The organism is Nonomuraea insulae (assembly GCF_042656245.1).
On sequence record NZ_JBHSPA010000027.1, the window covers coordinates 506,679 to 671,218 of the forward strand.

Annotated in this window: 141 protein-coding genes, 8 pseudogenes and 1 riboswitch (1 of these 150 only partly in view); of the genes and pseudogenes, 74 read left to right on the plus strand and 75 right to left on the minus strand. The window is 69.2% G+C overall.

What is annotated here, in order from left to right; genetic code table 11:
- The 3 genes and pseudogenes from paaC to paaA all read right to left on the minus strand — a co-directional run.
- A protein-coding gene (gene paaC, locus ACFPZ3_RS24605; RefSeq protein WP_379516568.1) for a 1,2-phenylacetyl-CoA epoxidase subunit PaaC crosses the window boundary here: on the minus strand, window positions 1–219 show its beginning. 513 nt of this gene lie to the left of the window's left edge; 219 of the gene's 732 nt are visible here — the first part of the coding sequence; it begins with the start codon at window positions 217–219; the stop codon falls past the left edge of the window.
- A gap of 89 nt (window positions 220–308) precedes the next feature.
- Window positions 309–584: pseudogene (gene paaB / locus ACFPZ3_RS24610) on the minus strand (1,2-phenylacetyl-CoA epoxidase subunit PaaB); the annotation flags it as partial.
- An 18-nt stretch (window positions 585–602) separates the two neighbouring features.
- Window positions 603–1,523, minus strand: a pseudogene (paaA, locus tag ACFPZ3_RS24615) (1,2-phenylacetyl-CoA epoxidase subunit PaaA); the annotation flags it as partial.
- Between the two features lie 117 nt (window positions 1,524–1,640).
- On the opposite strand from paaA, the gene ACFPZ3_RS24620 reads away from it, so the two are divergent.
- Window positions 1,641–3,167: a benzoate-CoA ligase family protein gene (locus ACFPZ3_RS24620; RefSeq protein ID WP_379516569.1), complete on the plus strand. Its 1,527-nt coding sequence runs from the start codon at window positions 1,641–1,643 to the stop codon at window positions 3,165–3,167.
- A 34-nt stretch (window positions 3,168–3,201) separates the two neighbouring features.
- Here ACFPZ3_RS24620 and ACFPZ3_RS24625 read toward each other — a convergent pair whose 3' ends face one another.
- A complete protein-coding gene (locus ACFPZ3_RS24625; RefSeq protein WP_379516570.1) occupies window positions 3,202–4,011 on the minus strand; it encodes an arylamine N-acetyltransferase family protein in 810 nt (269 codons plus the stop codon).
- Between the two features lie 223 nt (window positions 4,012–4,234).
- Here ACFPZ3_RS24625 and ACFPZ3_RS24630 point away from each other — a divergent pair, with 223 nt between their 5' ends.
- From ACFPZ3_RS24630 to ACFPZ3_RS24665, 8 genes are all read left to right on the plus strand, one after another.
- A complete protein-coding gene (locus ACFPZ3_RS24630; RefSeq protein ID WP_379516716.1) occupies window positions 4,235–5,929 on the plus strand; it encodes a non-ribosomal peptide synthetase in 1,695 nt (564 codons plus the stop codon).
- 5 nt (window positions 5,930–5,934) lie between these two features.
- Window positions 5,935–7,830 (plus strand): cobalamin-dependent protein, encoded by a 1,896-nt coding sequence (locus ACFPZ3_RS24635; RefSeq protein ID WP_379516571.1) that lies wholly within the window; start codon window positions 5,935–5,937, stop codon window positions 7,828–7,830.
- A complete protein-coding gene (locus tag ACFPZ3_RS24640) occupies window positions 7,820–8,953 on the plus strand; it encodes an acyl-CoA dehydrogenase family protein (protein WP_379516572.1) in 1,134 nt (377 codons plus the stop codon). The genes ACFPZ3_RS24635 and ACFPZ3_RS24640 overlap by 11 nt, the downstream gene beginning before the upstream one ends.
- On the plus strand, window positions 8,950–9,729 hold the full coding sequence (locus ACFPZ3_RS24645; RefSeq protein ID WP_379516573.1) for a thioesterase II family protein: 780 nt from the start codon (window positions 8,950–8,952) through the stop codon (window positions 9,727–9,729). Before ACFPZ3_RS24640 ends, ACFPZ3_RS24645 begins: the two co-directional genes overlap by 4 nt.
- Window positions 9,726–10,967, plus strand: a complete 1,242-nt coding sequence (locus ACFPZ3_RS24650) for an acyltransferase family protein (RefSeq protein WP_379516574.1) — start codon at window positions 9,726–9,728, stop codon at window positions 10,965–10,967. The genes ACFPZ3_RS24645 and ACFPZ3_RS24650 overlap by 4 nt, the downstream gene beginning before the upstream one ends.
- A gap of 21 nt (window positions 10,968–10,988) precedes the next feature.
- Window positions 10,989–11,864: a phytanoyl-CoA dioxygenase family protein gene (locus tag ACFPZ3_RS24655; RefSeq protein WP_379516575.1), complete on the plus strand. Its 876-nt coding sequence runs from the start codon at window positions 10,989–10,991 to the stop codon at window positions 11,862–11,864.
- 78 nt (window positions 11,865–11,942) lie between these two features.
- A complete protein-coding gene (locus ACFPZ3_RS24660; protein ID WP_379516576.1) occupies window positions 11,943–12,398 on the plus strand; it encodes an SRPBCC family protein in 456 nt (151 codons plus the stop codon).
- Window positions 12,399–12,646: 248 nt separating this feature from the next.
- A complete protein-coding gene (locus ACFPZ3_RS24665) occupies window positions 12,647–13,858 on the plus strand; it encodes a methyltransferase domain-containing protein (RefSeq protein WP_379516577.1) in 1,212 nt (403 codons plus the stop codon).
- 49 nt (window positions 13,859–13,907) lie between these two features.
- On the opposite strand, the gene ACFPZ3_RS24670 is transcribed toward ACFPZ3_RS24665, so the two are convergent.
- Together ACFPZ3_RS24670 and ACFPZ3_RS24675 are read right to left on the minus strand one after the other, a co-directional pair.
- On the minus strand, window positions 13,908–15,299 hold the full coding sequence (locus ACFPZ3_RS24670; protein ID WP_379516578.1) for an FAD-binding oxidoreductase: 1,392 nt from the start codon (window positions 15,297–15,299) through the stop codon (window positions 13,908–13,910).
- Complete coding sequence (locus ACFPZ3_RS24675) at window positions 15,300–16,841, minus strand: methyltransferase domain-containing protein (protein ID WP_379516579.1); 1,542 nt, start codon at window positions 16,839–16,841, stop codon at window positions 15,300–15,302. It lies immediately after the preceding gene.
- Window positions 16,842–16,977: 136 nt separating this feature from the next.
- Here ACFPZ3_RS24675 and ACFPZ3_RS24680 point away from each other — a divergent pair, with 136 nt between their 5' ends.
- Window positions 16,978–18,405 carry an extracellular solute-binding protein gene (locus ACFPZ3_RS24680; RefSeq protein ID WP_379516580.1) on the plus strand — a complete coding sequence of 476 codons (1,428 nt, stop codon included), beginning with the start codon at window positions 16,978–16,980 and terminating at the stop codon, window positions 18,403–18,405.
- 48 nt (window positions 18,406–18,453) lie between these two features.
- Here the strand turns inward: ACFPZ3_RS24680 and ACFPZ3_RS24685 are convergent, their stop codons facing one another.
- Window positions 18,454–19,752 carry a nucleotide disphospho-sugar-binding domain-containing protein gene (locus ACFPZ3_RS24685; protein WP_379516581.1) on the minus strand — a complete coding sequence of 433 codons (1,299 nt, stop codon included), beginning with the start codon at window positions 19,750–19,752 and terminating at the stop codon, window positions 18,454–18,456.
- Between the two features lie 291 nt (window positions 19,753–20,043).
- Between ACFPZ3_RS24685 and ACFPZ3_RS24690 the strand changes: the two genes are divergently transcribed.
- The gene (locus ACFPZ3_RS24690) at window positions 20,044–21,009 is read left to right on the plus strand and encodes an NAD-dependent epimerase/dehydratase family protein (RefSeq protein ID WP_379516582.1); all 966 of its coding nucleotides are present in this window, start codon (window positions 20,044–20,046) and stop codon (window positions 21,007–21,009) included.
- A 53-nt stretch (window positions 21,010–21,062) separates the two neighbouring features.
- Here the strand turns inward: ACFPZ3_RS24690 and ACFPZ3_RS24695 are convergent, their stop codons facing one another.
- The 3 genes from ACFPZ3_RS24695 to ACFPZ3_RS24705 all read right to left on the minus strand — a co-directional run bounded on the left by ACFPZ3_RS24695 (window position 21,063) and on the right by ACFPZ3_RS24705 (window position 24,868).
- Window positions 21,063–22,304: a cytochrome P450 family protein gene (locus ACFPZ3_RS24695; protein WP_379516583.1), complete on the minus strand. Its 1,242-nt coding sequence runs from the start codon at window positions 22,302–22,304 to the stop codon at window positions 21,063–21,065.
- 36 nt (window positions 22,305–22,340) lie between these two features.
- The gene (locus ACFPZ3_RS24700) at window positions 22,341–23,912 is read right to left on the minus strand and encodes an MFS transporter (RefSeq protein ID WP_379516584.1); all 1,572 of its coding nucleotides are present in this window, start codon (window positions 23,910–23,912) and stop codon (window positions 22,341–22,343) included.
- Between the two features lie 203 nt (window positions 23,913–24,115).
- Complete coding sequence (locus ACFPZ3_RS24705) at window positions 24,116–24,868, minus strand: SDR family NAD(P)-dependent oxidoreductase (RefSeq protein WP_379516585.1); 753 nt, start codon at window positions 24,866–24,868, stop codon at window positions 24,116–24,118.
- Between the two features lie 135 nt (window positions 24,869–25,003).
- Between ACFPZ3_RS24705 and ACFPZ3_RS24710 the strand changes: the two genes are divergently transcribed.
- Both ACFPZ3_RS24710 and ACFPZ3_RS24715 read left to right on the plus strand, forming a co-directional pair.
- Window positions 25,004–26,407: an FAD-dependent oxidoreductase gene (locus ACFPZ3_RS24710; protein ID WP_379516586.1), complete on the plus strand. Its 1,404-nt coding sequence runs from the start codon at window positions 25,004–25,006 to the stop codon at window positions 26,405–26,407.
- Window positions 26,404–27,732, plus strand: a complete 1,329-nt coding sequence (locus ACFPZ3_RS24715; protein ID WP_379516587.1) for a condensation domain-containing protein — start codon at window positions 26,404–26,406, stop codon at window positions 27,730–27,732. Before ACFPZ3_RS24710 ends, ACFPZ3_RS24715 begins: the two co-directional genes overlap by 4 nt.
- A 3-nt stretch (window positions 27,733–27,735) precedes the next feature.
- Here ACFPZ3_RS24715 and ACFPZ3_RS24720 read toward each other — a convergent pair whose 3' ends face one another.
- From ACFPZ3_RS24720 to ACFPZ3_RS24745, 6 genes are all read right to left on the minus strand, one after another.
- Window positions 27,736–29,166 carry an alpha/beta hydrolase gene (locus ACFPZ3_RS24720; protein ID WP_379516588.1) on the minus strand — a complete coding sequence of 477 codons (1,431 nt, stop codon included), beginning with the start codon at window positions 29,164–29,166 and terminating at the stop codon, window positions 27,736–27,738.
- Between the two features lie 49 nt (window positions 29,167–29,215).
- Entirely contained in the window at window positions 29,216–29,923 is a 708-nt protein-coding gene (locus tag ACFPZ3_RS24725; RefSeq protein ID WP_379516589.1) for an SRPBCC domain-containing protein, read from the minus strand.
- An 11-nt stretch (window positions 29,924–29,934) separates the two neighbouring features.
- Window positions 29,935–31,170 carry an MFS transporter gene (locus ACFPZ3_RS24730; protein ID WP_379516590.1) on the minus strand — a complete coding sequence of 412 codons (1,236 nt, stop codon included), beginning with the start codon at window positions 31,168–31,170 and terminating at the stop codon, window positions 29,935–29,937.
- The gene (locus ACFPZ3_RS24735; protein WP_379516591.1) at window positions 31,167–32,369 is read right to left on the minus strand and encodes a hypothetical protein; all 1,203 of its coding nucleotides are present in this window, start codon (window positions 32,367–32,369) and stop codon (window positions 31,167–31,169) included. The genes ACFPZ3_RS24730 and ACFPZ3_RS24735 overlap by 4 nt, the downstream gene beginning before the upstream one ends.
- Before the next feature lie 9 nt (window positions 32,370–32,378).
- Window positions 32,379–33,404, minus strand: a complete 1,026-nt coding sequence (locus tag ACFPZ3_RS24740; protein WP_379516592.1) for a YcaO-like family protein — start codon at window positions 33,402–33,404, stop codon at window positions 32,379–32,381.
- Between the two features lie 264 nt (window positions 33,405–33,668).
- Window positions 33,669–34,454: an alpha/beta fold hydrolase gene (locus tag ACFPZ3_RS24745; RefSeq protein WP_379516593.1), complete on the minus strand. Its 786-nt coding sequence runs from the start codon at window positions 34,452–34,454 to the stop codon at window positions 33,669–33,671.
- Window positions 34,455–34,660: 206 nt separating this feature from the next.
- Here ACFPZ3_RS24745 and ACFPZ3_RS24750 point away from each other — a divergent pair, with 206 nt between their 5' ends.
- From ACFPZ3_RS24750 to ACFPZ3_RS24770, 5 genes are all read left to right on the plus strand, one after another.
- On the plus strand, window positions 34,661–35,899 hold the full coding sequence (locus ACFPZ3_RS24750; protein WP_379516594.1) for a GNAT family N-acetyltransferase: 1,239 nt from the start codon (window positions 34,661–34,663) through the stop codon (window positions 35,897–35,899).
- A gap of 89 nt (window positions 35,900–35,988) precedes the next feature.
- A complete protein-coding gene (locus tag ACFPZ3_RS24755) occupies window positions 35,989–36,711 on the plus strand; it encodes an alpha/beta hydrolase (RefSeq protein WP_379516595.1) in 723 nt (240 codons plus the stop codon).
- 116 nt (window positions 36,712–36,827) lie between these two features.
- A complete protein-coding gene (locus tag ACFPZ3_RS24760) occupies window positions 36,828–38,330 on the plus strand; it encodes a benzoate-CoA ligase family protein (RefSeq protein WP_379516596.1) in 1,503 nt (500 codons plus the stop codon).
- Window positions 38,327–39,127, plus strand: coding sequence for a tryptophan 2,3-dioxygenase (locus ACFPZ3_RS24765; RefSeq protein ID WP_379516597.1), 801 nt, complete (start codon window positions 38,327–38,329; stop codon window positions 39,125–39,127). The genes ACFPZ3_RS24760 and ACFPZ3_RS24765 overlap by 4 nt, the downstream gene beginning before the upstream one ends.
- Window positions 39,124–40,326 carry a kynureninase gene (locus ACFPZ3_RS24770; RefSeq protein WP_379516598.1) on the plus strand — a complete coding sequence of 401 codons (1,203 nt, stop codon included), beginning with the start codon at window positions 39,124–39,126 and terminating at the stop codon, window positions 40,324–40,326. The genes ACFPZ3_RS24765 and ACFPZ3_RS24770 overlap by 4 nt, the downstream gene beginning before the upstream one ends.
- Before the next feature lie 58 nt (window positions 40,327–40,384).
- On the opposite strand, the gene ACFPZ3_RS24775 is transcribed toward ACFPZ3_RS24770, so the two are convergent.
- Complete coding sequence (locus ACFPZ3_RS24775; RefSeq protein ID WP_379516599.1) at window positions 40,385–41,698, minus strand: nucleotide sugar dehydrogenase; 1,314 nt, start codon at window positions 41,696–41,698, stop codon at window positions 40,385–40,387.
- Window positions 41,699–41,905: 207 nt separating this feature from the next.
- Here ACFPZ3_RS24775 and rfbH point away from each other — a divergent pair, with 207 nt between their 5' ends.
- Both rfbH and ACFPZ3_RS24785 read left to right on the plus strand, forming a co-directional pair.
- Complete coding sequence (rfbH, locus tag ACFPZ3_RS24780; protein WP_379516600.1) at window positions 41,906–43,210, plus strand: lipopolysaccharide biosynthesis protein RfbH; 1,305 nt, start codon at window positions 41,906–41,908, stop codon at window positions 43,208–43,210.
- 7 nt (window positions 43,211–43,217) lie between these two features.
- Window positions 43,218–44,243, plus strand: a complete 1,026-nt coding sequence (locus ACFPZ3_RS24785) for a glucose-1-phosphate thymidylyltransferase (RefSeq protein WP_379516601.1) — start codon at window positions 43,218–43,220, stop codon at window positions 44,241–44,243.
- A 174-nt stretch (window positions 44,244–44,417) separates the two neighbouring features.
- Here the strand turns inward: ACFPZ3_RS24785 and ACFPZ3_RS24790 are convergent, their stop codons facing one another.
- Window positions 44,418–44,828 (minus strand): SgcJ/EcaC family oxidoreductase, encoded by a 411-nt coding sequence (locus ACFPZ3_RS24790; protein ID WP_379516602.1) that lies wholly within the window; start codon window positions 44,826–44,828, stop codon window positions 44,418–44,420.
- Window positions 44,829–45,083: 255 nt separating this feature from the next.
- Here ACFPZ3_RS24790 and ACFPZ3_RS24795 point away from each other — a divergent pair, with 255 nt between their 5' ends.
- Window positions 45,084–45,359 carry a phosphopantetheine-binding protein gene (locus tag ACFPZ3_RS24795; RefSeq protein WP_379516603.1) on the plus strand — a complete coding sequence of 92 codons (276 nt, stop codon included), beginning with the start codon at window positions 45,084–45,086 and terminating at the stop codon, window positions 45,357–45,359.
- Between the two features lie 61 nt (window positions 45,360–45,420).
- On the plus strand, window positions 45,421–46,605 hold the full coding sequence (locus tag ACFPZ3_RS24800) for an acyl-CoA dehydrogenase family protein (RefSeq protein ID WP_379516604.1): 1,185 nt from the start codon (window positions 45,421–45,423) through the stop codon (window positions 46,603–46,605).
- Window positions 46,606–46,788: 183 nt separating this feature from the next.
- On the opposite strand, the gene ACFPZ3_RS24805 is transcribed toward ACFPZ3_RS24800, so the two are convergent.
- The 3 genes and pseudogenes from ACFPZ3_RS24805 to ACFPZ3_RS24815 all read right to left on the minus strand — a co-directional run bounded on the left by ACFPZ3_RS24805 (window position 46,789) and on the right by ACFPZ3_RS24815 (window position 49,947).
- Complete coding sequence (locus ACFPZ3_RS24805) at window positions 46,789–47,712, minus strand: prephenate dehydrogenase (protein WP_379516605.1); 924 nt, start codon at window positions 47,710–47,712, stop codon at window positions 46,789–46,791.
- Between the two features lie 213 nt (window positions 47,713–47,925).
- On the minus strand, window positions 47,926–48,351 hold the full coding sequence (locus tag ACFPZ3_RS24810) for an enediyne antibiotic chromoprotein (protein ID WP_379516606.1): 426 nt from the start codon (window positions 48,349–48,351) through the stop codon (window positions 47,926–47,928).
- Window positions 48,352–48,656: 305 nt separating this feature from the next.
- Window positions 48,657–49,947: pseudogene (locus ACFPZ3_RS24815) on the minus strand (hemolysin family protein).
- Between the two features lie 462 nt (window positions 49,948–50,409).
- Here ACFPZ3_RS24815 and ACFPZ3_RS24820 point away from each other — a divergent pair.
- Window positions 50,410–51,405 carry a sporulation protein gene (locus ACFPZ3_RS24820; protein WP_379516607.1) on the plus strand — a complete coding sequence of 332 codons (996 nt, stop codon included), beginning with the start codon at window positions 50,410–50,412 and terminating at the stop codon, window positions 51,403–51,405.
- A 225-nt stretch (window positions 51,406–51,630) separates the two neighbouring features.
- Here ACFPZ3_RS24820 and ACFPZ3_RS24825 read toward each other — a convergent pair whose 3' ends face one another.
- The 3 genes from ACFPZ3_RS24825 to ACFPZ3_RS24835 all read right to left on the minus strand — a co-directional run bounded on the left by ACFPZ3_RS24825 (window position 51,631) and on the right by ACFPZ3_RS24835 (window position 56,461).
- Complete coding sequence (locus tag ACFPZ3_RS24825; protein WP_379516608.1) at window positions 51,631–53,490, minus strand: CASTOR/POLLUX-related putative ion channel; 1,860 nt, start codon at window positions 53,488–53,490, stop codon at window positions 51,631–51,633.
- A gap of 228 nt (window positions 53,491–53,718) precedes the next feature.
- A complete protein-coding gene (locus ACFPZ3_RS24830; protein ID WP_379516609.1) occupies window positions 53,719–53,988 on the minus strand; it encodes a GlsB/YeaQ/YmgE family stress response membrane protein in 270 nt (89 codons plus the stop codon).
- A 1,516-nt stretch (window positions 53,989–55,504) separates the two neighbouring features.
- Window positions 55,505–56,461 carry an anti-sigma factor RsbA family regulatory protein gene (locus ACFPZ3_RS24835; RefSeq protein ID WP_379516610.1) on the minus strand — a complete coding sequence of 319 codons (957 nt, stop codon included), beginning with the start codon at window positions 56,459–56,461 and terminating at the stop codon, window positions 55,505–55,507.
- Window positions 56,462–57,328: 867 nt separating this feature from the next.
- Between ACFPZ3_RS24835 and ACFPZ3_RS24840 the strand changes: the two genes are divergently transcribed.
- The 12 genes from ACFPZ3_RS24840 to ACFPZ3_RS24895 all read left to right on the plus strand — a co-directional run bounded on the left by ACFPZ3_RS24840 (window position 57,329) and on the right by ACFPZ3_RS24895 (window position 70,507).
- Complete coding sequence (locus tag ACFPZ3_RS24840; protein ID WP_379516611.1) at window positions 57,329–57,763, plus strand: GNAT family N-acetyltransferase; 435 nt, start codon at window positions 57,329–57,331, stop codon at window positions 57,761–57,763.
- Between the two features lie 134 nt (window positions 57,764–57,897).
- On the plus strand, window positions 57,898–58,923 hold the full coding sequence (locus ACFPZ3_RS24845) for a LacI family DNA-binding transcriptional regulator (protein ID WP_379516612.1): 1,026 nt from the start codon (window positions 57,898–57,900) through the stop codon (window positions 58,921–58,923).
- Window positions 58,920–60,272 carry an ABC transporter substrate-binding protein gene (locus ACFPZ3_RS24850; protein WP_379516613.1) on the plus strand — a complete coding sequence of 451 codons (1,353 nt, stop codon included), beginning with the start codon at window positions 58,920–58,922 and terminating at the stop codon, window positions 60,270–60,272. The genes ACFPZ3_RS24845 and ACFPZ3_RS24850 overlap by 4 nt, the downstream gene beginning before the upstream one ends.
- Window positions 60,269–61,150, plus strand: a complete 882-nt coding sequence (locus ACFPZ3_RS24855) for a carbohydrate ABC transporter permease (RefSeq protein ID WP_379516614.1) — start codon at window positions 60,269–60,271, stop codon at window positions 61,148–61,150. The genes ACFPZ3_RS24850 and ACFPZ3_RS24855 overlap by 4 nt, the downstream gene beginning before the upstream one ends.
- Window positions 61,147–62,034, plus strand: a complete 888-nt coding sequence (locus ACFPZ3_RS24860; RefSeq protein ID WP_379516615.1) for a carbohydrate ABC transporter permease — start codon at window positions 61,147–61,149, stop codon at window positions 62,032–62,034. The genes ACFPZ3_RS24855 and ACFPZ3_RS24860 overlap by 4 nt, the downstream gene beginning before the upstream one ends.
- Window positions 62,031–64,124, plus strand: a complete 2,094-nt coding sequence (locus ACFPZ3_RS24865; protein WP_379516616.1) for a beta-galactosidase — start codon at window positions 62,031–62,033, stop codon at window positions 64,122–64,124. Before ACFPZ3_RS24860 ends, ACFPZ3_RS24865 begins: the two co-directional genes overlap by 4 nt.
- A 163-nt stretch (window positions 64,125–64,287) precedes the next feature.
- Complete coding sequence (locus ACFPZ3_RS24870) at window positions 64,288–65,073, plus strand: hypothetical protein (RefSeq protein ID WP_379516617.1); 786 nt, start codon at window positions 64,288–64,290, stop codon at window positions 65,071–65,073.
- Entirely contained in the window at window positions 65,073–66,776 is a 1,704-nt protein-coding gene (locus ACFPZ3_RS24875; protein WP_379516618.1) for a peptidoglycan-binding protein, read from the plus strand. The genes ACFPZ3_RS24870 and ACFPZ3_RS24875 overlap by 1 nt, the downstream gene beginning before the upstream one ends.
- On the plus strand, window positions 66,769–67,443 hold the full coding sequence (locus ACFPZ3_RS24880; RefSeq protein ID WP_379516619.1) for an ABC transporter ATP-binding protein: 675 nt from the start codon (window positions 66,769–66,771) through the stop codon (window positions 67,441–67,443). Before ACFPZ3_RS24875 ends, ACFPZ3_RS24880 begins: the two co-directional genes overlap by 8 nt.
- 2 nt (window positions 67,444–67,445) lie before the next feature.
- On the plus strand, window positions 67,446–68,621 hold the full coding sequence (locus ACFPZ3_RS24885) for an ABC transporter permease (RefSeq protein WP_379516620.1): 1,176 nt from the start codon (window positions 67,446–67,448) through the stop codon (window positions 68,619–68,621).
- A gap of 15 nt (window positions 68,622–68,636) precedes the next feature.
- Window positions 68,637–69,305, plus strand: a complete 669-nt coding sequence (gene cseB, locus ACFPZ3_RS24890; protein WP_379516621.1) for a two-component system response regulator CseB — start codon at window positions 68,637–68,639, stop codon at window positions 69,303–69,305.
- Window positions 69,302–70,507: a sensor histidine kinase gene (locus ACFPZ3_RS24895; RefSeq protein ID WP_379516622.1), complete on the plus strand. Its 1,206-nt coding sequence runs from the start codon at window positions 69,302–69,304 to the stop codon at window positions 70,505–70,507. The genes cseB and ACFPZ3_RS24895 overlap by 4 nt, the downstream gene beginning before the upstream one ends.
- A 29-nt stretch (window positions 70,508–70,536) precedes the next feature.
- Here ACFPZ3_RS24895 and ACFPZ3_RS24900 read toward each other — a convergent pair whose 3' ends face one another.
- Window positions 70,537–71,121, minus strand: coding sequence for a TetR/AcrR family transcriptional regulator (locus tag ACFPZ3_RS24900; RefSeq protein WP_379516623.1), 585 nt, complete (start codon window positions 71,119–71,121; stop codon window positions 70,537–70,539).
- 146 nt (window positions 71,122–71,267) lie between these two features.
- Here ACFPZ3_RS24900 and ACFPZ3_RS24905 point away from each other — a divergent pair, with 146 nt between their 5' ends.
- The 5 genes from ACFPZ3_RS24905 to ACFPZ3_RS24925 all read left to right on the plus strand — a co-directional run bounded on the left by ACFPZ3_RS24905 (window position 71,268) and on the right by ACFPZ3_RS24925 (window position 75,237).
- Window positions 71,268–72,140: an LLM class flavin-dependent oxidoreductase gene (locus ACFPZ3_RS24905; RefSeq protein ID WP_379516624.1), complete on the plus strand. Its 873-nt coding sequence runs from the start codon at window positions 71,268–71,270 to the stop codon at window positions 72,138–72,140.
- A gap of 14 nt (window positions 72,141–72,154) precedes the next feature.
- Window positions 72,155–73,072 carry an alpha/beta hydrolase family protein gene (locus tag ACFPZ3_RS24910; protein ID WP_379516625.1) on the plus strand — a complete coding sequence of 306 codons (918 nt, stop codon included), beginning with the start codon at window positions 72,155–72,157 and terminating at the stop codon, window positions 73,070–73,072.
- Between the two features lie 67 nt (window positions 73,073–73,139).
- Window positions 73,140–73,883: an SDR family NAD(P)-dependent oxidoreductase gene (locus tag ACFPZ3_RS24915; RefSeq protein ID WP_379516626.1), complete on the plus strand. Its 744-nt coding sequence runs from the start codon at window positions 73,140–73,142 to the stop codon at window positions 73,881–73,883.
- Window positions 73,880–74,848 carry an RNA polymerase sigma-70 factor gene (locus ACFPZ3_RS24920; protein WP_379516627.1) on the plus strand — a complete coding sequence of 323 codons (969 nt, stop codon included), beginning with the start codon at window positions 73,880–73,882 and terminating at the stop codon, window positions 74,846–74,848. The genes ACFPZ3_RS24915 and ACFPZ3_RS24920 overlap by 4 nt, the downstream gene beginning before the upstream one ends.
- A gap of 209 nt (window positions 74,849–75,057) precedes the next feature.
- Window positions 75,058–75,237, plus strand: a complete 180-nt coding sequence (locus ACFPZ3_RS24925; RefSeq protein WP_379516628.1) for an alpha/beta fold hydrolase — start codon at window positions 75,058–75,060, stop codon at window positions 75,235–75,237.
- A 17-nt stretch (window positions 75,238–75,254) separates the two neighbouring features.
- On the opposite strand, the gene ACFPZ3_RS24930 is transcribed toward ACFPZ3_RS24925, so the two are convergent.
- The 4 genes from ACFPZ3_RS24930 to ACFPZ3_RS24945 are packed head-to-tail and all read right to left on the minus strand — an operon-like array spanning window position 75,255 to window position 78,673.
- Window positions 75,255–76,229 (minus strand): glycine betaine ABC transporter substrate-binding protein, encoded by a 975-nt coding sequence (locus ACFPZ3_RS24930; RefSeq protein WP_379516629.1) that lies wholly within the window; start codon window positions 76,227–76,229, stop codon window positions 75,255–75,257.
- A 51-nt stretch (window positions 76,230–76,280) separates the two neighbouring features.
- A complete protein-coding gene (locus tag ACFPZ3_RS24935) occupies window positions 76,281–77,051 on the minus strand; it encodes an ABC transporter permease (RefSeq protein ID WP_379516630.1) in 771 nt (256 codons plus the stop codon).
- Complete coding sequence (locus ACFPZ3_RS24940) at window positions 77,041–78,033, minus strand: ABC transporter ATP-binding protein (RefSeq protein WP_379516631.1); 993 nt, start codon at window positions 78,031–78,033, stop codon at window positions 77,041–77,043. The genes ACFPZ3_RS24935 and ACFPZ3_RS24940 overlap by 11 nt, the downstream gene beginning before the upstream one ends.
- Complete coding sequence (locus tag ACFPZ3_RS24945) at window positions 78,020–78,673, minus strand: ABC transporter permease (protein WP_379516632.1); 654 nt, start codon at window positions 78,671–78,673, stop codon at window positions 78,020–78,022. The genes ACFPZ3_RS24940 and ACFPZ3_RS24945 overlap by 14 nt, the downstream gene beginning before the upstream one ends.
- A 125-nt stretch (window positions 78,674–78,798) precedes the next feature.
- Between ACFPZ3_RS24945 and ACFPZ3_RS24950 the strand changes: the two genes are divergently transcribed.
- From ACFPZ3_RS24950 to ACFPZ3_RS24970, 5 genes are all read left to right on the plus strand, one after another.
- Window positions 78,799–79,695, plus strand: coding sequence for an IclR family transcriptional regulator (locus ACFPZ3_RS24950; RefSeq protein ID WP_379516633.1), 897 nt, complete (start codon window positions 78,799–78,801; stop codon window positions 79,693–79,695).
- Between the two features lie 88 nt (window positions 79,696–79,783).
- Window positions 79,784–81,439, plus strand: coding sequence for an FAD-binding protein (locus tag ACFPZ3_RS24955; protein WP_379516634.1), 1,656 nt, complete (start codon window positions 79,784–79,786; stop codon window positions 81,437–81,439).
- A 118-nt stretch (window positions 81,440–81,557) separates the two neighbouring features.
- A complete protein-coding gene (locus ACFPZ3_RS24960) occupies window positions 81,558–82,514 on the plus strand; it encodes a hypothetical protein (RefSeq protein WP_379516635.1) in 957 nt (318 codons plus the stop codon).
- Window positions 82,515–82,581: 67 nt separating this feature from the next.
- On the plus strand, window positions 82,582–83,400 hold the full coding sequence (locus ACFPZ3_RS24965) for a helix-turn-helix domain-containing protein (RefSeq protein WP_379516636.1): 819 nt from the start codon (window positions 82,582–82,584) through the stop codon (window positions 83,398–83,400).
- Window positions 83,401–83,544: 144 nt separating this feature from the next.
- Window positions 83,545–83,928, plus strand: a complete 384-nt coding sequence (locus tag ACFPZ3_RS24970; RefSeq protein WP_379516637.1) for a VOC family protein — start codon at window positions 83,545–83,547, stop codon at window positions 83,926–83,928.
- Window positions 83,929–84,139: 211 nt separating this feature from the next.
- Here ACFPZ3_RS24970 and ACFPZ3_RS24975 read toward each other — a convergent pair whose 3' ends face one another.
- The 3 genes from ACFPZ3_RS24975 to ACFPZ3_RS24985 all read right to left on the minus strand — a co-directional run bounded on the left by ACFPZ3_RS24975 (window position 84,140) and on the right by ACFPZ3_RS24985 (window position 86,012).
- Window positions 84,140–84,265, minus strand: coding sequence for a hypothetical protein (locus ACFPZ3_RS24975; protein WP_379516638.1), 126 nt, complete (start codon window positions 84,263–84,265; stop codon window positions 84,140–84,142).
- Window positions 84,266–84,302: 37 nt separating this feature from the next.
- Window positions 84,303–85,061 (minus strand): glycoside hydrolase family 25 protein, encoded by a 759-nt coding sequence (locus ACFPZ3_RS24980; protein ID WP_379516639.1) that lies wholly within the window; start codon window positions 85,059–85,061, stop codon window positions 84,303–84,305.
- A 165-nt stretch (window positions 85,062–85,226) separates the two neighbouring features.
- Complete coding sequence (locus ACFPZ3_RS24985; RefSeq protein WP_379516640.1) at window positions 85,227–86,012, minus strand: AraC family transcriptional regulator; 786 nt, start codon at window positions 86,010–86,012, stop codon at window positions 85,227–85,229.
- A 233-nt stretch (window positions 86,013–86,245) separates the two neighbouring features.
- A riboswitch (cyclic di-AMP (ydaO/yuaA leader) is annotated at window positions 86,246–86,392 on the plus strand.
- Between the two features lie 11 nt (window positions 86,393–86,403).
- Here ACFPZ3_RS24985 and ACFPZ3_RS24990 point away from each other — a divergent pair.
- Complete coding sequence (locus ACFPZ3_RS24990; RefSeq protein ID WP_379516641.1) at window positions 86,404–87,036, plus strand: CHAP domain-containing protein; 633 nt, start codon at window positions 86,404–86,406, stop codon at window positions 87,034–87,036.
- 142 nt (window positions 87,037–87,178) lie between these two features.
- On the opposite strand, the gene ACFPZ3_RS24995 is transcribed toward ACFPZ3_RS24990, so the two are convergent.
- Window positions 87,179–90,511 carry a 3-keto-alpha-glucoside-1,2-lyase-like domain-containing protein gene (locus ACFPZ3_RS24995; protein ID WP_379516642.1) on the minus strand — a complete coding sequence of 1,111 codons (3,333 nt, stop codon included), beginning with the start codon at window positions 90,509–90,511 and terminating at the stop codon, window positions 87,179–87,181.
- A 224-nt stretch (window positions 90,512–90,735) separates the two neighbouring features.
- Window positions 90,736–93,030 (minus strand): M20/M25/M40 family metallo-hydrolase, encoded by a 2,295-nt coding sequence (locus tag ACFPZ3_RS25000; RefSeq protein ID WP_379516643.1) that lies wholly within the window; start codon window positions 93,028–93,030, stop codon window positions 90,736–90,738.
- Between the two features lie 107 nt (window positions 93,031–93,137).
- Here ACFPZ3_RS25000 and ACFPZ3_RS25005 point away from each other — a divergent pair, with 107 nt between their 5' ends.
- Window positions 93,138–93,707, plus strand: a complete 570-nt coding sequence (locus ACFPZ3_RS25005; RefSeq protein WP_379516644.1) for an ArsR/SmtB family transcription factor — start codon at window positions 93,138–93,140, stop codon at window positions 93,705–93,707.
- A 35-nt stretch (window positions 93,708–93,742) separates the two neighbouring features.
- Here ACFPZ3_RS25005 and ACFPZ3_RS25010 read toward each other — a convergent pair whose 3' ends face one another.
- On the minus strand, window positions 93,743–94,027 hold the full coding sequence (locus tag ACFPZ3_RS25010; protein ID WP_379516645.1) for a hypothetical protein: 285 nt from the start codon (window positions 94,025–94,027) through the stop codon (window positions 93,743–93,745).
- Between the two features lie 165 nt (window positions 94,028–94,192).
- Window positions 94,193–94,648, minus strand: a complete 456-nt coding sequence (locus ACFPZ3_RS25015) for a hypothetical protein (RefSeq protein WP_379516646.1) — start codon at window positions 94,646–94,648, stop codon at window positions 94,193–94,195.
- On the opposite strand from ACFPZ3_RS25015, the gene ACFPZ3_RS25020 reads away from it, so the two are divergent.
- On the plus strand, window positions 94,641–95,081 hold the full coding sequence (locus tag ACFPZ3_RS25020) for a hypothetical protein (protein ID WP_379516647.1): 441 nt from the start codon (window positions 94,641–94,643) through the stop codon (window positions 95,079–95,081). The two genes, ACFPZ3_RS25015 and ACFPZ3_RS25020, sit on opposite strands and share 8 nt — an antisense overlap.
- Before the next feature lie 2 nt (window positions 95,082–95,083).
- On the opposite strand, the gene ACFPZ3_RS25025 is transcribed toward ACFPZ3_RS25020, so the two are convergent.
- The 3 genes from ACFPZ3_RS25025 to ACFPZ3_RS25035 form a co-directional block, all read right to left on the minus strand.
- On the minus strand, window positions 95,084–96,100 hold the full coding sequence (locus ACFPZ3_RS25025; RefSeq protein WP_379516648.1) for a MarR family transcriptional regulator: 1,017 nt from the start codon (window positions 96,098–96,100) through the stop codon (window positions 95,084–95,086).
- A 101-nt stretch (window positions 96,101–96,201) separates the two neighbouring features.
- On the minus strand, window positions 96,202–97,056 hold the full coding sequence (locus tag ACFPZ3_RS25030; RefSeq protein WP_379516649.1) for a LolA-like protein: 855 nt from the start codon (window positions 97,054–97,056) through the stop codon (window positions 96,202–96,204).
- 500 nt (window positions 97,057–97,556) lie between these two features.
- Window positions 97,557–97,904, minus strand: coding sequence for a hypothetical protein (locus ACFPZ3_RS25035; RefSeq protein WP_379516650.1), 348 nt, complete (start codon window positions 97,902–97,904; stop codon window positions 97,557–97,559).
- 233 nt (window positions 97,905–98,137) lie between these two features.
- Here ACFPZ3_RS25035 and ACFPZ3_RS25040 point away from each other — a divergent pair, with 233 nt between their 5' ends.
- Both ACFPZ3_RS25040 and ACFPZ3_RS25045 read left to right on the plus strand, forming a co-directional pair.
- Window positions 98,138–98,398, plus strand: coding sequence for an SAV_915 family protein (locus tag ACFPZ3_RS25040; protein ID WP_379516651.1), 261 nt, complete (start codon window positions 98,138–98,140; stop codon window positions 98,396–98,398).
- Between the two features lie 432 nt (window positions 98,399–98,830).
- A complete protein-coding gene (locus tag ACFPZ3_RS25045; RefSeq protein WP_379516652.1) occupies window positions 98,831–99,835 on the plus strand; it encodes a cellulose-binding domain-containing protein in 1,005 nt (334 codons plus the stop codon).
- Between the two features lie 96 nt (window positions 99,836–99,931).
- Here ACFPZ3_RS25045 and ACFPZ3_RS25050 read toward each other — a convergent pair whose 3' ends face one another.
- Window positions 99,932–101,200 (minus strand): MFS transporter, encoded by a 1,269-nt coding sequence (locus ACFPZ3_RS25050; protein ID WP_379516653.1) that lies wholly within the window; start codon window positions 101,198–101,200, stop codon window positions 99,932–99,934.
- A gap of 66 nt (window positions 101,201–101,266) precedes the next feature.
- On the opposite strand from ACFPZ3_RS25050, the gene ACFPZ3_RS25055 reads away from it, so the two are divergent.
- Window positions 101,267–102,250 carry an ArsR/SmtB family transcription factor gene (locus ACFPZ3_RS25055; RefSeq protein ID WP_379516654.1) on the plus strand — a complete coding sequence of 328 codons (984 nt, stop codon included), beginning with the start codon at window positions 101,267–101,269 and terminating at the stop codon, window positions 102,248–102,250.
- Between the two features lie 30 nt (window positions 102,251–102,280).
- On the opposite strand, the gene ACFPZ3_RS25060 is transcribed toward ACFPZ3_RS25055, so the two are convergent.
- The 4 genes from ACFPZ3_RS25060 to ACFPZ3_RS25075 all read right to left on the minus strand — a co-directional run bounded on the left by ACFPZ3_RS25060 (window position 102,281) and on the right by ACFPZ3_RS25075 (window position 106,781).
- Window positions 102,281–102,751 (minus strand): IclR family transcriptional regulator, encoded by a 471-nt coding sequence (locus ACFPZ3_RS25060; protein ID WP_379516655.1) that lies wholly within the window; start codon window positions 102,749–102,751, stop codon window positions 102,281–102,283.
- A gap of 249 nt (window positions 102,752–103,000) precedes the next feature.
- Entirely contained in the window at window positions 103,001–105,310 is a 2,310-nt protein-coding gene (locus tag ACFPZ3_RS25065) for a xanthine dehydrogenase family protein molybdopterin-binding subunit (protein ID WP_379516656.1), read from the minus strand.
- Window positions 105,307–106,278, minus strand: coding sequence for an FAD binding domain-containing protein (locus tag ACFPZ3_RS25070; protein WP_379516657.1), 972 nt, complete (start codon window positions 106,276–106,278; stop codon window positions 105,307–105,309). The genes ACFPZ3_RS25065 and ACFPZ3_RS25070 overlap by 4 nt, the downstream gene beginning before the upstream one ends.
- Complete coding sequence (locus ACFPZ3_RS25075) at window positions 106,275–106,781, minus strand: (2Fe-2S)-binding protein (RefSeq protein ID WP_379516658.1); 507 nt, start codon at window positions 106,779–106,781, stop codon at window positions 106,275–106,277. The genes ACFPZ3_RS25070 and ACFPZ3_RS25075 overlap by 4 nt, the downstream gene beginning before the upstream one ends.
- A 92-nt stretch (window positions 106,782–106,873) precedes the next feature.
- On the opposite strand from ACFPZ3_RS25075, the gene ACFPZ3_RS25080 reads away from it, so the two are divergent.
- Window positions 106,874–107,182 carry a DUF4396 domain-containing protein gene (locus ACFPZ3_RS25080; protein ID WP_379516659.1) on the plus strand — a complete coding sequence of 103 codons (309 nt, stop codon included), beginning with the start codon at window positions 106,874–106,876 and terminating at the stop codon, window positions 107,180–107,182.
- Window positions 107,183–107,255: 73 nt separating this feature from the next.
- On the opposite strand, the gene ACFPZ3_RS25085 is transcribed toward ACFPZ3_RS25080, so the two are convergent.
- The 14 genes from ACFPZ3_RS25085 to ACFPZ3_RS25150 are packed head-to-tail and all read right to left on the minus strand — an operon-like array spanning window position 107,256 to window position 122,040.
- On the minus strand, window positions 107,256–108,266 hold the full coding sequence (locus ACFPZ3_RS25085) for an NAD-dependent epimerase/dehydratase family protein (RefSeq protein WP_379516660.1): 1,011 nt from the start codon (window positions 108,264–108,266) through the stop codon (window positions 107,256–107,258).
- Window positions 108,263–109,843 (minus strand): cation:proton antiporter, encoded by a 1,581-nt coding sequence (locus ACFPZ3_RS25090; protein ID WP_379516661.1) that lies wholly within the window; start codon window positions 109,841–109,843, stop codon window positions 108,263–108,265. The genes ACFPZ3_RS25085 and ACFPZ3_RS25090 overlap by 4 nt, the downstream gene beginning before the upstream one ends.
- A gap of 2 nt (window positions 109,844–109,845) precedes the next feature.
- A complete protein-coding gene (locus ACFPZ3_RS25095; RefSeq protein WP_379516662.1) occupies window positions 109,846–111,069 on the minus strand; it encodes a hypothetical protein in 1,224 nt (407 codons plus the stop codon).
- On the minus strand, window positions 111,066–112,346 hold the full coding sequence (locus ACFPZ3_RS25100) for a phenylacetate--CoA ligase family protein (RefSeq protein ID WP_379516663.1): 1,281 nt from the start codon (window positions 112,344–112,346) through the stop codon (window positions 111,066–111,068). The genes ACFPZ3_RS25095 and ACFPZ3_RS25100 overlap by 4 nt, the downstream gene beginning before the upstream one ends.
- A gap of 2 nt (window positions 112,347–112,348) precedes the next feature.
- Window positions 112,349–113,029 carry a hypothetical protein gene (locus ACFPZ3_RS25105; protein ID WP_379516664.1) on the minus strand — a complete coding sequence of 227 codons (681 nt, stop codon included), beginning with the start codon at window positions 113,027–113,029 and terminating at the stop codon, window positions 112,349–112,351.
- Entirely contained in the window at window positions 113,026–114,234 is a 1,209-nt protein-coding gene (locus ACFPZ3_RS25110; protein WP_379516665.1) for an ATP-grasp domain-containing protein, read from the minus strand. The genes ACFPZ3_RS25105 and ACFPZ3_RS25110 overlap by 4 nt, the downstream gene beginning before the upstream one ends.
- On the minus strand, window positions 114,231–115,265 hold the full coding sequence (locus ACFPZ3_RS25115) for a glycosyltransferase family 2 protein (protein ID WP_379516666.1): 1,035 nt from the start codon (window positions 115,263–115,265) through the stop codon (window positions 114,231–114,233). Before ACFPZ3_RS25115 ends, ACFPZ3_RS25110 begins: the two co-directional genes overlap by 4 nt.
- Window positions 115,266–115,268: 3 nt before the next feature.
- Window positions 115,269–116,012 (minus strand): HalD/BesD family halogenase, encoded by a 744-nt coding sequence (locus tag ACFPZ3_RS25120; protein WP_379516667.1) that lies wholly within the window; start codon window positions 116,010–116,012, stop codon window positions 115,269–115,271.
- Window positions 115,948–117,333: a phenylacetate--CoA ligase family protein gene (locus tag ACFPZ3_RS25125; protein ID WP_379516668.1), complete on the minus strand. Its 1,386-nt coding sequence runs from the start codon at window positions 117,331–117,333 to the stop codon at window positions 115,948–115,950. Before ACFPZ3_RS25125 ends, ACFPZ3_RS25120 begins: the two co-directional genes overlap by 65 nt.
- Window positions 117,330–118,148, minus strand: coding sequence for a hypothetical protein (locus ACFPZ3_RS25130; RefSeq protein ID WP_379516669.1), 819 nt, complete (start codon window positions 118,146–118,148; stop codon window positions 117,330–117,332). The genes ACFPZ3_RS25125 and ACFPZ3_RS25130 overlap by 4 nt, the downstream gene beginning before the upstream one ends.
- 1 nt (window position 118,149) lies before the next feature.
- On the minus strand, window positions 118,150–118,512 hold the full coding sequence (locus ACFPZ3_RS25135) for a YybH family protein (RefSeq protein WP_379516670.1): 363 nt from the start codon (window positions 118,510–118,512) through the stop codon (window positions 118,150–118,152).
- 29 nt (window positions 118,513–118,541) lie between these two features.
- Window positions 118,542–119,531 carry a hypothetical protein gene (locus ACFPZ3_RS25140; protein WP_379516671.1) on the minus strand — a complete coding sequence of 330 codons (990 nt, stop codon included), beginning with the start codon at window positions 119,529–119,531 and terminating at the stop codon, window positions 118,542–118,544.
- The gene (locus ACFPZ3_RS25145; RefSeq protein WP_379516672.1) at window positions 119,521–121,050 is read right to left on the minus strand and encodes a nucleotidyl transferase family protein; all 1,530 of its coding nucleotides are present in this window, start codon (window positions 121,048–121,050) and stop codon (window positions 119,521–119,523) included. The genes ACFPZ3_RS25140 and ACFPZ3_RS25145 overlap by 11 nt, the downstream gene beginning before the upstream one ends.
- 12 nt (window positions 121,051–121,062) lie before the next feature.
- Window positions 121,063–122,040 (minus strand): UDP-glucuronic acid decarboxylase family protein, encoded by a 978-nt coding sequence (locus ACFPZ3_RS25150; protein ID WP_379516673.1) that lies wholly within the window; start codon window positions 122,038–122,040, stop codon window positions 121,063–121,065.
- Between the two features lie 531 nt (window positions 122,041–122,571).
- On the opposite strand from ACFPZ3_RS25150, the gene ACFPZ3_RS25155 reads away from it, so the two are divergent.
- Complete coding sequence (locus ACFPZ3_RS25155) at window positions 122,572–123,039, plus strand: alpha/beta fold hydrolase (RefSeq protein WP_379516674.1); 468 nt, start codon at window positions 122,572–122,574, stop codon at window positions 123,037–123,039.
- Between the two features lie 1,215 nt (window positions 123,040–124,254).
- Here ACFPZ3_RS25155 and ACFPZ3_RS25160 read toward each other — a convergent pair.
- Together ACFPZ3_RS25160 and ACFPZ3_RS25165 are read right to left on the minus strand one after the other, a co-directional pair.
- A complete protein-coding gene (locus ACFPZ3_RS25160) occupies window positions 124,255–124,848 on the minus strand; it encodes a hypothetical protein (RefSeq protein ID WP_379516675.1) in 594 nt (197 codons plus the stop codon).
- A gap of 311 nt (window positions 124,849–125,159) precedes the next feature.
- Entirely contained in the window at window positions 125,160–125,360 is a 201-nt protein-coding gene (locus ACFPZ3_RS25165) for a hypothetical protein (protein WP_379516717.1), read from the minus strand.
- Window positions 125,361–125,483: 123 nt separating this feature from the next.
- Here ACFPZ3_RS25165 and ACFPZ3_RS25170 point away from each other — a divergent pair.
- The 4 genes and pseudogenes from ACFPZ3_RS25170 to ACFPZ3_RS25185 all read left to right on the plus strand — a co-directional run.
- Window positions 125,484–125,762, plus strand: a pseudogene (locus ACFPZ3_RS25170) (DUF2637 domain-containing protein); the annotation flags it as partial.
- Window positions 125,752–126,454, plus strand: a pseudogene (locus ACFPZ3_RS25175) (IS3 family transposase); the annotation flags it as partial. The pseudogenes ACFPZ3_RS25170 and ACFPZ3_RS25175, both read left to right, overlap by 11 nt.
- A 181-nt stretch (window positions 126,455–126,635) precedes the next feature.
- Window positions 126,636–127,070, plus strand: coding sequence for an ester cyclase (locus tag ACFPZ3_RS25180; RefSeq protein WP_379516676.1), 435 nt, complete (start codon window positions 126,636–126,638; stop codon window positions 127,068–127,070).
- Window positions 127,071–127,175: 105 nt separating this feature from the next.
- A pseudogene (locus tag ACFPZ3_RS25185) lies at window positions 127,176–127,826 on the plus strand (low temperature requirement protein A); the annotation flags it as partial.
- Between the two features lie 38 nt (window positions 127,827–127,864).
- Here ACFPZ3_RS25185 and ACFPZ3_RS25190 read toward each other — a convergent pair.
- The 3 genes and pseudogenes from ACFPZ3_RS25190 to ACFPZ3_RS25200 form a co-directional block, all read right to left on the minus strand.
- Window positions 127,865–127,990, minus strand: a pseudogene (locus tag ACFPZ3_RS25190) (Tn3 family transposase); the annotation flags it as partial.
- A gap of 6 nt (window positions 127,991–127,996) precedes the next feature.
- Window positions 127,997–128,359: a hypothetical protein gene (locus tag ACFPZ3_RS25195; protein WP_379516677.1), complete on the minus strand. Its 363-nt coding sequence runs from the start codon at window positions 128,357–128,359 to the stop codon at window positions 127,997–127,999.
- A 158-nt stretch (window positions 128,360–128,517) separates the two neighbouring features.
- On the minus strand, window positions 128,518–128,766 hold the full coding sequence (locus ACFPZ3_RS25200) for a hypothetical protein (protein ID WP_379516678.1): 249 nt from the start codon (window positions 128,764–128,766) through the stop codon (window positions 128,518–128,520).
- A gap of 36 nt (window positions 128,767–128,802) precedes the next feature.
- Between ACFPZ3_RS25200 and ACFPZ3_RS25205 the strand changes: the two genes are divergently transcribed.
- From ACFPZ3_RS25205 to ACFPZ3_RS25250, 10 genes are all read left to right on the plus strand, one after another.
- Window positions 128,803–129,249: an integrase core domain-containing protein gene (locus ACFPZ3_RS25205; protein WP_379516679.1), complete on the plus strand. Its 447-nt coding sequence runs from the start codon at window positions 128,803–128,805 to the stop codon at window positions 129,247–129,249.
- A 172-nt stretch (window positions 129,250–129,421) separates the two neighbouring features.
- Entirely contained in the window at window positions 129,422–129,892 is a 471-nt protein-coding gene (locus ACFPZ3_RS25210; protein WP_379516680.1) for a SigE family RNA polymerase sigma factor, read from the plus strand.
- Window positions 129,889–131,139 (plus strand): TolB family protein, encoded by a 1,251-nt coding sequence (locus ACFPZ3_RS25215; RefSeq protein WP_379516681.1) that lies wholly within the window; start codon window positions 129,889–129,891, stop codon window positions 131,137–131,139. The genes ACFPZ3_RS25210 and ACFPZ3_RS25215 overlap by 4 nt, the downstream gene beginning before the upstream one ends.
- Before the next feature lie 396 nt (window positions 131,140–131,535).
- The gene (locus tag ACFPZ3_RS25220; protein ID WP_379516682.1) at window positions 131,536–132,840 is read left to right on the plus strand and encodes a M50 family metallopeptidase; all 1,305 of its coding nucleotides are present in this window, start codon (window positions 131,536–131,538) and stop codon (window positions 132,838–132,840) included.
- Window positions 132,841–133,073: 233 nt separating this feature from the next.
- A complete protein-coding gene (locus ACFPZ3_RS25225; protein WP_379516683.1) occupies window positions 133,074–133,400 on the plus strand; it encodes a transposase in 327 nt (108 codons plus the stop codon).
- 44 nt (window positions 133,401–133,444) lie between these two features.
- Window positions 133,445–134,095 carry an IS3 family transposase gene (locus ACFPZ3_RS25230; RefSeq protein WP_379516684.1) on the plus strand — a complete coding sequence of 217 codons (651 nt, stop codon included), beginning with the start codon at window positions 133,445–133,447 and terminating at the stop codon, window positions 134,093–134,095.
- Between the two features lie 243 nt (window positions 134,096–134,338).
- Window positions 134,339–134,524, plus strand: coding sequence for a hypothetical protein (locus ACFPZ3_RS25235; RefSeq protein ID WP_379516685.1), 186 nt, complete (start codon window positions 134,339–134,341; stop codon window positions 134,522–134,524).
- 240 nt (window positions 134,525–134,764) lie between these two features.
- The gene (locus ACFPZ3_RS25240) at window positions 134,765–135,334 is read left to right on the plus strand and encodes a 2Fe-2S iron-sulfur cluster-binding protein (RefSeq protein WP_379516686.1); all 570 of its coding nucleotides are present in this window, start codon (window positions 134,765–134,767) and stop codon (window positions 135,332–135,334) included.
- Entirely contained in the window at window positions 135,331–136,314 is a 984-nt protein-coding gene (locus ACFPZ3_RS25245) for an FAD binding domain-containing protein (RefSeq protein WP_379516687.1), read from the plus strand. Before ACFPZ3_RS25240 ends, ACFPZ3_RS25245 begins: the two co-directional genes overlap by 4 nt.
- A 9-nt stretch (window positions 136,315–136,323) precedes the next feature.
- Window positions 136,324–138,552, plus strand: a complete 2,229-nt coding sequence (locus ACFPZ3_RS25250) for a molybdopterin cofactor-binding domain-containing protein (RefSeq protein ID WP_379516688.1) — start codon at window positions 136,324–136,326, stop codon at window positions 138,550–138,552.
- Window positions 138,553–138,777: 225 nt separating this feature from the next.
- On the opposite strand, the gene ACFPZ3_RS25255 is transcribed toward ACFPZ3_RS25250, so the two are convergent.
- Window positions 138,778–139,596: a TetR/AcrR family transcriptional regulator gene (locus ACFPZ3_RS25255; protein WP_379516689.1), complete on the minus strand. Its 819-nt coding sequence runs from the start codon at window positions 139,594–139,596 to the stop codon at window positions 138,778–138,780.
- A gap of 124 nt (window positions 139,597–139,720) precedes the next feature.
- Between ACFPZ3_RS25255 and ACFPZ3_RS25260 the strand changes: the two genes are divergently transcribed.
- Window positions 139,721–141,394 (plus strand): carboxylesterase/lipase family protein, encoded by a 1,674-nt coding sequence (locus ACFPZ3_RS25260; RefSeq protein WP_379516690.1) that lies wholly within the window; start codon window positions 139,721–139,723, stop codon window positions 141,392–141,394.
- A gap of 280 nt (window positions 141,395–141,674) precedes the next feature.
- Here ACFPZ3_RS25260 and ACFPZ3_RS25265 read toward each other — a convergent pair whose 3' ends face one another.
- On the minus strand, window positions 141,675–141,917 hold the full coding sequence (locus tag ACFPZ3_RS25265; RefSeq protein ID WP_379516691.1) for a hypothetical protein: 243 nt from the start codon (window positions 141,915–141,917) through the stop codon (window positions 141,675–141,677).
- A 61-nt stretch (window positions 141,918–141,978) separates the two neighbouring features.
- A complete protein-coding gene (locus ACFPZ3_RS25270) occupies window positions 141,979–142,902 on the minus strand; it encodes a helix-turn-helix domain-containing protein (protein WP_379516692.1) in 924 nt (307 codons plus the stop codon).
- Between the two features lie 206 nt (window positions 142,903–143,108).
- On the opposite strand from ACFPZ3_RS25270, the gene ACFPZ3_RS25275 reads away from it, so the two are divergent.
- Window positions 143,109–144,089 carry an aldo/keto reductase gene (locus ACFPZ3_RS25275; protein ID WP_379516693.1) on the plus strand — a complete coding sequence of 327 codons (981 nt, stop codon included), beginning with the start codon at window positions 143,109–143,111 and terminating at the stop codon, window positions 144,087–144,089.
- Window positions 144,090–144,184: 95 nt separating this feature from the next.
- Window positions 144,185–144,589: a nuclear transport factor 2 family protein gene (locus ACFPZ3_RS25280; protein WP_379516694.1), complete on the plus strand. Its 405-nt coding sequence runs from the start codon at window positions 144,185–144,187 to the stop codon at window positions 144,587–144,589.
- Between the two features lie 772 nt (window positions 144,590–145,361).
- Here the strand turns inward: ACFPZ3_RS25280 and ACFPZ3_RS25285 are convergent.
- The 6 genes from ACFPZ3_RS25285 to ACFPZ3_RS25310 all read right to left on the minus strand — a co-directional run bounded on the left by ACFPZ3_RS25285 (window position 145,362) and on the right by ACFPZ3_RS25310 (window position 153,513).
- Entirely contained in the window at window positions 145,362–146,267 is a 906-nt protein-coding gene (locus ACFPZ3_RS25285) for an alpha/beta fold hydrolase (protein WP_379516695.1), read from the minus strand.
- A 229-nt stretch (window positions 146,268–146,496) separates the two neighbouring features.
- The gene (locus ACFPZ3_RS25290; RefSeq protein ID WP_379516696.1) at window positions 146,497–148,362 is read right to left on the minus strand and encodes a CocE/NonD family hydrolase; all 1,866 of its coding nucleotides are present in this window, start codon (window positions 148,360–148,362) and stop codon (window positions 146,497–146,499) included.
- A gap of 50 nt (window positions 148,363–148,412) precedes the next feature.
- A complete protein-coding gene (locus ACFPZ3_RS25295; protein ID WP_379516697.1) occupies window positions 148,413–148,817 on the minus strand; it encodes a hypothetical protein in 405 nt (134 codons plus the stop codon).
- A 324-nt stretch (window positions 148,818–149,141) separates the two neighbouring features.
- A complete protein-coding gene (locus ACFPZ3_RS25300) occupies window positions 149,142–150,671 on the minus strand; it encodes an FAD-dependent monooxygenase (RefSeq protein WP_379516698.1) in 1,530 nt (509 codons plus the stop codon).
- Between the two features lie 205 nt (window positions 150,672–150,876).
- On the minus strand, window positions 150,877–152,562 hold the full coding sequence (gene abc-f, locus ACFPZ3_RS25305) for a ribosomal protection-like ABC-F family protein (RefSeq protein ID WP_379516699.1): 1,686 nt from the start codon (window positions 152,560–152,562) through the stop codon (window positions 150,877–150,879).
- A gap of 90 nt (window positions 152,563–152,652) precedes the next feature.
- Complete coding sequence (locus tag ACFPZ3_RS25310; protein WP_379516700.1) at window positions 152,653–153,513, minus strand: SDR family oxidoreductase; 861 nt, start codon at window positions 153,511–153,513, stop codon at window positions 152,653–152,655.
- A gap of 131 nt (window positions 153,514–153,644) precedes the next feature.
- Here ACFPZ3_RS25310 and ACFPZ3_RS25315 point away from each other — a divergent pair, with 131 nt between their 5' ends.
- Window positions 153,645–154,256 (plus strand): TetR/AcrR family transcriptional regulator, encoded by a 612-nt coding sequence (locus ACFPZ3_RS25315; protein WP_379516701.1) that lies wholly within the window; start codon window positions 153,645–153,647, stop codon window positions 154,254–154,256.
- 189 nt (window positions 154,257–154,445) lie between these two features.
- Here ACFPZ3_RS25315 and ACFPZ3_RS25320 read toward each other — a convergent pair whose 3' ends face one another.
- Window positions 154,446–154,805 (minus strand): hypothetical protein, encoded by a 360-nt coding sequence (locus tag ACFPZ3_RS25320; RefSeq protein ID WP_379516702.1) that lies wholly within the window; start codon window positions 154,803–154,805, stop codon window positions 154,446–154,448.
- Between the two features lie 195 nt (window positions 154,806–155,000).
- The gene (locus tag ACFPZ3_RS25325) at window positions 155,001–155,189 is read right to left on the minus strand and encodes a hypothetical protein (RefSeq protein WP_379516703.1); all 189 of its coding nucleotides are present in this window, start codon (window positions 155,187–155,189) and stop codon (window positions 155,001–155,003) included.
- Window positions 155,190–156,075: 886 nt separating this feature from the next.
- Between ACFPZ3_RS25325 and ACFPZ3_RS25330 the strand changes: the two genes are divergently transcribed.
- On the plus strand, window positions 156,076–156,312 hold the full coding sequence (locus tag ACFPZ3_RS25330; RefSeq protein ID WP_379516704.1) for a hypothetical protein: 237 nt from the start codon (window positions 156,076–156,078) through the stop codon (window positions 156,310–156,312).
- 663 nt (window positions 156,313–156,975) lie between these two features.
- Here ACFPZ3_RS25330 and ACFPZ3_RS25335 read toward each other — a convergent pair.
- Window positions 156,976–157,103 (minus strand): annotated as a pseudogene (locus ACFPZ3_RS25335) (IS3 family transposase); the annotation flags it as partial.
- 347 nt (window positions 157,104–157,450) lie between these two features.
- Here ACFPZ3_RS25335 and ACFPZ3_RS25340 point away from each other — a divergent pair.
- Together ACFPZ3_RS25340 and ACFPZ3_RS25345 are read left to right on the plus strand one after the other, a co-directional pair.
- Window positions 157,451–163,660, plus strand: coding sequence for an RHS repeat-associated core domain-containing protein (locus ACFPZ3_RS25340; protein WP_379516705.1), 6,210 nt, complete (start codon window positions 157,451–157,453; stop codon window positions 163,658–163,660).
- Between the two features lie 4 nt (window positions 163,661–163,664).
- Window positions 163,665–164,255: a hypothetical protein gene (locus ACFPZ3_RS25345; protein WP_379516706.1), complete on the plus strand. Its 591-nt coding sequence runs from the start codon at window positions 163,665–163,667 to the stop codon at window positions 164,253–164,255.
- Window positions 164,256–164,540: the final 285 nt, after the last annotated feature.

The window sequence follows — 164,540 nt, forward strand, 5'->3', positions numbered from 1 at the left end:
GCGCAGGAACGCCAGCGCGTCCTCGTCCCTGCCGCCGCCTTCGAGCTCGCCCGCGTAGGTGAGGAACGCGCGTGCCTGGCCGAGCTGGTCCAGCGCGATGTTGGCCAGCGCCACCTCCTCTTCGAGCTGCGGCGCTTTCGCGCACCACTCCGAGGTGCGCTGCGCGGCCACGAGCGCGTCGTCGCCGAGCCCGAGCAGGTAGTCGAACAGGCCGGTCACGGGCGCGCCAGTCGTAAGCGACGGCGTAGGCGAGGTCGCAGGCGCGTCGGTCATGGGCAAGGTGACAGGCACGTCGGTGGTTGGTGAGGTCACAGGCCCTCAACTCCTTCGGGCGGTGGGAAGAAGGAGGCATGGCGGTACTGCTTGTCCGCGGCGGGCCCGAAATAGGCGTCCTTGTGCTCCGGGTCCGAGGCGGTCATCGACCATGACGGCACCACCCACAACGACACGCCCTCCTCCCTGCGCGTGTAGAGGTCGCGGGCGCTGTGCAGCGCGACGGCGGAGTCGGGGGCCTGCACGCTGCCCGCGTGGGTGTGGCTGACGCCGCGGCGGGGTCGTACGAAGACCTCCCAGAGCGGCCACTCCTCCTCGGGCGCGGCCTCCTCCTGGACGGGGGTGTGCTTGGCGGCGTGGGCGGCGGCGGCCTCGCGGACCCAGGCGCCTTCCTCGTGCGCGCGCCGCCGGTGCGCCAGCCGCTGCCGGTTGCGCGGCCCATGGCCGGCCACGACCCGCATCATCTCGTCGTAGTCGGGCGGGGTGAAGTCGTGATGTCCCCGCTCGTCGTTCCAGCGCAGCGCGGGGTCGGGGAGCCGGACGCCCAGCGCCTTGGCCTGCGGCACGCAGAGGTCGACGAACCGCTGCCGCAACTCGTCGTTGCCGGCCCGCTTGATCCGCCACGCCATGGACTTGGCGGAATGCGTCGAGCGCGAGTCCGGCGGCCCGAACATCGCCAGCGCCGGCTGCCACCAGCGCTCCACCGCCTCCCGCACCGACTCCCGCTGCTCGGGCGTGCCGCGCGACAGCGTGTACAGCAGGTCGAAGCCCTGCCGGTGGTGAAAGGACTCCTCGCGGCAGATGCGCACGAGTGCCCTGGAATAGGGGCCGTACGACGTACGGCTGAGCGAGACCTGGTTGACCACGGCGGCGCCGTCGGTCAGCCACGCCAGCGCGCCGACGTCGGCCCACGTGAGCGTCGGGTAGTTGATGAACGACAGGTACTTCTGCCGGCCCTCGTGCAGCGCGTCGAGCAGGTCCGCCCTGCGCGCGCCGAGCGTCTCGGCGACCGCGTACAGATACAGCCCGTGCCCGGCCTCGTCCTGCACCTTGGCGATGAGGACGGTCTTGCGCGCCAGGCTGGGCGCCCGGCTGATCCAGGCCGCCTCCGGCTGCATGCCCATGATCTCCGAATGCGCGTGCTGCGCGATCTGCCTGATCAGGCTCTCGCGGTAACCGTCCGGCATCCAGTCCTTCTGCTCGATCTTCTGATCCGCCTCGATCAGGGCATCGAACGCGCTGATGCTCATGACCCACCTCCTCCGCAGATCGCTCTCAGCGTCGGTCGTGGGTCCCCCGCACCGCATCTTCGTGCTTGCGGCAATCTGCGAGATGTACGGCGGAGCGGCCCGCCAGACGATGGCGGCATGACCATTCACGCGAAGGACCTACCGGGAACGTTCAACATCGCCGCCCACTTCCTGGACGGCAACGACCCCGGCAGGACCGCACTCCACACCTCGGCGGGCCCGGTGACCTACGGCAGGATCCAGGCGCTGGCCGCCCAGGTGGGCCACGTACTGCGTGATCTGGACGTGCGGCGGGGCGACAGGGTGCTGCTGGCGCTGGGTGACGGGCTGGAGTCGGTCGCCACCTGGTACGGCGTGCAGAAGATCGGCGCGGTCACCGCCGAGGTCTACACCTACCTCCAGCCGGACGAATACCGCTTCTTCGCCGAGTACGCCCGCCCCGCCCTGGTCGTCGCCGACGCGTTCACCCTGGACAGACTCCGTGCCGCGGGCATCCGCGACCTCCTGGTCGTGGGCGTCCCCAAGGAGTCGCTGCGCGCGGGGGAGCACCACTTCGACTCGCTCACCGCCGCCGCGCCCACGGTGCTGGAGGCCGCGCCCACCACGCCCGACGACGTGGCCATGTGGCGCTTCACCACGGGCAGCACCGGCAAGCCCAAGGCCTGCGTGCTGGCCGCCCGCAGCGCCGCGCTGAGCATGGAGTGGTTCGCCAAGGGCGTGCTGGAGCTCGGCCCCGACGACGTGGTGCTGCCGGTGCCCAAGCTGTTCTTCGGCTACGCCAACAACATCACGGCGTTGTTCCCGTTCGGGGTGGGCGCGGCGGGGATCGTCTTCCCCGAGCGGAGCACCCCTGAGCGGATCTTCGAGCTGATCGCCGAGCACCGCCCCACGATCCTGGTCAACGTGCCGACCATGATGAGCGCCATGCTCGCCCATCCCGACGCCGCCCGCCAGGACCTCAGCAGCCTGCGCGTGTGCATCTCGGCGGGCGAGGCCCTGCCGCTCGAACTGCACCGCAGGTGGCTGGAGACGTTCGGCGTCGAGGTGATGGACGGCATCGGCTCCTCCGAGATGTTCCACGGGTACGTGTGCAACCGGCTCGGCAAAGCCAGGCTGGGCACGCTCGGCCAGGCCGTCCCCGGATACGACGTGCGCGTGGTCGACGAGCACGGCGCGCCGGTGCCCGACGGCGAGACGGGCCGCCTGCAGATCACGGGTGAGACGGCGGCGCTGGAGTACTGGCAGGACCCGGTCAGGTCGGCCGCCACCTTCGTGGCCCCGAACACCGTGCGCTCGGCCGACCTGTTCTCACGCGACCAGGACGGCTACTTCACCTTCAGCGGCAGGGCGGACGACCTGCTCAAGGTGCGCGGGAAGTGGATCGCGCCGGCCGAGATCGAGAACTGCCTGCTGACGCATCCCGCCGTGGTGGAGTGCGCGGTCGTGGGGTTCGAGCGCGAAGGGCTCACGCTGGTGCGCGCGTACGTGGTGCCGCGTGGCGAGCTGACGGCGGAGGAGCTGCGCGATCACGTGCGCTCGCTCCTGTCGCCGCACAAGCGCCCTGACAACGTGCGTCTGGTGGACTCGCTGCCCCAGACCGCGTCCGGCAAGATCGACCGCCGCGCTCTCGTCACCGTGCGCTAGGAGGCAGGCCGTGCGCTGAGGGTCAGCCCGTGCGCTAGGAGGCGGACCGTACGCTGGGAGGCAGGTCGGCCAGCTCCACGCCGAAGCGGGCGCGGTAGGTCTCGCGCAGCTCGTCCTCGTCCTCGATCACCGTGGTGAGCTTGGCGCCGTTCTCGCGCACCGTCAGCGTCGTCCCGCTCAGCGTGGCCCGGCCGCCGTCGTCCGTCGGGATCGTGCAGTACAGGTTGCGCAGGTGCGGGGACTCCGGCGAGTGCTGGTACCACCACCACATGGTCTCGAAGTCGGCCACCAGCCGCGGCCTGTCCTCCAGCCGGTACTGGAGGCGGCCGTCACGCAGCAGGTCCACGTCGCCGTGCGGCGCCTCGGCGAGTTCGAAGGCGCCGTGCGGGTCCTGCTGCGGAGTGCCCGTCACCCAGCGCAGCGGGAGCCGCGCGCCTCTGCCGTAGCCGACGTCGACCAGCCACGGGTCCGGCGAGTCCGTCGTGCGCACGCGCAGCGCCATGTGCCCGATGATCGGCCCGAGCTCGCCGCCGTCGGCCACCCGCCCGGCCAGCACCTCCGCGTCGAATCCCAGCACGCGGAGCAGCTCGAAGAACGCGCCGTTCAGCTCGTAGCAGGTGCCGCCGCGCCGCCTGGCGACGACCTTCTCAATGGCGCCCGCGCCGATGCCCATCGGCTCGCGCAGATGGAAGTCCACGTTCTCGAACGGCACGGTCAGGACGTGGCGGTCGTGCAGGTCGCGCAGCGCGGCCGAGGTCGGCTCGTCCGGCCGCCGGGCGCCGATGCGCCGCAAATAGGCGGCCACGGTCTGCTCGTCGAGTAAAGGCCCGTGGGTCAGCGTCATGGTACGGCTCCGCATTCTCCCAGAAATCGCGGTAACAGGACCATGTCATTCTGTGGCCGCAGGGGCACCTTTTCCGTTGCGCAGATCTCTGGGCAATTCATGAGATGCGAAAAGCGCGGTGACCCGGCGACCATGAGGCGAATAAACGTGGCCACGGGAGGCACAATTGACCGGATCGAGCTCCGCAACGGCGACTCGCCCGTTCGCCGTCGTTTCCGCGGGAGTGCGATGGTGGGCGCAGGTGCAGCCGGATCAGCACGCGGTGGTCAGCGGTGGCGAGGTGCTGACCTATTCCGAACTCGACGAACGCGCCTCACGGCTTGCGGGTGTGCTGCGTGAGCGGGGGGTGGACAAGGGCGCCATGGTGGTCTTGGCGCTCGAACGCTCGCCCGACCTCGTGGTGGCGGCGCTGGCCGTGTTGATGGCGGGCGGCGTGTACGTGGGCGTGGACGTGGACGAGCCGGACACCCGGCTGGCCGGCGTCATCGCCGACTCCGGCGCCCGCCTGGTGATCGCACGGGAGGCCGAGGCCGCCCGGTACGCGGCGGCCGACGTGTTGCCGATCGAGCGGGCGTGGGACGGTGACGTGCCCGCCCTGCGGGAAGGGCCCGAGATCACGCCCGGCGACCTCTGCTACGTCGTGTACACCTCGGGTTCGACGGGCGTGCCCAAGGGCGTGCTCGTGCCGCACGAGGGCATCGCCAACCTGGCGGAGTGGCACCAGCGGACCTTCGAGGTCCGGCCGGGTGACCGCGTCAGCCAGCTCGCCAGGCCCTCCTTCGACGCCTGGGCGCTGGAGGTGTGGCCGTGCCTGGCGGCGGGAGCCACGTTGCACCTGCTGGAGGGCCGGCTGCCCGGCTCGTCCGACGCGCTGGCCGAATGGATCTCCACGCAGGCCATCACGGTGTGCTTCCTGACCACGGTGCTCGCGTCCGACCTGCTCGACCAGCAGGTGGGCGGCTCGCTGCGGGTGTTGCTGACCGGCGGGGAGAAGCTGCGCAGGCGGCCGCCCGGCGGGCTGGCGTACAAGGTGTTCAACCTCTACGGGCCGACGGAGACCAGCGTGGTGGCCACGTACGCCGAGGTGGGACCTGACGGCGGGACACCGCCGATCGGACATCCGCTGCCCGGCATGCGCGCCTATCTCCTGGACGAGGAGCGCCGTCCGGTGCCTCCCGGCTCGGTCGGCGAGTTGTACATCGGCGGCACCGGCGTGGCGCACGGCTACCTCAACAGGCCCGAGCTGACGGCGCGGCGGTTCATGACCGACCCGGTCGATCCGGCGTCCCGCATGTACGCCACCGGCGACCTGGCGCGCGAGCTGCCCGAGGGCGGTCTCGCCTTCGCCGGCCGGGCGGACGACCAGGTCAAGGTGCGCGGTTTCCGCGTCGAGCCCGGCGAGGTCGAGTCGGCGCTGCGGAATCTTCCCGAGGTGCGCGAGGCCGTGGTGGTCAAGGCCGAGCAGGCCGAGCAGCTCGTCGCCGCCGTGGTGCCGGTCGATCCGGCGAACCGGCCCGACCCCGTACAGGTGCGGCGCGACCTGGCGCGGGAACTCCCCGACTACATGGTGCCCGGCGTGGTCGTCGTGCTCGACGCGCTGCCGATGACACCGCACGGCAAGGTCGACAGGAAGGCGCTGGCCCAGCCACAGGAACCGGCCGAGCCGGCGGCGGAGAGCGGTGGCTTCCGCACCGACACCGAGCGCATGCTGGCCGAGTTGTGGCGCGAGGTGCTCCAGGTCAGCTCCGTCGACAGGGACGACAGCTTCTTCGAGAGCGGCGGCGACTCGCTGCTCGCCATCCGCCTGGCCTCGCGTGCCAGGCAGCGTGGGCTGCGCATGGTGGCCGACGACCTGTTCGAGTATGACGTGCTGCACGAGCTGGCCGCATCGGTCAGCGCCGCGAGCCCGGGAACGTGAGCGTGATGAAGACCTGCCTGGTAGAGCTGACGGTCTATCCCAACACACTGCCACTGGCCTCCGGCTACCTGCAGGCGTACGCGCAGCAGGACCCCGAGGTGGCCGGCGCTTTCGACTTCTCCATCCACGCGGTCGAGGTGACCACGCCGCTGGAGAAGCTGGTGTCCGACCTGGTCGAGCAGGACGCCGACGTCTATGGGCTGAGCTGCTACCTGTGGAACATGCGCAGGATGAAGGCGCTGCTCGACGAGCTGGCCAGACTGCGGCCCGACTCCTACATCATCCTCGGCGGCCCGCAGGTGATGCATCACGCCGCCGAGTACGTCGAGCCGTCGGCGCGGAACGTGCTGGTGTGCAACAGCGAGGGGGAGAAGCCGTTCACCGCGTTCCTGCGCGAGGTGGCCGGCGATCGGGACTTCCACCAGGTGCCCGGCGTCAGCTTCTGGTCCGACGGCGAGCTGGTCACCACGGCGCAGCCCGACCGCATCAAGGACCTGGACGAGATCCCCTCGCCGTTCGCCGCCGGCGTGTTCGAGGGAGGCGAGTACACCTTCGCCGTCGTGGAGACCAACAGAGGCTGCCCGTACCGGTGCTCCTACTGCTACTGGGGCGCGGCCACCAACGACAAGGTGCACCGGTGGGAGCTGGACCGCGTCAAGGCCGACCTGTCGTGGATCAGTGAGCACGGCGTGGAGAGCATCTTCGTCGCCGACGCCAACTGGGGCGCGCTGCCGCGCGACGTCGAGCTGACCCGCCACCTGGTGGAGTGCAAGGAGCGCAACGGCTACCCGTCGATGGTGGCGATCCAGGCCGCCAAGAACCGTCCCGACCGGGTCACGGAGATCACCGAGATCCTGGTCGAGGGCGGCATGCTGACGAGCCAGCCCGTCTCCCTGCAGACCACCAGCCCTCAGGCCCTTGAGCTGGTGCAACGCGCCAACATCAAGGAGTCCACCTATGTCGAGCTGCAGGCCAAGCTGAAGGAGAAGCAGATCAGCTCGTACACGGAGCTGATCTGGCCGCTGCCCGGCGAGACGCTGCAGTCCTACCAGGAGGGCATCGGCAAGCTCTGCGCGACCGGCGCCGACGCCGTGGTCTCCTATCCCCAGCTCCTGCTCCGCAACACGCCCATGTACCGGCAGCAGGAGGAGCTGGGTGTCGTCACCGTACGGGTGGACGACGAGGTCGCCGAGGCCGACGTGGTCGTCGCCACGAAATGGGTCTCCCATGAGGAGTTCAAGGAGGGCTCCTGGTTCTACTACGCGGTCATCAGCCTCTACAACGCCCAGTCGGCCCGCCACGTCGCGCGCCTGCTCGACCGCACCGGCGTGTGCACCTACACCGACTTCCTGCGGCTGGCCGCCGACTACTTCAAGACCAGGACCGACACCGAGACGTGCCGGTTCTTCGCCCACTCCGTGGCCACGCTCGGCAACTACGACATCAACAACATCGGCAAGGTGCTGCACTACGTCCTGCACTCCCACCGCGGCGAGATGGACCTGCTGCTCGAAGGGTTCCTGCGCGAGCACGGCTGGCTGGATCTGCCCGGCGTGCGCATGGCGTTCGAGCTGGACCTCCTGGCCAGGCCGTACGTCTACCGGGAGTCGGTGGTCGCCCCGAGCGTGCCCCTCGAGCACCTGCGGGTGATCGAGAGCGACCGGTTCACCTTCGTCGCCGAGCTGCCGCGCGATGCCGCCGCGCTGCTGGATCTCCTGCCCGAGCTGCCGGAGTCCGGCGTGGTACGGCTCCGCGTCGACCACGTCGGCCGGCGCAAGATGCCCTACCCCAAGCAGCGCAGCCTCGACTACAACGCGGGCTACTGCCAGGTCATGATGAACCGGATGCGCGACATCGTCCCCTCGTGGACGGTGTTGCCGGCGGTGCACCATGCGGCGTGAGCTGTTCACCGCGGACCACGAGGCCTTCCGCGAGCTGGTGCGCACCTTCATCGGCAAGGAGATCGAGCCGCACTACCGCCGATGGGAGGAGCAGGGCGCGGCCGACAGGGACGTGTGGCGCAAGGCGGGCGAGGTCGGGCTGCTCGGCATGGACGTGCCCGCCGAGTACGGCGGCGGCGGCGACCCCGACTACCTCCACCACGTGATCGTGTCGGAGGAGCTGGGCCGCGCCGGCGTGCACGCGCCCGCGCTGTCCCTGCACAACGAGATCGCCGGGCTCTACCTGCGCACGCTCACCACGCCCGAGCAGCGCGCCCGCTGGTTGCCCGGCTTCTGCACAGGAGAGCTGATCACCGCCGTGGCCATCACGGAGCCCGACGCGGGCAGCGACGTGGCCAGGCTGAGCACCAGGGCCGTCCGGCGCGGCGACAGCTACGTGATCAGCGGGCGCAAGACCTTCATCACCAACGCGGCGCTGGCCGGCCTGCTGCTGGTGGCCGTCCGCACGGGCGAAGGTCTCGGCGGACTCAGCGTGATCGCCGTGGAGTCCGACAGGCCGGGGCTGGCGCGCGGGCAGGCGCTCGACAAGATCGGCATGCGCGCCATGGACACCCTGGAGCTGTTCTTCGACGAGGTCGAGGTGCCCGCCGCCAACCTGCTGGGCCGCGAGGGCAAGGGCATCGCCTATCTCATGCGCACGTTGCGCAGGGAGCGCATGATGATCGCGGTCTCCGCGCTGGCCACCGCCGAACGGGTGCTGGAGTACACGCTTGAGCACTGCCGTACCCGCCAGGTGTTCGGCCTGCCCGTCGGCGGCCACCAGCACAACCGTTTCCTGCTGGCCGAGCTGACCACCGCGGTGGCCGTGGCCCGCTCCTTCACCGACCGGTGCGTGGCCGAGGAGGCGGCGGGCCGGCTGGAGGCGGAGGAGGCGGCGATGGCCAAGTGGTGGAACACCGAGCTGTGCCAGAAGGTCGTGGACCGCTGCCTGCAACTGCACGGCGGCTACGGAGTGGTGCGCGACCTTCCCGTGGCGCGGGCGTTCGTCGACACCAGGGCGCAGACCATCTACGGCGGCACCACCGAGATCATGAAAGAGCTGATCGGGCACGCGCTGATATGAGGAAACCCCCGTGGTACCTGGCCTTCGAGCCGAGACCGTCGGCCAGGCTCCACCTCTACGCCCTGCCCTGCGCGGGCGGCGGCCCGTCGGCCTACCGCTCGTGGACGCGGCATCTGCCGCCCTGGGTGGAGCTGCGTGCCGTCACCCTGCCGGGACGGCCGGGGCGGCATCGCGAGCCCGCCCACACCGACTGCGACACCGCCGCCCGCGCCCTGGCCGCCGAGCTGGCGGGTCAGAGCGTGCCGTACGTCGTGTTCGGCCACAGCATGGGAGCCATGCTCGGCTACCGGATGGTGCGTGAGCTGGAGTCCGGGGGCGGGCGCCGGCCCGAGCTGCTCGCCGTCGCGGCCTGGCCGGTGCGCGGCGCCGTCGTGCAGCCCGACCCGCGAGCCGATGACGAGCGGTTCGCCGCGGCGCTGCGCGCGCTGGGCGGGCTCCCCGACGAGATCGCGCACGACCCCGGCGCGCTGGCGCGCACCCTGCCGGTGGCCAGGGCCGACTTCACGCTGTGCGCGTCCTACACCTACCGGGCGGAGCCGCCGCTGAGCGTGCCCGTCGCGGCCTTCTGCGGCACTCGTGACCCGGTCGCGCCGCCGGAGAGCATGGCGGAGTGGCGCGAGCACACCGCCGACTTCCGCGGGCTGCGGGTCTTCGACGGCGACCACTTCTTCGTACGAGATCGCGTCGCCGAGATGACGGCAATTCTGGAGATGCGCGCGCCCGGCGGGGCCGACCAAGCTGAGAGGGCCGTTCAACCTCGAGGAGCGACCCTATGACAGCCACTATTAACGGCGATCCCCGGCCTGCCCGTGAAACCAGAGGCCAGTATTTTCCCGAGCTCCAGGGAATACGCGCACTCGCGGTGCTGGCGGTCATCACCATTCACTCGTCTTTCGCCGCGGGCCAGATCGGGTACGCGGACCAGCCGGGCAACGGCATGCTCGCCGTGGTGCTGGAGCGCTTCACCCGTGAGTCCCTGCCGATCCTCTTCGCCCTGTCAGGTTTCCTGCTCTACCGGCCCTTCGCGCTGAGGAGCATCGCGGGGGCCGAGCAGACCTACAAACTGGGCTCCTACGCGTGGCGGCGCGCGTTGCGCATCTTCCCCGCGTACTGGCTGCTCGCCGTGGTGGCGCTGTTCACGCCGCTGTTCCTGATGGGCACGGAGCAGGTCACCGGGTTCTGGTACACCGTGCGCGTGCTGACGATGCAGCACGTCTACACGGCCGGCGGCATCCCGCTCGGCATGGAGTCCACGTGGAGCATGGCCACGGAGATCGCGTTCTACGCGCTGCTCCCCTTGCTGGCCTGGTTCTTCCACCGGCTGGCGGCCGGGGCGGCGACGCCGGCGGCCAAGGCGCGCAGGATCCTGCTGCCGATCGCCCTCATCATCGTCATCGGCTACGCCTTCAGCGCCTGGAGCCATGACCCGTCGCTCGGCCCGCAGGCCACGCTGGCCAACTGGCCGATCGCCTGGTTCGGCTACCTGGCCATCGGCATGGCACTGGCGACGTTGTCGGCCTCCGCCGAGAGCGGCGGCTGGCTGGCTCCGTACCGGCTGATCGCCCGCTTCCCCGGCGGCACCTGGCTGGTCGCGTTCGGCATCACGGTCCTCTACTGCTTCTCGCCGATGGGCGACCAGGGCACGGCCAACCCCCCGAGCACCGGCGTCGTGCTGTTCAACCAGCCGATCGACCTGCTGATCGTGTTCCTGCTGCTGGCGCCGCTGACCGTGCCCGACGTACGCTCGCGGTTCATCGCGGCCGTCCTGACCATCAAGCCGCTGCAGTTCATCGGGCGTATCTCCTACGCGATGTTCCTGTGGCACATCCCCGCCATCTACGTGTGGAACCTGTGGGGGACCACGAACCTCCCGCTCGCGCTCCTGCTCGTGCACGGCAGCGCCTTCGCCGCCGCGGTCGTGAGCTACTACGCGGTCGAGCGGCCGGCGCTGCGGCTGCGTAACAAGCTCGGCAAGGGCACCGTGGAGCCCAGTACGCCGGTGCTGGTGCGCTGACCCTGATTCAAAGGAAAGGTGATGACCGTGGCGAGTCTGACCAGAGTCAGGTCTGACGCCGATCTCGACGACGTGGTGGCGGTCCTTGAGAGGGACGGGGCCGTCATCGTGGAAGACTTCGTGGACCAGGAGACGCTCGCGGGTCTGTGGACCGATCTGGGGCCGTCGCTGGAGGTCCACGACTACAGCGACAACTGGTACGACGGCCTGCGCACCCGCCGGGTGTCGTCACTGTTCGCCCGCACGACGCGGCTGACTCCCGTGGTCGCGCACCGCCTCTACCTGGGCGCGGCCAGGGCCATCATGCAACGGCCGATCCCGATGTGGATCGGCAGGTCCCGGCAGGAAATGGTGCCGAGCATCCAGATCAGCGCCACCCAGCTCGTCCAGATCCACAAGGGGCAGGGCAAGCAGCCGCTGCACCGCGACGACGCGCTGCACCTGCGCAGCCACCCTGGCCCCACCAGCAGGGTGCAGCTCATGCTGGGGATGAGCGAGTTCACCGCCGCGAACGGCGGCACGCAGGTGATCCCCGGCAGCCACCACTGGGACGACGAGCGGCCGCCGACCGTCGAGGAGGCCATCCCCACCGAGATGCCGGCGGGGGCGGGGCTGATCTGGCTCGGCGGCGTCTACCACGGTGGCGGGCGCAACGTGACCGACACCCCGCGCACCGGCATGACGATCGCCTACGACCTCGGCAACCTCCGGCAGGAGGAGAACCAGTACCTCGCGATCCCGCGCGAGCGGGTGCTGGAGTACCCCGAGGAGGTGCGCAGGCTCCTCGGCTACGACCGCTGCCCGCCCGGTCTGGGGTGGCTGGAGATGCAGGACCCCTACGTCGTGCTCGAAGGGGCTCAGCGGCCCGCGCTCGACGAACTGGTCGACAGCCGCTGAATTGAGCATTCCTGAATAAGACCCGCGACACGCGAGCCGGAACAATTGTGTTCCGGCATCTCACGAAAGGAAGACGCGATGACCGATGCGGCGAGCGGCAAGATAGAGATCACTCGAGTTCTCGACGCCCCGCGCGACGTGGTTTACTCCGCCTGGACCGAGCCGGAGCACTTCACCCACTGGTGGGGGGCGCCCCTGGAGACCATCTCCATGGACGTGCGACCGGGCGGCGAGTGGAAGGCCACGATCGTGGTCGACGAGCAGACCCAGGTCCCCTTCGCCGGCGTCTACCAGGAGATCGTGCCGAACGAGAAACTGGTCTACACGCTGGTCGACCTCAGTGGCAGGGAGCCGGCCGAGCAGCAGGCCCTCGGCCCCGAGACGGTGACCGTCCTGCTGTCGGACACCGACGGCGGCACCACCCTGACCTTCCTGCAGGAAGGCAACCTCCCCGAGGACGAGATCCCGCGGGCCGAGGAGGGCTGGGGCTTCTTCTTCGACGCTCTCGGCGACTACGTCAAGAAGATCAAGTAGTGCACCGAGGCTGAGATCACCCGCGAGCGCGCGACGCAGGCGCCGCGGGTCGTAGAGCAGGATGTCCGGCCACGTCGAGGGGCGGAGCTGTCCACGGCGATGAGGGCGAGGGCCGAGCGCAAGCTCCCCGACGTGGCCGAACATCCAGATTGGGGCGTGGCGGATGCCGCGCCCCTAGTCGTATGTCCGGGCGGCTGTTCCGCAAGCGAAAATAAGGGGCCGTCGCGGGCCGGTGTTAGCGTTATTTCATGGAGACTTCCTGCCGCATTTGCGCCGGCCCGGTAAAAGGATCTGTGGACCTCGGGGTCCAGCCGCGCGGAAATGCCTTTCCGAAGGCCGATGACCTGGCCGGTGAATTCTTTTACCGGCTGCTCGTCGGGATGTGTGACTCGTGCGCGATGGTGCAATTGATGGCCGACATCCCGCAGGAAGTCAGATATCACGACCAGTATCCCTATCGAGCGTCCAACTCCACGGTGCACAGCGATCATTTCGCCGGGGTGGCGCGCCGGTTGCTCCGTACCGAGTTGACCGGCTTCGACCCGTTCATCGTTGAGATCGGGTGCAATGACGGCGTGATGCTGGCCTCGATCGCGGATGCCGGCCTGCGGCACCTGGGCGTCGAGCCCTCCCAGGAGGTGGCCGCGCTGGCCAAGTCCAAGGGCGTGCGGGTGTTGTCGAGCTTCTTCGACGAGGAGACGGCGGGGGAGATCCGCGCCCAGCACGGCCCCGCCGACGTCATCTTCGGCGCCAACGTCATCGCGCACATCTCCCACCTGGACTCGGTGCTCAAGGGCGCGGTGACGCTGCTCGGCCCCAACGGCGTGTTCGTCTTCGAGGAGCCCTATCTCGGCGCCGTCGTCGAGCAGACGGCCTTCGACCTGTTCTACGACGAGCACTCCTTCGTCTTCTCCGTCAGCTCGATCCGCGCCGCGGCCCGGCTGTTCGGGCTTGAGCTGGTCGACGCGGAACCGCTGGCCATCCACGGCGGTTCCATGCGCTACACGCTCGCCAAGCGCGGCGCGCGGACGCCCGCGCCCGCCGTGGCCGAACTGCTGGCGGACGAGCGGGCGCGGCGGCTCGACCGGCACGCCACGCTGGAGGACCTCTCCCGCAGGGCCGAGCGCGTGCGCGAGGACCTGACCGCGCTGCTGCGCGAGCTGCGGGCCGACGGCAAGCGCGTGGCCGGGTACGGCGCGCCCGCCAAGATCACCACGGTGACCAACTACTGCGGCATCGGCACCGACCTGATCCCCTACGTCTGCGACTCCACCCCGTCCAAGCAGGACAGGGTCGTCGCGGGGTCGCACATTCCCGTGGTGCCGCCCTCGGTCTTCGCCGAGGACAGCCCCGACTACGCCGTCCTGTTCGCCTGGAACCACGCGAAGGAGATCATGGCGAAGGAGAGCGGCTTCACCGGCCGGTGGATCGTCTACGTCCCAGAAGTGCGCATCCTCTGAGCCCCCACGGAAAAGGCCCCGCCCGATGGCGGGGCCTTTCGTCGTCCGGTCACCTCTGGGTCGCGCCCGGCATCACGTCGTCGCGGAACAGGCCGTCCGGGTCCACCCGCGTGCGCACCGCGTCCACGGCCGCCACGGTCTCGGCGTCCAGGTGCCGCTGGGGCTGGTCGAACCGCTCCACGAACGTGGGCGCTGTCCTGCCGGTGTCCCAGGGGGTGAGCGCGGCCCTGACGACGGGCAGCCTGGAGAGGATTTCCTCCCGCGTACCGGACAGTCCGGGCACCCCGCCGCCGGAGTAGGCGTAGCGGGCCCTCAGATGGTTCAGGGCGCCTCCTGAGGGGTTCGGCTCGCCGTAGGCGCCGCCGAGCTGCCGCAGGCCCGCAGCGATCAGCGGGGAGCCGGAGCCGGCGCCGATGACCTGGAGCATCGCCTCGATGCCGTCGTCGCCGAGCTCGTCCAGGAGCAGGTGGTCGCCGATGACCTCGACCGGGTCCGACGGGTCCATGTGCGTGTCGAGCAGGCCCGCGGGGTCGGTGGTCTGCCAGGTGTCGAGCACCGGCTCGGCGATGCCGCGCAGGGTCCCGAGCAGGTCCTCCGCGCGCGCTCGCGCGGTCCCCACGTCGTCGCCCTTCTCGGCCAGCACGGCGCCGTCCACGCACAGGACGGGTCCCGCGGACAACATGGGCGGCACTTCGGGCAGGTCCGGCAGGTTGAGTATCCGCACCGTGGTCGTGGCCTCGCGCGGGGCGCTCAGCGTCCATTCGCGCCACGCCCGCAACAGCTCGGGCGCGTGTACGGCGGGCCAGCACGCGGCCCCCGTCACCACCTTCGCGATGGGGAACAGCGCGATCTCCACGGCCGTCACGACCCCGAACCCGCCCCCGCCGCCGCGCAGCGCCCACAACAACTCGGCGTCCGCGGCGGCCGCCCCGCGGTCGTCGTTGTCCGGCGTGTACTCGGTGGCCCTGCGCAGCTCGCCGTCCGCCGTGACCAGTTCCACCGCGCGCACGCTGTTGGCGGCCAGGCCCACGTGCCGGCCGTAGAAGCTGAGCCCGCCCCCGAGCAGGTACCCGACCACGCCGACGGTGGGTGAGGAGCCGTGCGCGACCGAGAGCCCGTGCTCGGCGGCGGCCTTGACCACCGCGCCCCAGCGGGACCCCGCGGGCACGCGCGCCACGCGGCGGTCGGCGTCGATCTCGATCGCGCCGTCCATCTCCGTCCGCAGCAGCAACGCCTTGCGCACGGGCCTGGCCGCCTCCGCCCAGTGGCCCGTGGTGTGCACGCGGACCGGCAGGTTCTCCCGGTGGGCGTGCCGGATCGCCTCACGCACCTCGTCGACCGTGCGCACCACGGCGGCGGCGACCGGCTCGGGGACCGCGCCCAGGGCGAAGACCGCGGTCGCCGCCGCGTAGCCGGGCTCGCCCGGCCTGGCGACGCGCATTCAGCTCACCCGCTGCGCGGTGATGAAGGAGAACGACTCCGGTCCCGAGCTTTCGAGCACCACCAGGCCCGCCGCGGCCAGCCAGCGCTCCAGCTCCTCGCGCTCGAACAACAACATGCCGGCCGGCCTGCTGGGGAAGTAGTGCGCGGCCTGGAAGTGGCGGACGACGGGGTCCTCGTCCCACACGAACGTCATCAGCGTGAACGTGCCGCCGGGGCGCAGCACGCGGCCCACCTCGGCGATCGCGGTCGCCGCCTCGTCGGGGAAGGCCTGCAGCGCGTTCCAGCAGACCACCGCGCCCATGCTGGCGTCGGCGAGCGGGATGTCGAGCGCGCTCGCGCGTACCGCGGGGACCTCGGGCACGCGGCGGCGCAGGACGTTCAGCATCGGCAGGCCCAGGTCGAGCGCCAGCAGCCGGTCGGAGCCGACGGTCGCGGCGACGACGGAGGTCCAGCGGCCCGCGCCGGCGCCGAGGTCGAGGACGGGGCCGTCCACGGGGCGGATGCTGCGCGCGATGTAGGCGTCCTCGTCCGCCAGGGTGACCGCGCCGCCCCAGTTGCCGCCCGCCACGCGCAGGAACTCGGGGCGCAGCCGCGACTCGTAGTACAGGCCCATGCTGGGCATCTCGGCCAGGCTCTTCAGCAGGTCGGCCGTGGCCTCGTCGGCGTCGTCGCCCACGGATCTGGTGAGGTCGAGAATGCCGTGCGAGGCGGTATAGCCGACCGCGCAGGCCGGGCAGCGCACGGCGCTCTCGCCGACGTCGAGCGGGCCGCGGCAGGACGGGCAGGCCAGCGCGGCCGCGTGCGGCCCGAACAGGTCGAGCCGAGGCGCATCACTGGTCGCGCCCTCCGGCGGCGGCTGCGCGCCAGGGGTGGTGACCGTCGGCCCGTGCCGCAGGTACCAGTACGCCTTCAGCCCCATGTAGCCCCACACGGTCCTGGAGTCGTTGCGCCAGTTGATCTCGGCCTGCTCCTGCGTGAGCGCGCCGATCCACGCCCGGTCGAAGGCCTTCTCCTCGGTGGTCAGCTCCCAGACGTCCGGAGCGGGCCACGCCCGGCCCAGACCGGTGCGCCCGGCGTCCATGATGGTCAGGCACCGGTCGAACCTGGACCGGTCGCCCGAGTCCAGGCCGAGCCCGCCGGCGACGCCGAGCACCCTGTCGCGGTCCTGCGGGAAGTGCGCGAGCAGGTAGGCCAGCGCCTGGCCGAGCGCGGGCGTGGCCCCGTCCGCCAGAGCCAGGTAACGGTCGAGGCCGGCCCGCACGGCGTCGGTCTGCCCCGCCTCCGCGATCAGGCCGAGCAGGATCAGCAGCCGACCGGCGCGGCCGGCGTCGAGCCCGTCCAGTGCGGCGATGAGGTCGGGGATCGCCGCCGGCGCGCGCTCGGTGAGCGTGCCGCCGTCCCACAGAGTCTCGTCCTGTGCGGTGCCGGGCGCCCAGAGCGCGCCGACCAGCCGCGCGTAGGCCGCGTCGAGCCCGTCGGGCCCCGCGCCGGCGAACTCCTCAAGAAGCATGGATGACGCGTACGTGGTGTCAACGCTCATTTTCCTGATTCCCTTCGCGCGAAACGCCTTTCAGCATCACACCGGGCGCTCCGCTTGGTCATCTCCGTGCGTGCGGGAACAAATCCAGCGCAATAGCGGAGATGCGGCGGGGAAAAGACGAGTCAACCATGGGTTCATGAAGAACAGGATTCCGATCGAAGTATGGGTCCCCGACCTGACGTTCCCCGGCTGGATGGACAGGTGGTATCAGCAGGCCGCCGATTTCGAGAAACTGCACCCCGGATACCAGATCCTGGTGCGCGGCAAGGATTTCTGGCAGCTTCCCAGGCAGGTCACGCAGGCCGCCGCGGAAGGGCACGTCCCGGCTCTGTCGGAGTACTACTTCTACATGACGCAGGTGGCGCGCGACTCCCGCGGGCAGGACGGCCGGCCGCTGTTCGCCTCGGTGGAGAAGGCGATCGGCGGGCGTAGCGAGGTGCTCGGCGAGCGGGTCGTCCTCGACGACATCATCGCGCCGCTGCGCGACTACTACACGCTCGACGGCGACCTGACGTGCATGCCGACCGTGGGCACCACGAGCCTGCTGTACGCCAACACCGACCTGCTCAGGCGCGCGGGCGTGCAGAGCCTGCCGCGTACCTGGCAGGAGGTGGAGGAGGTCTGCGACAGGGTGGCGGCGCTGCGCGACGGCCCCTCCCACGCGATCACGTGGTCCAACCACGGCACGTTCATCCAGCAGGCGCTCGCCACGCAGGGCGGCCTGATCGTGAACGAGCACAACGGCCGGACGGGCCGGGGCACGGTCGCCGACCTGGCCTCGCCCGAGATGTTGCACTGGGTGGACTGGTGGCGCGGCCTGCACAGGAACGGCCACTACCACTACACCGGCAAGATCCCCGACTGGGCGGGCACCCTGAAGACGTTCGCCGACCGGGACGTGGCGATCAGGATCTCCTCATCCAACGACGTCAACTACATGTTCAGGGCGGCCGAGGACAACGGCTTCGGCATCGAGACGGGGATCTTCCCCTATGACGAGAGCGTGCCGTACGTGGGCAACGCGATCGCCGGCACCGCGCTGTGGATGGCCGAGGGGCTGGACGAGGTGACACGGGAGGGCGCGCTGGCCTTCCTCATGTACCTGCACAGCCCGCGCAACGCGGCCGAGCGCCACAAGGCCAACAGCTTCCTGCCGCTCACCTACTCGGCGCACGCCCTGCTGGAGGAGGAGGGCTGGTACGACGGCAACCCGCACCACAGGCTGGCCTACGACCACGTCATGCGCTTCCCCACGGGCCAGAGCGGCATCCCCGCCTCGGAGGGCGCGCTGTTCGGCGACTTCGCCGGCAACCAGGACGTGATGACCAGGGCGTTCGGCGACGTGCTCGCCCACGGCGCCGACCCGGCCAAGCGCTTCGCCTTCGCCACCGTGGAGGCGCAGCAGCTGCTCGACACCTACAACGAGTACGCGCTGACCTCCGGATTCCGCGACCCGGAGAACAGCCCCCCGACCAGCCTCAGCGTGGAGGCGTTCAAAGAGATGCGGGCCGGGCGCGACTACTCGGCGGCCGACATGGAGGCCGTGGTCAAGCTGCACGGCTGACAACATGGGAAAGGGCCGCGGAAGTCCGCGGCCCTTTTCCTATGAGCTTCAGCGATGCATCGAGGTGAGCTTCTCCAGGACGGGCACGATCTCCGACGGGCTCGGCCGGTCCAGCCACTCCTTGTGCACGGCGGCGGCGCCCTCGCGGTAGGTGGCGTCCTCCAGGACCGCGACGATCGCGTTCCTGATCTCCTCGACCGACTGCGTCTGGTGGTCGAGGCGCAGGCCGGCGTTGCGCGACTCCAGGTAGCCGAGCGCGAGCTTGGACAGGATGTTCCGCTCGGCCATCTTGCTGTTCTCGCCGTCGACCACGACGACGCGCTGCCGGTCGTCGGTGTCGCCGATGAGTTGCGGCAGACCTGCCGCGACCGAGGCCCAGAACGTGCCGCTGGAGCCGTGGTTGATGCTGGCCGAGCAGGTCGGCAGGAGCTGCAGCAGCGGGACGTAGTCCACCGTGCGGACGTTGGAGGGGATCGAGGAGATGCCTTCGAGCTGGTCGGCGTTGAGGGTGGCGACCAGCTCGACGTCGAGGTCGGCGACCGCCTCGAAGATCTTCGGGGCGCGCCACTCGCCCTTGTGGTAGGTCCTGGTGGACAGGCCGACCGACAGGGCCACGCGGGGGCGCTCCGGCCTGGCGTACAACCAGGAGGGCTTGACGGCGCCGCCGTTGTACGGGCTCCACCGCACGGGAACCGAGGCCAGGTCGCGTGACAGGCGCATCTCGCGCGGCAGCGGGTCGATGGTCCACTGGCCGACCAGCAGCTCCTTGTCCACCTCGACGCCGTAGTGCTCGGCCAGCGGGCGGATCGCCCTGGCCAGCGGGTCGACGGGGGGCGGCGTGCTCTGCCTGGCGTACAGCTCGACGGCCCAGCCGCTGTAGTCGGCGCATTCCAGAACCCTGGCGTGCGCGGCGCCGCTCACCTTGGCCGCGACCGCGCCGGCCGGGAACCACGGGTCCCACAGCACCAGGTCGGGCCGCCAGGCGCGGGCGAACTCCACCACGGCCTTGTTCTGCTCACTGGGCACGGGCGGCAGCTGGAACCTGACGCCCATGAGGTAGTACTGGAAGTACACGTCCCAGGCGTCGCGCTCCTGCGGGGTCACCTGGAGGGCCGTGGCGAGCTGCTCCATCTCCTCGGGGTCGGGCGGCAGGTCGGGGCGGACCCACCCGCCGGTCTCGGGCTCGCCGCACGTGACGGCCGTCAGGCCCGCCGCCACGATGTCGTCGGCCGCGCCGGGCGGGCAGGCCACGACGACCTCGTGCCCTGCCAGCTGCAGCGCCTGCGCGTACGGTATGGCCGGATAAAGGTGGCACGCCTGCGGCCACACGGTGAGCATGATTCGCATGTAGCGCTCCTCACGAACTACTCGTTCATTCAACCAGGATCAGTCACGGAATTTCACCGCGCATCTCCTGCATTGCGAGTTGTCCGGCAACTCGGGAGATGCGCTCCGGCAGCCGGCCGTGCTGTTCTTCTTGTTAAGTCACGCCATTTTTCAGGGAGCGTCTCATGCGTTTTCCAGCTGACCATCAGAGGGTTTCGGTGAACCATTCACGGGTAAGGGTCGGCCCGAAGAGCTCGCCGTACTTCGGCCGGCCGCTTCCGAGCGCCCCGTCCGGCAAGAGGGCCGGCTGACGTGGCGGGCGCACGGGTGGTCGTGACCGGCGGCTCCGGGTTCATCGGCAGGCACCTGGTGGAGCGGCTGCTCGCCCGTGGCGACGATGTGACGGTCTTCGACCGCGAGCCCGATCCCCAGGTGCAAACGGTCACCGGGGACATCCGCGACGAGGCCCGGCTGGCCGAGGCGATCGGTGCCGGGGTGGACGTGGTCTACCACCTGGCCGCCGAGGTCGGGGTGGACCGGTATCTGGCGCGCCCCCTCGACGTGATCGACGTCAACTTCCAGGGCACCAGGAACGTGCTGGAGCGGGCGACCGCGATCGGCGCCCGCGTGGTGGTGGCCAGCACCAGCGAGGTGTTCGGCAAGAACCCCGCCGTGCCGTGGGCGGAGGACGCCGACCGGGTGCTCGGCTCGACCGCCGCGGACCGCTGGACCTACTCCTCCGCCAAGGCCATGGCCGAGCACCTGACGCTGGCGTTCTGCCGCCAGCACGGGCTGGACGCCACGATCGTGCGGTTCTTCAACGCCTACGGCCCGGGGCAGCGGCCCGCTTTCGTGCTCAGCCGCACCATCCACCGGGCGCTCAACGGCCAGCCGCTCGCCCTGTACGACGGCGGCGGGCAGACCAGGTGCTTCACCTTCATCGACGACGCGGTGGCGGGCGCGGTGCTGGCCGGCGACCACGGCGGCACCGGCGAGGTGTTCAACCTGGGCAACATGACCGAGACCACCGTGCGGGAGGCGATCACCACGGTGGCGGCGCTGACCGGGGCGGTGACCGTGGAGGTGGACACGCGCGCCGCGCTGGGACCCGCGTACGAGGACGTGCCGCGACGCGTGCCCGACAGCTCCAAGGCGAGCCGGCTGCTGGGCTGGCGGGCGACGACCTCGCTGGCCGAGGGCATCACCCGCACCATCGAGTGGGCCAGGGCGAACCCGTGGTGGCTCGCCCAGCCCGACTCCGGCGTCGCCGCCGCCTGAACGAACGAGAGCCTCCGCCCCGTGACCGGCGCGGAGGCTCTTGTGCTTTCGTCTTACGACACCGTCGCGGGGACGGGCGCGGTCAGGCGCACCGGCAGCGCGCGGTGACCGTTCATGATGAACGTCGGCAGCGGCGTCAGCTCCCGCCGGTCCACCGCCAGGTTGAGCTCGGGGAACCTGGAGAACAGCGACGACAGCCCGATCGTGGCCACCGACCTGGCGATCGAGGCCCCGAGGCAGAAGTGCGGGCCGTACCCGAACGACAGGTGCTCCTTGTTGTCGCGGGTGAGGTCGAAACGGCCCGCGTCGGCCCCGTGCAGCGCCGGGTCCCGGCCCACGGCCGCGTAGTTGATGAGAATGGGGTCGCCCTGCGGGATCGTGACGCCGTCGAGGTGGATGTCGGTGACCGCGTACCGCAGCGGCAGGTGCGCCAGCGGCGACTCCACCCGCAGGGTCTCGTCGATCACGTCGTCCCACGTCCTCTGGCCCGACCTGACCAGTTCGAGCTGCTCGGGGTGACTGAGCAGCGCGGTGATCGCGTTGTCGAAGAAGTTGATCGTGGTCTCCGAGCCGGCGCCGAGGATCGCGAAGATCGTGTCGGTGAGCTCCACCTCGGACAGCCGCGAACCGTCCCCGTCACGCGCCGTCACCAGGTCGGTGGTGATGTCCTCGCCCGGATGGGCGCGCTTCTCCGCGATGAGCTCTTCCATCGCGCCGCGCCACCCGGCCAGGATCCCCTGCGCCTGCTCCGGCGTCACCGTCGTGTCGACCATCATGTCGATGACCTTGGCGGTCGCCGCGCGCGCCTCCTCCGACATGCCGATCAGGTCCGCGACCAGCATGGCGGGCAGGGGGTAGGCGAAGCGTTCGCGCAGGTCCACGACCTCACCGGGCTCCGTGGCCGACAGCGCGTCCAGCAGGAGATCGGTGAGCGCGGTGATGCGCGGCTTGATCGCCTCGGTCCTGCGCGGCGTGAACGCCTTGCCGACCAGCCTGCGCAGCCTGACATGGTCCTTGCCGTACGAGGTGACCATGTTGTCCATGGCGATCCAGCTGATCATCTCCCAGTCGGGCGGGATCTCCCCGTTGATGAACGCGGGCCAGTGATTGCGCGCGCTCTTGGTGACGTTCGGCTCGGCCAGCAGATGCCTGATCGCCTCATGGCTGTTGACCGACCAGGCGAGCACTCCTCCGGGGAGCTCCACCTGGACTGCCTGACCCTGGGCGCGCAGGATGTCGGCTTCCGTATGGATGTCACGGCCGGTGGTGTCGAGAACGGGGCAGCGTCTTTCCACTGTGGTCTCCCATGGATCTCATCAATTCGGAACGGGTCAGACGTTGGCCGATTCAGGCTCCTCTGTGGGAGCCTGCTCGGCTTCCTCTCCCTGGCCGGTCGGCGGCACCTTCCTGAGCGTGATCACCGCGACCACGGCCAGCGCCAGGGCGAGGACGGCGCTGACGCCCGTGGCGACGCTCACCGACGTGGTGAAGGCCTCGCGGGCGGCGGCGAGCAGGTCGGTGGCCACGGGGCCGGCCACCTGCCCGGCCGCGTTGATCGCGCCCGCGATGCCCTCGCCCGCCGTGTCGGCGACGGCCGGCGGCAGGGACGGGGGCAGGGTCCCGGCGATCTGGACGCTGTAGACCGCGGTGCCGATGCTGCCCAGCGTGGCGATGCCCAGCGCGATGCCCAGCTCGCCGCCGGTCTCCGAGACCGCGGAGGCGGATCCCGCCTGCTCGGGAGGGATGGAACCGAAGATCAGCGCGTTGCCGAGCGCGCCCATCGGCCCCGCGCCGATGGAGCCGATGACCAGGCCGGCCAGCACCACGCCCACACCCGAGGAGGTGTCGACCTGGCTCAGCACGAAGTAGCCGATCGCCATGATCACCAAGCCGGCCGCGATGACGTATCCCGGGCGCAGCTTCCGCGCCACCATGGGCGACAGGAGCACGCTCGCGATGGTGGCCGCGGTCGAGGGCACCACCCACAGGCCCGTCGTCAGCGGCGACAGGCCGACCACGGTCTGCAGGAACATGCTGACCAGGAAGAAGCTGCCGTTGACCACGCCGCCGAGCACCATGATCGACACTGCCGCCCGGAAGATCGGCTGCTTGAACAGCCGCAGGTCGAGCAGCGGAGATTCCAGCTTGCGCTGCCGCCGGACGAACGCCACGGCGAAGGCGAGCCCCGCCACGACGGCCACGACGTACCACAGCTGCCAGCCGTGCTTGGCCAGCTCCTTCAGCCCGTAGACGAAGGGCAGGATGGCCGCGAGCGACAGTGCGACGCTGGGCAGGTCGAGCCGGCCGCCGTTGGGGTCGCGGTGCTCGGGCAGCAGTACGGGTCCCGTCGCGAGCAGCAGCCCCATGATGGGCACGGCGAGCAGGAACACCGACCCCCACCAGAAGTTCTCCAGCATGGCCCCGCCGATCACGGGCCCGAGCGCGACGCCGCCCATGAAGCAGGCCATCCACACCGAGAGTGCGGTGCCCATCTGCTTGGGATCCTTGAAGATGTTCATCAGCAGCGACATCGTCGACGGCATGATGGTGGCGCCGGCGACACCGAGCAGCGCGCGGGCGATGATGAGCATCTCGGCGCTGGTGGAGTAGGCGGCGAGCACCGACGCGGCCGTGAAGGCGGCGGCGCCGATGATCAGCAGCCTGCGCCGTCCGACGAGGTCACCGAGCCGGCCCATGGTGACCAGGAGCCCGCCGATGACGAAGCCGTAGATGTCGGTGATCCACAGCTGCTGGGTGAGCGTGGCGCCGAGCTGTGAGCTCAGGTGCGGCAGAGCCAGGTAGAGCACGCTCATGTCGAGCGAGAGGAGCAGGGTGGGCAGGGCCAGGATGGCCAGAGCCAGCCACTCGCGCGTCCCGGCCTTCGCTTGTGCGTTCACGTCCATCGATGTCCCTTCCTTTCAGTTGGTCAGCGCGCCGATGGGGGGCGCGGCGGGCTCTTCCTTGAGATCTCCGCGCATGGCAGGGGGTGTGGAGGACACGTCGGGTTCCTTTCTCGTGGAATGCCCTGCTTCATCCTTTGCGCGGCCGTCAGCCCGCCGCATCTCTCCACGTGCGGAGATAGCGCGAATTTCGCGACTATCTCGCTTTACAGCGGCACGGAAGTGGTGAGTCCGCCGTCCACCCGCAGCTCTTGCCCGGTGATGTAGGACGAACGGGGCGACAGCAGGAACGCCGCGGCGTCCGCCACGTCCTCGGGGGTGCCGAGCCGGCCGAGCGCCACCTGCGCCCGGCACGCCTCCTGCGCCTCAGGCGTGCTGGAGATCGCCTCGAACATCTCGGTGACGATGTAGCCGGGGCTGATCGCGTTGACCCGGATACCGCTGGGCGCCAGGTCGGCCGCCAGCGTGCGGATCAGGTTGATCACGCCGGCCTTGCTGGCCGCGTACACCGAGGTGAAGGCCAGTCCGCGATGCGCCAGCCAGGACCCGTTGACCACGACGGACCCGCCGTCGCTCATCAGCCGCACGGCCTGCTGAATGGTGAAGTAGACGCCCTTGAGGTTGGTGGCGATGACGTCGTCGAAGGCCTGCTCGGTGACGTCGCCGCTGCGGGAGAAGCCGGCCGCGCCCGCGTTGGCGAACACGCCGTCGAGCCGGCCGAACTTCTGCTCGATCGCCGACACCAGCGCGCCGAGCTCGTCCAGCTTCGACACGTCGGTGGGCACGGCGAGCACCTGGTCGCCGGCGTCGAGCTCGCGAACCGCCTTGTCGAGGCGCTCGGGGCTGCGTCCCGCGAGCGCGACGCGCGCGCCCTCGGCCACGAGCCGCTGTGCGGTGGCCAGCCCCATGCCGCTGCCGCCGCCGGTGATGAGAAACGCATTCTCGGAAAACTCGTTCATGGGGCCAGAATCACACGGCGCCCCATCCGGAATTTCTGATGAATTGCGCTGTCGCGCGGTGCGCAATTCAGAAGATGTTACCCGTCGGCTCCGATGTGACTCTGTGGTGAATGATTAAGCGCAGGAGGCGATCCGATGGGTGATGTGACCAAGACCCGTGCGGTGGTGCTCGGCGGCAGTCTCGCGGGGCTTTTTGCCGCAAGAGTGCTTTCAGACGCCTACGACGAGGTGGTCATCGTCGACCGCGACGAATTGATCGGTGTGCAGGGCCCGCGGCGCGGATGTCCGCAGAGCCGGCACATCAACGGGCTGCTGGCCCGCGGCCAGCAGGCCATGGAGGAGCTGTATCCCGGTATCACCGAGGGCCTGTTCGCGGACGGCGTGCCGACCGGCGACCTGGCCGGTGACGTCCGCTGGTATTTCCACGGCAAGCCGCTCCAGCGCTACCACGCCGGTCTGGTGTGTGTGGCGGCCAGCCGCCCCAAGCTGGAGCACCACATCAGGGAACGGACCAGTGCCCTGCCCGGCGTGGTCTTCGCCGAGCGTCACGACATCCTCGGCCTGGAGTTCACCCCGGACAGGAGCCGGGTCACCGGCGCCAGGGTGCAGTCGCTCGACGGTGAGGGGGAAGCGCACGTCATCGCGGCCGACCTGGTGGTCGACGCCACGGGACGCGGCTCCCGCACGCCGGTCTGGCTGGAGGCCGAGGGCTACCCGCGGATCGAGGAGGAGCGGACGAAGATCGGTCTGGGGTACGTCACGCAGCACTACCGGCTGACCTCCGACCCCTACCACGGCGACCTCTCGATCAACCCGGTGGCCGACAAGGACCTGCCGCGCGGCGCCATCTTCACCAAGACCGACGGCGACCGCGTCGAGCTGACCACCTACGGCATCCTCGGCGACCACCCGCCCACCGACCAGGAGGGCCTGTACGCCTGGCTGAAGTCACTCGCCGTGCCCGACATCTACGAGGCCGTGCAGGACGCGGTGCCGCTGGACGAGCCCGTCGCCTTCCGCTTCCCGACGACGCTGCGGCGCCACTACGAGAAGATGACGCGCTTCCCCGACGGCCTGCTCGTGACGGGTGACGCGCTGTGCTGCTTCAACCCCGTCTACGCGCAGGGCATGACCGTGGCCGCGCTCGCCGCCCTGGTCATCCGCCAGCACCTGCACACCGGAGCGCTGCCCGACCCGTTCCAGTACTTCGACGACCTGGCGCGCAACGTCATCGACCAGCCATGGGAGATGACGCACACGGTGGACATGGGCTTCCCCGGCGTGGAGGGCGAGCGCGGCGCCAAGGTCCGCGTGGCCCAGGCCTTCCTCGGCCTCGTCCAGCAGGCGGCCACCAAGGACCCCGACGTGGCCGCCGCCTACATGCGGGGCGCGGGGCTCGTGGACGGGCCCGAGGCGCTCATGAAGCCGGCTCTTCTCGCCCGCATCCTGTGGAACGCGCTGCCCTTCGTCGGCACGCCCGCGAAGTCGCCACGGCGCGCACCCGAGCCCAGAACTCTGGCGAGGAGTGACAAACCGTGAGCATCACAGGGCTGCTTCCGCTCTCGTGGAACCAGGGGTTCCTGCGCGCGTTCGACCAGGGCGACGTAGCGGGTCCCTTCGGCCCCCGCTACGTCATCGTGTGCGGCTGGCGGCTGTCCGGGCCCGTCGACACCGGCGTGCTGCAGGAGGCGCTGGACGAGGTGGTGGCACGGCACGAGGCGCTGCGCACCGAGATCGTGCGGAGCGGCGACGGCCACCAGATCGTGCATCCACCGTCCCGGGTCCGGCTGACCGTGCGCGAGCTGCCGGGTGACGACCGGGACCGGCGAGCGGAGGAACTGCTCAACGACGCCGAGGCGGAGGCGTACCCGATCAGGGAGCTGCCGCTGGTCCGCGCGGTGCTCGGCCGCTTCGGCGACGACGACTCGGTGCTCGGGCTGGTCGCCCACCACACCGCCGTGGACGAGTGGTCGATGCGGCTGATCATGCGGGACCTGGCGCACGGGTACGCCGTGCGCACCGGTCACCGGCCACCGCCCCTGCCGGAGGTGCCGCAGTACCGCGACTACGTGGACTGGGAGCGCACGGACGACGGCGGCGGCGAGCGGTCGCTGGCCTACTGGCGGGACAAGCTGGCCGGCGGGCAGATGCTCGGCACCACGACCGACCACCTGCGCTCCGCGGGCCTGCCCAAGACCACGGCCTGGCGGCGCTTCACCTTCCCCGCCGCGGTGACCAAGGCCGTGAAGGGCATCGTCAAGGAGACGCGCAGTTCGCCGTTCATGGTGCTGCTCGCCGCGTACGCGATCTACGTGGGCCGGCGCGAGGGCACCGCCGACGTCGTCGTGCCCAGCTTCTCCTCGGGTCGCGGCCCCGCCCGGTTCCACGACACCGTCGGGTCGTTCTTCAACTTCCTGCCGTTGCGGATGGACCTGACGGACTGCCGTACCTACCGGGACGTCATCGGGTTCACCCGTCAGACCTGCGTCGAGGCGTACGCGAACGACCTGCCGTTCGGGCAGATCCTCGGCGTGGCCCCGGAGCTGATGGCCTCGGTGAGCCGCGACGACAGCGCCGCGGTGGCCTTCCAGGTCTTCAAGTCGCCGCTCGGCGGGGAGCGCGGCAGCGCGGGCGCGCTCGAATACTCGGTGCTGCACCGCAGGCGGTTGTCCCAGTGGGACGGCGGCGACGTGCCGGACGGCGCCATGTGGCACCTGGAGATCGACCCGGAAGGCGGCATCGTGGGGTCGTTCGCCTTCAACACCAACCTGTACACCGAGCAGACGGTCGACGCGATGATCGAGGAGTTCGGCGGCCTGCTGGAGCAGCTCACCGCCGACCCGCACGGGCCGCTGCGGCCCTGAGACTCACCCCAGGCGGTCCAGCCAGCGAAAAAGGCGAGGGAAGACCTGGCGGGCCGCCTGGTCGGTGAGCATTCCGTGGCCCTCTCCCGCGAGTTCCACCCACTCGGAGTCCGGGTGCAGACGCGGGAGATGGGCGCGGACGGCGTCCACGGGGATGCGGGGGTCCCTGTCACCGTGCGCCACGAAGAGGGGAACCTCCGCGAGCGTGTCATCGGGCGCGAACCTCGCCGTCCTCATGAAGGCTTTGACCATGGCGTGCTCGGCCTCGTGCAGATCCGCCGAGCGCAGGAACGAGCAGAGCAGGAAGGCGCCGCGCACCTCGGGGGCCGCCAGTGCGACCCGGGAGGCCAGATAGCCGCCGTAGCTGTGCCCGCCGATCACCACGGGGCCCACGGCGGTCTCGCGCAGCACGGTCAGCGCGTCGTCCACGTCGTCGGCGCCGTAGCGCTCGGGCAGCGGAGCGAACACCTCGGGGTCGATGAGCCTGCTGCCGCGCAGGTTGGGCTGCACCACGCGCCAGCCCGCCAGCGCCAGCGAGTCCGCCAGCGGCGACCAGGTGGCCAGATTGACGCCGTTCGGCCCGCCGTGGAACAGCACCACGGTGCCCCGTGGCATGCCGGGCGGGTCGCGGACCACGCAGGGGAGCGTGCCTCCCGCCAGGGTGTGCGTCGTGGGCGGCAGCTCGCCGGGGGTGACGCGCAGCGGCACCGGAGGGCCGCCGATCTCGGCGAACTGAAGCCGCCTCGGCTGGTCGCCCGAGGTCCAGGTCAGCGCGAGCAGGTCGCCGTCGCGCCGCACCTCGTGCACCACCGTCGCGCCGGCCTCGGTAAGAGGACGCAGGGCGCCGGTGTGAACCTGCCACGCCCGCGCCGACCTGCCAGGCCATGACTCGACGACCAGCGTCAGCTCCTCACCCGGCAACCAGGGGCCGAGCGCGGTGGCCGGGCCGTCCCAGTGGCGGGTCCAGCCGCGGCCCGCGCACACGACACGGCGGGCCCGGCCGCGGCGCAGCAGGATCGCGATCCTGTCCGGCGCCGTGGCCACGTCCTCGACGACCGCCTTGGGCGGCAGACTCACCGTGCCCACCACGGGATGGGTGAGGACCTGCCCTTCCCGTGCGGCGGGCTCGTGGCCGTTCGGAAAGGACACGTGCGTTTCCCGAACGGCGGGCTCGTGGCCGTCCGGCCAGACGGTGCGGGTGACGGCGTGCTCGGCGGCCAGGTCGTCGTAGACCTCGGCGGTGAGCAGGCCGTCCGCCCAGCGCGGCGCGGTGTGCCAGAGCGGTCCCGAGGTGAGCCGGGTCCAGCCGCGGCCGTCCCAGAGCGCGAGGTCGCGGCCCGACCAGGCGTCTGTGCTGACCACGGGGCCCCGCGGGGTGAGCGCGAACGACGGCAGGGCGCCGTCCACCTGCGAGCGGAGGAACGGCGCGGGCAACCAGGGGATCGTCCGATCAGGCAGACCGGGTGGCCCGGGGGCCGCCCGGTCAGGCAGGCGCATACACCTTGGCGCGCAACGTCACGGGCACGACGCGCTCGCCGATCAGCAGTTCCACCGTGTCGCCGGGGCGGTGGGCCTCCACCCAGGCGTCCAGGTCGTCCAGGCTGTCGAAGGGCATGTCCTTCGCGCCCCTGATCACGTCGCCGGCCCGCACCCCCGCGCCGTCGGCGGGTGAGGCGATCGCCACGCCCTGCACCAGCAGGCCCTCGCCGCGTACCGCGCCGACCGGGATCACGCCGAGCTCGGTTCCGTGCATCGTGTGGTAGTTGTGCGGCGTCCCGTCCAGGTAGTCGCCGAGCAACTCCAGGAAGTGGTCCCAGTGGTGCAGGAAGCCGTCGCGCTCGAACCTGCCGTGTCCCTCCTCGGGGAAACCCTCCTGGCGCAGGGTGAGCCGGGTGCGCCCGTCGCCCTGATCGATCAGCTCGAAGGTCATCCGCACCTCGGCGTCGCAGGAGTAGAGCGAGGCCAGCAGTTCGAGCCTGCGGTGCCGCGTCAGCTGCTCGATCCTGCCGGGATAGGCGTAGGGCAGGCGCGCGCCGGGGTCGTAGAGCCAGCAGAAGGCCGCCCCCTCACGCTCGGGCAGGACGCTCGCCACCGTGCCCAGCCAGTGCTCGGCCGCCTCGGGCGCGAACATGGCCGCCCACACGGTCTCGGGCGGATGGGCCAGAAGGCGTTCCATGGTGTTGGTCGACATCGTGCGCTCCTTTAGTTGCCCTCGACGAGTACGGCGACCCGTGAGCGGGTGATCGTGAAGGTGGCCAGCACCGCGAGCCCGAAGAGGATCACGCTCGCGGCGACGAACGAGGCGCGCAGCCCCAGCAGCGAGGCCAGGACGCCGCCGAACAGCGCGCCCACCGGCATCCCGCCGTAGGTCACCAGGCGGTGCACGCCGGTGATCCTGCCGAGCAGGTGGTTGGGTGTGCCCGCCTGACGCAGGGACATCTGGTTGATGTTCCAGATCGCGGCCGCCAGCCCGGCCATGATCTCGCCCAGGCCGGCGACCCACGCGTTCGGCGCGACGGCGACGACGAGGAAGGCGAGCCCGGTGCCCGCCAGCGACAGGCGCAGGCTGACCGCGACGCCGAACCAGCGGTTCAACCTGCCGACCTGCGAGGCCCCGAACAACGCGCCGAAGGCGCCGACCGCCAGCAGGAGGCTGAACCCGAAGGCGCCGAGCCCCAGCACCTGCTGGGCGAACAGGACGAAGATCGCGTTGGCCGCCAGGCAGCCGAGGTTGAAGAGACCGCAGATCCCGGTGATGGCCCGCAACACCGGCTGGCGCCACAACCAGGAGAAACCCTCTTTGATCCCCTGCCGCACGCTGATTCCGCCGAGCGTGTCGCGCTTCACGTGATAGTCGCCCCGCATGCCTCGCAGGAACAACGCGCTGACCAGGAAGGACAGCGCGTCACCCACGAACGGCAGCGCTCTGGAGGCGGTGAACAGCAGGCCGCCGAGCGGCGGGCCGACGAAGGACTCGACCGTGGTACGCGAGGCCACCAGCCACGAGTTGGCCTGCTGGATACGGTCCGCGTCGCCCGAGACCACCTTGGGGAGCACCGCGGCGTTGGCGCTGTCGAACACCGTGTCCGCGATCGCCACGAGGAAACCGGCCAGCATGAGTACGGGGATGCTCACGACCTGCGTGACCACCGCGACGGCCAGCCCGGCCGTCAGCACGGCCCGCACCAGGTCGGCCAGCCACATGGCGCGCTTGCGGTCCCACCTGTCGGCCATCACCCCCGCAGGCAGCGCGAACAGCAGCCACGGCAGCCGGCCCACGACGATCACCGAGGAGACCACGAGCGGGTCGCTGGACAGCGTGGCGGCCAGCAGCGGCAGCGCGGCCGACGAGATCCCGTTGCCCAGCAGCGAGACCGACGTGGCGGCCCACAACTTGGGGAAGTCGGGGGCGGTGGAGAAGACGGCGGGGGCGGTCATGGGGCGTCCTTCGCGGCGGGGTCCAGTTCCAGGCAGAGCTGATGGGCGAGTTCAGCGTCACCCTCGAAGCCGAGCTTGCGCGAGCAGACGACGGCGGCGCGGGCAGCCTCGGCGCCCCGTAACGTTCCTGAGCCGGCCGCCCGCCAGAAGACCTCACGCGCTCCCTGCCAGTCCTCCCGGCTCGCGCGGTAGGCGCCGATCGCGTACAGCGGCTCCGGGTCCACCGGGTCGAGGACCAGGAGCTGGTCGACGGCGTCGGCGGGGGCGCAGGACGTGCCCGCGAAGGTGTCGAGCTTGAGGTAGGCCTCCAGCACCAGCCCACGGTTCTCACGCTGGTAGTGGGTGCTCAAGGGGTCGTCGTCGATCAGTGCGGCCAGCGCGTCGTCATGGTCGAGCGCGGCGCGCATGTGCGCGATCACCGGCTCGCGGTCGCCGCCCGACAGCTCGTGCAGGGCGGCGGCACGGTGATGGCGGCTGGTCACCAGGTGCGCCAGCCAACCGGGCTCCCGGCTTAGCTCGCCCACCTCCCGCTCGGCCACGCCGAGCCAGTGGGCCGCGTTCGCGTGATCGCGTCCACGCGACAGCGCGGAGACCAGTTGCAGCGCCGACAACACGCGTAGCGCCGGCCGGCCGGCCTGCTCGGCCAGCCGGCCGAAGATCTCGCGGGGCACCGGTGACTTCCTGTTGAGCTGGAAGGCGGCGCGGCCGATCTCGTACACGAGGTGGTGGTCCGACGCGCTCATGGACAGCGTCCCGGCCAGCCCCATGACGGTCCGGGGGAATCCGAGCTGGGTGAGCAAAGACACCACGATCGTCTGCTCGGGCTCCGGCAGCTCCGCCCAGCGCGAGACCCGCTCGACCAGGGCATCCCAGCGCGGCGTGCGCAGCGCCGGCGGCAGGTCCGCCGGGTGCGCGCACAGGTGCTCACGGCTCCTGGCCTGGACGATCACCTGGTAGCGAGCGCTGGTCACCGAGACCGTGCTGAGCCAGTGGGCCGCGACCGGGTCGGACTCACCGGTCAGCATGCGGGCCAGGTACGTGGCGTGCAGCGAGCGCAGCGGCACGGGAGCGGAGTCGCCCAGGTCGAACCAGGCCGACCAGCGTCTTCGTAACTCGCCCGCGTCGAGCACGCCCACCTCGGGGAAGCTCAGCTCGTTGAACGGGCGAGAATCGTCGCGGAGATGGGTGAACGCGGGCATCTCAAGCTCCTAGGCCACAGGGCACGGCAGGCCGTCGACTGATGGGGTGAGGGGGTCGAACACCTCCGAGCGGTGGCAGACGACGCGCCGCACGACATGGCCGAACGCGTCGGGCAGCGCCACCTCGGCCGGTTGCCGGCCGAACAGCCGGTCGGCGAGCTCCGGCAGCGCGGGGGGCCCGTCGCGCAGGTCTCCCTCGCCGATGGTCCTGGCCTCGACGAAGGCCAGATGCGCAGGTCCGGCGGCGGCCACGGCCAGCCCTCGTGCCCGCTCACGACCCTGCAACGCCGAAGACGGCCGGGTGCGGCTGAGCGCGAGCCTGGTGGCGACGGCCTCGTAGGCGGCGTGCCTGACGGCGTGCGCGGTGCTGGGTTTGGCCGCGGCCCCGCAGGTCAGCGCCTCGCCCCCGGACCGATACAGCAGGGCGAGCACGACATCGAGACCGATCCCGGCCACGCGTACCGTGCTCAGCTTCACCGAGTGGCCGCGCAGGGCGTCGAGCAACCCGGCCGGCAGCACGGCCTCGTGCAGGTGGTCGAGCCGCTCGAAGAGGATGTCGCCGGTGCGCCAGCCGCGCGTCAGCACATGCCGCTCGATGACTTCGAGCAGCGCGGCCGTACCCGCCTGCGCGCCGTCGTCGCCCGCCGCCGTGCCGACGGAGGTCTGCACGCACCACCGCTTCTCCGGCGGCGGCGGATCCCAGCCCAGCAGGACGGTCTGAGCGGGCACCGCCACGGGATCACCGTCACGCGCGCCCGATCCGACCATCCAGCTCATGGGTGTGAAACTCGGTGTTCCCGCGGGTTCGACGGTGGTGAGCCCGCCGGGATCTCCCCGGGTCAGGAGGGTGTCGCGGGCCGACAGGTGGCTGACGTGCTGGGCGTACTCGCCCGTGGCGCGGACCCGTGCACGATCGGGGTCCGCGTCGCACGCGCCACCGCTGATCCCCGCTTCGTCACGCACCCAGGCGAGATGCAGCACGCCGTCGAGCAGCGGAAGCAGCTCGGGCGTCAGATCCGCCTGGACAGGTGACATGTGAAGCTCCTCCGGGGAGTGGTACGGACGCCGGGGCCTACTGCGGTGGCGGCCGCCCCGTTGACGTCCGGTCTGTTGTCCCGGCCGCCGGGAACGCACCGGCTAGTACGCCTTCGTCATGAGGACGTCGAACTCCTCGGCGCTCTCCTCGACCTCACCCAGGTCCCAAGTGATCTCCATATGCGTCCACCTCCTCTCGGTCGTTGATGATTCATCCTTGACCGAGAGGAGGTGGGAGCACATCTTCTACGTTGCCCGTCTGGATCAGCCGCGGAAATAGGCGGCCAGCGGCGGCGCCAGCGCCTCAGGGGCGATGTCGTGGCCGTGGCCCTCCAGCACGTTGAACTCGGCGCCCGTGACCGACTGGGCCACCGCCTTGCCCGCCGACTGCATCCAGGGGCCGCTCTCGCCGCCGGCCAGGGCCAGCGTCGGAGTCTCGATCTTCTCCAGGTCCTCGACCGGCAGCCGGTTGCCCGGGCCGCACACGGCGGCCTCGTACACCAGCGTGTGCGCCACCGACGTCATCCCCTCCCAGTAGGGGGACTCCTTCATCTGCCCGACCAGTTCGGCGGGCACCTCGGCGGCCTCGACCATGAACCGCTCGACGACCTCGCCGCGCTTGCCCTCCGCCACCAGCGTGGCGAGCTGCTCGCGGAAGTCCTCGGCGATCGGCGGCCTGGCGCCGTCGACGATGAACGGCGGCTCGTACACCGCGAGTTTGGTGATCGGCAGTCCCGCCGCGGCCGCCCGCAGCGCGAGCGCCCCGCCCGACGACCCTCCGAACACCGCCGCCGAGCCGCCGGCCGCCTCGATCACCGCGGCCAGATCCTCGATCTCGCGCTCCACCTCGTACGAGTCGTTGTCGCTACTGCCGCCGCGCCCCCGGCGGTCGTAGTTGTAGACCGTGAACTCCCCCGACAGTTCAGCCGCCAGCCCGGCCCAGATCGGGTGCGTGCGATCGCTGAACCCTCCCTGAACGAGGACCACCGCCGGGCCAGAACCTGACCGGTCGTAGGCAATGGTGGTGCCGTCTGCCGACTTCACATCCATTGGGACTCTCCGCTCTCCTGTTGACTGAATACGTGCCGACAGGATCGGCTGCCGAACACAGATCCCTTCAAGATGCCGTAGGCATGGCGCGCGGGGCATCTCCCAAAGTGCCTTCTCGGGCCGGGTAATGCGCATTTCAGGAGGTGAGTCAAGGGACGCGGTCAGGTCACTATACGAAAGGCATCGACAATCCGGAGGCTTTTGTCATGGCTGACGCTGCCCTGAACGACGAAGTGACGATCGAGGTTCCAACTCCTGAGGATTGGGACGACATTTACGCGGTGTTCTCCGCGGGCATCAACATCGACGGAGACCCGCAGAGCCTGGAGGCCGAGCGCCCGCTCTTCGAGCCGGCCCGCTCGCTGATCGTGCGCGCCGGCGGCCGCGTGGTCGGCACCCTCGGCGCGAACACCCGCCAGATCGCCGTCCCCGGCGCGGTCGTGCCGGCGGCGCACGGTTGCCGGGGCGCGGTGTCGGCCACCGTGCGCCGTCAGGGCATCCTCACGCGCCTGATGCGCAAGCACTTCGAGGACGCGCGGGAGCTCGGCGAGCCCATCACGCTCTGCTGGGCCAGCGAGGCCCGCATCTACGGCCGCTTCGGTTACGGCCTGTCGGTGCGCAGGCTCGGGCTCAACGTCAACGCCCGCGAGGTCACCGTGCCCAAGGGCGAGGAGCCCGGCAGGATCGTCGAGGGTTCGGCCGCCGACCTGCGCGACGCGCTGGTCAAGGTGTACGACCAGGTCTACGCCGACCGCCCCGGCTGGTCGGAGCGCACCGAGCAGCACTGGGACTTCCGGCTGGCCGACACGATGATGAGCCGCCAGGGCGCCTCCGCGCTGCGCGTCGTGGTCCACGAGGGCGACGACGGCATCGACGGCTACGCCCTGTGGCGGGTCAGGGGCAACTGGACCGCCAACGGCCCCATCGGCGACGTCGTCGTGGTGGAGCAGGTCTCGACCACCCCCGAGGCGTACCGCGCGCTGTGGCGTTTCCTGCTGTCCGTCGACCTCACCCGCTCGGCCTCGACCTGGGCGGTCGGCGTCGACGAGCCGCTGTTCCACTGGGTCGGGGAGCCGCGCCAGCTCGACGCGCACCTGTGCGACGCGCTGTGGATCCGCGTCGTCGACGTGCCGAAGGCGCTGGCCGCCAGACGGTACGCGGCGCCGATCGACGTCGTGATCGAGGTCACCGACGACTTCATGCCGGAGAACTCGGGCACCTGGCGGCTGACCGGCTCGCCGGGCGCGGCCACCTGCACGCCCACCTCGGAGCCCGCCGAGCTGTGGCTCGACATCCGCGCGGTCGGGGCGGCCTACATGGGAGGCACCTCGCTGGCGGCGCTGGTGGATATCGGCCTGGTCAAGGAGGTACGGCACGGCGCGCTCGCCGAGGCCGCGACGGCGTTCAGGTGGCACAAGTCGCCCTACGCCTTCGAACTCTTCTAAATCGAGCGGTCCTGTTGATGTCGGCCACCGGCACCTTCCTGCCATCGGCAGCCATGGGCGGTGGCCGCCGGCATCCGTAAGGTCGCGCTATGCCGTACAACGAGCTGTTATCACGCCACGTCAGAACGCCGGACCGCGTCATCCGCTACGGACCCCATCCTGAGCAGGTCATCGACCTCCTCGACGGAGGGGAGCGCGGGGTCGTCATCCTCGTGCACGGCGGGTTCTGGCGGGCCGAGTACGACCGGCTGCACGTCCGCCCCATGGCCGACGCCCTGGCCGCCGACGGCTACACCGTCTGCTCGGTCGAGTACCGCCGCATCGGGCACGAGGGCGGCGGTCATCCCGGCACGTTCGACGACATCACCGCCGCCGTCGCCACGATCCTGGCCGAAGTGCCCGCCCGCGGCCCCGTCGTCCTGTCAGGCCACTCGGCCGGCGGGCACCTCGCGCTGTGGCACGGCTGCTCGGGCGGGCGGATCAGCGGCGTCGTGGCCCTGGCTGCCCTGTCGGACGTGGGCAGGACGGTGGCCGACGGTCTGGGCGGGGGAGCGGGCACCGAGCTGGTCGGGGGCCGTACCGAGCTGTTGCGCCACGTCGACACGATGACCATTCCGTGGCGCGAGGACGGCCGGGTGGTGCTGGTGCACGGCAGCAAGGACCGCGTCGTGCCCGTCGAGATGAGCCGCGACTACGCCGCGCGTAATCCCGCCGCCAGGCTGGTCGAGCTGCCTGATGTCGGCCACTTCAAGCTCATCGACCCGCTCTCCCGCGCCTGGCCCGCGGTCTCCGCCGCCATCGCCGAGGTCTAAGACCGCATTCAGCAATAAATTGGCACAAACCTGCCATCAACCCCCATCTTGCTGCCCCCTCCACGCCTCCCTTCCGCACGGCCCGCCAGGCACCGTGGGAGGTGAAGGAGGCACCCATGAATTCCCTGAACATCGCGGAGCGGTTCCTCGACGGGAACGACGGCGACAGGACCGCGCTCATCACCCCATCGGGCCCGCTCAGCTACGCCGGCCTGCGATCGCTGGCCGCCAGAGCCGGCAACGCGCTGCGCGCCCTGGGGGTTCGCCGCGGCGACCGCGTCCTGATCTGCCTCAGCGACGGCCCAGAGTTCGTCGCCACGTGGTACGGAGCCCAGCTCATCGGCGCGATCACCGCCGAGGTCTACACCTATCTCCAGCCCAAGGACTACCGCTACTTCCTCGACTACGCCGAGCCCCGGGTCGTCGTCACGGACACCGCCGCACTGGACGGGCTGCGCGCGGCGGGGGCACACGGCCTCCTGGTGGCCGGCGTGGCGGAGCACGAGCTCCAGCCCGGCGAGCGGCACTTCGGCTCGGTGGTGGGCGCGCAGGACGACCTGCTGGACCCTGTCCCCGTGGCGGCCGACGACGTCGCGCTGTGGAAGTTCACCACGGGCAGCACCGGCGCGCCCCGTGCGTGCGTCCTGCCCGCCAGGAGCCCCCACGCGAGCTTCGAGGGCTACGCCAGGGACGTCCTCGGCCTGCGCCAGGACGACGTGGTGCTGCCGGTGCCCAAGCTGTTCTTCGGCTACGCCCGTGACCTGACGGCGTTGTTCCCCTTCGGCGTGGGCGCGGCGGGGATCGTCTTCCCCGAGCGGAGCAGGGCGGAGCGGATCTTCGAGCTGATCGCCGAGCATCGCCCCACGATCCTGGTCAACGTGCCGACCATGATGAGCGCCATGCTCGCCCACCCGGACGCCGCCCGCCAGGACCTCAGTTCCCTGCGCGTGTGCGTCTCGGCCGGCGAGGCCCTGCCGCCCGAGCTGAACCGCAGGTGGCTGGAGACGTTCGGCGTCGAGGTGGCCGACGGGCTGGGCTCCTCCGAGGCGTACCACATCTATCTGTCCAACCGCCCGGGCGGCAGCCGCGTCGGCAGCCTCGGCACCGCGGTGCCCGGCTACCGGCTGCGGGTCGTGGACGAGCACGGCGGGCCGGTGCCGGACGGTGAGACGGGCCGCCTGGAGATCACGGGCGAGACGGTGGCGCGGGAGTACTGGCGGGACCCGGTGAAGTCGGCGGCCACCTTCGTGGCCCCGGGCACCGTGCGCTCGGGCGACCTGGTGAGCAGGGACGCCGACGGTTTCTTTCACTATCGCGGCCGTGTTGACGACCTGTTGAAGGTGGGGGGCGTGTGGGTGGCGCCCGCCGAGATCGAGAACTGCCTGCGCGGCCACCCGGCGGTGGCCGACTGCGCGGTGGTGGGTTACCGGGCGGGCGGCCTGGTCCTGCCCCGCGCGTACGTGGTGGCCGCCGAGCCGTTGACGGCCCAGGAGGTGAAGGACTACGTGCGAGCGCGGCTGGCGCCGCACAAGTATCCGAGGGATGTGATGTTCGTGGACGCGTTGCCGCAGACGGCCTCCGGCAAGGTGAACAGGCGAGCCCTGGAGGAGGCGGCATGAGCGGCGCCGTACTGGCCCAGGGAACACGCCTGACGTATGCCTCCTACCTTGAGCTCGACCGGGTGCTCGACGCCCAGCGGCCACGCTCGCGGGGGCACGACGAGATGATGTTCATCGTCGTGCACCAGATCTACGAACTGTGGTTCAAGCTGCTGCTGCACGAGCTGACCGGTTTGCAGGAGCGCCTTGAGGCCGGTGACAGCGGTCCCGCGCTGCACACGCTGCGGCGTGGCGTGGCGGTGCTCCAGGTGGCCGTGGACCAGATGGACGTGATGGACACGCTGACGCCCGCCCAGTTCGCCGGTTTCCGCCACTGCCTGGGCTCCGCGAGCGGCGCGCAGTCCGCGCAGTTCCGCGAGCTGGAGGCGGTGCTGGGAGCGCGTGACCGCACGGCGCTCGACCACTACGAGGAGGGCGGTCCAGAACGGCTGAGCATCGAGGCAGCCATGAACCGGCCGTCCGTCCTCGACTCCTACCTCCGCTACCTGTCGCTGCAGGGCTACCCGGTCCCTCCCGAGGTGCTGCGCAGGAATCCCGCCCTGCCCTTCGAGGCCACCCAGGAGGTGCGCGAGGTGCTCGTCCAGGTCAACCGGGACGACCTGGTGCCCGCGCAGGTCGTGGAGGGCCTGCTCGACCTGGACCAGTTACTGCAGGAATGGCGCTACCGGCACAGCAAGATGGTGCAGCGCATGATCGGGGGCAGGCGCGGCACCGGCGGCACCTCCGGCGCCGACCACCTGCGCGCCACCGCCGCCACCGCGGCCTTCCCCGTGTTGTGGGAGGTGCGTGGCGCATGACGAGCGACCTGGCCGCGTACCTCGCGCCGCACTACACGATGTTCCGCGTCGCGGAACGCCTGCTCCTCACCGGCCATTCGCACCAGGCCTGGCCGGACGTCGCGCTCGACGGCCAGCTGGCGGCCTTCCAGGACGCCGCGCTCGGCGTGGACGACAAGTGGGGCCACGCCATGGAGAAGGCGGAGGAGGTGCGGGCCGGCTTCCGCCGCGTGCTCGGCGATCCCGCCGCCGAGCTGGCCCTGGGCTCCAACACCCACGAGCTGGTGATCCGCTTCCTGTCCTCGCTGCCGCTCGGCGACCGGCCCAGGCTGGTGACCTCCGACGGCGAGTTCCACACGCTGCGCCGCCAGCTCGGCCGGCTGGCGGAGGAGGGGCTGGAGCTGGTGAGCGTGCCGGCGGAGCCCGTCGACTCCCTGGCGGAGCGGCTGGCGGGGGCCGTGGACCGCAGGACCGCCGCCGTGCTGATCTCGGCGGTGATGTACGAGAGCGCCAAGATCGTGCCGCACCTCGGAGTCCTGGCGGAAACGTGCGACCGCGAAGGCGCGCAGCTGCTCGTCGACTCCTACCACGCGCTCGGCGTCGTCCCCTTCTCCGCCACGGCGATCCCCTCCGCCTGGATCGTCGGCGGCGGCTACAAGTACCTCCAGCTCGGCGAGGGCAACTGCTTCCTGCGGGTCCCGCCGCACGCCGAGCGGTTCCGTCCGGTGATCACCGGCTGGTTCGCCGAGTTCGCCGACCTGGCCGCGGAGACGGGGCCTGACCGGGTGGCCTACCCGCCGGGCGCGCAGGCCTTCTCGGGCGCCACCTACGATCCGACCAGCCACTACCGCGCGGCCCGCGTGTTCGGCTTCTTCGCCGAGCACGGCCTGACGCCCGGCCTGCTGCGCGGCGTCTCCCAGCGCCAGCTCGCCCGGTTGTGCGCGCGCTTCGACGCCATGGACACCGGCGGCCTGATCAGCAGGGACACCGGCACGCCACTGGAGAACGTGGCCGGTTTCCTGGCGCTCCGGTCACCGCACGCGGCGCGGCTGCGCGACGGGCTGACCGCGCGGGGCGTGCTCGCCGACAGCCGGGGGCACATGTTGCGGCTCGGGCCCGCGCCGTACCTGTCGGACGATCAGCTCGACGCCGCGATGGACGCGCTCGACGCCGAACTGGGCACCCTGCGCGCGAACCGGCGTCCTGCCCTGGCGGGATAGTGCCCCCGCACGAGGAAGGGCCGTCGCCGATCGAATCGGCGACGGCCCTTCGCGGGTTTCAGCGTCCGACGCCCAGGTAGGCATAGCCCTGGCCACGCAGCTCGGCGATCTTCTCCTTGCTGTAGTAGGCCCGCCCGTCCAGCACCAGGCACGTCTCCGCCACCGGCAGCTCGGCGAAGTCGATGGTGGCGAACTCCTCGTGCAGGGCCATGACGGCCACGCAGTCGGCGTCCTGGACGGCCTCCTCGACGGTCTCGGCCGGGGTGATGCCGAACAACGTCTCGGCCTGGAAGGGATCCACCAGCGGGTCGTGCAGCCGTACCGTGGCGCCGGCCTTCTCCAGGGCCGTGATGACGCCCTCGACCGGGGTGGCGCGCAGGTCGCCGGTGTTGTTCTTGAACGCCGCCCCCAGCACGGCGACCGTGCACCTGGCCGGGTCCTTGCCCTGGCGCACCAGCGCGTCGATGATCAACTGCGCGGTGTGCTCGGGCATGCCCAGGTTGACCTCGCGGCCGACGACCGGCGTGAGCAGCTCAAGTCCGCGCCGGCGGGCCGTGTCCCACACCATCCACGGGTCCTTGACCAGGCACGATCCGCCGACGCCCACGCTGGGCAGCAGGATGTTCACCGTGCTCTTGCCCTTGGGGACGCTGTTGGCCGCCGCGATCACGTCCAGCACGTCCACGCTGAAGACGGCGCAGAACTTGGCCAGTTCGTTGGCCAGCGCGATGTTGACGTCGATCCACCAGTTGTCGGCCAGCTTGACGATCTCCGCGGCCTCCGGGGAGTCCAGGGTCATCACGTCCACGCCGAGCGCGTCCCGCCAGAACGCCGCCGCCTTCCGCGTGCTGTCCTGGTCGATGCCGCCGACCACGATGGGCAGCGACCGCAGCTCGCGCAGCGCCGTGCCCTCGGCGAACCGCTCGGGCGTGAAGGCCAGGCCGAAGTCCGCGCCGCAGGTGAGGCCGCCGCCTTCCAGCAGGGGGCGTACGAGGTCACGCGTGGTGCCGGGCGGCACGGTGCTCTTGACCAGCACGAGCTGCCCGGCGCGGAGATGGCGGCCCACCTCGCCGCACGCCTCGGTGAGCTGGTCGGCCAGCAGCGAGCCGTCGGTGCTGACCGGCGTGCCGACCGCGAGCAGCACGACGTCGGCGGCCTGGATGGCGGAGTAGTCGCTGGTCACGCGGAGCCGCCCGGCCAGGATGCCGGCCTGCAACAGAGGAGCCAGCCCGTCCTCCTGGTAGCGGCAGTGGCCTTCGGTCAGCTCTTCGATCAGCCGAGCGTTCGTGTCGACGCCCGTCACGTGCCAGCCGCGCTCAGCGAGCACCGCCGCGTAACAGGAGCCCACATAGCCAAGGCCGATGACCGCCACTTTTGGGCGCTCATTTTCGCGCGAGATTCGCATCAATGCTCCCCGGTAACGTGCGTTCACAACCCGGTAGATTTCCTGCTGCCAGCACAGCTCAATTCCCGGCAGGCCGCATCTTTTGCCGTGCGCGGCGCGGTACGCAATACAGGAGATGCAGCGGAAACGGCGGTGTCCGATCCTGTGGAGTGGTGCATCGACGAAGGGCCGGAGATGAACGAACACAAGGCGTTGATACTCGACGAGGTGCGCAAATACCATGACGACGTCGCGCCCACCGGGGAATTCGAGCCGGGCGTGACAGAGATCTGGCCGACCGGGGCGGTGCATGACGTCGAGGACCGGCTGGCGCTGGTCGAGGCGGCCCTCGAACTCCGGGTCGCGGGCGGGAGCAGGGCGCGGAAGTTCGAGTCGGTCTTCGCACGGAAGATGAAACGGCGCAAGGCGCTGCTCACGAACTCGGGCTCGTCGGCCAACCTGCTCGCCCTCTCGGCGCTGACCTCGCACCGCCTGGACGACGCCCGCCTGCGGCCGGGCGACGAGGTGATCACGGTGGCGGCGGCGTTCCCGACGACGGTGAACCCGATCCTGCAGAACGGCCTGGTGCCCGTCTTCGTGGACGTGGAACTCGGCACCTACAACCCCACCGTGGACATGGTGGCGCGGGCGATCGGGCCGAAGACCAAGGCGATCATGATCGCGCACACGGTCGGCAACCCGTTCGCGGTGGCCGAGATGGCCGAACTGGCCGCCCAGCACGAGCTCTTCCTGATCGAGGACAGCTGCGACGCCGTCGGCTCCACCTACGACGGCGAGCCGGTCGGCACCTTCGGCGACCTCACCACTGTGAGCTTCTACCCGGCCCACCACATGACGATGGGCGAGGGCGGCTGCGTCCTGACCTCGAACCTGCTGCTGTCACGCATCGTCGAGTCGCTGCGGGACTGGGGCCGGGACTGCTGGTGCGAGCCGGGGGAGAGCAACACCTGCCTCAAGCGTTTCAGCTACCAGCTCGGCTCGCTGCCGCACGGCTACGACCACAAGTACATCTACTCGCACGTCGGCTACAACCTCAAGATCACGGAGCTGCAGGCCGCGCTCGGCCTCAGCCAGCTCAACAAGCTCGACGACTTCTGCGCCACCCGGCGGCACAACTGGCGCCGGCTGCGCGAAGGGCTTGAGGGCGTGCCGCACATGCTCCTCCCCGAGGCCACCCCGCGCAGCGACCCGAGCTGGTACGGCTTCGTCGTCACCGTGGACCCGCAGGCCCCGTTCACCTCCAAGGAGCTCGTGGACTTCCTGGAGGACCGGAAGATCGGCACCCGCCGGCTGTTCGCGGGCAACCTGCTGCGCCACCCCGCCTACGCCGACCAGGAGCACCGGGTCGTCGGCGGGCTGGCCAACACCGACATCATCATGACCCAGACGTTCCACATCGGTGTGTATCCGGGCCTGACGGACCAGATGATCGACTACGTCGTGGCCTCCTTCAAGGAATTCGTCGCGGCCCGCGGATGACCTCCCCATGAAGGCACTGGTACTGGCCGGTGGATCCGGCACCCGGCTGCGGCCCTTCAGTTACTCGATGCCGAAACAGCTCATCCCGATCGCCAACCGGCCCGTGCTTGAGCACGTGCTGATGAACATCCGCGACCTGGGCGTGAGCGAGATCGGTGTCATCGTCGGCTCCTGGGCGTCGCAGATAGACGCGGTCATCGGAGACGGCTCCTCGCTCGGCGTGCGGGTCACCTACATCCAGCAGGGCGCGCCCCTGGGCCTGGCGCACGCGGTACGGCTGGCGCGCGGGTTCCTCGGCGACGACGACTTCGTGATGTACCTCGGCGACATCATCCTGTCCGGCGGGGTCGCCGAGATCGCCGCGGACTTCCGCGCCCGCCGGCCGGCCGCTCAGGTGGTGGCGCAGCGGGTGGCGGATCCGCGGGCGTTCGGCGTCGTCGAACTCGGCCCGGACGGGGCCGTACGGCGGCTGGTGGAGAAGCCACGGTGGCCGCGCAGCGACCTCGCCATGGTGGGCGTCTACTTCTTCACCGCGGCCATCCACCAGGCCGTGGCCGCCATCGCGCCGAGCCGGCGCGGTGAATTGGAGATCACCGATGCCGTCCAGTGGCTGGTGTCCCGGGGGCTGCCGGTCAGAGCCACCGAGTACCGGGGGTTCTGGAAGGACACCGGCAGGCCCGACGACGTGCTCGAATGCAACCGGCGGCTGCTCGGCGAGCTGGGCGTCCTGGTCGACCTCGACCCCATGGCGCAGGTCGTGCGCTCCCACATCGAGGGGCCGGCGATCATAGGCGCGAACACGCTGATCGAGGACTGCCTCATCGGGCCGAACGTGTCCATCGGCCGCGACTGCGTGCTGCGCGGCACGCGGCTGAGCGACTCCATCGTGCTGGACGGGGCCTCGATCCTGGAGGTCCCCGGGATGCACGGCTCGATCGTCGGGCGCTCGGCCGTCATCGAGCCGGCCGCGAATGCGGTGCCGTACCGGTTGCTGGTCGGCGACGACACCCGAGTGGAGATCATGGCCCGCTGACACGACTGACACGACTGACACGACTGACACGACTGACACGACTGGACGACTGAGACGACCGACACGACTCACACGACCGCCACGACCGCCACGATCGCCACGACCGGCACGACTGGCACGACTCACACGACGAACCGACCGGCCAGCGGCCGGTCGGTTCGTCGTGCTGGGGTCTTATGCCCCGATGGGCGTGTTCTGGTACGCCGTGATGAGCCACTGGCCATCCTGCTTGGCCAGCACCCACGTGGCGCGAACGGCCCGCTCCGGTGCGACCTCGCTCTCCTGCCCCGTGAGGACCCCGCCCTTGGTGACCAGCACCGCGGCCTCCGGCCCGAGGAACTTGGCCGACACGGGCTCGCCGGACACCCGCGTGCCCTTGTAGGGACCGGAGTAGGCGGCGCCCATGAACGTGCGGATGCCGTCGCGGCCGGCGACGAAGATGCCGCCGGGCAGGATCATGGTGGCGTCCTCGGTGAACACGCTGGCGAAGGCTTCGCCGTCGTTGTTCGCCCAGGCGGCGACGATGCGCTGCGGCACCTCACGGACGGCCGTCGTGTCGTCGATGGTGGTCGATGTAGCGCTCATTTACTCGTCCTCCACTCAGCGGTATGAAAGCGGGGATCTTCGGCGGCCACCTCGAACCCCTCCGCGACCATAACTCCGCCCGGACCACGGGCTTTCTCCTGTAGTGCCCGATCGGTTGCGCTGTTCTGCGCATTTTCAGAGATGTACGCGAACTCGCAAACTGTGACGATAAATCGGCAGGAACCGGTATTCAGGGCGGGTATCCGTTCGCGGGCCACACGCCATTGATGGGATTTCGGGAGTGGAGGACACCGGATGACTGACAATCGGGCTAGCGAGCTGAGTTTCTCCCTGATCGAGGAAAAGGTCGGAGAGATCTGGCGGTACGTGCTCGATGTGCCGGCCGACATGGCCGATGCCACGTTCTTCGATCTGGAAGGCGAGTCGATCTCCGCGATCCGCATCGTCTCGCGCATCGAGGACGAACTGGGCATCGCCATCGAGGTGGGCGACATTTTCGAGGAGGACCCCAATCTGGGGGCACTGGTGCTCAGAGTCGCCACCGCGGCGAAGGTCTCATCCCTTGCCTGAACGCGCTGGGAGGCCGGACACGCGGCCTCAGCGTCCCGTAACCAGGGAACACTAGGAGGAAATGGTGACGACGACGGAGGTTCCCGCGCGGGAGGAATTCGTGCGGCGGGTGTCCGCGCTGGCGCCGGTCCTGAAGGCGAACGCGCCCTGGGCCGAGCAGAACCGGCGCCTCCACGAGGAGTCGATCGAGGCCCTGGCCGACGCGGGCGTCTTCAAGATGAGGGTTCCCGAGCGCTTCGGCGGCTACGAGTGCAACACACGAACCCTGGTCGAGGTGGGGGCCGAGCTGGCCCAGGCCGACGGCTCCACCGCGTGGACGGCTTCGGTCTACTGGATTCCCACGTGGATGGTGTGCCTGTTCCCCGACGACGTCCAGGCCGAGGTGTTCTCGACGCCGGACGTACGGGTGTGCGGGACGCTCAGCCCCACCGCGATGGCCGCCCCGGTCGACGGCGGCGTGGTGGTCAACGGCAAGTGGGGGTTCGTCAGCGGCGCCCTGCACAGCCACTGGCAGGAGATCGTGGCCATCCAGATCGGGCCGGGCCAGGAGCCGATGCCGATCATGGCGCTGGTCCCCACGTCCGAACTGCAGATCATCGACGACTGGCACACGACCGGGCTCCAGGGCACCGGCAGCGTCAGCACCGTCGCCCAGGACGTGTTCATCCCGGCCGAGCGGGTGCTTCCGCTGCCCGCGATCCTGCAGGAGCAGTACGCCTCCCGCCTGAACGCCGGCATCCCGATCTACCGGGCCCCGCTGCTGCCCGTCGCCTCCGCCTCTTCGGTCGGCACCGTTCTGGGCCTGGCCAAGGCGGCCAAGGCGGCGTTCCTCGAACGCCTGCCCGGACGCAAGATCACCTACACCGGGTACGAGCAGCAGAACGAGGCGCCCCTCACCCACCTGCAGGTCTCCGCGGCCGTACTCAAGATCGACCAGGCGCAGTTCCATGCCGAGCGCCTGGCCGACACCGTGGACGGCAAGAGCGAGCGCGGCGAGCAGTGGTCACTGGAGGAGCGGGCCAGGGTCCGCGCCGACATGGGCGCGGTGTGCTCGCTGGCCAAGGAGGCCGTGGACATTCTCGCCACGGCGAGCGGCGGCTCCTCCATCTACTCCGACGTGCCGATCCAGCGCATCCTGCGCGACGTGCAGAGCGCCAACCTGCACGCGCTCATGCACCCCAACACCAACTCCGAGCTCTACGGCAGGGTCCTGTGCGGCCTTCCGCCCAACACCCTCTACATCTGACGCACGCGGTCGACCCAGGCGCCCCGTGACCCGACGGTCGCGGGGCGCCCGCACGCTCTGGCGTCGCGACCCGATGCCCGCACGCTCTGGCGTCGCGACCCGATGCCCGCACGCTCTGACGTGGCGACCCGCCGCCCGCACGTTCAGGCCCCCGCGACTCGACGGCCGCGGGGGCTCGCACGTTCAGGCCGCCTCCAGTTCCACGCCCTCAGCGGGTGCCCGCCGCGCGTAGGCGTCCACGATGAGCTCCCTGCCGAGGTTCCCCCGTACGAGCAGGTCGGCCACCACGCCCCAGCGCGCGCTCCCGTCCGCCTCCCGCAGCGCCGCCCCGACCGCGGCCAGGTCGTCCACCACCTGCTCCAGCATGTCCGCGACGGCTTCGGCGTTGTGCTCAAGGATGTCGATCCACAACTCGGGAGGGCTCCCGGCCACCCGCGTCACGTCGTACAACCCCCTGCCCGTAAGAGCGAGCACATCCGCTCCCTCCCTCGTGTACGCGAACCTCGCGGCCAGCGCCGCCGACAACACCAGCGGCGCGTGCGACACCGCCGCGACGGCCCGGTCGTGCGCGTACGGCGAGAGCAGGCACACCTGAGCCCCGCAGAGCGCCGCCAGCTCGGTCACGGTCAGCGCGGCGAGCAACGCCGTGGCTGGGCCGGGACACAGCGCCCACTTCCGCCCGGCGAACAGGTCCGCCCTGGCGGCCCCGGTGCCCGACACCTCGCGCCCCGCCATCGGATGCCCGGGAACGTACGTGCTCATGTCGCACCCCGTCAGCTCGGCACTCGACAGGATCCGCCCCTTGGTGCTGGCCACGTCGGTGTAGACGGCCCCCAGCCCCCGGGCCTGCGCGTCGCGCAGCACCGCGGCCACGGTGGACGGCGGGGTCGCGATGACCACCACGTCCGCCGGCGGCTCGCCGGCCGCCAGGGCGAGGCCCGCCCCCATGCGCACGGCCTCCGACAACGAGCGCGGGTCGTGGTCGGCCAGCGTCACACGGACCCCCTCGGCCCGCAGCGCGAGCGCCACGGACGTGCCGATCAAACCGCATCCGACCACCGTGACATGGCGGATCTCGGGCGCGGGCGGTCCGGTCCGGGTTGTCATGGATGTCAAGATCGCCATGGTGATGGGTCCTTCCTCAGTTCCTGGCATCGTCCCTCACAGCAATGCTGCGCCGCGGCCGGCCGGAAAAGGGGCGTGAACGCCGTCCGCTTACTGACGGTCGGCAACATGTTCCTGCCAATGGCAGGAACATGAGTAAGGGCCACTTCCCGAATCCGGGAAGTGGCCCTTTACTTAATTAGGTGCATAAACCCACTAGCTGAAGGTGATCTGCTTGGAGCCGAGGAAGGAGGCAGCGTTCCCCGTGCTGACGTAGCAGGCGGTGGTGGCACAGTTCACCGTGCCCACCGACGCGCCCTCCGGGCTCACACCCGCGAAGGTCTTCTTGACGGTGAACGACGTGCTGGCCGAGCCGCTGGCATTCGTCGTGGCCGTCTTGACCGTGTCCACGTTGCAGGCGAGCACGGAGCCGACATTCGCACACTGGAGGATGTTGAACTCTTCGCTCGCTCCCGCACCGCTGATCGCCACCGTTACGGAGGCACCGTCCGCCAGACCCGAGGCCGGAGTCACCGAGAAGCTGGCGGCCGCGGCCATCGAAGGCTGTGCGGCGAGGGTCAGGCCACCGACCACGACCGCGGCGGCGACACCGAACTTGGCGAGCATGTTGTTCTTCTGCATCTTTACTCATTTCTTTTCTGTGGCGATTGATTCGCTCTGACATTGATAATTCTGCTTCAGCCGCAATGGCGGGGCCAGGGAAAACGCTTGCCACAAGTTGTCTGGTAATTTCCACTACCTGCCAAGCACGGAGTCATGGCGGCGGTCCCGCGCCCGTACCAACGGTCGGCGGATGCACGCCGCCGAGGGCCACGACGACGGCGCGCGCAGGCACTCAATGCGCGCCGCCGCAGTTCATCGCCTACGAGAAGGGGTCTCAGCCGACGTCAGCCGAGAGCCGCCATCGTCATGAGAAGGGGGGATCGTCAGCCGGTGGAGGCGGTCTTCTCCGCGGGCTGCAGGCGTACCTGGGTGATGGCGTTGCGGTCGACGGCGGCGACCTTCAGGGTCCAGCCGCTCGTGGTGACGGTCTCGCCCGGGGCGGTGGGGACGCGGCCGAGGAGTGAGAGCACGAGGCCGGCGACGGTGGTGTAGTCGCCGTCGGGGCGGTTGCCCAGGTGCACGTCGAGGTCGGGCAGGTCGTGGATGGGGAAGCCGCCGGGCACGACGACGCTGCCGTCGGCCTCGCGGTCGATGTCGATCACGTCGCTGTCGGTCTCGTCGTAGATCTCGCCGACGACCTCTTCAGAGCAGGTCCTCCAGGGTGACGATGCCGTCGGTCACGCCGTGCTCGTCGATGACGAGGGCGAACTGCTGGCGTTCGCTCTTGAAGCGGCGCAGGGCGTCGCCGACGGGCAGGCTGTCGGGCAGCAGGAGCGGCGGGCGCGCGATGTCCGCGGCGGTGACGGCGCTCTCGTCGGTGAGCAGGTCGCGCAGGTTGGCGATGCCGACGGTGTCGTCGAGGGTGTTGTCGCGGATCACGGGGGCGCGGGAGTGGCCGGAGGCGGCCAGGATGCGGCTGGCCTGTTCCGTGGGGGTGTCGGCGTCGAGGGTGAAGACGTCGCGGCGGGAGACCAGCACCTCGCGCAGGACACGCTCGCTGATCTCGACGGCGCCGGAGATGATCATGCGTTGCTCGGCGGTGAAGCCGCGGTGGGCGGCCACCAGGTCGCGGATCTCCTCGGCGCTGACCTCTTCGCGGTGCTGGTCCGGATCGCCGCCCACGAGGCGTACGGCCAGGTCGGTGGACTTGGCCAGGGCCCACACGATCGGGCGGGACACGGTGGCGACGAGACTCAGCGGCCTGGCCACCAGCAGCGCCCACGTCTCGGCGCGCTGCATGGCCACCCGCTTGGGGGCCAGCTCGCCGAAGACCAGGGTGAGGAAGGTGAGCACGATGGTCACGAGCACGATCGCGATCGGGCCCGCGGCGCTGCCGAGGAAGCCGAGCAGCGGCACCAGCGGTTCCGACAGGGTGACGGCGGCCGTCGCCGAGGCCAGGAACCCGGACAGGGTGATGACGAGCTGGATGGTGGCCAGGAATTGGTTCGGGTCGCGGGCCAGGCGGGCCAGGGTCCGGCCGCCCGCGCTCTGCTGCTCAAGCCGGCGTAGCTGGCCCTCGCGGAGCGAGATCAGCGCGAGCTCGCTACCGGCGAAGATCGCGTTGAGGATGACCAGGATCACGACGAGGGCAAGCTGAAACCAATAGCCGTCCACGGCTTCAGGACTCCTTGGGATGACGCGGCCGATGGCCGGCGGGGAGAGAGTCGTCCCGGAGCTTCATCCGGCGACGTACGAACTGCTGCCGCGGACGGTGCGCTGGGCGGAGGTGGTGCGCCGGGCCGATGCCCGGCCTGGTACTGCACTCCTCCACAGAACTCGCGACTCCGTTTCCTCATCCGACAGCAGGCGTTATGACCAAAAACGCCGAAACCGGGGGTGAAGTTCCCGATTTCTTTTGGGCGCATGCAGGCAGGCCCGCCCGCATGCGCCCAAGGCACTGTAGCGGATCAGGCCATAGTGGGCGTTATCCGACTCTGGGCACGAACCACCACAAAGATCAACAAAGCGATGACCTCGTGGGACACCTTTTCCTTCCTGGCGGAACCCTCCCGGGAGGCTGATCGTTTAGGCGGGCGATTGGCACACGTACACGACCTTCGACAGGGAGAACGAGCCGTGGTCTTCAAACGGATGCTGGGTGCTTTCGGTGTGGGTGCGCCGTCGGTGGACACCGTCCTGTCCACCCCGCGGATCCAGCCGGGCGGTCTGCTGACCGGCGAGGTACGCCTCAAGGGCGGCGACTTCGACGCCGACATCGAGCACGTGACCCTCAGCCTGGTGGCCAGGGTCGAGATCGAGCACGGCGACGGCGAGGGCGCCGGGGTCGGCGGGTTCTCCCGAGCCCAGGTCTCCGGGCCGTTCACGCTGCGGCAGGGCGAGGACCGGGTCATCGACTTCCAGGTCCCGGTTCCATGGGAGGCGCCGATCAGCGAGATCGGCGGGCAGCACCTGAACGGGATGGCGCTCGGGGTGCGTACCGAGCTGGCCATCGCCAAGGCCGTGGACAAGGGCGACCTGGACATGGTGGCGGTCGAGCCGCTGCCGTCCCAGCTGCGCATCCTGCAGGCGTTCCTCCAGCTCGGCTTCCAGTTCAAGTCCGCCGACCTGGAGGCCGGCCACCTGTACGGCGTCCACCAGGAGCTGCCGTTCTACCAGGAGATCGAGTTCTATCCGCCGCGCCTTGCGGCGGTGGGCGAGGTCGAGGTCACCTTCGTCGCCTCGCCGCACGGGCTGGAGGTGGTCCTGGAGGCCGACAAGCGGGCCGGCCGCCACTCCGGCGACGCCATCGGGCGCTTCACGGTCAGCCACGACGACGCGATGCGTACGGACTGGCCCAGCGAGATCGACCGCTGGCTGGCCGGCCTGTCCCAGCACGGGCACGGCTTCGGGCACGGCGGGTTCGGTCACGGTGAGCACCACGGCGATTCGTACGGCCACCACCAGGGTCACCACGGTCACCACGGTCACCACGAGGAGCATCGCGGCGGTCCCGGCTTGGGCGCGGTGGCCGCCGCCGGCGCCGCCGGTGTGGTCGGCGGGCTGGTGGCGGGCGAGATCGTCGAAGAGATCTTCGAGGGCGATGAGGAGGAAGGCGGCGACGGCGACTGGTAGAGCGCCGCATGGGCCCTGAAGCCTGAGCCCCGGGCCGCAGCCGATACGGCTGCGGCCCGCCTCCTGCTGGACCCGGGTGGCGCACCGCTGGCGGCGCGCGGCCCGCTTCCGGCTGGGCGCTATGGGCTGGGCGCCGCCTGCCGGCTGGAGTCGGTTACGCACCGCGGGCGGCGCGCTTTGGAGGGGTACTTCGGGTGCTTCGGGCGCGCTTCGGGTGCTTCGGGCTCAGCTTTCTGCCAGGACGATGACGCTGTCGTGATCTGCCAGTACGAGGTCGGTGTCCTTGGGCGGGTTGAGCCGTACCCCGTACGTCGGTGCCTCCTGGCTGTGATCGCGAAGGCGATAGCCGATGGCGGTCTCGCCACGCCGCCGGGCCGACTCCAGGACGGTGGCGAAGTTCACCAGCGTCCCCGCCGGCACGTACGAGGGGGCGGGCTTGAGGTAGATCTCCGAGCCGGACGGGTCGAAGAGCGCGGCGAAGACCCCGTGCAGGTGGCGGTTCTCACTGAGCTGGGTCAGCAGCAGGCTGATCAACCGGCTGCTCACGATGAAGTCGTCGGCCTTGGTGACCTGGGCGACCTCGCGGTTCTGGTCGTCGTTCATCTCGGTGACGATCGAGAACGGGTCCCCGAGCCGCTCTTCGATGTCGCGCAGGTGCAAGAGGGTGACCAGGGTACGGTCGTCGGCGTGACCGGGCTCGACGTCGTCCCCGGCGAGCACCACGATGTGCTGGTAGCCGCCGAGGTCGAGCTGTTCGAGCGACGGCCGGCTGGTCGGCTGGCAGGTCTTGTGATGGACGGACAGGTTGACCCGCTTCGGCTTGATCGCCTCGTCCGGCCGCTGGGGCGCCGCGATGTCCACGACCGAGCCCGGCTCGACGAGCCGGTCGAGTAGGTCGATGATCTTGCTGCCGCGGGCGTTCCAGCCGATCAGCAGCGTACGGTCGGGTTCGGCCGTACGGTCGCACGCGGCCACGACGGCCTCCTCCAGGATCGGCGGCCGCTTGGCGGTGGGGCGGATCAACAGGTCGTCCTCGGCCAGCACGATCACCTGGTCGTCCTGGCCGATCGGGGTCCGCATGTCGGGATTGACCAGGCTGTGGCCGTCGGAGGTGCGCAGCCCGATGGGCACGCCGAGCTCGTAGGTGTGCAGGGCCTCGCCGAACGTGGCGCCGCTCAGGGAGGGCTCCGTACGCAGGTACAACTCGTTGCCCGCGAAGTCGAGCAGGTCCGTACAGACCGTCGAGAGCCCGCTCTGCCGGTGCGACTGCACCACCAGCCGTACGGCGATGTCGTCGGCATCGATGACCAGGGCGGACGCGCCGCCGGCCAGCTTGGCCGCGGCCAGGTTCTCGCTGTCCTGCACGGCCGCGACCACGTGCGGCCGCCGGGGCCGCCAGGCGCGGTTGTTCAGCAGCAGGAGGGTCTTCATGACGTCGATGTCGGCGTCGGCGCCCGCGCGCGGCAGCACGATGATCGACTTGGCCGTGTCGGGGCTCACGAGCTCCAGGTCGGCGCGGTTGAGCGGGTTCCCGGAACGGCAGATGATCCGGGTCTTGCCGGTCTCGGGGATCCGCGCCCGGATCTGCTCCTCCATGTCGACCTTGTCCTGGTCGGCGAGCACCACCACACACGAACGCCGCTCGCTCTGGTTCGCCTTGACCAGTTCGCTGATCACCGTGAACGCGTGGTCCGACCAGCCCAGCACGATCGTGTGGCCCCGCTCGATCAGCCGGGAGCGGCCCTTGCGCAGCTTGTCGATCTGCTTCTCCAGGCCGGTGGTCAGGACGCCGATGAGGGCGCTGACGATGAAGATGCCGCCGATCGTCACGATCAGCATCAGGCCGAGGAAGAGCGCGCTGCCCTTGTCGCCGCCCATCGTGCCCGGGTCCAGGGTACGTAGCAGGCCCATCCAGGCCACGCCCGCCCAGCCGCCGTTCTCCTCGGCGTTGGTCAGCAGCACCACGAGGAGGGTGACGACGGCGATCATCAGGGCCGAGCACAGCCCCAGCCAGCCGATCAGCGCGGGCGTGCCGCGATCCATCGTCCTGTCGAACCAGTAACGCAGCCGATCTCGCAGCTTCATCCACCCTGCCATCGCAATCCGTCGCCGCTTCGTCGCGCTCTGTCATCGCGCTCGTGCAGCCTAGCGACGCGCTGCTGTTTTCCTCCCCGTTATCGCAAGATGGGCCGTACTTTGCCGCACTACCGGCCGATCTCTACTCACGCCGCCTGTCGTGCCGGCTGATCTCTGGTCGCGCCGCCTGTCGTGCCGGCCGACTCTGGTCGTGGCGCCTGCCGTACTGGCTGATCTCTAGTCGCGGCGCCTGCCGTAGAGGCCCGCCGTGAGTGAGACGCCCAGGGCCGCCAGGGCGACCTGGATGCCGAGCTCCACCCAGTCCACACCGCGGGTGTCCGCCACTCCGAGTGCGGCGGCGATGGCGGTGCCGATCAGTGCGGCGACCACACCGATCACGATGGTGAGCCAGATCGGTATGCGCTGCCGTCCGGGGATGACCAGCCGCCCCAGTACGCCGATCACGATGCCGATGATGAGGCCGGAGATGATGCCGGTGACTTCCATGTTGCGGCTCCCGACGTTCGTGTATCCATCCACCTGCCAGAAGAACGACTCGCGGTGGCGCGGGGTTCCGTGGGGCTCGGTGGTACGTCCGCGTGCCAGTACATGAGAACGCTCTAATGATCTGCTCACGGTGGTCCAACCGCAGGCCCGCACGATAGGGGCAGGTCGCAAAGCAGGGGGCGCACGATGGGACAAGCACTGCGATGGCTGATGTCGGCCACCACAGTCGCATTCGTTCTCGCCGCCATGCCGGTGCCCATAGCCCGGCAGGATGCGCATCCGACGCCCCTGCCCCGCATCGTCCTCATGGCGGCCGCGTATGACGACGACGACGACGGCGGCGGCGACGACGATGATGAAGACGACGACGGCGCTTATTGGCGTGGCCGCGATCGTGGGCGTACGCAGGTGAGCGAGCGCCACACGGCCAGGCCCACACGGCGCAGCGAGCGATCGAAGAGAAAACCTGACAGCGACGCCGGCCCCGCGAATTGCGACAGCACCGGCGCACAGGCGACCGCGGCATCAGCCGAAACCAAGGGAGCCAAGGCGCCTGCTCAGAGCAGCGGGGGCACCACGCTTCCTCGGTGCGACGGAGGCACCGTGCCCGAGGGCAACGGAGGTGTCGCGCTTGACGGCCGCGGAGATACCGCGCCCGCTCAGGGCGACGGAAACGCCGCACTACCTCAGAGCGAGGGCGGCATCCCCCCTGCTCAGGGCGATGGAGGAGCCGCGCCATCACCAGGCGACGGAGGAGCCGCGCCTTCACCAGGGAACGGAGAAGCCGCGCCTACATCGGGTGACGGAGACGCGGCGCTGCCTCAGGGCGACGGAGCCGCCGCGCCTGCTCAGAGCGACGAAGACATCGCGTCTTCACGGGACGACGGAAACTCCGCGGTGCCTCGGAAGGCCGCGCCCGCCTCACGGGGCGCCGACACCGCGATCAGTCAGGCCGGCGGCGGGTTACTGGTACTGAGCGCCATCGCGGCCACGGTCGCCTTGCTGGGGGCAGCGGCCCGGGTGGCGACCAGACTCGGTTCGCCCTCACCCGCCGCGGCGGCACAGCACATCGGTCATATCGAACGTGAAATGGCGGACTGCGGCCACCTCAGCCACGCCCCTCCTGTCACGAATGACATCACCGGCGAGCACCTTCGCGGCGGTAAGGGATGGCGATGGCGGCGGGGTCCGTAGAGACGCTCTGACACGCGCACGCCAACGGCGATTCCGGCCAAGGCACCGCCACTGAGCAGAGCTCGGAACCAGCCAGGCTACGGCAGTTCGGGCGGGAACGGCAGTTCGGGAGCTACGGCAGCTCAGGCAGGGTCGGCAGCTCAGAGGACGACGACAGCCCAGGCGGAACCGGACGCCCAGCTGGAAGCGGCGGTGGCTTAAGCGAATGCGGCGGCTCGGGCAGGAGTGGCAGGTCAGGGGGCAACGGCAGCTCGGGTGGAAGCGGCGGTTTAGCGAATATGGCGGCTCGGGCAGGAGTGGCAGCTCAGGGGGTGACGGCAGTTCAGGCGGGAGACATGCGTAGGCGGATTTGGGTGCCGTGGTCGCCGGCAACGTTGGTGCGGATTTCTACCAGTTCGCACAACTGGCGTACCACCCACAGGCCCTGGCCGCGTGGAGCGGCGGGGGAGGGCGGCAGGTAGCCGGGATAGGGAACCTCCATCCGGCCGGGATCGGTGACGTCGCACACGAGGTGTTCGCCGTCGGCCCAGAGCTGGACCCGGCCGTGGCCGCCACCATGCTCCAGGGCGTTGGCGGCCAGTTCGCTGACGGCCAGCAGCAGCCGCTCGACCTGCTCGACCGGCAGAGCCAGCAGCTTGGCGTACACGGTGAGCTGATTGCGCATCAGCCGCAGGTCGTCGTCGAAGGCGATGTTCAGAGTGTCGGCGGGCGGGGGCGGCAGTGGCAGGTGGTCGTCGGCGCAGGTGAAGGCGTCCGGTTCGGTATAGGCGATGCTCCTGTACGCCCCGGCGCCGGACAGCAGGTGGGGGTGGGTGCGGTGGGCATCCGCCACAACCCCTCTGGGCAGGGCCCGCGCAGCGTACGGGCACACGATCCAGACCGGGCGGTCGGCGAACGCGGCGTTGAGCACCGACTCGTACCGCGTCCATTCGGCTGTCTCGGCCGGACCGCGGTCCTGCCAGACCGGCTCTCCGAGGATGCGCACGCGGCGGTGCGCCGTCCCGTGGGTGTCGACGTAGCGGTTGTACGCGGCCAGTGCCCGGCCCGGCGCGTCGTACCAGCGGCGAGAGTCGGCGAACTCGACCCCGGCCACCGCGGCGCTCAGCGACTCGATGTTCTCCGGGGTGGTCACCACCAGCACCTTCTCGTCGGCGGCCAGCCCGTCGCGGCAGAACGGGACAGCCCCGGCCAGGAACTCCTCCGTGCTGCGGTAGATCAGCGCATGATGGCTCAGCTCGGGTCCGGTGGCCAGCGGCTTGCCGGCGAGGCCGGTGTTCATGCGGAAACCACGATCATCAGACGTACCACGTCGTCCCGGGGTTGGTCACGCACCCGCAGACGATGAGTGGCGGCGTTGTGCGGCCCGTCGCCCCGGAACAATTCTTCCAGCACGGGCGCATCACATCCCGTATGTCTCACGGCCAGATGCTACAAGCGCACATATCGGTAGAAAAGGAGCGAGTCGGTTAGCTCCTGACTGACTCTCGGCGTAGCAGGGGCGTGCGGCGTCATAGCCGGTCGGCTGAAGCTCGGAACTCTGGCCGGTCACCCCCGCCGACCGGCAACGTCGCCCACCTGGCCCGCTTCTGCACAGCTCGCTTCTGCGTGGCTCGTTTCTGCGCTGCCTGCCTGGCTCGCTTCTGCGTGGCTCGCTTCTGAGCGGCCCGCGTGGCTCGTTTCTGCGCGGACCCGCGTGGCCCGCTTCTGCGTCGCCGCCTCTGCGCGGCCTGCCTGGCCTGCTTCTGCGCCGACCACCCCCCAGGTCGCCGTGCGGTTGCGTGGCGCGCACGCCGAGGGTGGCGCCGGATCACGTGCATCGGCTTCACGACGGCGGCCTTGACCTGGCCTTCCTGCAGTTCGCTAACCTGATGCCGGAGCCGGCGCTGTGCCCGATTGCGACCGAGCCCGTGTTGCCGGGCCTGCCACCGTGGCCTCCCGCTCGCCCCGGGCACCGCCGTCGGCCTGGCTGACCTTGCAGGCGAGACGACGATCGACTTCCCGCCCACCTGGGGCGTCAGGTCCGCGGTGGACCGGCAGGAACCGGCACGCGCCCGCTCAGCCCGGTGAGTCACGCCTTTCCGCGACCGAACCCCGGCAGGCACCACCGATCACAGGTGTCCGTACCTGCCCTTATAGAGTCATCTAGGTGGTAATCATCGCTCGAGAGGCTTCGTTCGACGAAGCTGAGATCTTCGAACTGTACGACTCGGTCGGCTGGGACATCTGGACGCGGGACATCGCCAAGGTCTGCAGGAGCCTGGCGAAGTCCCATCTCGTCATCACCGCCAGAGACGAGTCCGGGCACCTCCTCGGCCTCGCGCGGACGGTGTCGGACGACGAGACGATCTGCTACGTCCAGGAAGTGCTGGTCGACAAGAGGTCCCAGGGGCAGGGCGTCGGGCGGCGGCTGATGGAGCACCTGATGGAGCGCTACGCGCACTGCCGCTACTTCATCCTGACGACCGATCACGAGTCCACCCCGGACGGCGCCGCCAACCACGCCTTCTACCGGCGGGTCGGGCTGATCGAGCACCACGAGCAGGGGCTGTCGGGCTTCGGGCGGCGGGTGGACAACTCTTGAGCGCATGAAATGTCCGTGAAACGCGCTCTTGACAAGCGGCGAGCCGGACAGGCACGGTAGGGGAACTCCACGCCTGACTACGTAGTCAGGCATACGGTCCTGTCTGACTACGTAGTCAGACAGAAGGAGCCCTGATGCCTGAAGCCAAGCGCCGCCCCCCTCGGAGCACCGACGTCGCCCGGTTGGCGGGCGTGTCCCAGAAGACGGTCTCCCGCGTGCTCAACGGCGAGCCGTACGTGAGCGATGAGGTTCGTGGGCGGGTGCTGGCGGCGGCGCGCGAGCTCGGATACCGGCGCAACACCGCGGCCAGGGCACTCCACCTGGGCCGGTTCCACCGCATTGGCGTCGTCTCGCTCGGTACCTCTCTGTATGGCCCGTCCGCCCTGCTGATCGCCTTGGAACGGCGAGCCAGGGAGATCGGATACGCGTTCACCGTCGTCAACACCCTCGAAGGAGAGGAAGGCGGCGTCATGAAGGCCGTCGAATCCCTCCTCGGGCAGGGCGTGGACGGCATCGTGCTGTCCGAGCCGATCGACGAGGACCAGGTGCTGCGGATCGACCCGGAAGTCCCGGTGCTCAGCTTCGGCGCGCTCCCCGGCCTCGATGGTCCCCGGGTGGTGATCACCGGCGCTTCCGGCGAGGGGGTGGGCAGGCGGGCCACTGAGCACCTGCTCGACCTGGGCCACACGACCGTCTGGCACGTCGCCGGGCCGGAGCGGTGGTTCGCCTCGCGGGACCGCGTGCGCGGCTGGCGCGAGGCGCTGGCGGCCGCCGGCGTCGCCGAGCCGCCGCCGCTGGTAGGCGACTGGTCTCCGGCGTCCGGGTATGCGGCGGGCCTGATCCTTGCGGTGAACCCGGAGGTCACGGCCGTGTTCGTGGCCAACGACGAGATGGCGATCGGCGTGCTGCGCGCCCTGGCCGAGTCCGGGCGCGCGGTGCCCGAACAGGTCAGCGTGGTCGGAGTGGACGACATTCCGTCCGCGGCGTACCTGTCACCGCCCTTGACCACAGTCCCCCAGGACTTCCACGAGGTCGCCGCGCACGGCCTGGACCTGCTGGTCGAACAGATCGAGAACGAGCCAGGATCGGCGACCCACGACGACCTGCCAGCGCGCCTCGTGGTGCGCCAGTCAACCGCACCCCCCAAGGAGCAGACATGACCCTGCGACGAACCCCGTGGCTCGCCGGAACGGCCGCCGCCACCCTCTTCCTCGCCGGCTGCGCCGGTGGAACCCAGCCGGCCGCCGACAAGCCGCCGGGTGCCGTCGGGCAGACCGACGTCGACAAGGCCATGCGGACGCCGACCGAGCTCACGTTCTGGACGTGGGTCCCGGACATCGAGAAGGAGGTGGCGCTGTTCGAGAAGAAGTACCCCGCCATCGACGTCAAGGTGGTCAACGCCGGACAGGGCGAGCCGCAGTACACCAAGCTCCGCACCGCGCTCAAGGCGGGCAGCGGCGCTCCCGACGTGGTGCAGATCGAGTTCCAGTACATCCCGACCTTCACCATCACCGGCAGCCTGCTCGACCTGCGCCCGTACGGCGGCGAGGCGCTGAAGGACACCTTCGCCGAGTGGACCTGGGGACAGGTGACGGGCAAGAACGGCGAGGTCTGGGCGGTCCCGCAGGACAGCGGGCCGATGGGCATGTTGTATCGCGCCGACATCTTCGACAAGCACGGCATCGAGCCCCCGAAGACCTGGGAGGAGTTCGCGGCCGCGGCCAGGAAGCTGCACGCCGCCGACCCGGACGTCTACCTGACGAACCTCGCCTCCAACCAGAACGGCGCCTGGATGGGGTTGCTCTGGCAGGCCGGCGGCAAACCGTTCCAGATGACGGCGGCCGACCAGATCAGTGTCAAGGCCAATGACGCGGCGGCCAAGAAGCTCGCGGCGTACTGGGGCGGCCTGGTCAAGGAGGGCGTCGTCTCGACCGACCCCGACTTCACCGACCAGTGGTACCAGGCGCTCAACAAGGGCAAGTACGCCACCTGGCTGACCGCCGCGTGGGGGCCGGTGTTCCTGTCGGCCAGCGCCAAGGAGACCAGCGGCAAGTGGCGGGCCGCGCCGCTGCCGCAGTGGGCGGCGGGGGAGAACAAGGCCGGCAACTGGGGCGGCTCCACCAGCGCCGTCATCAAGACCACCAAGAACCCGATCGCCGCGGCCGAGTTCGCCAAGTTCCTCAACACCGATCCCGAGTCGACGAAGATGATGGCGACCGAGCAGTTCCTGTTCCCGCCGACCAAGGCGCTGCTGTCGGACAAGTCGTTCGTCGAGCAGAAGCCGGAGTTCTACGGCGGCCAGACCGTCAACAAGACCTTCGCCGAGATCAGCGACACCGTCGCGAAGGACTTCACCTGGCCGCCGTTCCTGGACCAGACGGTCAACGACTGGGACGAGACCGTGGGCAAGTCCCTGGCCGACAAGGGCGACGTCTCCGCCGCGCTCGACCAGTGGCAGCAGCGGATCACCACGTACGCCGAGAGCCAGGGCTTCAAGGTCTCCCAGTGAGCGCAGTGAACCGCCGCAGAGCCAGGGCCGGCTACCTCTTCGTGGCGCCGTTCCTGCTCGTCTTCGTCGCCATGCTGATCGTGCCGCTGGCCTACGCCGGCTACCTGAGCCTGTTCAGGGAGCAGCTGATCGGCGGCACCACGTTCGTCGGACTGGACAACTACGTGCGGGCGCTGGGCGACGAGCGGCTGCTCGACGGCGTGCTCAGGGTGGGGAAGTTCTTCCTCATCCAGGTCCCGCTCATGTTGCTGCTCGGGCTGTTCTTCGCGCTCGCGCTGGACAGCGGCATGTTGTGGTTGTCGCGGTTCATCCGGCTGGGCGTCTTCGTCCCCTACGCGGTGCCCAGCGTGGTGGCCGCGCTGATGTGGGGCTACCTGTACGGCCCCGAGTTCGGCCCGATCGCCCAGCTCGCCGGGACCCTCGGCCTGCCCGCCCCGAACCTGCTCAGCGGCGACCTGATGCTCGGCTCGATCGCCAACATCGTCACCTGGGAGTTCGCCGGCTACAACATGATCATCCTGTACGCCGCACTCCGCGCGATCCCGTCCGAACTGTACGAGGCGGCGGCCGTGGACGGCGCCGGGGCCTGGCGCACCGCGTGGAGCGTGAAGATCCCCGCGCTGCGGTCCGCCCTGCTCATGGCGCTCATCTTCTCGGTCATCGGCAGCTTCCAGCTCTTCAACGAGCCACAACTGATGCAGCGCCTGGCGCCGAACGTCATCGACAGCTCCTACACGCCCAACCTGTACGCCTACTCACTCGCCTTCACCAGCCAGGACGTCAACTACGCGGCGGCCGTGTCGTTCCTGCTCGGCCTGGTCATCGTCGCGGTCTCCTACGTCGTCCAGCTCGCCGTCAACCGCAGGAGGACGCCATGACCACCACAACGACGGAGCCGGTCAAGGCGGTGGGAGGCGGCCATCGGCGCAGCACATTACTCACCTTGGGCATGCTGGCCTTCCTCATCTACTTCCTGCTGCCGCTGTTCTGGCTGGTCGTGGCCTCGACGAAGAACATGGGCGACCTGTTCTCCAGCTTCGGGCTCTGGTTCGCCGACGACTTCTCCCTGCCGGAGAACCTGCGGCGGGTGTTCACCGCCCAGGACGGCGTGTACGGCCGGTGGTTGCTCAACACGGCCTTCTACGCGGTGGTGAGCGCCGGCGGGGCGGCGGTGCTGGCGGCGCTGGGCGGCTACGGGTTCGCCAAGTTCGGCTTCCGCGGCAACAAGGCGCTGTTCGGCCTGGTGCTGGGCGCGATCATGGTGCCGAGCACGGCGCTGGCCATCCCGACGTACCTGATCTTCGCGAGGATCGGGCTGGTCAACACGCCGTGGGCGATCATCCTGCCCTCGCTGGTGAACCCGTTCGGCCTTTACCTGATGCGGATCTACGCCGAGGAAGCCGTGCCCGACAGCCTTCTGGAGGCGGCCCGCATCGACGGCGCGGGCGAGTTCCGCATCTTCCGCCGGGTGGTGCTGCGGCTGCTCGCCCCCGGCTTCGTGACCGTGCTGCTGTTCACCCTGGTCGCCACCTGGAACAACTATTTCCTGCCGCTGATCATGCTCAACGACCCGTCGTTGTACCCGGTCACCGTCGGCCTGGCCAACTGGGCCTCGCAGGCCACGGTGGCCGGAGGCAGCGGCGACGTCATCCCCCTCGTCGTCACCGGCTCACTGCTGTCGATCATCCCCCTGGTCGCGGCGTTCCTGATGCTGCAGCGTTACTGGCAGAGCGGGCTCGCCACCGGAGGGGTCAAACAATGAAGGGAACACCTGTGCCGCGAGTGCTCTTCGGCGCCGCCTACTACCCCGAATACCACCCTGCCGACCTGCTGAAGACCGACCTGGACCTGATGGCCGAGGCCCGCTTCTCGGTGATCAGGGTCGGCGAGTCCGTCTGGTCCACCTGGGAGCCGGAGAACGGCCGCTTCAACCTCGACTGGCTCCAGCCGACCCTGGACGGCGCGCACGAGCGCGGCATCTCCGTCATCCTGGGCACGCCGACGTACGCGGTGCCGCCGTGGCTGGCCCGGCTCTACCCGGAGATCGCGGGGGAGCGCCGCACCGGGGAACGCATCGGGTGGGGCGGCCGGCAGGAGATGGACTTCACCCACCCGGCCTACCGCTTCCACGCCGAGCGGATCATCCGGCGCGTCGTCGAGCGGTACGCCGGCCACCCCGCGATCATCGGCTACCAGGTCGACAACGAGCCAGGCCCAGAACTGCTCCACAACCACGGCGTCTTCCAGCGGTTCACCGACCACCTGCGCGACCGCTACGGCGAGGTGGAGACGCTGAACCGGGAATGGGGCCTGGTCTACTGGTCGCACCGGTTGTCGACCTGGGCCGACCTGTGGACGCCCGACGGCAACGCCCAGCCCCAATACGCGCAGGCGTGGCGGCGCTTCCAGGCCGAACAGGTCACCGAGTTCATCGACTGGCAGGCCGGCGTCGTCAGGGAGTACGCCGGCCCCGGGCAGTTCGTCACCACCTGCATCTCCTACGACCGGCCGGGGGTGGCCGACGAGGAGCTGACCCGTGGGCTCGACGTCACCGCGGGCAACCCGTACTACGCCATGCAGGACGGCCTCGCGCTGCCCGCGCCGCAACACGCGCCGCAGCACTGGACCTCGCACGACACGTGGGCGCTCTACCACAGCGCCGACCGGATGTACTCCTCCCGTCAGGAGCCGTTCCTCGTCACCGAGACCAACGCGCAGGCCATCGGCTCGTCCTGGATCAACCAGCCCGCCTACGTCGGGCAGTGGCGGCAGGCCGCCTGGACGCTGGTCTCGCGCGGGGCTTCCATGATCGAGTACTGGCAGTGGCGCACGCTGGTCTTCGGCACCGAGACGTACTGGGGCGGTGTGCTGCCGCACAGCGGGCGGCCGGGGCGGGCGTACCGGGAGATCGCCCGCATCGGCGCCGAGCTGGAGAGCGCCGGTGAGCTGGTCACGGGTCTGACCCCCGACGCCGACGTGGCGATGCTCTACTCCACGCCCAGCAAGTGGGCGCTGGCCGCCCAGCCCGCGCTGGCCCGGCCGGACGGCGGCCCCGATCAGCGGTCCTACCAGGGCATCTTCGAGCCGTTCTACCGAGGCGCGTTCGACGCGGGACTCCAGACGCGGGTCCTGCACACCGCCCAGGCCGTGGCGGAGGAACCGGCCGCGCTCGCCGCGCGCCACCCCGTGCTGGTCGCCGCCGGGTTGTACGCCGCCGACGACGCCACGCTGACCTGGCTGCGGGCGTACGCGGAGGCCGGTGGCCATCTGGTCGTCGGGCCGCGTAGCTGTTACGCCGACCACGAGGCCCGCGCCCGCCGCCAGGTCCAGCCCGCCGGGCTCGCCGACGCCGCCGGCGCCTGGTACGACGAGTTCAGCAACCTGCCCGCTGAGCTGCCCGTCCACGCGCCATCCGGCTCACCGCTGGAGCTGCCGCAGGACGCGGCCGGCACCCGCTGGGCGGACGGCGTACAGGCGGACGGCGCGGAGGTGCTGGCCGGTTACCAGCACCCGCACTTCGGCCAGTTCGCGGCCGTCACCACCCACCCCCACGGACAGGGCCGCGTCACCTACGTGGGCACCGTCCCCAACCCGGCCCTGGCCGAGGCCCTCTTCCGGTGGCTCGTGCCCGACGCGGGACCCTGGACGGCCCTGCCGCCCGGCGTCACCTCGACCGGCGCCACCGCCGCGGACGGGCGGCGGCTGCGCTTCCTGCACAACTGGACGTGGGAGGCGACGACGGTGCGGGCGCCGGTCGCGGTGCGCGACGTGCTCGGCGACGGCGCCCACGCGCCCGGCGACGCACTGCCGCTCGGCCCGTGGGACGTCCGCGTGCTCGTCGAAGCGCCCTGACGCCCCGGCGTCGATACCCACCTGACGCCCCGGCGTCGATACCCAGTGGATACAAAGCTGAGCGGCCGCTGATACGCGGCCAATACCGAGCGGACGAACAAGGACTCCAAAGTGGCCACGGTGTCGTGCAGAGCGGCACGAGCCGACCGAGAAGGAGTCCTCGATGCGTGTGCTGGTGTGCGGTCTGCTGGGTCTGGCGGTGCTGACCGGCTGCGGGCAGGCCCCGGCCGCCGTGGCCGACAACGGCGGTGCCACGGTGGACAAGGCCAGGGAGCGGGAGACGGTCATCGCCACCTGCATGAAGCAGAAGGGCTTCACCTACACCCCCTCGGTCAGCACCCCCGAGAAGTCCGACGCGAACCCCGCCGACTACGCCGCGATGAAGGCGGACCGTGGCAAGAACGGCTTCGGCGTTTTCTCCGCCGTCGTCTATCCGAAGCCGCCGGAGACGCGGGCGCCGGACCCCAACCAGGCGACGATCGACACGCTCTCCGGCGCCAGGCGGGAGGCCTACCTCAAGATCATGAACGAGTGCCGGGTCACGGCGCTCCGGCAGGTGGACGGCCTGAAGGTCACCTCGGTCGCCGACTATCAGGACCAGATGAGCACGGAGATCGAGAACATCGACAAGGATCTCGACGCCGACCCCAAGCTCCTGGAGCTGGCCGCGCCGTTCGCCGAGTGCCTGAAGTCCGAAGGCGAGCGGGTGACCTCCGCGAAGCCGCTGGCGCTGAGCGTGCGCGGCATCGAGGTGTGGATGGAGCAGTCCGAGCAGCTCGGCAAGACGGGCAAGGTCACGGCGGTGGCGGCCAGGCCGTACCTCGCCAAGGAGATCAGGTCGGCGCTGGTCGACCTGGAGTGCGGCAAGGACTTCTACGCGGCCTTCCTCCCCCTGCAGAAGCGGCTCACCAACGAGGCCAGGGTGAAGTACGGGTTCCAAGAGCGGTGATGCGCACCCCGCGCGGCAAGCTGCTGCTCGTCTCGGCCGTGGTCCTGGTGGTCGCGGGAACCGGCTGGGGAGTGGGCACCCTGCTGCGCTCTCCGGCCGACGAGGCGGCGGCGCGCAAACCGCCCAAGCCATCGCTGGTCACCGCCGCGGTCGAGCGGCGCGAGCTGGTCGCCACCGTCGTGGCCAACGGCACGCTGGAGTACGGCTCGCCGCATCCGGTGTCGCCGGCCGGGGTGGTGGGCGGCGAGGAAACCGCTCAGCGCGTCACCCGCGCTCCCCGCCGCGGCACCCTCGCGGAGGGCGCGGTGTTGATGGAGGTGAACGGACGCCCGGTGTTCGTCTTCTCCGGCACGGTGCCGATGCACCGCGGCATCGTCCCCGGCGCCGAGGGGGCCGATGTCAGGCAGTTGCAGAAGGCGCTGCGCAGGCTCGGCTACCGCGCGCCCGCTACCGGCGTGTTCGACCAGGCGACCATCGCCGCGGTGTCGCGCTTCTACGCCAAGCGGGGCTACGAGGCGCAGCAACCCACCTTGGAGCTGCGGCAGAAGCGCGACGACCTGCGCCGGGCCGTACGGACCGCGCAGGAAGTGCTCACGACCGAGCGCACGGCTCTCGACCAGGGCAAGGACGTGCTCCCGCTGAAAGTCAAGCTCGCCAACTCCCGGCAGGATCTGAAAGAGGCCGAACAGGCGTGGAAGAGCGCGCAGGGGCAGGACCACACCACCGAGGACGAGGTCAAGGCCGAGGCCGCCGAGAGCGCCGTACGGGCGGCCGAGGAGAAACTGCTGGCGGCCAGGCAGGAGCTGGCCCAGGCCACCGCGACTCCCACCCCCGGTCTCACCCCCAGCCCTACCGCCGCTGTCACGTCCGCGCCGCCCGCCGACACCCGCCTGCTCGAACTCCGGGTCGCCAACGCCCGTGCGGATCTGGCCGCCGCCAGGTCGGCGCTGGAACGCGTACGGCAGGAGGCCGGAAGCGCGCGGGCCAAGCGGCTGACCGAGCTGGGGAAGAACGTCCGGGTGGCGCGCGAGGCCGTCGTCACGGCCGAGCAGGCGCTCAGGCAGGCCAGGCAGCTCTCGCCCGTCAAGCTGAAGGTGGCCAACGCCCAGAGCGACCTGGCCGCGGCACGGGCGCTGCTGGCCGAGTTCTCCAGGACCTACGGCACGTCCGTCCCGCCGGGAGAGGTCGTCTTCCTGCCCAAACTGCCCGCCCGCCTGCACAAGCCGACCGTCAAGGCGGGCGAGCTGGTGGAGGAGTCGGTCGCCACGGTGACCAGCTCCACCTTCGTGGTCTCGGGCTCGGTGGACGTGGCCGAGGCCGAGCGGCTGAAGACGGGTCTGAGCGCGGGCATCGAAACGGAGACGGGCAGGACCGTCCGCGGCACGGTGACCTCACTCGGCGGACGCGTCACGCAGGGCGCCATGCCGGTGACGATCACCCCTGCCTCGATGAAGGGCCTGAAACAGCTCGCCGGCGCGGCCGTCACGGTTCGCGTGACCATCGGCGCCACCGGCCAGGAGGTGCTGGTGGTCCCCGCCGCGGCGGTCGTCACCGCCGCCGACGGCAAGGCCCGGGTGCAGGTGGAGACCGCGCCCGACAGGACCAAGGAGGTCGAGGTACGCACCGGCCTGTCCGCCGACGGAGCCGTGGAGGTGACCGGCGACCTCAAGCCGGGCGACCAGGTGGTGATCAACAGTGCCTGAGCCGGTCATCCTGCTCGTCGACCTGACCAAGGAGTTCCCCGCCCACCCTCCCGTCAGGGCGCTCTCCGCGATCAACCTGAGAGTCGAAAAATCGGACTACGTCGCCATTGCTGGCCCCTCGGGGTCCGGGAAGTCCACCCTGCTCAACATGCTCGGTCTGCTCGACCGGCCGACCAGCGGCGGCTACCGGCTCGACGGCATCGAGACCACCGCGCTGAAGGACGGCGTGCGGACCACCATCCGCGGCAGCCGTATCGGCTTCGTCTTCCAGTCCTTCCACCTGTTGCCGCACCGCAGCGTACTGGAGAACGTCATGCTGGCCGAGGTCTACGGCGCGGCGCCGCGCGCCGGGCGGCGGGAACGCGCGACGCTGGCCCTGGAGCGGGTAGGCCTGTCGCACCGGACGAACTTCCCGCCCGGCCGGCTTTCCGGCGGTGAGCGGCAGCGCGCCGCCATCGCCCGCGCCCTCCTGGGCGAACCATCGTTGCTGCTGTGCGACGAACCCACCGGCAACCTCGACAGCAAGAACACCGACGCCGTGCTCGACCTGTTCGACGAGCTGCGCGCCCAGGGGATGACCATCGTGGTCATCACTCACGAGAGCGACGTGAGCGACCGGGCCGGGCGCCGGGTGCGCATCACCGACGGCGTTCTCACGGAGGAGTAGACGTGCACCCGCGCGACCTGCTGAACGAGGCGGTGGTGGGCCTGCTGGCCCGCCCGGTGCGCTCGGCGCTGACCACGCTGGGCACCGTGCTGGGCATCACCACGCTCGTGGTCACCCTGGGCATCGCCGCGACGGCGGGCAACCAGATCGTCGGCCGCTTCGACGAGCTGACCGCCACCTCCATCACGGTCGAGGTCCCCGAGCACCCCTTCCCCCTGGTCGACTGGGCCGACGTCAGCCGGGTGACCCGGCTGCGCGGGGTGGTCTCCGCCGCCGCGCTCGCCGAGTCGAAACAGAGCGCCAACCTCATCGTCCGCTCCAACGACATCGTGGATCCGGCCTGGGTCACCGACCAGACGCTGACCGTGCTCTCCAGCAGTCCCGGCCTGCCCGCCGCGGTCAAAGGCAGGATGATCGAGGGCCGCTACTTCGACGCCGGGCACATCGCCCGGGGGGACAAGGTCGCCGTCCTGGGCCGGCACGCGGCCGAGCTGCTGGGCATCACCCGGCTGACCCGGGCCCCGGCCGTCTTCATCGGCACTCAGGCCTACACCGTCATCGGGGTGCTCGGCGACCTGGAACGCGAGAAGAGCCTGGCGAGCGCGGTCCTGCTGCCGCCGTCGGCCGGCGAGCGCTACGGCCTGAGCACCGTGACCCGGGTCCTGGTCAACACCGGTCTCGGGGCCGCGGAGCTGATCGCCGAGCAGGCGCCGGCCGCGCTCAGCCCAGGCAACGAGGCCCTCCTCCAGGTCATCGCGCCACCCAGCCTCACCAGAGCGCGCGATGCGGTGGAAGGCGACGTCAACGCCCTCTTCCTGATCCTCGGGCTGGTCTCCTTGGTCGTCGGCGCGGTCGGCATCGCCAACGTCACGCTGGTGACCGTGATGGAGCGCGTCGCCGAGATCGGCCTGCGCCGCGCTCTCGGCGCGGCCCGCCGCCATATCGCGGCGCAGTTCCTGCTGGAGTCGACCCTCACCGGGCTGACCGGCGGCATCATCGGCGCTTCCGGTGGGATCGTGGTGATCGTCGTGATCTGCGCGGTCAAGCAGTGGACTCCGGTCATGGACGTCCGGCTGGCCGTCATGGCGCCGGCCGCCGGCGCCGTCGTCGGGCTGCTCGCGGGTCTGTATCCGGCCCTGCGTGCCGCGCGCATGGAACCGATCAACGCACTTCGGTAGATATGGTCCATTTTCATGACATCCCTGCTGCTCGTCGAAGATGACACGGTGATCCGCGCGTCGGTCAGCCTGGCGCTGGAACGCTACGGCTATCGGATGAGCACGGCGGCCGACGGGCTGAGCGGCCTGGAGGCGGCCCGGGCGGGCGGCCACGACCTGCTGCTGCTGGATGTGATGCTGCCCGGCCTGGACGGCATCAGCTTGTGCCGCAGGGTCCGGGAGACCAGTCAGGTGCCCATCCTGCTGATGTCGGCCCGCGGTGACGGCCTGGACATCGTCGCCGGGCTGGAGGGCGGCGCCGACGACTATGTGGTCAAACCGGTCGACCTGCCGGTGCTGGTGGCCAGGATCCGCTCGTTGCTGCGCCGGGCCACGACGGTGCAGGCCGCCGCGAGCGCGGTGCTCACCTTCGGCGAGCTGAGCATCGACGCCGGGGCGCTGGAGGTGCGGCGGGCCGGGCGACGCGTCGAGCTGAGCCCGACCGAGCTGCGGCTGCTGCTGGAGTTCGCCGCCCATCCCGGCATCGTGCTGGAACGGGCGACGTTGCTGCGTACCGTGTGGGACTACGGATGGGACGGTGACAGCCGCGTGGTCGACCTGTGCGTGCAGCGCCTGCGCAAGAAGATCGGCGCAGAGCGCATCGAGACGGTCCGCGGGTTCGGCTACAAGCTGAGCGTCACATGAATCCTGCCTCGCTGCGATGGAAGATCGCCGCCCTCGTCACGCTCGCCTGTGCCGTCGTCGCCGTCGTGGTCGGGCTCCTGGTGCACCGGGCGACCTGGCAGCGTGCCCTGGACATGGGCAAGGCCCGAGCCGAGGTGGCCATCGAGAAGTCACGGGCGCCCGACGACGTGGTGCACGTCGGGCAACTCCCTGACGATTTGGCAGCCCAGCTGCGGCCCGGCCGGCGGGTGGTCTGGTACGGGGTCGATCACCGCGACGAGCCGTGGATGTGGGCCGTCCAGCCGTATGGCGGCGACGGCCGCGAGGCGGTGAGCGTCCAGATCTCGATGGGTTCGGAACTCCTCAGCCTGTACGCGCTGGACCGCGACATGGCCAAGGCCGCGCTGCTCGCCCTGGCCGGGGTCGTGCCGCTGTCGGTGCTGGCGGCCGAGCTCCCGAACCGGCGGCTGCGGCGCATGGCCCGCACCGCCCGCCGGATCGCCGACGGCGACCTGACCGCTCGCACCGATGCGCGCGGCCGGGACGAGATCGCCGAGATCGGCGCCGGGCTCGACTCCATGGCCGCCAGCCTGCAACGGCGGCTGCTGGCCGAGCGGCGTTTCACGGCCGACGTCGCGCACGATCTGCGTACCCCGCTGATGGGGCTGCTGACCGCCGGCCAGCTGCTGCCCGACGGGGAGGCCACCGACATGGTCCGCGACCGGATCGGCGTGTTGCGCGGCCTGGTGGACGACCTGCTGGAGATCTCCCACCTGGACGCCGCCGGCGAAGAACCGGACCGGCAGCCGGTGCCGCTGGCCGACCTGGTACGCGAGTCGCTGCACCGCGTCGACGTGCCCGCCGACCTGCGCACTGTCGGTGATCATGGCGACGCGACGGCCGTCACCGACGCGCGCCGCCTGGAGCGCATCGTCGCCAACCTGCTCCTCAACGCCCGTGCGCACGGCGCCGCCCCGGTGACGGTCACCGTGCGCTCCCGTCAGATCGTCATCCGCGATCACGGCCCGGGTTTCCCGCCCGACCTGCTCGCGAACCTGAACAAGGGAGAGGCGCAGCGCTTCCGCACCGGACGGACCGAGCGCGGCGGCGGGCACGGCCTCGGCCTGACCATCGTGCTGGGCCACGCCCGCGTCATCGGGGCGACCCTCCGGTTCGCCAACCCGGCCGACGGCGGCGCGAGCGTCACCATCACCCTGCCCTGAAACATCCGGAACTGGCTTCCGGATAGGTGTCAGCGCGGCAGGCGCAGCCCCGCGATGAGGAGTTCGACCAGCCGGCGCGCGTCGTAGCGGGGGTCGGTGTCCGCGCCGATGCAGAGGTTTCCGACGCCGCGCATGAGCTCGTAGGCGTCGAGGCCGGAGCGGATCTCGCCGGCGGCGGCCGCGGCGTCGAGCAACTGGGCGCACACGGGCATGAGCCGGTCGAGGAAGTAGGTGTGCAGCGCGTCGAAACCGGCGTCGTCGGAGCGCAGTACGGCGGCGAGCCCGTGCTTGGTGACCAGGAAGTCGACGAACAGGTTGACCCATCGCCCCAGCGCGGCGTGCGGGGTCGAGGCGCCGGCCAGCAGGGCCGGGCCGGCCTCCGCGCACGCCTCCACCTGGTGCCGGTAGACGGCGATGATGAGGTCGGCCCGCGTCGGGAAGTGGCGGTAGATCGTGGCCACCCCGACTCCCGCCCTGGCCGCGATGTCGCGCACCGGGGCCTCGACGCCTGAGGTGACGAAGACCGCCGCGGCGGCGTCGAGCAGGGCCCTCTCGTTGCGCCGGGCGTCGGCCCGCTTGCGCGGCGGGGCCGCGCCCTCCTTGCTGGCGTCCATGGCGCCGTTTCCCTCCGCTTCCCGAACTTGCCAACCGGAACGGGGTTCCCTATCGTTAAGGAACACGGTTCCGTTTAACCATCATGCCATCGATGGCCGCATTATCGCAGCCCCAGGTCCCGATGATGAAAGGATCAACGACCCCCATGCCACACACCTCCTTCGGGATCATGACCGCCCCCTCGCAGGTCGACTACCACGACCTCCTGCGGGTCTGGCGTGAGGCCGACACGATCCCGGAGATCGAACACGCGTGGTTGTTCGATCACCTCCAGCCCATCTTCGGCGACCCGAACGGCCCGGCCTACGAAGGCTGGACCCTGCTCTCGGCCCTCGCCGCGCAGACGCGGCGACTGCGGCTCGGCGTGCTCGTGACCAGCAACCGCATCAGGCCGCCCGCGCTGCTGGCCAAGATCGCCGCGACCGTGGACATCGTCTCCGGCGGCCGGCTCGACTTCGGCATCGGCGCCGGCTCACGACCCAGCTGGCCCTTGGCCGGGCGCGAGTACGCATCGCACGGCCTGCCCTTCCACGACGCCGCGCACGCCGTGGGCAGCCTCGCCGAGGCCTGCACGGTGATCCGGCGGTTGTGGACCGAGACCGAACCGTTCGACTTCGACGGCGCCTACGTCCAGCTCACCGAGGCGTTCGGCAACCCCAAGCCCGTCCAGAGCCCCCACCCGCCGATCCTCATCGGCGGACGCTCGTCCGCGACGCTGCGCGTGGTCGCCGAGCACGCCGACCTGTGGAACGTCGCCGGCGACATCGACGACGTCGTCAGCCGCGGCGCACTGCTGGACCGCTACTGCGCCGAGATCGGCCGCGACCCCGCCTCGATCACCCGCTCGATCTACCTTCAGGTCTCCTACGACCAGCCCGGCGCCACCCGGAACGCGATCGGCGAGGCGGTCGACGCCGGCTTCCACCACGTCATCCTCGGCCTCTCGGCGCCCTACCCCGCCGGCGTCGCACGGTGGGTCGCCGACGAGCTCATCGCCAAGTCCGCCCAGTTCCACTGAAAGGAAGGTTCTCCATGAGCATGAGCTACATCAGCGCGCCGACCCCGGTCGTCTCGGTGAAGCCGGTAGTGCTGCCGGCCCCAGGCCGCGGCGAAGACCTGCGCGTGAGAGTGTCGGCGCCGACGATCGGGCGCGAACTGCCGATCATCGTCTTCTCGCACGGCTTCGGCTGGTCCCTGGACGGCTACGGCCCGCTGGCCGATTTCTGGGCCGCTCACGGCTTCGTGGTCATTCAGCCCACCCATCTCGACTCGAGGACGCTGAACGTTCCTCCCGACGATCCCCGTACACCGTTGATCTGGCGTTTCCGCGTCGAGGACATGAAGCGCGTCCTCGACCGGCTCGACCTCGTCGAGGCTGCCGTTCCCGGCCTCGGCGGGCGCCTCGACCGAAGCCGCATCGCCGCGGCCGGGCACTCCTGGGGCGGCCAGACGGCGAGCATGTTGCTGGGCGCGCGAGTCCTCGACCCGGCGGACGGAACGGGAGAGGACCTGTCCGACGCGCGGATCAAGGCGGGCGTGCTGCTTGCCACGCCCGGTCTGGGCGGGGCCGACCTGACGCCGTTCGCGGTCGAGCATCTGCCCTTCATGAACCCGGGCTTCGCGGACATGACCACGCCGGCCCTCGTGGTCGCGGGGGACCGGGACCAGTCCGCCCTGACCGTTCGGGGACCGGACTGGTTCACCGACCCGTTCTTCCTGAGCCCGGGCGGCAAGAACCTGCTCACCCTGTTCGGGGCGGAACACTCGCTCGGCGGAATCCCCGGCTACGAGGTCAAGGAGACGACGGACGAGAACCCCGAACAGGTCGCCCTGCTCCAGCACCTCACGTGGGCCTACCTCCGCAGCGCCCTCTACCCCGAAGACCCCAGCTGGCCCGCGGCGCGCTCCGCGCTGAAGCAGGAGCCTGAGCCGCTGGGACGGATCGAGTGAATCGTGACCGCTCAGAGGCGGCACCGAACGGATGTCACAGCCGGGCGGGGCGCCTCGTCTAGAGAGTATGACGAACTCAGAACAGACCTCGGTGCTGATCACCGGAGGCAACAAGGGACTTGGTTTCGAGGCGGCCAGGCGGCTCGGGGAGCAGGGCTGGACGATCTTCCTCGGCTCGCGTGACGAAGGCCGGGGACAGGCGGCCGCCGACAAGCTGGCCGAAGGCGGCGCGAACGTGGTCATGGTCCCGCTGGAGGTGACCTCGGACGCGTCGGTGGCCGACGCCGTGCGGCTCGTCGGTAAGCACACCGACCGGCTGGATGTGCTGATCAACAACGCCGGCGCGCCGGGAAGGATCGTCACGCCCGCGGACGCGACGGCCGACGAGATCCATTCCGTCTACGACACCAACGTGTACGGGCCGATCAGGGTCACGCACGCGTTCCTGCCCCTGCTGCGGGCGGCGGACAATCCGCGGGTGGTGATGGTGTCCAGCGGCGGCGGCTCCTTCGCGGTCGTGACCGATCCGGATCAGCCCGTCGCGAGCATGCACGAGCTCGCCTACAGCTCGTCGAAGGCGGCGCTCAACATGATCACCGTCCGGTACGCCCAGGCGCTCCCGGAGATCAAGTTCAACGCCATCACCCCCGGGGAAGTCGTGAACCGCAAGTTCACCGCCACCGACATGAACCATCACACCGGCCAGCTGACGGTCACCGAGGGCACCGACCCGATCGTCAAGCTCGCGATGATCGACGCCGACGGGCCGACCGGGATCTTCATCGATCGCCTCGGCCCCGTCGCGTGGTGAGCGCCGCGCTCGAAAGCCATGGCCCGCCGGAGGAGGCAGGAAGGAACCGGGCCCACGACTTCGAGCGCCTGCGCCCGCTGCTGTTCTCGATCGCCTACCGGATCCTCGGGAGCGTGGACGACGCCGAGGACGCCGTCCAGGAGACGTGGCTGCGTTACGTGATCTCCGAGACCGAGCCCGCCTCGGTCCAGGCGTACCTGTCGACGGTCGTCACCAGGGTCGCGATAGACGTGCTCCGCTCGGCCCGGGTGAGGCGGGAGGCGTACGTCGGGGAGTGGTTCCCGGAACCGCTGCTCGAAGATCCCTACGACGACCCGGAACGTTCGGCGGAGCTGGCCGACTCGGTCTCGATGACGGCGCTGCTGATGCTCGAACGGCTGAGCCCGCTCGAAAGAGCGGTGTTCGTGCTCCGCGACGTGTTCGCCTTCGAGTTCGCGGAGGTCGCCGCCGCCGTGGGGCGGTCGGAGGCGGCGTGCCGCCAGCTCGCGGTGCGGGCCCGCCGGCACATGAACGAGGGCCGTCCCCGGTTCGAGGCCGACCGGCGAGAGCGTACGGAACTCGCCGGACGCTTCTTCGACGCCCTACGCGGAGGCGACGTCGCCGCGCTGCGGGAGGTGCTCGCGGCCGACGTACAGGCGATCGGTGACGGCGGCGGCAAGGCGCCGGTCTTCGGGCGTCCCATCGCCGGTGCGGACAACGTCGCGCGGGTGTTCGCCTCCATTGTCCCCGCGTTCCTCGCGATCGGCGGCACGATCGAGGTTCGCGACGTCAACGGGCAGCCCGGGGCCGTCTTCCACGACCGCGACGGGAAGGTCATCAACACGTTGTCGCTCAGCATCTACGACGGGCGCGTCCAGACGATCAGGGCCGTGGTCAATCCGGACAAACTCCGGCACATGGGTCCGGTAGCGGATGCGTGGACGGTCGCCAGGGACACCCAACGGGCGCGCCGCGCCGCCGACTGAAGCGCCCGCGGATCGCCCGTGCCGTGCACACGCTGATGACCTGCTGAGCACGGTGACCATCTACTGGGCCACCAACACCGTCGCCTCCTCGGTCCGCCTCTACCGGGAGGACCACCTCGGGGCGGCGCCCGCGCCCGCGCGGGTGCCCGCCACGAGTCGATCGCCGCGTCGACCTTGTCGATGCGGCGCCCGCGCCCGCGCGGGTGCCCGTGGCCGTCAACCAGCCCGAGGCGGAGGAGTACCGCGCCCCACGCTCGTGGTGGCAGCGCCTCCAGCCCCAGCTCACGCGCTACACGCTGCTACCCGGCGCCGGCCACTTCCCCGAGTGGGAAGCGCCCGACGCGCTGGCGGCCGACCTCACCGAATTCGCATGGAGCCTGCGTCGATGACCTGATCGCGGCCCTCGTCAGGAGCCGCCGGCGCCGAGAAGGCCCTGCTTGCCCAGCCAGTCGGCGGCGATCGTGGAAGGCTCCTCGCCGTTGACATCGACCCTGGCGTTGAGCTGCTGCATGGTCTTGTCGTCCAGCTTGGCGATCAACGGCTGCAGAATCTTCTCCAGCGCGGGGTACTTCTGGTACGTCTCCTGCCGCATCGTCATGGCCGCGTTGTAGATCGGGAAGAACTTCTTGTCGTCCTCCAGCACGGTGAGACCCAGGGCGGCGATGCGGCCGTCGGTGGTGAACACCTCACCGAAGTTGCAGGTCTGGCCCTTGTCCGTCTCGGTGTAGACGACGCCGGTGTCGAGCAGTTTGACGTTGTCCTTGGGGAGGTTCATGCCGTAGGCCTTGCTCAGCCCCGGCAGCCCGTCGTCGCGGGTGGAGAACTCCGTCTCGATGCAGAGCGTGGCCTCCGCGGGCTTGGTCTTGGCCAGGTTCGCCACGTCGGAGACCGTCTTGACGCCCAGTTCCGCGGCCTTCTCGGAGCGGATGGCCAGGGCGTAGGTGTTGTTCAGCGGCGTGGGCCCGACCCACTGGATCTTGTTCTTGGCCAGGTCCGCCTCCGCGGTGGCCTTGAACTGCGCGGCCGGGTCCTGGATGGGCTTGGTGTTCTTGAGGAACTCGATCCAGCCGGTGCCGGAGTACTCCCAGTACATGTCGATCGAACGGGACTCCAGGGCCTTGCGGTTGGGCACGGTTCCGCCCAGGTTGGTCTTGTCGACGATCTCGGCCCCGTGCGCCTTCAGCAGGTGTACGGCGAGATTGCCGAGCATGATGTTCTCGGTGAAGTCCTTGGAACCGATGACGAACTTCGCGCCCTCGAGTTCCTTGCCGGCACTTCCGGCCTCGACAGCGTCGCCTGAGCCGCAGGCGCTGATGGTCATCATGGTCAGCGCCGCGGCGGCGAGCAGGGCGGACGTCTGTCGAAGCGGACGGAAAAGCATTACAGGGACACCTCTTGATAGGGGTTGGGGAACTGCGTGGGACGCGGCAGGTCACATGCCGCGTGGCTTGAGCAGGTCTTCCGCGAGCCCACCGAGCCAGTCGATGAGAAAGGCGATGGACGCGGTCAGCACGCCCCCGACGATGGTCACGGGCATGCGGTTCAGCTTGAGACCGTTGATGATCAGCTCGCCGAAGCCGCCGGCCGCGACGAAGGCGCCCAGCGTGGCGACGCCGACGGTCAGGACGAGGGCCGTGCGCAGACCGGCGAGAATGGCCGGCACGGCCAGCTTGAGCTCGACCCGGCGCAGGATCTGGCCTCTGGTCATGCCCATGCCGCGGGCGGCCTCGACGAGTGTGGGGTCGACCTGCTGCACCCCGACCATGGTGTTGCGCAGGACGGGGAGGATGGCGTAGGCGACCAGGCCGACGAGCGCGGTCTGGAAGCCGACCCCCATCAGGAACGTGCACAGCACGAGCAGGCCGATGCACGGGACGGCCTGACCGAGGTTGCCGATGGTCAGGATGACCGGGGTGATCAGCCGGTTCCTGGAGCGGGAGGCGACGACGCCGAGCGGGATCGCGATGATCACGACGAGGGCGGTGGCCGCGAGGGTCATCTGCAGGTGCTCGACGGCCTTGGTCAGGATGACCGCGCGGTTGAGGCTGCGCTGTTCGATGGAGTCCAGCTCCAGCGTGCCCACCCAGGTGTACAGGGCGGCCAGGACGACGCAGATGACGACGGGCGTGAACAGGAAGCGCCGCAGGCTCGGCGCTCGCCCGATTGGCCCGGCCCGCCCGGCGACGAGAGTCTCAGCGGTCACCGGCGGGCACCTCCTCGGGCGAGGGCCGGGTGCCGAGCGCCTCGCACAGCGCGGTGTAGGTGAGCACCCCGGTGGGCGAGCTGCAGCGGTCGGTGCCGTGGGCCATCATGAGATCCAGTGCCTCGCGCAGGCTCGCGTCGGCGGCGACCTGTGGAAGGTGTGAGTCCGGCAGCGGCTCGGTGGCGGTGATGTCCTCCACGCGCAGCAGCGCCAGCCGTTTGAGGGTGGCGTCCTGGCCGATGAAGCCCGCGACGTAGTCGTCGGCGGGGGCGGCGAGGATGGCGGCGGGTGTGTCATATTGCGCCACGTGCGAGCCCTCCCGCAGCACGGCGATGCGGTCGCCCAGCTTGATGGCCTCTTCGAAGTCGTGGGTGACGAAGATGATCGTCTTGCGCAGCTGCTTCTGCAGTTTCACGAACTCGTTCTGCAGGTGCTCGCGGGTGATGGGGTCGGTGGCGCCGAACGGCTCGTCCATGAGCATCACGGGCGGGTCCGCGGCCAGCGCTCTGGCGACCCCCACACGCTGCTGCTGGCCGCCGGAGAGCTGGCGCGGGTAGCGGTCGCGGAAGGTCGACGGCTCCAGGCTGACCAGCGCGAGCAGCTCTTCGACGCGGGCCGCGATCCGGTCGGCCGGCCAGCCGAGCAGCTTCGGCACCAGGCCGATGTTCTGGGCGACGGTCTGGTGCGGGAACAGTCCGACCTGCTGGATGGCGTACCCGATGTGCCGGCGAAGCTCGTCGGGGTCGAGGCTGAGCACGTCCTGTCCGCCGATGTGGATCTCGCCCGAGGTGGGCTCGACCAGGCGGTTGATCATCTTCATGGTGGTGGTCTTGCCACAGCCGGAGGGGCCCACGAAGACGACGAGCTCGCCGGCTGGGATGTCGAGGCTGATGTGGTCGACCGCTGGGGCGGGCTGCCCCTGATAGTGCTTGGTCAGCGCGCGCAGTTCGATGCGCACGCCTTCGGTATCACGGTCGAACACGAAGCCCCCTAGGGGTGGTGAGTTGTCGGACGGCGAAGAAGAAGAGGTCGAACAGGATGGCGATGACGACGATGCCGAGCGTTCCGGCGAGCGTGGCGTTGAGCGAGTTCACGGATCCGAGCCGGGACAGCCCCTCGAAGATCTGCGAGCCGAGGCCGGGGCCGTCGACGAAGGCGGCGATGGCGGCGATGCCGATCAGCATCTGGGTCGAGACGCGCACTCCGGTCAGGATCAGCGGCCAGGCCAGTGGCAGTTGCACGCCCAGCAGCAGCCGGGTGCGGCTCAGGCCCATGCCGCGGCCGGCCTCAACGGTGGCCGCGTCCAAGCCGCGCAGACCGGTGACCGTGTTGCGGATGATCGGCAGGAAGGCGTAAACGGTGAGGGAGAGAAGCGTGGATCCCCACCCGAGCCCGGTGATCGGGATGAGCAGGGTGAGCATGGCGAGCGACGGGATCGTCAGGATTCCGGCGGAGATCGCGATCGAGCTGCCACGCACTCTGGGGGAGCCGTAGGAGAGGAGCCCGATGCCGACGCCGACGGCCGTGGCGATGGCGATGGCGATGGCCACGACGAGGGCATGCTCAGCGGCGGCCAGCGAGAGAGTGTCCCAGCGTGAGACCACGTACTCGCTGAAATTCATGGAGGTACCGCCTTCGCTTACGCTTGCATGAGTTTCGCAAAGGTATGCGATTTGTTGCGATGAGCGCAAAATCGGGTGCAACTAGCGCAACGCGAGTGCAATGTTCCTGTTATGAACGGATAGGGATGAGCGAGAAGCCGGCGGTGTCCTCGGCGGGCCTGCGTCGGGACATGGAGATCCTCGAAATACTCGCTGGTCACGGCGATGATCGGGACGTTGACGGGTTCGGGGTGAGCTGGATCGCGCAGCGGCTCTGCAGGGAGAAGAGCCAGGTCTCCCGGGCGCTGCGCGCGCTCGAGCTCGAAGGCATGGTCGAGCGAGATCCGCTCACCAGGCGGTATCGTCTCGGGTGGCGGCTGTTCGCGCTCGCCGCTCGCACCCAGCAGGCCAGGCTGGTGCAGGTGGCCGCGCCCTTCCTGCGGCGCCTGACGGCCTCCTTCGACGAGGACGCCTACCTGTGCGTGCTGCGCGGCCACCAGGTGCTGACCCTGATGTCGGTGCCGTCGTCACGCGCCTATCACCGGGTCTGGGAAGGGATCTCGGTCCCGGTGATCATGGCGGCCGCGGGCCGGTCGCTGCTGGCCGAGTGGGACGATCAGCAGGTGGTGACCCTGCTGCGGGCCACGCTGCCCTCGGGGCTCGACTCCGCGGTGGGCGGCGAGGAGAAATGGCTGGCGGATCTGGCCCACGTGCGGTCGTCCGGCTACGCGGTCTCGGAGGTCGAGCTGGAGGACAGCTCGGCTGGCGTGACGGCGCCCGTACGTGATCATCGAGGGTTGATCACGGCGGCGATCAGCGTGTCCGTCACTCGGGCGGCCTCACCCGTCCGCCTGCACGAGATGGGCGCCGTCGTCGCCCGGACAGCACGCGAGCTCTCCGAGGTGCTGGGCCTCCCGCCCGGCGGGGTGGCGTTCCAGCGGAACGGCCGCGCCGCCTGGGGGAGCGGCGCGTCCCACGGCGGTTCTGGGCGCGGCGGTCATCCGAACGGTGGAGCGGATCAGCCGTCCGGAGGAGCGGAGTAATCAGCCGCCGACTCATGACATCGGTTGATGTGCGGCTTCCTGCCCGATTGAGAGGCTGACGACCTCCGATCGGAAGGAAGCGAGTCACATGCCAGAAGTGAGGGGCGGGGGTACGAGCCTGCCGGTGAGTCGTCGTGGGGCGCTCGCCGGCGCGGCCGCCGTGACGGGCGCTGCTGTGGGCGCTGCCGTGGCCGGCGCGTGGGGTGGCGATACCGCGTCGGCGGAAGCCGGCGCGGCGGTGTTCGGGCCGGTGACGGTACGTCCGGGCGACGTCCGCTACGACAGCCTGTTGCGGGGCAACAATTTCCGGTTCGTGGGCCGGCCGGAGGAGATCCGCGTGGTCGGCTCGACCGATCAGGTGGTACGCGCGGTGTCGGAGGCGGTGCGGTCCGGCAAGCGGGTCGCGGTGCGCAGCGGCGGGCACTGCTTCGAGAACTTCACCGCCGATCCGGCGGTGCGGATGCTGCTGGATCTCTCCCCGATGGACGCGGTCGGCTACGACGCCGACCGGGGGGCGTTCTCCGTGCAACCCGGCGCCACGCTCGGGCACGTGTACCGGACGCTGCTCACCGGCTGGGGCGTGACGATCCCCGGCGGCGGCTGCCCGGAGGTGGGCGCCGGCGGGCACTTCGCGGGCGGCGGCTACGGGCCGCTGTCCCGGCGCTACGGCTCGGTGGTGGATCACCTGTACGGTGTGGAGGTCGTGGTGGTAGACCGCGACGGCACCGCCCGCGCGGTGGTCGCCACCCGGGAGCCTGACGACCCGAACCGGGACCTGTGGTGGGCGCACACCGGCGGTGGCGGCGGCAACTTCGGCGTGGTCACCCGATACTGGCTGCGCACGCCCGGCGCCACCGGCACCGACCCGTCACGGCTGCTGCCGGCGTCGCCGGGGCGGATGGTGCAGCACGTGATCTTCTGGTCCTGGGAGCACATGACCGAGCAAGCGCTCACCGGGCTGCTGCGTAACTTCGGGACCTGGCACGAGCGCAACAGCGCGCCCGGCTCACCGTACGCCGGGTTGTACGGGATCATCCAGCCGTCCCACCGCGCCGCCGGAACCGTCATGCTGCTCGCGCAGATCGACGCGGACATTCCCGGAGCCGAGGGCATGGTGACAGACTTCGTGTCCGCGGTGACCGCGGGCGTCGACCTCACCCCGGCGCTCGACCTGCGGCGGACGATGCCGTGGTTGCACCGGATGACCTGGCCGGGCAGCGGCGAGCCGGGCGACGTGCTCATCCGGCGGTACAAGCTCAAGGCCGGCTACCTGCGGCGCTCGTTCACCGAGACCCAGCTCGCGGCCGTCTACCGCAACCTGACCAACTCCACCGGCGGGCAGGGCGCCGGCCTGCTGCTCGTCGGCTACGGCGGCCAGGTCCGCGCGGTGGCGCCAGGGGACACCGCGATCGCCCAGCGAGACGTGGTCATGAAGGCGGTCTACCAGACGATCTGGGGCGAGGAGGCGGACGACGCGGCCAACCTCGCCTGGGTGCGCGGCTTCTACCGCGACGTGTACGCCGACACCGGCGGCGTGCCCGTGCCCGGCGAGGTCAACGACGGCTCCTACATCAACTACCCGGACGCCGACCTGGCCGACCCCGAGTGGAACACCTCGGGTGTGCCCGCGCACACGCTCTACTACAAGGACAACTACCCACGCCTGCAACGGGTGAAGGCCCGCTGGGACCCGCGCAACGTCTTCCGGCACGCCCTGGCCATCGAACCTCCCCAGCCTGGGTGACCTCCGCGCGGAAGCGACGGGATCTGAGTCGTCGCCGACTCAAGACGGCCACGCGCTCCCTCAGCACACTCGGCACTGTGCACAGGCCGGTGGTGCTGCTCAACGGGGCGGAGGGGTCATGGGATTCGGTACCTACGCGCGACTGCTCGCGGCGGGCACGATCGGCGCGGCGCTGCTCGCGGGCGCCGCGACGGCGGGGCCGCGGCTGGTCGCGGACGGAGCGGAACCGGTCGCCGCACAGGCGCGGCCAGTCGCACAACAGGCGTGGCCGGTCGCACAACAGGGGTGGGCAGCCGCACTACTGGGGCGGCCGGTCGCAGAACAGGGGCGGGCGGTCGCACTACAGGGGCGGGCGGCCAGCCCGCCGAGCATCTCGCCCACCTGGGGCCGTCCCGGCTCCTCGGTCGAGGTGCACCTGAGCGGCGTGCACTGCCCCACCGGCGATGCGGATGCCGAGACGCCGGCCACCGAGCCGGCCGAACCCGAAACGGAGGCGGATGGCCCCTTCGAGGTGTTGTGGGACGGCGAGGCCATCTTCGAGGGCATGACGGACAAGCCCGGCGGGCTGCACAAGACGATCACGGTGCCCGGCGCGGCGGCCGGTGAGCACACCCTCAACACCCGCTGCACGGTGTCCGGGACGACGTCGCGAGACGCGGTGTTCACCGTCGTGCCGCAGCTGAAGGCCGCCTTCCGCCCGTCCTCCGGGCGCGCGGGTGAGCAGGCGTCGCTCGCTGTGAACGGCCTGCACTGCGGCGGCGGTGAGCCGCCACCGCCCGGAGGGGCCTACACGGTGCGGTGGGGGCAGGGCGACGCCCCGCTGGGCTCGCCGGTCACCGCGGACTCCGCCGGCGCCGACTTCACCGACGCGGTGACCGTGCCCGAGGAGGCCGTGCCGGGGCCGGCGACGGTGACGGTGGCCTGCGCGAACGACAGCGGCACGCCGGCTGTCGCGAACTTCGACGTCCAGCGGGCCCGCGCCATCGACAACAGTCCGTCCAAGGAGCCGTCCAAGGAGCCGACCGAGGAGCCCACGGAGGAGCTCGCCGCCTTAACGCCAGGCCGCCGCCGCTGATCTGTGGCGAACGTCGCCTGTGCTCGGTTCGTCGGTTGCACCGCGCGGCGGCCGTACCGTGGAGAGGGTGAGCATCGTGCCTGCTGATCAGACGTCCGCCGCCCTGGCGCCGTTCGTGGTGACGCTGGGCGCCTACGATCTCGGGCCGGGCACGGTCGAAGTACATCGCGGGCTGCCCTCGTCCACGGTGTCGATCACGATCCCCGAGGCGGACTCGCTGGAGATCGCGTGGCACGGTCGGCCCGGCTCGGGCAGAAGGCTCCGGGCCGTGGTGGCCGGGCTCCACCTGGGCGCGGCCGAGCTGAGGCAGGAGGGCTGCACGCGCGGCGTGTGGCTGACGCTCAGCCCGCTCGGCGCCGGCGCGCTGCTGGGGCTGCCGGCGTCGGCGCTGGCCGGGCACGTCGCCGATCTCGCCGACGTGGCCCCGGCGATGGCGGACCTGCCGGAGCGCCTGGCGGCCTGCTCGTCCTGGCCGCAACGCCGGGCCCTGGTCGAACGGACCCTGCTCACCGGCCTGGCCCGATACGGGGAGAACACCGACCGTCATGGACTGCGGGCCACGCTCGCGGCGTTGTCCAGAACCACCCGGGTGCAGGAGGCGGCTCAGCTGCTCGGGTGCTCCCGACGCCACCTGAGCACGGCGGTCCGTACCGAGTTGGGGGTGACGCCGAAGGAGTACCAACGGCTCATCCGTTTCGAGGCCGCCCGGGGCGGGCTCGTGGCCGCGGCCCGCGCGGGGCAGGTCAGTGTGGCCGCGGTGGCCGCCGCATCGGGATTCGCCGACCAGGCGCACCTCACCCGGGAGTGGCGGGCCATGGCCGGGTGCACGCCCACCGAGTGGCTGCGTACGGAAGGCCCGGCCGCGCGGGATCGCGAACCCGCCTGACGAAGCCGAGGCCGGTTCCCAGAAGTTCAAGACCAGCCGCTGACCGGCCACCACGATGGTGTGCGTGCCGCCGAACACGGCCTCCACGTCGCCGAGCGGACCTCTGGCGGCGAACGCTTCGATCAGATAGGCAGCGTCTCGACCATGAAACTCTCTCCTCGTCTCATCGTGCCCGACCCGGATCGCGCGTCGGCGTTCTACCAGGACGCTCTCGGCGCCGAGCAGGTGTTCCGTGCTCCGCTGGGCGACGATGGCCGGCCCGCCGTCGTCGATCACCGCATCGGTGGTTCGTCCTTCACGGTCTCGCCGGCCGTCTCCTCGTGGGAGTGGCTCTCACCGAGTGATCTCGGTGGCTCCGCGGTCCTCCTCGAGATCGAGGTCGACGACCCGGACGCGGTCGGCGAACGCATGATCACCCATGGCGCCGAGGTGGTCGTGCCGATCGAGAACCGGGACTACGGCAAGCGCTCGGGCCGCATCCGTGACCCGTTCGGCCACCTGTGGATCATCACCGGCGAGCTTCGCTGAACCGGCCTCCGCCGCCGTCCAATGCGACGTGGCGGTTCTTCGCCTTCGGGGGGCAGGCGATCGGCGCCCTCCCCGGCGGTGCGGCAGGGGCCGCTCTCGGATTTCGGGCGACCCTGGTCGTGAGCTCCGGCCTGATGCTCGCCGGCACCGCCGTGGCCCTGGTCTCTCCGGTACGCGTGTTACGCGACCTGGCGGACGCCCAGCGGCGGATCTAGCCGGTCTTCTCCGCGGCGGCCTTGGCGGCGTCGGAGAGCAGGCGGGCGCGGTGCTCGGGTGAGATCCACCTTCGGTTGACCAGCAGGGCGTGGATCCGCGTGGTGTTGGTGACGTCCGTCATTCCGCCGTGCCGCTACCACCCAGGAAGCAGGGAACGCTCAAGCAGCGTGGCGGCCCAGGGCGCGCAGCTGCTCCGGGCTCAGCACGGAGACGTTCTGGTCGAGGGGGGCGTCGGTGTACTGGTGGATGGCCCAGGACTTCCAGTCCGCGGGCGGGGTCACCGTGCCCTTGCCCACGCCGTAGCGGGCGACCCACAGGGGGTATTCGGCCAGGCCCTTGCCGTAGGTGTTGGCGAAGTTCCAGCCGCTGTAGAACATCGGGACGATCCCGGTCTTGGCCTTCACGTGCGACAGCCACGCCTTGGCCCAGGCGTTGACCTCGTCGACGGACTGGCCGTCGGCCGTCTCCAGGTCCAGGACCAGCAGGTCGCCGGGCTTGGCGGGCTGCGCGTTCACCACGGAGAGGAAGTGGTCGGCCTCGGCGATGGGGTCGTTGCCGGGGCGGCCGTAGTGGTAGGCCCCGCGCACGATGCCCTTGTCGCCCAGCTCACGCCAGTGCCTGGCGAAGGAGGAGTCGCGGTAGTCGGTGCCCTCGGTGGCCTTGATGATGCCGAACTGGGCCGAGCTGGCGCTCCAGTCGTACAGCGGCTCGTAGTGGGAGATGTCCAGGCCGTACGTGAGCGCTCCGGCCTCCTGCCGGGTGCCGTGCGGCGCGCCGTGGTCGGTGGTCCAGGCGGACGCCGTGCCGGTGACCGCGGTGATTCCGGCCAGGAGAGCGCCGGCGACGGCCAGGCTCAAGCGCTTGGAGTTCTTGGTGTTGAGCATGAGGGTGTTGACTCCTTGCTTGGTCTGGATCACCCCAAGGGACGATTGGTGAAAGACGGCATCGACAATGGGTACGCCGCTACGGATAAAGGTACGTATTTCCCTAAAGAGCGGCAAAGGTGATGTAGGGGATAGAGGCTCACATAAGCCTGAAATGCCGACCAGACCGGGGATTCACCGCCGGGTAAATCTTCTTTGTCAGAAATGTACGGCGTCCCCGTTGAGGTAGCGCCCGGGCGACGTGCCGACGGTTCGCCGGAAGGCGGCCAGGAAAGCGCTCGGAGTCGCGTATCCCACGGCGTGCGCGGTTTCCGACACCGGGCGGCCCTCGGCGAGCAGCGGCAGGGCGGCGCGCAGCCGCGTGTGGGTGCGCCAGCGGTCGAAGCTCATGCCCGTGTCGCGGACGAACAGCCGGGTCAGCGTGCGCCGGCTCACCCCGATGGAGCGGGCGTGGGCGTCGAGACTCCGTGGGTCCGCGGGGTCGGCGAGCAGGGCGTCGGCCACGGCGCGCACGCGTTCGTCCACGGGTTCTGGAACGTCGATCGGCAGGGTGGGCAAGGGGTGCAGCAGGTCCAGCACCACCGCCTCGGCGCGCAGGCGCGCGTCATCGGCGAGGTCCTCGCGGGCGAGGTGGCCGATCAGATGGGCCAGCAGTCCGTCCACGCCGACCGCGGTGGGCTCCGCCCAGTTCAGGGCGCACCGCTCCGGATCGAGGTAGAGGCTGCACAACACCGCGTCGCGGGTCGCCCCGGTCTGGTGGACGACCCCCGCAGGCAACCACAGGGCCCTGCTGGGCGGCAGGATCCAGTACGAGTCGGCGACGGCGACGCCGAGCACGCCGCTGCGCGTCCACGCCAGTTGGTGATGGGTGTGGCTGTGCGGGGAGATCCACTGCCCTGATTCCAGCGGGAAGTGCCCGACGACGATCACCCCTGCGGAGGCCGGGGGCGCGGTGTCGACGGCCTCGATCATGGACTTCCGCATGCCGTTCAGGGTATGTCCTCAGCGCGACACACCCGTGTCGCATCGCGAATCATGGCCGGCGTGCTGCGAATCCCGCCCGGAGCAGGTAAAGAATTTTGCCGCGATCCCCTTTGGCGTGGGGGTTTCTGTTGCCCCTTCCAGGGGATGGCTTGCATCTTTCTATGCGCTTCGCTTACGTTCGAGGACTTGAGGCGTGCTTCATGACGCCTGCATATTGCCGAGACCCGCGTCTGTGAACGCGGCCGCCTAATTCGCGATCTCGCGGAGCCGGGGACCCACTTTTCTCCGGGGTGAATCGGTGCGCCTGGATCGGGCGCCCTGTAGAGCACTTCCACGCTCGAACCCGTCAGCTAACCCGGTAGGCGCATGGAAGCAAGGAGCAATTCCCGTAATGCCTAAGTACAGCTTCACCCATGCCCTGATGCCCGGAAAACTGGCCCGGTTCGCCGTCGGGATGAGCGTGGCGGCCGGTGCCGCTCTCGCCGCCACCCCGGCCTTCGCCGCCGATCACGACGTCCAGAAGCCGGCGCATCAGGTGAGCGCGCAGTCTGTGCTGAAGATCGCCGAGTCGCAGATCGGTGTGTCGGAGAACGCCGCCGGCGGCGGCACTCCGTTCCACAGCTGGTACATGTCCTCGCCCCGCGCGCAGGAGACCATCGCCCGCGACGGCGGCACCCTGCGGACCTACGCCAACGCCCCGTGGTGCGCCATGTTCGTCTCCTGGGTCGGCGAGAAGGCCGGCGCCCGTCCCACCGTCGGCTGGGACGCCTACACCGTTACCTACGCCAAGTGGTTCCAGGCCAACCATCGTTGGGGCACGCTCGCCAAGCCCGGCGCCGTGGTCTTCTACGACTGGAATGGCAAGAGCACCACGGGCATCGACCACGTGGGCCTGGTGAAGCAGGACAACGGCAACGGCACGATCACCACGATCGAGGGCAACACCGGAAACGGCAAGGTCGAGCAGCGGGTCCGGCCGAAGTCCCAGGTCGTGGGCTACGGATACCCCGACTACAGGGCTTGATCGCAGAAGAGCTCCTTGCCATGTGCGATGGTCAAGGGAGAACGGGTGGCGCAGGAGAGATTCCTGCGCCACCCGTTGCTTTGTGTCGGCATGACCTGCGACCAAGCTCGGCTGCGACCGCGGTCGCATGGCGGGCACGGGGTCAGGAGACGGGTTCGATCCATACGTTGCGGAAACGGGGGTTCTCGCCGGGATCGCCGTGGTCCTGGAGGCGGATCCCGCCCGACGCCGAGCTCTCCGGGATGTGGTCGCCGGTGCCGCCGTCGATGGCCACGTCGTCGTGTACCACCACGCCGTTCCAGACGACCGTCACCCGCGCGTCGTCGGTCTTGACGCCCGCGCTGGTGTAGCGGGCCGCGCGGAAGGTGATCTCGTAGGTCTGCCACGTCCCTGAGGCGGTGGCCATGTTGCGGTCGGGCGCGCGTTTGGAGTAGATCGAGCCCGCCTCGTTGGCGGCCGGCGTGGTGTCGCCGTACGACTCGAGGACCTGCACCTCGTAGCGTTCCTGGAGGAAGATGCCGCTGTTGCCGCGCTGCTGCCCGGTCACCTCCGGCGGGTAGTCCGGCTCGTACCACTCGGCGTGCAGCTTGAAGTCGCCGAACGTGCGCCGGGTGCGGATGTCGCCGCCGTAGGACTCCATGGAGCCGTTCGCGATCGGCCAGGTCGCCGCTCCGCCTGCCCGTCTCTCCCATGCCGCCAGGCCGGTCCCGTCGAAGAGCGTGATCCGCTCCGCCTTCGACACGGTGATGTGGTCGAGGCCGAGTTGTCCCGCGTCGCCGGAGTCGTACCTGTAGGCGATGGTGTTCGCGCCCCGCTTCAGGTCGAGGGCCTCGGTCTGGACGGCCCAGTCGCCGGAGGCGGCCAGCCGCACCTGCCTGACCTTGGTCCCGTTGACGTACACGCTCACCGACGTGCCGGTGTCGGCCGCGTAGCGGAGCCCGACGGTATGCCTGCCGGGCGAGTCCGCACGTACCGAGAACGAGGTGCTCGCGCCCGCGGTCGTGTAGCCGTCGACGAAGCCCGCGCCGGTGTGGCCCTGACGGCCGGTGCTCACCTTCGCGCCGCCGCGCAGCTGGGCGTTCTCCGCCTCAAGTACGGGTCGCGCGGCCACGGTGACGGAGTCCAGGTTGACGTTGCCCGTGTCGCCGCTGTCGTAGGAGTAGGCGATGGTGTTGGCGCCCGCCTTCAACGTGAGCGGTTCGACCCGGGTGGCCCACTGGTCCCACGTCTCCGTCGTGGCCAGCGGCACCTGCCTGACCTTGGTCCCGTTGACGTACACGCTCAGCGACTTGGCGCCGGGCGCCGGGTTCGGGCCGTTGGAGTAGCGCAGGCCCACGTGGTACGTGCCGGCCTCGGCCGCGCGTACGGCGAACCGCGTGGCCGCGCCCGCGCTCCAGAAGCCGTCGACGAAACCGGCTCCCGAGTAGCTCGGATGGTCGGTGTTCAGCTTCGCGCCGCCGCTCTGCGCCGCGCTCTCCGCCTCGTAGACGGTGTCCGTCACCGGGCCGCCGACCAGCGAGTTGAGCGTGTACCAGGCTTCGGTGCTCCACAACGACCGCCCTGATGCCGAGCTGAACGGACGCGGTGACCGCAGGTGCACCACCCGCCCCGGCTTCAGGCCCGCGATCTTGAGCGTGACCTTCTTCCCGCCGGAGGCCGGAATCGCGGAGGTGACGGTCAGCGGCTCCTCATCCACCTTGGGCCCGCCGTAGGTGGCGGCCGCGACGTAGCGCCACTGGGTGACCTGGTATTTGGCCGCCAGCGACGTGGCCGTCTCCGCCGACAGCGGCTCGGTGTACTCCAGCTCGAAGCCGCCCTCGATCGCGCGCATCTTCACGATGTCGAACGCCTTGTCCTCGCCCGGGGTCAGCTTCTGCAGGCCGTAGGTGAGCTTGCCCGGCTGGCCCCAGTTTCCGCCGGCGCCCAGACCGCCGGCGTAGATGGCGCCGTCAGGCCCCAGGCTGATCCGGTTGACCCCCGCTTCGAGTCCCTGGGTGAAGCGGAAGACCGCGCCCTGGTACTCGCCGTTGACCTTCTCCAGGTAGGCCCGCTGGATCCCGCCGTAGGTGACGTCGCCGAACAGCATCTGCCCCGCGAACCTGCCCCGCCTCATGACCAGCGGAGTGCTGGGGGAGTTGGCGATCTCGTTGTGCGGCAGCCACAACACGGGCTGGGTCACCGGCTCGTCGTCGAACGGGCCGTCAGGATTGGTGTGGTGATTGAAGAACCGGTCCTTCTTGATGTGCACCAGTTTCGAGGCGGGCAGCCAGCCGCCCTGGTTGTCCAGGACGAACAGCTCACCCTCCGGACCCCAGCCGAGCCCGTTGGGCGTGCGCAGACCGCCGGCGACGTACTCGACCGCGCCGGTCGCCTTGTCGATCTTGATGCTCGTGCCCCTGTCCCGCGCCGGCTGCGGGTCGGTGGTGGCGCCGCCGTAGTCGATGGCGACGGAGAGGTTGATGTAGAAGTGGCCGTCACGGTAGAGCATCCCGAACGCGAACTCGTGGAAGTTGCCGCTGAACGGCCAGGTCGCCACGGTCCTGAGGTTGTCGGCGACCTCGTCGCCGTCGGTGTCGTTCAGCTCCACCAGCCGGGACTTCTCCGAGACGTAGAGCTTGCCGTCCACGTACTTGATGCCCATGGGCTCCTGCAGCCCGCTGGCGATCTTCTTGGTGGTCACCCGCGCGGGTGAGGTCGCGCCGGTGACGTTGCCGAGCAGGTAGACCTCGCCGAGCCTGGTCTCCGAGCCGCCCCAGGTGGCGATCGCCAACCGGTCGTCGGGCAGCCAGTCCATCGCGGTCACCTGCGGCTGGAAACCTGCCGGGCGCAGGTCGGTGAGCGTGAGGTCAGGGTGTACGGACGCCAGGGGCAGCCCGTCGCCGGGGGAGTCGGCGCCGCTCTCGCACTCCTTGCGCCCGGGGGCGGTGACGCGCACCACGTCCGCGTCGGTGCTCAGCACCGAGGTGGGAACGACGGCGAACCCGGCGGATCCAGGTGGTCTCCACTCCAGCTTGAGCTGCTGGCCGTACAGGTGCTCGAAGTGGTCGACGCGCAGCGCGTGGTAGCCGGCGGTCAGGGTGATCGTGCCGTCCAAGGCGATCGGCCCGTGCCGTCCGTCGTTGGTGATCACGACGGTGTCGTCGATGCGCAGCCTGGAGCCGTCGTCGCTGGTGAGCCGGAACTCGTACGTGCCCGCGGCGGGAACGTCGATGTTGCCGATGGCCTCGGTGACGAACATGTCGGTCAGGCCGAAGTCGGCGTCGGAGACCCAGTCGATCGTGGGCATCAGCTTGTCCACGTTGGGAGTCTGACCGGGCTTGAGCGTGCAGAGCTTGGACAGTTCGACCTGGACGTCGTAGGTGCGCAGGGTGACGCCCGGCTCCTGCGGCGGGACCGCCGCATGCGCTTGAGCGGGTACGACCAGGCAGGAGAGTGTGGTGACCAGTAAGACGGATAACAGGGGTAATTTCCGCATGACGTGTCCCATCTCCGAGAGGGGGCCGCGTTCGGCGTGGGCGGGGTGCGGCATCGCCGGGACAGCTGTGATCCATCGGCGGATGCCGGGTCTCATTCGCTGGAACGTGAATGGGATAACGCTGCTCTGCGCCGTAATATAAAGCGAGATCTTCGTTTTGCCCATAGCCTTTCGCCGAAAATCGGAGAAAGTCGCGACATGTCGAGGCGGAAGGGGCGCGGCGGTCACATGTCGTAGGCCTTGGTGACGGAGATCTTGGTGTCGCCGAGGAACAACCAGTCCGGTGGGGCGATGAAGCCGGGAAGCGCGGCCATCTCACCGGGGTTCGGGCTCACATCGGTGACCCGCAGCCGGATCTTGCCGCCGGAAGCCTCCTTGACGGCCAGCGACACCTCGACCCCCTCCGTTCCCGCGGCGTGGAAGACGAATCCCGCCGGGTCGGCCGTGATGGAGCGGCCCCCGACGGTCAGCGAACGCACCGTCGCGGTGTCCCCGTCCACCCGCAGGCCGACCATGTTCGCTCCACGCTCGGAGCGGAGCCGGACGCGCAGGGTTCGTACGCCCTGCTGGGTCGTGTCCGCGAGCACCCGCAGCGAGGGCGCCGGCAGCGCGGCGGCCTTCGCCGGGCTGAGGAGCTTGGACCCGCCGCCCCACAACTCCGCCTCCGGCCGGCCGGTCGCGTCGGCGCCGCCGTAGCGGCGGGCCCACTGATCGGGCGCCTTCGAGGTCAGCCAGACGGCCTTGCCGGTGTCCGCGTCGAGGCCGTACGCCAGGCTGGTTCGCCGCGGGTGCTCCTTGTCGAACGGCTCGGCCAGCACGCCCGCCGCCACCAGGGCGATCGAGACGACCAGCGCGGTCAGCGGGACCAGCGGGGAACGCCTGCGGGGCCAGACCATCTCGATCAGCGGCAGCAGGAGGCCGCCGAACAGGACCACCAGGGGCATGGGCGCGTAGCCCACGTACTGCAGGCCCGTCGGCAGGATGTTCCACGCGCTGGGCAGCAGGATCAGCGCGCCCGGCACGAGACCGGCGGCGAGGGCGAGGACGCGCCACCGCGGCGGGCACCGGAGCGCGGCCAGCCCGCCCAGCGCCGCTCCCAAGGCGGGCCAGGCGGCGAGGTGCGAGGCTCCGGGCGACACGATGCCGAGCCCGAGACCGATCAGGGCCGCCCAGGTCAGCATGCCCAGCGCCAGTTCGGCGGCGCCGACGCGACGGCGCAGCAGCGCGTACCACGCGACCAGGATCGTGCCCGCGAGCATCAGCACGGCGAGCCACAACGGCTCCGGCTGGTACGGCGTCGTGGTGGCGGTTCCGCTGAACTCGGGCCGGATCACCTTGAGCAGGTCCCAGAAGAAGACGCCGACGCCCACCCCGAGCGCGATCGGGACCAGGGCGAGCGCGGTGCCGAGGAGCGTGCGCCGCAACGTGACCACGCCCCGGCGGCGGGCCAGGAAGATCAGCGCCAGAGCCGCCAGCACGGCGAGCGCGCCCAGCAGGGAGGCCGCCCAGGCCGGGTAGCGGACCAGCAGGCCGGGCGGGAGGTTGAAGTAGACCAGGCGGTTCCCGGCGGTCAGCCGCGCCAGGTCGGCGCCGCCGAACGCGCGCACGAGCGCCAGCGTGTTGTCGCCCATCTGCTGCAGCGCCGCGAGATCGACGTGCGCGGGGTCGTCGAGGACGCTGTGGTAGAGGGTGCCCGCGTTGGCGTAGGCGGAGTCGAGCACGGCCATCCCGCCGGGTTCGAAGGCGGTGAAGTCGGTGTCGTTGTTGAGCAGTTTCATGAGCTCGGCGTAGACGGAGTCGGCCACCGGCATGGGCGCCGCCGATCCGAACATGGAGATCAGGCCGGAGTTCGGCTCCGTGCTCCGGAACATCAGCACCGGCCCCTTGGACCCGCGCGCCTCGTTGTTGAGCACCACGCTCCGCCCCTGTGCGAGCGGGTGCTCTTTGACGAACGCCTCCGAGCCCAGGAGCCCGGTCTCCTCGGCGTCGGTGATGAGGAACACGACGTCGTTGCGCAACCGCGTGCCGTCCGCGACCAGCGCCCTGGCCGTCTCGATCGCGCTCGCCGTACCGGCGCCGTCGTCGTTGGCGCCCGGTCCCTCGGGGACCGAGTCGTAGTGGGCGGTGACGAAGACCCGGCCGGTGGGAGCGGTCCCGGGTATCACGGTGACGATGTTGAAGACACGCCCGGCGGTGACGGGATCGCCCGGATCGCGGCGCGGCGCGACGCCCACCGCCTCGTGCACCTCGGGCCGCAGGCCCAGTTTTCGCAACTCGCCGACCAGGTAGTCGCGGACCCGGGTGTGCTCGGCCGTGCCGACGGGGTGGGGTTTGACGGCGAAGCGCTCGACCTGGGCGAAGGCCCGCTGCGCGCTGAACTCCTTGTCGGGGGCGCCTGCCGGGCTCACCGCGGTGGGGGTGGTGTCCCTGATCGCGCCGATGGCGATCAGCAGGAGCACGCACAGGGCGATGAGTCCGGCGGCGAGCGAGCGCCGTCCTGCCGGGGGTACTGGTGTCATCCTCGTTCACTCCATGTCGCGTGGGGGACCGCTGCGACGGAGTATTGCAGAAGAAATGCTGCAGCGAAAATTCTGCAAAGATGGGCGAGGGGTTGTAAGCTCGCAACGTGGCGAACAGACGGGCGATCCGGCAGCTCAGTGACCCAGGCGCGCACAAGGCGCTCGGCCATCCGCTGCGACAGCGGATTCTGCGGCATCTCGGCATCCACGGCCCGGCCACCTCCACCACGCTCGCCCGGGCACTCGGCGAGAACACCGGGACGCTCAGCTACCACCTGCGCCAGCTTGAGCACAACGGGTTCATCGAAGAGATCCCCGAGCGGTCGACCGGGCGGGAGCGCTGGTGGCGGCAGATCAGCGCCGACCTGAGGTGGCCCTCGGCGGGGGAGATGGACGAGGAGTCACAGCAACTCCTCGACGAGATCACCGGGTCCAAGGTCGAGGAGGAGCTGGAACTCGCCCGGCGCTTCTTCACAGATCATCGGCGGTACGGCGACTGGGCGAAGACCTCTCGCGGGCTCACCCACCTGAACCGGGAGGAGCTTGACGAGTTCTTCGAGGCGTACATGGAACTGCTGTCCAGATTCAGCCGTACGACGGAGGACGCGTCGCCAGGCGCGCGGCCCCTGTTCCTGAGATTCTTCTCGATGCCCGCCACCGAGGACCCGCCGTCCTGACACCCGGGGGGACCCGCGCGGAATTTCGTCGACGTTCAGGGCGATGACGGTGCGCAGCCCTGTGCCGCCAGCGTGCCGTTCCACGGGAACGCGATGCGGCAGCGGTGGGTGCCCTTCGCCTCCCCGCCGTAGACGGTGACCGTGACGTCGGCGTAGCCGGTGCCGTCGCAGGCGTTGGCGGTGATCTCGTAGCCGCTCTCGTCCTGCGCGCCCAGGTCTCCCCAGAAGCAGGTGTGGGAGCCGTCCGCGTATGCCGGCTGCGGGGCGCCCAGGAACATGGCGGTGGCGAGGATGGCGGTGAAACGTGTGGTGGGTCGCACGATGATCCTTTCGCCGTGTTCGTACGGAATCTCGCCACAAACGCTAGGGATCTCGTCGCCCTCTGCCCAGAGGCACTCGTCACCACTCGCTGATGTATTTCGCCCATGCCCAGGTGCGTGTTGAACGTCCACGGTCCGCCGGGCGGGCCGTGGACGTTCACTCGGTCAGTTGATGGCCCATTCGCCGGAGTTCAGGTTGCAGACGGCGCGCGGCGAGCCGACGCCCTCGCAACCGGCCGGCAGGTACGACCAGATCCAGACGATGTTGTCCGCCGGGTTCGGTAGCAGGTCGATGATCGAGTCGTTGTTGATGTAGAACTTCTGGCCGGGACCGGTGAGGGTGATCTCGCCGCCGCTCTCGACGTAGGACAGGTCGAGTCCGCAGCAGAAGGTGAAGGCCTCGTCCGGGCCCGTGTGCCGGATCAGCCCGCCGGGAGAGTCGTGCAGGCTGCCGCGGATCGTGCCGGACATGTCGGGCCCGACCCCGTAGTCCTCCCCGCATTCGAAGGTGGCCACGTACTTCAGCCACGCCTCAGGGTAGAAACCGCCGACCGAGCCGTTCCATCCCCACTGGCACTCGAACACCGGCGGCTCCTCCGCCGGCTTCGCGCCCTTGATCATGGGGACGGCGACGAACCGCTCCGTCGCTTTGATGGGCGAGGCCGGTGTCGGAGCCGGCTTCGGTGCCGACGCCAACGCCGCGGACGGCATGAGTGCCAGGGCGACAGCGGCGATGAGAGCGGCGAACGCCGATGTGATTCGCATGGCGGTCGGCGGGATAGTCCTCGCCGGCACCGCCACCCCGGCGCACGCCGAAGTGTGGAATTGCTACTCTTCCGTGAACACGGCAACAAACGTGGCGGGCGCACTTTGCGCGTCCGGCTTCGGCAGCTACCGGGTGGCCGCGAAGTGCAACTCAGCCCACTACCCCTACACGAGGACCATCGTCGGCCCGTGGGTGACCAAGTCCTCCGGCCAGAAAGGGCCTGCCTCCACCGCTTCCGGCGACCCCCAAGGCTGCCATGTCGTCGAGGCCTGGACACAGTTCCCGTAGACCTAAAAGTCCCCCGTCCTGGCCCTGATCAGGTCGGTGCCGAGGCGGGTGATCTGGTGGATGACCATGTTGGTGTGGCGGGTGCTGGTGATCAGCCCGGCGCGGTGGAGCACCTGGGCGTGGGCGCTGGCCGAGGACAGTGAGGCGCCGGTTCGGCGGGCGAGTTCGCTGGTGGTGCAGCCGCTGGTGGCGGCGATGTGGCGCAGGATGCGGGCTCTGGTGGCGCCGAGCAGTTCGGGCAGCGCGTCGTCGAGGGCGGGGGCGGGGTGGGCTGCTGGGGTTCGGCGGGGGGCGGGGAAGATCAGGACGGGCGGCAGGCTGGGGTCGGCGAGCGCGACCGGGGTGTAGCGGCAGAAGTACGAGGGGATCAGGGTGAGGCCGCGGCCGCGCAGCTGGATCTCGTACCGGCCGGCAGCGTAGTCGGTCTCCAGGATCGGGGGCCGCCAGCGTGTGCGCGGTGTCAGGGCGGCGAGCATGGCCTCCACGCCGTGGTCGGTGAGCAGGCGGGTGAGCCGGGTGCGTTCGCGTGCCAGGGCGCGCTCCATCGTGGTGCGGTGCGGCGCGAAGGCGATCTGGCAGTAGCGCCGGGTCAGGCCGGCCAGGCCGGTGATGGCGCGCTGGTCGCCGCGGGCGAGGCCGTCGAGGGTGGCGGGCAGGGCCGATGAGTGCCGGCGCAGCAGGTCGATCTCCTGACGCACGCGCAGGGGCGGGGTGTCGGCCAGCGCGTCGATGCCGTTCTGCCCTCCGCCCTGGGCTTCGAAGGGGGTCAGGAAGTCGGGGAAATAGGCCTTGATCGGCATCAGCGGCACCAGCGTCTGCCGTACCGGCTGCAGCAGGCCCGTATCGGCCAGGTCGGCGCGGGCCCGTCGCCGCCAGCCGGTCATGTCCTGCCCGCCGCCGGCCTTTTGCAGCACGTGCAGGCTCATCGCCATCTCCCACAGCTCGTCGATGCGCGAGGCGATGCGCACCCGGGCCAGGTCCTCACCGGTAAAGACGATCCTCAGGATTCCCCCGGTCATATCCGCATGCTCCGTGGTGCGGATAACAACGCGATCAACACCCAGTCGACGAAGCCGGATGCGGGGCTGTGACCTTGGGATTCCGGCTCGGGAACATGGTCTCAATATGTGTCCGGGGCCGGACAGGTCCCGATCTCGTGCACCTGGTCCGGCGGTGGGGGGCCGATGAGCACATCGCGGCCCCAGTCGGTGAAGTCGACCTCGGTCACGGTGGTCTTGGGCTCGTTGTCGCCGGCCATGGGATAGGTCGAGGTGAGACGCACCCGACGGGGAAGCCGGTCCGGCCCGACCCACAACTGCCAGGAGACCTGTGTCGAGCCGTGCCGCTCGCGCAGTTGCGCGGCGATCGCGGGGTCGACCTGTGGAGCCGCGACGCCGGACTCCGCCTGCGAGCCGCTCCCGGTGTGGACGACAGTGGCAACTCCGTCGATGGCCTCCCCCGAAGTGGGAGCCGGGGCCGCCAGCTTTCGCAGCACCTCGGGTGCGACGAGGTCGCGTACGCCGAGCGAGCCGATGGCGCGCGACAACTGCCCGCACTCGGAGTCGCGGTTGTGAAGCCAGGACTTGCCCGCGGGAACGTCCTGCCGATCAGCCCGGAGTTCGTAGGTGCCGGAGCCTCTGATCGTGATCGTCCTGGACGTCATGTTGGACAGGTCGGTCGGGACAACGCTTCTCAGCTGATCAGGGACATTGGTCCGGTAGTAGGTCGCGGTCAGGTCGGAGGCGGTCGCGCCGAGGACTCCGCTGGTCCGGCTCTCGCTGTACTCGCCGATATTGACCGGCACGACGAAGTCGCCCTCCGCAGGAGGGGTGAACACTTTCTCGCCGTAGTCCAGGCGGACGAGCCTGGTGACCCGCACGCCGGTCGAGCCCTTCATCCGCTGAGTCACCGCCTCGGCGGGCGTTCGCGCCACGACCGCATCGCCGCCTCCGCAGCCGGCCGTTACGGCGAGCATCAGGACGATCGTTGAGATCCTCGGTAAAGCCACCCGGTGATCATAAGGCTGGCGAGGCCACGGGGCTCCTCCGCTGAACGCAGTACGGCGCCTACGCTAATCCGCGTATCGCATCCCGCCCCTTTCGACAGGCCATGCTTTCTACGCACATCCATGTGACAGGAGCGCAGAGAATGGCCGGGCTCTGCAGAAACTTCAACACGTTGTGGGCGGCGCGGCTGAGGCATTCCGTATCGACCAGCGTGAAAGTCACCGTCTCCGCGTCGAGATCGCCCGCCGCATCCTGAGCCCGCTCGGGGACCGCAGCGGAAATCCGCCCGGCGAGACGCCTCCGCGGTAGGTCAGGGTCTTCCTGGGCGATCCCTGGTTCGTCGTGCTGGACGAGGCCACCGCGGAGTCCGGGTCGATGGGCGCGCACGTCCTGGACAAGGCGGCTACGCCGAGCTCTGGCTGGCCTGGTCCGATCGCCGGGCCGAGCGCGGAAGCCGGGATGGGAGCGCTTAGTCGGCGTATACGGCGCGGAAGCTCCGTGCGGTCGCGTAAACGGTGGTCAGAGGGGGTGCCGAGCGGAATGACAGGTCGTCGGAGCAGTCGGCCTTCTGGTAGAGCACGGCTGTGTAGAACACGCCGGTGTTGGTGAATTGGTGCATAGGGAAGGACGAGTCGCTGGGGAGCCTGATTTCGATGCACTCGCGGCTGTTCGGGTCGAGCGGGTATTCGATGCCGTCGATCGTTATGACGCCCTTGGGAAGGGTCGCGCCGGTGTGGGCTGCGGCCGGGGTGGTCAGGGTGGCCAGGGCGAGCAGGGTGGCGGCGGCCAGGGGGGCGAGGGCGGCGGTGCGGCGCACGGGTTCCTCCGGTTGGGTGAGGGCACTGAGCGCGCCCTGATGTCACTCAAAGTAATTGAATGACTCCTGAATGTCAGCAAGCAGGGCGGCGGGTCCAACCGTGGAAGTCCTGCGCCGTCAACGTCGCGTCAGGATTTCCGGGGCCGGGCGTTGAGATTGCGTAGTGATCGCGGAATGTGTCCAGCGACGCTTCTAACGTCTGTCATGTACGGCTTTTCGCTGGAAGGAAGCAGATGTCAGAGCCCCGATTGTTCGTCCCCGTCCGGGTCGGCACGTATGCCACGGCCCTGCGGTTGTTCCGCACCGCCGCGGGCAAGCGGACGGCGGTCGCCTTCTCCTCGCCGCTCAAGCTCGCCAAGGTGCTCGGGACGGACCAGCAGTGGGTGGTGCTCACCGCTCCGGCGCTGCGCGGCATGCTCGCCGAGCTGGACGTGATCGGCATCGTCATCGACCCGGCCGGCACGATGGCCCGGCCGGCGGGGCAGGTGGCCTGATGTGTCTCCTCCAGCAGGACCAGAGCGGCCCTGAGACGCCGCTCGCGACGGAGCCCTGGTCGGCCACCACCTGCTTCCGTCCTGTCGCGCGCACCGGGGTGTCATAGAGGCCCTTCACCGGCGACCAAACCAGGCCGTCACCCCGGCTCCCGCCGAGTCCCTTCCACAAGACCCTACGCGGGCCTCGCAATAAGGATGGTGCCCTAGTGACCAGGATCCGGCCCGAGGCCATCGCCCTGCCGGTCTGAAACTTTCGGATTCCTCAGAGCGTTTTCCCAAGCCCGCGACGGCTTTCATCCCTGCTTGTTGACATGGCAGCGACGGCCCGTCAACCTCCCCGGTGTTAGCGCTACCATTCTCGCGCTCCCGGAGGAACAGATGCACCAACGAGGATTACGCAGGGGCATTGTCGCTTGGGCCTTGGCGGCCTGCGTGATCAGTGCCGCGGCGGCGACCACGGTCACGGCTCACGCCGCCGCGGCCGGCTGTCAGGTCACCTACACCCTCGGCAGCCAGTGGGGCGGCGGTTTCGGCGCCAACGTCGCGATCAAGAACCTCGGTGATCCGCTCGCGAGCTGGACCCTGCGCTGGACCTTCGGCGCCGGGCAGACGATCGGCCAGGCGTGGAACGCCGCCGTGACGCAGAACGGCAGCGCGGTGACCGCCTCCAACGTGGGCTGGAACGGCTCCCTGGCAACGGGCGGCAGCACCTCGTTCGGGTTCAACGGCACCTGGAACAACTCCAGCAATCCGGTGCCGGCCGGCTTCACACTCAACGGTGTCGCCTGCACGGGGAGCGTGACCCCGACCCCTACTCCGACCGTGACCCCCACTCCGACGCCGGGCGTCCCGCCGGTGCGGACGGTGCGGGTCTTCTGGCTCAAGCCGTCGGACGTGGCGAACGACCAGCGGTACCCGGACGGCATCGCCAAGGTCATGCAGGAGGCGCAGCGCTTCTTCCAGCAGGAGCTGGGCAGGACGTTCACGTTGAACAGCCCGGTCGTCGAGGTCGTCAACGGCGACCAGCCGCGAAGCTGGTACGAGAACACGCCGAACTGCGGCGAGAAGTACTGGTGGTCGGTGTGCAACATGCAGGCCGAACTGCGCCGCAAGCTCGGCCTGGGCGCACCGGACAGCCGCTGGCTCAACGTCGGCGAGATCAGCGCCGAGGGCGACGGCGCGGGTGGTGGCGGGGGCAACGGCTGGGTGATCCTCAGCGGCCACGACGCTGACGGCGCAGCCGGCATCAACGGCGCGATGAATCGCTGGTACGGCGGGATGGTGCACGAACTGGGGCACGCGTTCGGGCTGCCCGACGCCACGTCCACCGACGGCACGTGCATGTCGGCGTCCTTCTACGCCTACCCGAACTGCCACTTCAGCCAGGCGCAGAAAGACGGCATCCTCGGCGGCCGCTACGGCAGCTTCCTCTCCTGAGCAGCCCCGGGCGATGTGCCCTGGGCAGTCACGGGAGGTTGTTCCGGGAGTTATGGGCGATGTGCCTTGGGCAGTCACGGGCGGTGCTTCGGGCGGTCACGGGCGGTGTGACAGGTTGTCACGCCGCCCCACGAGGCCCGCGGCGGTTCGGTCGCGCATGGCACGGACCAGTACGGGCATCGCGACCAGCAAGGCGATCCCGCGCAGCACCCCCGCGACCGGGTACGGCGCCCGCAACCCGAACGCGTGCGCCACCAGCCCCCCGGCCAGCGCCCCGAGCGGGATCAGCCCCCAGCCCAGCATCCTGTAGACGCTGTTCACCCGGCCGAGCATCTCGGACGGCACGATCCGTTGCCGGAGGCTGACGGTCACGATGCTCCAGAGCGTGGTGACGAAGCCGCTGACGGCCAGCAGGACGCCGAGAACGATCACGTTCGGGCTCAACCCGATCCCGACGAAGACGACGACGTTCGTGACGAGCGCGGCGAGGAGCGCGGGAAGCTCACCCATTCTCATGACGAGGCGCGCGCTGACCAGGCCGCCGAGCAGACTGCCGATCGCGGCGCCGGCGAGCAGCAGCCCGTAACCGGGCGCGTCGAGGCGCAGCGTCTGGGTCGCCAGCAGGACCAGGGAGACGTTGCCGAGCTGAAAGCAGAAGGTGTTGACGCCGAGCAGGACCGCGAGGGTGCGCAGCAGCCGGTGACGGACCAGCCATCGCAGGCCGTCCGCGATCGCCGTCCGCATCGGCGGATGCTCGATCCGCTCGCGCCCGCGCCCGCGCAACGTCGCCAGCAGCGCGGCGGACAGGGCGAACGAGGCGGCGTCCACACCGAACGGCAACGCCACGGCGACCGCGAAAAGCAGGCTGCCGACCGGCGGCCCCGCGAACTGCAAGCCGACCGTGGTGATCGTCTGCTGATGGCCGTTCGCCCTGTGCAGCAGCGGCTCGGCGACGATGTCCGGCAGCACCGCCTGCGCCGCGTTGGCGAAGACGACCGTGCACGCTCCCAGCCCGAAGGCGGTGATCGCGAGCACCGGGATGCCGATCTGGCCGAACGCGGCAAGAACCGCGATGACAGCGACGATCAACGCCTGGATCGCCTGAGCGCGCCACATGAGGGCGACACGGTCGTACCGGTCGACCAGCGCACCCGCGGGCAGGGACAGCAGCAACCAGGGAAGGTACGTCGCGGCGGACACGATCGACACGAGCCGGGGGTCGCGCGTGACCGTGACGGCCAGCAGCGGAACAGCCGCGGCGAACGCCCCGTCACCGACGCTGTTGATACCCGTCGCCCACCACAACCGCCAGTAGCCCGCGGACAAGCGCGGCTCGGCCTCGCTCCGCGTCACGTCGTTCGTCATGCCGGGATCTTCTGCCGCCGGGTGCCGTCACAACACTATTTAGGCCAGTGCTACATAATCGGTCCGGTGGCTCTGACGATCGATCTCGGCGTGGCCGAACTGGCGGCGACCCGGTTCGCGATCTCGCCGCTGTCGGAGACCGTGTCCGGCCTGCAGCAGCTGGGTGATCTCGATCGGAACCCGCTCCACCTGCGGTGGCTGCGGTGGGCGGCGGACGAGCTCGCCAGGCATCCACTGGACCTCTCGCATACGTGGCCACTGATCGTCAGCGACCGGCCGAACTGGCCGGAGTTCCTCGTACCCGCCCCGCTCGGCTCGGGAGCCTCCATCGACGACGACCTCGCCGCGTTGCGCAGAACCCCGGCGTCTCAAGTGCGGACCAGCCTCCGGCGCGTGTTCGGCGAGGACCTCCCCGCCCCCGCCGCCGCGCTCGCCGAACAGCCGGCCGCAGGACTGCGTGCGATCGCCGCGGAACTGCGCGCGGCACACGAGCGGCTCATCGCGCCGCACTGGTCACGGATCCGGGCCGTACTGGACGCGGACATCATCCATCGGGCCAAGCAGATGGCCGCGGGCGGCGCCGAGAGGTTGTTCGCCGATCTGCACGCGGATCTGCGCTGGCGCGACGGCCAGTTGCGACTCGGGGGAGCGCGTTGGCGGATCGAGCGGGTCGTGGAGCGCGGTCCGGGTGGGCTGGTGCTCATGCCGGTCGTTCTCGGCTCACCCTACGTACTGATCAAGAAAAGGACGTCCACGCAGACCACGGTGCGCTATCCGGCGCGGGGCGTCGGGGCACTGTGGACCGCCGGGACGCGGGCGCCGGCAGGCAGCACGGTCCGGCTGCTCGGCCGGGCGCGAGCCGAACTGCTTGAGGCGCTGCGGTCCCCCGCGACGACGACGGACCTGGCTCGAGCGCTCGGGATCACGCCCAGCGCGGTCTCACAACACCTCCGTGTACTGCGCGAGAGCGGTCTGGTCGCCCGCGAACGATCCGGGCGCAGCGTGTTGTACATGACGACTGCTCTCGGGGCGTCCCTGAGCGGGACCTAGGTGCGTTTCGGCCAAAACCGGCGGCCGGGCCTACGGCAGCAGTTTGTTGATCTCTTCGACTGCCGCGCGGATCCTGGAGAGAACGCGTGGCCTGGTGTCCGGCGTCATTCGGCTGAGCGGCGCGGAGGCGGTCACGGCCAGTCGTCCCCATGGCGTCACCGCCAGGGCGATGCCGATCGAGGCCACGCCTTCCTCGCTCTCCTCCTCGCTGGTGGCGTAGCCCGCCCGCCGTACCTCGTCGAGGGCTTGCAAGAGGCCGGTGCGTGACCCGATCGAGTGCGTGGTGCACTGGGACAGGTCCTCGTCGGGGTACAGCGCGAGCAGTTCGGCCTCGCTGAGGGTGGAGAGCATGGCTTTGCCGTTCGAGGTGCAGTGGGCGGACATCGAGCGGCCGAGGCGGCCGCCCACGCGAAGGGCCCTGCTGCTCTCGATCGAGTCCAGGCCGCGGCTGGCTCCGGTGATGAACCAGGTGCGGGTAGGGGCGGTGTCCGGGGTGCGCATATGTGGAGCTCCGATCGGTTGCGTACCTAACCGAGACGATGTCGACGGCCACGTCGAGGTCCTCGGCCAGTTGCCCGGCCCGCTGGGCGCTGCGCATGGGGACCACTGCTCAACCGATGGCTCCAGCGCAACGGAGCACTCACCGCCGAGTATGCCGACAACATCGTCGAGACCGCTCTCAACGGTCTGCGCCCGCGTCACTGACGCTTGCGAAACCTCCCTTGGGTTCCTTCGCGTGCGCCGACGGGGTCATGGCAGGTCCGTGCGATCGAACAGCTTGTCCGGTGTGATGGGGAGGGTTCGGACGCGTCTGCCGGTGGCGTGGTGCACCGCGTTGGCGATCGCCGCCGCCACCCCGACGATGCCCAGCTCGCCGATGCCTTTGGCGCCGAGGGGCGTCTGGGGGTCGGGCAGGTCCACGAAACGTACGTCGATGTCCGGTATGTCGGCGTGGGTCGGGATGTGCTGGTCGGCCAGGCTGGCGTTGACGATGCGGCCGGAGCGCTCGTCGAGCAGCGTCTCCTCCATCAGAGCCATGCCGATGCCCTGGATGATGCCGCCGCGCATCTGGCTGGCGGCCTGTCTGGGGGAGACGATCCGCCCGCCGTCGAACGCCCCGGCCCAGCGCGATACGCGCACCTCGCCGGTGTCCTCGTCCACCCGCACCTCGGCGAAGTGCGCGCCGTAGGTGCTGGTGGCTCGCTTGATGGTCTGGTAGGGCACCGCCGACTTGCCCGTCACCTCGACATGGTCGAGCCCGGCGCGCTCCAGGAGATGGCGATAGGTTTCTCCCCGGCCATCTGTGCCGAAGAGCCCTTCGTCGCGCGTCTCGATCTCGCTCGCCCGGCGCCCGGCGAGCGGGGTGCCTTCGGCGTGCCGGAGCAGCTCGCCCACGAGCTGGTCGCGGGCGTTCCAGATGGCCGAGGCCAGGGTGGTGGTGGCGGCCGAGGCGCCGGGGATGCGGGTCCTGGCCACGTCGGAGTCGCCGTGCAGGAAGCGGATCTTGTCCATGGGCACGCCCAGACGCTGGGCCGCGGCCTGGGTCTGGGCGGTCGAGGTGCCGGCGCCCAGCTCGTTCGTGCTGCTGTGGATGGTGATCGTGCCGTCGGCGGACAGTCGCAGTCGCACGGCGGCGATGAGCACGGCGTCGGGGTTGATCGCCGCGGCCATGCCCTGGCCGACGAGCCAGTGCCCGTCGCGGGTGGCCCGGGGGAGGGGCGCGCGGTCGCGCCAGCCGAACGTCTCCGCGCCGAGCAGGTACGCCTCGCGCAGATGGCGGCTGGTGAAGCGGCGGCCGGAGACGGGATCGCGCTCGGGCTCGTTACGCAGGCGCAGCTCCAGCGGATCGATGCCCAACTCCCACGCGAGCTCGTCCATCGCCGACTCCAGCGCGAACGAACCGGGGGTCACGCCGGGCCCGCGGAAGAACGCGTTCTGGATCCGATCGACCCGGACCACCCGCTGGTGGACGGCGATGTTGGGACACGCGTAGAGGTGGCGGGAGGCCACGATGGCGGCCTCGGCGAACTCGTCCGTCGTGCAGGTGGCGAGCGCGTCGTGCACCACGGCGGTCAGACGGCCCCGCTCGTCCGCGCCCAGCGCGACGCTGCTGCGGGTGGGCGCCCGTCCGCCGGTCATCAGGTACGTCTGCGTACGGGACAACGCGAGCTTGACCGGCCGCCCCGCCAGCTTGGCGGCGGCCACGGTGAGCGCGACATGTGGCCAGGCCGGTGTCTTGCCGCCGAACCCGCCACCGATGTACGGCGCCAGCACGTGCACCCGGTCCAGGGACAGGCCGAACTTCCTGGCGAGCATCTCCTTGACCCCGTAGGGGTATTGCGAGGTGTCGTGCACGGTGAGATCGCCGCCGTCCCACATGGCTACGGTGGCATGCGGTTCCAGCGCGTTGTGGTACTCGGGCGGGGTGGTGTAGACGCCCCGCACGGTGACCGCCGCCTGCGCCAACCCCTTGTGCGCGTTCCCGGTCACGGTCCTCGACTCCTCCAGCACCGCGTGGGCCGGGGTGTAGGCGGCCTCGTCCGACATCGCCAGGACGGCGGGCCGCTCCTCATAGCGCACCTCCACCAGCCTGGCCGCGTGCTCGGCCTGCTCCTGCGCCTCGGCCACGACGACCGCGACCGGCTGGCCGTGCCAGAAGACCTCGTCGGTGTTCAGGATCGGCAGGCTCATGGCGGCGGCGCCGACCGGGGCCCTGAGCGTGGAGTACGCGCCGGTGCGCTTCATCGGCGGCGCGTTCTCATGGGTCATCACCAGCACCACGCCGGGCGCCGCGAGTGCCCGGGAGGCGTCGATGGCGGTGACGCGGCCCCTGGCGATCGTGCTGGGCACCGCGACGGCGTAGGTGAGCCGTGCGGGAACACGATCTGCGGTGTACCGGATGCCGCCGGACACCTTCGCCGGCCCGTCGAGCCGGTCCACGTCGCGGCCGACCTCGCCGGGTTCGGTGGACAGCGGATCGTGGCGGCCGTCGGGCAGGAGCCTGGCCACCTTGCCGAGAGCTCTGGTGCCGAGGGCGAAACTTCTCGAAGTGAAGGTCATGACAGCTCCACCAGGGTGCGGCTGATCAGTCGCCGCGCCAGTTCCGTCTTGAACGCGTTGTGCCGCAGCGGCCGCGCCCCGGCGACCGCCTCGGCCGCCGCCTCACCGAACGTCCGCTCGTCCGGCGCCGCCCCGGTCAGCAGCTCTTCCGCCGCGTACGCGCGCCATGGCTTGTGCGCCACCCCGCCGAGCGCGATGCGTGCCGTGGCGATCCGGCCGTCCTCGACCCGGAGCAGTACGGCGACGCTGACCAGCGCGAAGGCATAGCTGGCCCGGTCGCGCACCTTCACGTACGCGCCGCGGGCCGGCGGCCACGGCGGCAGGTCCACGCTCGTGACCAGCTCACCGCTTCGCAGCACGGTGTCGATGTGTGGTGTCTCGCCTGGCAGAAGATGGAAGTCCGCGACCGGTACGCTGCGGTCGCCGTCGGGGCCGGTGAGGTTGACCGTCGCGTCGAGGGCCGCCAGGGCCACGCACATGTCGGACGGGTGGACGGCCACGCAGCTCTCGCCGGCCCCGAGGATGGCGTGCCCTCGGTTGAACCCGCCGATCGCGTCGCATCCCGTCCCCGGTGACCGCTTGCCGCAGGCCGCGCCGAGGTCGTAGAAGTAGCGGCAGCGCGTACGTTGCAGCAGGTTGCCGCCCACCGTGGCTCGGTTCCTGAGCTGCGGCGAGGCGCCGTTCAGCAGGGCTCGCGCGAGCACGGGATAGCGCCGGCGGATCCGGTCGTCGGCGGCGACGTGCGCGTTGCGGGCGAGCGCGCCCAGGCGCAGCCCTCCGTCCCGCAGGTCTTCGATGGCCGACAACGGCAGCCGGGAGATGTCCACGACCCGCCGGGGGCGCTCCACCTCCTCGCGCATGAGGTCGAACAGGTTCGTGCCGCCGGCCAGGTACGCCACCGGCCCCTCGGCCGCCAGCCCGATCGCCTCGGCCACATCCGCCGCCCGCACGTAGGAGAACTCCCTCATGCCACGTCCCTTATGGCGGCCACGATGCCGTTGTAGGCGCCGCACCGGCACAGGTTGCCCGCCATGCGCTCCCTGATCTCGGCGTCGGTGAGCGGACCCGGGCCGGCCAGGTCCTGGGTCACGGCGCTCGGCCGGCCGTCGCGGTACTCGTCCAGCATGGCGACGATCGAGCAGATCTGCCCGGAGGTGCAGTAGCCGCACTGGAACCCGTCGCGCGCCAGGAACGCGTTCTGTACTCTGGCGCCCAGTTCGTGGCTGGCCATGGCCTCGATGGTGACGACCTCCATGCCGTCGCACTGGACGGCGGGCGTCAGGCACGAGTTGACCCGCTCGCCGTCGAGCAGGACCGTGCACGCGCCACAGGCGCCCTGGTCGCAGCCCTTCTTGGTGCCGGTCAGGCCCAGACGCTCACGCAGGCAGTCGAGCAGGGAGGTGCGGGGATCCAGAGACAGGTCATGCGCCTGCCCGTTCACGTCCAGGTGCACGGGGATAGGACCGTTCATCAATGCCTCCAACTATCTCGTACATCCATGTACGAGATAGCGACAATACCCCATAGGCGTATAGAGTTTGTCCATATACGGATAGGGGGTATATGTTCGGGTCGTTCGTCTTCGGCTACGCGCTCACCCTGCGCGGCCTGTTCCGCGCCGGCCTCGACTGGCGTACGGCGCTGCGGCTCGCGCTCGCCGCCGACACCCTGTCGATCCTCGTCATGGAGATCGTCGACAACGGCGTCATGCTGGTCGTCCCTGGCGCCATGGACGCCGGTCTGAGCACCGTGCTGTTCTGGGGCGCGCTGGCGTTCTCGCTGCTGGTCGCGTTCCTCGTCACCACGCCGATCAACAAGTGGGTCATCGGCCGCGGCAAGGGGCACGCGGTGATCCACGCCTACCACCACTGACCAGCGACCGACGACCACCTGCTTCGGGCCACGTGACCACCGGTCATCGCGGCACATCTACGCCATGACCGGGCTACCGGACCAGAGCCTGCCAGGAGGGCGGCATGTTGCGGCTGACCTCGATTCCCGAGAAGACCGACGGCTCCTGGGGCCCGTGCTTCTTCGCCCAGGCGGCCATCTGCGCCAGTCCCTCGGTCAGCGGCACCGAGTCCGCGCCCACGCCCAGGATCTCCCTGGCCTTGTCATGCGCGGAGAAGGCGTGCACCACCTCGTGCCTGGCCTCGAGATGCCGCACCCGCAGCGGTGCGTCCATAGCCTCCGCCACCGCCTGGACCAGCTCGTTCACGGTGTACGGCGTGTCGCCGCCGATGTTGAAGACCTCTCCGTAGGCGCGCGGGTTGGCGATCGAGCGGGCGATCGGCAGAGCCACGTCGTCGATGTGGCTGAATGCCCGGGTCTGCTCGCCGTCACCGAAGATGGTGCATTCCTCGTTCCGCAGGATCTGGTTCATGAAGATCCCGATGACGTTGCGGTAGCGGTCGCCGATGTTCTGCCGTTCGCCGTAGACGTTGTGCGGCCGGAAGATGATGTACGGCAGCCCGAACATCTCATGGCTGACCTTCAGCTCCTGCTCGACGGCATACTTCGCGATCCCGTACGGGTCCACGGGCGACGGCGTGAGGTCCTCGGTCATGGGCGGGCTGGCGTGGCCGTAGACGGCGATGGAGGAGGTGAAGACGAAGCACCGCACGCCCCCGGAGTTGACCGAGGCGTTGACCAGGTTCACGCTGCCGATCACGTTGTTGGTGTAGTTGTAGCGCTTGATGAAGTGGCTGAGCCCTTCGGCGGCGTACGCGGCCAGGTGGAAGACGTAGTCGAAGCGATAGGTGCGGAACAGTCCGTCCACCGTCTCCGGATCGCACACGCTGCCCTCGTGGAAGACGGCGCCGTCGGGCACGTTGGCGGCGTCCCCTCCCGACAGGTCGTCGAGCACCACGACCTGATGCCCGGCACGTAGCAGGTCGGCCGCCACGTGGGAGCCGATGAACCCGGCGCCCCCGGTGACGAGTGAGGTGGAGGTCATGAAAGTCGGTCCTTTCCGCTGGTGGCGATGGTGTGGTGGGGCGCGGGCCCGGAGGCGGTCCCGGCGGGGTGGAAGAGCTTGAGCACGCGCAGCGCGGGCACGGCCATGACGGTGGTGACCAGCGCCATCACGACGAGCATGGAGAAGGCGCCGTCGTTGATGACGCCGGCGCTCAGTCCGGTGCTGAGCACGACGATCTCGGTGACCCCGCGGGCGTTCATGAGTACGCCGAGACCGAGCGCGAGCCGGCCGGGCATGCCTCCGGCGAGCGCGACCGCGGAGGCTGTGCCCAGCTTGCCGAGCACGGCGACCACGAGCAGCACCACCCCGCCGATCAGCACGGACGGATGGCCGAGAGCCAGCCGGATGTCGGTCTGCAGTCCGATCGAGGCGAAGAACACCGGCAGCAGCATGACCCGGTTGAGCGTCCCGAGGCGCTCCGGCACGGTGCCGAGCGCGGCGGTGCCGCGGGGCAGCACGATCCCGGCCAGAAATGCCCCGAAGATCGCGTGTACGCCGATGGCGTCCGTGGCCGCCGCCAGCGCGAAGATCAGCCCGAGCACGAGTGCCAGACCGGCGGGCGTGGGCAGCCCGGTTCTCCCGTGGCGGGCGGCGAGGGCGCGCAGTGCCGGCCGTACGACGAACAGCAGGACCAGGACGAGCCCGGCGGTCAGCGCGACCGCGGTCAGCACCCCGGCCGGGCTGCGTGCCTGGGTGATCGCCAGCACGACGGCCAGCGCGCACCAGGCCAGTACGTCCGCCACACCTGCGCAGACCATGGCCAGCGAGCCCAGCCTGGTGCCGGACAGCCCCGACTCCTGCACGATCCTGGCGAGCACCGGGAAGGCGGTCACGCTGAGCGCGGTGCCGATGAACAACACGTACGCGGTGGTCCCGGCCGACGGCCCGGCCATCGTGGCGGTGAAGGGGATCGCCGCGACGGCGCCGAGCGCGAACGGCACCGCCATCATGGCCAGGCTGGCCGCGCCGATCACACTCCGCTGGCGGCCGAGCACCTGCGGGTCGAACTCCATGCCCACGGTGAACATGAAGATCGCCAAGGCGGCCTGGGAGATCAGGTTCAGGTCGGGCGCGACCCAAGCCGGTGTGATCAGCTCCATCGCGCCGGGCGCCAGCGCACCCAGGGCGGACGGGCCGAGCAGCAGTCCGGCCACCATCTGACCCACCACGGTCGGCTGGCCGATCCGGCGGGCCAGCACGCCGCCGAGCGAGGCCAGCCCGCTGATCAGGCCTACCGCGACGAACAGCCGCAGTGCGAATTCGGCCGGCGACACCTGCTCGCCGCCCGCGCGCGCCGCCGTCTGCTGCGAGCCGTCCACGCCGCCGCCGAAGACGACCAGCGTCAGTGCCACGGCGGCACCGGTCAGCACGAGGGCGAGGATCAGGCCGCGTGCGGGCGAGGGCAGCAACCGCTGCTCGGTCTCCCTGAGCGGATCGGTCTCCCTGAGTGGATCGCTTCCCTTGTGCGGGTCGGTTCCCTTGTGCGGGTCGGTTTCCTGGTACGGGTCGTTATTCTCGGGCGGGTCGGTTTTCTCACAGGAATTCTCGGCACCCATCTTCACACCCCCATGAGTTGACGGGATCGGGGTCGCAGCCAACGCAGGATCGCCCCGGCGTGGATCAGTTCACCGAACGCGATCAGGGCCACCGCCCCGAGCGCGCCCGCCCAGGGCACGACGACCAGGGCCAGCGCCCCGACCACCGCCAGCGCCACAGCCGCTCCGGCGGCGGTCGCGTTGAGTGCCTGGCGGGTGGCGTTCTCCATCAGGTAGTTGGCGCTGCCGACGGCGAAGATGACCGGGACGCAGGCGACGTAGAGGATCACGACCCCCACGTCCCCGTACGGCCGCAGCACGGCCAGCGTGAACGCGAGTGCGACCAGCACGTACGGCGTGCCGGTCAGCATGAGCAGCCGCAGCCAGTGCGACATCCGCTCATAGTCCGTGGTCAGGTCCCGCTGGTACAGCGCCCTGGACACGTCGGGCTGCAGGATGCGCAGCAGGTAGGAGAAGGCGTTGAGCAGGATCGAGGAGGCGGTGGCCGCCATGTAGAGCCCGGTGCTCTCCGCCTGCGCGCCCGCCACGGACAGCGCCAGGAACATCAGGCTCATCGTCAGTCCGCCGGCCAGGTCGGGCACGGCCATCCGCAGCGACGTGCCGACGGTGACCCTCGTGAGGGTGCCGCGACGCAGCCCGCCGAAGTCGGGCCGCAGCCCGGCCAGCAGTGCCAGGTTCAGCACGGCCAGCGTGCCGGCGTACAACGCCAGAAACGTCACCGGCGTGATTCCCAGCAGCAGCGCCGCCCCCGTCCAGCAGGCCAGCGCCGCCGACAGCACGAGGTGGTTGGCCACATCGCGGCCCGGCTTGCCGATGGCCCTGGCCAGGCCGACGAGCACCTGGTTGAGCCCCAGGCAGATGCTGCTCAGCCCGGCGAGCGCGACCAGCGGCCACGGCCCGCCGCGTCCGAGCGTCAGCATGCCGCCCAGGACGGCGAGCGCCACCACGAGCAGCGCTCCGGCGAGCGTCACGTAGATGCCGACCAGCATGGGCACGGTGTGACGCAGCCGGGGGATCAGCTTGAGCGCGCACTTCTCGATCCCGGTGGCGGCGATCGAGGACAGGACGGCCGCGCTGCCCATGGCCTGCGCGTATCCCGCGTACCCCGGCTGTCCCCAGGCGGCCAGCAGCGCCAGGTTGGCCAGCAGCAGCGTCCCACGGAAGGCCGCCCGCCCACCGACCAGCGCCGCCAGCCGTTTGACCGTGGCCGCCGCGGGACGTCTCATGCGGAGGGCGCGACGAGGTCGGAGGTGACGAACTGGCCCTTGCCGCCCTGGGTGATCCGTACCGACTCCGCCCGCACCACCTCCAGCGGGAACTCCCCGCCCGCCAGCGTGAAAAGCTTCTGGCGCGCGGTCGCGAACACCTGCTCGCTGGCCGCGTCGTCGCTCGGCACGATGTGCAGGCGCACCAGGCCGCCGGCCTCCTGGTGGACGAAGCACTCGCTGATGCCCGGATGAGTGGCGGCCAGGTGCAGGAACGCGTCCGGGTAGAGCCGTTCCCCGGAGGGGAGGGTGACGTAGTCGTTGCTGCGGCCGGCGGTCAGGCGCAATGTGCGGAAGCGGCGTCCGCAGGGGCATCGGCCCGGCTCGATGCGGCCGATGTCGCCCAGGCTGTAGCGCAGCAGCGGCATCGCCCGCTCCAGGAACGCGGTGACCACCACCTGGCCCTGCTCGCCGTCCGGCACCGGCCGGCCACGCTCGTCCACGATCTCGCAGTAGACGCGGTCCTCGCCGAGGTGGGCGCGGCCGTGGCGGCAGTCGTAGGTCACGTTGAGCACCTCGAACGCCGAGTACTCGTCGAAGACCGGCGCCGCGAACTGCGTGGTGAACATGGCGCGCTGCTCGGGCAGCAGCAGCTCCGACTCGGTCATCACGATCCGCAGCGTGCGCCGCAGCTGCGCCAGCTCGCCCGGGGTGAGCTCCCGCAGCAGGGCCCGCAGGTGGACCGGGTAGCCGATCAGCACCTTGGGCCGGTTGGCCAGCAGCTCCGCCTTGATCTCCGCCATGGGACGGTGCGAGAGGAGCACATGCCGCCGGAAGAGGCCGAACCGCTCGAACATGCGGGCCGGTGGCGCGAACGGCCGGATGTGGCTGAGCCGGTCGGTGGGCAGGTAGCGGTCGGTGGCCAGGAACCTGCGCACGCAGGCGGCCATGTGGTAATCGTGGCTGTCCTGGTCGTGCACGATCCTGACCCGCCGCCCGGTGCTGCCGCTGGTCTGGAACGACAGGCACTCCTCCGGGTCCACCCCGTCGGCGAGCATGCGTTCCAGCGGCTGCTCGCGCAGCACCTGCTTGTCGAGGACCGGCAGCTCGGCCAGGTCGGCCAGGCCGCTCAGCGGCCCCCGCGCGTAACGTGGGTCGTCGCGGTAGTACGGCACCCGGGTGCGGGCCAGCTCCAGCAGCCGGTTGATCCCACGAAGCTGGCGGCGGCGCAGCCCGGCCACGCCGCCGTACTGGCGCGCGACGGTGAGCGGCACGTACGCCGCCTCGCGTACCAGCATCGCTACGCGCTCTCCGTCCGCGTCCGCACGACGCGCACCTTGAGCGCGTCCCACCAGCGCTGAGGGCTGAAGAACACCGCGAGCGCCAGCACCACGTGCACCAGGATGAACAGGTACGCCTCGATCTTGGTGGGCGGGTGCCCGAGGAACACGGTCATGTGCGATGCCCAGTCCCACACCTCGGGGATGGTGGCGTAGGCCGGGTCGGTGTGGTTGTTGACCGTGAGGAAGGCCAGGTCCTCCAGACCCGACAACATCAGCAGCAACATCCCGTACGACAGCCTGCGCACCACCGCCGCCGAGCCGCCACCCACCCGGAAGGCGAGCACCATGGCCATGATGAGGAACGGCGTCACCGTCAGGACGTGGTAGTACAGCCCGTAGAACGCCTCGGCGGTGCCGGACTCCACGCCACCGAAGAAGAAGATCTTCGGCACGAAGTACAGGAAGTACAGCAGGAACGCGGCCGGCACCAGCACCAGCACCAGTCTGAGCCGTTTGGCCCACTCCACGTCGAGCCTGGCCACGGCCTCGGTGGCGAAGACGAACGGCAGCAGCTTCACCAGGAAGATGCCCAGCGACTCCACCTCCCGATCATGGGGCAGGCCGAACCAGACGAACGCGGCACTGGCGGCCGCCAGCGCCGCGAATATCAGGAAGCCGAGCGGCTTGGGGGGAATCATGGGGAACCTTTCACATCGGGCTCGATCTCGAATCGGAGAGTGCGCAAGGCCCGGTCGAGCGCCTCTTCCAGTTGCTCCCGCGTGTCGGCGACCAGGACCAGGTAGCCGAGCTTGTGCCCGGCCTGCGTGTAGGCGCGTACGTGGTCGCCCGGCGCCTTGAACACCTGGACGTCCACCACCTCGGGCATGCGCCGCAGTTCGTCGAGCCCGTCGACGGCCGTGAGCACACCGTCGGCCTCGGCGGTCAGGATGCGCAGCGCGGCGGTGCGCCGGAGGGTGACGTCGATGGTCAGCGGCTCGCCCAGGGCCAGGCGGACGGCCGCCTCGACCGTGTTCAGCCCGAAGGCGTGCCGCACCATCAGCGGCATGCCGTTGCCGCCCAGCCTGGCACCCATCTCGATGAAGCACAGGTCGCCGCCGGGCGTGAGCACGAAGTCGAAGTTGACCGGCCCCTGCCGGTGCCCGACCTCGGCGCAGATGGCGGTGACCGCCTCGGTCAGCCGCGCGTACACGGACGGGTCGAGATCGGCGGGCACGACATGGGTCAGGCTGATCATCGCGGGCCGGCCGGTGATGACGCGGTCGGTGACGGCCATGAATGCCAGCCGCCCGTCGGCGAAGAACGACTCCACCGCGCCGTGGCGGCCCTCGATCAGCTCCTCCAGGATCACCTGGCGGGAGAAGGAGTTCTTGCGGGCGTGCTCGATCGCGCCCGGCAGGTCGGCCGGCCCGTCGAGCACGGTGATGCCCTTGCTGCCCGACGAGTCGGCCGGCTTGACGATCAGGGGATAGCCCAGGTCCGCCGCCGCCCTGGTCAACTCCTCGACGTCGTCGGCCTGCGTGTACCGGTACGCGGGCAGCCCCAGCCGGTCGATCACCTGCCTGAAGTAGCCCTTGTCGACCGTGCACCGCAGCGCGCCGGCGGCGGTCTGGTGCGGGGTCCGGTAGATCCGGCTCAGCTCGGCCACCGCCTCCTGGGCCGCGTCACTGGCCGGGGAGATGACCGCCGCGACGTCGATGGGGCCCAGCGCGCGGGCGATTCCTTCCGGGTCCCTGCTGGTCATGCAGAGGAACTGGTCGGCTTCGGCCTTGCCGAGCGCGTCGGGACGCTGGTCGACGCCGATCACCCGGTAGCCGAGCCTGCGTCCCTCCCGGTAGGCGGGGAGCTGATCCTCTCCTCCGCCGAGCACGATGAGGTTTCTCAACTGACGTTCTCCCAGACCTCGGCGACTACGTAGGGGGTTTCGTGGCCGTACAGGGCCTCGTCCGCGCGGATCGGGATGTTGGCCTCCCGGATCTGGTAGCGCGGCACGCCGATCGCCTGCACGCGCATCACCCGTACGAGGTAGCGCGCGACGACGGTGAGCAGCATGAGCGTGACCAGGGACGTGACCAGTGCGGCCAGGCCGACCGCGAGCTGGCTGAGCTGCCCGGCCAGCGCCAGTGCGGAGATCACCGCGCCTCCGGCCACCGCGGCGGCGCTCAGGCCGATCAGCCAGGCCAGCGGACGGAACGAGAAGCCGACGAACAGCTCGATGGCGTGCGGGAACAGCTTGCGCAGGTTCCACTTGCCGACGCCGTCCACCCGCGGGTGATGCTCGGTGGGCAGCGTGGTGTAGCGGGCGCCGATCAGCGGGGCGGTGGCGATGAAGTACGGCGTCGACAGCCGGCTGTCCACCACCTTGCGCGCCACGCTGGTCCTGACGATGCGGAACACCGACGCGCCCTGCGGCAGCTCGATGCCGAGCCAGCGCCGGGCGATCGTCTGGTGCGCCCAGGTGCCGAGCTTGCGGTACCAGGGGTCCCGGCGGTTCTCGCGCACGGCGAAGACCACGTCGTAGCCCTCCATCGCCTTGGCCACGAGCCGGTGGATCTCGTGCGGGGGCGACTGCAGGTCCGCGTCGAACTGCACGGTCCACGCCTTGGAGGCGTACTTGAACCCGGCGGAGAAGGCCGCCTCCAGCCCGAAGTTCCTGGCGAAGGAGATGTACTTCACCCGGGGATCGACGGCGGCGAAGCCTTTGATCGCGTCCAGGGTGCCGTCGGTGCTGCCGTCGTCGATGAACAGCAGCTCGACGTCGTCGTACTTGCCCACCTCCGTCTGGATCTCCTGGTAGGCGCGCTCGACGCAGTCGATCTCGTTGTAGCACGGGATCATCGCGGTGATGCCGGGGGGCGGCATGCGGGCGTCCTCCGTGCCCGCACGCGCCCCTGTCTTATGGATGAGGTCGGTCATCTGTCAGTCGAACATCGCGTGCATGGTCTCGTGACTGGCTTCCTTCTTGGCGTCCGACTCGCTGCCCCAGCAGGTGTTGAGGATGATGCGGGTCCTGTCGGCGTTCAGCGGGATCGTGCGGTGCAGGGTGGTGTCGGAACGCAGGAAGTACAGGTCGCCGGTGGCGTGACCCCAGGTCTTGATCGGGTGCTGCTGGAGGTACTCCTCGACCCGCGGGTCCTGCTTGTTCCAGTCGGTGTGCGGGACGGTCTGGAGCTGGCCGCCGTACTTGGCCTCCGGGGCCTCGATGATCCAGATCACCGTGAAGCTGAAGTCGCCCCAGTGCCAGCCGTGCGTGTCGCCCTGCTTGTGCTGGCGGATGGCGATGTACTTCTCCTCGTCCCAGGGGCACTGGACGACCGGCTGCGCCGCCAGCCGGCTCAGGAAGCCCATGAGAGCCTCGGACTCGTAGATCGCCGGGATCAGCTCGCTGTCCTTGGCGATCGCCTGCTGGCTGATCGTGCTCATGAAGCGCGGGGAGTTGCCGGTCTCGGCCAGGTGGATGTCGATCCGCTTCTCGTGCAGGTCGAGCAGGCGGTGAACCTCCTGGGAGGTCTCGGTGAACAGCGACTGCGGGACCAGGCCGGGCAGCTTCACGTAGCCCTCGCGGCGGTAGTGCTGCGAGAGCTTGCGCACGGCGTGATCATCGGTGTAAGTGGTCTCGAGGTGCTCGGTGATGCGCTGGTTGATCGTTTCCTTCAGCGACATGTGATGAGTGACCTTTCTCTGTTGCGGACGAATCATCGGGAAGCACACGATCTTCGAGTACTTTGATGATCTTGATCTTTCCGTTGGCTTCTGGGGTGATCCGGGTGGCCGTCCTCACGGTGACGTCCAGGCCGGGCGACCTGTGGCGCAACGCCCGCGCGACGTCGCCGGCCAGCGCGTCGCGGGCGCCCGCGGCAGGGACGATCACCACCTCGACGGCTCCCGGCCGGCGCTGGAGCACCTGCATCCGGGTCACCTCGGGGAAGTCCTGCACGACGTAGGTGAGAAAGTCCCCGTAGTAGTGGCGGCCGTCGTGCCCGGCGATGCGGTCCTGACTGCGGCCGAGCACCTCGCGCACGATGGGCGTGGCGTCCCGTTCGCAGCGGCAGTCGTCCGGGGTGATGTGCACCCGGTCGCCGAGCCGGTAGCGGATGAGCGGCATGGCCCGGCCGCGCAGGCGGGTGAGCAGGACCTCACCCCGGCCGTGCTCGACCGAGACCGAGCCGTCCTCCTGCTCGACCTCGACGACCAGGTCGGAGGTGCGCAGGTGCAGGTTGCCCCGCGGGCAGGCACGGGCGATGGTGAACGTCTCGACGCAGGCGTACACCTCGTGGTGCCGCGCGCCGAAGTAGCCGAGGACGTGTGCGCGGACGGCCGGGGTGAGCCGCTCGCCGCCGAACAACACCGACCTGACGCCGTCGTACGCGATGCCGCGCCGCGTCAGCTCGTCCACCACGCTGGCGATGACGTTGGGGAATCCGATGAGGAACGTGGGCCTGGCCGCGAGGAATGCGGCCACTTGTTCGTCCAGCGGCCGGTCGGTGCCGATGTGGAAGTTCCGCAACACTCCCAGGCGTTCGAGCGGGTGGCGCAGGAACGGGTTGACCCGGAAATAGGCGATCCTGTCGGTGGGACGCAGCCCGCTGGCCAGCAGATCCTGCAGATAGGTGGCGCGCAGGTAGCCCAGGTCGCGTTCCGAGCTGCGGACGGTGACAGGGACGCCGGAGGATCCGCTGGTCGTGGCCGCGCGCGTGTTGGCCTCCTCATGCCCGGCCGCGAGCAGGTCGGCGCCGGCGCGGTGCAGGTCCATGCGGTCCAGCACCGGGAAACCGGCCAGGTCGTCCGCGCCGCGCAGTCCCTCGACACGAGCGCGGGCGAACGCGCGCCGGTAGTGGGGGACGTTGGCGTAGGCGTGCCGGACGAGCTCGCGCAGCCGACGGGCCTGGATCCGCCGTTGCTCGGCGTGGCCGAGCCGTTCCCTGCGACGGATCCCGGCCAGGTGGTAGGCGACGGGCGCGAGGCTGAAGGTGGATCCGCTCACGAAGCCGCCTGAGAGGTGGTCAGCACGGGGGTGCCGTGCTCGCGGCAGAGCTCCACGGCGAGGTCCGCGCAGCCGGGCACGCTGATGCCCGCCAAGGTCGGCCGGCGCCGCCGCAGCAGGGTGAACAGCGGTCCCGCCGGGGTCTGGCGGACATGGACGCGCCGCCAGTTCAGGTGGATCCGCCGGCAGTCCCGGCGGCGGCCCCCGAGATAACCGAGGAGCCGGTCGTGCACCACATGACCGGGCTCGTCCGGTACGTGACTGGGCTCGTCCGGTACGTGACCGGGCTCGTCCAGGCCGGTCAGGGGGATGCGGAGGAACCGGCGGGTCCGGCCGGGGTGCTCGGGCGACTCGGCGAGCTGGTCCGGGTCACCCAGCAGGGCGGGCTCGCGCTCGGCGCGGAAGGCGCGCAGACCGGCTTCGCGCACCTCGGGATCGGCGACCTCGGCGTCCGCGCTGAGCAACACGTGGTAGCGCGCCCTGCCGAGCCGCCGCCAGTCCAGCAGTGCCCCGCGTACCTCGAACAGCGGCCGCTCGCCCCGGTACTCACCGGTCAGCCGCAGCGCGTCCAGCAGTTCGGCCGGCTCACCGATCCAGGCGGGCTCCTCCCGCCGCCGCTCGTAGGGCGCGCCCAGCGGATGCAGCCTGCTCAGCAGCGTCTCCAGCCGGGTCGCCGGCGTCGGCGCCGGCTCCTCCTGCCGCGCGCCCGCTTCGGCCCACATCTCACGGTAGTACGGCACGGTGCCGAACGCCCGCGCGACGGTCGCCCGGTAGTCCCGTTCCCAGGCCCGCTGGGAGAACCCCCGCCCGGTCATGTCAGCAGAAGGTGTTCTGGTCGTGGACGAGCAGCCACCGCTCCTCGGCGCGGGCGAAGTACAAGGTCAGGTAGTAGACCTTCTGGTACGGCTTGCCCTCCGGGTCCAGGTCGTCGTACACGACGGACAGCAGCGCGAAGGCGCTGTCCCCGGCCGTCTCCACCCGCACGGCCTCGGCCCGCAGCGACCAGTCGGGGTCGGAGAACCAGGCGGCGTGGTAGGCGGCGATCTCCTTCGTGCCCCGCAGCAGCTTGCCGTTCGGCAGGATCAGCGTGGCGTCCTGGTGGACGGTCGCCAGGTACCCCTCCAGGTCACGCGCCTCGATCGCCTTCAGATGCGCGTCGAGCGCAGGTTGGAACTCCACAGTCGTTTGCCTCTCGAAATAGCGGACGGTCACCACGCGGCCAGTACGGCCGTCTGGGGAATCAGGTCGCACCCGAACCGCTGCTTGAGCTCGGCCATCCCCTTGCCGAACTCACAGCCCTCACGGCCGTGCTCGATCATGTAGTCGATCTCGCGTAGATACAGGTCGAAGTAGAGGTTGCGACGCCCGCCGTCGCGTATCTCCAGCGAGCCGGTCACCGTGGTGACCAGCCGCCTTCCGTCGTCGAAGGCCAGGTCGAAGGAGATCAGCCGGTCTTCGTCCAGGTGGCCGAAGTACCGCACGCCCTCCTCGCCGCCGAGCACGTGGAAGTAGCGCGCGGGCAGGGGCGCGTCGGAGCTCCCGTGCTTGCGCAGGGTGGCCTCGGCCAGTGCGGCGGCCTGCACCGGGTCGATCTCTCCCGCGCCCGCCAGCACCCGCGTGCCCTCGGCGGCCTCCTCGCGGACCCGGCGCAGCCGGCGCCGCCGGTCACGCGGCAGGTCCGCGAAGTACGCCTCCATGCCGGGCCAGCGGTTGCGCAGCAGCGTGTTGGGCGCGGTCCTGATGCGGGGCCGGTTGCGGCGCGCCACCACCGGCACCATGTCGTCGGTCACCTGCCGGTAGACGATGCCCAGGCAGCGGCGGCCCAGCCGGCGCCGTAGCGCCTTCTCGAACGCGGCCAGCGCGACCGCCCTGGCCCGCTCCTGCAGCTCGGCGGCGAACACGAAACCGCTGGTGAAGCCGATGAGCATGCGGCAGTTGAACCACCCCGCCGGCGGCAACGCGCCAGGCTCGGCATACCTGCCCGTGCGCGGCGGCAGCCCGACCACCTCGCCGCTGAACACGGCCGCCACCTGGCCGCCATCGCGGACGATCCCCAGCCGGATCGGCCGGGTGGAGCACCAGGCGACCGCGGTGAGCGCGTCCGCGTGCCAGGCCGCGATCAGACCTTCCTGCTTGCGGAACAGCTCCCAGTCCGCGGGCACCGGCTGCGCCGTGGGATCGATGATCTCAACCCGCATCGCCATCACCCGGCCTGAGCTGGGCCAGCACCCGTTCACGCAGAGGGCGCTCGCCGCGGTCGGTGTAGGCGCGCACGGCGGCGACGAGCTCGTCCCGCCCGAAGACCTCCATCAGCCGCCGCAGCGGCGGCCCCGACTCGGTGCCGAACAAGGTCAGATAGAGAGTCCGATACGAGGCCCGCGTCCACCGCCCCGGCAGGTCACCGCCGATCAGCAGGTTTCCCGGCACATCCTGGACCGTCCTGTCGATCCAGCAGTCGTTGTGGCGGGCCAGCCAGGCATGGGCGTGCCGGACCCGGTCGCCGGCGGCCGGCCCCAGCAGGCTGATGACGCGGTCCGCGTCGTAGCAGTGCGACTGGAGCAGGCCCAGCACGCGCCGCATCCCCGGCAGACGGCCGGTGTCGTCGTCCTCGCCGGCGATGAGGTCGTGCAGCGCCACGGCCCGCGGCTCGCCCGCCCGCACCTGGGCCAGGAAACGGTCGTAGGCGTCGTAGACGGCGACGAACGGGGCGAAGTCCAGGCTGATCCGAAAGTCGGACAGGCAGTTGGGCCTGCCGTACAGGAAGAGAATCAGCCGCGCCGGCATCACGCGCATGAGGTCCGCGAGCGTCATTCCGCCGCCGCGCGACCCCGACACCTTGCCGGCGTCGGCGGACTGGCGGACCAGGCCGTACGGCACGATCACCGGCTGGTACGCGCGCAGGTACTCGCGGTAGATCGCACGGGTGCGGTCCATCGTGCTGCCCGCGCTGCAGTGGTCCTGACCCGCGGGCTCGCAGTCGATGCGCTCATGCGTGACCCGCAGCGTCCAGTCGAGCGCCCATGCGGGCTTGACGAGCTCGATGCGGCGCGTGGTGGTGAGGGCGCCGCAGGAGTCGCAGGCATAGCGCACCCGGTCGCGGCCGAGCTTGAGCGTACGCGTGCCGCCCCGGCCGCACTGCTCGCAGTAGACGCTGAACAGGTGCTCGGGTGCCTGCCCGAGGAGCTTGCCTAGCTTGCCCGCGCCGCGCAGGTAGCGGCGCTGAAGCGGTACGTAGGTGCCGACGAGGTAGCGTTCGTGCTGGTAGTGGGTCTGCCAGTCGGACTCCGCCGGGGTACGCCCGTCGGCGTCCGCCTCCGGCGGGCAGATGCCCATGCGCTTCAACTCCGCGACGTACCGGCGGCAGATCCGCGTGCTGCGCTCAGTGGCGGCGCCCAGCGGGCGTGCGCCGTACCCGGCCAGCTCGGGGTCGCGAGCGGCCTGGCTGGGCCGGATGGGGTCGTAGTCGTCGAAGCTGAGCAGGATCAGCGAATCCTGGCCCAGGCGGCGCAGCGCCCGATGGACCAGGTACGCGCAGGCGGTGTCGCGGAAGTTGCCGACATGGAACCAGCCGCTCGGCGACATGCTGGTCTGGATCACCACACGCCGCTCCGGCCCATGCCGTTCGATCAGGCGCTGGGCGTAGTGATAGGCCCAGTGCGGATGGGAGCGGTCCTGTCTGAACAGGTCGGCATAGCCGACTTGGGCAGTCGTGCTCATGCGTGCTTCGTCCTAGGAGCTCGTGCGTGCCAGGTTGCCCGCCGTCCAGAGCTGTGGATGCTCCTGGAACCAGGCGATGGTGTGCCGCAGCCCGTCCTCGATGGGAATCTTGGGCGTCCAGCCCAGGCGGGCCTTGGCGAGCGTGATGTCCGGACGGCGGATCTTGGGATCGTCCTGCGGTCGCGGCACGAACGCGATCTCCGACTCGGAGCCGGTCAGCTCCTTGATCCACTGGGCCAGCGCGAGCATGGAGATCTCATGCGGGTTGCCCAGGTTGATCGGTCCGTCCAGGTCCGAGTTGAGCACCCGGAAGATGCCTTCGACCAGGTCGTCCACGTAGCAGATCGACCGGGTCTGCGTACCGTCGCCTGACACGGTGATCGGCTCGCCGAGCAGTGCCTGCCTGATGAACGTCGGGATCGCGCGGCCGTCGAACGGACGCATCCTGGGACCGAAGGTGTTGAAGATCCGCAGGATCGCGGTGTCGACGCCGCACGCCCTTCTGAAAGCCGTGGTCATGGCCTCGGCGAAGCGTTTGGCCTCGTCGTAGACGCCGCGCGGGCCGACCGGGTTCACGTTCCCCCAGTACGTCTCCGGCTGCGGGTGCACCAGCGGGTCGCCGTACGCCTCCGAGGTGGAGGCGAGGACGAACCGGGCGCCCTTCTCCTTGGCCAGTTCCAGGGCGTTGAAGGTGCCGTTGGAGCCGACTCGGAGCGTGTCGATGGGAAGGCGCAGGTAGTCGGTGGGGGAGGCCGGCGAGGCGAAGTGCAGGACGGCGTCCACGACGTCCGGGAGGGTCAGGTGCTGGGAGACGTCCGCCCGGATCAGCCGGAAACGGTCGTCGGCCATCAGGTGCTCGACGTTGGCGACCGCCCCCGTGAGGAAGTTGTCGACGCAGTAAATGTTGTAGCCCTCGGCCAGAAACCGCTCACAAAGATGCGACCCAAGGAATCCGGCGCCGCCCGTGATGGCCACGGCGGGCCATCTCATAAGGTCATCTCACTTTTACCTGCACACTTTATGGCAGCACAAGAAATCGTCACGCACTCCCCCGTTGTGAATCTCTAGAGCGCGTCCCCTAGCGCTCGTGAAGATCGCTTGCTGTGCATCGGCAGGCTACGATGACCGCATCACCAGCGTCAATCATGACACTCGGCTACATCCAGGAATATATCGGACATATCATATCTAATGATGAGTAGTTTAATAGTTGACCAGGCAGTCGAACAGTCGCTATGACCTGGTGTTTTGAGGCGTGATTAACGCTTAACGCATCCGGAAAACCACCCATCGTAATGGGATGACGCTAGGCCGCAACGGGCCGGGCGCCGACAGGTCCGTCCTCATCCGGAGGTCATCGGCTGGACCTGCACACATCCTTATCCGTAGGTCATCGGCTGGATCTGCACACACCCTCCAGAACCAACCCGGCCGGTAGGCTGACTCACCCGCACCCATGCTCACGACCGTCGCGGCACGATCCCCTTCGATCACCCCTGACCTGGAGAGGACTGCCGCGCCTTGTACATACGAGAAGCCGGGAACGCCGATGGGCCTGTCCTGGTGCTCATCCACGGGGGTGGCGTCGCCGGCTGGATGTGGCAGGCGCAGCTCGTCGGGCTCACCGCGCCGCTCGCCCGCCAGACGTGGTTCGCCCGGCTCCAGGCCAAGGCGCTGTTCGTCCCGAACGATCTCCTCGACGACTACCTGCGCACCTCGAAGGCACTGCCGAAGGACACCCTGCTCGCGCTGACCCGGGCCAACTCCGCCTTCCGCGCCCCACCCGCGTGGCGGACCTTCCCCGGCCCCACCCTGCTCCTGACCGGAGGCAAGGAGCCGCGGGCGTTGCGGGAGGGAATGCGGCAACTCGGCCGAGACCACGCGAACAGCGAGCTGGTCGTTCACCCGGGCGCGGGTCACGGGCTGCCGCTGCAACATCCCGAGTGGTTCAACGCGCAGCTCGGGGACTGGCTCCGGCGTCATCTCTGAGCGCGTTCCTCTTGCCCCCGGAATTAATCCTCCGCCGTTATCGCACCACGCCTGTCAGCCGGTCGTAGCGGTAGAGGCGCGTGCGGGACTCGGCGCGGTCGCGCGCAGCCCCTGCTCTCGAACCAGGTCCTCGATCTGCTCGCCAAGCCGATTCAAACTGCTCGATGCCGGTCCTGCGTGGAACGCACCGCGTCGGCCGGCGCCAGTGAATTCTTCGCGTCGGCCCGATCCTGCTCGATCGTCATGGACACGAGCATTTCCACGAAGGCCGGAAGCTCACGCGCTTCGTCTCTCTGCGTTTCGAAAAGATCGATTTACCAGTTCAGAGACGACCATATGGCGGACAGAGATCCCGTGCCGCGCGGGCGGGGCCGCCAGGGAAACGAGATGTCATGGACCATCGGCCGTGACTTCCGTTTCACCCCGCGCACGCCGCCGCGATTGTATTTCACGAACTACTCGCGCTCGTAGGTTACTCCGGATAGGTAAGGCTTGTGGCTCGGGCAGTACTTCTTCGAAGTCCCTGGTGCCTCTACCCAAGGGCCGTTGTACTTGGTGATGGATGTCGCGGTAGAGGATGCCTCGCAGCGGATGATCACCCGATGCCCCTGGCCCATGATGCACTTGGCCCAGCCGTTGTCGGGCCCGCTCCGGTCATACCCGTCGTGCAAACGGGAACGGCCGCGTTTGCGACGCTAGAACTGACCAGGTAGGTACCCGCTGTTGTCAGGCCGAGCGTGGTTGCAAGCGCGAGTGTCGATGAGAGCCTTCGCATGCGTTCTCCGTTCCGAAGCATTCGACTTTGATGCTTCGCGAGGATCAGAACACATCTCGGTATGTCGCGGGTATGTCGCAAGCAGCCCGTGGGCGTCCAAACCGCCGCCTTCGACATCTCTTTGCACGCTGGCTCTCTGGCAAATCGGCTGGCTGTTTGCCATCGAGGCTGAATACCTTGAGTTTCATTTCCAGTTCATTCAAAGACGCTCCTCGGAGCGCAAGGCACGCGTCCCCAAGTCCGATTGTGGCGGTCGATGTACGCGTGCCAGCCGGCGCTGTGGCGGTGCGGCGGCCCTCGAGACGAGCGCATGGGCGCCCACGGCGAACAAATACCGTGGCGAAATAATTCACCACGGTATTTGTCGTTCACCTTTTCAGGCGGGCGAGAACGATTTCGGACTCAAATCGCCGATCGCCATGCCAGGAGATGCCCGCGCGCTAGTTCCAGGCGCGGTGGTGGTCGTACTTGTCGTGACCCCACTTGTCGTGGTGTTGGTCGGACTCGTCGTGACCCCACTTGTCGGACTTGTCGGCTTTGTCGTGGCTGTGACTGTCGATGTTGCCGTAAACGAACTTACCGAAGACGACCTTTTTTTGGCCCCACTTGTCGTGGCCCCACTTGTCGTGGTGTTGGTCGGACTCGTTGCGGCCCCACTTGTCGTCGTGCTGGCCCCACTTGTCGCGGCCCCACTTGTCGTAGCGGTGGTCGGACTTGTCGTCGTGTCGGTCGGACTCGTCGTGGCCCCGCGTGTCCTGGTGTTGGTCGGACTCGTCGTGGGCCCTGTCGTGGTCGGACTTGCCTTCATCGTCCCACCAGAAGGAACCGCACGCACTCGCGACGAAGTCCGGGCAGCCTATGGCAAGCTTCCCCGTTGATACGTAGCTGGCGTCGGCCTGGGGCGCGGCCGAGCTCGCGCTCGCCACTCCCTGAGCTACCGGAGCGAACATGAGACCGGCGGCCGCAGCGGCCAGAGCTAGCGTCGCGATACGCCCGTGGCGGAGCGTCCGCGATCGCTGGAGTTGGGTATTCACGTGTTTTGTTTCCATTCATGGATAAATCGGCGCGAAATCCGGGTGCCCACATCTCGTTAGGCACCCGGACGGAAGCAGACATACCCACTAGGATCATTACATTTGCGCCTATGAAGCTAAACAATGCCCCAAATCCAACGTCTTCAAAGGAGTCATCATTCAACAACGATTTTGGCTTCGTTTGCATGTCGCGAGACATAGCACGACACTCGCTCCAAGAAATTCCCATTCGAGCGCCCTGCGGTGGGGTGGCGACAGGGAGACCCGCCATGACGCCCAAGCGGCGTTGATCTTGCAGCAAATCTGCTTGGTCAATGCTGAGCGGTCACCTCGATCAGCGTCCAGCCGTCGAGCGTGCCGACCTCAAGTCGGCGGGCGAGGATCGAGGCGCTGCGTCCGCTGCCGCAGCGGCGGTCAGGAACGGCAGCGCGGTCGAAGGGCGGGCGGTGATCATGGTGGCTACTGCCGATTCCGCCGGTCTTGCGGCAACGCAGCCAGGTTTCGTGGAACATGCGGCTGGGGCGATCGGTTCGCCGATCAGGGAGCAGGTGTCGTCGGATCGGTGGATCCGTTGGACGACTACTGGGGCGGTTCTCGTGCTGGCCGCGATTGCGGCCGTGGTGTCCTTCCGGCACATGCGGGAGTTGGCTCTGACGCAGGGGGAGGATGTGCTGGCCGCTGCGCTCATCCCGCTGGCGGTGGACGGAACGATCGTGGCGGCTTCGATGTCACTGCTGCGGGCCAGCCGGCATGGCTCGCGCGGTGGTCTGCTTCCTCGGGCGTTGCTGATCATCAGTAGTCTCGCCAGCATTGGAGCCAATGTGGCGGTGGCGGAGCCGACGGTGATCGCTCGGGTGATCGCCGGGTGGCCGAGTCTGGCACTCATTGGGGCGTACGAGATGCTACGGGGCGTTGCGGGTGCATGCCGAGCTGCGTGGGTTCGGGCACACCGTGAACCGCAAACGTGTCACCCGGCTGATGCGCGTCCACAACATCGTTGGCCTGCACCTACGCCGCAAGAGACGCACCACGATCCCCGACAAGGTCGCGCCACCTGCCCCGGACCTGGTGAAACGGGACTTCACCGCCGCCGGCCTCGATGAGAAATGGTGCGGCGACATCACCTATGTGCAGGTCGGCAATGGCTGGCTCTACGTCGCCTCGGTGATCGACATCAGGTCCCGGCGGGTGCTGGGCTGGTCGATGGCCCCGCACATGCGCACCGGCCTGGTGATCGACGCGATGAACGCAGCGGTTGCCGCCCGCGGCGGCCGCGTCCGTGGCGTGATCTTTCACTCGGATCGCGGTTCGCAATATACCTCGGCCGCGTTCAGCGAGGTTTGTGACCGGCACGGGATTCGCCGCAGTATGGGCGGGGTCGGGTCGTCTTATGACAACGTCCTGGCCGAGAGCCTGTGGCAGAGCCTGAAACGCGAGGTGACCCACAACAAGGTGTTCACCACGGTGGAATCAGGCCCGTCTGGAGATCTTCCGCTGGCTCATCTTCTACAACACCCGCCGCCGCCACAGCGCACTTTCATATCTCTCGCCTTTGGAGTTCGAACAACAACACCAGCAGACCGCTAAGCTCTCACTGGTCGCATAAGCCCCTGTGTCCACACTCCGGGGGGCACCTCAGGTCTCGGTTTCGGGCCAGCTGGTGGTCATGCCCATCACCTCGCAGGTCGGCAAGCGCGTGCTGGTACTCCGCCATGACCTGGACGCCGGCCGTTGTTAACGTGGAAAGGAGCGGCCGCAGGGTGCGGGCGCGAACGGGGGTGGTGGTCATGACCAATGCCCGGCGTCTCAAGGACGAAGCCATCAGGGCGTTCAACGACCACGACATCGAGGGTCTGGTCCGGACCTTCGCGCCCGAAGCGGTCTATGTATCGCCGGCGGGGACCATGGAGGGGCGCGAGCAGATCGGCTGGTACTTCCGTCACTTCTTCGAGGGCTTTCCCGATCTGAAGATCACGGCATGGAGCAAGCCGACACTGGATGATCCCGCGGTGACGGAGTACATGATGACCGGCACTCACGACGGCCCTTTCCTGCTGGCGGAAGGCCGGGTGCTGGCCGCAACCGGGCGTCACATCGCGATCCGCGGGGCTGCGGTGTCCACCATCGAGCGCGGCATGATCGTCGCCGACCGCGACTACTACGACCAGTTGGAACTGTACAGCCAGCTCGGGTTGCCCATCCCTGCAGGAGCGGCGGTTTGACGACGCCTCTAGCTCCGTCCCACCGCACGGGCCGCGTTCGGAGTTTCGCCGCGCCGAGAGGAGGTCTGCCCGCCGATGCGTGATCGTCCCGCCAGGCGGCATCGCATGATCGGCAGGGACGTCGCCGAGCCCGGCCGTACCGTTACGCCGCTGGAGTTGCTCTTCGACCTGTGCTTCGTCGTGGCGGTTGCTCAGGCGAGCAGTCGATTGCACCACGCGCTGTCTGAGTCGCACATCGGATCCGGAGTGCTCAGTTACGCGATGGTGTTCTTCGCCATCTGGTGGGCGTGGATGAACTTCTCCTGGTTCGCCTCGGCGTACGATACCGACGACGTGCCGTACCGGCTCGCCGTGCTCGTGCAGATCACCGGCGCACTCGTCTTCGCGGCAGGTATCCCGTCCGCCTTCGACGAGCACGACTTCACGGTCGCCACTTTCGGATATGCGGTGATGCGCACGGGCTTGGTGGCCAACTGGCTGCGAGCCGCGGTCTGCGACCCGGCGGGACGGACAACAGCCCTGCGATTCGCGGTCGGAGTCACCGCGTGCGAGATCGGCTGGCTGAGTCTGCTGCTGCTGCCGGAAGGCGCGCGGTTGTGGGGATGGCTGGTCCTGGTGCCTGCCGAATTCGCCGTCCCGGTCTGGGGCGAGCACGCGCGCAGGACTCCCTGGCACCCCCATCACATCGCCGAGCGTTTCGGCCTGTTCAGCATCATCGTCCTCGGCGAATCGATCCTCGCGGCCACTCTTGCCGTCCAGTCCGCCGTGGACGCACGGCAGGCCACCGCAAGCCCGGCGTTGATGGTCTTGACCGGGACGACGAACCGCAGCCCGCCCACCGAGGCCAGCAGGCCGCCACCCCACGCCGCGACGATCGGCACCTTGTCTTGATGCTCGATCAGGATCGCGTTGGCCGCGGCGCCTTGTTAATTAACTGAACTAAAATCATCGTTTTCGCAGGTCAGAGGCCTATCTGCTAGCTTCCCGGCATGGCCAAAACGGAGGGTCCCGTCCCGGTCCGGGTCGAGGCGATCGTCAAGGACGCGCTGCTGGATCTGGTCGAGCACGCTCAGCGGGAGGGCTGGAGTTTCCTGGATGCCTGCCGGGTGCTGGAGATCACCCCGCTGCGGGTCTATCGCTGGGCCGAACGCCGCGAGCGTGGGCAACTGGCCGACCGGGCGCCGGGCGGCGGGGCGGTGCACGGCCTGCTGCCGGCCGAGGCCGAGCAGATCGTCGCGCTGTTTCACGAGTGGGGCGAGGTGGATCGTTCGCACCGCAAGCTCGCCCATCGCGGTTCCTATCTGGGCCGGGTGTGGGTCTCACCGTCCTCGGTGCACCGGGTCCTGGAGGCCCATGGGTTGCGCGTGCGCGCCCGGCCACGCCCCGGCCTGTCCCAGCGCAAGCCGTTCCCGGACTGGGTGGAGTACCGGCCGTTGCAGATCTGGATCTACGACACGACGCATTTCTCCGCGTGCGGGATGGCCGCGCTGGCGATCATGGATCTGGTCTCGCGCAAGTGGATCTGCGAGGTGGTCTCCGTCGAGGAGACCCACACCCAGGTGATCCTGGACTTCGCCGACGCGCTGGACCGTGAGGGGCTGCTGCCGCTGATCACCGGCCGCGCCGACGGCCTGGTCGATGTCGGCACCGACGTCGACAACCCGGCCCGGCCGGTGCTGCTCGCGATGAGCGACAACGGGCCGCAGATGACCGCGGCAAGACGCGCGAGTTCATGGCGCTCTCAGCGATCGCCACCCACTTCGGCCGGCCCGGCACGCCGACCGAACAGGCCTGGATCGAGACGCTGTCCGGGCACCTCAAGGCCGAGTTCCCGCACCTCACAAAGATCACCGAACCGGCGGTGCTACGGGCCGAGCTGGCTCGGGTCCGCGTCTTCTACAACGGCACCCGCCTGCACGAGGGACTGGGTTACGTCACGCCCGACGACGAGCACGAGGGCCGCGGCCCAAAGATCCGCAAAGCTCGACAGGAAGGCGCCTTGAACAATCCCGCCAACGGCGCCCGGAGTGGCACCGCGCGAACCGGGGCACATCACCCACACGGGGAGCCACCGATGCCGGCTGAAGAATCCGCGATCTGCATCATTAAGTCAGAAACGCCTCAGCCGCTGCTTTCTCGGGTTACGGCGCCAAGCGGGCGCGGCGAAGTGCGCCCATGATCCGCCTGGGCCTCCATCGACAACCTCGCCCGACGCATAACCGGCTAATCAACCCAAATCTGGCGATACATGTAACCGGCAATCAATCACAAACTTCGCACTTCAGACGCCCTCTTAGATTTCGAGCAAAGGTCTTTGCAACAGGCCCGGCCTCGGGATGCGTCTTGTAGGTGTGGAGTTCGAGGATTTCGTCCGGGCGCGCGGGTCCGCCCTACTCAGATACGGCCACGTGCTGACCGGCAACGCCGACGACGCCGCCGACCTGGTACAGGAGGCACTGCTCAAGCTGAGCGACGGCTGGCGCAGGGTCCGCAACAAGGACGATCCAGAGTCGTACGTACGTACGATCATGGTCCGGCAGCACATCAGCTGGTGGCGCAGGCGGCGCAGGGAGCACCTGACAGACGACCTACCAGAAGGCTCCTACACCGACAGCCACTCCTACGGCGAGCTGTGGAAGGAACTGGCCACGCTGCCGCGCAAGCAGCGGGCCGTCCTGGTGCTGCGCTACTACGAGGACCTGTCGGATCAGGACATAGCCGAAATCCTGGGGATCTCCCGGGGAACCGTGCGCAGCCAGGCGTTCCGGGCGCTCAACACGCTGCGGATCAAGCCGGCGATGCTTGAAAGGGGACGATCGTGAGGACAGAGGACGAGTTGACCGACGCGCTGCGGTCGGTGGCGGAGCGGTCGCCACAAGAGCGCGACCTGCTGGCAGCCCTCGCAGTGCGCAGGCGTCGCAGGCACCAGCGGCGCACGCAGGTGCTCGCGGCCGGGGCCGTAGTGGCGGTACTGGGTGTGGGCGCGGTGGGAATGAGGGGCTTCTTCTCCGCCGGGGGCCACGCCGCCGTGTCGGCGGCGACTCCCACGAACATGACGGTCACCGTCACCACGATGCTCCCAACCGTGGTTCCGAACGTGGCGCTCTCCCCGCCCGCGCGCTCGAAGGTCGTGGACGCCGACAGGCTCTGGCCCGGCGCGGTCTTCACGATGCCCGCCAAGAACGCCGACGGCTGGCGCTATCGTCCGATCACCAGCCTCAGCGCGACGGAGGTGCTGCTCAGCGCCGAGTCGTCGTTCGAGAAGGCCGGGACGTTCGAGGTGTACGACTCGGCGACGGGCAAGTCGCGCGTGGTCACCACGGTGCCGCGGACGCCGGGGCTCGACGGCTACTTCCCGCAGACCGCCACTACCGACGGCCAGAGCCTCGCCTGGTTCGCGTACGGCGAAAAGGACGGCGCGGCCGTGCGTGAGATCTGGACGGTCCCGGTGGCGGGTGGCGAGCCCAGGCTGCTCGGCACGTTCACCGGGAAGCACGCGCAGATCGACGCGATCGGCGTCGACGGCGACCACGTCTACTGGTCCGAGCTCTCCGGCGGCGTCTGGAGCATCCCCCTCGCGGGCGGCGAGGCGGCGCGCGTGCCTGATAGCGACGAGCTGCACCTGATGAAATGGCCGTACGCCGTGGACGCGGCCGACGGCCCGAAGGGCCACGACCGCAACCAGACCAAGCTCGTAGACCTGGCGCGGGAGGCGCAGACCGAGATCAACGTGCCCGCGTCGGCGCAGGGCCTGCGGTGCGGACCCTCCTGGTGCTTCGGGCGTAACGGGCAAGGTTCGTTCGTGCAGTACCTCGACGGCACGAACACGATCGCCCTCGACGGCCTCAGCGACGTCTCGATACTGACCCGGTTCCCGATCCTCGACCGGTTCCTGTTCGCCGGGAGCACCGTCTACGACGCCGCCACCGGCGAAGTGGCCGCCATCGGCAAGGGCAGGGGCATGTACGGCGTGGGCACCTCCTCCGAGCCCAGCACGATCATCTATTGGGACGGCGAACCCGGCACGTTCACGGTGCTGAACTTGGCAGCCGTCCCGCCCGCGCAATAGCGTTCGGGACCAAGCGGACCTTCGCGAATGTTCAGGAGCTCAAGACGGCCGTCGGCGAGAAGTTCGGCCCGACCGAGTGTCGGAGCCGCCAGATAGGCGCTGATCTGGGCAATCAGCTGCCCGTCTCCGACTCGGCTTGAGCCGTTGCCTCTTGGACGGCAGGGCGGCCCGTGGCGAGTTGGCGAACTGAACGTACTTGTAGATGGTCGAGCGGCTGGCACCGAGAAGCGTGTTCTCCGGCCAGGTGAGCAGGTCGCGGGCTGAATGCATGAGCTGCCAATGCTCGGGAAATGCGGTCAGCCTTGGGGTGCGGCGAGTTCGACTACATTGGAGCTTCGCAACTTTCGTCTCGTCCTTCACATCTGTCCTTGTCGCCTGCCGAGGAGCGGCCCCAAGATGAACTGGCTCTACGTCGCGGGGATCATCCTCTTCCTCCTCGGGTTGATGATCTCCATCGCGCTGCACGAGCTCGGCCACCTGGTGCCGGCCAAGATCTTCGGCGTCAAGGTGACCCAGTACATGGTGGGCTTCGGCTCCACGGCCTGGTCCCGGCGCAGAGGCGAGACCGAATACGGCATCAAGTGGATCCCGTTCGGCGGCTACATCCGCATGATCGGCATGCTGCCGCCGCGCCCCGGTGACGAGCCCGGCAAGCTCAGGAGCATGGCGACCGGCCCGTGGCAGGGCTTGATCGAGTCGGCCCGCGACGCCGCCCAGGAAGAGGTGCGGCCGGGTGACGAGGACCGGGTCTTCTACCGCAAGAAGTGGTGGCAGAAGGTCATCATCATGTCCGGCGGGCCGTTGATGAACTTCGTGCTGGCGTTCGTCTTCTTCACCATCCTGCTGGTCGGCATCGGCCTGCCCGCCGAGGCCCCGATCGTCTCGCCCACCACCGAAACGTGCGTAATCCCCGTCTCCGAGCAGCGCGCCGCCTGCAAGCCCGGCGACCAGCCCACCCCGGCCGCGCAGGCGGGTCTCAAGCCGGGCGACCACATGGTCTCCTTCGACGGCGCCACGATCAGCTCCTGGGAAGACGCCAAACGCCTGATCCGCTCCCACGGCGCCGGCCCGGTCAAGCTCGGCATCGTGCGTGACGGTAAGCCAATGACGTTCGACGTCACCCTCATCGCCCAGGACCGGCCCAACCTCGAAGACCCCGAGAAGATCGACAAGAACGTCGGCTTCCTCGGCATGCGGCCCACCGAGGTGATGGAGCAGCAGAGCGTCGGCCAGGTGATCGGCTACATGGGCGGGCTGACGGCCAAGGTAGCGGGCTCGATCTTCAACCTGCCGGAGAAGATGGTCGGCGTCTGGCACGCGGCCTTCTCCGGCGAGGAGCGCGACCCCGAGGGCCCGGTGGGCATGGTCGGCGCGGGCCGCTTGGGCGGCGAGATCCTGACCTCCGACCTGTCCAACGAGGAGAAGATCGCCACCTTCGTCAACCTGCTGGCCGGCTTCAACCTGGCGATCGGCATGTTCAACCTGATCCCGCTGCTGCCGCTCGACGGCGGACACATCGCGGGCGGCCTCTGGGAGGGCTTCAAACGGGCCTACGCCAAGATCATGCGGCGGCCGAAGCCCAAGCACGTCGACATCGCCAAGGTGTTGCCGCTGACGTACGCGGCGGCGCTGGCGATGATGATCATGGCGGGTCTGCTCGTCTACGCCGACCTGGTCAACCCGCTCACACTGACGAACTGACGGACCGGTTCGTGCCAATAGATCCGCGCCGTGCCCTTCGACAATACAGAAGGTCAGGCCAGGGACCTCCGGGGCGGGTGGTGTGTGATCTGAGGAAAGTGCCGGAGACGGGTCCGAGCTTCAGGGCGGTTCGTTTGGAGAGCAGGACGTGCCGGTTGGGTGTGTTAGGCCAGGTGACGCGGCGTATGGCCTTCCCCTCATAACGTGGAGACCGAACCGAGAGAGGTTTGGTCGTGGCAGCAGTCACGCGGCGGCGCTTTGATCCGGAGTTCCGGGCCGGGGCTCTGCGTATCGTCAAGGAGACCGGCAAGCCCGTGGCCCAGGCAGCGCGGGATCTGGGGATCAGCCCGTACACGTTGCACAATTGGGTGCAGATGGATCGGCTCGCCGAGCAGTACAACGGCGACGGCGACGGGAGCGGAACGCTGAAGGAGTCCGAGCAGGAGGAACTGGCCCGGCTGCGGCGGGAGCAGGCCGAGCTGGCCAAGCAGCACGCCCAGGACAAGGCGGCGTGGGAGAAGGAACGCGCCGAGCTGGAAGACGAGCGTGACGTGCTCTAGCGTTCCGTGGTCTTGTGGGTCAAAGAGGCGATGGGCCGATAAGCGTGGCGGCCTTCATCAGCTCCCAGAAGACCGAGCACGGCATCGACCACACCATCTCCTGCCGGGCCTTGGGGGTCTCGCAGTCCTGGTACTACAAGTGGAAGAACCGCATCGGTCAGGACGCGCCGACCGCCCGCCAGCGCCGCCGGGCCGACCTGGACGAAGAGATCACCCGCTCCTTCGAGGCCTCGGGCAGCACCTACGGCTCACCGCGGATCACCCGTGACCTGCACGAGGCGGGCTGGCGGGTATCGGAGAACACGGTGGCGGCGCGGATGGCCGAGCTCCGCCTGGCCGGCCGGGTGCGCCGCAAACCGCGCTCGCTGACCCGGCAGGGCAAGAGGCCCGCCGCCCCGGACCTGGTGCGCCGGAAGTTCACCGCGCCCGCTGCGGACGTGCTGTGGTGCGGCGACGTGACCCAGATCGACACCGATGAGGGCAAGCTGTATCTGGCCACGGTCGAGGACCTGTTCTCCCGCCGGCTGCTCGGCTACGCCATGTCCGAGCACCACGATGCGGCGCTGACCTGCGCCTCGTTGCAGATGGCGGTGGCCACCCGCGGCGGCGACGTAGACGGAGTGATCTTCCACTCGGACCGCGACAGCTCCCAGGGGACCTTCGCGCGGAGTGCTGACGGCTCCGGTTCGCCGTGATAGACCGGGCTGTAGACGGCGCGTCTTTCGGGGAAGGCCGTTGCGGCTACAAGGCTGGTCACGGTTCCCCGTCCCGCATCCGGCCGGTAGCCCACCTCGCCCCGACAGGCCCCCGTGTGCCGGAGGCGAACAGCCGTGGGGCTGTCAGCGGCCCGGTTTACAGCCCCACGGCCCCACCTCAACGCCGCCCTGCCTGCCTCTCAGCAGGCCCGTGCCCGGCCGCACGCATGCCGTCACTGGCGTGTGACGTCCTCCGCACCGCCGGGGGCGCCCTCGGCGCTGGTGCACGTGCGGCGGACCCGTCGCCGGGACCGGCCACCGATCCTGCTGCCGCAACAGGTCCAGGCGATCCTCGACGGCTGCGCGGTCTATGACACCGACCGCGGAGAGTGGGCCGGCAACCTGCGTGACCGACAGCAAGCGCGGTGAGACGCGTGCAAGGGCGGCTTGGCCAGTAGACCTCGGATACTAGCGTAGTGCTTTACTAACAATTCGCTGTTCTCCCTGGTCAGAGGCGGCTTGGATGAGCGTAGCGGGGTAGTTTCCCCTCGGTGCAACGAACCCTCACGGTGCGACGGTTTTGCCAGACCCGGGGACGGGGGAGCGTGCCCGGCAGTGGCGACGCATATCCAGGCTGACACCGGCACCTAGTGAGGAAGGCGGGCTGTGATGAGCGATCCAGATACGGGCGTCGCGGGGCGGAGCCAGGGCGAGATGGCCCAGCTCTCGGCGATTGAGTTGAGCGTCAACGATCAGGTGCGGCGGCTTGAGGTGGATCCGCGGACCTCGCTGCTCGACGCGCTGCGCGAACATCTGCGCCTGAGTGGGACCAAGAAGGGGTGTGACCACGGCCAGTGCGGCGCCTGCACTGTGCTGATCAACGGTCGGCGCGTCAACTCCTGTTTGACGCTCGCTGTCATGCACGAGGACGACGAGGTGGTGACGATCGAAGGCCTGGGCGATCCCGGTGGCCTGCACCCCATGCAACTCGCCTTCGTCGAGTGTGACGGCTTCCAATGTGGCTACTGCACTCCCGGCCAGATCTGTTCGGCTGTCGGCATGCTCACCGAAGTGGAGGCGGGTTGGCCCAGTCACGCCACCGCTGACGTGGCCTCGCCGCGGATCGCATTGAGCGATGAGGAGATCCGCGAGCGGATGAGCGGCAACATCTGTCGGTGCGCCGCCTATCCGAACATCGTCGCGGCCATCCGGAGCGCGGCGGAAGGAGACCGGGGATGAGGCCTTTCACCTACGAGCGCGCGGCGGACGCGCGAGTCGCCGTGGCCGCGGTGTCTCGACCCGGCGCGAAGTTCATCAGCGGCGGCACCAATCTGCTCGACCTGATGAAGCTCGACATTGAGCAGCCCAGCCATCTGGTCGACATCAGCCGGCTTCCATTGCGGGACATCGAGGAATTGCCGGACGGCGGACTGCGAATCGGCGCCCAGGCGCCGAATTCCGACGTGGCCGCCGATGCCCGGGTACGCACCCGCTATCCGGTGCTGTCTCAGGCACTGCTGTCCGGCGCCTCGGGCCAACTGCGTAACAAGGCGTCCACCGGCGGGAACCTGTTGCAGCGCACTCGCTGCCCCTACTTCTACGACACAGCCGCGGGCTGCAACAAGCGGAATCCCGGATCCGGATGCTCGGCGATCGGCGGCTTCAACCGGATACACGCGATCCTCGGCGTCAGCGACTCCTGCATCGCTACCCACCCCTCGGACATGGCCGTCGCGATGGCCGCGCTGGAGGCGCGGATCGAGCTGCTCGACGCCGATCAGTCGGTACGCCGCGTCGCCATCACAGACTTCTACCGGCTTCCCGGCGACACGCCGCACATCGAGACCGTGCTGCGGCCGGGCGAGATGATCACGAGCGTCGTCCTGCCGCCGCCTCTTCCGGGCCGGCAGCTCTACCGCAAGGTGCGCGACCGGGCGTCTTACGAGTTCGCGCTGGTCTCCGTGGCGGCTGTCGTCTCGGCCGATCAGGGAAGGATCAGTGAGGCGCGGGTGGCGTTCGGCGGTGTGGCGCACAAGCCGTGGCGGTCCACCGAAGCGGAGGCCGCGTTGACCGGCCGTCCGGCCACGATGGGTACCTATCAGGCCGCCGCCGAGGCGGCCATGCGCGGCGCGGTGGGTCAGGGCCACAACGACTTCAAGATCGAGCTGGCCAAGCGCACGCTGTGCCGAACGCTGGCACAAGTGGCCCAGGCGAGCTGAGGAGGCGAGATGATCGGGCAAGCGTTGAACCGCGTCGACGGCCCGTTGAAGGTCACCGGCCGGGCCACCTATGCCTACGAGCATTGGGAGGGCGGCCAACCGCTCTACGGGTTCATCGTCGGAGCGACGATCGGCAAAGGTCGCATCACCCGGATCGACACCGAGAGCGCCGAACGCGCACCCGGCGTGCACATGGTGATGACTCATCTCAATGCCCCGGCGCAAGGCGCCCGTGATGAGTCCATTCCGATGGAAATCTGGCGCGCCCAGCCGGTGCTGACCAGCCCTGACATTCACCATTACGGCGAGCCGGTGGCACTCGTCGTCGCCGCGACCTTCGAGGAGGCCCGAGCGGCGACCGATCTCGTTGACGTGGAATACGCCGGTGGGCGGGGACGATTCGACTTCGCCGCGCACGAAGATGAGGTGTACGCCCCGAAAGTGGTCAATGCCGGCTTGCCCACCGACACTGCGGTGGGCGATTTCGATGCCGGGTTCGGCAGCGCGGCGGTCAGAGTCGACCAGCATTACACGACGCCGTACGAGTTCTCGATGCCGATGGAACCGAACGCGTGCCTGGTGGAACCGCGTGGCGAGGACCTGGTCGTCTACGTCAGCTGCCAGATCGTCGATGCGGCGCGGGCCTCGATCGCCGCCACGCTTCAGATGGACCCAGCGCGGATTCACATCGTCACCCCCTTCGTCGGCGGGGGATTCGGCTCCAAACTCGGCATCCATTCCGAGACCATCCTGGCAGCGCTCGCCGCGCGCGCGTCGCGCCAACCGGTCAAGGTCGCGCTGACCCGGCAGCAGATCTTCCAGCTCGTCGGCATGCGCCCCACATCAAGCCAGCGGGTTCGGCTGGGCGCGGGGCGCGACGGACGGCTGGTGGCGATCGCCCACGAGGTCACCATGCACACCAACCCCGACTTGGAGTACGCCGAGCAGACCGCCGCCACGACCCGCAGCCTCTACGCCGCGCCCCACCGGTTCACCAGCCACCGGCTGACGCCGCTCGATCTGCCGCGCGGGGCAGACGTCCGCGCGCCGGGCGAGCAGCCGGGCCTGCTGGCGGTGGAGTCGGCGATGGACGAGCTGGCCGACGCGCTCGGGATGGACCCGGTCGAGCTGCGGATCCGCAACGAGCCCACGGTCGATCCCGAGCGAGACGTGCCGTACAGCAACCGGCACCTGGTCGACTGCCTGCGCGAAGGCGCGCGCCGGTTCGGTTGGGAGCGCCGCCCCGCCACCCCGGCGAGTGTCCGCGAGGGACGGTGGTTGGTCGGCTACGGCATGGCGGTCGCCATCCGCGGGCATTACCAAGGGCCGACAACGGTGCGGGTGCGGTTGGAGACGGACGGCAGCGCCGTCGTCCAGACGGACATGACCGACCTCGGCACGGGCACTTACACCATCCTGACGCAGGTCGCGGCCGACGGTCTCGGACTGCCGCCCGATCGGGTGCGGATTGAGCTCGGGCGTTCCGAGCTTCCCTCCAGCTGGGGGTCCGGTGGCTCGTGGGGCGCCGCCAACTCGAGCACCGCGGTGCATCGGGCGTGCGCGTCCCTGCGTGAGAAGCTGCTGGTCGCGGCGTGCGGCGACGCGCGCTCCCCGCTGCACGGCCTGGACCCGGCAGACGCCGTGTTCGCCGATGGCAGCGTGCGCATCGATGGCGCGTCCGAGGCGCTGAGCGAGATCGTCGCACGCAACCATCCCGGAGGTGTGGAGGCGGAGGGCGAGACCCGCTTCATGGGCGATGATCCGAACTACGCGGCCTACTCGATCCACACCTACGGGGCCCATTTCGCTGAAGTGGGGGTCGACTCGGACACCGCCGAGATCCGTCTGCGGCGGATGCTTGGCGTGTTCTCGGTGGGCCGCGTGCTCAACGCGAAGACGGCGCGCTCGCAACTGATCGGTGGCATGATCTGGGGGGTCGGCGCCGCCCTCGAAGAAGAGGCCATCGTCGACCCGCGATCCGGCGCCTTCGTCAACCGGGATCTCGCGCAATACCTGGTGCCGGTCCACGCCGACATCCCCGAGGTCGACGCCGTCGTCCTGGACGGGTACGACGACAAGGCCAACGTCCTGGGCGCGAAGGGCGTCGGTGAGGTGGGCATCTGCGGGGCCGGTGCGGCGGTCGCGAACGCGGTGTTCAACGCCACCGGGGTGCGCGTGCGCGACTTCCCCGTCACGCTCGAGAAGGTGTTGCCCGGTCTACCACCGATGGATGCCTGAACCTGTGACGACCGTGCCGGTTCGCCGGCCAGCATGCGTGAGCCGACGGTGTCCGGGCCCATCGTCGTCGGTGCGGGCGAGTCCAGCCAGGGGACGTGGCCGGCGGCGGGTCGACCGGTTTCCGGCGCGCCCGCTCGCCATCGGCCCGGCTGTACTTACCGGTGAGCACCCCCGCCGGCCAGTGGCGAGTACGGCACTACTCCCAACCCCATCTCGCGTGCTCGATCACACTGTGGCATCGGAGGCGTCAGCTCGCGGCCCGCCCTCTCCTTCGCAGGTTCCTGGATGAACCTGCGAAGGAGGCTCTGCGGCACGTTTTGCTGTGACCAGTACGCCGATCCCGTCCAGGATCCGGTCGAGGCCGAAGGTCACGTCATCGTCGACGACGTCGCCGCTGTAGTCGTTGCCGTCCATCATGAACGCCAGGACCGAGTGACCGCGTTCGCGCAGCCGGGGCAGGAGGAATCTGGTCACGGTGTCCGACTGCACCGGAGTCGCGGTGCTGTGCCGCAGGTCGCGACGCATGCCGCCGACCTGTCGCGCGTAGCCGTCCAGCACGAATGCGCACCCCAACGCCTCGGTGGGGGTCAGCCCGGCGCCGGTCAGCACTTTCAGAATGGCCTCCGCCCAGCCCAGCAGGTTCGGCGTCACGGGGGCCCCGCGGACGGGGAGATCGCACAGCCAGGGGTGGACATCGCATCGGTCGATCATCGCCCGCGTCCACATGCTTGCCGCGGCGCGCCAGTCTCCCGTCCCGGACGCTAGGTCCGGCGCCGTAGCCCAGCCGGCCTCGGCGACCAGAACCAGCAACTCGTCCCGAGACCTCACATAACGGTAGATCGCGTTCGCAGTGAGCCCGAGCCGCTGGGCGATCTTGGGCATCGACAACGCACCATATCCGTCCGCGTCGGCCAGTTCGACGGCCGCGCCGACGATCTGCTCGATGCTCTGCGACGGCTTACGCCCGAGCTTGGTCGTCTTGGCGGGGAGGCCCCACGCCAAGGCCAGCCCTGGCGGCAGCTCCGAGCCCTCCATGGCCGGCATCTGGTGGCCTCCTCTGCACGACTGGGATTCCCTGTCGTGCCGACTCTACCTTGACTTCGTGTATGCCCCACACTTAAGTTAGTGCGGCCCACACACAAATACATGTCATCAGAGGGAGCACGACATGAAACTGCAGCATCGACACCACGCGTCGGGCCGGCGCACCCAACGGCTCGGCCGTGCCGTCAGTGTGGGAGCGCTATTGACCGCGGCGTTGCTCTCGAACACGATCGCCGGCGCAGGGGCAGCCGACGCGCTGTCACCGGATCGCGGCGACAACACCTCTGCCGCCTCCACCGTGGTTCGGACCGATGCCGGCGCTGTCCGCGGCAGGGTCGAGGCGACTGCCAGGGTGTTCCAGGGGATTCCGTACGCCAAGCCACCGGTGGACGACCTGCGCTGGGCCTCACCGCAACCGGCCAAGCCCTGGCAGGGCGTGCGAGACGCCACCAAGCCGGGCAACCGCTGCGCCCAGGCCGGCGGGCTGATCGATCAGCCCAGCACGACAGAAGACTGCTTGTTCCTCAACGTCACGACGCCGCGCGCTACCAAGAAACACAAACTGCCGGTGATGGTGTGGATCCACGGCAACGGCTTCATTAACGGCACCAGCAGCCTGTACGGCGCGCAGCGCCTGGCCGCCGACGGTAACGTGATCGTGGTCAGCCCGAACTACCGGCTCGGAATCTTCGGATTCCTCGCCCACCCGGCCCTTGACCATGCCAAGGCCCGGAACCTGTCCGGGAACTTCGGTCTCGAAGACCAGCAGGCCGCCCTGCGCTGGGTGCAGCGCAACGCCGCGGCATTCGGCGGCGACCCCGGCAACGTCACGATCTTCGGCGAATCCGCCGGCGGGACCAGCGTCTGCGCCCAACTTGCCGCGCCGACATCAGCGGGGCTGTTCCACCAGGCGATCGTGCAGAGCGCCCAGTGCACCGGCAAGAAGTGGTCACCGGGACCTCCCACCTGGTTCCCGCTGCCCCGCGCCGACCGTCAGCAGCACGGTCTCGACGTCGCGGCCAAGCTCGGCTGCACCAACCGGGTCACCGCGGCAGCCTGCCTGCGCGCCAAGCCTGTCAGCGAACTGGCCAAGTGGTCCGACGACGGTATCGGGTCAGGCCCCACCGTCGGCGGTGGATTCCTGCCACTCAGCCCCGAGCGCGCCTTCGCTACCGGTCATTTCAATCGTGTCCCGGTCATGCAGGGAACCACTCGAGACGAACACCACCTGTTCACCGCGGCGATCGAGGCCGCCACCGGAGATGTCACCACCCTGGACGGCTACCGCGAGCAACTAGCCGCTTTGTTCAAGCCGGCCGACCTGCAGCGAGTTCTGGCTCGGTATCCGGTCGCCAAGTTCCACTCCGCAGGCCAGGCACTCTCCACGGTCGTAACCGACTGGGCCTGGGGATGCCCCGCCCAAGACCGGGACCGCGCACTCGCCGTACACACCGCGGTCTACGCCTACGAGTTCGCCGACCTGACGGCGCCGTGGTTCAGCACCCTGCCCAAGCCCAACTTCCCCACCGGCGCGTTCCACGGAGCCGAACTGCAGTACCTGTTCGCCGACGAGCAACTCCCCGGCCCGCAGACGCCTGCCCAGCAACAGCTCTCCACAACCATGATCAGCTACTGGACCCGGTTCGCCGCCACCGGAAACCCCAACGGCAACGGACAACCCCGCTGGATGCCCTTCCAGGACGGCGGCCGGGCGCAATCACTCGCAACAACCACCGTCGGCCAGACCGACCTCAGCGCAGAACACCAGTGCGCCTTCTGGAAGACCATCGATTCGTGACCTCGATGTCCGTGACTTTGCCTAGCCGACCCGAGGTAGCTGAGCGAGTTGAGAATGCGACGGACGGCGTCAGCGTCCAGGAATCCGGGTGCATCCGGCTCAAGTCCGGCAACCTCGTGCGGACGGGTGGCGACCGTAAGCCTCCGAGCCCGTCCAGAAACGTATACCTTTCCGGACAGCGAATGACTGGCCTTGCAACGCCTCAGGTCAGAGGCTCGGCGGCCCGAATCTTCCCTATTCCGTGTGGCACCCGCTCCCGATGTGTGAACGAGCGACCCGATCAAAAGCTGATACGTCGTGATGGCTCGGTTCCTGCCGCCTGCTGGGGATCGCCATCGGGACTGGGCGCGGGTGCGAGATGGTCTTGCAGTTCGGCGTGCCGGAACTGGTAGACAGGCCCGACGGTGCGCAGCAGCCCGAGGCGGTGCATGTCGTCAAGGAACGGCAGCAATCCGGTGACGCCCGAGGCGAACCCCTGCACCAACTCGTCGGCAAGGGGGTCTTCTCCCGAACGCAGCCCCAATGTAGCTCTGTGGTAGATAACGGTGGGGGTATCACTTCAGGAGTGACAACCTCGCCCCGGGTTAAAGGTCACGTTGGTCCTCGGGGTTCTGGCCGCGTGTTCCCGCTGTCGGGTTGTTGTTCCGTTGGTCGTCGGCGTTCCAGCTGGCCAGGAGGCGGATCGCGTCGGCTTCGGGGGTGCCGGGCTGGGGGGTGTAGACACTGATGATCTGGCTGGAGACGGCGTCGATGCGGAGGGTCTCGTAGGGCAGTGTGATCTCGCCGATGAGTGGGTGCCGGAAGGTCTTGGTTCCGGCTCGGGGGGTTCGTACGTCGTTGGTCGCCCAGCGTGTCCGGAATTCTGTGCTGCGGGTGGCGAGTTGTCCGATCAGTTCGGTCAGGTCGGGGTCGTCGGGGTGGAGGCCGGCCTCGATGCGCAGCGTCGCCACGGTGTCGGCTGTGATCCGGTCCCACTCGGGGAACAGGTCTCGGGCCCTGGGCTCGTCGAGGAACAGGAAGCGGGCGCTGTTCGGCCGTCCGGGCAGGTCGTACACGGGTGCGAGGAGTGCGCGCCCGAGCGCGTTGGCCGCGAGGATGTCGAACCGGCCGTTGAAGACTACTGCGGGTAGGTGGTCCATGGAGTCGAGCAGCACCCGGATTCCGGGGTTGACCAGGTCCTTGGCCGCGCCGCGGCGCCGCTTGCGAGCCGCGGGGGTCAGGGCGGCGAGCAGCCGGTCGAGGTGGGCGCGTTCGTCGTCGTCCAGACGCAGGACGCCGGCGACGGCATCGACGACTCCGGCGGAGGGCCCGGTTGCCTGGCCGCGTTCGAGCCGCACGTAGTACTCCGGGCTGACCCCGGCGAGCAGCGCGACCTCTTCCCTGCGCAGACCTTTCACCCTTCGGCGGGTGCCCTGCGCAGGAAGGCCGGCGTCGGTGGGGGTGACCCGGGCGCGGCGGGTGGTGAGGAACTCGCGGACCGCTGCCCGCGCGGCCTCCTTCTCGTCCATGGGATCGAGGATAGGCCCGGCCCACGTCCCGCAAGGGGTCCCTGGGAGTACCCCTTTTCGCAGTGCCTGCCGGGATGTGGTGAACCGATGTTGGCTGGGTGTCGGCGAGATCGAGATCGCCGCCCCGGGTGCCGCGGACGTGGGCCCTGGCCGCCTTCTTCTGATGCGCCTTCTTTCGACGTTCCCAATGAGAAACGAGTTCTCCGATGCAGCACGCCATGCTGGGGAGCCTGCGGGTTTCCCGGATCGGCCTGGGTGCCATGTCCATGGCCGGCACCCTCCTGTCCGGCGGCGGCCTGGACGACGCCGAAGCCATCCGCGCGATCCATCGCGCGCTCGACCTCGACGTCACCCACATCGACACCGCTGAAAGCTACGGCCCGTTCCACAGCGAGGAGATCGTCGGTCAGGCGCTGGAGGGTCGGCGCGACCAGGTCGTCCTCGCCACGAAGTTCGGCATCCTGTCCCATGCCGGGGATGGATCCGGCCTGTTCGACAGCAGTCCGGCCAACATCCGCACCGCCGTCGAGGGTTCCCTGAAGCGCCTGCGCACCGACCGGATCGACCTCTACTACCAGCACCGGGTCGACCAGAACACCCCCATCGAGGAGACCATCGGCGCCGTGGCCGAGCTGGTCGCCGAAGGCAAGGTCCTGAGCATCGGCCTGTCCGAGGCCTCGCCGGACACGATCCGCCGGGCCCACGCCGTGCACCCGATTGCCGCGTTGCAGACCGAATACTCCCTGTGGACCCGCGATGTGGAGACCGATCTGCTACCTCTGCTGCGCGAGCTGGGCATCGGCCTCGTCCCCTACGCGCCACTCGGGCACGGGTTCTTGACCGGCCAGATCCGTACCCCGGAGGAGATCCCCGACGGCGACTGGCGCAAGACTAATCCGCGCTTCATCGGCGAGGCCTTCTACCAGAACCTGCAGCTCGTGGAGGAGGTACGGAAGATCGCGACCGAGGCCGGTGCCACCCCGGCCCAGATCGCGCTGGCCTGGCTGGTGGCCCAGGGCGGGGACATCGCCCCCATCCCCGGCAGCCGGCGCGTCGCTCGCGTCGAGGAGAACACCGCCGCCGACGGCGTCGTCCTGACCGCCGACCAGTTGCAGCGGCTCGACACCCTCACGCCGGCCACGGGCGCCCGGCACGACGACTTCAACGAGTCCACGATCGACCGCTGAACCCCGGCATCGACGAGGGTGCCGCAACCAACCCGAACACCGGACCCCAAGGGATTCTCGACGCACGAGAGCCCTCGCCCCACAGGAGAAACGCCATGCCCGCAGCCGCATCACTGACCGAGCAGAACCGCACGATCGTCGAAGCCATGTTCGCAGCGGCGAACAAAGGCGACATCGAGGGAGTCCTCTCCCACCTGTCCGACGACATCACGGTCATCGAACCGCTGTTCCTGCCCTTCGGGAAGGCCTACCACGGCAAGGACGAATTCCTCGCCCTCGCCCAGGTCTTGCCGAACTACCTCGACATCTCCTCGATCACGGTGCACTACACCATCGCCGACGGCGACCGCGTCGCGGCGTGCGTCGGCATCACGGACGTCGCGACCGGAGGACTGACCCAGTTCATCGAGCAATTCACCGTCAAGAACGGCAAGATCGTCGAGAACCGGCTGTTCTACCACGATGCCGGCACCTTGGTCGACAAGCCCAAGGTCGTCTAGCGCGAATGCGGGGTCTTGGTGTCTACCCCGGATTCCGCGAACGCGGGCCCTGTGGGGCTCAAGAACTCGAATCGCTTCCAGCGCAAGCCCTTTCGTCCGGTGGGTGGAAGGGCCCGGGGGTGCCCGAATGGCTGGTCCAGGCTACCTGGGATCACGTTTCGTGATCTTGTCCACGGTGTACGCCGTCAACCGGCCTCTGTTGTCATTGCCCGCGCCGCTGCTACGAAGGAGCGTCTCCAGAGAGGCGGAACTGCTGGTGCTTCGGGCATCAGAACACGGTCCAGCGCCGTCAGGTCCAGCGGGTGCGTTACTAGCCGGCCGACCGCCTGTGGTTGGCGGCGCTCTCGCACCTGATACCCCACCGCCAATGGCGGAGGATCTTCCCCGATGACCCCGGCCACGTTGCTGGCCTGGCACCGCAAACTCGTGGCGAAGAAGTGGGACTACAACAACCATCGCCCTCCCGGACGGCCACCCCCTCGGCTGCGGCTGTGAGGGCGCGCTGGAGTGGAGTGCTGAGCTGTTGCGTACGCGGGTGAGGTGCCCGCGATGGCATCCGGCGCGGGCGGCGTGCTCGGCGTCGCGGATGCGGACCACCGCGCCATCGCGCACATCGGTGAGCGCCTCGGTGTGGCGCTGCAGGGCCTAGCCAGGGGCAGGGTCGCTCGCCGGGGTGACAGCCGGGTGGGAACTGGGGCGGGCGGTCGCGGCCTGCCTGGCCGGGCCGGGGCCTGGTGGGCCTGGTGCTGTTACCTTGGACGGTTGTCCTGTGTCAGGGCCGCTGGCCGGTGTGGGTGGTGATCGCTGTTGCGAGGGGTGGTACGACCGCGAGGGGCAGTGCGTGGCCGAGACCGGGCACTGTGACGCGAGTGGCGGTGGGGATGGCGCGCGCTAGACGGTCGGCGTGCGGCGGCGGGGTGATGGGATCCTCCGGCGCGTCGATCACCAGGGTGGGCACCGAGACGTTCGCGAGCTCGGCCCCGCGCTCCATGCCCGATTGGTCGGCCAGGGCGTGGGCGGCGGGACTGTGCCAGGTGCCGCTATGGGTGGCGATCCGGCGTTCGAGGTCGGCGAACTCCTCGGCGTCGAAGGGCAGGATGGCACCGTTGAGGACCCGCCAGTGCTCGACGCGCCACCGCAGCTCCGCCTCCGGGTCGCGCTCTTGTCCGAGCTCCGCCCACAGTGCGAGCAGTCGGGGGTCGGGCCCGGGCAGGTCATCGTCGGAGATGCCAGGGTCGGGGGCCGCTCCGGCGATCAGCGCGGAGCCAAAGATCGTGGCGCTGAGCAGCCGGTCCGCGTGGTCGAGGAGGAGCAGTTGGACCAGGGTGCCGCCCAATGACATCCCGACCACGTGGGCGCGTGCGATCCGCAGCGCGTCGAGGACCGCGATCGCGTCGTCGGCCAGCGCCCGGATCGGGTAGGGGCGCTCGTGGAAGGCGTGGGTGGAGCGTCCGGTGTCGCGGTGGTCGTAGCGGACGACAAAGTGGTCCCGGGACAGCAGTTCGACCAACTCGTCGGGCCAGCATTGTCCGCTCGCGTTGGCACCCATCACCAGCAGCAGGGCGGGACGCTCCGGATCGCCGGTCATCTCCACCCAGAGCCGGTAGCCGTCTGCGACATCGACGAAGGTCTCGCCGCGGCGAAGTCCGCCGGCCTGCGGGTCGGTCGCTCGGGTCATGACTCACTCCTCGTGGGATGGGGGTTCAGAACGACGATAACCAGGCACTCGTGGGTGTGGTGGCGGCCGGATCGATCCTGGCGCGATGCCCTCCGCGATCGTGTTCTTCGCCTTTCAGCGGCATTTCGTGTTCGGCTTGTATCGGCCGGGTGCCGGGAGATGACGTCCGAGATGTCATGTGTGCGGTCGCGACCACGCCGGCCGCGACCGTACACGAAGACCGAACGGACTACTTACCAGCGGCCAGTGGCAGTGAGATCGCGGTGCCGGCCAGGTCGACGGTGACCTTGGTCCCGGTGCCGGTTTCGGCGTCGCCGAGGGCGGGTTCGCCGAGGTCGGCGTTGGTTCCGGTCAGCACCAGGCCGAGCTGGTGCCCGGCCTTGAACTCGTAGTCCTGCGGCAGCATCTTCCAGGTGATCTGGTACGCCTTGCCCGGCGTCAGCGGTGTCGGGTGGCTCAGTGACGTGCGGTTCTGCGCGTCCATGATTCCCCGGGCGACCACCTGGAAGGCGGAGGTGACCGTGTTGTCGGCGGCCCTCTGGTAGCAGCCGTCGTCATCGGCGGTGCTCTCGCCGACGCAGTCTTGGCCGTCGATGAGCTTGAGGCCTTGCCCCTTGCCGGGGTCGACGCCGTGGATGCGGGTGTCGGTGCCGTAGTCGACGAGCAGGACGCCCAGGTTGGCGGTCGGCTGGTCCAGCGTGACCTTCAGGCTCACCGACGGCGTCCCGGACAGCCGCACCGCGTTCTTCAGCGGCGAGGTCAGGAAGGCCAGCCGGTTCGGGTTGGTAGTGGCGGGGTCGGCGGCCATGGCGATCTCGGTCTGCCTGGTGTCGAGGTAGCCGCCCGTTCCGGTCGAGGGCGTCCGCCCCAGGGAGCCGTCCTGCTGCGGACGCAGGGTCACCGTCCGCGCCGTGGGTGCCGGCCAGTCGGCCTGGGTGATCCAGCGGTCCGGGCCGAGCTGTACGTCGGCGCGCGGCCGGCGCATGATGTCGTTGGGAACGCCCATCAGTTCGTGGTCGAACCACCGGTGCAGGGTGTCGACCCACACCTCGCGGCGGGCCCAGAACGGGTCGAGGTGCCCGTACTGCGTCACCCACACCTTGCGCTCCACCCCGCGGGGCAGCCCGGCCCACCATGTGGAGAACTGGTCGGCCATCACGTTGCGGTCCTGCATCCCCATCACCGAGAAGACACTGGCGCGCACGTTGCGCACCTTCGAGATCGGTCCGGTCCGGTAGTCGAGCTCGTGCCAGTAGCTGTTGTAATTGCCGGTGGCGTCGTCCGAGCCCTCGCTCATGCGCTGGCGCGCAGCGGCGCATTTCTCCTGCGGGTCGAGGTCGACCAGCCCGGCCAGCCATTCCTGCCCGCCTTTGAAGTCCGTGAGGGTGCCGTTCGCGCGCCACATGCCGTACCAGTTGCTGGGCCCCGCGAGCGGCACGATCGTCTCCAGCCCTTGCACGCCGGTGCCGGCGACGCCGATGGCGAGGGAACCTTCGTATGAATGGCCGATCATCCCGGTACGACCGGTGGTCCAGGATGCTTTCACCGCGGCGCCCTGGTCGTCGTAGGCGCTCGCCCGGCCGTTCAGCCAGTCGACGACCGCCTTGCCGCCCAGCACGTCGGACGGGCCGCCGCTGGTCGGGCAGCCGTCCGATAACCTGGTGCCGATCATGTCGACGGACACGAACGCGTACCCGCGCGGCACGAAGTAGTTGTCGTAGAACAGCGGAAACTTCGTCAGGTTCCCATCCGGGTCATACTCCTTGTGATCCAGCCCGAAACCGACACCCGGTCTGTCGAAATACGGGCTCTGGTGCATGATCACCGGAACTTTGAGCCCGGAACCGGACTCCTTCGGCCGGATGATGTCCACCCGGACCAGGTCCTTCTTGCCATCGCCGTCGCTGTCGACCGGCGACTCCACCTGGACGTGCTCACGGATGGCGTCGGCGTAGGAGAAGACGGGCTGGGTGAGCCCGCCGGACACTTCGATCGTCGGCTTCGCCGTGGCGGATGCGGCGGGAGCACCGGCCACCACGAGCACGGTCGCGAGCGCGACTGCGGCAAGAGACCCGCGCCGTTGCGAGACTGACATGTATACCCCTTTGGTTCGTAACCAGCTTAGTTGCGCAGGTTGACTTCCCATCAACCAGCGTCGAGGGCTCCGGTGACCTTGCGGGCCATCTCAGCCATGGTGGGGCTGGGCTCGTCCTGGTGGGTCCGGGCGGCTTCGATTTCGACGATGACCGTGCTGCGGAAGTTGTCGGCTTCTGCCGGATCCTGCTTGTTCAGCAGGCTCATGGCTGCTGTGAGGGCCGGCGGCACGTGGTCGGCCAGTTCGGCCACCGACTTGCCGTACAGGTTGATGTCCTTGCTCTTTGCGGCGAGCACGTGCCCGACCAGGCCGGTCGCCGAAGCCAGAGCGGTGGAGCCGTCGGTGGCGACCTTGTGGGGCTTGCCGGCCGCACCGGCGGCGGACATCAGCGTGACGGCGCCGTACGCGGCGGTGCGCAGGGTGGCCTTGCCCTGGTCGGTCAGGGTGACGGACATGGCCGTGTGCTCCTCTGCATCTGTTACGAGATCCACATTGAACGGGCGGATTGTGAAAATGCGGTCCTGCTAGTGCCCGAGGTATCTCGATGGCTTGGGCCGGGGCCGCCCGAGAGGATCGCGCCCGCGGGCGACCCGTCCTTCGGCAGACAGGGCCAAAGCCAACCCCGGCGGAAACGTTGACGGCTCGGCTGCCGGCGTCTGACCGTTGGGACGAGGGCGGGCATGCGCCGCCTGGCCCGGATAGGGATGATCGAGAGCCGGCCTCGGCCAGGCCGCCTGTCATTCAGTCGCGCACATCAGCGTGGTGATCTGCTCGGTGCTTCAGGGTGTGCCGAACCAGTCGGAGAGTGCTTGTCGCAGCGCGGGCGCTGCGCTGTCGGTGGGTTCGTCGATGGTTGCGGCCCAGGCGATATGGGCGTCCGGGCGGATCAGCAGGGCGTCGGCCGGTCGCTGATCGGTCTTGGCGGTATGGACCTCGACACGAGAATGCCAGCCACGCGCGGTCTCGCAGAGGTCCGGGCGATCGGCGAGGTCGAGGAAGATGGGCCGAGCGGTCTGCATGAGCTCCGCGACGCTGGTCATGCCCTGGTCGGTGTGCAGGATGAGGTCGGGGGCGAAGGTGCCGGCCAGCACGTGCTGGTCAGAGCCGGGCATCGGGTAGCGAATGTCGGTGCCGGCGACGAGGGCTCCCATGCGGCGCAGCGGTTGCTCGTCGGCGAGCAGTTCCTGGAAGACGTCCCGCAGCGCTTCGGCGGCCGCATCGTGCCCTCGCCGCAAGGCGACCTGAGCTCGGGTGTGCAGCATGGTGCGGGCGCCGGCGAGGTGGCGTTCGCTGTGGTAGGTGTCCAGCAAGCCGGCCGGGGCCCAGCCGTGGATGTCGGCGGCCAGCTTCCAGGCCAGGTTGACCGCATCCAGCATGCCGGCATTGAGTGCCACACCGGTGGCGGGAAACAGATGCGCCGCATCACCGGCCAGCAGGATCCGCCCGTCACGGTAGCGTTCGGCCTGCCGAGCCTTGAAGGTGAACCGCGACAGCCGAATCGCTTCTCCCAAGGGCAGATGCACGCCGAGCACGCGGCGGAGGCTGTCCTGGAGTTCGGACAGAGTCATCGGTATGTCGTCGTCGTATTCGGTGCTCTCGTCTTCGATGGTGTAGAGCGAGACGACCTTGGAGGCGGGCGACGCGGCGACTCCGAGGAGACCGTGGTCGGTCCGGGTGAAACCCGCGCGGATCGTGCCGAAGCCGGGGACCTCGAGATCGCCGTTGCCGAGCACGGTCACCTCGTCGGGCAGCGTGACCTGGGCCAGCCGGTTGACCTCCGGATAGTTGGTGCCGGGGAACGGAATACCGGCCCAGTCACGGACCGGGCTGCGCGCGCCGTCGCAACCCACGAGGTACCGAGCGGTCACCCGGTATGGCCCGTCCGGGCCACGCACGTCCACGGTCACCGCGGCAGCGTCCTGACTCACCTCGACTACCTCGTGTCCGCGGCGGAGGCCGACATCGAGTTCGCCGGCGCGTTCGTCGAGCAGTCGCTCAAGCAGTTGTTGCGGGAGAGGCAGTGCGTGCAGTGGGGGGTCTGCCAGCCGGGTGAAGTCCAGATGCACCCCGCCGAACGGGAAGCGGGGAGCCGGGACAGGGTCGGTGCAGGCTGCTTCGAAGCGTTCCAGCAAGCCCCGGTAGCGCAGCAGCTCCAGGATCTGCCCGCCGAGACCACCGGCCTTGGGGGTGTCTCGGCGCTGCGGCCGCCGCTCCAGCACCAGCGGCCGCACACCGGCCAGACGCAGTTCGGTGGCCAGCATCAGACCGGCCGGGCCGGCACCCACAATGATCACATCGGCGTCCGTCATCGGCCGCTCCTTTCGTAGGTTTTCGTCGTGTCCATGTCCGCCCACCTCCTGATACCGGCCTGGCGGCGGCGTGGCCGGGGCGGGATCGTGATGCTTCATGGCGATGGCCTTCCCATCGTTCGCAGGGCCCATCGAGTTGATGGCGTGTGGGTTGTTGCTGCGGCCAGCCAGGATGTGCTGACCACAACGAGCGGGCTCGTCGTGGTCACACAGTCACGTGGGGTAGCGTCACTCTGCCCGCCTTGAGCTCCAGGTGGGAGCCGGTGAAGGCGGCCCGCATGCGCCGGTCGTGGGTGACGATGACGAGCGCACCCTCATAATCGGTCAGAGCATCTTCCAGGTCGTCCATCAGGGCCGGGGACAGATGGTTGGTGGGTTCGTCCAGGAGCAGCAGATCGGCCGGTTCGCTGAGCATGCGGGCGAGTTCGAGCCTGCGGCGCAGGCCGGGAGAGAGAGCCTTGACCGGCGAGGCGAGCTGGGGGGCGCGGAACAGTCCGAGCGCGAGCAGCGCATCGGCGTGTTCGGCCGGATCTCCCGGTCGCCCCGCCGCGAACGCCTCCAGGAGGGTGCCTCCGCCGTACACCATGTCGTCCTGCTGACGCAGATGACCCACCCGGGGCACCCGGCGGACCGTGCCGGCGTCGGGGGCGAGTTCGCCGGCCATGACGCGCAGGAGTGTGGTCTTGCCCGCTCCGTTGGGGCCGGTGACCAGCAGCCGTGCTCCCGGTTGGATGCGCAGCGACTCGACGTACAGGCGCTCGCCGATGCGCACATCCGTCAGTTCCACGAGAGGTCCGGCGGTGCCGGTGCCGGTGCCGATGTCGGTGCCGGTGCCGATGTCGGCGGCGGTGACGTGTGCGGTGAACCGCAGAGGCGGCGGAGGCGGCGGAACCCGGTCCAGATGGAGTCGTCGCAGCCGTTCACGAGCTCCGCGGATCTTGCTCATCGCCCCGTGCGCCCGCGATCTGGCGCGGAAGGCACCCGCCCCGCTGAAGGCGGCCGGTGCCTTGCGCGGGATGACAGCCAGCCGTTTCGCGTGGGAATCGGCTAGCCCCTCCTGGCGGGTCACCTCGACGCGCCACTCCTGGTGCTCTCGCGCCCAGCGCGCCCTGGCTGCCGCCTTGGCCCGCAGGAATCCGGGGTAGCCGTTGCCGTAACGGTGCACAGTACGCAGATCATCGTCTACCTCCACGATGGTGGAGGTGACCCGCTCCAGGAAAAGGCGGTCGTGAGTGACCGCGATCAAGGTACCCCGGTGATGTCGCAGGTGGTCCTCCAGCCAGGCGACGGCCTGGTCGTCAAGGTCATTGGTGGGTTCGTCGAGAAGCAGCACCTCCGGAGCCGCGGCCAGGATCGCGGCCAGCGCGAGCCGGGACCTCTGCCCGCCCGACAGAAGACCCAGCGGGCGGTTGCGGTCCAGCCCGGGCAGGCCGAGTGCGTTCAGCATGATCTCGACCCGAGTGTCGGCCCGGTATCCCTCGCGGGCCTCGAACCGGGCGACCAGGTCCCCGTAGAGGGCCAGCTCGGCGGGCGTGGCATCACCGAGACCGAGCTCGAACTGCCGGATCCGGCGCTCCAGGTCGCGCAGGTCGGCCAGCGCGAGATCGATGGCGTCGCCGACGAGGGCGGTTGCGGGCAGATCCAAGGTCTGGGCCAGATAACCGACGCCACCGGGCGCCGCGACGGTGACAGAGCCGTTGTCGGGCTGGCTTCGTCCGGCGAGCAGGCGCAGCAGGGTCGACTTTCCGGAGCCGTTGTCGCCGATCACGCCGACCTTTTCGCCGGGCTTGACCGTGAGCGAGACCTCGTTGAGCACGATCTTGTCGTCATACCGCTTGGTGACGCCGGACAGGACGAGCTGGGTGTCGGATGAGGGATGACCGATACGCATATAAGCGTCCTTCTGATGTCGGTACGGCCGGAGCTGCTGGAGCCGGCGGTTCTGGTGGCGGAAAGGCCGGTGCTGACGCCGGTCTGCCGGTCAACCGGCGGTTTCGGGGGCGGGTACGGCGTGTTCGGCGGCGCGGCTGACCTGCTCCCAGGCGGCCCAGGTCTCCATCCGCCGGCGAGAGATGTCGAAGGCCAGGTCGTAGACCATGCTGCCGAGCAGCAGCCGCAACGGCGGGTCTTCGCTGTCGACCAGTTTCAGCAGCGCCTCGGCGGCCAGGCGTGGTTCACTGTCGATCGATCCTTCGGCCCACTGCTTTTCCAGTTCGGTGCGCAACGGGTCGTACTCGGTCGAGGGCGAGGTGGACGTCATGCTGGTGTACAGGTCTGTCCAGTAGCCGCCGGGTTGGACGATGCTGAGCTTGACGCCGAACGTCGCGGCCTCCATCGCCAGTGCCTCGCTCATGCCCTCCAGTGCGAACTTGCTCGCGCTGTACATGCCGGTGCTCGGGAAGCCGCCCAGGGCGGCGATGCTGGAGACCTGCACGATGTGACCGGAGGCCTGGGCGCGCAGGTGCGGCAGGACGGCCTGGCAGACCCACATCGCTCCGAAGAGATTGACCTCCAGCTGGGCGCGCGCCTCGGCTTCTGTGAACTCCTCGACCATGCCCGAGGACATGGTGCCGGCGTTGTTCACCACGATGTCGAGCCGGCCGAAGTGCTCGACGGCGGTGTTGGTGGCGGCGAACACCGCGTCGCGGTCGGTCACGTCCAGGGGAAGGGCGAGGAGTCGATCTCCGTACCGGTCGTCGAAGTCCTGTCGCCTGATGGTCCGGGCGGCGGCGGCGACGTGATCGCCGCGCTCCAGTGCGGCGAGAGCGAACGCGCGGCCCAGGCCGCGGCTGGCTCCGGTGATGAACCAGGTGCGGGTAGGGGTGGTATCCGGGGTGCGCATGTGCGGAGCTCCGATCGGTTGCGTACCTAACCGAGACGATCCGTCTCGTCTCGACAAGTCGTGACAGTACCGGATTCTCATCGCCATGTAAAGACGGACCGTCTCGTCTCGTTGTTTGTTAGGTTTACGGCATGACGACACAGCGCAAGTCCCTCTCCGGCACGACCCGCCGCAACGAGACCTCCCGGCGGGCCATCCTCGCCGCGGCATTCGAGCTGGTGCAGGAGGTGGGATACGCGAAGTTGAGCATCGAGGGCATCGCGGCCCGGGCCGGTGTCGGCAAGCAGACGATCTACCGCTGGTGGCCCTCCAAGGGGGCGGTCCTCTTCGATGCCTTCCTCATGCTCAGCGAGCAACCAGACAGCGGAGAGAGCGCCCTGCCCGACACGGGTGATCTGGAGGCCGACCTGAAGGCGGTCCTGCGGGCCACGATCGACGAACTCAACGATCCGCGCTATGACGAGCCGATGCGCGCCCTGAACACCGAGATCACCCATGATCCGGCGCTCGCCGCTCTCTACGCGGAACGACTGGACGGCCCGATGAGAGAGCTGAAGAAACAACGACTGCGCAGCGCCCAGCGGGCCGGGCAACTGGCCGAGGACCTCGACCTCGACGTGGCCGTCGACATGCTCTGGGGACCACTGCTCAACCGATGGCTCCAGCGCAACGGAGCACTCACCGCCGAGTATGTCGACAACATCGTCGAGACCGCTCTCAACGGTCTGCGCCCGCGTCACTGACGCTTGCGAAACCTCCCTTGAGTTCGTTTTGCGATGCCGGGGCCCTGCCGAGCAGTCGCGCACGCGACCCGAGACCGGAAGCCGTCACCCTGGACTGAAAATCTAGAACGATCATTCACCATCTCGGGGGAGGGCACGATCCGGTGGATCCCAGTGGTGGCCAGGCTCAGCCCGCAGGACGCGGCGTGTTCAGGTGGCGTAGTCGGCGAGGGCGGGTTCTAGCAGGTCGAATGCCTGGGCGGCTTCGGCGGCGATGGTGCGGGCGATCTGGTCGTTGGAGTGTCCGGTCAGGGTGAGGTCTTGGATGCGTCGGAACAGCATGCGGTGGACGGCACCGAGGAGCCCGGCGGTGGTCTGGACGGTGATGTCGTCGGGGGCAGTGCCGGTGGCGACGGCGTGGGCTTGGGCGAGGCGGTGTTCGCGCTGGTCGTGCAGGCCCCGCAGGCAGGTGGTAAGGGTGGGACTGTCGGCGATCATGCGGGCGAAGGGCGCGCCGGAGAAGCCGGCGACCGGGTCCTGGGCGGCGATGGCGTCGTGGAAAGTTATCACCCAGACTTTTGAATAATTAACGCGTCAAGGGGTTAGGGGCAGAGGAGCCCCGAACCCCTATCGCTCGATCAGTAATTGCGGAGCGCAAGGTTTAAGCCGATCCAGCCCTCCGTAGAGCTTCGATCGCTTCATCGAAAACCAGAGGCCACAGCCGATCAAGCCGTTCTGGGCGCGGTGGCTTGAGTTGCATTCCCCCTAGGATGAAGTCCTAACTCCGGCTCTCTGCATGCCGCTTTTAGCTTTTTGTTCCAGGACCTCTTTTAGGCTAGGGCCATCATTTTCTGCAAGCCCTTCGATCATCTCAAGTTCTTCTGCGTCTAGAACTTCAAGCGCGCTCACAAAGTTGTCGTCGAGGAGACCTGCGCTTTTTACTCTGTCGCGCAAGAGTGTCAGGGTAATGGGGTTCGACGGAAAGCCGACCGGAACCGCTGATCAAGATCGAGTGCCCCCTGCGGGGGACCAAGCAAACGGGCACCGTAACGAACTGCGGGAAGGGAAAACGGCCGTGGTCGTGACGGATGACGTCCAGCTGAGGTCCGGGACCTGAAGAGTTCGGTGGCAGTATCAAAAATGGGTTGCCACACCTCGGCAAGCGACGGGGCGTGGCAGCTGGGCGTCCGGCACGGTTGATGTATCGGACGCCCACAGGGGGCTTGGACCATAAAGCCCGTTCTTGCGGCCGCCGCGCCAGAGTCGTGGAGCAGATAAGAGCGCGAGGGCCCGCTCGACGGCACTACCAGTGATAGCTAGACGATCTTCGTCTTCGACCCGCGGATTATGAGAATCCTCGGTTAGTGTCGTCCGCTGCCGCAATGTGTTGTTTTGTATTGCTCTTTCCGTGATTTTCTTCACCGCTGTGTCGGCTGCTGTCAACGCGTGCCGGCCCGTACCGTGCACACGCGAGCAACCACCGAGCAACCATGCGTTCTTGACCATCGGCGTGATGCGCTATTTGTCCCTGTGTCGCGTGCGGCGGGTCAGTGCTGACGGGGTTACACCTGCGGCATGAGAGGCCCGAATATCACGGCAGATCGAATGCGTACGAGCAACTTCCGAGCAGCCACACGTCAGCGCATTTGGCAGTCAGGGCAAGGTTACGTGGTCAATCCAGGTCGATACCGGTAGCGCCTGGTTGTTGAACTCCGCGCTTGGCCGGTTGCGTACACCCTGCGAAACCTCATGATGGGTGGGCGAAGCGGGTGATCACGCGCCGGGTGGTTGGGAGACTTCTCGGGCTGGCGGGCGATCCCACTCCGGGGATCCGGCGCAGGTGCGGGCGCTGGCGACGCGCCTGCTGGAGCAGGCGAAGCTGGCCGAGGACAATACAGCCCGGTTGAGCGGTGTCGGGAAGAGTTCGGCGTTGAACATGCACGGTAACTCTGCAGTCAAGTATGCCGAGGCGCTGCAGACGCTGCCCGGCGAACTGGCGAAACTGGGCAAGGCCTATCGCGGTGCAAGAAGCGCGCTGAGGACCTACGCGGGCAGTTTGGAAGGCAGCGGTATCTAGAACAAGTCGTGGCTGGAGAAAGCGTGGGAGATGGTTTTGACTCCGTTCCGGTCGTGGGATGACTTCGTGAACCTGGCGCGCAACGTGGCTCTGGTGGTGGGCATCGCGGCGTTGGTCATCGGGACTGGCGGGGTGGCGAGGGCGATCTTGGCTGGGACGGCGGTGGTGGTGTTCGCCGACTCGCTGCACAAGTACCACCAAGCAAGGCTAGCCTGGGCCAGGTCGTCCCGGACGGGATCGGCAGGATCCCGGGTGGTCGTCAGGTGGGGATGCTGGCGCTGGGTGGTCTGGCGGCGGGCGTGCGGGCCGGGAGCGGTGCAGCGATGGGGCTGCTCCGGGCCAGGATCCTCGGGGGCGCGTCGGCGGTCACGGGTGCGGGGCTGCGTGGGGCACCTACTGCAGGCGCAGGGCGGGTCTCGACGGCGGCGGGCACGGCCTAGCAGAAGGGCAAGCAGTTCTTCAGGAAGGACCCGGTGCACTTCCCGACCCGGCACGGTGTTGCTGCCGCAGATCGACTTTGAGCTGCCCGGGGTATTGCCACTGGTGCCGGAACGGACCTATCTGTCGCTCTACCGGGTCGGGCAATAGTTTGGGGCGGACTTGGCCTCCACCTTCGACCAGCGACTAGTAGGTGCTGACAGCGATGAGGTAGTCGTGTTCGGTCAGGACACCGCAGATCGGCTCGACACCGCACACCTTTGCGTGCTGGTCGATGAAGGTCACGAGTGCGTGTGTGGCCGGTCGAGTTCGGCCGTGAAGAAAGCCGACGCGACCTTCAGGATCTCGTTCGCATACGAACATTGTCGGCAGGCATGACACTGTTCCATTGGCCAGAGCTGAGCGGTGTGACTCATATCACATCCAACGATGTAACTGGTAAGGAGCATTTCTACAATCAACTTGACATGCGGTCCACCTGAAAGTGGAGGCTGGACCGATACTCTTGGTGACTATTGCCATGAAATCGCGATATTGACCGCACCTTGATCGTCGATCAAGATCTAGCCGATCGTCTTTATCTCATCCTTACGACGCGAATAGGCCCGTCACAGGGCCTGCGTCAGCATGCCTCAAAGGAGACGACATGTGGGTAAGGCGTCGACGACAACGATTAAGGGTGCTGGTCACCGGGGCTGTGATGACCATGTTGATCTCCGGCCTGGGAATGCCGGAGAACCTCGGCGGCCCGGCTGCGGCTGCGGCGTCGGTCCCAGATCCCGAGACGTCGGTGGAAGGCCGCCAGGTCCCCAGGGCCAAGGTGGACAAGGGGGCAGAGGAAAAGCAGCCGACGGTTGAGCGTCGGGATCCAGTGTGGCCAGAGCCGGGGTCGGCAGCGGTCGATCCCCCCTCGAACCACCGAGCGGTACCGGTGGGTGATTTGCCGGTCAAGGTCGCGTCGGTCAAAGGCGCTCCCGAGGTCGGCAAGGTCAATGTGGAGACGCTGCCCGCCGAGACGGTGGCCCGGCTCGGCGGGGTCGGCATCGCCGCCCGGTTTACCAGCGACACGCCCGCAAAGGTACGCGCGGAATTCTCCTACGAGGGTTTCCGTGATGCGCACGGCGGAAACTTCGCCAGTCGGTTGCAGGTGTTGCGACTGCCGACATGCGCGTTGGCCAACCCTCGATCACGGGACTGCGTCGTCCGGCCGCAACCGGTGAAGGCGCACAACGACGTGAAGGCCGGCACCCTGACCGCCGAAATAGACGCCGATCCCGGGACGGGCAAGGCAGCCGCTCTGGCGTTGCCGAAGAGCGCCGACGGCAAGGGCGGCGCGTCGGACGCGCGAGCCGCGCAGGCGTTCGCCGCCGGCTCGGTCTACGTCATGGCGGCCGGGATGACCGGACCGGACGGCAACTTCGGCGCCACCGACCTGAAGCCGTCGGGCACCTGGCAGGCGGGCACCTCAGGCGGGGGCTTCTCCTACGACTACCCGCTGCCGGAGGCGCCATCGCCGGTGAGCACGGGGCCGAACCTGTCGCTGCAGTACGACGCCTCCTCAGTGGACGGCGAGGGTCATTGGACCAACAACCAGTCGGGATCGGTGGGCGTCGGCTGGAATTTGTCGGCGGGGTTCATCGAGCGCAAGTACCGGCGTTGCACGGCCTGGAACGAGTATGACCCCGAGACGACCGACCTGATCTGGTACGCCGACGAGAACGGCCCGTACGGTTCGGCGGTGTGCTGGGAGTCGCCGGATGAGATGGCGACCGACGTTACCAAGGACTACACGCAGTCGGAACTGGTGCTGAACCTGGCCGGCCGCTCCGCCTCCATCGTCAAGGATCGCACGTCCGGATCCTGGAAGACGGTGCCCGACCTCGGCTGGCGGATCGAGCAACTGACCGGCGGCGCGAACGGTCTGGAGTATTGGAAGGTCACCTCTTCCGACGGGCAGATGCACCGATTCGGCTTTACCAAGGACGCCCAGTGGCAGTTGCAGTACATCGGCAACCAGCGTGGCGAGCCGTGCTCGGACCGGTACTTCAACGACATGATTCCACCGACCTGCGCGGGCGTGTGGCGGTGGAATCTGGACCAGACAGTCGACGCGAACGAGAACGTCGTCGACTACACCTATGAGCGCGAGACCAACTACTTCTGCATGCCTGGCTGCGATTACGAGCTCTACCGGGCGCTCCCGTACGACCGGGGCGGCATCCTCAAGCAGATCACCTACGGTCACAACACCCAGGCGACCGGCAGCACGCCGACCGCGCGGATGACGTTCACCACCTCCGACCGCGGCGGCTTGGATGTGCCGACCGACCTGACCTGCGGCTCCACCTGCACCACCAATGACGCGATCGCGTTCTACTCCACCCGCAAGCTGAGCTCTCTGCTGACCGAGTCGCGCAATCCAAGCTCGGGGGAGTGGGAGCCGGCCACCCGCCTGGACTTCCGTCACCGGTGGATCTATACCCGCACCGACTTCGGTCCGGCCTACGACCCGGTGCTGTGGCTGGACAGCATTCAACAGGTCGGTCTGGTCGGAGGCTCACCGGCCACACTGCCGCCCGTCGCCTTTGAGGCGGCCATGGTCGCCGGCCGGATGGACTACGACAACTGGTCGGACTGGGCGGACTTCCTGTCCTGGCGCATGGTGCCCCGCGTGGCCGGGATCGGCAACGGCATGGGAGGCCGCATCGAGGTGACGTACGGGCAGGCCGACCCGTGTGGCGGCGGCAAGGGTCGTGACGGCACCGCCTATCTGACTGACGCCACCGGTGACTGCTACAAGGTCCTCTACGACGAGAATCCGGAGATCGGCTACGAAAGCTGGGGCCGTTTCTTCAAGCAACTGGCGATGAAGGTGGTCGAACGCGACCTGGTCGGCGGTTCACCCGACTTGGTGAGCAGCTACGACTATCTGGGCAGTCCACGCTGGACTGACCCCGTCGCCTACACGCAGCCAGACCTGGCCCCGGTCGGCAGCGACTGGCGCGGCTACCAGACGGTGCGCACGACCCGGGGGGCCGGCTCCGACCCGAACGACTACAGCGTCACCTCGGAAACCTTCTACCGCGGCATCGCCGGCGCTTCCATCAGCCACTTCGAGGGCACCGTCACCGACGCCCGCGCCCTGCAAGGCCAACTGCTGCAGAAGCAGACCTGGAAGTTGACCAGCACGAGCCCACGCGCTTTCGCCGAGGTCGAGTCCAGCCGCTATGAGTACGAGGTGAGATCCAGCGGCACTGGTCCCGGCGTGCTCGATCCCGCCTTCGTCCTGCAAAATCGTGAACGATCGCGCGAACAGGTTACGGGCGGCGGCTGGCGATATACGGACAAGAAGATCACCTATAACGCCGACGGGTTACCGGCGAAGGTGAACGACCTTGGCCAGGACGGCGTCTCCACTGACAACTCCTGCACCGCCACGACATACGCCCGCAACGTCGCCGGCGGGCAGTACTTCACCAAGCTCCCTTCCATAGTCGAGCGTAGAGCGGGTGACGACTGCGTCGCCGGCGCGCTGTACAGCAAATCGGTTTTCCTCTACGACGGCGGCTCCGATCCGGCGACCAACGCGCCCAGCGATGGCAATGTCACGGAAACCCGCCTGCACCCCAGCGCCACAAGCATCTCTGCGACGAAGGCCACCTTCGACGCGTACGGGCGCACGCTCACCACCACCGATGGCCTCAACAAGGTCACCAGTACCACGTATGATCCGCCGGTCGGATGGCCGATCAACGGAATCACCACGACGAACCCCGCCGGGCACAAGGTCACGACGAAGTATTCGCACGGCACCGGGCTGGTGACTTCGGTACTCGACGCCAACAAGAAACTGACGGAGATCGAGTACGACGGCCTCGGCCGGTCGGTCAAGCTGTGGGGAACAGGAGAGCCGAGAAGCGGGGAGACGCCTACCGCCACTGTCGCCTACAACATCCCCGTCGCGGGCAGCACCAGCCAGCCGAACGGTCCCATCAAGACTGTCATGCGGCAGTTGCTCTCTGGAACGGGTAGTTCGGCGAAGTACACCGAGTCGCACGCGTACGAGGACGGACTTGGCCGGGTCCGTGAAGTGCAGACGCCGTCACCCCACGGCGGCCGCATCGTCGCTGTCACCGCGTACGACGCCCGCGGTCTGACCTCCGTCAAGGCGCTGCCGGCATATAACAGTGCCGCGCCCGGTAGCGGCCTGCTCAATCCGGCATTCGAAGCCCTGCCGCAGTGGACCAGGACGCGCTACGACGGACTCAACCGTCCGATCGCCAGCATCGATATGAACCTCGCGGTCGAATTCCGGCGTACCAGCACCAGCTATCCCGGTATGGATCGCGTCGAGGTGCAGCCATCGGTGGGTGGCAAGGTGGCGACCGTCCTGGACATCGCAGGACGCACGGTCAAGAAGGAAGAATGGCTTGACTCCGCCACACACCACGACACGACCCACGTGTACAGCCTGGCCGGGAACCTGACCAAACTCACCGACGCCAAGGGTAACGTCCGCACCTTCTCCTACGACTGGCTGGACCGACGCACCGGCATTTCAGCTTCGGACAGCGGCAACACCTCCACCGGATACGACGCCGCCGGGCGAATTCTGTGGAACATCGACGGCAACAACAGCAAGACCTCTTACACCTACGACGATCTGGGTCGCAGGAAGACGCAGTGGGCCGGAGAGGTCAACACGGGCACGAAGCTGGCCGAGTGGGTGTACGACACTCTCGCGCTGGGCCAGCTCACTTCCAGCACCCGCCAGGTGGGCAGCCTTTCCTATACCAAGGCCATCACCGGCTACGACAGTTCCTACCGGCCCACCGGCAGCAAGGTGACCATTCCCCCGAGCGAGACGGGAATCGCAGGGGAGTACGAGAACTCCGTCACCTATGACAGAGCCGGCAACCCCGTGACGCGCACCTTGCCCGCAGCCGGGGGTCTCCCGGCGGAAACCCTCGCATACAGCTTCTCCGATCTGGGGAACCCCAAGGGGCTCACGTCAGACTTGAACGGTGGCACCGTTTATGTCAAGGACACCTCCTACAGCTCGACCGGCCGTATCGCCGAGCGCCTCTACGGAGCCAACAGCCAGGTCAAACGGACTTTCGCCTGGGATCCCGGCACGGGCTGGCTGAGTCAGCTCACCACGACGGCGAATGCCGACACGTCGAACCCCGTTGCCGCCCAGAACGACGTCTTCAGCTACAACCGGGCCGGCGAGATCACACGGGTTCTCGACACCACATCAGCGGCCGGAAGCAGCCCCGGGCAGTCGGAGTGCTTCGGTTACGACGCCCGAAGCCGTCTCGTCTCGGCCTTCACCACTACACGAGCCGACTGTGCCGGCGGGTCTGACGGGCAAGGCATCGACCCCTACCGTCATGCCTACTCCTACGACGCCGTCGGCAACCTCACGTCCCTGACCGACGGCACGGAGACAGCCACTTACCAGTACCCGACGTCGGGGTCTTCGGCGGTGCGTCCCAACGCGGTCACATCGATCACACGGCCGTCCAGAACCGACACCTATTCCTACGACAACGCCGGCCAGCTCACCAGCCGAACCGTGAACGGCAAGCAGACGACCTTCAACTGGAATCAGATAGGGCAGCTGGAGAAGGCCACGATTGACGGCGCGGACACCGCCATGGTCTACGACGCCGATGGTGAACGGCTCATCCGACGTGAGCCCGGTGGAACCACTCTCTACCTAGACGGGATGGAAGTACGCGTAGCCGGCTCGACCAAGAAGGCGACCCGTTACTACGGCTCACCAGACGGCGCCGTCATCGGCATTCGAACCACCGACGGTTTCCAATGGGCGGCCTCCGGCCTTCACGGCTCGATACAACTGACCGTCGACGACGGCACCGGCCAGGTCGCCAGGGAGCGCTACCTGCCCTACGGCCAGCGCCGAGGCGTGGATGATCTGCCCACCACCGACCGCGGCTTCCTGGGGAAGACAGAGGACGCCACAACGGGGCTGAGCTATCTGTCCGCGCGCTACTACGACCCCACCACGGCGAAGTTCATATCTCCGGATCCGAAATTCGACACGGAGAGTCCAGAGCTGACGAGCCCGTACGGCTATGCAGCCGACAATCCCGTCGGCCTATCCGATCCGGACGGTCTCGACGTTGACGCGGGCGGTGGCAGCGGTAGTTATGTCTCGGCCTTCGAAATCATCATCGGAGCGCTTCCGGGCGACGCAGTCAAGGCGAAGTTCCTGGAGCGCTGGAAGGCTCGCGCCGCCGACCACTTCAAAACATATGCCGAGGCGTTGAAGGATGATCGCCTCAGAACGCAGCAGGAGTTCTTCCTCGCCATGTCCATCTGCGAGGAAATAGGCTTCTCTTCTTGCGGAAAAAAGGCCACCGATTTCTTCTTCAATGGCATATGGGCGCGCCACGACCTTGATGAGCTCATGGGCAGCGACAAGGGTACGGCCGGCGGCAAAGCCAGCATGTTCAGCAGATTCCGCATCACTCCGGGCAAAAATCTCAAGCTCAACGTGCCGAGCGGGTCAGACGGGAAGAGCAGCTACATCACCTACATCATCCGCAACAACAAGGACCAGGTGGTGTACGTAGGAAAGGCCAGCGGGAAAGGCACTCCTCAGCAGGTGCTCAATGGACGCTTCAATAAGCAGAGAAAGGGGCACGATCACCACTTCCCGGAGCTGGGAGACAAGCCGCCGGAGATCATCGATGTCTATATGACCAAGGACTCCATGTCCGGCGGTGAGCAATTCTACATGGAGGCATACCGAGAAGAAGGAGCAGCTCTCAGAAATGCAAACGAGGCGCTCAGCTGGGATCGCCCGTATCGTCAGAAGAGGTCAATCACCAAGCTCGACGCCTTCTTCCTTGAGAAGATGTTCAGCCAGCAGATAGAGTAGCAAGGTGGAAGTATTCATCAGCTGGCTGGGTAACACGCAGGCAAACAGGGCGGATATCGAAGACCTGATCGAAGACATCCTCGACGAACGGGGCGAGGTGGCAGGAGGAGGCGAAGGTGATACCGGCGGTAATATCGACATCGAGATATTCGACGACGCCGACACCAAGCAGTTGATGTCCGAGATCGTGCAGGCGATCTCGGATCAGCTCCCCAGCAACGCCTGCTACGTTTTCGAAGACGATGAGGAGCTGTATCTGCTACGGGAGCAACTGCCGGGCGCGGCCCAGGTTCCGATGCAGCTACGGGCAGCCAGCGATGGCATCTGCGGCGGCCTCAACAAGGCCCTCGAGGCCGCCGCGCGAGCCAGCGGCGAGCACATGCCGTTCAAGTGCTCGTATGGCATGGTGGAAGGCACGACGGTGATCTCCCAACTGGTGGGTCGGCTCCCGATAGAGACCGTGCGGGAACGGCTCGAATCCTGGGTGAACGGAGAGGCTTCCGCAATGATCAGGCAGCCGCTCGGTCTCGTGGGAGCCACCGCTTGGGAAGCTTATTACAACGGTGCCCCCGTCCTGCGTGTGCCGATTCCGTAAGCAGGTCGGCCTGACCACGGCCGGCCTACACGGACAGAATGCCCTGCCCCGCCTCCATCCCCGGTATGGAGGCGGGGCAGGGTCGTACGTTTAGCCCTACGCCCCCACGCCGGGGCTCCGCAGTTGATGGTCGATGCCTCGCGCCTGCCGAAAATTGCATCCGCCCACGTCATGCCCCTGTGAGGGCTTCGCGTGGCGTGTCCCGCTCGGAAACATGGTTTGGCGCTGTGAGCTGGGGTTTCGCTGCGCGATCAGGGCGGCGGCTGGGACCATCGCGAGGTGTTG

Bases quoted from the DNA above. Each gene is read 5' to 3' on its own strand.
- ACFPZ3_RS24960 (WP_379516635.1), top strand. From the start codon at position 81,558: ATGGGATTCGGTACCTACGCGCGACTGCTCGCGGCGGGCACGATCGGC.
- ACFPZ3_RS24955 (WP_379516634.1), top strand. From the start codon at position 79,784: ATGCCAGAAGTGAGGGGCGGGGGTACGAGCCTGCCGGTGAGTCGTCGT.
- ACFPZ3_RS25310 (WP_379516700.1), bottom strand. From the start codon at position 153,513: ATGCGCACCCCGGATACCACCCCTACCCGCACCTGGTTCATCACCGGA.
- ACFPZ3_RS24625 (WP_379516570.1), bottom strand. From the start codon at position 4,011: ATGACGCTGACCCACGGGCCTTTACTCGACGAGCAGACCGTGGCCGCC.
- ACFPZ3_RS25140 (WP_379516671.1), bottom strand. From the start codon at position 119,531: ATGCGGGTTGAGATCATCGATCCCACGGCGCAGCCGGTGCCCGCGGAC.
- ACFPZ3_RS24995 (WP_379516642.1), bottom strand. From the start codon at position 90,511: ATGCGGAAATTACCCCTGTTATCCGTCTTACTGGTCACCACACTCTCC.
- ACFPZ3_RS24790 (WP_379516602.1), bottom strand. From the start codon at position 44,828: ATGAGCGCTACATCGACCACCATCGACGACACGACGGCCGTCCGTGAG.
- ACFPZ3_RS24760 (WP_379516596.1), top strand. From the start codon at position 36,828: ATGAATTCCCTGAACATCGCGGAGCGGTTCCTCGACGGGAACGACGGC.
- ACFPZ3_RS25240 (WP_379516686.1), top strand. From the start codon at position 134,765: ATGAGCGATCCAGATACGGGCGTCGCGGGGCGGAGCCAGGGCGAGATG.
- ACFPZ3_RS24665 (WP_379516577.1), top strand. From the start codon at position 12,647: ATGGAGACTTCCTGCCGCATTTGCGCCGGCCCGGTAAAAGGATCTGTG.
- ACFPZ3_RS25085 (WP_379516660.1), bottom strand. From the start codon at position 108,266: ATGACCTCCACCTCACTCGTCACCGGGGGCGCCGGGTTCATCGGCTCC.
- ACFPZ3_RS24740 (WP_379516592.1), bottom strand. From the start codon at position 33,404: ATGTCACCTGTCCAGGCGGATCTGACGCCCGAGCTGCTTCCGCTGCTC.
- ACFPZ3_RS25255 (WP_379516689.1), bottom strand. From the start codon at position 139,596: ATGCCGGCCATGGAGGGCTCGGAGCTGCCGCCAGGGCTGGCCTTGGCG.
- ACFPZ3_RS24830 (WP_379516609.1), bottom strand. From the start codon at position 53,988: ATGGAAGTCACCGGCATCATCTCCGGCCTCATCATCGGCATCGTGATC.
- ACFPZ3_RS24990 (WP_379516641.1), top strand. From the start codon at position 86,404: ATGCCTAAGTACAGCTTCACCCATGCCCTGATGCCCGGAAAACTGGCC.
- ACFPZ3_RS24810 (WP_379516606.1), bottom strand. From the start codon at position 48,351: ATGCAGAAGAACAACATGCTCGCCAAGTTCGGTGTCGCCGCCGCGGTC.
- ACFPZ3_RS25285 (WP_379516695.1), bottom strand. From the start codon at position 146,267: ATGACCCGAGCGACCGACCCGCAGGCCGGCGGACTTCGCCGCGGCGAG.
- ACFPZ3_RS25120 (WP_379516667.1), bottom strand. From the start codon at position 116,012: ATGTCGCTGAAGGAAACGATCAACCAGCGCATCACCGAGCACCTCGAG.
- ACFPZ3_RS24730 (WP_379516590.1), bottom strand. From the start codon at position 31,170: ATGACCGCCCCCGCCGTCTTCTCCACCGCCCCCGACTTCCCCAAGTTG.
- ACFPZ3_RS24985 (WP_379516640.1), bottom strand. From the start codon at position 86,012: ATGCGGAAGTCCATGATCGAGGCCGTCGACACCGCGCCCCCGGCCTCC.
- ACFPZ3_RS25015 (WP_379516646.1), bottom strand. From the start codon at position 94,648: ATGATCAAGGGCGCGAAGCCGGCGGAGGAGCCGCCGGTGTTCGAGTGC.
- ACFPZ3_RS25100 (WP_379516663.1), bottom strand. From the start codon at position 112,346: ATGCTGGTACGCGAGGCGGCGTACGTGCCGCTCACCGTCGCGCGCCAG.
- ACFPZ3_RS24785 (WP_379516601.1), top strand. From the start codon at position 43,218: ATGAAGGCACTGGTACTGGCCGGTGGATCCGGCACCCGGCTGCGGCCC.
- ACFPZ3_RS24930 (WP_379516629.1), bottom strand. From the start codon at position 76,229: ATGCTTTTCCGTCCGCTTCGACAGACGTCCGCCCTGCTCGCCGCCGCG.
- ACFPZ3_RS24660 (WP_379516576.1), top strand. From the start codon at position 11,943: ATGACCGATGCGGCGAGCGGCAAGATAGAGATCACTCGAGTTCTCGAC.
- ACFPZ3_RS24750 (WP_379516594.1), top strand. From the start codon at position 34,661: ATGGCTGACGCTGCCCTGAACGACGAAGTGACGATCGAGGTTCCAACT.
- ACFPZ3_RS24640 (WP_379516572.1), top strand. From the start codon at position 7,820: ATGCGGCGTGAGCTGTTCACCGCGGACCACGAGGCCTTCCGCGAGCTG.
- ACFPZ3_RS25150 (WP_379516673.1), bottom strand. From the start codon at position 122,040: ATGAGATGGCCCGCCGTGGCCATCACGGGCGGCGCCGGATTCCTTGGG.
- ACFPZ3_RS24745 (WP_379516593.1), bottom strand. From the start codon at position 34,454: ATGGATGTGAAGTCGGCAGACGGCACCACCATTGCCTACGACCGGTCA.
- ACFPZ3_RS24900 (WP_379516623.1), bottom strand. From the start codon at position 71,121: ATGGACGCCAGCAAGGAGGGCGCGGCCCCGCCGCGCAAGCGGGCCGAC.
- ACFPZ3_RS24865 (WP_379516616.1), top strand. From the start codon at position 62,031: ATGAAGGGAACACCTGTGCCGCGAGTGCTCTTCGGCGCCGCCTACTAC.
- ACFPZ3_RS25145 (WP_379516672.1), bottom strand. From the start codon at position 121,050: ATGAGCACGACTGCCCAAGTCGGCTATGCCGACCTGTTCAGACAGGAC.
- ACFPZ3_RS25095 (WP_379516662.1), bottom strand. From the start codon at position 111,069: ATGAGACGTCCCGCGGCGGCCACGGTCAAACGGCTGGCGGCGCTGGTC.
- ACFPZ3_RS24910 (WP_379516625.1), top strand. From the start codon at position 72,155: ATGAGCATGAGCTACATCAGCGCGCCGACCCCGGTCGTCTCGGTGAAG.
- ACFPZ3_RS25165 (WP_379516717.1), bottom strand. From the start codon at position 125,360: ATGTTCCACGAAACCTGGCTGCGTTGCCGCAAGACCGGCGGAATCGGC.
- ACFPZ3_RS24670 (WP_379516578.1), bottom strand. From the start codon at position 15,299: ATGCGCGTCGCCAGGCCGGGCGAGCCCGGCTACGCGGCGGCGACCGCG.
- ACFPZ3_RS24795 (WP_379516603.1), top strand. From the start codon at position 45,084: ATGACTGACAATCGGGCTAGCGAGCTGAGTTTCTCCCTGATCGAGGAA.
- ACFPZ3_RS25130 (WP_379516669.1), bottom strand. From the start codon at position 118,148: ATGACCGGGCGGGGGTTCTCCCAGCGGGCCTGGGAACGGGACTACCGG.
- ACFPZ3_RS25075 (WP_379516658.1), bottom strand. From the start codon at position 106,781: ATGAACGGTCCTATCCCCGTGCACCTGGACGTGAACGGGCAGGCGCAT.
- ACFPZ3_RS24755 (WP_379516595.1), top strand. From the start codon at position 35,989: ATGCCGTACAACGAGCTGTTATCACGCCACGTCAGAACGCCGGACCGC.
- ACFPZ3_RS25270 (WP_379516692.1), bottom strand. From the start codon at position 142,902: ATGGACGAGAAGGAGGCCGCGCGGGCAGCGGTCCGCGAGTTCCTCACC.
- ACFPZ3_RS25260 (WP_379516690.1), top strand. From the start codon at position 139,721: ATGAAACTGCAGCATCGACACCACGCGTCGGGCCGGCGCACCCAACGG.
- ACFPZ3_RS25300 (WP_379516698.1), bottom strand. From the start codon at position 150,671: ATGACGGACGCCGATGTGATCATTGTGGGTGCCGGCCCGGCCGGTCTG.
- cseB (WP_379516621.1), top strand. From the start codon at position 68,637: ATGACATCCCTGCTGCTCGTCGAAGATGACACGGTGATCCGCGCGTCG.
- ACFPZ3_RS24905 (WP_379516624.1), top strand. From the start codon at position 71,268: ATGCCACACACCTCCTTCGGGATCATGACCGCCCCCTCGCAGGTCGAC.
- ACFPZ3_RS25295 (WP_379516697.1), bottom strand. From the start codon at position 148,817: ATGTCCGTCACCCTGACCGACCAGGGCAAGGCCACCCTGCGCACCGCC.
- ACFPZ3_RS24895 (WP_379516622.1), top strand. From the start codon at position 69,302: ATGAATCCTGCCTCGCTGCGATGGAAGATCGCCGCCCTCGTCACGCTC.
- ACFPZ3_RS24850 (WP_379516613.1), top strand. From the start codon at position 58,920: ATGACCCTGCGACGAACCCCGTGGCTCGCCGGAACGGCCGCCGCCACC.
- rfbH (WP_379516600.1), top strand. From the start codon at position 41,906: ATGAACGAACACAAGGCGTTGATACTCGACGAGGTGCGCAAATACCAT.
- ACFPZ3_RS25340 (WP_379516705.1), top strand. From the start codon at position 157,451: ATGACCATGTTGATCTCCGGCCTGGGAATGCCGGAGAACCTCGGCGGC.
- ACFPZ3_RS25040 (WP_379516651.1), top strand. From the start codon at position 98,138: ATGTCAGAGCCCCGATTGTTCGTCCCCGTCCGGGTCGGCACGTATGCC.
- ACFPZ3_RS24835 (WP_379516610.1), bottom strand. From the start codon at position 56,461: ATGAACACCGGCCTCGCCGGCAAGCCGCTGGCCACCGGACCCGAGCTG.
- ACFPZ3_RS24825 (WP_379516608.1), bottom strand. From the start codon at position 53,490: ATGAAGCTGCGAGATCGGCTGCGTTACTGGTTCGACAGGACGATGGAT.
- ACFPZ3_RS25290 (WP_379516696.1), bottom strand. From the start codon at position 148,362: ATGTCAGTCTCGCAACGGCGCGGGTCTCTTGCCGCAGTCGCGCTCGCG.
- ACFPZ3_RS24635 (WP_379516571.1), top strand. From the start codon at position 5,935: ATGAAGACCTGCCTGGTAGAGCTGACGGTCTATCCCAACACACTGCCA.
- ACFPZ3_RS24770 (WP_379516598.1), top strand. From the start codon at position 39,124: ATGACGAGCGACCTGGCCGCGTACCTCGCGCCGCACTACACGATGTTC.
- ACFPZ3_RS24700 (WP_379516584.1), bottom strand. From the start codon at position 23,912: ATGGACGTGAACGCACAAGCGAAGGCCGGGACGCGCGAGTGGCTGGCT.
- ACFPZ3_RS24875 (WP_379516618.1), top strand. From the start codon at position 65,073: ATGCGCACCCCGCGCGGCAAGCTGCTGCTCGTCTCGGCCGTGGTCCTG.
- ACFPZ3_RS24970 (WP_379516637.1), top strand. From the start codon at position 83,545: ATGAAACTCTCTCCTCGTCTCATCGTGCCCGACCCGGATCGCGCGTCG.
- ACFPZ3_RS25245 (WP_379516687.1), top strand. From the start codon at position 135,331: ATGAGGCCTTTCACCTACGAGCGCGCGGCGGACGCGCGAGTCGCCGTG.
- ACFPZ3_RS24805 (WP_379516605.1), bottom strand. From the start codon at position 47,712: ATGACAACCCGGACCGGACCGCCCGCGCCCGAGATCCGCCATGTCACG.
- ACFPZ3_RS24675 (WP_379516579.1), bottom strand. From the start codon at position 16,841: ATGAGCGTTGACACCACGTACGCGTCATCCATGCTTCTTGAGGAGTTC.
- ACFPZ3_RS24915 (WP_379516626.1), top strand. From the start codon at position 73,140: ATGACGAACTCAGAACAGACCTCGGTGCTGATCACCGGAGGCAACAAG.
- ACFPZ3_RS24800 (WP_379516604.1), top strand. From the start codon at position 45,421: ATGGTGACGACGACGGAGGTTCCCGCGCGGGAGGAATTCGTGCGGCGG.
- ACFPZ3_RS24860 (WP_379516615.1), top strand. From the start codon at position 61,147: ATGACCACCACAACGACGGAGCCGGTCAAGGCGGTGGGAGGCGGCCAT.
- ACFPZ3_RS25060 (WP_379516655.1), bottom strand. From the start codon at position 102,751: ATGCGCACCCCGGACACCGCCCCTACCCGCACCTGGTTCATCACCGGA.
- ACFPZ3_RS25115 (WP_379516666.1), bottom strand. From the start codon at position 115,265: ATGACCGACCTCATCCATAAGACAGGGGCGCGTGCGGGCACGGAGGAC.
- ACFPZ3_RS25050 (WP_379516653.1), bottom strand. From the start codon at position 101,200: ATGACGAACGACGTGACGCGGAGCGAGGCCGAGCCGCGCTTGTCCGCG.
- ACFPZ3_RS24945 (WP_379516632.1), bottom strand. From the start codon at position 78,673: ATGAATTTCAGCGAGTACGTGGTCTCACGCTGGGACACTCTCTCGCTG.
- ACFPZ3_RS25315 (WP_379516701.1), top strand. From the start codon at position 153,645: ATGACGACACAGCGCAAGTCCCTCTCCGGCACGACCCGCCGCAACGAG.
- ACFPZ3_RS25280 (WP_379516694.1), top strand. From the start codon at position 144,185: ATGCCCGCAGCCGCATCACTGACCGAGCAGAACCGCACGATCGTCGAA.
- ACFPZ3_RS24645 (WP_379516573.1), top strand. From the start codon at position 8,950: ATGAGGAAACCCCCGTGGTACCTGGCCTTCGAGCCGAGACCGTCGGCC.
- ACFPZ3_RS24620 (WP_379516569.1), top strand. From the start codon at position 1,641: ATGACCATTCACGCGAAGGACCTACCGGGAACGTTCAACATCGCCGCC.
- abc-f (WP_379516699.1), bottom strand. From the start codon at position 152,562: ATGCGTATCGGTCATCCCTCATCCGACACCCAGCTCGTCCTGTCCGGC.
- ACFPZ3_RS24705 (WP_379516585.1), bottom strand. From the start codon at position 24,868: ATGAACGAGTTTTCCGAGAATGCGTTTCTCATCACCGGCGGCGGCAGC.
- ACFPZ3_RS24975 (WP_379516638.1), bottom strand. From the start codon at position 84,265: ATGACGGACGTCACCAACACCACGCGGATCCACGCCCTGCTGGTCAAC.
- ACFPZ3_RS25105 (WP_379516664.1), bottom strand. From the start codon at position 113,029: ATGATTCCCCCCAAGCCGCTCGGCTTCCTGATATTCGCGGCGCTGGCG.
- ACFPZ3_RS24735 (WP_379516591.1), bottom strand. From the start codon at position 32,369: ATGCCCGCGTTCACCCATCTCCGCGACGATTCTCGCCCGTTCAACGAG.
- ACFPZ3_RS25250 (WP_379516688.1), top strand. From the start codon at position 136,324: ATGATCGGGCAAGCGTTGAACCGCGTCGACGGCCCGTTGAAGGTCACC.
- ACFPZ3_RS24685 (WP_379516581.1), bottom strand. From the start codon at position 19,752: ATGCGAATCATGCTCACCGTGTGGCCGCAGGCGTGCCACCTTTATCCG.
- ACFPZ3_RS25205 (WP_379516679.1), top strand. From the start codon at position 128,803: ATGGCGCTCTCAGCGATCGCCACCCACTTCGGCCGGCCCGGCACGCCG.
- ACFPZ3_RS25195 (WP_379516677.1), bottom strand. From the start codon at position 128,359: ATGGGCGAGCTTGCGGTGCGAACGATCCACCTCGCCCCACTCGTGAAA.
- ACFPZ3_RS25080 (WP_379516659.1), top strand. From the start codon at position 106,874: ATGTTCGGGTCGTTCGTCTTCGGCTACGCGCTCACCCTGCGCGGCCTG.
- ACFPZ3_RS24655 (WP_379516575.1), top strand. From the start codon at position 10,989: ATGACCGTGGCGAGTCTGACCAGAGTCAGGTCTGACGCCGATCTCGAC.
- ACFPZ3_RS24725 (WP_379516589.1), bottom strand. From the start codon at position 29,923: ATGTCGACCAACACCATGGAACGCCTTCTGGCCCATCCGCCCGAGACC.
- ACFPZ3_RS25030 (WP_379516649.1), bottom strand. From the start codon at position 97,056: ATGCTCGCCGTAACGGCCGGCTGCGGAGGCGGCGATGCGGTCGTGGCG.
- ACFPZ3_RS24650 (WP_379516574.1), top strand. From the start codon at position 9,726: ATGACAGCCACTATTAACGGCGATCCCCGGCCTGCCCGTGAAACCAGA.
- ACFPZ3_RS24950 (WP_379516633.1), top strand. From the start codon at position 78,799: ATGAGCGAGAAGCCGGCGGTGTCCTCGGCGGGCCTGCGTCGGGACATG.
- ACFPZ3_RS24870 (WP_379516617.1), top strand. From the start codon at position 64,288: ATGCGTGTGCTGGTGTGCGGTCTGCTGGGTCTGGCGGTGCTGACCGGC.
- ACFPZ3_RS25180 (WP_379516676.1), top strand. From the start codon at position 126,636: ATGACCAATGCCCGGCGTCTCAAGGACGAAGCCATCAGGGCGTTCAAC.
- ACFPZ3_RS25220 (WP_379516682.1), top strand. From the start codon at position 131,536: ATGAACTGGCTCTACGTCGCGGGGATCATCCTCTTCCTCCTCGGGTTG.
- ACFPZ3_RS24845 (WP_379516612.1), top strand. From the start codon at position 57,898: ATGCCTGAAGCCAAGCGCCGCCCCCCTCGGAGCACCGACGTCGCCCGG.
- ACFPZ3_RS25065 (WP_379516656.1), bottom strand. From the start codon at position 105,310: ATGACCTTCACTTCGAGAAGTTTCGCCCTCGGCACCAGAGCTCTCGGC.
- ACFPZ3_RS24710 (WP_379516586.1), top strand. From the start codon at position 25,004: ATGGGTGATGTGACCAAGACCCGTGCGGTGGTGCTCGGCGGCAGTCTC.
- ACFPZ3_RS25070 (WP_379516657.1), bottom strand. From the start codon at position 106,278: ATGAGGGAGTTCTCCTACGTGCGGGCGGCGGATGTGGCCGAGGCGATC.
- ACFPZ3_RS25275 (WP_379516693.1), top strand. From the start codon at position 143,109: ATGCAGCACGCCATGCTGGGGAGCCTGCGGGTTTCCCGGATCGGCCTG.
- ACFPZ3_RS25025 (WP_379516648.1), bottom strand. From the start codon at position 96,100: ATGACCGGGGGAATCCTGAGGATCGTCTTTACCGGTGAGGACCTGGCC.
- ACFPZ3_RS25090 (WP_379516661.1), bottom strand. From the start codon at position 109,843: ATGGGTGCCGAGAATTCCTGTGAGAAAACCGACCCGCCCGAGAATAAC.
- ACFPZ3_RS24680 (WP_379516580.1), top strand. From the start codon at position 16,978: ATGAAGAACAGGATTCCGATCGAAGTATGGGTCCCCGACCTGACGTTC.
- ACFPZ3_RS25000 (WP_379516643.1), bottom strand. From the start codon at position 93,030: ATGACACCAGTACCCCCGGCAGGACGGCGCTCGCTCGCCGCCGGACTC.
- ACFPZ3_RS24765 (WP_379516597.1), top strand. From the start codon at position 38,327: ATGAGCGGCGCCGTACTGGCCCAGGGAACACGCCTGACGTATGCCTCC.